The following is a 230,686-nucleotide window of genomic DNA, read 5'->3' as shown; positions in this document are numbered from 1 at the left end:
CGACATGTTGAGCTTAGTGCCTACCGAGTTGAGAGAAGCAGGGATTGCTATCGGTGCATCGAAATACCATGTCATCGTAAATATTATCTTAAGAGCGGCAAAGGTTGGTATCGTAACTGGATTGATTCTAGCATTTGCCCGTGTAGTCGGTGAGACAGCACCTCTTTTGTATACCAGTGGTTCAAGTGTGTATTGGTCAACGGATTTGAGTGATACTTTCCCGTCAATAACGGTCTCGATTTATAACTTGGCTACTATGCCGGACGATAAGATGGTTCAGTTGGCTTGGGCAGCTGCACTGGTTCTAACATTCTTCGTATTGATTCTCAATCTGTTGGGAAGATACATTATTCGTGAAAAGCATCATTAAAAGGTTTTTAGCGTGAAAGATATTGCCAATATTATGGAAATTCAGGATTTTAGCTTTACTTATCCTAAAGCTGAAAATCCTTCATTGAAAAACATTAATCTTCCAATTAAAGAAAATCACATTACAGCTCTAATCGGTCCTAGTGGATGTGGTAAATCAACATTGCTAAGAGCCATGAATCGCATTCACGACCTATATCCAGGATGTCGCTATGAAGGCGCTATCAAACTGAAGAACCAAGATGGTTCGATTGGGAACATTTTGGATATTAAAAAAGAAAACGACTTTATTGCATTGCGTCAAAGAGTGGGGATGATTTTCCAAAAGCCAACACCTTTTCCGATGACGATTTATGAAAACATAGCTTATGGTTTGCGCATCGCAGGGATCAAAAATAAGAATGATCTTGAAGAAATTATCGTTAAGTCTTTGCAGGACGCAGCACTTTGGAATGAAGTAAAAGATAGATTGCATCAAGATGCTAGGGGTTTGTCGGGTGGTCAGCAACAACGTTTGTGCATTACGCGTGTTGTTGCTCTGAAGCCTGATTTGATGTTGTTTGATGAGCCAACATCTGCACTTGACCCTATTTCAACGTTGGCGATTGAAGAAATGATTCTAGGTTTGAAAGAGAAATACAGCATTGCAATCGTAACGCATAACATGCAACAGGCATCTCGTATTTCCGATTACACCGCGTTTATGTATCTAGGGGATTTGGTTGAGTTTAACGACACTGATGTGATGTTTACTAACCCTAAAGAACAACAAACCAATAACTATATTACCGGTAAGTTTGGTTAACAGATTTCTAATAATTTTGTGCTTTGAGCCCGCTTTTGCGGGCTTTTTTTATGGGCTTTTAAATTTCCGCGTTGATGAAATCTAGTACTTTATCTAAGCCACTGTAGTTAAGGCTTGTGTTTGCCTTTTCCTGAACGGCAGGTTTTGCATGATATGCGATGCTTAGACCCGCTTCATTCATCATTAGCAAGTCATTTGCACCGTCGCCGATAGCAATCGCTTGGTCTAAATTGATGCTTAGTACATCACACAATTCTTGAAGAAAATAAGCTTTCGCTTCAGCACCGATAATGCCGCCAACTATTTTTCCAGTGAGTTGACCTTCAACGATTTCCAGATGGTTGGAGCGTGTGAATTGAATGTCTAGCTGTTCTTTTAGCCTGTCTGTGAAATAGGTGAACCCGCCTGATACTAGAGCGAAAGGTATTTTTCGGTTTTTTAGCCCATTAAGCCATTCTTCTGCACCTGGATTAAGGAATAGACGTTCGTCATAAACTTTCTGCAAAGCAGTTTCCGATAGCCCATTTAACAGCGCTACTCGTTGTGTAAGTGAACTTTCAAAGTTCAGCTCACCACGCATCGCCGCTTCTGTGATGGCGGAGACTTGAGGTTTTAAGTTCATCATATCGGCAATTTCATCAACACACTCAATACCGATTAAAGTCGAATCCATGTCGCTAATGACCAGCTTTGCTGTTGACGGAGTGAACCCTTTAGGTAAAAGGTTAATGTCTATTTTCAGGTTGTCACTTAATTCTTGAACAGAGGACATATTTGGCGAGTCAATATTAACTTGATAATGGCTTGCCACAGCGTAAGGTGTGGAACCTAATATAGATTCGATTTCTTGAGTCTGCGTTTGACTAAGATGATTTGTGTGAATAATTAGCATGTCGTCTCTGTCCGTAATTTATAAATTTTTTTCTGAAACTGGGAGGATTTGCGTTTTAGCGATTCTATCCTGAAGTGTTTGATGGTTGCTCGGTAGGAAAAGCCCAATCCAGCCAATAGGCCATAACAAAATACCTGTGAGGAAGCGTAGGTTGGCTTCAGTTCTAGTTAGTAGGGTATTGTTTTGCGTTATGAGTCTTAGCTTCCAGGTTCTGAGTCCCGGAGTCTGGCCTGACTGTGTCCAAAAGTACGTTAGGTACACATAGGTAATGGCGAGTAGATAAACCTGAAAGCCGAGCATGGAAGAAGATGAATTTTGCAGGTTTTCTCCTTGCCATACAACGAATGGTATCGCTGCCACAAACCATACTGAGCAGAGCAGTAATAAATCATATAAAAAGGCAAAAAGTATTTTAAATGGCAACATGTTCAAAGCTTGGTTTAAGTTATATCAGGTGGCAAATAATAATCTATTTTGCTTCAAATCTCAGTAAGATATAAAAATAGAGTACAAAATTAACCCTATTATTTAAAGGAGAGATAATTGAATTTACCTGACGGACATTTTTCTCTTTTTTGGATTGGCATAGGTTGGATGCTTTTTGCATTGGCAATCATCTGGAGTATTCGAACGGCGCCATGGCATAAGATAAAGGGAGACTCTGAGGCGCAGCATGTTTTTATTGGAACAACTGTTATCCTGTTTTTTTTATGGATATCAAGCGCTTCAATTGGTGATGGATTGAGCTTCCATGTGTTATTGGTTACGGCAGTGACGTTAATGTTTGGACCTCAGTTTGCATTGTTTTCGGCGTCCTTGGCATTAGTTGGCGTGACGCTTATGGGGAAGTCTGGGGCGATGATGTTTGGTATGAATGCGGTGCTCATGGCAGTCATTCCGGTGTCCATCTCTTGGATCATGGCGGTACTAGCATATCGATATCTAGAAAGGCATTTCTTTGTTTTTGTGCTTTTTAACGCCTTCTTTGCCGCGGCGGCCAGTACTTTTGCTGTGCTTTTGGCTGCGGCAGCGGTTATGTGGTTGGGTGGTTTGCACGAAACGGAGAAGCTAACGCAATCGTTCTTGCCTTACATTCCAATGATGGTCATTCCTGAAGCGTTTGCTAATGGGTTGGTGATCTTGACGTTGGTGATTTTAAAGCCGCAGTGGGTCAGTTGCTTTGATGATGACGAATTTTTAAAAGGGAAATAAAAAAACCGGCGAAAGCCGGTTTTTTTATTAACTTCTAACAAGTGATTACTTGTTAGGAATCCAAGCTGGTTGTAAATCAGCATATTTTTCCATCTGATTTACTTCAGCGTTAGCTGTTTTTAGAGCTTCTTGAGCAAGTTCCATTGCTTTTGCATCGTCACCTTTCTTCTTAGCTTCAGCAGCTTCAGCTAGGTAAGTGTCAACGTATGGTTGTTTCATTTTCTTTTGTTGCCAAACATCACCCATTTTTTTAGCTTTAGCGTGTTGAGCAGTTGCTTGAGCGACAACGTCATCGTAAGACATTGATTTTGATGGCATGCTTGAACATGCACCTAGTGTTAAAGTTGTGATGACAGCCGCACCAACAAATAGTTTTTTCATTCCGAATCCTCCAAGATAGATAGCTTAATTTATTTATTAAAAAGTTTTAAGCCGGTCTTATTCTAATCATAAATTTTCGCGATTTAAAGTAAAAATCATGAATTTGCCCATAAAACATTTTTTAACAAATAAATGAATCTAATAACTTATTCAGTTTACCGGCAGGGTATCAACCCTATATAATGTACACTATTTTTTATTTAATAGTGCTGTCGCCTAGTTTTGCCAACATTTTGTATGATAAACCAAAGGTTAGAGCTTTTCCTTATAAGGCTTTGATTTTATCTATCAAATTTATGTCGGTTGTTATAAATAGGTTCGATGGCATAAAAGGCACGTTCTGTTTCGACTTGTTTTCGAAATAGATTTAGAGGCTATATAAGTTGTAAGGTGAATTGGTATGCGTATTCTGCAAGAAGCACTGACATTTGATGATGTTCTATTGGTTCCGGCTCATTCAACGGTCTTACCTTCGGATGTAAGTCTAAAAACAAAATTAACAAGAAATATCGAACTGAGCATACCATTTGTTTCAGCAGCGATGGATACCGTCACGGAAGCTAGGCTGGCTATCTCAATGGCTCAGGAAGGCGGCATTGGTATTATTCATAAGAATATGACAGTTGAAGAGCAGGCGCATGTTGTGACCAAGGTGAAAAAATATGAGCACGGCGTGATCTTGGAGCCTATTACTGTTCAAGTAACCGATACTGTTGAGCAGGTTTTACAGAAAACCAAGGAAAACCGAGTATCAAGCGCGCCTGTTGTTGATGGAAATGACTTGGTCGGTATCGTCACCAGTCGTGACTTACGCTATGTTACCAACTTACAGAAACCAGTCTCTGAAATCATGACCCCAAAAGATCGCTTGGTTACTGTCAAAGAAAAAGAAGAGCGTGAAGTGGTCATGGAGCTTCTTCATAAACACCGTTTGGAGCGCTTGTTGGTTGTTGATGACGACTTTAATTTGAAAGGGATGATTACCGTCAAGGACATGGCGAAATCATCTGAGCACCCAAATGCTTCTAAAGACTCTAATGGACGTCTAAGAGTTGGTGCGGCAGTTGGTACTGGTGCGGACACGTCTGACAGAGTTGCTGCTTTGGTCAAAGCAGGTGTTGATGCAATTATTGTTGATACTGCTCATGGACACTCACAAGGCGTGCTTGATCGCGTAAAATGGGTAAAAGAAAACTACCCTCAGGTTGATGTGATTGGCGGAAATATTGCAACGGCTGAAGCGGCATTGGACTTGGTTAAAGCTGGCGCGGATGCCGTTAAAGTAGGTATTGGTCCTGGATCAATTTGTACCACTCGTATTGTTGCTGGTGTAGGGGTTCCTCAGTTAAGCGCAATTGCCAATGTTGCAGAAGCATTGGAGGGTACAGGTGTGCCTTTGATTGCAGATGGCGGTATCCGGTTCTCAGGTGACGTTGCTAAAGCATTGGTAGCAGGAGCTTCAGCTGTGATGCTAGGTAGTATGTTTGCCGGAACAGAAGAGTCTCCAGGTGAAGTGGAGTATTATCAAGGTCGTGCTTATAAGTCCTATCGTGGTATGGGATCTCTAGGCGCGATGTCTCAAAAGCAAGGGTCTTCAGATCGTTATTTTCAGTCTTCAAATGCTGCGGATAAACTTGTGCCAGAAGGGATTGAAGGGCGTGTTGCTTATAAAGGACCTTTGGCACCAATTATCCATCAGTTGGTTGGTGGAGTTCGTTCCAGCATGGGTTATACAGGCTGCAAAGATATTGGAGAATTCAATACCAAGCCGCAGTTTGTACGTGTTACTGGTGCCGGTATGGCGGAAAGTCATGTTCATGATGTGACTATCACAAAAGAAGCACCTAATTACCGAGTGTAAACATTTTGGAAACGTCAAACTTTGGTTTGACGTTTCTTTCAAATCTAAAACTCTTATCTCTTTATCGCTTAAGTGGAATTAATTACCTATGGCCGAACACAATATTCATTCAGACCGCATCTTAATCTTGGATTTTGGTTCTCAGTACACACAGTTAATCGCACGTAGAATTCGTGAAATCGGTGTCTACTGTGAAGTGGAACCATGGGATGTTGATGATGAAGCGATTACCAGCTTCAATGCCAAAGGGATTATTCTTTCTGGTGGCCCTGAAACCGTTATTGGTGACGATGCGCCAAAAGCACCAGAAGTTGTGTTTGAACTGGGACTTCCTGTATTGGGTATTTGTTATGGTATGCAGACCATGGCAGAGCAGTTGGGCGGTAAAGTGATTCATGCAGATGAACATGAATATGGCTATGCCCAAGTGCGTGCGCGTGGTCACACCAAACTGCTTAAAGATATTGAGGACCATGTCACGCCTGAAGGGTATGGCATGCTAGATGTTTGGATGTCTCATGGCGATAGAGTAGATGTCATGCCAGAAGGGTTTGTTCTGATGGCTTCTACAGGCAATTGCCCAATTGCTGGGATGGCGAATGAATCTAAAAATTTCTATGGCATTCAATTCCACCCTGAAGTGACGCATACCAAGCAAGGTGCGCGTATGCTTGAACGTTTTGTTGTTGATTTGTGTGGATGTGAAAAACTATGGACAACGACAAACATTATTGAAGACAGTATCACTCGTATCCGTGAGCAAGTTGGTGACGATGAAGTTTTATTAGGACTTTCAGGTGGCGTTGATTCTTCCGTGGTTGCTGCTCTATTACACAAAGCTATCGGCGACCAACTGACCTGTGTTTTTGTTGATCACGGCTTGCTTCGTCATCAGGAAGGTGATCAGGTGATGGCAATGTTCGCTGAAAACATGGGAATCAAGGTTATCCGTGTTGATGCTGAAGAATACTTTATGAAGCAGCTTGAAGGCGAAGCAGACCCTGAAGCGAAGCGTAAAATTATTGGTCATGCATTCATTGAAATGTTTGACCAGGAATCGGCGAAATTGACTTCAGTAAAATGGTTAGCTCAAGGCACGATTTATCCAGATGTTATCGAGTCGGCAGGTTCTAAAACAGGTAAGGCAAAAGTCATCAAATCTCATCACAATGTGGGTGGCTTACCTGAAGATATGAAGTTGGAGTTGCTTGAACCTTTAAGAGAACTTTTTAAAGATGAAGTTAGAAAGCTTGGTGTCGCGTTAGGATTGCCACATGATATGGTTTATCGTCATCCTTTCCCAGGTCCAGGCCTTGGTGTTCGTATTTTGGGTGAAGTGAAAAAAGAATATGCGGATATTTTACGCTTGGCGGATCATATCTTCATCGAAGAGCTTCGCGCAGCGGACTTGTATGACAAAACGTCACAAGCATTTACGGTTTTCTTACCCGTTAAATCCGTTGGGGTTGTTGGTGATGCAAGACGCTATGACTATGTTGTTGCATTGCGTGCAGTTGAAACCATTGACTTCATGACGGCTCGATGGGCGCATTTGCCTTACGATTTCCTGGAAAAGGTATCCAATCGTATCATTAATGAAATCCCTCGAATTACGCGGGTTACCTACGATATTTCAAGTAAGCCCCCAGCGACTATTGAGTGGGAGTAATGAAAAGAGAAAGGATGTCTAGCATCCTTTTTTTTCGTCAGTAAAAAGGTTTAGTTTCTTTGAGTGCCAGTTTAGAACAAGATATTTTTTGGATGCACCGCGCATTAGAGTTAGCCAAGATAGCAGAGTCTCAAGGAGAGGTTCCTGTTGGTGCAGTATTGGTTGATGACAACGGTTTGATAGCTGAAGGCTGGAATCAAACAATACAATCACATGATCCTACAGCACATGCAGAAGTGGTTGCGCTACGTAACGCCGGTCAAAAAATCAAAAACTATCGAATGCCTGGTCTGACCTTATATGTCACCTTGGAGCCTTGTCCAATGTGTGCAGGGGCATTGATTCATGGCAGAATCTCTCGTTTGGTGATTGCTACTGAGGATCCAAGAACTGGCGCAGCGGGCAGTTTGATAAACCTTGTTCAGCATCCAGAACTCAATCATGATGTGGAAGTTGAATTTGGTGTTTTAAAGGATGAAGCCAGTCAATTGATAAAGCATTTTTTCAAGCAAAAAAGAATGGCTGCTAAAGCGGAAAAACAAATCGATAAAAACGAATAGAGTTGCAACTAAGACTTGCCTCCGTTGAGAATAAATGCGAGTATTGTCTTATAAAAATTTTAATTGTTTTTCATGACAAGATAGCCAAAAAATTCTATGCAAAAAAGCGTTGATCCAGCTGAAGGGATAACCACTTATAAAATTCTTCCGGGAGAGTTCTATGTCACCAAGGAGAATGAACGCATCGAGACAGTATTAGGTTCTTGTATTTCTGCGTGTGTTAGGGATCCGGTTACTGGTGTCGGTGGGATGAATCACTTCATGCTACCCATGGACAAAAATGCTGCAGGCGCTTCAGAGTTATCGGACGCTAACCGTTATGGCAACTACGCGATGGAAAATCTTGTTAATGCTTTGCTAAATCTAGGAGCAAGGCGTGAAAGATTAGAGTTTAAGCTGTTTGGTGGTGGGCGAATTATGAGCTCAAAAACCAACATTGGTTGGTACAACATTGGCTTTGCTTTTGACTATATCTATACGGAAGGGTTCAAAATTGTTTCTCAAGATATCGGAGATGTCTACCCGAGAAAAATTTTGTACTATCCAACGACTGGAAGGGTTAGGGTAAGAAGGTTGAATGCTATGCACAATCAAACTCTGGCTGCAGAAGAAAGTCGTTATATTAATAATATTGGATCGAAACCTGTTGAGGGTGATGTCGAACTGTTCTGAGGAAGATGACTATGGATATGATGGAGACGTTTCGTCAAACTTATCTAGAAGAGAGTTTTGAAGGTCTGGATGTAATGGAAGCAGGGTTGCTGGAACTACCTCCTGGCGAACCTGATAACGAGAAAATCAATGAAATCTTCCGTGCGGCGCACTCAATCAAGGGTGGTAGTGGTACTTTCGGCTTTACCGAAATCATCGATTTCACGCACGTCTTGGAAACGCTTCTTGACGAAATGCGTGATGGACGTCGCCAAGTCACTCAAGAAGCAAACGATGTCATGCTTCAAGCGGTCGATGTTCTACGAGACATGATGACGCGTTTGCAAAACCATGAAACCATCGATGAAGAGCGTGCCGCTGAAGTTCAGGCTGAGCTTGAACGTATTTTGGGTACCAGTTCAGACGGGTCTTCTGCTGAGCCAACTCAAGCAGCAGCCAGTGAACCTGTTACCGTGCAAGAAGCAGGACAAGGTACTTGGAAACTTGAACTTATTCCAGAAACAGAATTGCTACAAACAGGTAATGAACCTATTCGTATTTTTAGAGAACTTGAAACCTTGGGTTCTCTTAACGCCATCGTAGATGATTCTTCGTTACCTGACATCAACGACCTAGATCCCGAAAAACTTTATTTGAAATGGACGCTTGAGTTGTCAGGCGACAATATTCAAGAAGATGACATTAGAGAAGTTTTTGAGTGGATTGATGGTGATGGCGCTGAAATCAAATATCACAAGCCTGCTTCTACTGCGGCAGTTTCAGAGCCGGATGTTTCAGCTGTGGCCGAAGTTGCTGTAACACAAGAGCCAGCTCTTTCTGCTGCGCCAGTACCAAAAGCAGAAACAACTCCTGCGGCAGCGCCGACCGCCAAGAAAGCTACTGCTGCCAAGGCAGTGGCTCCGAAGCAAGACAGCTCTATTCGTGTTGACTTGAGTAAGATTGACCAAATGGTGAACCTTGTTGGTGAGTTGGTTATTACGCAGTCAATGCTTAGCCAGTTTGGGGAGCAAGCAGAACAAGGCGGAGATAATACTGAATGGATTGATAAGTTGAAAGAAGGTTTGACGCATTTGGAAAGACATACGCGAGACCTTCAGGAAAGTGTCATGAACATCCGTATGTTACCAGTAAGTTTTGCGTTCAATCGTATGCCTCGTATCGTGCATGATGTGAGCCAGAAGCTTGGTAAATCAATTGAATTGGTAATGGAAGGTGAAGGTACTGAGCTGGATAAAACCATGTTGGAAGCCTTGACGGATCCATTGGTTCACATCGTGAGAAACTCAATTGACCACGGTATTGAAGCGCCGGATGTCCGAGAAGCAGCTGGAAAACCAAGAACAGGAACCGTTAAGATGGCCGCTTTCCACCAAGGTGGTAACATCCTGATCCAAATCACAGATGATGGTGCTGGGATCAATGCGGATAAGGTATATCAAAAAGCAGTTGAAAAAGGCGTTATCGAAGAAGGACAACATTTGTCTGAACAAGAGATTGTTGACTTGATTTTCCACCCGGGCTTCTCTACGGCAGATGTCGTGAGCGATATTTCAGGACGTGGCGTCGGTATGGATGTGGTGCGTCGAAACATTCGAGGGCTTGGCGGTTCTGTTGAGGTTAAAACTGAGCTTGGCAAGGGAAGTATCTTTACCATTCGTCTACCACTGACATTGGCTATCCTAGATGGTCAGCTTGCTAAAGTCGGTTCCGAAACGTATGTGTTCCCGTTGGTATCCATTGTCGAGTCTATCCAAGTTGATAAGTCACTTGTGAAAGGAATTGCAGGGCAAACCGAGCTTTATAAACTTAGAGATAACTATATTCCTGTTATTCGACTTCACGAGAAGTTGGGTGTTGAAGATGCAAGAACCGATTTAGAATCGGGGCTATTGGTTGTGGTTGAAGATAACGGTGAAAGAGCGGGTATTTTCGTAGACGACCTTTTAGGCCAACAGCAAGTGGTTATCAAATCACTGGAAAGTAACTATATGAAAGTCAACAGCATTGCTGGAGCAACAATCCTTGGGGATGGTACCGTATCTTTGATTCTGGATATTTCCGAAACCCTGTCAGGGCATAAGGGTGGAAGCCTGCAGCATAGCGCTGCTTGATAATGAATTGTTGAAAAAAATATAAAAAGAGAACTCTATGTCGTATGCACTTGGGGCGAAAGAAGTTCAAGAAACCATAATGGTTTTGAATTTATCTGTTGCTCAGATAGAACTATCAATCACCGATGGTGATAACTCTGTTAATACCTTGATCGATTCCTTTTCTTTTATGAGTAAACACATTGAAGGAATCGAAGCTTCCAGCAGATTGATTGCTGAAATGGCTGAAGATATAGAAGGCATGGAAGAGCATAATGCATCTTTGTTGTTGCAAACCAATGAGTTGGCTATGAAGATGCAGCAAGCCATTATTGCTTTCCAGTTTTACGATAAGTTGAGTCAAAGGCTGGATCATGTTTCTCAAGGTTTGTCTGGTTTGGCGGATATTGTCTCTCACGAAATGCATGCGCAGGATGAAGCTCAGTGGCAAGCATTTAAAGAAAGTGTTCGTAAAGGTACTACTATGAGAGAAGAAGAAGAGTTGTTCGAACTGATCTTTGATAAAGGTATGCCTGCTGAAGATGCGATTAACGAGATGAAAGAACGCATGCGAAACAGAATGCATGCAGAGGAAGAAGAAGAGGAAGAAATTGAATTTTTCTAGGGTTTATATATGCATTTTATTAAAGAAACCGCAGAAATGCGGTTTTTTTGAGTCTGCTGTTTTAAAGTAAGCGTGACAAGCGCTACTGGCTTTACTAGCGCTTATTTACACATAAATAATTTGAATTTTGAATTTACCTAACGATTCCTCACAATAAGACTTCTTCATTAAATAATTATATTAGGGACAGGTAAACATGAAATTGAAATCTCTTTGGTCTGCACTGGCCATCTCAGCAGCGCTAATGATTAGCTCAACCGCTGCAATGGCTGCTTCGTATATGCCATTCATCTTGGGTTCGACAACTTCTGATTCAGTTGATGCAGCAGCAGATAAAGCAAAATCAGCTCTGACCGAAAACGGTTTTCAGGTAGTTGGTTCTTATAGCCCAACTGCTGATGTTCAAGTTGTTGTAGTCACTAATGACGCTTTAAAAGCGTTGGCAGCACAATCTAAAAATGGTGCGTTTGGTGCAATGGAAAGAGTTTCTATTGTTAAGCGCGGTGGTAATACAGAAGTTTCCTATACCAACCCAACCTACATGTGGAATGTTTACAAAATGAAAGGTGATGTTGCGCCTATCCAAGCAGCTATGGAAAAAGCTTTGGGTAACCAAGCAACTTTCGGTGCCGATGAAGCTTTGAGCGAAGGTGATTTGAGAGATTACCACTACAAATTCATGATGCCTTATTTTGATGATGTTGATGAGTTGGAAGATTATGATTCGCATCAACAAGCGGTTGATACTATCGAAAAAGCCTTGGCTGCTGGCAAAGCAGGTGTGACTAAGGTTTACCGTATTGATATCCCTGATGCAAAATCAACTGTATTCGGTGTTGCGATTTCTAAAGGTGAAGGTGCGGATAAAAACATCCTGTCACAAATCGATGGATCAGGCCATTCTCATGCAGCGCACTTGCCATATGAGATTCTAGTTGTTGGTGATAAGGCGGTTGCTCTGAACGGTAAATTCCGTATTGCAATTAACTGGCCAAGTCTATCAATGATGGGTTCAGGTAGTTTTATGTCTATCGCGAATGCACCTGATGAAATTAAAGACGCTTTGGAAAAAGTAGCTGATAAATAATTATCAGGGTTGAAACCTAAAAAAAGCGCAGTTTTCTGCGCTTTTTTTGTTTTTGGCTCTTGAAAAAAACAGGATGAACCTTACTTAACTAAGAGCTTAAAACAATCATTGATGAAATCGTAAAATTAGGAGAACGATAGAATGAGTCATACCGAAACTCATGCCTTTCAAACAGAAGTCAATCAGCTGCTGAAGTTGATGATTCACGCCCTTTACAGTAATAAAGAAATCTTTTTGAGAGAGTTAGTCTCTAACGCTTCCGATGCTTTGGATAAGTTGAGATTCGAGTCAGTTTCTAATGATGCCTTGACCGAAGGTGAATCTGAGCTGTCCATTTTGGTTGATTTTGACAAAGATGCGCGCACTGTGACGATTTCCGATAACGGTATCGGCATGACGCGTGACGAGGTTATTGCCAACATCGGTACGATTGCCAACTCAGGGACGAAGAAGTTTTTGGAAAACCTGTCTGGTGATCAGGCAAAAGACAGCCATTTGATTGGTCAGTTCGGGGTTGGTTTCTATGCATCGTTTATTGTTGCAGATAAGGTTACCTTGAACACGCGTCGAGCGGGGGATGATAAAGCCAATGCAACCCGTTGGGAATCTGATGGTGAAGGCGAGTACACACTCGAAACCATTGAGAAAGACACTAAGGGAACCGAAATCACCCTGCATTTGAAAGAAGATATGGATGAGTTCCTGAGCGACTTCCGCCTGAAAAATATCATCACGACCTATTCTGACCATATCAACTTCCCAATCAAGATGTGGAAAGAAGAGCTTGATGATGAAGGTAAGCCAAACGGTGAAAAGTCACTGGAGCAGGTCAATAAGGCGACTGCGATTTGGACTCAGCCAAAGTCTGAGTTGACGGATGAAGAGTATAACAACTTCTATCAAACCCTTTCACATGATTTTGAAACCCCTTTGACGACACTTCACAACAAAGTGGAAGGAACGTTGGAATATACCTCTTTGTTGTATGTTCCAAAACGTGCGCCATTTGACTTGTATGACCGTGATCGCCGTTATGGATTGAAGCTCTATGTGAAGCGTGTGTTCATCATGGATGACGCTGAAAACCTATTGCCTGCTTATTTACGCTTTGTTCGTGGTGTGATTGATTCAAATGATTTGCCTTTGAACGTGTCACGTGAAATCCTACAAAGCAACAAGGTGGTCGATAAGATTCGTTCTGCATCTGTTAAACGTGTATTGGACAGCTTGGAAAAAATGGCGAAGGAGGAAGATCAAACCGATTTCAATACTTTCTGGGATCAGTTCGGTAACGTCATGAAAGAAGGCGTCATTGAAGATTATGCCAATAAAGAGAAGATTGCTAAGTTGCTAAGGTTCACCACAACACATGAGTCTTCAACACAAGAGCAGCGTGTCTCTTTGCAAGACTATGTCGACCGTATGAAAGAAGATCAGCAAGCGATCTACTTTATTACGGGTGATAGCTATGCAGCGGCGTCAGGTAGCCCTCACCTTGAAATGTTCCGTAAAAAGGGTATTGAGGTGTTGTTGCTGACCGATCGCATTGACGAGTGGTTAGTGGCCCATTTGACTGAGTTTGACGGCAAGCAATTGAAGTCTATCACCTCTGCGGACTTGAAAGAGTTTGAAGCGGAAGATGAAGCCGAATTGACCGAGGAAGACAAGAAAGCGCGTGAAGCGATTACTGAAAAGGTCAAAACGGCGATTGAAGACTTGGTTTCTGATGTGCGTATTACGCATCGTCTGACAGATTCTCCTGCTTGTGTTGTGAGTGCAGAAGGCGATATGTCTGCCCATATGGCGAGAATCATGGAGCAGATGGGGCAAGCGATGCCTAAGCAGAAACCTGTTCTTGAGCTGAATCCGACGCATCCTCTGGTGAAAAAGCTTGAGGCAATTGATGCGGAAGATAAGGTAAAAGAATGGTCGTTGTTCTTGCTTGAGCAAGCTCAGCTCGCTGAGGGCGATCAGTTGGAACGTCCGGCAGACTTCATCAAGCGTATGAATAGCTTGTTGGCAGAAGTCATTTAAGGCACTTCCGCTAGACAACTAAAAGGGCTCCTTGGAGCCCTTTTTTTGTTTCTTGGCGAGTGAAAGCTATTTCACTTGATTGCCAACCAATATTGTTTCTTTTTTGAAACGCTTCAAATTATCCAACGTTGTTTCAACGATATGACATAGCGCTTCTTTGGTGTAGAAACCCTGATGCGCGGTGACCAGTACATTCGGAAACATGAGTAAGCGTTCAAAGAGGTCGTCTTGAATGATTTGCTCTGAGCGATCTTCAAAAAACAAGTCTGCTTCCTGCTCATAAACATCAATCCCCAAATAACCGATTTGACCCGATTTCAATGCATCCACTACGGCACTAGCATCCAATATCCCGCCACGACTGGTGTTGATAATCATCACTCCTGATTTCATTTTGGCGATGGATTGCTCGTTGATGAGATGGTGGGTTTCCTTGAACAACGGAACATGTAGTGAAATGACGTCAGACTTTGCATAAAGCGTATCCAAATTCACATACTTTACGCCAAGTGCTAAGACTTCCGGGTTTTGTTTGACGTCATAAGCCAGCACCTCTAATCCAAGCCCTTTCAGGATGCGTGCCATGTGATAACCGATATGCCCCGTTCCAACTACACCAGCGGTTTTATTAAACATATCGAAGCCAAGTAATCCTTCCAACGAGAAGTTGCTGTCACGAACGCGGTTATAGGCTTTGTAGGTTTTGCGGTTTAAACTCATCATCATTGCCAAGGCATGCTCTGCAACCGCCATAGGTGAGTAGTCGGGAACACGCAGTACCGTCATGCCGTGTTGATTGGCCGCCGCGATATCCACTTGGTTGAAACCCGCACAGCGTAATAGAATCAAACGAATGCCATAGTCATGAAGTTTGGCAATCACCTTATCTGTCACGTCATCATTCACAAAGACACAAACGGCATCATAAGGTTGCGCCAAGGCAACGGTTTTTTCTGATAAATGGTGTTCGAAGTAGTCGATTTCCACATCGTAGTTCTTTTTGGCGGAATCAAACAAGCGTTTATCGGTTTTGGTGGTGCTGAAAAAAGCCAGTTTCATGAGTTTTCTCCGATGCGTCTGTGATTTTGATAGGAGCTGTATCGCCACTTTCGTGTGTTTTAGGATTTTCTATTAAAGCAGTTTTTGATGACAACGCCCACCTTAATCTTTGCGGTAAGAAAGAAAAATATCCCCCAACCTGGCAGATTTTCTTCTAGTGATGTTCTCGTAACGAAGGCGTCACTTTTATCGTTTAAAATAACAAACAATTTGATTTTAATGTTGTACCGCAAGATGTCACAGCCAACACAAGCTTCCAATGCTAAACCGATGATTCCCTTTCTGACGGCTTTGCTGTACTGGTTGAAGCTAGGATTGATCAGTTTTGGTGGGCCAGCGGGGCAAATCAGTTTGATGTATCAAGAGTTGGTGGAAAGGCGTCGATGGGTTTCAGAAAAGCGCTTTCTAAATGCGTTGAATTACACCATGCTGCTTCCCGGGCCAGAAGCCCAACAGCTTGCGACCTATATGGGGTGGTTGATGCATGGTACGGTCGGTGGAATTGCTGCTGGTCTGCTATTTATCTTGCCGGCGTTTTTCCTATTGGTTTTCCTCAGTTGGGTCTATTTGACTTATGGTCATTTGGCGTGGATAACCGCTATTTTCTACGGCATTAAGCCCGCGGTTTTTGCGATTGTCGTGGTTGCCGTTTATCGTCTGGCAAGCCGAGTACTGCATCATGCTGCCTTATGGTGGTTGGCAATAGGGGCGTTTGTCGCCATTGCTGTTTTCAATTTACCTTTCCCTTTGATTATGCTGTCAGCACTAGCCATAGCATTGGTAATGAGCGTTGTTTCCCCGCGTATTTTAGAAGCTAAGCCGACCGCTACAGTTGTAGGAGACAGTAGTGAGAAGGCGTTGATAGACGATGATACGGTATTGGCGCACACCAAATTCCACTGGCGGAAACTGTTTCATGTCGTATTACTGGGCTTGGCTCTCTGGGCTTCAGCCATGGCAGGGTTAATTGTATGGACTGGCGATGTTAATTCAGCACTGGTGCAAATGGGATGGTTTTTCACCAAGGCCGCTTGGCTGACGTTTGGTGGCGCCTATGCGGTTTTGCCTTATGTTTATCAAGGCGCGGTTGAGCATTTTTCTTGGTTAACTGCACCACAGATGATGGATGGTTTAGCATTGGGTGAAACAACACCGGGGCCACTCATTATGATTGTTACCTTTATTGGTTTTGTCGGAGGCTGGGGGCAAGAAACGTTGCCGACCTTGTCGCCGTTCTTAAACGGACTTTTGGCGGCAGGCGTGGTCACGTTCTTCAGTTTCTTACCTTCTTTTCTGCTGATTTTGGCTGGAGCGCCTTTGGTGGAAGCTGGGCGTGAAAACACAAAGCTAAAAGGGTTGTTGATGGCAATCAGTGCGGCATTGGTTGGTGTGATGTTAAACCTTGCGGTATTTTTCGGGTATCACGTCTTTTGGCCGCATGCTCCTAAACTTTTTGAAAATCTTGAGGGCTGGCTGGCAGTTGACCCCATCGCAATCGGCATCAGTGCGCTGGCGATAGGGCTGTTGTTTTGGAAAAACTGGGGTTTTATTCAGGTGATTCTGCTTAGCGCCGCGCTAGGCTTGGTCACCTTGATTTTCTGATTGTCTAAATCATTATTTCTTTGGTGGATATTGCGCCATCAATTTTTGCATGATTTCATTGACCAGTTGGGTGGTTTCTTCTGGTGTAGAGTGATCTTCCAGTGGTGTAGAGCTGGTACCGCGCCACAATAATTGCCCTTTTAAGCTGAGCACATCAACGATCAATTGTCCTTCTTGGTACTGTTCGACATCGCTACCTGTTTGAAATCCAAAGCCAGTGTACACACCACTGCCCATGCCTGTTCCAAAGCCGATAGAGGTTGTGACCGGGCTGGAACGAATTTTAGACATAGAGCTGATGTGGTAGGTAATATAGGCATCCGCACCTTTGTCGACAATCGATTGTCCTTTCAAGCTTAATTCATGCACTAAAGCGGTTTCAATGCGTTTGGCAATCAGGGGGTTGGTTTTTTCAAAATCACTCGCTTTGGGTTTGGTTTGCATGTCTGCCGGTAGCCACTGGTAACTATGCAACTGTGTGAAATCTGCTTTAGGGTCGTAATCTTGACTGACCTGAATCATGGAGCAGCCAGATAGTAACAGTAACGAAGTGAAAAGCCCGCCGATAAATGAGGAACGAAAGATCATTTTATTCATGACTATGTTTGCCTTGGATTAAAGTGAATTGATTCTATTTTAGCTTAATCGTTTACCAGAAAACCATGAATAAACATGGATAAAATCTGCCAGGTTGGGGGTGCTGCGCATTTGCCCGTTATGCAACCCGACGGGTAATGAGATAGCCGCCTATCAATATCGGAAAGACACCAATCAATTGAGATAAGGTTGGTGCTTGGTCAAGTACCCAGTAGGATAAGCCTATTGTCATCAAAGGAGCCAGGGCGAAAAGAGCGTTGACCTTGGTGATGGGTAATAGAAAGACCGCTTCTACCCAGAGAATCTTGGCAACAACAAACACCAATGTGCCTGTCAGCAATAGCCAAATCCATTGGCTTTGGACGAGTTGCCAGCTAGGTGATGGCTCGAAAATAATCGCAAGAAGATAAATGAACGGTAATGCCAAAATGGAGCGTGTCAGCAAAATTGTTTCACTTGATACATGACGTCGCGCACGCTTTTGGTATAGGTTGACGAAAGGCGCGATAATCGCCGCCCCTAAAACCATGGCATCCCCAATATGTAGGCTGAAGTGTTTTGGGAAAAGTACCAGAACAGCGCCGAGAGTCATCAGGATGACACCGAGACTATGAGGCAGGTTGAGGGTTTCTCCTTGCCGTCTTCCAAGAAAAAGATAAGTGAACAGAATTTGCAGAAATAGGATGATGGCGACATTGTTAGCAGAGGTGTAGCGTAGCCCGAGAAAGACTAGGGCGAATAACGTCGTAATCAGCATGCAGATCATAAACAAAGAGAAATATGCTTCTTTGTTAAAGATTTCCCGCTGTCGTTTTCTGAATAACCACCAGAAAATTAAAGCGACAGAAGCGATTACCAAGCTATAAAAATAAGCGTGCAGTGGACCTAATGCCGTGACGGTAAAGGTTGCGAAAATTGGAAACCAGGCTTCGATAAAAGTCAGGCTCAAAGCGAAGAACTCTCCTTTTCTTTGAGGGCTGGTGTTCGCAAAGTCAGAGTGCATCACACAACCCTGCCAAGGGAAAGTGATATAAATAATGGTAAGGATTTTCTATTTGTCGTCATCAGATTGTAGTGATAAGGTAAATGTCATAAAAAAACGTTCGTGACAACGTGAAGTAAAAAGTGCGATATTGATCTCAAAATTCGGCCGCAAATTGATACTTTTCATTCTGCATGTAAAACGTCTAAAGGCAAGTGAAATTCTGCTTGCATCAGGCTAGATGACAAATGGATGAAAATAAGTAAAAGACGCGATATTTCGCTTACCTTTTGAAACGCTTTCAGGTAATATCGCCACGATATTTTGAGCCCTGAAATAAAGCGGTTTCAAGCTGGGTTTTTAGTCGGTCGATTCACAAATTGGAGGCAGTGCCACGTGAATATTCTATTTATTATGTACCCTTGGGAAAAAGTAGAACCGGAAACGGATTCCACCATACGCATGGTGCATGAATGCGTCTCCAGAGGACACACAGTGGCATTGGCGACGGTACACAACCTGACCATGCGTGAGTCGACTGCCATGGCTTTCTGCCAAGTGTTTGATCAGCATGAACCGACACCGGCTAAAATCGTCACGTTCTATAAGAAAGCGAAGTTCCGCAAGGTGAAATTACCCTTGGCGGGGTTTGATGCCATTATCATGCGCTCCAACCCGCCGTTGAATGTGACAGCGTTGAACTTCTTGGATTCGGTGCGTGACGACGTTTTTATCATGAACGATATTGATGGCTTGCGTATTGCCAACAACAAGCTATACACCAGTTCTTTTGACGACCCTGATAACCGTTTTATTCCTAAGACCTATGTGTCGAAAACACCGGAATATCTTGAGTCGGTCTTGAAAAATTCCGAGTCAGGAAAAATGATTATGAAACCGCTGGACGGTTATGGTGGTCATGGTGTCATCATGGTCGAAAAACAAGCCGTTGCCAGTTTCTCTTCGCTGTTGGATTTTTATATCAACAGTAGTGAAAAAGGCAATTACGTCATTTTGCAGGAATATGTAGAAGGTGCCGATCAAGGCGATGTACGTATCTTGATGTTGAATGGCCAAGCCATCGGCGCGATGAAGCGTGTGCCAGCAACGGGTGATTTGCGCTCAAATGTTCATGCTGGTGGTACGGTACAAAAACACCACTTAACGCAAACTGAAAAAGACCTTTGTCGATTGATTGGACCAAAATTGGTGCGTGATGGTTTGTACTTTGTGGGGATCGACGTCATCAACGGTAAGCTGATTGAAGTTAATGTTCTCAGTCCTGGCGGAATCATGCGTATCAACAAATTGAACCGCGTCAAACTGCAAACGAAAATTATTGATTTTGTTGAAAGTGTCGCCAAACGTAAACGTAATATCTCCGCCCGTAAAGCCGAGTTTTTAGAGGCAATGAAAGATGTTTGAATGGAGCGAAAAAGCTTGTTTAAAAGCCATAGATAAAGGAAAGTTGTTCCATGCCCGTGTAGAAAATCTGCTTGAAATCAAAATAGAAGATTACGGTTTCTTCATTTGTGCTGCCATCCATGATGGACATCAACTGAGAGATGAGTTGGTCGATTTGTGCACGTTGAATGAGTCTGAGCGCTTGTTTGAAGAAGACCCTTTTACAGGTGAGATGATTGCCTCCATGCCAATCACCATCACCGCGTTAGATTCTCGCTATGAATACGACCTGAACCGTGCGCCGGAAAACTGCGTGTATGAAGAAGCTTGGGGTAAACAGGTTTGGCAAACGCCTTTGTCTGAAGACGTCAAACAACGTAGCTTGGATAAGCATGCTTTGTTCTATCGTATTTTGGGCGCGTTGATTAAAAAAACCGAAAAACGCCACGGTAACTGTTTGGTTTATGACATGCATTCCTACAATTATTTGCGTATGGAAGGTCAAGAACCACCGGTTTTCAATATCGGTACCGAGCAGCTTGATTCGGTACGTTGGGATAAAGTCATCCAGCATTGGAATCATTCATTGAATTCCATCGAATTGCCTAATATTTCTTCTCGCTCGGCCATTAACGAAGTGTTCTGGGGGCGAGGGTATCTGGCGACTTTCGTTAAAAACAATTTCAAAAACACGCTAGCTTTGCCGACTGAAGTGAAAAAGGTCTTCATGGATGAACAAAGCGGCGAGCCTTATCCACTGGTGTTGGATACCTTGAAAGCAGAGTTGAAAGAACGCTTTTTGAACACGGCATTGTTTTTCGCCAAGCAACATAAGCCAAAGACGCCTAAGCGTAAAACTGAAATGCTGTCGTCGGAAATCGACCCGAATGTCGAGAAGTTGGATGCCAAATTACACCGTTTGTGTAAAGGCATCGAGACGCTTGCCTATATCAACCCGAAAAACATCGTGCGTGAGAAAAAGCGCTTCTTTGCGAAAGGGTTTAACTACGAGCCTGACTTCACTTATCGTCAGTTGGAAATCAACCCGTTCGAGTTCCGAGAAAAGCTGTATAAGTTGCCGGAAGCATCGGTGAAGGATATCTCAATCCAGCAGATGTACCGTGACGTCATTGATGCTTACGCCACCAAGATTGACCTGTTGACGACCGTGGGTACCGACAAGTTCCTTTATAACTCTTTACGCTACTATGGCGAACCGAGTGATGAAGATATTGAGCTGGCGCATTTTCTACTCTATGCCAAGCCATTTGAAGAGTTTGCCGAGCGCAGTATTGACGCCAAACAAGCTAAAGAACGCTTCATGAAAGCCTTGGATGACTACAACATTCACTGTCATGTTGAAGTGACGGATAAGATCATTGCCTCTGCGATGGTCGACAACGGTAAGAAAACCATCCTCATCAACAAATCGATGCGGATGAATGATATGGAGTTGGACGCACTTATCCACCATGAACTGGGTGTGCATATGGTGACGACTTATAACGCCAACAAACAGCAGTTAAAGGTCTTCAAACTTGGCTTGCCGGGCAATACTTACACTCAAGAAGGTTTGGCGATTTTGGCAGAGTTTATGACGGGTAACTTGAACCTACCGCGTCTGCAAACCTTGGCATTGCGCGTGATTGCCGTGAACATGATGGTGAAGCATTATGATTTTTCATATACTTTCAAAGCGTTGATGGACGACTACGGGTTGGATAAGGATGAGGCTTTTCGCTTGACTGCACGCGTTTATCGCGGAGGTGGGTTTACCAAAGACTTCTTGTATTTGCGAGGGTTGAAGGACGCGTTGCGTATCTACAAAAACCACAACTTGACGCCGCTGTATGTTGGTAAGACCAGCTTCCACTATCTGAATACCATCCAAGAGATGATTGAAAGAGGGATGGTTGCCGAACCGACTTACTTGCCGATGTATCTGCAAAAAGATATGGGTGTGTTGCCGAATCCGATTTTGGAATATCTGCTGGCCTGCGGCGACTAGTCTTTAGCTAAATCTGGTTACATAAAATCTGCCAGGTTGGGGTGCCTCTGAAGGTAACCCCAACCTGGTATTTTTTTAAGCAGAAATATCTTTTACCCATTGGCGCAAGAAACAACCTGACTCAAAAGGTTGGTTTGCATGATGCGTGAAGTGTTCAATGACGTTGGCCTCACTGGTTTGTTTTGCATCATAAACATACACGGCCAGTTCGTCTCCTGACTTCAAATATCCCGTTTCCCCAAATGGTGTGTAGCGTGTCGCACCCAGTGTGACGATGATTTGGGTTGGGTAATCGATTTCCACCAGATAGCTATGTAGCGCTTCCAGAGGACCAAAATCCGGTTGAGTGTTAAGGGTTGACGTAATCCAGTTCAACAGCTTCTCGTGAAAGTATTGGTAACCGACGACCGGGCTGTCAACACCGTAAGCCAGAACTTTATTATCACGGCGAATCATCGATGCGATGTGGTAGTTGTCCAGCTTGCCGTTTTCCGAAAGATTATCTATCGCAATCCAGTCTCCGCCGATGCCGGTTGAAGAGGCTCCCCAGTTTTTCTTTTCGCTGATTTTGCGGGCATTGGGTCTGCGGATGGAACAGTCATTGAAGGCCGTGAAAGCTTTTGGCGTCAAACGGTGAACTTGGTCGTTTTGATACTCAACATCTAATAGCAGGCAAACTTCTGGCTCCAATTGCAGGTTTTGCATTTGCGAAAAGTCTGCAACCAACTCTTCGGAAGAAAGTGGAAAGGTACCCACAAAGGAGTCAAAACCCGGAAGATAGATGGGAAACATCCCTTTCGGAGCATGTGCCTCAGCGGTTTTCACGTTGACGAAATCAGCATCTTCACCGGCCTGTGATAGATGTTCGGCAAAGTTACCGGCGATACCAAATACGGGTAGTGTTTTGAGTGTTTTTGTTGATAATTGCATCATGTGAGCGTCTTTAAATTCCTGTGTTTTGGTTAACGTCTGGCTCTTAAAGCCCAAGTAGTTAGAACATCAAGTTTTGAAGCTTGCGGCGGTAGGCTTTGACCAACTCAGGATGGTCTTGTTGTAGCAGCTCGAAAATCTCAATCAAGGTTTTTTGTGCAAGGTTGTCGCCATAGCTTCTGTCAATCATGAAGAGTTTGAGAAGCGCTTGCATGGCATTTTCCGGATCGTTGTTCAACATCAAATAACCGGAAAGCCCATAGAGTGCCTCGCAGTCGTTTTGGTCTGCGGCTAAACGCGCCTGAATCTCTTCCAGGCTGCCGACTTCTGCAACGATTTTGGTAAATTTGAACAATGCCATTAGAGATTTCCCATCTTGGGATTCCTTGGCTTCATCCGGTAATTTTTCCAGTAGGTTTTGCGCTTGTTCCAAGTGCCCGCTTTGGAAATACATTTTGCATAGATCCAAGTGGACGCGGAAGTTGTTTGGATTGGCTTTTGATGCTTCACCCAGCAGTAGGATGGCTTGGTCATATTGCCCTTGCGCAAACGCATCATGTGCCTGTAGTCTCAGTTCTTCCGACGGGTCGGCTTTGAGGTAGGGTTCCAAGGCAGCTTGGAAGGCGCTGACAGGTTGTGCCCCTTGCAGTTCTTCGACAAGTTGTCCTTGATGATAGATTTTAAATGACGGAATGCTGCGAATTTGAAATTGATTCGCCAGCTCGGTTTGTTCTTCGGTATTGATTTTTGCGAGGATAAAACGTCCTGCCAAATCATGTGCTAGCTTTTCCAGCACTGGCATAATCTGTTTACATGGTCCGCACCAAGGCGCCCAAAAGTCTACCAAAACAGGCACATGCATAGAGTTTTGCACGACCATTTGTTCAAAATTTTCTTGTGTGATGTCGATAATCATCGCTTGCATAATATTTCTCTCCAACATTTTTCGACCAACGTTGGTGGGTCTTCTATTTTATTGTGAAATCATGGTCAAAATTAAATTAGCAAATATTAATGTAATTGCACATGAAATGGAATTTTTTGCGGTTTTCAGGCGTTATTGACTTCATATGGTTGAGAGGTTGCTGTATTAGTCTAAGTAAAAAATCATAGACACATTTACCGAGCTTCTTCATAATGGAAGCTGTGTAGCCTCAACGCCGAGACTCTTTTTTCCTTGAAGTTTTATAAGGCTGTGGGCATGTGGCAATTGGATATTCGAAAACTCGAAAATAACATTACGATACGTTATGTTATTGCCATCAGTTTGATTGCGTTTCTCTCAACGACAGCTTACTACGCCCTTAAGTCAGCACTTTCCCGCTCTTATGATACTGCATTAATCGTCAATATTTCCGGTCGTCAACGTATGCTGAGCCAGCATATTGCCCTTGATGCTCACCGATTGTATCTTAAACGATTCGACCATCTCGACAAATGTCAGCATTCAGCCGCTTTTCTCATGAACGCGTTGGAAAAAAGTGCTCAAGAGATGGCTTTGGCGAATCAGCGCCTGTCTACCGGTCATATCAAAAATGAAGAGTTCGAGACACTTTCTCCCGCCATTCACGAGATGTATTTTGGAAAAATGGATTTAGCGAAGCGCGTTGATGACTATGTTGCCCTTGCTCGCATGTTGGAGAAAGAAAATGACAAGGTTGCCGCGCGGGAGGTGTTAAGCAACATCAATGGTTTGTCTGAAAGCCTGCTGCATGATCTGAACTTGGTGGTACATGAATACCAGAAAGAGGGTGAGCAAAAGCTCACCAAAGTGCAGCAGATAGAATGGTTTAACTGGATTCTGACACTCATAGTCTTGATTCTGGAAGTGGTGTTTATCTTCAAACCGATGGTCAGGAAAATTGTCCAACTCAACGAATCCGAAGCGCGAACCATGGCGTCTTTACAGGAGTTGGTGGCGTTACGAACTTCTCATCTGGAAGAGGCGAATTCCAAACTGGAGAAACTGGCGCAACATGATGCACTGACGGGGTTGCTGAACCGGCTGAACATGGAAGAAGACATCGAAAACGCCATCAATGATTATTTTAGCCAACAGGTTCCATTTGCGATTTTGATGTTTGATGTCGATTGGTTCAAGAGGGTAAACGACAATTATGGGCACGATGTCGGCGATTTGGTGTTGATAGAGGTCGCGATGCAACTGAAACAAGGTGTCAGATATGATGACAAGGTTTACCGAGCCGGGGGCGAAGAGTTTGTCGTCTTACTGAGTCGGACGCCTTTGGAAAACAGCTTGGCGAAAGCGATGGATATTATAAAAGCGGTTGAGGAGCATCCTTTCCCGGTAGATGGTGCGCAACTGAAATTGACACTGAGCGGTGGTTTATACCATTCTGATCTCTGTCCACCCGTTGATGTCAAAGGGGTGTTGAAGCAGGTGGATATCGCCCTTTATGAGTCCAAAAATCAAGGGCGAAACCGCCTGACGCAAGTCCAAGACTGTAAAGACTGTTAACTTACTTGTCGGACAGGAGTTCTTTCAGCTCGTAGAGTTTTTCCAACGCCATTTTGGGCGTCATTTCATCCGGATGGCAGTTTTGTAGCTGTTCCGCAATATTTTCCATTGCAGGATCCGGCGCATAGGCAAACATATCAACTTGCGCCTGAGGTGAGTTGTTTGCCGACTGTGCTACAGGCGCATTAACCAAGGTTTGATTTTCCAAACGTGTCAGCTGTTGCTTCGCAATGTCGATAACCGCTTTAGGGACACCGGCCAATGCGGCTACCTGTAAACCATAACTTTGAGAAGCGGGGCCTTCCTGCACCTGATGCAAGAAAACAATACTGTCTTGATATTCGACAGCATCTAAGTGAATGTTGATGACATTGTCATATTGCTCATTCAGGGTAGTGAGCTCAAAGTAATGGGTTGCGAACAGACAGTAACCTTTAATCTTACTCGCCATTTGTTCCGCTATCGCCCAAGCCAATGCCAAGCCATCAAAGGTGGAGGTGCCTCGACCGACTTCATCCATCAATATTAGTGAGTTTTCGGTTGCATGGTGCAGGATGTTGGCGGTTTCCGTCATTTCTACCATGAAGGTCGAACGTCCGGAAGTCAGGTCATCCGATGCGCCGATTCGCGTAAATATCCGGTCAATGGACCCCAACCTGGCAGATTCTGCGGGGACATAAGAACCCATATAAGCCAAAATAGCGATGAGCGCGGTTTGACGCATGAAAGTCGATTTCCCGCCCATGTTGGGCCCCGTGATGATCTGTAAGCGACGCTGCTCGTCAAAACAGGTATCGTTAGGAATAAACGGTTGCGAAGACAGGGCTTCAACCGTTAAATGGCGTCCTTTGATAATGCTGATTTCCGGCGCGTCAGTCAGTTGCGGGCGGTTAAGGTTTAAAGCATTTGCTTGGCGAGCCAAGTTAACTAGGACGTCAATTTCTGCCAAAGCGCCTGCTGTTGCCTGTAAAGGGCGCAATTCGGCATTGATGGCTTCCAACAATTGTTGGTAAAGCCATTTTTCTCTGGCGAGGGCTTTTTCATTTGCACTCAGCACTTTATCTTCAAAAGTTTTAAGTTCCGGGGTGATATAACGCTCTTGACCTTTCAAGGTTTGGCGGCGCTGGTAGTCCATCGGCACTTTGTCAGATTGCAGTTTACTGACTTCAATGTAATAGCCATGTACACGGTTGTAGCCGACTTTTAATGTTGAGATGCCGGTGCGCTCTTTCTCACGCTCTTCCAGTGCCAGCAGATAGTCGCCTGCTTGTGTTTTTAAGTTACGCAACTCATCCAGTTCGGCATCATAACCCTCGGCAAATACACCGCCGTCTCGCATCAGCATCGGTGGGGATTCAACCAAAGCTTTATCCAACGTTTCAGCTAGCTCAGGGTAAAGTCCGAGTGTCTTGGCAAGCGCTTGCCATCTGTCAGCTGATTGTTCAGTCAGGAGTTTCTGTAGCTCTGGTAGTTGTAACAACGAGCGACCCAAGTGCATTAAATCTCTTGGGCGCGCTGAGTAAAGTGAAACGCGGCTGAGAATACGTTCAAGATCGCCAATAGGTTTGAGCAGCTCACGAAATGCGTCGGCTTGGTAGCTCGTCAACAGGGATTCAATGGCATCTAATCTTGCATTTAGTTTTGCTTGATCTCTCAGAGGTTGATTGATCCAACGTTTGAGTAGACGGCTGCCCATAGCGGTTGCTGTTTTGTCGAGAATGGCAAACAGAGTGTTGTGGGTGCCACCGCTAAGGTTGGTATCCAACTCAAGGTTGCGACGACTGTTGGCATCTAGAATGAGCGTGTCATCTTGTTGGTAAGTATGTAAGCTTTGCACATGTACCAAGTCGTTTTGCAGCATCGACTGGGCGTATTGAATAATTCCACCAGCCGCAGCAATCAATGTCGGTAAATCATTGCAGCCAAAAGCGACCAAGTCTTTGGTGCCGAATTGTTTTAGCAGGCGTTTGCGTGAGCTCTCAGGTTCAAAGTGCCAGGCAGGAAAATCTACCAGGTTGGGTCTGTTGCGAATGGTTTCTGGCAAGTTTTGTTTAAAAAGTGGGTCATCAGGCAAGATGATTTCAGCAGGTTTTAGGCGCTCCACTTCCGAGTTGAGAGCTTCTTGATCGGCGATCATGGTGCCTTCAAATCGACCACTGGCAACATCAAGATAAACCAAACCATATTGAGCGTCGGTTGCCGTTTCACTCTGGACAATCGCGCACAGTAAATTCTCTGCCTTGTCTTCAAGCAAAGCATCTTCAACCAAGGTTCCAGGGGTGATGATGCGAACTACTTTACGTTCCACGGGGCCTTTTGAGGTTGCCGGGTCGCCCACTTGCTCGCAGATAGCGACCGATTCACCCAGTTTGACCAGCTTTGCCAAATAACCGTCTGCCGAATGATGGGGAATTCCCGCCATAGGAATCGGTTCGCCGCCGGATTTTCCTCTGGCGGTCAGGGTAATGTCGAGTAGCTCTGAAGCCTTTTTGGCATCTTCGTGGAAGAGTTCATAAAAATCGCCCATCCGATAAAACAGAAGATGATTCGGGTGCTCGGCTTTGACTGCCAAGTATTGCTGCATCATTGGGGTGTGCGACTGATTTTTTGGGGTTGATTTTTCGGTATTTTTCATAAATAAGTTATTGATTTATATTAATTAAATTCTGTTTTTGTAGTTTCTGTTGGTTCTATAAAGTTTCATGAAAACCCGTAAAATCTCAAAATATGGCGTAACAGTTGGCGTAACAGTTTTCGGTTTTTTATCTTATAATGCCTAGTAAATTGTCTAATAATTGAAATACTACTTGCTGTCGTAGGTTTCAAAAAAATACTGTTATTGAGGTCATTACATTGGTTGCCCATTCTACCAAAAAACCACTATCAGCGATCGCTGTTAAAAACATGAAGACAGGAGACGTTTTAACAGACTCTGGAGATTATTTGGGTCTCAGAGTTAAGAGGACATCTCGTGCGACATCTTTTATTTATCGCTACAAGAACTTTGAAGGCAAAATGAAGCAATTGGTATTGGGTGTTTATCCTGATATGAGCCTTGCAAAAGCACGTGAAAAGTTACAAGAGTTTAAAGCATTGCGTGCGAGTGGTTATGATCCCCAGCAATATTTAATTGATCGAGAAGAGGACGCTAGGAAGGTAGAGCTTGAAGCTATGCGTGAGGCAGATAAACTTAACTTTACCTTTCGTGCAATGGTTGAACTCTATTTGACTGGAAAAGTTGAGGACAGATATTCTGAACCTGATAGGAAAGGTAATAAAAAGATTATCAGTGGTAGTAGAAAGGAAAAGGGACAAAAAGAAGTGCGAAGAACCTTATATGGTGACGTTGTTCGAGTTCTGGGAGATATGCCTGTATCTGAAACTCCATTGATTGAAGTTAAACAAATGGTTGATCAGATCATTGCAAGAGGGTCTAATGTTCAGGCAGGTAATGTTCTTAGAGAGTTGAACTTAGCTTATAGGTTCGCAATTTCTAACGACAAACTTCCCCCAAACTTTCAAAATCCATGCCCTGAGATAAAAACTCGGATCAAAGATTCAGGTGTCAAAGTATCTAACTCGAAAAGGCAAAGAGTTTTATCCGAACAAGAAATAAGAGCCCTTTGGCAGAAACTGCCTAAAGCCCAGCATATTTCACCTAATGCAAAAGGTGTCATGTTGCTGTCTCTTATGACTGGTATGCGGACAGGGGAGGTGTGTCAGATCAAATGGCAAGACATTAATTTTAATGAAGCAACCATTCATTTGGCGGAAACAAAGTCGGGCTCATCTCGGAATGTCCAGCTTTCCAGTCAAGCAATGTCTTTGTTGAATAAAATGGAAAAAGTTTCTAGTTTTGTTTTTTGTGCAAGAAGCCCTCAAGGAAAGCCGCTAGATAGAGCACTTGATCAAAAGCAGCTTTCACAGCAACTTTATTGGGCTCGAAGGAATGGTGTAGATCTTGGTGTAGAGTGTTGGGCTCCTCATGACTTGCGAAGAACTGTTAGGACACAGTTGGCAAAGCTTAGATGCCCCAGAGAAGTTAGCGAAGCGATTTTAGGGCACGCTAAAAAAGGTATTGAAGGGACTTATGATCTTCACCACTATGAAGAAGAGGCAAAAGAGTGGCTGCAAAAGTGGTGTGATCGTTTGTATGATATCGTTATTAATGAGTAATGAATTTTTTATGATAGAGCTTATGTTATTTGCGGACCGTTATTTAAAAATTTGTTTTATTTTATCTTTACTGTAGCATGTTAGTTTTGATGTTGATTTTCTATTTGAATCACATGCGTATTTAATAAATTATTTTTCCGAAAGATCAAACTATCATGCATATAGACTCCATTTCATTAGAAAATTTCCGTTGTTTTAAAAGTCTATCAATCGATTTCCATGAAACGTTGACTGTGTTAGTCGCGTCAAATGGTGGGGGAAAAACAACTCTTTTGGATGCGGCTAGAATTTCTATTTGGCCTTATGTGAAGGCTTTTGATTTGGGCAGCCAAGCAGGTAAGTCTGCGACTATTCAAATAGATGATGTTAGGCAGGAGTTGAAGGCAGATAAAAACATGGAAACAGTTGTCCCTTCAAAAATTATAGCCAAGGGGACGTTGTTGAGTGAATCTCTAGAATGGGTTCAATATAGAGAAAAAACAAAGTTGGGCACAAACACCAAGTCTGATCGTTCAGCGAAGCTCATAACAGAAATTGGCAAGGAGTTAGAGCACCTTGTCCGCAATGAAGAGGGTCCCACAACTGTAGATTTGCCTGTTGTGGTATATTTGGGAACGGGTCGCTTATGGTATCAAGGTCGATATACAGCAAAAGTAGTAGACAAAAAGCTGAATAAAGCTGTTTTTTCACGCTTTTGGGGATATCGAGATTGTTTGACTGCTACATCCAGTTATAAACAGTTCGAAGATTGGTATGCTTGGGTATTTAGAAGCTACCGTGAAGTACAGATTGAACGTATGGAAAGTGGAGAAGAGTATTCTAACTTTATAAATGAAGCTGATTATATATCACTAAGAAATACGATTTTCGTCATTCAAGAAGCGGTTAACAAAATTACCCAAAAAACTACGGGCTGGAAAGACCTTCAATATAGTTCTCGTCATCAACAGAAATTGGTTATGGTTCATGATAAATATGGTTCATTACCATTGGATATGTTGAGTGACGGAATTCGCAATATTGTTGTTCTAGTGTCTGATATTGCATTTCGCTGTATAAAGCTTAACCCTCATTTAGGTCTCGACGCTGCAACAAAATCATCGGGTGTCGTTCTTATTGATGAAGTAGATATGTTTTTGCATCCCCAATGGCAACAAAGAATTCTTGGAGGGCTGCAAGAGGCTTTTCCCAATTTGCAGTTTATCGTCACTACTCATAGTCCCCAAGTGCTTTCAACCATTCCTAAAGAGTGTATAAGGGTATTAGGTGAGTCTGAAAATGGTTCTGTAGCGGCGGAACCAAATGCATACTCTTATGGAGAACCCAGCAATGATGTTTTGCAGGCGATTATGGGGGTTGATCCGATTCCACCTGTTGCTGAAAAAGAAGCCTTAGAAAGATTAACTAATTTAGTTGACCAAGGAAGGTATGAATCTGATGAAGCTAGGCAGCTTTTAAATACACTAACAATGAAACTTCATCCTACTCATCCACAATTGCAAAAAATAGAGCGGAGCATTAACCGTCAAAATTTTCTAGCAAAGGATAAGGGGTAATGAGGTTTATCCACAAAACGGGTTCAGGTGGGTATCGATTATCACAAGCAAATATGACGCCTCCTGTAACTGCTGCATTAGCTAAAAGTCGCTGGAAATCTTTTGGTGATAAATTAAGGCTAAACGTTCGCTTAACAGATGAACAAGAAGGTTTGTGTGCTTATTCAGAGATTCGGCCAGATTTAAATAGTTTAGATTCTCATATTGAGCATGTTAAACCAAAAAGTCAATTTCCTACTCAAACATTTGATTATAACAATCTTGTAATGAGTGCGCTATCTAGTGACGATCTTCATAATTCTAGTTTTGGACAACAGGATAGGTTTGGAGGGCATGCAAAATCGAGTAAATATAGTGCAGCATTATTTATTTCACCGCTAGATGTTAATTGTTTTAAATTTTTTTCGTATCTTTCAGATGGGCGAGTTGTTGCCAGCCTATCATTAGACGATGGTGAAACAAGTCGAGCTAATTACACAATCAATCTATTAAATCTGAATTGTCCATATTTAGTGAATTTAAGAAAAAATTGGATTGACGAGTTGGATCAATTGATTGATGAACATATTCAAAAAAACTGGGACTTAAGCTCGCTTGAGAATATATATTTATTGCCGGTGAGTAATAAGTTACTTCAGTTTTTTTCAGCTTCATCTCAAAGATTTGGTAAGTAGTTCCGATATATTTTATTGACTGCCAATAATTTACCAGACACTTTTTAGCGATTTTATAATGATTAAAAATGAGTGGTAAACACTACTTAAAGAATTCAAAATCCTACAAGTATAAGGATTTCAATTTTATCGTCTGAAGACTTGTTTGTGTGGGTATTCATAATGAATTCAGTCACAGAACTAAACATCGTAGAACCGTCAAAGGGCTCAAAAGTGCTATTAAATTGTGTTAAAGAAAATTGAGGGTTTGTGGTTATGCGAATTAACAAGCCCAATATTTTTCTATTGTTCAGTATGCCATTCAATTTTGTGAGTGTATGAGACATACATTCCTTTCCCTTGTCGTTACCATACGATCTGCTAATTGAAGCAATTGATTTAGTCCACCCTTGACTGTTTTGGTATAGCTTATGAAGATCATCTAGCCGAAATTCTGTATCTGAACTATTCAATAGTGAGTGGCAGAATATGCCAAATATCTCATGCACTAATAATCGATCCTCTTTTAGAAAAGTAATTTGACGATGGTTTGTTTGCCAGCTTTTATTTCTCTGGGATTCAGAATCAAATGAAACGGAAACAATGTCTAGTCTTGTGGCCTCAGAAAGGTATTTTGTTTGGAAAGTAGACTCTTCCTGATTAGAAGGAGCGACAAACAAAAGGTCTATATGTTTATTTATTTTTGTGGTTTGAAGATTATGCTTGTCTGAGTAAGCCTTAATAAAATTTATGCCTTGAATGTTGTTGGTTCTGGCGAATGAAAGCAAACTCTCAACTTGTTTTTCAGCACCTAAGATCAAGATGCAAGGCAGCTTGTATTTCGAGCGAAAAATCATTGTTGCTCTTCCTTTTTGGCCTTTGTCAGAAGTTACAAATGATCGATTTTTACAATTTTGTAGGTGTACTCATCAAGGTGGGAGTGGTCGTTCATGTCAGTGCGTGTAAAGTAATTGTGAAGTGTTATTTCTTTTTCAAAAATATTAATGGTGGAGCGTTCTCCTTCAACCCCTGCTCCCCAGTTTATGCTGGCTGATGAATTGTTCGGCTCGATCACAAAAGGCCATGTTTGATGGCTATTTTCGCCTTCGAGAGCATATCCAAAAATAAGCATTGAAATAGGTTTGTTTTTCTCGTCTAGCTTGACGTCGAAGATTATTTTTTCGTTTCGGTTTTCGGTATATTCAGCTGTTACTCTGATCATGAGATATTTCCTTATTTAAGAGACACCTCAATTCTATGTGAAATGAGAATGTTTGATTAGAGGGAAAGGCGTAGGTGGCGTCATGTTATGACGTTTAGTTGTTATGGTGATAGATGTGATAGAGGATGTCTGCCGTTTCAGCAAACTCGTCCCTTAAGGATTCGGGTTCTAGGACTTCAACATAATCACCGTAACTTAAAATCCACCAGCGAAGTTGATCGGTGTTTTTAACGGTTGCTGTAACTAAAAACTCATCATCGAATGGCACAATCGTTTGATCATCAGATAGCTTTAATTCATCTAGGTGGTATGCGGCCTTCTCGGTGACCAATAACTTAAGTTGGATTGTTGGGTTGTTGGTATATAGGTATTCAAAGTTCCCCTCACTCATGTAGTCATCTAGAGAAAAGGATTTGTCTTGATGGATTGGTTTGTCTGTGTTTTTTATTTGTGAAAAGCGATGCAGTGCGAAGTGTTGAAGGTTATTGCTGGCTAAATTTTCTGCAACTAAGTAAATCACTTGATCAACTACAACCATAGCTTTAGGTGCTAATTCATATTCCTTCTTTTCTTGTAGGACTGCTTTGTATGTTGCGTGTATCAGAGTGTCCGATAAAAGAGCAATGTATGCTGAATTTAAAACAGACTCGGAGATGATTGGTGCAATCAGTGGTTGATTTCGTGAAATCAACTTCACTTTGTTTGACCAAGTAGAAAGAGGGGAGTCCATCGAGGACAATAGTTTCTGAGATAGTTTAAAGTATGGTGATAGGTGTTGCATAACAGCATGAGGATAAAGCTTACTTAGATAGTGTTCACTTAGCTGAAAGCTTAGTGCAACGGGTAGTTCCATTTGCGGTAACTCCAGTTTTTCGGCTTCCTTTTTCCAATACCAGCCAGGAATATCTTTATTGCCATCGTTTTCAATTTCAAATAACTGAGATAGGGTATTAAGATCACGTTGAACTTGCCTGATTTCAACTGTAAACCCCTGAGTTTTTAGTTCTGATAATAGTTGTAAAGCGCTTGTTTTAGAGGGGTGTTGTGGTATGAGCTTTAATGTTTGTATTTTGCGAAAAAATGGAGAAGGCATTAAACATTTTCCAACATGACGCCATAAGCTACTGAAGGGTAGAAGGGTTCTGAGAAGCCTTCGTTGTTGATTTGTATGCTGCGAGAAGATAAAAAGCGGTTTATTTTTTTTTGATTAATATTCTCTTCATGCCAATGACTGTAGATTAGGAGTGATTCAATTTCATCAATGTTCTTTTCGTTGATTTGAAAGTCTCCTGAAAGTTTTCCAAGTGTTAAGTGCCATGTTTTGTTAGGGAAAGCTTTTTTGAGCTGTTCTAGCTTGATTTTATGGTCTTTGTTCTTGTGTCTCTGGCTTACAGTTTGTTTGTAAACTTTGCCTATGTAATAGCACCACCATTCTTTATTGTCTAGTGCAATAATTGCATAGAAGTGAGCAGTTTCGTCATAGTCACTCAGTCCTGAATGAAGCATGTCATGAGTAATGGGGCTTGACCAGTCAATAGTGGCCTGAATGTCTATTTCGTCTTTGTGAGCCCAAGTAAAGTTTGTCATGCCGTCCCTTTTTGACTATAAAAGAGTAAAACCTTGATTGTAGTTAGTTATGGATATTCATACAAGAGTATACATGGTTGAAAATTCCACTTATTAGGTAAAACTGAGTTGAGTGGGTGGGATGGCAAAACTAGCGGTAACGGAGGTCGATAAAAGTATAGGCAAGAAAATCCAAATTCGACGAAAGGAGCTAGGTTTGACGGCAGCAGAGTTGTCGGAAAAAGTCGGTATCTCTCAACAACAGCTCTCACGTTATGAGCGTGGGACTAATAAAATCAATGTTACCCATCTGTTCAATATTGCCTATATTACCCGTACCCCAATCAGTTGGTTTTTCGCTAGTTGTACTCCTGAAATGGCTGCGTTAATCGTTCAAAGTGAAGCTGCGACCTATTCGGTTGTAGCTGATCATGAGCTAACCCAGCGACTTACTCAGGTATGGTCTAAATTGTCATTAGAGCAGCAAAAATCCGTTATTTCCCTTCTGGACCAAATGTAATTGACTAATTTGTATTGAGTTGTGTGGTTATTGTGTATACAATGACTACACGTTGTATATTAAATGTGAATACAGATAGGGAGGGAATATGTCTAAAACTGCATCTATTAATATGCGAGTAGATGACTCTCAAAGAGCTTTACTGACTAAAGCCGCTGATGCCTTGAGCATGGATAGAACGGCATTTATTTTGAATGTTGCGTGTAAAGAAGCGCAAGACGTGCTTTTGGATCAGCGGTTGTTTCAATTGGATGAAAAAGGGTTTCAAGCGTTTGAAGCAGCCCTTGACGCACCTGTAGAAACAAGTCGATTGGAAGCTTTATTAAAGAGACCATCTCCTTGGGAACATTAAACGCCCCACAGCCATTAACTGAGATATTTGATATTAGCCAATTCGATTGTGGCAATGAATTGTTGAATCACTGGTTAAAGAAACGGGCTTTGAAAAACCAAAAAGACGGTGGTAGTCGTACCTTTGTGGTGGTTTCAGGTGATTGTGTCGTGGGGTATTATGCGCTGGCGACAGGAAGCGTGGAAAGAAACCTTGCGCCTTCGACTATAGCTAGAAACGCACCAGACCCTGTGCCTGTTATGGTGCTGGGTCGCCTGGCTGTTGATGTCACGATGCAGGGTAGTGGTATTGGTGCGGGGATGCTTAAAGATGTGCTGCTTCGTGTATATAGAGTTGCACAAGAAGCGGGTGTAAAAGCACTGTTAGTGCATGCCTTGTCTGATCAAGCTAAGGCTTTTTATCTGAGGTATGGTTTTGTTGAGTCGCCAATGGATTCTATGACGCTTATGCTTCCTATTAAAGCAATAGTTAATATTATAGAAAACCCTTAAATATCAATAGCTTGACCTTTTCATTGCCCTGTGTTAAGCTATCAATAACTGAAAATTTCAGTCATTTCAAAATGGTTGGTTTGTTCTAAACCAGCTATCTATTTTTTTACCTAAAAACATGTTGGTTTGCGATCCAGTTAACTCTGGAGGTTTTGCTGTGCGCGAAATTCATGCAAGCCATTCAGTTTGCATGGAGTTGATCATGACAACGATAGTTAACCCTTCTATCCAAGGAGACTTGGATAATTTGTGTGGCATATACAGTTTAGTGAATGCCGTAGCGTATTTATATGATGGCGCAGTTAAGCGCAGACGTTTAAAGCTCGCGCTTTTAAACACATTTCAACAGCAATGGCAGCTTGATGAATTATTGACGTATGGCATGGACGATCAGCAGCTTGATTATGTGATTGATAAGGGGTTGCAAAGAGGGTATTACCGGCATAAGTTTCCCCTCAAGTTTAGTAAGCCTTTGTTACCTAATAAACCGAGAGGTTTGAACCAAGTTTTCAACCTGTTTCATCGCTATTTGAGCGAGCGCCCGCATCAACGACTGATCTTGTTTTGCACCCCTCTACATTGGACGTTGATATACAAGATAGAGGCAGGGAGAGTGTTTTTCTTTGACAGCACGCACAAGAAAACCGCTTCCATTACCTCTTTTAGCTATAGGCGCGGTGGTCGCTATGAAATCGACCCTGAAACCGTTTACTTCATTGAACAGGGAGGTGCCACATGAAACCCTTCATCAAAACGAAGAATGCTTACCGCGTTAGAGGTGAAGTATCAGAGGATGACATTTTGAGCTTTGCTAGAGCTCTCATCGCTAAGAAGTTTGAGAGAGGGGTAGAGCTAACGTCACCAGACTTAGCACACGAGTACTTTGTGCATTTATTAGCAGGGTACGAGCAAGAGGTGTTTGGTTGCTTGTTTTTGGATAACCAGCATAGGGTTTTGCTGTTTGAAGAGCTGTTTAGAGGGACGGTGAATGAAGCGCGTATTTACCCTCGTGAAATCGTCAAACAAGCTCTGTCTTGCAATGCTGCAGCCGTCATTTGTGTGCATAACCATCCTAGTGGTGATGCAACCCCTAGCCAATGCGACAAAGACATCACCAAGCGAATCAATGATGCATTAGAGTTGGTTGAAGTACGTTTATTGGATCACCTGGTTGTGGGCGGTAATGACTATGTATCACTCGCTAAACGCGGTTTTATCTAAATTATTACTTTGTTTAATATGCATTATATGGAGAGAACAGTCATGAAGCATGTCATATCTGAATCCCCCAGTATCTTCCAAACATATATCTATACGCTAGCCCCATCAGGTAGAAAAGGGCTGATCAGCCTATTGAATAAATGTGCCGCGATTTTAGACGGACAAACAGCTGAAAGCTATCCTTGGCAATCGCTAAACTTCACTCGCGTCACTCAGCTGAAAACCGCCCTAGTGGCCAAAGGTTACTCGGTGGCATCTGTCAATCTAGCCCTGTCTGGGTTGAAAGGGTTAGCACAAACGGCATTTAATATGTACCAGATGAATGCTGAAGACTTAGAGCGTATTAAAGCCATCAAACGGGTGCGAGGTGATGGTGTTAGAAAAGGTCGAAGTTTGACGCAAACAGAGGTAAAGAAGCTCTTGGCAGTATGCAATCAGCATGGTCAGGAAACAGGCGTTTACGCGATACAGCACTGTTGTTGGTAGCGATAACAGGTGGTTTGAGGGCAAGTGAATTGATCGGCTTAAAAGTCGCTGATATTGACGTCAAAGCGCGAGTTGTGCACGTTGAGCAGGGAAAGGGTAGAAAGAATCGAGAGGTGTATCTACCCCGAGAAACTAGCCAGAGTATTCAACGATGGTTAAACGTGCTTAAAGACGACGGTTCTGTGTTTAGAAAGGTGACTAAGGCGGGGAAGGTGCAGTCATCACTAACATCAGCAGGGATCACCGCTATATTTAAGGCTATGGCAGAAGAGGCGGGTATATCGGCATTTTCACCACATGACCTGCGTAGAACCTATATTACCGATCTACTCAACAACGGGGTAGATATTAATGTGGTGAGACAGATGGCAGGGCACGAGGATGTTTCTACCACGGTTAGGTATGACTTTAGAGGGAATCAAAGCAAGCGAGACGCGGTTGGTAAGCTATCCACCTATTGCCATTGAAGGTGAGAGGTCTGTAATGGAAAGAAAGTTCTCCGGCTTAAATTTACTTGAATAGGGGTAAAAGTACTGCTGTAGCAGCGAGTTTGACGTTATTAGCTCGTAATACTCACGTATCTGCGGAGGGGCTAGTTTGTGACGGATAATAGCGATGTTATTGACTTGTGGAGATAGCCGCATTCTTAGCAGCTGAATTGCTGATAGTACCTGATAACCCCGAGTTGTGTCATTATATAGCCCATCACCAAAATCATCGGTTAACACATCAAAAAACCGTCCAGTTAAGCCCTTTACCTGCATACACTCATCTACCACAAACAAATCGATCTGTTCTTCTTCATTCTCAATCAGTTCCCAAGCCATGTCTTTATCTAGAGGAACCCGTTTCAACTCAATACCGGCCAAATATCCACCCCAAATGATCAGAACTTCGATAACTACCCATAGTTCAAGGTCTTCTATATTGAGCTTACAATCCGGTTGGCTGGCGAAGATTTCATCGCCTTTGCTATTAATAAGTGCGACTGAGAACGAAGGCAAGTGAGTAATAACCAATCTGAGATTTTCAGCTTGGTAACTAATTTCAAATGAAATGGTGTTATTGCTGCGTGCTGAGTCAGCCAGTTGGTGTACTTGGAGTTTAGGGCTGCTGTATAGTTCAATTTTGTTGAAATCCTGCTTCATGACAATGCTCGCTTAGATGAACATATATTGTGAACGACATGATCTTTCTGGGCAATTCTTAAAGCGTTGGTTTGCGCCAATTATTGACGGCATCAATCAGTTAATTGAGGCATTTTTACTCGCTTCCCATTTTCATAGCAATCTGTGTTTATTTCAGTAATGATCTCTGTAACTTTTTTGCTGTGTGAAAGCTTTTTGATGATGTCTGTATTCCACTCTGCGGATTCGAAATAGTTTGGAATCTTGTAGCTATTGTCCTGCAAAAATTTAAGGCACTCAGACGGTTTTAATTCTTGTTCACATCTGAGGTGCTTGATAGTTTCATGAATGAACCAGATTTCATCAGCCATCTTGCATTCACCATATTTCAGTTTTCTAGTTGAAACCTTTCGAATAATGGATGTCAGGTAGTTTGAGACATCTAAAACTTTTCCTCTGGAAGCCCCTGTTGAGTAGTTTGGGTAACCATTTTTCCTCATGGCGGAAAACAATAAGCTCTGCGTTGTTGAGCTGAGGAGTAACTCCATTGTTTGAAAGCCAGTTTCCTTAAATTTGCTTCGTTTTTTTTGTTGTGCTTTTTTGTTTCCTATCAAAGCAGCATCCTCTGATCGGTATTTCTGTTTTCGTCCCATGATCAATCCTTATAGGTTAGTAGGTGTATCTGTCCTGGTATGACAGTCATGATTTTACAGGTTAAGTATGACGGTCATTTTTATATGGGTCAAATGGCATGGTTTGAAGCGAATTTAAAGTTTTGTAAATGATGTGCGATCAGCAATTATGCTGTTCGTAACTTAAATATTAATGGAGATTAATTATGGAATACTTTACGAATTATCAATTAGTAAACGGTGTTGAAGCAGAGGCCTTCTGTAAAAGTGAATCTATCAAGAGACAGAGTTTATTAAGAAGGGATGGTGGAGATATGAGTTTAGAATTGGCAGATGTATTGGGTATGTGTACAAGTATTGAACCATGTAATAACCCAGCATGTCAGGTTTGTAATACCAGAAACCGTCTGGAAAAAAATAAGGAGCTTTTAGCAAGGGTTTATGGCGATGAAAATTATTATAAGCTTGTAACGCTTTATTACTATAGTGAAGCCATGGATGACCTGGATTTTAGTGATTGGGATGTGCGTGATTTCAAGAATAGAGTGTATGAGAATTTTGAAGAAATTCAGTTTGAAGGTATTGCTGATGGCTGGATCGAGTACAACTTTGATCAGCGCTCCTGGATGTGGGTTCCTAGCATTAAGCTGGTTATGACTGAAGACAAAGCTAGTTTAAAAATTCTCAATGAAAGAGTCAAAAGTGAACCTGTGAATAGATGTTTTCATTCATTTATTGAAAGCGTCATGATTGTGGAGGAAATTAATGATTTTGAAAAGGTATTTAGTAATGACCACACTTCAATGGCAAAGATGATAGACAAGTATGAAGATATATCTGGAAAGGAAAAAGTCGATAGATACCCATTAGAGCCAAAAAGAGCGGTTCTTTCATATTTAATGCAAGGTCAGAAAGAACTTTCCGACTTTTACTTCACCTACGAAAATTGGTCATAAGTACTAAGACCCATTTCAATTGAAACATGTATGCCTAGTTTTCGGACATATTGAGGGTGATTGCCCTTTCGATAACTCAATCAATCTCGTCCAAGCTAGGCTTTTATTACTTTCCTTATTTTCTATATCTCCCTTAAAAATTAAATTCCGAATGTTGGAGCATTGTATTGGTCTGCTGGCTTGTTCTTATAAGTATGACCGTCATTTTTATATGCGTTAAATAGGCAGGTTTGATGTGAGTTTTGGGTTTTGTAAATGAAGCTGGTGTTCGCAATTTCGCGTGCGCATAACTTTAAAGGAGTTATTCGTATGAATACCAGCTTAAAACTAATAAAGCTTAAAGATGTCTTAGCACTTTGTGCCATTTCTAAAACAACCCTATATAGATTGATCAATTCAGAGAAGTTCCCTCGACCTTTGCAGTTGCCTGGAGGGCGTGCGGTTGCTTGGAGGTATAGAGATATTGAGGAATGGATTGAGAAACTTGAAGCAACAAGCATTATAGGAGAAAAGTCATGTCGATGAAAAGCACAGTACAGAGAGCAGTAACCTCTGAAATAAAGCTCAGACAGTTAAAAAATCATATATCAAAGGATAACTTGAGATGGTTGAAATATAAGTGGCTCCCAGAGTATTTATATAACATTGAAGAGGAATGTCATGATTTTGAAACAATAGAACAAGCTGTTTTAGAGTCTTATAAGCGGCAGCAGCTACTTAAAAAGCAACTCAGTAAATGTGATCAGCAAGGGCGTAAATGCTTAAAACGGTTCAAGCAACAAGCGTCAGATCTCCTTTTTATTTTGCAGTATTGTTCTCCAGAAGCTCCATGCAATAGCCACTCTTGTCCGATCTGTGCTAGAGAAAGCCGCCGGAAGTTAAGCAATATGTTGATCGGGTTTGGTAGACAGAGCGGGGGAGGTTTTAAAGCAATGACCGTCATCTATTACAATGAAATCATAAGGTCTCAAGAGTTCTTTGAGATGGTTGCTGAGGATGTAGTTCGGATCAAAGATAAGCTAAGAAAACAGCTAAGTAGATCGGGGTATGACGATGTTGTATTTGGTGGATTTGAAGTTTGTTATGATCGTGAACTAAAAATATGGATTCCTCATTTTCATTTGTTTACCTTGGTATCTGATAAGCGTTCAGAGCGTAAGTTAAGGTATATGTTGAACACTAAACGAAACAGCTTTTTTGTGGATAGAAAGCATGTACCATTGAAGATAGAGGAAGTGTTTGATTTTCCATGTTGGGCAACTTATACAATGAAATCGGACTTTTTCCCTAAAGGATTAAAAGGAAGGATTTCACCGCCTAAGCTATACATTCTGGGTTTAATTAAACGCCATGAATATGGTCTGAAATTAATGCAGTTTGGGTTCAAAGTTGGCAGGAATTATTCAGTCTTGAAACGCGGTGTTGCTGATCGTTTGTCCATTGAAAATGAGTAAGAATGCATGCTATGTATAGTCCCTGTATTGTATGTATAGCACTAGTTGGTTGATTAGTTGGCATATTGATTAACACTATGTATCTTTAGCATCTAAGATATTTAGCTTAAGAGTTGCTTATGCATTTTTATCATGTCATCTCCTACATTATTTGCTAAATAATGTGAGTGGCATGTCAAATCAGCGCTCTTAAGTTTATACTTAACGAACTATAAATCAATCTTTAGTAGATATAGCTTATTATTTCCTTTTGAAAGGTATCAAAGTTAGCGCAAGAACGTATGAGAATAGACAGCCTTACAATAAAAAATTTCAAACTGTTTAAGGATGAAGAGTTTTCATTTAATTCTAAATTTAATCTAGTTATTGGTGAGAATGGTGCTGGAAAAACATCGCTTTTAAGAGCGGTGGCGGTTGCTCTTGGTGGCTGGGCAAATGCTTATATCAAAAGTGATAAAAACCTTCGACCAATCAAGGACGATGAAGTTCGAGAGGTTGTAGTTGATAACCGCTTTGATAAAAGTAAAGAAGCAATAATTACTGCTATAGGCCAAGCCAGGATAATTGATAGGTATAGGAATAATAAAACTTGTCATGCCGAGTGGACGCGCAAATGGACCGAGGAGTCGGAAAGAACCTCTACTTACGGTGATATTAGGTACTCAGGGTTTTCAACTTGGTATAACTTGAGATTGGACACTCTTGGTCGAGACATTCTTGATTATATAGAAAACGGGAAAGAGTTTGACTTACCTGTTATTGCGTTTTACGAGTGTGATCGGCTTTGGCTGCCTAAAAATGAGTTGAATATTGAAGCCTCAGCTAAGGCCAAGTATTCACGGTTTGATCCGTATGTCGATTGTTTTCATACAGCGGCTGATCATCAAGCAATAGGCGAGTGGCTATTGAAGCATGAACTAGCCTCATTGAAACAAAAAGAAGAGACTCCTGTTTTAAAATCAATTCGAAAAGCTGCAACATATGCTTTAGAGGGGTGTTCTGACCTTAGGTTTGATTTTGAAGCTAGTAGAGTAATGGTGGATTTTGAAGATGGAAATGTAGTTCCTTTTGATCAACTAAGTGATGGACAACGAACTATTCTGGGGTTGTTTTGTGATATTGCACGTAGAGCGGCTATTTTAAACCCTCACCTTGAAGAAAATGCTAGCGAGAGAGCGGAGGGAGTAGTTCTAATTGATGAACTAGATCTTCACTTGCATCCTAAATGGCAACGACAGATTATTGAAGATCTCCGTGGCCTATTTCCTAAAATTCAGTTTATTTGTACAACGCACTCCCCATTTTTAATCCAATCTTTGAGAGACGAAGCTGAGCTTATTGTGCTTGATGGGCAGCCGATTAGTGATTTCGCTAATAAAGGAATCGAAGAAATTGCGAAAAGAATGGGGGTTGATAGGCCTGATACAAGTGCACGCTATGAAGATATGAAGGAGGTAGCTAAAAGCTTCCTTGAAAATTTGAATACACTACAGCTGGCTCCTGAAGAAAAGCAAGCTGAATATAAAAAGAAGCTGGCTGCACAGATTGCCCCTTATGCTGATAATCCTGCGTATCAAGCCATTTTAGAGCTTCAATATGCTAAAACTATTGGAGAAGAAATTGAGGCCAGTCAGACGAAATAACTCTCCACAAGCAACAAATTTTAATGACTATGCTGATGCGAAACCCCATCTGATTGGTCGGATTTCTAAAGGGAAAAATGTTAGAGGTCTTCACTTGGCAAGCTATTGTAGCTATTGTGAAAGGCCAATACCTACATCTCTAGCAGTTGAACATATTGAACCTAAAAAAGGGCCATTTGGAAAACCTCAATTAGAAACAGTCTGGACCAATTTTCTATTAGCTTGTGTCAATTGCAACTCGACCAAAGGTGATAAGCAGGTCATATTTTCGGATCTATTTTTTCCCGACCGAGACAATACTTTTTTTGCATTTGAATATAAAGCTGATGGAACCGTTATTCCCAATCCAAGTTTATCAGCTAGACATCAGATAACAGCCAAAAAAACATTAGATTTATGTGGTCTTCGGAAGAAGAAATCACAAGGTAAAAAAACAGATATTGCGCTCGAAAGAGTTGGTCAGCGAATGCAAATTTGGGGGCAGGCCGAGGACTCTTTGGTCGATTACCGTAAAGATCCAGCAAATAATGCAGTAGTTAATGGTATTGTTAATTTAATGGTCGCAACAGGTTTTTTTAGCGTTTGGATGGCTGTTTTTGATGATATTCCTGAAATGAAAGTCCGATTTATTCAAGCGATTTCAGGTACGGAAGAGTCAGGATGTTTTGATATGGCTGATGGATCGGTTATTTCTCCTCACCCTAATGCTGATAACCTCCAGGATGGTGGAAAGATCTGAATGTAAAGGATCAAGTAATTGCCTAATCAACAAAACGAACAAGAGAATTCAGATCTTATTAACTTCTCAAGAGCGGGCGATATTTTTCACTACCGTTGGGCTGTTAAAAGAAGTTTAAAGCTCTTAGATTTCAATACCGATTTAACTCACATCACAATAGAAGGCTCATTAGAGCCCAACCTTAAAGGTGAGTGCGTAGTAGATTTAGCTGAATATAAAGTTAATAATACGGGTGAAAAATCTGTAGAGTACTTTCAGTTAAAGCACTCTACAGTTCAAGTAAACAAGCATTTTACTTTAAGCCTTCTCAAAGACTCCATAATTGGCTTGGCGGCTCGTTTTGAAGAGCTTTCGAATAATAAGAACAATTATAAAAACACAACCTTCACAATAATTACCAATCGTATCATTGCCCCCAGCTTTAAGAGGAATGTCTCTCAAATTGCAAAAGGTAAATGGAAAGAAGTCCATAAAAGTTTTTCTAAGACAATTAAACAATACACTGGATTAAATCAGTCCAAACTAACGTCATTTTGTAAATGCCTAATACTTTGTGATTCGGAAGGAAATTATGATGTTCAAAAATACGATATACATCGTGAGTTGGCTAATTTAAGTGTTTCCAAAAATGTTGAAGATAGACAAAAGCTTTTAGTTGCAAAAATCTGGGAAAAAATAGAGCCTAGACAAAGCAATGTCATTAAAAAAGAAGATATCTTAGAAGCATTCGATATCACGGATATTAATGATTTTTTTCCAGCCCCTCCGTTATTCGATTTCATTTCTAATTATGTTCCTAGACGCCAAGAGTCTGAGATTATTAAATCAATAAAATTGGCAGACAATCATACGATCATTACGGCGAGTGGAGGAACTGGTAAATCTGCTTTAAGCAGTAACTTGTCTACGCTTTTTGATGATTCATCAATTGTCATTGCTTACGACTGTTTTGGAAGAGGGAGCTACCGCAAATCAACTGGAAAAAGACATCGTACTCAAGATGCTCTAGTTCAATTGGTTAACACATTTGCAAAAGATAGTTTATGTGATCAGATTATCCCCACTCGAAATGAACCCGATGATTATTGGGTTAGAGCTTTTTTAAGCAGGATTGATGAGGTATGCCAGGATCTCCATAATCGTGATCAAGATGCACTACTTGTTATCGTATTTGACGCTGCAGACAATGCGGAAATGGCGGCAGAAGAATTCGGAGAAACATCATTTGCAAGGCTTTTGCTAAAAGAAAATGTTCCACAAAATTGTAGGTTGGTATTTACATGTCGACCAGAGCGTTTACATCTTCTTGATCCACCGTCCGGTGTAAATAAAACATCTTTATCTCCATTCACAAATGAAGAAACTTTGCTTTTTCTGCAACAAAGCTATCCTTGTGCAAATTTATCGGATGCAACAGAGTTTTGTCGGCTAACAGCTGGAAACCCTCGTGTTCAAGCTAATGCATTCTCTTTGCAGACTAAGTCTCTTGAAAAGCTTTTACTGTCTTTTGGCTCAACCCCCTTAACGGTAGAAGATTTAATTGAGAAGCTGCTTAATGAATCAATTGCTGAAGTTAGGGACTCTTTTTCTAAAAATTACGTTGAAGAAATAGAACGTGTTTGTACGGGGTTAGCAACTTTGCCACCATTTGTTCCACTGAAAGTTTTAGCTAGCGTAAGCAAAGTCCCAGAGGATTTAATTAGAAGTTTTATCTCGGATTTAGGTCGTCCACTTTGGTTAACGGATGATTCAGTGCAGTTTAGGGATGAGCCGACGGAAAAATGGTTTCAAGATACGTTTGCAGCGAGCTCACAACAAATTTCACAGTATGTTGATGTTCTCAAGCCTTTATCTTTAGAGAGCTCATATGTCGCAGAAAATATTCCTCTTTTGCTCTTGAAGTCACAAAGGTTTGACGAACTCGTTAACTTGGCTTTGTCAGACAATTGGTTGCCTCAATATAGCGAGTATGATGCAAAACAAATACAAATCTCTCGCTTGCAGTATGCGTTTAAAGCGGCACTTAAAAATGGCAGATTGTACGAATCTTGTCAGTTAGCATTAAAGGCAGGAGAGGAAATTGCTGCTAATGCGCGACAGCTAGAAACCCTTTCGCAAAATTTAGATTTAACTGTAGAGTTTTTTGAATCTAATCGAATTCAAGAATTGGCTTATAGAAAAGCATTTAGTGGTAGTTGGAACGGTTCAGAAACTGTTTATTCAGCCTCGTTACTTTCGTCTCTTTCATCAACCAAAGGAGAAGCGCAGAGCCGTTTAAGATCTGGGGTTCATTGGTTATACAGATATTTTGAAAAAAGACGAAATGCAAAGGAAGACGAAGAGTTATTTCACGAGCAGTTAGATGATATTGAACTTCTTGAAATTACCACAGCCAAAATGAACTTACTAGGATGGCAAAATTGTACAGATTTTCTATTGTCTTGGTCTCCTCAGACTGTGATTTTTAGACTTACAAGTTCATTTACAGAACGTTTGATTGATTCAGGTGATTTTGAAACCATTTTTCAAATGGCTAGTTATGGAAAGGATAATGCTAGTTTTATTCTTGCGATTAATTCAGAGCTGATGAAAGTAGGAGTAACTGCCCCAAAGCAATGTCTGACGGAATGCTTAAAGCATATTACTTCTCAAGATAACTCTATTGAAAAACCATCAGGTGAGTGGTACGGGAAAAAAAATTCTCTGGGTGCATTCCTGTCTTTTTTTGAAGCTTGTCTGATACATAAGCTACCACATAAAAAGATTGGGACTGCACTTTCCTTCTACTACATAGCTCCTCGCCTATGGGAGATTGCAGATAAATATCAACATTATCCCATCAGGGAAAATTATCTTAGATATTTAAGTATAAAAGCTGTTCTGGTCAACGATTTTAATTTGGCTTTAGACAGTGTTATAGATCAACAGTGGATTAGTACAGATGGTTCATCTGAGGAAAATAGAGAGCTTCGTAATGCAAAAGAGTTTATCGGACGATTATTGCCATGGTATATGGTTAAATCCAGAATACTAGCAGGCGGAAATTTCGGTCTAAGTGATGCATTTATTAATGCAAAAAAATTATCTGATAATAACAAACCAGCAATTTATTACCATGATTATGATCCATGTCGTCATGAGGCAACTAAAGCTATGTTTGAATGCATTTTGCATTGTAAGCATGAATGCAAGGATGCGATAACTCTCTTTTGTAATGAGTATAAGGCTGGCGATTTAGCGTCAAATCTTCAGAATGATCTGTATTTTCTTCGAGCAAGTTGCCGAAATGACAACTTAGAAATATTGAGTGATTTGGCAGAAGAAGCTTGTCGTAAAGCCCTAAAAGAGTTCGACCTAGAGGAATCTCCTGAATCTTATTCTGAAAGCTATATTCAATTAGCTAGAGCTGTTTTAAGTGTTGGAAAAGAAGATGCAGCAGCTTATTTTGATTTAGCACTAAATAAAGCATCAAAATTCGGAAATGAGGCGATTCATCGTTGGGAAGCAATAACCGCTGTGGCCAAAAGGGCTGCGGATTCTAATGATGACCAAGCAGCACTAGCTCATCGTTATATGAGATGTGCAGAAATGATTGGTGACGTTGTATCGCGCGAAAAACATTGGGATAGAAATGATGCTCTTTCGACGTGTTTTAAGTTATCGCCAGCGTCTGCATTCGCCATAGTGAATCGTTGGAAAGAAAGAAATGTTGGTTGGGATCACCGTTCTATGGTTTCCTTGGCAAACAATACGATAGACTCAGGTTTGTTATTACCCGCAGAAGCATACTCTTTATCAGCTTTTTCTTGGGAATATGGAAAAGTTGATTTTTGCGAAAAGTGTATTGCAAAAGAAAGGTCTCGAAATAAACAGCAGACAATGTTTGATCATTTGATTCGAGAATTTAGAGTCAGTGGCGTTGAGGGAGATGTATGGTCAAAAATCTCTAAAGTTTCAGAAAAATATGGATTGCCAAATGCGGAATTAAATAATGTTTCTCAATTAGTTCATATAGAGAAAACCGTTCAAAGCCCTAAAGCTTCTGCGAAAGAAGAGACTGATGAAAATAGCTGGGATTCAACCTATGGGGAATTCGACATCCTTACTCCTGTGGGGTTTCAGAATGCTTTCCTTGTGTATGAACAACAGGAAGTATACAGGCAAAATGAAAGGTTTTGGAGCGGTTGTTACCAGAAAATTTCATCTAGAAAAGCGGCCAAGTTTTTATCGTTGGTATGTGAGGTTGAGTCGCTCGATTTTTATGATATTAAAAGTGCGTTTGAATACTTTCCACAGGAATGGAAAGCGAAAGCTTCCGTTGAAGCTATATGGAATCAGCTAGTTAAAAAAATTGTGGCTCGCTTCCCTTATCAATTCGTCAATATATATTCCTATTATTCTAAATATTTTACTCTTGATAGAGAGAGCAATTCCGCCATTCAAGAAGGGATTGTTAAGGGGCTCAGTTGTTCGGTTGATATTGAATCTTCAGAAGCATTATTTGGTTTTGTACATTTTAATGCGGATAAATTAAGTGTTGAAGATTCTAACAGTCTTATAAATCAGGGGTTATCAAGATTTGAAGTTTATTTGGAAGATGATTTTGGCGATGGTCTTTGGCAAGAAAACCAATCTATTCCAGAAAGTCTTCGAGGTGCTTTAGTTGGTTATATTTTTGCCAATTTAGGCTCCCCTTTTCCAAATGAGCGATGGCATGCTGTTCATGCAGTAATTAGGTTGTTTGAACTCGATTGCCAAGAAGCGATATATGCTTTAATTGACCATTTTGAAAAGCCTTTACCCAAATTTTTTACTCCAAATGGATGTCCGTTTTTTGATTTACACGCCAAGCTATATCTACTTGTTGCATTAACTCGTTGTGTGTATGGTAGTTCTAGATTGCTGGTTAGTAGGAGTGAAATTTTTACTAAGCTAGCCATTAATCAGGAGCAAGGTATTCTTCATCAGTATTATGCAAAACAAATCTGTTTACAGATTGCAAAAGATTGTCCTGAGTTATTCAATTCTGAGGCATTCAGCAATATTTCAAAGTCATGCATTTCTCCATTCGAACCAATTCAAGAAAACAGATATGCTTATAAAGCACAAATTCCTTTGCGCCTTAATGTTTCAGTAAGTTCTTTGCCAGATGTTTGGTTTGCACATGATTTTGATCGATATTGGTTTGAACCTCTTGGAAGAGTGTTTGGTATATCAACCCAACAGGTTGAAGATTTGGCAAAAGATATTCTCTTTAATAAGTGGAGAATGAAATTCGAATCTCAGTATATAGCTGATAATAGAAGAGATAAGTGGAAAGGGCTCAGGGACGCCTATGACACTCATGCTTCTCATCATTCTTATCCTCAAGTGGATGGTTATTCGTTTTATCTTTCGTATCATTTACTACTTGAAGTGGCATCGAAGCTTTTATATGCAATGCCATCACTGCAGAATTATCAGGAAACATCATCAGAGTGGGATGAATGGTTAAGTGAAGTTTTAATTCTTAATCACAATAATGTATTGCTATCCGAACTCAGAGATCCATTTCCTCTAAATAGGCGTGAATGGACTGAACATGATTTCAGTAATGGTTGGCGTTGGGAAATACAGGCTAATGACTTTATTGATTTATTGGTTCATAAAAATGATTCTCAGCTTTGTCTTAATGTTGCTGGTACATGGAATGAATATAAAAATGGAAGGAATGAAGATATTTCGTATAGAAGTATTCTTGTTCCAAAGGCTCTAAGTCAGTCTTTATTACATACGACGATCGACTATGAGAACCATCTCCATGAGTGCTATTTGCTCAATTTTTGTACCAATGATGATAAGGACGATTTAGCCACTTTTACAGCGAAAGCATGGCTTACACGAAATGATTGGCTGAATAGTGTTGAAGAAAAAGACCCGAATTCTGCAGAAATGGATGCGCGTCCATATAGATTGAAAGATATTGTATTGAACGAATTTGCATTAAGGCAGAGTGATGATCAAAAGTCATATTATGACCTATCTGATAGCAGAGTTTGCTTTACAAATAGGTTTTGGAGTGAAGATCAAGCTCACTCTGAAGATGCAGGGAATTCTTATCGTTGTAAAGGGGCGGTGGCTTTGGCATCTGTTACATTCCTTCTAGAGATTTGTAATCTATTAAATGTTGATATTGCTCTTCAGGTTGATATTGAACGATCAATTGTCGGGCACCGAAGAGATAGGAGTAGTGGTAATGAAATCGGATATATCCCAAGCTATAGCAAGACCTTCATCTTATCTGGAGACGGAAAACTTAGAGATACAAGAAAGAGTTATCAACTTAGGTAAAAGGTTATTAAATTCTTTTCAAAATAATGATTCTGATGAAATAACCTTTTGGATGATTAATTATCTTGCCGAGCAAATAGATGTGGCCGAGACAACATCTAGCCAAGAAGCCAAGCAGAAATGCTTTGAAACAATAATAAAACTATGGGAAAGCCGGTCAAGTTTTCCTAACGGATCTCGGCCATTTGAGAGTTTAGAGCCTGTGTTCTTGGTTTTGGATTCATTAAGTCCAGAAAATTCAATTCCGCGTTATATCAGTAATAGTTTTTTTGAGGAGTTTCTTGCCGATGAAAATGCAGAGTTAGTCAAGTGGCTCGAAGGCATTAAGGTATTGGATGAGACTGCTAGAATTCTTATTTCCTTTTTGCTTGAACATTCAATGAAATTAGCAGATACGGATGAAGTTAAAGGGTGGATAAAGAGTGTTGTTGGAACTGTAGAAAGTGATGAGGTTAAGTTTTTGCTGAGGGTTTATAGGGAGCGTAATGGTTCTCAGCAAGAAAATATCAATGAGCTGAAAAAACGTATTGATAAGCTAGAAAAATTTGAAAAATTCAGTGTTTCAGTAAGGTCGGCTTTGATGGAACGATTGAATATGTTTGAAGACGAAAATTGAAGGTTAAATTTATTGGCGTAACAATTGGCGTAACATCTTTTTAATTAATCCATTTAATCCCTTTTATACTCATGATTCTGTCACTAATGCATCATGGGGGTGTGGGTTGTTTCGGATTTGGTTTTTTTGGTCATGTTGTCGGGCGATTTAGAGTCGTGTTTCGGAAAATTCCGTTGTGTAAAAATGGTTAACAAAACGATTAGAGGATGATTTTACCGTTTTAAAGGTTTTTTTGCAGTTTTGACGGAATTTGATTTTGTCGAAGCTGTCAAAAAAATGCAAAAAAAGGTATCCTAGTCAAACTTGAGTTGTTTCGCCTTTTTTGATGGCGGGGGATTCGAACTCAGATGTATTAAAACCTAAAGGAGCCTCTTTCATGAGTGATCGTTCTCAATTATTTAGTTTGGTTTCAGAGGTGGGCGAAGCCTTGAAAAACCATGAAAAAATGATTGTGACTGCGGAGTCGTGTACCGGTGGATTGATTGCCGAAGCTTTGACTTCGATCGCAGGCAGTACAGCATGGTTCGATAGAGCCTATGTAACTTATAGTTATGAAGCGAAAAAAGAAATGCTGGGTGTCAAAGAAACGACCATCATGAAAAAAGGGGCTGTCAGCCAAGAGTGCGTGGAAGAAATGGTGCTAGGTGCATTACAACAGTCGCATGCCAAGGTGGCAGTTGCTTGTAGTGGTATTGCCGGACCTGGAGGCGGAACGCCAGATAAACCGGTAGGAACGGTTTGGATTTCTTGGGCGATACAAGGTCATGACAAACTGGTTTCAAAAGAATTTCATTTTGGCGGTGATCGCGATGCTGTGAGAAGCCAATGTACTGTAGAGGCTTTGAAAGGTGTTTTAGACCTTTTGAACGAATAATTTCTGCCCGCACTCAAGCGGGCGTAAACCTAATCTTTTCTTTCTTAAAACCCACTTTTTACGCTAAAAAGCAGAACATTTCTTTCTTGTTGATAACTGGGTCTGATTTTCTTTCAACACGGTTTAATGAGAAATACACAAAAAACCCCTGTTCACCTCAAAAATTAAGTGCTTAAATCCTTAAATTATGGGATAATTTTCGGCTAAAATTTGCGCTCGTTTTTGAAGGTTTTTCCCTCATGGGAACAGCGCCAATCTCCGAAATGCTAACCAATCAAAAGTAGGAAAAGTTCAATGGATGAAAACAAAAAGAAAGCTCTTGAAGCGGCCTTAGGTCAAATTGAAAAGCAATTTGGTAAAGGTTCAATCATGAGGATGGGCGATCAAAGCGTTGCTCGTGACATTGAAGCGATTTCAACCGGATCTTTGGGATTGGATATTGCATTGGGTATTGGCGGTTTGCCACGCGGTCGTATCGTCGAGATTTACGGTCCAGAGTCTTCTGGTAAGACAACATTGACGCTACACGTCATTGCAGAAATGCAAAAGACGGGTGGAACAGCGGCGTTTGTGGATGCCGAGCATGCGCTTGACCCTATCTATGCTGAAAAGTTGGGTGTAGATCTGGATAACCTATTGGTTTCTCAGCCGGATACCGGTGAACAGGCGTTGGAAATTACCGATTCATTGGTGCGTTCTGGTGCAGTTGATGTTGTGGTTGTTGACTCGGTCGCGGCTTTGACGCCTAAGGCGGAAATTGAAGGTGAGATGGGTGATTCCCATATGGGGCTACAGGCACGTTTGATGTCTCAGGCGTTGCGTAAGTTGACAGCAAATATCAAGCGTACGAATACCTTGGTTATTTTCATCAACCAGATTCGTATGAAAATCGGTGTGATGTTTGGTAACCCAGAAACCACGACGGGCGGTAACGCATTGAAGTTTTATTCTTCGGTTCGTTTGGATATCCGTCGAATCGGTGCCATCAAAAAAGGCGAAGAGATTTTAGGAAACGAGACGCGCGTCAAAGTTGTGAAAAACAAAGTGGCGCCTCCGTTTAAGCAGGTTGAGTTCGACATCTTGTATGGCGAAGGGATTTCTCGCGAAGGTGAAGTGATTGACCTTGGTGTAAAAGAGAAACTGATTGAGAAGGCCGGTGCTTGGTATAGCTACCAAGGTCAAAAAATCGGTCAAGGTAAGGATAACGTTCGTCAGTATTTGAAAGAGAATCCTGAGATCAACGAAACCTTACAAGCCCAAATTAAAGAAAAACTGATGCCGGCGAAGAAAGATGCGAAAGCGGCTGACGTTGAAGTAGATAGCGAAGCTTAAACCTTTTAATTGAGTTTCACTATCTTGTTTTCGCTTGAAACCGCCTCTGCCGAAGAGATTGACTTAGTCAAACAAATGGAGGCGAGGGCGGTTTACTTACTCGCCATGCGTGAGCATGGTTCCAAAGAGCTGAAGCGAAAACTCAAGGAAAAATTCCCCGAGACTGAAAATCGACCCAACCTGGTCGATTTTGTCATTCTGACTTGCCAAAAAAACGGTTGGCTGTCAGATGAGCGTTTTGTTGAGGTTAGTGTTCGGCAAGGGATTGAAAAAGGGCATGGTCCTTATAAAATTCGCCAGACCCTGCAGCAGCGTACCGACGCATCGGATTTGATAGAAACGTATTTGGAAATGGATGATTCCGATTGGGCTGAAATTGCTCAAGCCACTTTGGAAAAGAAATACGGCGACGCTATCAAGCCAAAAGAAATGAAGGAGCAAGCGCGTAGAATGCGCTTTCTACAAAGTCGTGGTTTTAGCCAATCGCAGATATGGAAAGCAATGCGATAACGAAACCGGCGACGAATACAAAATTTGAATTAATGAGTAAAACTCTAGGAAAGTAACTTTATGACCAGTGCAGAAATCAGAAAAGCGTTTTTAGACTTTTTTGTAAAGCAAGGCCATACCGCTGTGCATTCTAGCCCAGTCGTGCCGGCAAACGACCCGACCCTGCTGTTTACCAACGCAGGAATGGTTCAGTTTAAAGAAACCTTTTTGGGTCAAGAAACGCGTGATTACACTCGTGCGACCAGTGTTCAGCGTTGTATTCGTGCAGGCGGAAAGCATAACGACTTGGAAAATGTCGGTTATACCGCTCGTCACCATACTTTCTTTGAGATGCTTGGGAACTTCAGTTTTGGAGACTATTTCAAACGTGAAGCGATTCAGTACGCTTGGAAGTTTTTGACTGAAGAATTGAATCTGCCGGAAGACAAGCTTTGGGTAACGGTCTTTGAAGAAGATAAAGAAGCCGAAGATATCTGGTTGAAAGAAATGGGCATTGATGCGACGCGTTTTTCACGTTGTGGCGCTAAAGACAACTTCTGGTCGATGGGTGATACAGGGCCTTGCGGACCTTGTAGTGAGATTTTCTACGATCATGGCGAAAGCGTTGCCGGTGGTCCTCCAGGATCGCCAGATGAAGACGGCGATCGTTATATCGAAATCTGGAACTTGGTATTCATGCAGTTTGATCGTTCTGCAGACGGCACGTTGACACCATTGCCGAAGCCTTCTGTTGATACCGGAATGGGCTTGGAGCGTTTGGCAGCAGTTATGCAAAAAGAGCATAACAACTATGATATCGACCTATTCAAAGCTATTGTTCAAAAAGCGTCTGAACTGACAGGTGAAAAAAACCTAACCAACAGTTCTTTGCGCGTTATTGCAGACCATATTCGTTCGTGTTCGTTCATGATTGTTGATGGCGTACTGCCTTCAAATGAAGGGCGCGGATATGTGTTGAGACGTATTATCCGTCGTGCGATTCGTCATGGTTACAAGCTAGGGCAAACACAAGCTTTCTTCCATAAGCTGGTACCTGTATTGGTTGAGCAAATGGGGGATGCTTATCCTGAGCTGGTGAAAGAGCAGGCAAATGTCGAAAGAGCGCTGAAGTTGGAAGAAGAGCGTTTTGCTGAAACCCTGGAAAACGGTATGAAGATTTTGGAAGAAGATATTGCTTCTTTACAATCTGACGTTATTAGTGGGACGACGGCATTCAAGTTATATGACACCTATGGTTTTCCTTTGGATTTGACTGCTGACGTTGCGCGTGAACGTGGCTTAACAGTTGATGAAGTTGGTTTTGAGAGAGAGATGGAAGCTCAGCGTGAGCGTGCGCGTTCTGCCAGCAACTTCTCAGCGCAATCAAAAGGCAAAATTGATTTCAACGGTCAAACAAAATTCCTGGGTTATCACAAAGACGATGCTGACGGCGTGATTCAGGCAATCTTCGTAGGTGAAGCCTCTGTAGACTCTGCTGTTGAAGGTCAAGATGCAATTGTTATTTTGGATCAAACGCCTTTCTATGGCGAATCTGGTGGTCAGGCAGGTGATTCTGGAAGCCTGACGGAAGGCATGAACAGTTTCCATGTTGATGACTGTCAAAAACAAGGTGGTGCATTCCTTCATATTGGGCGTGTGACGGCTGGTCAGTTGAAAGTTGGACAGACACTTCATGCTCAGGTTGATGTCGCGGCACGTCGTGCTTCGGAGAAAAATCACTCGGCAACGCATTTGTTGCATGCAGCGCTAAGACAAATTTTGGGAACACATGTTCAGCAGAAAGGGTCTTTGGTTCAACCAGAAAGATTGCGTTTTGACTTTGCGCATTTTGAACCGATTTCTGCCGAGAAGTTGCTTGAGATTGAAAAGCTTGTTAATCACAACATCATGTTGAACACACCAGTTTGCACGGAAGAGATGAATATCGAAGCCGCTAAATCAAAAGGGGCGATGGCACTTTTCGGTGAGAAGTATGGTGACGTGGTTCGAGTAGTTGATATGGGAACCTTCTCAATTGAGCTTTGCGGTGGAACACACGTCAATTCCACGGGTCAAATCGGGCCTTTCCGTATTTTGTCTGAAACGGGTATTGCTTCCGGCGTGCGTCGTATTGAAGCGGTGACGGGTGAAGGTGCTTGGGACGCGATTTACAAAAACGAGCAGACGCTTCTCAATATCTCTGCGGCAGTGAAGTCTGACAAACAACAAGTTGAAAACAAGGTTCTTCAATTGGTTGCAGAGCAGCGCGAACAAGAAAAACTGATTAAACAATTACAATCCAAGCTGGCATCTTCCCAAGGAAGTGATTTGGCCAGCTCGGTTGTCAAAATGGGTGATGTTAGTGTCTTAGCCGCTAAGTTGGAAGGTGCAGACGTTAATACACTTCGTGAAACATTGGATTCGCTAAGAGATAAGCTGGAACCAGCCATTATTGTGTTGTCGGCGGTGATGGACGACAAGGTTACTCTGGTTGCGGGTGTCAGCAAGTCAATTACAAAAACATATAAAGCTGGAGAGCTAGTCAATCACGTTGCCTCACAAGTGGGTGGAAAAGGCGGCGGTCGTCCTGATATGGCTCAGGCTGGTGGGAATGATCCAAGCAAGCTTGATGAAGCCTTGGCTTCTGTTCAGGCTTGGGTGGAAAGTAAATAGGAAGCATAAAAACAGATGGCATTGATTGTCCAAAAATATGGCGGTACATCGGTTGGTAGCGTCGAAAGAATAAAAAATGTAGCGAATAAGGTCGCAAAATTCGTTGATGAAGGGCATCAGGTAGTGGTCGCGGTTTCTGCTATGAGTGGAGAAACTAACCGTTTGATGGCCTTGGCGAAGGAAATGCAAGACGAGCCTTCAAGAAGAGAGTTGGACGTCCTTTTGACGACTGGTGAGCAGGTTACGATTGCATTGCTGAGTATGGCGCTTCAGCAAAAAGGTTATGATGCGATTTCCTATACGGGATGGCAGGTGCCTATTCATACCAATAACGTCCACTTCAAAGCGCGTATTGAAGACATTGATGCCGACAAAATGATGGCACAGTTGAATCAAGGTAAGGTTGTGGTTGTTGCAGGCTTCCAAGGGGTAACGCCTGAGGGCGATATCACAACTTTAGGGCGTGGTGGTTCGGACACGACTGCCGTAGCTTTGGCAGCAGCCTTGAAAGCGGATGAGTGCCAGATCTATACGGATGTTGATGGTGTTTACACTACAGACCCGCGAGTGGTGCCTGAAGCGAAGCGCCTGGACGTCATTACCTATGACGAAATGCTGGAACTGGCTAGCTTAGGCGCGAAAGTTTTGCAAATTCGCTCAGTAGAGTTTGCTAGCAAATATAAAGTACCTTTGAGAGTATTGTCTTCGTTGCAAGATGGGGGCGGTACATTATTGATTTCAGAAGAAGATTTTGAGGGATTGGGAATGGAAAAACCATTGATTTCCGGTATTGCGTTCAGTCGTGATGAAGCTAAGTTAATGATTTTGGGTGTGCCGGATAAGCCTGGTGTGGCTTACAAAATTCTAGGGCCTATTTCTGATGCGAATATTGAAATTGATATGATCATCCAAAACCAAGGTATTGATGGCACGACGGACTTTACTTTTACAGTTGCCAGAAACGATTTGAACATGGCGAAGGATATCATCAAGAAGATTGCCAGTGAGCTTGGTGCACGCGAAACACTTTGTGATGACACAATCGTGAAGATCTCTATGGTAGGTGTTGGCATGAAGTCCCATTCAGGGATTGCGAGCACGATGTTCAAAACATTGGCTGACAACAATATCAACATTCAGATGATTGGTACGACTGAAATCAAGATTTCGGTCGTGATTGATGAGCAATATTTGGAAACGGCGGTTAAGGCGTTGCACCAAGCCTTTGAGTTAGATAAATAAAGTTTTCTCAACTTTATGAATGAAAAAAAGGCTCATTTATGAGCCTTTTTTTATGGACATTTTTCAACATAAGGTTGAAGATAAAATAGATTTGGGGTTTGATAAAATATATAATAAGTAGTTAATCTTATAAAAAAGGATTCCATTAATGTTAGTACTGACTCGAAGAGTGGGCGAAACCCTTATCATTGGCGACAATGTGAAACTAACAATTGTTGGCGTAAAAAGCGGGCAAGTTAGAGTTGGAATTGACGCACCTAAAGAGATTCAGATTCAACGTGAAGAGCTTCTTTTAAAGCAAGACAAAAATTCAGAAGATGCTTCTTCAAGCACAGATGAAAAATAGTTCAAAAATAAAAGATCAATTTCTCAAGAAACTTCACGATTGCGGTTTACAAAATTTCTAAGAAACGTTAATATACGCGCCATCGACGATGTCCTTGTCGATGGTAAATCTACATTCTATACGGTGAAATGGCCGAGAGGCTGAAGGCGCTCCCCTGCTAAGGGAGTATAGGGTTTATCCCCTATCGAGGGTTCGAATCCCTCTTTCACCGCCATTTTCTTCTTCATCTAGAATTTGTCTTTATATTTCTTTGCAATAATTTTAAGAATGGCTCCGTCAGATTCTTCAAAAATCCCTTTGTCGATAGCATTTTGTATTCGCTCTAGTTCCGGTTTATAAGTCATAGGGAGGAGGAGAGTATGATAGCTTCCTTGGTATACTCCTTCATTGTTTTGTGGTCGAGGTTGATCAATCCAGCCCACACCTTCGAATAACCATGCCCGAGACGTTTTTAATTTTTCCGCAATAAGGCTTCTTTTATTTTCTCTGGGCATATCTGAACCTTTAAGGTAACGTCGAGCCATTTCTTCCGAAACATTGATTAATTTCGCAAGCTCTTTATTTCTACCTTTCTTGGCGGGTGATAGTCCGTGTCTGTCGCAAGCAAGGTTTAACCTCTTGGCAAACTTAATGTATAAATTTTCAACCATAAGTTGTATTTTCCACAAAAATGCACAACTTTCTATTGTTTACATGGGCAATTTAAAGTTGCATAATGAATTTTCAATTTAATTTGTGAGGTTATTTAGGGAAAATGAATCAAGTCAATGTTGAGCAAATTATTGAAGCGGCAGGAGGTGTTTCAGCCGTATCCGAGCGCTTGGCTATTAGTTACGAAGCTGTCAGAAAATGGGTTGTAAAAAACCGTATTCCAGCAGAAAGAGTGATGGTTATTTCAATCATGACTAATGAGCAATATTCCCCGGAAAGCATTCGACCAGATGTGTTTTTAAAAAGCTTTTTACTGGGAACAGCCTGATTGATAATCCGTCTACGCACGTCAACAATTCAAGATTATAAGCAGGGAACGACAGAATTTAAGTCAAATTTAACGGTGTATTTACATCATCTTTTATGGAAGAGAGAAAATGACGATAAAAGCAAAACTAATCCTATCTTTTACATTAATGATAGTGGTGTTACTCATTAGCGGTGTTACCTCTGTTATTCAATTCAATAGTATTAACGACTCCCAAAAAATCATCGCGGATGACCGCATACCAAAAATCATCGCAGTAGAGAAAATTATCATCAGGGAAACTCGAACCCAAATGAATATCCGCGAATATGCCGTGGAAACCGATCCGACGAAGCGCAAGGCTATCTTGGCAGAGATTAACGAAAATAGACAAGATAACCACAAGCTGAGAACTTACTTGGAACAATCCATAAAATCTGAGAAAGGTAAAGCGCTGTATGCAAGCTTTACTGTGGCAAACAATGCGTTGGTTAAAACCAATAATGAAATCATGTCCTTGCTTGATCAAGGAGAAAATAATGCAGCTACGAAAGTGCTGTTAAGTTCAGAAGCGCATGATAAACGAATGCACCAGAGAGTTACATTGCAAAACTTGGTGGATTATCAAAAGCATCTTTCAGATCAAAGTGTTCAGAAGGGTAAGGATATTGCGCATGACACCAAAACACTGATTTACACATTGTTGGTTCTCTCACTAATTTTGGGTGTTGGGGCAACCTGGTTTATCCTCCGTAGCGTGGTTAGACCATTGTATGGTATGAAGCAAGTCATGCAAGAAATTGTACGAACAGGAAACTTTAAACGACAAATTAATGTCACCAGCAAAGATGAGATAGGCGACACCCTTAAAGAGTTCAATGTTTTGTTAAGCGATGTTGAAAAATCAATTGATGAAATTGGAAAGGTTGTTGGCGCCTTGTCTGAAGGAGACTTCTCCATTCGGATGACTGGTAATTATGTTGGCAGCTTGGATTTTGTCAAGCAGGGCGTGAATAAGTCAGCTGACTCGGTTGCTATTACGATGAAAGAATTGGGAGCACTGATAAGAGCAATGTCTGAAGGACGCTTCAATGCGACCTTTGATGCTGACGTTCATGGTGAGTTCCGTAAAATTGCAGATGATGCTTTGAACAGTATTAGTACGTTGAATTTGATTATTTCAGAAATCAATGCGGTGATGAATAAGATGCAAAAAGGTCAATTTCAACATAGAGTTGGAATTGATGCACAAGGTGCGTTACGGGATTTAAAAAATGGTATCAACCATTCCATGGACGAGTTGGAAAGTGCCATTCAAGACATTACGCGAGTAATCGTAGCCCAATCCGAAGGGGATTTGACTCAAACGGTGACCAGTGAATACCATGGTGACCTACAAACGGTGACCAGTGCATTGAACCATACGTCACAAAAATTATCCGATATCGTTTCACAAGCGGTTCAAAGTGCCGATGTGGTTAATAATGCTGCACTTGAGGTTTCTCAGGGATCTATGGATTTGAGTCAGCGGGTTCAGGAGCAGGCGGCAGCTTTAGAGGAAACGAGTGCGACCATGGACGAGATGAATTCAGCGGTTCAGGCGAATACAGATAATGCATTGAATGCGACCAAAGAAAGCTCAGAAGTTCAACAAAAGGCGAGTGAAGGTAGCCAGGTGATGGGCCGGACGATAGAAGCCATGAAGGCGATAGAGGAATCAAGTCATAAGATTTCTGAAATTGTCACTTTGATTGATAGTATTGCCTTCCAGACGAATTTGCTGGCGCTGAATGCCGCGGTTGAAGCGGCAAGAGCTGGAGACCATGGTAGAGGGTTTGCAGTTGTCGCCGGTGAAGTGCGTTCTCTGGCACAAAAGTCGGCAGAAGCCGCTAAGGATATTAAAAACCTGATTGATGAAACCAGCCAAAGGGTTGAGCAGGGCTCTTCGTTAGCAACGAAATCTGGAGATATGTTGAGTGAAATTAACACGTCCATAGACAACATCACCCAGATGATTTCTCAGATTGCTCAAGCGTCATCTGAACAAGCCAATGGAGTGAGCCAGGTTCATATCGCGATTAGCCAGATTGACCAAGTGACACAACAAAATGCGGCGTTGGTAGAAGAGACCTCTGCAGCAGCAGAGAGTATGAGCGAACAGGCTCAGTCTTTAAGTAGAGATATGTCGTTCTTTAAAACCGGAAACCTTTTAGAAAACAAGCAAGAACCTGTGAAAAAATTGGGTTACTAGACAGAAAGGAATAGTTTTTTAGTAGATAGATTATTGTTGAGATAAAGCCGATGAAAGGACTCTTTCATCGGCTTTTTTATTTTAGAAATCGTAGATCATGGTGATCAGAGTTTCAGTATCTTCTTTAACTTTACCCGCAGCTGGCGCTGAATTGTAACGGTACTTGTATGACACCTTCATGTTAAGGTTGTCAGCAAGTTTAACTTTAAGGCCAGTGTTAGATTCAAAGTTGGCTTGTTTCTCACCATAGTATTCGGTAATTCCTTGGAAGAATCGAACGTTGGGATTGAAGCTATAGCCAAATTTACCGCTGAATTTTCCAATGAGTTGTTCAAAATCTCTTACGCCACTTTTAACCGTGTAGTTTTGGTTTTGGTAACCTAGACCGATTTCTCCACTTAGTTTGGCGGTGTCATTATCAATGAATTGATAACCCAGACCGGCGATATAGTAGCTGTTTAAATCAATATCTGAAAAACGGTCGCTTTCCCATCGGGTTTGGCCAAAGCCATAAGCCTTTTGATAGTCTGAAAAGAATAGGTTGCCTTGTAGGTCTCCGACATAACGTTCTTTTGTTCTTACACCGTTCTCAGATTTATTATTTGCTTCAACCAAGCTTTTGAGTTGATACATTTTTTGTAGATATTTCATTCGAATAGAAGTGTAGACTGAGCTAGAAGGGGTGTTACCTGTGCTGTTAGATACTCCTAACTCTCCTGAACCACTGGTCCCGTATTTTTTGGTGTCTGCGATTGCCGCAGTTGAAGCCATCATCAGGCCGATTAGAAGTGTGCGTTTTGCAGTAAATTTCACTTTTACTCCTTATTTGGATTTAGAGTTTTATTTTTAGTTTTCTGTTTTTGTCTCGGTGTGTAGATGCACATCCATTTGTGGATAAGGGATGCTGATACCGGCTTCATCAAAAGCCAGTTTGACCTTTTCGTTCATATCCCAGAGGACTGCCCAGTAATCGGATGAGTTTACCCATGGACGTACGATAAAGTTGATGCTCGAATCCCCGAGTTCGGAAAGAGCGATGGTAGGCTGAGGATCTTTTAAGATGCGCTCATCTTCTTGAACCAATTGTTCTAAAATTGATTTTGCCTTCTTGATGTCATCATCATACCCAATTCCAAAGGTCATATCTACCCGGCGCGTAGGTTTGGTAGAGAAGTTGGTGATGCTACCAGAGTAGATAGCACCGTTTGGCATAATCAATGTTTTGTTATCACCGGTGCGCAGTGTGGTGCTGAAAATACCAACGGCTTCTACGGTTCCGGTTTTGCCACTTATTTCAACAACATCCCCTACCTTAAAGTGCTTGAACACAAGCAATAGCACGCCGGCAGCGAAGTTTTGCAAGGAATTTTGCAACGCAAGACCAATGGCAAGACCGGCAGCACCAATCAAAGCGATTAAGGATGCGGTGTTGACGCCCAGTTGGCTTAGTGCCGCAATGATGATAAGAAGTAATAATAAGGTTTTTGAAACCGAGACAACGAAATTGGAAAGCATCGGGTCAACGGATGCTTTTTGCAGACCTTTCTTGAGCAGACGAATCAAAATATTTGTCAAACTTTTTCCGATAAAGAATATCAGGATGGCAAATAGGATATTACTACCCCATGGGATGATGATTGTGTTCCACAGTGTTTCGATATCAAGGTGTGCGATTAGGTTTTCGAATGTCATAGGTTATGAGCTCCAAAAGTGTTTAGTGGCCTTGTTTTGCGGCGTTATACTTATTTTACAATTTTATAAGGCGCTAATTGCTGTGGCAGTAGTGAGAAGTCGAATAAACGGATATCAGGGAGACCATTGACATAAGTAAACGGCATTTCTCCTTGGATTAGCGGGGTTAGGTAGTCAAGTGCCGCTTGAGTGATGTCCATGCCGTCCGGTGTCAGGAAGTGGTCAGGAACGGTTTTTTCTAGGTCTGCGACGGTCATTAAATCGACATTGGTAAAACGCCAGCTAAACGGCGATTCAGACGTTACTTCAATGATTGGCAGCACGCCATGCTCGCCGTTCATTGCTGCGATAACCGCAGATTTTCCGGCATCATAGGCCATTTGCCAGTCGGTTTTGGAAACGAAATGGCTGGCAGAACGCTGAAGGTAGTCAGGCGTAATACTGTGGGTTTTAACGCCCATCTCTTGAGCAACCATGTGAGACAAAGCGTCCGCCACTCCGCCAAGCTGAGTGTAATCTTGTAGGTGGGTATGCTCAATATTGGTGATGGAGACATAGTTGCCCTGTTCATCCTGCAAGCCTTCCGACACGACGCAAAGACAATAGCCTTTTTCGTCGAACAATTGCTGAACACGTGCTAGAAACTTTTGTTTGTTGAAAGCTCTTTCAGCTGGCAGAATCAGTAGGGGGATATCTGGAATGGCATTCTTGATTAACCCGCCTGCAATCGTAAGCCAGCCGGTATTTCTTCCCATGGATTCAAACGCCAGAAATTTGGTTGAAGTGTTGTGCATGGACTTAAGGTCCATATTGACTTCCAATAAACTGGAGGCAATGAATTTTGCGGCACTACCAAATCCGGGGCTGCAATGCGAAATATCCAAGTCGTTATCAATGGTTTTGGCAACGCCAATGCAGGTAACAGGGTGTCCTTGGCTGGTGCAATAATCCGCGACTTTCTGTGCGGTAACCATGGAACCGTTTCCACCGTTATAGAAGAAATAACCAATGTCATAGTGTTTGAAGACCGTCAGAACACGTTCGTATTGCTCAGGGTTGTCTTCCAGAGGGTCTAAGTCAAATCGGCAAGCTTCAAACGCTGCGCCCGGATGTGTTTTCAATTGTTTGATTTGTGATGCGTCCAACTGAGACATATCAACAAGACGCTCTTCCAGCACACCGACAATGCCGTTGATCGCTGCATATACGGTACCGAACCTTTCGGGATGGCTCTGAGCGGTTTCCAATACAGCAGCCGCGCTGGCGTTAATAACAGCCGTGATACCTCCGGCCTGAGCATAAAGAACATTTTTAGACATGGGATATTCTCATTTCTGAAAGGTTTGAATTTGTCATAAACTTAAGTGCCCATTGTTCACTTTCAGGCAGCTTTCAGTATGAAAGATTTTTTGCAGTGGCTGCTCGACCAGTAGGCGTCGCCATCCGACGAATTGGGGTGTTTGGGGATCGCGAATCAGTTCCAGTAGTTGGCTTTTTGCCGCCAGGTTGGGGAGCTGGATATTGTAGTTCAATGCGACTTGCTGGCAGAAAGCATGCGCCAAAGTCAGTAAAACTTCTTCCTGCGGTGTTGGGGGAGGAGGCGTATCTAGCTTTTCCGGCCAATATTCAGGGTGCGCAAATATCTCGTCAATAATGCTGATCCATTCGTCACCATAGCTTTTAACACTGGAAGCTTTGATATTAGGTACCTTGTAAAGTGCTTGCGCCGTTTTGGGTGGACGTTTAGCGATGGCAACAAGTGCATCATCCGACAATACCCAGCGCTTTGGCTCATTGTTCTTTTGGGCATATAGCTCTCGCCATTCAGCAAGTGCATAGCAAATCGCCATGTATTTAGGTTTTAGATGTCTGCCGGATTTAATTTTTTCGCCAGCCTTTTCGGGTTGGATTTGGTATAAATTAATGTCCAAAAGCGCGGCAAAGTCTTCGCTCAATACATCAAGCTGCTCAGGCGTTAATCGGCCGTAAATCTTTTCGTAGAGTGGGGCTAGGTAATAAACATCGTCAAACGCGTAAGCAAGCTGCTCTTCGCTTAATGGGCGTTGATTCCAGTTGGTTCGGGTTTGGTCTTTCGGGAGTTGGACGCCTAACTCCGCTTCGACAATTTTTGCCAGACCAACAAGGTCGCCATAGCCGAGAAAAACAGCGGCAATCTGTGTGTCGAAAATTGACTGGGGCAAGCGTCCTGCAACTTGATACAATACTTCCAAGTCTTGACGCGCCGAGTGAAATACTTTCAAAATGTCTGGGTTATCTAAAATTTTCCAGAGCGGTTCGAGGTCATCGATTGATAACGGGTCGATAATTGCGGCGGCGCCTAGGTTGGATTGTATCTGGATCAAGCTTAATTCAGGATAATAGGTATCCTTACGGACAAATTCCGTATCGATTGCAACCCATTCAGTTTGTTCGCAAAGCGAGTTGCAAAACTGGACGAGGTCGTTAGTTTGGGTAAGGTACTGATACTGCATACCTCGAAGTTTAAGGGCTTAGAGGGTGCAGGGCAAGATGATAAGGTCAGATAATTGAGAATAAAGAGGATTTAAGTGGCTGAGCGAAAACATCATATTCATATTCTAGGGATTGCCGGAACATTTATGGGCGGCATCGCTCAGCTTGCTAAAGAAAAAGGGTTTGAGGTTACAGGTTCGGATCATGCTATTTATCCGCCTATGAGTACTCAGCTAGAACAAGCCGGAATAGCGGTTTCCGCGTATGAGGAAGATGACTTCCTATCGAACCCTCCAGAAGAGGTGGTTATTGGTAATGCGTTGAGCCGTGGTCACCCGTTGGTGGAAGATGTTCTTAATCGTCAGCAGCGTTATACTTCTGGGCCGCAATGGTTGGCGGAAAATATCCTGCAAGACCGCTGGGTGGTTGCCGTTGCAGGTACGCATGGCAAAACCACAACCGCTTCCATGGTCGCCTGGATTTTAGAATATGTCAAATTGGAGCCTGGGTTCCTCATTGGTGGCGTACCGGAAAACTTTGGAAAATCTGCCAGGTTGGGGGCGTCTCCTTTCTTTGTGGTTGAAGCAGATGAGTATGACACCGCATTTTTCGACAAACGCTCCAAGTTTGTACACTATCATCCAAGAACCTGTGTGATGAACAACTTGGAGTTTGATCACGCCGATATCTTTGAGGATTTGGAAGCCATTCAGAAACAGTTCCATCATTTGGTTCGTACGGTCCCGGGAAATGGGTTGATCGTGATGCCAAATGATGATGGTAATCTTCAAGCAGTATTGGAGAAAGGCTGCTGGACGCCTAAAGAAACGCAGGGTTCAGCCGATACCTTTAGTGATTGGTCTTTCAAGCTGCTGGCTGAAGACGGCTCTAAATTTGAGGTATTGGTCGATGGTAAATCTCAAGGAGAAGTGCTTTGGCCAATGACCGGGCTGCATTCCGTCAGAAATGGTTTGAGTGCAATTGCCGCAGCCAGGCACTGTGGTGTACCGGTGGCGATAGCCATCGATGGTCTTTGTCATTTTAAAGGCGTTAAACGCAGAATGACCAAAGTCGGTGAAGCGAATGATATTGTGATTTATGACGACTTTGCACACCATCCGACGGCAATCAAGACCACCTTGCAGGGACTGAGAGCACAGAAAAATCTTGCGTCTACAGAAGACAAATCTTCCGCAGGGCGTATAATTGCCGTGTTTGAACCAAGATCAAATACTATGAGAATGGGCGTGCATAGACAAACTTTGCCTAAGGCGTTTGTCGACGCTGATCAAGTTTTTGCTTTCATCGATCCGAGCTGGCAGTGGGAGTTGCCTACTGAGTCATTCGAAAGTCCAGTTTTTGTATATGATAGCTACGATGCGCTTTTAACCGGGTTGTTGGAAAGTTTACAACCATTTGATAGAGTGGTTATCATGTCAAACGGTAGCTTTGGGAATATTCATCAAAAGCTGTTGTCATCATTACAAGCAAAATAAATATGCGACTGCCTGGAAGGCAGAGCATCGAAGTTATTGGGTATAACCGTGATTAAGGAAAACATACATGAATGAACACGTGACGGCCAGAAAGGTTCTGGAGTACCTGACAAAAGAAGATATTAAGCCGACTCCCGTTACGTTGAGCATTTGGTATTTGTATTTCCGTGGTAGCAATAAGAACTTTATTTCTCGAATGAAATCTTTGTTATCGACCGGCCAGCCGATTTCCGATGAATCCTATCAGAAGCTTTATGAGACTTATGTATTAAAGTCCTATTTCAAAGAATCTTTGGGGATTAACCGCACCACCACGCAGATCATTGAGCGTGCAAATGACTTGAAGGCTCGTATCAGTGAGTTCGTAGACTCTATCCGCGAGCACCAATCTTCTATTGGTGATATGCGCAACAGCCTGTCGATTGCCGAGACCAAAGATGCGATTGAGATCATCTTGTCTGAAGCCATGTTGCAACTCAAGCAAGTTGAAACCGAGTCAGTCGATACGACGCTTAAAATGGAAAAGGGTACGCAACACCTAACGCAAGCCAATCAAGAGATTGTGGAAATTGAGCAGGCGATGAATCGAGACTTCCTGACAGGATTGCCAGATTACGGCTACTTCCAGAAAACCCTATCTCAAATGTTGACGGATTCGCTTTCAGGTGTGGTGACCAAACGTTATTTCATCGTGTTCGATATCCAGCAGCTTGAGGCCTACAACAAGAAATTGTCTTGGTTGGTGGGTGACAGTATTATTCGCTTGATGGTGAAGATGATTCAGGATTTGACCGAGAAGTCTTGGCCGGTAATGAGGCTTCAGGATGATGAAATCGCTGTATTGCCGCCGGAAACTTTCCCAATTCATGAAATTCCTGCCTACATTCAAGAAATACAGAATGCGGTCAGTTCTAAAAAGCTGAAAGTCAAAAATCGTGATGAAGATATTCAGAACGTCACGCTAAACGCCGCCATTATCAAAGTGTTGGTTTACGATGATACCAATACGATAGAGCAGAAAATACAGCATGCACTGCAGCTGATTAAAAATGATGGCAATGGCAAGCGCTCATCGTTGGTGAAGATAGACGACTAAGTATGTGGGCGCTGTTAGAAGTCGGCATTATTCTGTTTATCGTCCTACTTATCGTATGGGCGATATTCAGTAAACCAAAATCTTAAATTACAGCCTGACTCACTGACCTTCGGTCAGCTCAAACTCCTTGATGCTCAATGGTTTATTGGCACGATAAAAAGCAATCAAAGCTTCCGACCATAGTCGAGCGTCTGATGGTAATCCTTGATGCAAATATTGTAAAACCTGTTCCCTGACTTTCTCTTTAAAGTCAGCAGAGACGCCGGCTGCTCCGTTTAAATTGTCAGCGCTGAATACAAAGTTGAAGCCGGCAGAGGCTGAAAAAATCCACTCTAATGCTTGAGGTTTCACCTCAACTGATTCGAACAATCGCTGCTGTTCTTCCGTTCTGCCATCCGGTTGATACCAGTAACCGAAGTCTTCCAGTTGCCTTCTTTCCTTGCCTGCGACACACCAATGAGCGATTTCATGTAAAGCCGAGGCGAAGAAACCGTGCGCAAAAATGATTCTATGGCGGGGGTGTTGAGCATCCGCCGGGCGATAAATGGGTTCGGGTTCGCAGCATACCAATTCAGTGTTGTGTAGTGGAATAAAACGCGTGTTGAACAGCGTGATCAAGTCATCAATATGGTGGCGAGTGTGCATTTGATACGGTGTTAGAGGATGGTGGTTGAGTAGAATAAATCAGAAAATCTGCCAGGTTGGGGCGGCTTTTGCGCTCCCCAACCTGGTAGTTTTTATAGTGTTTTCATCACGCGACGTGCAGCAGCAATGGTGTTGTCGATGTCTGCATCAGTGTGTACAGAAGACACAAAGCCGGCTTCGAACGCTGAAGGGGCTAGGTAAACACCTTCATCCAACATACCGTGATAGAACTTCTTGAAACGTTCCATGTCGCCTTGAGCCACTTGGGCGAAGCGGCGGATGTTTTTCTCTGTGCTAAAGAAGTAGCCGAACATCGCACCTACTTGATTGGTTGTGAAGGCAATACCTGCTTCATCAGCGGCATTTTGTAGTCCTTCTACCAGCTTAGTCGTTTTGGATTCTAATGCTTCGAAGAAACCGGCTTTGCCAATCAACTCCAACGTTTTTAGACCCGCTGCCATTGCAATCGGGTTACCGGAAAGCGTACCCGCTTGGTAGACAGGTCCTAGCGGTGCGATTTTTTCCATGATTTCGCGTTTACCACCGAAAGCACCTACTGGCATACCGCCACCGATGACTTTGCCGAAAGTGGTTAGGTCTGGGGTGATGCCGAAGCGACCTTGTGCGCCAGACAAACCGACTCGGAAACCACACATGACTTCATCAAAGATCAGTACGGCACCGTATTGATCACAGACTTCACGTAGTGTTTCCAAAAAGCCTTCTTCCGGTGGAATACAGTTCATGTTGCCAGCAACCGGCTCAACGATAATGCAAGCGATCTGCTCGCCGATTTCCGAGAAGACTTTACGGACTTCATCCGCATCATTGTGCGTTAGCGTCAGAGTCTCTTCCGCCAAGGCAGCAGGGACACCTGGAGAAGAAGGTACGCCCAACGTCAATGCGCCAGATCCCGCTTTAACCAGCAAGGAATCCGAGTGACCGTGGTAACAGCCTTCAAATTTAACGATCTTGTCTCTGCCGGTATAACCACGCGCCAAACGAATCGCCGTCATGGTCGCTTCGGTTCCCGAGCTCACCATACGAACCATGTCCATTGAAGGAATGAGTTCACAAACCAAATCTGCCATGGTGGTTTCGATTTCAGTTGGCGCGCCGAAGCTTAAACCAAGCTCAGCTTGCTCTTGAACAACTTTAATCACCTCAGGATGAGCATGACCAAGAATCGCAGGACCCCAGGAAGCAACATAGTCGATATAAGTCTTATCATCGGCGTCGGTTAGGTAAGCGCCTTTTGCCGACTTGAAAAAGACAGGATCACCGCCAACACCTTTGAAAGCTCTTACTGGGGAGTTTACGCCACCAGGAATGTGTTTTTGTGCGGCAATGAATAAATCGTGTGAATGAGACATGTTGCTTCCTTAGTTGTCCGTCTTAATTATTTTGTGAGACCTTATAGATCCGGCGTCATTTCTGCCAGTTTTTTATTGACGATAGCATAATCAATTTCGCCGACCTTTTGGTAAACGATATTGCCATTTGGCGCAATCAAAAAGCTGGTAGGGGTGAGCATAACGCCACCAAAGGCTTTTGCCATAGAACCTGTTTTGTCCATGATGTAAGTGAAGGGATAGCTGTGATTTGCCATGAATTTTTTCACTTGGTCTTCAGGGTCGTAGTCCATAGACACGGCAACTAACTCGAATTTGTCACCGAATTTTTTCTTCATGTCTGCCAAGTGCGGCATCTCGGCAACACAGCCCGGACAAGTCGTTGCCCAGAAATTTACCAAAACCGGTTTCATCGGTTTGCTGAGGTTCAGTGTCTGATTGCTTGCGGTTTTGACTTGAATATCAGGTGCTTGACCATTGCCGGAAAAAACGGTGACATAAATCAGCGCAGCCAATAAAACGACGACGAGTAGGCTAAAAAGTTTACTTCCAAGTGAATTCATCTTGCGTTGCTCTCTACAAAGTAAGAATAAAAAAGGAGAAAATTTTCTCCTTCTTTAGTGCTATAAGCTAAGTGATTAAAACCTTAGTGTATAAGCTTTTTAATCAAGGCTGTAGTGCTTGAGGCTAATTTCAATTATGCTTCAATAACTTCCACACCATTTGCCGTGCCGCACAAGAAAACATCCGCTTTTCTAGCAGCAAATAGACCGTTGGTAACCACGCCGACAATGCCGTTCAGCTCGTTTTCCATTGCGACTGGGTCAACGATTTGTAAGCCGTGAACGTCCAAAATAACGTTACCGTTATCGGTGATGAATCCATCACGTAGTACAGGCTCGCCGCCGAAACGTTTAACGATTTCACGTGCAACGTAGCTACGTGCCATAGGAATGACTTCAATCGGAAGAGGGAATTTACCTAGGATGTCGACTTTCTTGCTGTCGTCAGCAATACAAACGAATTTATCAGCAACCGCTAGGACGATTTTCTCACGCGTCAAAGCGCCGCCGCCGCCTTTAACTAGGTGTAGACCTGGATCAGCTTCATCGGCACCGTCAATGTAAACAGAAATTTCAGAAACCGAGTTTAAGTCAAATACTGGAATACCATGTCCTTTTAGGCGCTCTGCAGAAGCTTCTGAGCTAGCAACAGTACCCTCGATTTGACCTTTAATTTTAGCCAATTCATCAATGAAGAAGTTAGCTGTTGAACCTGTACCAACACCGATAATTGTTCCTGGCACAACGTGTTCAATCGCTGCTTTTGCAACCTGTTGTTTTAATTCATCTTGTGTCATATTTTTGTTCTCGATTGTGTGAGCGGAGAGCTCGGTTAGAAATAATTGGCGTTATTTTAATCAGTCTTGGCTGGTTTATCCAGTAAAACGGATCTTGGCAGGAAAATACAAAGGAAGAAAAAGCTGGGATGTGGTTGGAAAACCTCCTTATTCCTGACAGGGAGAAGAGGAGGTTGATGGGATATTTATTTTTGAGGTTCCATGCCAGGGTGCATCGGACGTCCGCCCGGTGCTTCGAAAACTACTGGCGGCCCTTGCACTTTTGGCGCTTTTTCGATGAGTTTTGGTGGCATCTCACCGGGTTTACGCTCATATTTTTTCATAACCATACCCACTTGCGTGACGTAGTAATGTTTAGGGTAAACGTGAACGACTTTAAAAACCATCGGTCTTAGCCATACGCCTTCTTCTTGTAGAGGTTTGCCAAGTATCATGTACATGCCACAAGTGGTATTGCCTGGTTCGACCAGTTTTTTCTTAAGGTTTTCGTGATCTTTTTCACTGAGTTGAGTACGTTTATCCAACTCTGCCATCACAGCTTTCTTTTCCTTTTCCGTTTTTAGAGTGGAATAGGCAACACATAAGTCAATGTTACGTGCTTTGTCCAAAGGATAAATTGGGCGAGGTTTGTTTGTTGGAACTTTGCCTGCGTTTGGATCTGCCGCGGATGAAATCTGCGAAAAAGTCAACGTTAAGCCGCCAAGCAATGACAGCGCAAGCATCTTGAAGAAATTTGTTTTTGCTAAATATTTCATAGGTTTTTTATCTGTTGTCTGTTTATTTTTAGACTGTGTAATATAGAGGATTGGTGTGTTTTTTCAAGCTAAAAAAATGAATACACCTTGGATATGTGCCGAGAGAGCGGCGTGCGTGAGTTTGTTTCTCGAACTCAAAAGAGCTTTGAGTTAGAGGAAAATCTAATTTTAATTACAGTTACATATTGTGCATATGCATCATGCCGCCCATGCCTTGGATGGCTTTGACTGGCATGGTAACCGTTTTATGACTACCGTCTTTGAAAGTCAGTTTGACTTGGATGTTTTCACCTTTGACCAGCTTTTGTTGTAAGCCGATCAGCATAATGTGGAACCCGCCCGGTTGGAGCATAGCCATGCCATGCGCAGGGATTTTGATATCGGGCACTTGGCGCATGCGCATGACGCCGTTGTCGTTGATGTGCGTATGAAGCTCAACATTTTTGGCGACTTTAGAGTCAGCTTCAATTAAGTAGATGTCATGATCACTGGTGTTTTTAAGCATCATAAAGCTGGCACTTGCCATGGCACCAGGAGGTACTTCTCTTGCATAAGGGTTGGAAACTTCGATTTGAGAAGCTTCGTCCTTTGACATTGCGCTTGCCATGGTGCTGATGAACAAACTACTTAGTAAAATGGCCGCTGCTGCATAGCTTTTGTTTTGGAAAAAAGACAAAAGTGTGTTTTTTTTCATGAGGTTCTCCTTAATGAGAGGTCGTTTGGTTTAAATGCTTGCGCATGTTCTTTAAAAAATCTTGAGGGCTGGTGCCATGGGGGAGTTGCTCAATGAGTTTTCCATCAGGTGAGATCACATAAGTGAACGCCGAGTGGTCAACCGAGTAATTGTTCCCGTCTCCTTTTTCGCGATGGATGGAGTATACCGCGCCATAGCGTTTGGTGACATCATCTATGACAGATTTCGTGGCGGTGACGCCAAGCAGATTCATGTCGAAATAACGGCTGTATTCATCCAGTCTTGCTGGAGTGTCCCTTTGAGGGTCAACTGAAAAGAAAATCAACTGGAGGCTTTTCTTCTCGTCTGGCGTCAGTTGATGGTAAGCCCCTGATAGGTTGCCCAGGTTGGTTGGACAAATATCCGGACAAAAGGTGTAGCCGAAGTAAAGGTAAACCCACTTTCCTTTGAAGTCGGATAATGAGACAGGGCCTTTTAAAGACACGGCGGTGAAGTCACCGCCGGTTGGCGCTGCTGAAATCTCCGACTTGGATGGATGGGTGTTGGTAGAGCTGAACCATCCAAAATAGAGAAGGCTAGCCACCAAAACGATGACTAGCCCGACTAGGATAAGACTCAAGCGAGAACGTTGAGGCATAAGCTTCCTTTTCTGATTAAAACTTGGCTGAAACGCGAGCCCAAATATTGCGGCCTGGCTCCATAACTTTGTAACTGGTGCCTAGCACGTCGGTGCGGTTCAGGTAGTTATAATAAGCATGGTCAAATAGGTTGTCTACACCTGCTTGCAGTTGTAAGGTTTTGTTCATGGTGTAACCAGCAAACAAATCTACCGTGCTCCACGCTGGGGTTTTGTTCTCACCATATTCAGTGTTGACTGAAGACTGTTCTGAAGCAAAGTTAAATCGAGTTCCGGTATACCAGTTAGAACCGATGTATTTTGCATTCAGGTTTCCGCTAACAGGAGCGATGTTGCTGAGGTTGCGCTTGTCGGTTGTGTTACGACCATAAACCGCAGAAACTTGCCCACCCAAGTCAACCGAAGATGACACATGGAAAGTTGCTTCCAACTCTGCACCAGAGATGGTGGCATCTTTGTTGACATAGATATTTTGTGTCCCAGTCAAGGACGTTAGACCTGCTTGGTTCTTGGCATAATCTCTTAGGATGTAGTCTTTAACCTGGTCGTAATACGCATTGGCGCTCCAAGAAACGGAAGTGGTTGCTTGAGCCAATCCGATATCCACCTGAGTGTGTTTTTCTGGTTTTAGGTCAGGGTTACCGATCCAGTCACTTTTGGCGATAAATCGCTCTGTTTCATCCGCAGTACGGCTGGTTAAGCTGACACCTGTGAACCAACTCATGCCTTTTGAAAGGCGTTGTTCATAGCGCAGTAAACCATTCCAGTTGGTTTCATCGACTTTTGTTTTACCAGAGTAGTTAGTGTATTTGGAATACAGTGAAGTTGCTTTTACGTTCATGTCTGACGCAACGTTAGCCTTTTTGGCTTCTGCTGTGACTTGGTCAACGCGTACGCCGTAAATTAAGTCTTGGCTGTCTGTCAGAGCTGTTTTGGCTTGAACAAATGCGCCATTTTGATCTGTATGTGCGTCCGGCCACAATAAAGAAACCGATTTGTTGGTGCCTTTGTTGTACAAGGTAGCGTTTTTAACAACCGCTTGTAGCTGAATGCCATAGTCCAATTCGGTTTTGCCGATTAGGTGGGTAAACTTGAACTTTGCCCCTTTTGCCGTGGTGTCGGTAGGCGTAGCCATTTTCATTGCGCCCGGCGTACGAAGTGTGTAGTTGTCCATCAGGTGAGTGACGTTAGATTGGTAGATATCAACCAATACTGCATCCAATTGCCCGTTTGTTTTTCCGTCCGATAGCTTTTTGCCTTTATATTGCAGTCTTAAAATGTCGCCATCTGCTTTTGGAGCATCCATTCCTGCACCGCCATAAAGCGCATCTTGTGTGCTGCTTTTTTCAGCGGAGAATTTCACTTCATTATGGTCATTTGGTGTCCACCCCAGGTCAATGTGTCCTTGTTGCGTTTTGTAGCTGGATTTTACGGTGTCGCCATTACCATCCTGATAGTTGTTGCCCTCTTTGGTGTTACCTTGGATCACGACATAGCCTTTTTTCCCGACCGCTTGAGCTTGAGCGTTAAGATCGAAATTCAAGATATTTGATTTCATCGCGGATACTTCGCCAGATACGGATTTGTTTGGATCGTATTTTGGGGTTTCGCGTTCAAAGAGAACAGTTCCACCCGTACCGCCTGCGCCATACTCCAAAGACTTAACCCCTTTAATAACTGTGACTTTGTCATAGCTAGAGACTTCTGCATAAGAAGTTGGCGGATCCATGCGGTTCGGACAACCCCCTTCAATTTTGGCGCCATCTAAAAGGATGTTGAGTTGAGATTGTGTTTGCCCTCTGATGACAGTGTCTAGGCCGTGTCCTCCCATTCGGTCAGCGTCCACACCATTGACCTGTCTAAGAACGCTACCTGTCTCTGAGTTACCAGTATCTTCTAATTCTTGTTTGGTAAAGGTTTGTGATTGAGAGGCGGTTTTATCGGTAGCGGTAACCGCGATTGGCTCAAGCTGTGTTGCGTCATTAGTAGCAGCAAAAGAAACGTGAGGAATAGACATCACAATTGCGCTGTTGATAGCCAACCAAAGAGGGGCTCTTTTCATTGTTAGAGTGTCCTTTAAAATCATCTTGTTTTTAAAAGCTAAGAGACCTTTGAGTAAGAACACTGTTATCAATTGGAAAGTCTGGCACAAGAGCTTTTCAATTGATAAAAAAAACGCAATAGTGAGGAGTGGCTATTGCGTGAGGTTTTTGACTAAAACTTACTTTGCAATGAATATCGGGACCATTATCGCGGATAGCCCCGACAGTGTTCTTATGCAAAGGTCTCTGAGGGTTATATTTTTGTAAGGCAGATATTAAGGAATGCCCTGAAATCAATCAATGCGACAAATTGTCGCACCCCCTTTTTTACAGGGCTGATATAGGTTTTTATTTAATTCAGATTGCAGTGATTGTGGTTAAGAAACCTTTTGTTATAATGCAAAATCAATATTGAAAATGTCTTGTCGCCGCGGTTGGCGGCCTTGATTAAACCCAAAAGCCATCGAGAGTTTTATGCCTGAAAAGATTTTAAGACAAGTTTTGTCTGTCCCTGTTTATGAAATCGCGGAACAAACCCCATTGGAAAAAGCGCCGTTGATTTCCCAGCGACTTAGAAATCAGGTATGGCTTAAACGTGAAGATTTGCAACCGGTTTTCTCTTTTAAATTGCGCGGGGCTTACAACCGTATGCTTCATTTGACGGAAGAGGAAAAACAGCGCGGCATTATTGCGGCGTCAGCCGGGAATCATGCACAAGGCGTTGCGATGACGGCTTCTAAAATGGGAATCAAGGCGACAATTGTCATGCCTCAGACCACGCCAGCCATCAAGGTAAACTCAGTTCGTAACTGGGGCGGGAACGCAGTTCTATTCGGCGACACTTATGATGAAGCCGCGGCTCATGCGGAAATGCTGCGTGAGAAAGATAATCTGACTTACATTGCGCCTTATGACGATGAATATGTGATTGCCGGGCAAGGCACCATTGCTTTGGAACTCCTTAGACAAGGCAAAGACTTGGATGTTATTTTTGTACCTGTCGGCGGGGGCGGGTTGATTGCTGGTATCAGTGCGGTCATCAAACAAGTTTCGCCAAAGACAAGAGTGGTTGGTGTAGAGCCGGAAGATGCCGCTTGTATGACTGAAGCGCTGAAAGCTGGCAAGCGCGTTGTGTTGGACTCTGTCGGTATTTTTGCCGATGGTGTTGCGGTAGCACAGGTAGGCAAAATTCCGTTTCGCATTGCACAGACTTGTGTGGATGAAATGGTGACCGTGAAAACTGATGAAATCTGTGCCGCGGTCAAAGATATTTTTGAAGATACTCGAGCGATTGCAGAGCCAGCGGGTGCGCTAGCACTGGCAGGGATGAAGAAATTTGTTGAGGAAAAAGGCGTTTCCGATCTGAAGATGGTGGCGATTGTCAGTGGTGCGAATATGAATTTTGATCGTCTACGCCATATTTCGGAAAGAACGGAAATCGGTGAAAAACGCGAAGCGATTTTTGCGGTAACGATCCCTGAAACACCTGGTAGCTTCAAGAAATTCTGCGAGTTTTTGGGCGATAGACGTGCCATTACCGAATTCAACTACCGCTTTGCAGATAGTAAAAGAGCGGTAGTGTTTGTCGGTGTGCGTACTGAAGGCGGGTTTGCGGAAAAAGAGCAACTTAAAAAGCAAATGCTGGAGGCAGGCTATCAGTTTGAGGATATGAGTGATAACGAGATGGCGAAGCTTCATTTGCGCTATATGGTCGGTGGCCACGCGCCGGGTATCAAAAACGAGATTCTCTATCGCTTCCAGTTCCCGGAACGCCCAGGCGCATTGCTGCAATTCTTGATTCAAATGTCTGAAGAGTGGAATATCAGTTTGTTCCATTACCGTAACCACGGTGCGGCGTATGGTCGAGTGTTGATTGGTGTGCAGGTGCCGCCAGAGCAAGAAGAGGCTTTTGAACACTACTTGAAAAACCTTGGCTATCCGTACGATTGTGAACAAGATAATATCGGTTACGATCTATTTTTGAAACCTATTGATTGAGTTGCATGACCCCAACCTGGCAGATTTTATGAGGGTAACACCGCCCTCTGTCACGTTTAGATAAATCAATCAAGCTTATGGAATGATTATAAGTTTTAATTATTTATCTTTCAGCTTTGATGGTTTAATTGAGCGTTAGATAAAATATAAGTTGTTCTAAAACAACATGTTATTCCTTTGATTGATTATGCTAAGTAGGTGTCTTAAGCACGGATGATTCATATTTTTAGGTTGTACAGTAATAAAAAATGCGACTTTTTAGAGTTTGTAGATAAAACCGATGTAGTGGATGTGTTCAAACAGGAACGTAACCCTATGCAGTATGATTGGCGCACAATGCCAATCAAGCAAGCCCTGAAAGAAGAAGAAAGTTTGCTCAAGCACGGCTCGTTGTTGAAAATGCAGCAACGCGGTGATAAAGCTGTAATCCGCGTGATTCTCAAAGGAGAAAGCAGCTGGTATTCACCAAGTGCGCAATATACCCAAGGTATCCCTTCCTTTTATCGTGTTGCGATCAGTTTTTTCACTGATCCGGCAAGAGAGTTCAAAGTCACGACACAGCATCATGAAATTTTCGAAGTTATTCGTGACGAACGGTTTAGCAGCCTTAGTCGTCAGTTGTTTTACAGCATTTTGAAGCGTGTGAAAAGTTCTCGATGCGAAAGGCGTCTAGATCAATATGTTGACTACAACTTGAAGAAGCTCAAAGAGTACGGTGTTGATTTACCCAGCGTGAAAGGTACCTATATTCAGATCAAGCAACAGGTTGCCAATGAAGATATTTCATGTCCTTTCTACAGTGATTTCTTTCATCAATTGCTCGATGTGTGCATTGAAAAGGAAAAAGAACTGCTGGGTGAAAACAGGACTTACGTCAAATACATCTAAGTTTTTCATGTCAAAGCAAATTTGGCTTATCTAATTTTGTCTCGCCTTGCAAAACAGAGTAAAATAACGCCACTTCTATTCATTTATAAATGGTTCTGTAATTTTCATCTATGCAACGTTTGATTCGAAAAGTCGCTTCGTTTTTCTCCAAAGCCCAAAGCCAATCTCCTTATACAAATTCAGAACCGGATATCATTTCGCGAAAGCAGCATAATATTTCCCGTGAACAAATTGATAAAGGTGCATTGGATGTGCTTTACGGTTTGAAGCGAGCAGGGTATGAGGCCTACCTCGTTGGGGGCGCGGTGAGAGACCTTTTGCTAGGGCTTGAACCGAAAGATTTTGATATTGTGACCAATGCCGAACCGGAAGAGATCAAGGCGGTATTTCGTCAGCGCTGTCGTTTGATCGGTAGACGCTTTCGCCTCGCTCATGTGCACTTTGGTAGAAATGTTATTGAAGTGGCAACTTTCCGTGGTGCTGGCGATGCAGAAACCCTAAAGCCTTCCAGAAGAAAGACCAGTCACTCAAGAGCGGTTGATGAGACTGGTCGTCTAGTGCGCGATAATGTTTATGGCACTATTGATGAAGATATTTGGCGTCGAGATTTTACGGTTAACAGCCTTTACTACAACATCAAGGATTTTTCGATTGTCGATTATGCCGGTGCATTGCGCGATATTAAAAAAGGCCAGTTACGTTTGATTGGTGACCCTGAAACCCGATACCGTGAAGATCCGGTAAGAATGATTCGTGCGGTACGTTTTGCCGCCAAGCTTGGTTTTGAGATTGAGTCTAAGACCAAAGCGCCGCTTTATGAAATGGGGCATTTACTGAAAGATGTTTCTAATGCCCGTATGTTCGAAGAGGTTCTGAAGCTTTTTCATAGTGGCGTGGCAATAGAGGTGTTTGAAAAACTGCGTCATTTCGGCCTCTTTACCTATCTTTTCCCTCAAACACATCATGTTTTGTCCCAAGAGGAACAAGGCTTTCCGAGAATGTTGGTGGTTGAAGCGCTCAAAAGCACCGATGCACGCATTCAGTCAGGAAAAGGTGTGAATCCTTCTTTCCTTTTCGCGGCGATGCTGTGGGAGCCTATGTTGCAAAGACGCGAGCAACATTTGTCAGAAGGGTTTACGCACCAGGATGCGTTATATGCTGCTGCGAATGATGTAATTGAACAACAAATTGTGGCGACCTCCATTCCTAAACGATTTTCATCGCAAATTAGAGAGATTTGGAGTTTACAGTTCAGGCTGGCAAGACGTTCAGGTACTAGAGCGCAAAGATTGTTCGAGCACCCTCGATTCCGTGCGGCCTATGATTTTCTAGGCATCAGAGCGGCAGCTGGTGAAACATCCGAGCAGGAATTGTTTGATTGGTGGACTCAGTATCAAGAAAAGGACGCTATTGATCAAGTGGCTTTCGCGAATGACGTGCGAACCGAAGGAAGAAAGCCCAGAAAACCGAGAAGAGGGCGCAACCCTTACCGTAAAAGAAGCAGTTCATCCGACGCGGAATAAACGGTTTGGTTGAGGCATATATCGGTATAGGTAGCAATCTGGAAAATCCCCTTTTCCAGGTCAATGCTGCCATCGAATCTTTGGCGCACCTGCCGGATACAAAGCTAGTTTCGTCTTCGTCTCTATATGCGTCAAAGCCGCAAGGGCCACAAGACCAACCGGATTTCGTTAATGCTGTCGCTAAAATAGAAACGCATATGTCCGCAACAGCGCTGTTAAGCGCTTTGCAGGCTTTGGAACAAGAACAAGGGAAAGTGAAGAAACGCCACTGGGGAGAAAGGCTGATTGATTTGGACATTCTCCTGTATGGTTCCATGACCATCCAAACATCCGAATTAGTGGTGCCTCACCCAGAAATGCAGTCGCGAGACTTCGTTTTGCTCCCATTAAGAGAGTTGGCTTCTGATATCCCTGTTTTGGGAAGTGTGGACGCTCTCATCAAAGAACTGAAAGAAACGTTTGTTTTTCCGCTAAATACATAGTCCTCAAACCTTTAAGAGAGCCTAACTATGACTACGAAGAAAAAAATGACCTTATCCCGTCTGAAAAAGATGAAGATGGCAGAGGAAAAAATTGTCTGTTTAACGGCTTATGATGCGACGATGGGATATTGGCTAGACCAAGCCGGCGTGGATGTTATTTTGGTCGGCGACACACTGGGAATGGTGGTGCAAGGCCATCAAACAACTTTGCCCGTCACCTTGCAAGAAATGGTCTATCACACGCAAATGGTGCAGAGAGGGAACCAGCATGCATGGTGTGTGGCCGACTTTCCTTTCATGTCTGATATTACCATTGAAAAAGCGTGTGAGTCAGCTGCAATGTTGATGAAAGAAGGTCATGCGAATATGGTGAAGCTAGAAGGCGGTTCACCGAGAACGCTCTCAATTATTGAACGTTTATCTGAGTTGGGGGTGCCTGTATGTGGTCACTTAGGTTTGTTGCCTCAATCAGTGGAGAAAAATGGCTATCGCCGAGCAGGAAAGGACGAAGCTTCTGCCAAAATATTGCTGGAGAATGCTATTGCACTAGAGAAGGCAGGGGCAGAAATGTTGGTGCTGGAATGCGTTCCAGACTATCTTGCAGGGGACATATCGAGAGCAACAAGCATTCCTGTGATTGGTATTGGATCAGGCGGTGAAAGCGATGGGCAGGTATTGGTATTGACGGATATCTTAGGGACTTCTGTAGGCGGTGTTCCTCCTTTTGCAAAGAACTATCTAGTGGGTGCAGGTTCGATTCAGCAAGCCATACAGAATTATGTCGACGAAGTTCGTAGCAAGAAATTCCCTGGGTAGTTATGAGAGCAGGGAGTCAATACGGATGCTGAAAGTAGAGACAATCAACGCTGTTCGAGAACAAGTTGCCCTGTGGAAGCAAGAGGGACTAAAAGTTGGTTTTGTGCCGACAATGGGCAATCTTCATGATGGGCATTTAAGCCTTGTAGAAATGGCGAAGGAAAATGCGGATAAAGTCGTTGTCAGCATTTTTGTGAACCCGCTTCAGTTTGGCCCAAATGAAGACTTTGGTAATTACCCTCGTACTTTGCATGCAGACTGTGAAAAGCTTAGCGCATTAAACGTCGATATAGTGTTTTTACCTTCAGTAGAAGAAATGTACCCAGAAAAGGGTATGGACACTTTGGTAAAGGCTTCTGGAGTTCTAGGTGCCTTGTGGGAAGGTGCATCTCGCCCAGGGCATTTCGATGGTGTAACGACTGTTGTGACTAAGCTGTTTAATATTGTTACCCCGGATGTTGCGGTTTTTGGACAGAAAGATTTTCAGCAGTGGCGTATCATCAAGCAAATGGTGGTTGACTTGTCTATGAGTGTCAACATTCTCAGAGCCCCCATCGGAAGGGGGGTGGATGGTCTGGCGCTGAGCTCGAGAAATCAGTATTTGTCGGAAATGCAGCGACAAGTTGCACCAAAATTATTCGTTACCTTGCAAGATATTGCTTCTGCTGTTGAATCAGGTAATAAGCTGTATAGAGAGTTAGAGGCCGCAGCAGAAAAACAATTGCTGGCCTATGGCTTTGATGCTGTTGATTATATTAGAATTGTAGATGCAGATACGTTAAAACCCGTAATGGAAAAGAATGATGGCTTGGTTATTCTAGCAGTGGTTCGTTTGGGGTCTACGCGCTTGCTGGATAATATTTGCCTTGACTAGTTCTGATCTGAACTTTGGGATTGTAGAGAAAGCATGAATTTTTCAACATTTATTGGGCTGATTGTCGGCATCGTCATTGTGCTTTGGGCGATGTCGATGGGTTCGTCCATTTTGATTTTCTTTAATATTCCAGGATTGATGATTGTTTTTGGCGGCACCGTTGCCGCGACTATGATTCGTTATTCACTCAAAGAAGCCATCTATTCAATTAAGATGTCCTTTCGCATTTTAATGCCATCAACAGATATTCAAGATAAAGAAGAGCTGATTGAGCTCACTGATCAATTGGTGAGATCTGCAAGACAAAACGGTATTGTTTCGCTAGAAAAGATAGAAGTTCGCAATGAATTCTATCAATATGGTGTAAGAATGCTGGTGGATAATTACCCCAGAGAATTGGTGCGTCAAACCCTCAAAGAAGAAAACCGTTTGTTGGTCGAAAGAGCCCAAACAAGTGCAGGTGTGTTCAGCTCAATAGGTGGGGCTGCGCCTGCTTTTGGTATGATTGGAACACTGGTTGGGTTAGTGCAGATGTTGTCGAATTTATCAGATCCATCTTCTATTGGTCCTGCAATGGCGGTAGCTATGCTGACGACGCTCTATGGTGCGATGATTGCCAATTTATTCGCACTTCCTTTAGCGGATAAGATCGCTGTCTGGGGGCAGGAAGAATCAATTCGCCAGCAAATGATTATTGATGCGGTTGATTTTATCGCTAAAGGGCTGCACCATAGCATGCTGCGCGATGTTTTATCTCCATACTTGGATAAGAAGCCGAACTTCGATGAGGAAGTTGTCTGATGGCTAAAAAAACGAAGCCATGCCCAGAGTGGATGGCGACGTTTGCCGACCTGATGTCATTGCTGATGGCTGTTTTTGTGTTACTTTTTTCCATGTCAACCATCGATGCTAAAAAATATGAATCCCTAGTTGAGTCTTTGACCAATGCCCTTGGATTTGGTGTCGGTCTTTCTCCTTCTCAAGTTGAATATTTCAATGCCACCAAGGATGAGGCTAAAAAAACTTCGATTGTGAATAAGCCGCAACAGCAGGTAATAGACGAGCTTCATCCTTTATATGAGAGCTTGATTAAAACCTATGCGCTGGGGCGTCACACGGACAGTCCAGAGAAGAAAATCGATGTCAGTATGGATTTGCAAAAACGGCAAATAAAAGTCTTGCTGCCCGAGACCATTTCCTTTTCGCCAGGCAGGGCAGACTTGAAGACGGAAAGTTTTGCGGAGCTAGATAAGTTGCGTCCCTATATTACAAATAAGGCTACTGTGAAAGTAATCGGTCACACTGATAAACGTGCAGTCACAGGTGGTCGATTCAGAAGTAACTGGGAGCTTTCTAGTGCTCGTGCCGCGGCGGTAGTGGAAAAACTGATTGAAGATAAAATTGTGATGCCAAAGCAAGTTGAGGCGATTGGTGTTGCTGACACACAGCCCATTAGTAATGAGGAAACAGAAGCAGGCTTTGCGAAGAACCGTCGTGTCGAGATTGTTATTATCCCGAAAGCGGAACCATGAACACTAAGCAGTGTGTTGCTGCATTTGTACCGGGATGCTGTTACGCGTGTTTGTGATTTTATTGTCTTTATCGAAGTAAACCAGTACTGGCTTGAAGTTATCGGCTTCTTGCGCATCCATCGTTGCATAAGTCGCAATAATCAATAAATCGCCAGGTTGGGCCTTGTGAGCCGCAGCACCATTAACCGAGATGATACCTGAGTGCCTTTCAGCGCAGATAGCGTAAGTTGTAAATCTTTCCCCATTATTAACGTTGTAGATTTGAATTTGCTCGTATTCACGAATACCTGCGACATCTAATAGGTGAGAATCAATTGCGCACGACCCTTCGTAGTCTAGCTCCGAATGCGTGGTGGTGACTCTGTGAAGTTTAGATTTAAGCAGGGTAATTTGCATATTTACAATCGCTAATTTTGTGGGTTTTAAACAACAGGCGGCTAATTATACAGAAAATTTTCTTTAAAGTTAATAAGGCCGTTTTATAGATTTTCAAGGGCGCGCCGAAATGTTGTATTTTGCAAAACATCTCGGCTCATCATAACGGAAGCCGTTTTACCCCGTGTTTCTCATGCCAGCAGCAATTGCATTGATGCTGTTCAGTAGAGGCGTTACCCAGACTTCGCGCTCTTCATCGGTCAGGTCTGGATTTTTGTAGCGTTTAAGAATCGCAACTTGTATGTTGTTTAGCGGTTCAAGATAAGGCGTTCTTCTCATTAGCGATAAAGCGATTTGAGGGGTTTCCGCCATTAAGTATTCATTGCCACTGATGTTCAAGTTAGCTTCAACTGCACGTGTATGTTCATCCGCAATCATGTGGTAGATTTTTTGTGCAGTTTCTTGATCCGTACCTAGTTCACTGTAGCTCTTACCGATAATCAAATCGGTTTTGAATAATGCCATTTGGATATTACTTACCAAACCTCTAAAGAAAGGCCAGTTTTCATACATGTCTTTCAGCTGCTTGTCACCATGATTATTGGACCAGTTAGCCAAAGCAGTCCCCGTTCCGTACCATGCTGGGAAAGTAAGTCTAGCTTGCGCCCAACCAAAGACCCAAGGAATTGCACGGATAGAAGATTTGGATAGGTTTCCTTGCTTTCTATGCGATGGTCTTGAGCCAATGTTCAATAAGCCGATTTCGGTAACAGGGGTCGCTTCGTAGAAGAACTTAAAGAAACCATCGGTGTGGTCAGTGAGTTCTCTGAAAGCATGCTCACCTTGTTTCGCCAATTGCTGCATGGTTGAAAGGAATTCTGGGTCGTCTTCTTTGGTTTCTCTAACCAAGCATTTACTAGCTTTCATTAACCCGGTGACGCCAAGAGAAATTTCATACATAGCAGTTTCAGCATTGCTGTATTTGTACGACAATACTTCCCCCTGCTCTGTGAACTTGATTTGCCCACGAACAGTGCCTGTTGGCTGGGACAGAATAGCGTTATGCGTTGGTCCGCCTCCGCGCCCAACCGTGCCACCACGACCATGGAACAAGCGGCAGTCAATACCGTATTCGTCAGCAAGTTTCATGATTTGTTCTTGTGCTTGATAAAGTGTCCAAGCTGAAGACAGGTTACCACCATCTTTTGCAGAGTCAGAATAACCTAGCATGATTTCTTGCAGATTCCCCGACACTTTTAGAAGGGCGTGGTAAGTTGGGTTATCGAATAGTGCGGTTGTAACTGGGACGATGTGCTCCAAGTCTTGAATGGTTTCAAACAATGGAGAGATACGGATTTTACAATAAGGTTCGCCAGCGTTGTATCCTGCTAGACCCGCTTGGTGAGCAAGGAACAGGACTTCCATGACATGACTTGCTTCGTGTGTCATGGAGATAACATAGTTGTTGAAGGCTTTTGGACTGATTTCTTCGCGCATTCTGCGGATGACGTGGAAGACTTCCAAGACTTCTTTTGTCATTTTATTCAGTGCCAAGTGCTGCGTATCGATGATTGTCGGTGAAGAAATATGCTTGGAAAGCAGGTCAATACGTTCAGCTTCAGAAAGTTGTTCGTAGTTGATGCCTAGGTGCGACAATAGGTCTGAAACAGCATCGGTGTGAACGGTTGATTCTTGACGAATGTCGAGTCTCATCAGATAGAAGCCGAAAGTCTGAGCAAGACGGATAAGATCTTTCAAATCTGCATCAGCGACTTCTTGGTCACCGTGACCGCATAGCGATTCGTAAATCAGCTCTAAATCGTCAATAAACTCTTCTTCACTGTTGTAGCAGAATGGTGATTTCTCAATAGGATCGTCGTTAAGCTGCGCTTCAACATAGGCAATGTTTTGCTGAATACGACCACGCATTAAATAGAGGAATCGACGGTAAGGCTCATCGATAAAGCGTGATGAACGCTTGTGGAAAACCAGTTCCATTAGGTCCGCATCAATAATTGTCGTTTTATTGAGAATTTCTTGTTTAATCTCTGTTAAATAACGAGATTGAGTCAGTTGGCTACTCAATTGGAAAATGCGTTTTTCATATTCGTAAAGCACGGCACGCGCTTGCATCAATAGTGCGTTTACCGTGGTTTTGTGCGTAACAAAAGGGTTTCCATCACGGTCACCACCAATCCAAGAACCAAATGTTAAAAAGTTTGGTGTTGGGATGTTGTCGTCAGGGTAGTGTCTGGCAAGGGCGCGCTCCATATAGCGATAAACGGTTGGAATCGCTGCAAATAGAGATTGCCTGAAGTAATAGATACCGTTACGAATCTCGTCTTCTACGGTCGGTTTAATGCGTCTTACTTCGTCTGTACGCCAAAGTACCTGAATTTGGTATTGTAGCTTTTTGATAACTTCTTCTTGCGCATAAGGATTTTGGTAGTTTTCCGCTTCGTTAAGCTCACCTAATGTTAAGAAAATGCGGCGAAGGTTGTCCATAACTGCACGTCTTTTAGATTCTGTAGGGTGTGCAGTGAAAACGGGGATGTAGTTCAGTTTTCCAATTAAGGTTTTTACTTCGTCAGCAGTCAAGCCGTCTTTCTTGAACTCTTCGATAGTGTTGAGGACAGAGCCCATCCATAAAGGGCCATCAGATTTTAACTGGCTTTGACGCTCATGGAATTGATGCTCTTCTTCAGCTAGGTTGACTAGGCTGAAGTAAAGATTGAATGCGCGAATAATTAGGATTAAGTCTTCAGGATTTTGCTCTTCAATAAATGCCTTTAATTCAGCTCTTAAAGCCGGATCTTCATTGTCATGAAGTTTAATGTAGCCTTTACGCAATTTCTCAACAGCATTCAGAATATCTTTACCTACCTGTGTTTCAATCACTTCACCTAGAAGTGAGCCCAGTAGTTTGACACGCGATCTGAGTTGCTTATCTCGAAGTTCCTTTGCCATAGTTATCCTATTAAAAATAAAATTGAAATCATTGAAAAAAATTATACCGTATTCTACGGATTTTTGGAGTTGGATTTGATGCTACAAGCTCCAACGATTATGCACCCAGAGATATTGAGAAGGGTTTTGACGAATCTCATCTTCGTAGAGTTTGTGGAGCCTTAGAATGTCTTCATAGTCATTTCCAGAAGGAAAGTTTTCTAGCGGCGCATGAAAATACATTTCATAGCGGACGCCGTTTCTTCGGGTAAAACAAGGAATGACTTTGGCATGCCCTAGTTTCGCAAGTTTTGTTATGCCAGGATTGGTTGGCGCAGGCTTGTTAAAAAAAGGAACATCAATACTGCCTTGACCATTGTACTTTTGATCAGGTGCTATCCATAAAACTTGGTTAGAACGGAGTGCTTTTAACATGATTTTGGTATCTGTGTTCAGTAATGGCGACACTTTTTTTTGTATGGTGCTCGTGATATTTCTTGTTCTTGCCTTTGTAATCAAATATTCCAATAGAGGATTGTCATGCTTTCGGTATATAGGGCTGTAATCCATTACGAATGACAACATAAGTCCTGACATTTCCATCGTGGTAAAGTGCGGAACTAAAAGTAGAATGCCGTGCTCTTTATTGTTGTTGACATGCTCAAGACCATGGTAGGAAAAGTATTTCAATTCATTCTGGGTTTCAGATTTCCGATGTTGTCCCCAAGCGGTGATTGAAATTTCGATCAGCCCTACACCGAGCGATTTAAAGTGCTCTTTAAGTAAAAGCTTTATGTCGTCAGCTTTTTTATCTGGAAATGCGATTTCTATATTTTTCATCGCTCTGTTTTTTCGACTGCCAGCGATGTAAAACAAGAGAAGTCCTAGAGTTTCTCCAAAGCGAATTTTTGCTTTATATGGTAGAAACCCTACTAGTCGAAGTATTCCGTAAACAATCCAAATCCCCCAAAACCTAGGGTGCAGGAAGCTGGTTTGAAAGGTTGTAGAGCTTTTACTTGGTGAGCTCATCTAAAGACCCTTTTTGATATAGATTGGCATAACTGCCTTCTTGAGATAGAAGAAACTCGTGCGTTCCTTTTTCTACAAGTTGTCCCTGGTCTAAGACAATAATTTGGTCGGCACTTTCAATCGTCGAAAGCCTGTGAGCAATGATAATCACCGTTCTGTTTTCGCGTAGTTTATCAATCGCTTGCTGTACCATTGATTCTGATTGGTTATCAAGAGCTGAAGTTGCTTCGTCCATAATCAGGATAGGCGCATTTTTTAGGAACGCTCTTGCGATGGCGATACGTTGTTTTTGGCCCCCAGATAAATTTGAGCCTTTATCACCAATAATGGTATCCAGCCCTTCAGGTAATGAGCGAATAAAATCCCAAGAGTGTGAAGCCTTAGCAGCGTCAATAATGTCTTTTTCATCTATATCGGACAGTCCATAAGCGATGTTTGCTCTAATGGTGTCGTTGAACAGGACAACATCTTGGCTAACGAATGCAATATGCGCTCTCAAAGAAGAAAGGGAGTAATCATTTATATTTTGCTCATTAATGAATATTGCGCCATCTGAAACTCTGAAAAAACGTGCTAGTAAATTGGCAATGGTCGTTTTTCCTGAACCAGACTCACCAACCAAAGCGGTTGTTTTATTAATAGGAAAATCCAACGATAAGTTGTGAATGATGTATTTAGACCTAGGGTGGTATCTAAAGTTCACGTTGTCGAAGCGAATATTGTGACTGATGCCAGCAAGCGTTTTGGTCCCTGTATCTTTTTCATCAGGAAGATCAAGTATCTCGAAGATACTTTCTGCTGCAGCCATTCCTTTTTGAATGGTTTCATTGATATTGGTCAAGCGTCTGATAGGTTCGAAAATCATTGCCATGGCGGCAATAAATGCAATCAACTCCCCAGGCGTGAACAAGTTCTGAGCAGACATCAACGATATAACGTAGAGCACCGCTGCTAAGGCAGCGGCTGCCAATACCTGAACCAAAGGCACATTGGCGGCTGAAACTTTGATGACTGCCATCGTGTGTTTTCTTAAAGCGTCAGCAACACTATGAAACTTGTTTTCTTCATAGGCTTCAGCACCATAAATTTTAATATCTTTATGCGCAAGAATGCCTTCTTCCAAGGCTTGTGTCATGTGTCCCATGCTATTTTGCATTTCGGTACTTGAGCCGCGCATCATTCGACTTGCTCTATCAATAATAAAGCCGATAACAGGACCGATTAGCAGGATCATCAAGGTCAATTGCCATGAGGTATAAAACAGATAGCCAAGTAATCCCATAATGATTAATGTATCGCGAATTACGATAATCCAAGCTTCACTTAATGTATTACCAACTTGCAATACGTCATAGGTGATCTTGGAGGTTAGTTTTCCCGAACTGTATTTTTGGTAAGTACCAAGCGGAAGGCGATTTAGTTTCTTGAACATGGCATAACGAATATCAACAATTGCTTTGTGTGCAATCCATTCGCTTAAAACTTTACTGGCATACTCTGCAAAGCCTTTCACGACAAAAACCAAAAGCAAAAGTAGTGGGATTTGAGTGATTGATTGAGGGTCTTTGGCTATAAGGGTGTCATCTACAAGAGGTTTTAATAATGCAGGCATCAAGGGTTCCATGCCTGCAGCGACGACAAGCGCAAGTAGCATCGGAATAATCGTTTGCCAATAGGGTTTGATAAAGCCCAGAAGACGAGAGTAGAGTTTTAGCGTTGTTGTTTTTTTCATGGCATCTATTCTCTATTCCCGGTGCAGGATTTTGTTGACGATGAACTTTCCAACTTTGTTTGCTTTGAAAGACTTTGCAAGTTGTTCATAGTCGTAAACATCGGTCAGCCACGTTTCAAACTCAATCTCAGGATGAGTCTTATGGAAATCAATATAGCTCTGGAAAAAGAAATCTAAAATTCCTGTTTCAGCCCATTTAATATGACCTTTCCAAAGAGTTAATTCTTTAACTGCAGACTCAATGGGTACGTTTTCGTGGAAGTGCAAATAGAGTGCGCTGACCAGACCCGCACGGTCAGCACCTGACTTACAATGGAAGAGTACAGGATACTCAATTTTCGTTAATTGCTCTTTCAAAGAAAGTACTTCTTCAACTCTTGGTGCATCTCTAGAAGAAAAGCGGGTTGTGAGAAGTTCTATGCCGTATTTCTGGCAGGCTTCTAGTTCCAGTTTGTACTGCCCTGAGAAATCATCTCCATTAAAGCTAGAGCGGTTGTTTCCTCGAATGTTAAGGATGGTTTTAACGTGGTACTTTTTCGCGAGCTTTTTGACGAAAGCAGGGGAAGGGTGGTTGCTGCGGTATGCGTCATGACCCACTTTATGAAAATTTCGATAGAAGAGACGAAGGATTTCGTGGTCGACTATCCAAGCTTCAAAGTAAGCGAGAAATCTACCCCATTTCGTATTTAATTGATGCATTTAGGTTGCGGCGATAGTTGAAAAAGTTGGCGGTATTTTACTATTTGCAGCATGGGATTGGAAATTATCTCGGCTAAATCTTGAACAACCCCTTAATAAATAAGTGTTAAAATTCTGAGATTATTGAAAAACAGTTAGTTTTAGGGTTGTTCATGATTGTAGTAACAGGCGGTGCCGGATTTATTGGTTCTAATATCGTTAAGGCTTTGAATGAGCAGGGTATTGCCGATATCTTAGTGGTTGATAATTTAAAAAATGGTAAAAAATTCATTAATTTAGCTGATTGTGATTTTGCTGATTTTTTAGATAAAGAAGATTTTCAGACGCGAATTTTTGCCGAAGAAGGTCTGCCTGAAATTGAATGTGTTTTTCACCAAGGTGCTTGTTCAGCCACTACGGAGTGGGACGGTAAGTTCATGATGGATAACAATTATGAATATTCCAAAGATTTGCTGAACTTCTGTTTGAACAGAAAAATCCCTTTTCTTTATGCCTCATCAGCCTCTGTGTATGGCGATGGACCGACGTTTATAGAAAAACGTGAGTATGAAAAGCCGCTGAATGTTTATGGATTCTCCAAGTTTCAATTTGACCAATATATCCGTAGAGTTCTTCCTCATGCAGAAAGTCAGGTTGTTGGCTTTAGATACTTCAATGTATATGGTCCGAGAGAACAGCACAAAGGGGATATGGCGAGTGTTGCATTCAAACTGCATAATCAAATCTTAAAGGGCGAAAAGCTCAAACTTTTTGGTCCGTATGATGGCTATGATGCTGGGATGCAGACGCGAGATTTTGTCTATGTTGAAGATGTTGTTAAAGTCAACTTGTGGTTTAAAGATAACCCGGATAAGTCAGGGGTATTCAACTTAGGGCCAGCGGCAGCGGAACCTTTTAAAAACATAGCAGAAGCTGTGATTCAGTTTCATGGTAAGGGTGAGATTGAGTACATTCCTTTTCCAGAACACCTTAAAGGTGCATACCAAAGCTATACTCAAGCTGATAATAGCTTGCTGCGAGAAGCAGGTTATACCGGAGAATTTCACACAGTTGCCGAAGGTGTTCATAAATATCTAACTTGGTTGAGTGAAAATCCGACAACACTGAATTTTACTAAATAAAGTTTTAGAGAGTTCATGCGCATTCTGTTAATCAAAATGTCTTCTATGGGGGATGTGTTTCATGCATTCCCTGCACTTTCCGACGCGCAAGCCAATATCCCAGACCTCACCGTTGATTGGGTGGTTGAAAAGGCATTTGCTGAAATTCCAAGCTGGCATCCTGTGGTGGATAAGGTTTACCCGATTGAATTAAGACGCTGGCGTAAAACCCCTTTTAGTTCCAAAACCCGATCCGAAATAAAAACTTTCTTTGAAGAAATCAATCGCACTCAATATGATTTGGTGTTAGATGCACAAGGCTTGTATAAGAGCTTGTGGGTTGCCAAAAAAGTTGAGGCGCCAATTTATGGCATGGATTTCTCCAGCGTAAGAGAGCCCTTGGTGAGCTTATTTTACAACCACAAGATTCATGTCGGAAAAGCACAGCATGCCATCACTCGGCTTAGAGAGCTATTCTCCAAAGCACTTAATTATTCAATTTCTCCAAATTCATCAATCGCCTATGGTCTGAATACATCTGACTGGAAAAGGCCTGAGCTACCCTGGCAGTCAGAGCCTTACATGGTTTTTCTACACGGAACGACTTGGGATACAAAATGCTGGCCAGAAGAGTATTGGCGTGAGCTGCTGCACAAAATCTGCCAGGTTGGGTATAAGGTTATTTTGCCTTGGGGCTCGAAGGAAGAGCAAGAACGCTCATATCGTTTGCAACAGGGATGCGAAGGCTGTACGTGGGTACCCGAACAGCTTCTCAGTTTGAACGATATTGCAAGAATATTGAAGTTTTCAAAGGCTGTGGCTTCTGTTGATACTGGTTTGTCTCATGTCGCCACTGCGTTGGATGTGCCGATGGTCGTTTTGTACCGAGTAACCGATCCTAAATTGGTGGGCGCTTTGGGTGAGTCGGTATGCCATCTGGTTTCGCCAGAAGCAGAAAATTATGTGAAGTCATTTAGAGATGCTCAACAACAGGAAGCATCTCTAAAAGGATTGGATGTGGACACTGTTTTTCAAGCGCTTGATGGAATGGTGTCCCATGAGTGAAGTTAAGCGTTTATATTTGCCTTCTACCCCTTTTAATTTACTGCTTAGTTTTTTGGATGCGCAGTCGAGAGGGGGTGAAAATGTTTTGGTCTATATTGATCAAAAGACAATTACACCTTACGCCGAAACGTTGTTGGCATTGCAGGAGTCTCCCTTTAAAGAAGTGTCCGTTTTGTATGATGTGTCAAAGGGTAGGGCAAAACTAGAAGAACGGCATCAAAATTTTCAGGCATTGGATCGTTTGTTGGAAGGCTATGGATTTGATGAGGTGGTTACGGGTAGTGATCGCCGCATAGAGTTTCAATATGTGATGCACCGCCTGCGAAAAGCAACTAATGATGTTGTAGGGACATATTTGGATGATGGGCTTTACAGTTATTTGACGTGGAAAAGACCTGTTTATGAGCATTTTTTAAATAGTTTGGTAAAAAAAATAGTCTATGGCTCTTGGTGGCAAGAACCCAGAACGCCGGGTACCTCTCCCTATATTTCTAGATCCATTTTGATGAATGCGGATTTTGCATTGGAATCTTTAAAAAACCGGGAGGTTTGCCCGATTGATTTTTCTCTGCTTTCCTGTAAACCATTGCAACATTGGGCTCAAAGCTTGCTGGATGCGTTTGATTGTAATGCAAAAACCGCTGGAGAAGTGGATGTGTTTTTCATTCTTCCCCATCCAAACGATGTGCAAAAAATGCCAGGCTATGTGGAAAGGCTGAAGTCGTCCATTAGAGATAAGGTTGGTAGTGGTTTCAAGGTGTCTGTTAAGTATCACCCTAGATTTACAGAGAAAGATGCCTTTAACCTGAAAGAACTTGGAACGATGCTGCTCCCGAGTAACCTTGCATTCGAGTTTCTGCTGCCGGTTTTAAAATCAAACGCCGAAATTATTGGAGACTTCACGACAGTGATGCTCACCTCCAAAATGTTACGACCTGATTTGTCGGTGATAGCAAATATTAACCTTGATGATCCTTACCAACTCCAGTTATTAGAGTTACTTAGAAAATTTGAAATTAAAGTGATAGAAAAGAGAAGTTTATAAATGTTGGCGAAACTACAAAACATGAGTGAAGTTTGGCAAAAGCGATTATTTGTTGTCATGACAGCAGCAGCAATTGCACCGTTGTATTTTGAGAGTGCTTCCCAGATAGGGGGAACTCTTTTTCTTTTATCTCTCATTTTGTTGTCAATCGTAGCATGGAGTAAAAAAAACATATCTCTCAATGCCTTTGAAAAAGGTTGGATATGGGTGGCTATGATTTATACACTTGTATTTGTTTTAAGTTTTTTGCTACGCCCTCCATATACTTGTGATGGTATCTGGCGATTGTCTTCATCCGGGTTTATTTTATTGCTGTTGGTTTGGTTTTGGATTTCTATTAAATTGAAATTAGGTACTACGGTTATTAAGTCAGTGGCATTCATGTCGCTGATTTTTGCAATTCTTTTGTTAGGGCTAGAGCTCTATATCTCTAAAGGCTGGTACGTGGGATACCGATATGGAGGAGTACTGGCTGACTTGGGAAAAACTGGGTTCTTTTTGCCTTTGACAGCCTTTTTGCTGGGACTTCTTTTTTTGAAAGAGCGCAGAGCGGTTTATTTAGTGCTATATTTTGTGGCTTTTTTGTTGTCAGCTTTGGTTGCCTCCAGAACTGCCTTGGCGATGATTACGGTTCCACTTTTTTTTACAGTGGTTTATTTTCTGTTTAGTACGAAAAGCTTAAGTTGTGTCAAGAAATTGGGTGTTGTTATTATTGCCTTAGCTGTGATTGGTAGTTCAATGTATTTATCAAAGAGTAAATTGGATGAGACGTTTCATGACTATAAACTAGCAGAGCATAGTAATTATTATTCCTCCATGGGCATGCGTTTAGCAATGTTAAAAGTTGGAATGCAGATGGTAGAGAATCACTACGTTTTAGGTGTTGGGCCAAATTTATATAAAACAGAGCTAAAGCACTACGTGCGACTTACAAACTATTCTGAAGAGGTCAAGAACTCAATTTCTAGCTTTACCCACTTGCACAACCAGTTTTTAATGGATTTTGTTTTATCTGGTATCGCAGGCATTATTTCTTTAATTTTGTTTATAGGGTATCCCATCAAAGTACTGTACCAACTCTTTAAATATGGAAGGAAGGAAGAAGCCATTTTTGGAATAGGCTTTATGGTTGGATTCTGGTTTATTTTATTTTTTGGCGCAATTTTTACCTATACTTACACCACTATCTTATATATGTTAACGATTGGTTCGGTAATTCTTTTTTATCGAGATGAGTTAGGTAAAAAACATGATTAAAGTTGTTTGTTTGAAATGGGGTACAAAGTACGGGCCGGAATACGTCAATCGACTTTATCGAATGGTCAAAACTCATATGAGTTTGCCATTTACATTTACTTGTATCACGGAGAATTCAGAAGGTCTTAACCCTGAAATACAAATTCAGCCGCTGCCAGATTTGGGTTTAAAAGGTTGGTGGTACAAGCTTTTGATTTTTAAACGTGGATTTTTAGACGCTTCTGCTGGTGATAAAGTGCTTTTCTTGGATTTAGACGTCGTTATTTTAAACTCATTGAATGATGTTGTGACTTATAGTGATGACTTTTGTATTTCAGCGGATGATACCGAGCACCAGTACAACAGCTCTGTAATGTGTTTTTATCCTGAAAAGTTCAGTTTTATTTGGGATGCCTTTGATGTGCAAAAAGACCTCGTAGTAAATCAGATGCATGGCGATCAAGATTGGATACAGTATATTTATCAAAATGCGACCATTTATCCGAAACAACTTATTAAGTCTTTTAAAATTGATTTAGATTGCAAGACACCTTTTTCCTTTGGAAAGGTGGGGCGTTTTTTCAGAAAGAAAATGCCTTTCCTATTGCCAAGGGGGGAGGTTGATTACCCAGAGAATACGGCAATTGTTTTGTTTCATGGTAAACCTGATCCAGAAGATGTTATGGACGGCCCTTATGACAAGTATCGATGTGCACCATGGGTAAAAGAATTTTGGAAATAGAACGAAGTTCATTTTGTAGTGACCTGAGGAAAAGAGTTTGAGTTTAAAAAACTTTTTTAAAAAATCACATGTGGAAGTAGAAAGTTACTTAGATTTACTTTTTTTGTATGCGAAAGATTGTGTGATGCTCCAAATTGGAGCTAATGATGGGCAATTGTGTGACCCGATTAGAAAGTATGTTTTATTAAATAAAGTTAAAGGGGTGCTGTTGGAACCCCAGATTGAGGTTTTTAAAAATCTGAAAGAGAACTATCAGTCGGTTGAAGGCTTAAATTTTGTTAATAAGGCATTGTCTGGCACAAACGGTATTACAAGTTTATATTCCGTAGACGACTTTTTGGTGCGGCAATATTCAGATTTATCGGGCGTGGCTTCTTTTTCAAGAGGGCATGTTTCAAAAGAAATCAAATCTAATATGCATAAGCTAAGTTTTGAGAATGCTAAAACAATAGATGACTATGTAGTAAAGACCGATGTTGAAACAATAACCTATTCTAGCTTAATTAAAGAATATTTGATTAATAACCTTGATTTATTGATGATAGATGCAGAAGGCTTTGATTATGAGTCAGTTATGCTGTTTCCATTTGATGAAGTTAAGCCTAAAGCAGTTTTGTTTGAAGATAAACATATAGGAAAGGCAAAGAGAACTCAATTAAAATCATACCTAAAAGATTTAGGCTATATTGCATATCATGCAAGAAATGACGTGCTGTTTGTTTTGGAATATTAATAATGCAGGAAAAAATAAAGCCATCGTTGGATTTTTTTGAGCCTCATCAGCGCTTAAACATCAAAAAACATTTTGATGTTGAGAAAGTCTCTAAGATTTTTGTGCATGGCATAGATCAGCTGGGCGGCCTAATGTTTAGTTCTCCTTTTTTTAGAGAACTGCGTCGAGCTTTTCCAAATGCTCACATCGTTAATATGGTGGGCTCGCTGACCTATCCTATTATGCAAAACTGTCCTTATGTCGATGAAGTTTGGTTGTTCAACAAGTCTGAAAGCTGGGCGACAATGAAGAAGATTAAAGCTGAAGGGTTTGATTTGGCTTTTTTGGCGACAGGGAATCTTCGATCAGCGTTGATGGTGTATTTGGCTGGCGTGCCGAATCGAGTTGGCTACGACAATGATGGAACGGGGCCATTATTAACGGTACAGATGCATCAAGAATTTCATTCCCGGTACCGTCCTGAAAATATGTTTGACTACCTAAGGGCGATAGGGATTACGCCACAAGGTGTGTTTGATCGTGAAGTTTGGGTTTCAGATGAAGATAAAACATACGCAAAATCCTGGTTTGAGTCAAACACGGCTGGGCAAAAGATTTTTGCTTTTAATCCATTTTCGACAGACCCAAAACGCCGATGGACTGACTCTGGTTGGAAAGAAACCTTAACGCAAATTATCGCTCGAGGAATAAAGCCAGTCATGCTGGTTGGAAAAAATGAAGTTGAGCAAGGTAAGCAGCTACTTGATGCGTGGGGGTTGCCTGATATTGATGTGCAGTCTCATTCCGTCACGCAAACCGCTGCCATCCTAAGTTATGTGGATTTTGTGGTTGGGCCTGACTCCGGTTTTATACATATGACTTTGGCAGTTAGTAAACCTCATGTCATCGGCTTATTCAATGTTGTGCCGCCGATTTCATGCTTTCCAGTCCATGATTCACGTCACATAGCGATTATTGAAGATACGCTCGACTGTTGTCCGTGCTACCTTTATAAGGCAAAAGACGTTTGCCCGAATGAATTGAAGTGCATGACATCTCTCAAGGCCGAAAAGGTTTTGGCTGCAATTGACAGCTTGGCCTGAAGTGTTATTGACATAATTCCTTCATCAAACTAACACCGAATTTTCATCATTAGTGCTTAGCATTTTAAGTCTAAGTATAGGGTGGAAAATTATGAAAATTGCGGTGGCTGGAACAGGCTATGTGGGCCTGGCAAATGCGTTGTTACTGGCGCAAGACAATGAAGTGATAGCTCTGGATGTTGTGCCTGAAAAGGTTCTAATGCTCAATCAGAAACAAAGTCCAATTGAAGATAAAGAAATTGAACACTTTCTAGAAACAAAAGATTTAAACTTCAGAGCAACGTTGGATAAGCAAGAAGCCTATGTCGGTGCGGACTATGTCATTATCGCAACGCCTACCGACTACGATACTGAAACCAATTTCTTCAATACCAGTTCCGTCGAAAGTGTCATTTCTGATGTCATATCGATTAATCCAAATGCGGTGATGGTGATTAAATCGACAGTTCCTGTCGGCTATACGGAACGTATCAAACAAAAGTTCCTAGCGCACAATATCCTATTTTCTCCCGAGTTTTTAAGAGAGGGAAAGGCTCTTTATGACAACCTTTATCCATCGAGAATCATCATAGGTGAAGACTCAGAAAGAGCCAGAGATTTTGCCTCTTTGCTGGTGAAGGGGGCGGTAAAAGAAGATATTCCTGTTCTGTATACCAACTCTACCGAGGCAGAAGCTATCAAGTTATTTTCCAATACTTATTTGGCGATGCGAGTCGCCTATTTTAACGAGTTAGACACTTTTGCCATCAGTCATGGATTGGACTCAAGGCAGATTATAGATGGCGTGAGTTTAGATCCGCGTATTGGTGGGCATTACAATAATCCTTCTTTTGGTTATGGTGGGTATTGCTTGCCAAAAGATACCAAGCAGTTATTGGCCAACTACCAATATGTACCAAATAACCTCATCAAGGCGATTGTCGATGCCAATACCACTCGAAAGGATTTTGTCGCTTTTGACATTATCAAAAAACAGCCCAAGGTGGTTGGCATTTATCGATTGGTGATGAAACAAGGATCAGACAACTTTCGGGCATCGTCCATTCAAGGTGTGATGAAAAGAATCAAAGCCAAAGGCATTGATGTCGTTGTCTATGAGCCTGTGTTAAAAGATTCCCATTTTTTTAACTCAAAAGTGTTGAATGATTTAGAAGAATTTAAGCGAATTAGTGATGTTATTGTTGCTAATAGGCTGTCTGATGAGATTCAAGATGTGTTGGAAAAGGTGTATACTCGTGATTTATTTGGTAATGACTAAATCACTTAAGTATGCCCCCGCAAAACAATTCTTTTTCTAAGTCAGCTACAGATGCTTCAGTTTACGAATTTCCGTTAAACAAATGGGTCACCCCTCGTTCACTTCCCGAACTCGTCAAGACCTGCCGCGAAGCCTTTTCCAATAAACAATCCGTTACGATGCGAGCAGGCGGGACATCGCTTGGTGGCCAGGCAATTGGCTCTGAAGTGTTGATTGATGTCTCCAAGCACCTTACGCAAATTCTGGATTACCGCCCTGAGAGAAAGGAAGTCGTTGTTGAGCCTGGTGTCATTCAAGATGATTTGAATGCTTATGTAAAAGCCAACGGGCTTCGCTTTGCACCAGACACATCAACCTCCAATCGAGCCATGATTGGTGGCATGATTGGTAATAACTCCTGTGGTTCCTACTCGGTTTATTACGGCACCACACGAGAGCATGTAAAGTCTGTTGAAGTGATTCTGTCAGATGGCTCCGAAGTTATTTTTGAAGATTTGACCACAGAAGAATTGGCGCACAAGCAAACCCTTGATACTTTGGAAGGGCATTTATACCGCGGTGTGATGTCAATGCTTGAAGAACACGGCGACACAATTCTTGAAAACTTTCCCGATGCATCTATCAAACGTCGCAACACCGGCTATGCTTTGGATGAGTTGTATCGTCATCATCAACCGTTTAACCCTCATGGCAAACCGTTTAACTTAACACCGCTTATCTGCGGCAGTGAGGGAACGCTCGCGGTTGTAAAATCTGCCAGGTTGGGGTTGGTTGAAGCGCCGAAACATCGCCAATTGATTTGTGCACACTACCATTCCGTGCGCGAGGCTATGCAGGTTGTCCCCGAATTTTTGCAGTTTCACCCTGCCGCGATTGAGTTGATTGATCGCCCAACGCTTGAAGGAACCAAGGACAACAAGGCTTTGCAGCCTAACCGTTTTTGGATACAAGATGACCCGGCGGCGGTTTTGGTGGTTGAGTTGTTTGATGATTGTTTGGATAGTTTGAATGCGCGTTTAAGAATTTGCCAGGCATGGCTGGCTGAGAAAGGCTCTTACGCCACGCCTATTATTGATGCGGCGGACAGCGACAAAGTGTGGAGCATTCGCAAAGCAGGTCTTGGCTTGCTGATGGGGAAAATCACGCGGCAAAAAGCAGTTGCTGTCATTGAAGATGCGGCTGTTCCGGTAGCAAAACTGCCAGATTATTACCATGATGTTGAGCAAATGATGGCAGAGTTAGGGGTTGGCTGTATCTATTATGGGCACGCTTCTGTCGGGTTAATCCATATTCGTCCAGAATTAGATTTGGCAACGGAAAAAGGGCGGCAGCTATTTGAAGAAATCGCCAAGCGTAATTCCAAGTTAGTGAAGTCTTATCGTGGTGCGATTTCCGGTGAACATGGCGATGGACGCATTCGAGCACCTTTCATTAAAGAACAGGTGGGGGAGACGGTATATCAATGCTTGGTGAATTTGAAGCGACTGTTTGACCCTCAAAATTTGTTGAACCCCGGTGTCATTATCGGCGATATGCCGATTACCCAAAATCTCAGAGCGGCACGTCAACCTCAAGCGACTTTAACAACGGGGTTTGACTGGTCTAATGATTTATCACTCATGGATGCTGTGGAAAAGTGTAATGGTGCAGCGGCGTGCCGTAAATCGACCGGCACCATGTGTCCATCCTATCAAGCCACGAGAGAAGAAAACTACTCAACACGTGGTCGAAGTAACCTGTTGCGGTTTGCTTTGACTGAGCCAAACCCTCAAACGGCGCTGTCGAATGCTGAGTTACAGGACGCCTTGGAAATGTGTCTTGGTTGTAAAGCCTGTCACTCTGAGTGTCCGGCCAATGTCGATATGGCGAGATTAAAGGCGGAAGTGCTTTATCAAACCGGCAAAATGAGTTTGTCTCGTTTGGCGTTGAAATATTACGGCTTTTTGATGCGGGTGGGGAGTGTGTTCCCTCGTATTTATAACCAAGTGCAAAACTTAGGTTGGGTGAAGCGCTTGATGAATGTCGATAGTCGCAGAGCCTTGCCTACGCTTTCTAATCTGGAATTAAGCCGTTGGTGGCAAACGACTGATAATGCATCTAAAGATAATTGCCAACGCGTTTGGCTTTTGTGTGACTTATATAGTCGCTATCAAGAATCGGAAGTGGGTCAAGCCGCTATTTTGACATTGCATAAATTGGGTTGTGACGTTCAGCCGATTTTTTTAGAGGCATCCCCCAGGGCTTTGATTAGCCAAGGGTTGTTGGATGGTGCTCGCAAAGCTTTGCTAGATATTAATCGTCAGCTGTCAGCTGTTCAGGAAAATGATTGGATTGTCGGTATTGAGCCTTCCGAAGTCTTGGTGTGGCGCGATGAAGCTCAAGCTCTAATGAAAGCAGAGACCCAAACCTGGCAGATTTTATTGTTTGAAGAAGCCGTTTTGAAACTTGCCGAAAAAGGCGAGTTGCCTTTCCAAGCATTAACTCGGAAGGTGAAGGTGCATACACATTGTCATCAAAAGTCGTTGGCGAAAGAAGCGGATGTTGCAAAGGCATTAAGCCTGATTCCGGCTCTGGAAGTTGAACGCATTGCTTCAGGTTGTTGCGGCATGTCAGGTGAGTTTGGCTATCGTCATTATGATGTTTCAAAGAAGATTGCGGAGCAAAGCTTGCTACCGGCGATTGAAGAGGGTGATGCGTTGATCGTTGCCACAGGTACCAGTTGCCGTCATCAATTGGATGACTTCTCTAGCAAACAAGGATTGCACTCAGCGCAAGTGTTTTTGCAAGCGTTGCAGGATATTGAGTGGAGTTCGGCTGGCAGACGATAAAAATCTGCCAGGTTGGGGGCTTAGCTATAAAAGTCGGCAAGTAGTGTTTTGAGCTTTTGCTGCATCTCTTTGTTCGGGGTTAAATTCTCTAAGCACCAAATAGGTTCGGGCCAAGCCTTGTCGTTAGGCTTTCTGAAAACCAAGTGAATGTGGTAGTAAGGTAGCTTATTGCCGATTTTTGCGACGTTGAAGTGTTCTGCCAATCCTTTTCTTTTCAAGTGGTCAGCCACACGATAAATCTCGCCATATACTCTTGCTGCATAGTCGGTATCTGACAATTCGCGGTTCGGAATGAACTGTAACCATGGGATGTCCGTTTCCTCACACATCAAAGAATAAATTTCGGTTTGATACAGGAATTTATTTTCGTAAATCTTTTCCAGGTTTTCTGGTGAATGGTCTTGAATGATAATATCCATTTTGTCGGTCTTATTTTTTAAAGGTTTCTTCTAAATATTGCCTTTTATTGCGGGTAGAATAGAGGGCATTTGTCGAATATTACTGGCTCACTCTAAAATTGTAAAAGGATTCGTTGTGAAATCGCCCCACAAAGGAATTAAACGTATTGTATTTGCAGGGATGAACTCTATAAATGGTTTGGTGTCGACTTACCGGGAAGAAGAAGCTTTCCGTCAAGAAATTTGGTTATTTGTGGTGTTGGTGCCTGTCGCCTTTTGGCTAGGCAAGACGGTATGGGATATTGCAATACTGTTGGGTGTGTGGATTTTTGTCATGATTGTCGAGTTGTTGAATTCGGCATTGGAGACGGCAGTAGATCGAATCGGTCATGAATACAATGAGCTTTCGGGGCGTGCCAAAGACCAAGCCTCTGCGGCGGTGTTGCTGAGTTTTGTGATTGCGATAGGCGTTTGGGTTGGTTTTTTGTTGGAAAGGTTTTTATGAGTTCAGGCGTATCACAACAAAATAAACTGTTTTTGTCGTCCAGCTCGCCCAGAAGGCTTGAGTTGGTAAAACAGCTCAACTTGCATTGTGAAGTGGTGAATGCGCCGGTAGAAGAGGTCGGGTTGCCGGGTGAATCGGCAGAGTCTTATGTGTTGCGCATGGCGTTTGAAAAAGCGGATTCTGGTTACAATAAGTTGGCAGGTGACGATATTTGGGTGATTGGCGGCGATACCTTGATACTGTTTGGGGACAAGGTGTTTGAAAAGCCGAGAAATCAGCAAGATGCTTTCCGAATGCTCAGGCAGTTGTCTGGTTGCTCGCATGAAGTTTTGTCATCTGTGGCGGTCATGCATGATGGTGCCATTTTCTCGGCGGTGAACAAAACACGCGTGTTCTTTCGCACCTTAAGTGATGCAGAAATAGAAACCTATTGGCAAACTGGTGAATCATGCGATAAGGCAGGTGCCTATGCTATCCAAGGTATAGCGGCAGGGTTTATCGAAAAAATTGAAGGCAGTTTTTCCGGTGTGATGGGGTTGCCACTATTTGAATTACAGGAATTATTAAAAGAGTCCGGTTTTTATCAGCCGATTAGTGAAGTGTGAAGCATTATGTCGAATGAAGAAAAAATTTTGGTGAACGTCACCCCTTATGAAACCCGGGTTGCATGGGTCGAAAATGGGGTGTTGCAGGAAGTCTGGATTGAGCGAGCCAATAAAAAAGGGTTGGTTGGCAATATTTATATTGGCAAAGTTGACAGAGTCTTGCCAGGGATGCAAGCCGCGTTTGTTGATATTGGTTTGGAGCGTACAGCATTTTTGCATGTATCGGATGTTTGCCCTAGTACCATCGGTAAAACTGTGGAGCCGGATTGCGAAGACATCACCAAGTTTCTTCATGCCGGGCAAAAAGTGATGGTGCAAGTCGTTAAGGACCCTATTAGCTCTAAAGGCGCGCGCTTGACAATGAATGCGACCATTCCTTCTCGTATGTTGGTGTATATGCCGGGTGAAAAGATGGTGGGGGTTTCTCAGAAAATCGAAGATGCGGATGAGCGCGAACGTTTGAGAGAATTGATTAAATCGATGCCGGAAACAACCGAATCTGAAGGCGGGTTCATTGTGCGAACGGTTGCTGAAGGCGTCGACTTCCATGAGATGAGAGCGGATTTGATTTACTTGCAAAAGCTTTGGGGCGTGATTCAGGAAAAAGCGAAGAAGGTCAGAACCTCTGCTTTAGTCTACGAAGATTTGCCGCTGTATCTTCATTTGTTGCGAGACATTCCAAGTGACCGCATTGAAGAAATTCGAGTGGACTCTCTTGAAACCTTCAAGAAGATGAAAGACTTTGCCGAGTCTTATGTGATGGAATTATCTAATAAGCTTCATCGCTATCAAGGGGAACGTCCGATTTTTGATGTTTACAACATCGAAGAAGAAATTCAGCAGGCATTGGAAAAACGTGTAAATCTGAAATCTGGCGGGTACTTGGTGATTGATCAGACCGAAGCCATGACAACGATTGATGTGAATACAGGCGGCTTTGTTGGACACAAAAACTTAGAAGAAACCATTTTTAGAACTAACCTTGAAGCGACACAAGCAATCGCTAGGCAGTTAAGGCTACGAAATTTGGGTGGCATTATCATTCTTGATTTGATTGATATGGATATCGAAGAACACAAGAAAGTTGTATATGCAGCATTACAGAAAGAGTTGGCAAAAGACCGAGTGAAAACCTCTATGAGTGAGATTTCTTCACTTGGCTTGATTGAAATGACTCGCAAGCGTACCAGAGAAAGTTTGGAGAGAACGCTTTGTGAACCCTGTTTGGTTTGTCACGGTAGAGGGTCGGTCAAAACACCTGAGACGATTTCTTTTGAGATATTCCGTGAAATTACACGGATGGCAAAGCAATTTGATGCTGAAAAGTATCGAGTGATTGCTGCTGAGTCAGTGGTCTCTTATATCTTGGATGAGGCTTCTACAAGGGTAGCGGAGCTGGAAAGTTTCTTGGAGAAAAGTATCCGTTTTCAAGCAGAGAGCGGATATTTTGTTGAGCAATTCGATGTTGTGATGTCTTAAGTCACGCGACGTTGAAGTTTAAACTGAAGTGTTAGGTAAGGTTTTCATGCGTGATTGGTTTTATAGAATCTCTCTGATTGTTGTAGGGGTTTTTGTTGCCTATTTGCTTGTAATGAGAGCGTTCATTACCTGGGTTCAATACGCGCCTGATACAGCCATTTCCTTTGTAGAGACTGTTACGCAATCACAGATTCACGTCGACTCTATTCAAGCAGATCAAAACTGGCTGGGGGCAGACTTTCAAATCAATGGCTTGAAATATGATGATGCTTCCACTCACCTTGCCTTACAGAGACTTTCTGGTGATGTGAATATTTTTGCGCCTTGGATTCCACAATTGAAATATGGAAATCACTTGGAACTGAGTGGGTTGACCGTTTTGTTGAGTGGTGGTGCGGACACAAATGTGAGTGATGTGGACTGGCAAAACCTTCCGACGTATGTCAAAAGTTGGCGTTTACAGAAACTCTGGAAGTCTATCAAGGTAGACAATGCACAACTCACCTTTAATCAAGCCAAACCCTTTACTGTTGATGTGAAGTTGTTCCAGTCCTTTTTTGGGTTGAGATGGTCGTTTGTCGGGTTGTTGGAGGTGATGACTGGGCAAAAAATCGCCAATGAATTGCAGGTCAAAGGAGATTTTTCTACCAATCTGTGGAATGTTCCACAAGAAGGGGAAGGTTCCGTCTCCATATTAAAGCCAGTGAGTTTGGATGATGTTTATCACTTTGCTTCAACAAAAGTTACATCCAAGCTGCCTAAGGGTGAAATGGTTGGTGATATTAAGTTTCGACTTCAAGATGGGCGTCTGAAACGCTTAAGAACTTATTTGACGATACAGGATCTAAGTTGGCCAGCTCATGATCGATTATTGCCCAAAAGTATTGGCGTCACTTTGAGGTTAAAGTCTAAAACCGACTTCATTGCCGGGCCTTACACTGACTGGGTTTTTGAACTCGAAAAGCTGCGTTTTGATGACCAATATGTACAAACGATTTCTCCTGTTTACTTGAGTTTGACTCAAAACCAAAACCTTTCCTTCTCAGCTGAAAAATTCAAGCTTCATGAAATTAAGCCACTGTTTGATGTTGTACTGCATAGCATCGAATACCAAGGTGTTGGCAAAGAGTTGAAGTCTTTAGAGTTAAATCAATTGCATGGTGTATTTAATTTTAAGACGGCTTCCTTGTCAAAACTTAGCTTTCAATTGCCAGCGGTACAGTTAGAACCACAAGATGGTATTCCAGGGCTGTCCATTAGTAACCTTAGCTTTGTAAAAGATCATGATAAGGTGCAAATTAGGACTTTAGATCCGGTGAAATTGTCGTCTAAGTACATTAAGTCGGAACCCATCAAGTTTACGTTTGCTAAACCTATTCAGTTAACTGTCAGTCAAGGTGGTGGCGATGAGAACCTGTGGACACTAGACAAAGTCAGCTTCGCGATAGATGACATGCCTGCCACTTTGAGAGCTACTAGTTTGCTTGGAGGTGGTGTGGATGCAACGGCAACGATTGTGCCAGGCACTGTTGAAAAAGTTAAGTCTTACCTTCCATATAGCATTATGTCCAAGCCGTTGGAAAATTGGCTGAAGTCTGCACTCGTTAGTGGGGATGATGTTCATGGCACCGCTCACTTTAAGGGCAAGCTGGATGATTTTCCATTTAGGAAAGGCCCCGGCTTTTTTAAAGCCGAAGCTTATGTCAAAAATACAGAGCTAAAATTTCAACCGACTTGGCCTTCGGTAAAAGACTTTGCGGCTAAGCTCGAGTTCACTCCGTATAACCTTAAGATTACCTCCGCTAAAGCCAAACTTATGGATGTGGATGCATCAAATGTCGAAGTGAATATCAATAATCTAGACAGTAAAAATATAGCAGTTGATATTTCGGGCGATGCAGATGCAGATGCCCAAGGGGCGCTCAGTTTTATAAATAACACGCCATTAACTGGAAAGCTGGGTATTAAAGAGTTTCTTGACTCTCAACTCGTTGCTCACGGTAAGGTTCATGTTGGATTGAAAAAGATCTGGGTACCAGTTTACGGGTTTGACAAAAAAACGGAGTCAGTGAATGGTGATGTCACGTTGACTGACGTGAACGCCAACTTGTTTGACACAATTGACTTACAAAACTTGAATGGAAAGCTCAACTTCACCGAGTCAAAAGTAGAATCCGCTAAGCCTATTTCCGGTCAAGCGATGGGGGGAGGCTTAACACTCGATGTGAAAACAGAGAAAGGTCAGGTTGATCTTCAATCGCATGGTGATGCAGTGTTAAATAATCAATACCTTCAGGGAGCTTTGCCATGGACGACACGGGTTGTAATTCCATTGAAAAAATCAGAACCAGTCAAAGTGATCACAAGTGCCGCTTTAGAGCAGGTGAAAAGTTTGTTGCCGAGTCCGCTGGAAGTGTTTGCTGCAACAGCTGATCATAAAAAGTCGTTTCAATTGGATTTGACTATTCAGAAGCAATTGGTGAGGGCGAAGGGCATTGTTGCTGGCAATGCTAAATTTTATGCAGACTGGGATACAGATAAATCCACACCCAAAAACTTGAGACTTGTATTGGGGGACCAATCAGTAGGCTTCCCTATGCCGGTCAAAGGATACAGTGTGCGCGGAGCAATTTCCTCACTGGATGTAGATGATTGGAGTGATTTACTTTCTAATGCTAAAAGATCGACGAAGCCTTCAGCGGTGGTTGTATGGCAAGCATCTGATTTAAAAGTCAATAAGCTTGTGTTGGGAGGTTATGATTTTAACCACGTTAATATGAACTGGGACTCGGTCAAACGACCAAGCCAAAAAGAAAAATTCCTCGCGTTCAATCTGAAGGCAGATGAAACTGCTTTGGTGATGACAAAATCTGCTTCGGACGCATTTAATGTTGATGTCGCGTTTTTGAAGATAAAAACTAAAAGACAGATTGAAGAAAAAGGTAAAAGACAGGCGCCCGATTTAGCGTCAATTGCTGATAAGCCGAGTGTCGAGCCAAAGTGTGCAACTCATGAGAATCCGATTAATTTGCCGAAGATTCATTTTACTGGAACAAATATTGAAGTAGACGATCGTTTGGTTTCAAAGTTAAGTTTTGATTTGTCGGATAGCGATAAAGAAATCGTATTATCAAAGTTAAATGCTGATTTTTCGAGATTGCACACCGTTCTGTCAGGGGAGTATCGTTTCGATAAGCAAGCAAATTTGAGTTCTTTAGATGGAAATATTCATGCCTCCAATGTCGAACAGCTATCCAATTTGTTAGGTATCAAAAAGGGTTTTAAAGGTAAGGATGGTCAGCTGGGAATGAAGGTGACATGGGCTGGTGCCTATGACTGTTATTCACCGATTACGATAAAAGGAACAATAGACTTTTCATTGAAAAATGGTGTCATTGTTAATGCTGAACCGGGTATTGCTAGAGTGCTTGGATTGCTAAGTTTTGATTCACTTGCACGTCGATTGAAGCTGGATGTATCCGATGTTACGGATAAGGGGTTGGCTTATGACAGCATAAAAGGAAATGGCCAGTTTAATAGAGGTGTGTTTGATTTAGAGAAGCTCGAGCTCAAAGCCCCCGCCGCTTCGGCTAATGTCTTCGGGCAGATAAATCTGATTCAAAAAGATATGTCTCTCAAGGCGGACATTACACCTGCGATTGGCGAAAGCATTCCTGCGCTGGTTGCATTAAGTGGCGTGGCCAACCCGCTTGCAGGCTTAGCTGCTTATGCCTTTTTGAAAGTGGTTCCGATAGTAAATGATGATCTGGTTACCTACCGTTATGAGGTTTCAGGCACCTTTGATAAGCCTATTATTAAAGAAAGAGGTTTGAGCTTGGATTTGCTTAAGTTAAAAAGTAAGCCAACAAGCAAAGAAGATTCAATATTAGAAAGCCAATAAAAACAAAGGGTTGAGTGATTTTAATATTTGTCTGTAGAAAAAAAATAACTTTTTTTGTGAATTTGGGTTGCAAAACCAATAGGAATGTTTAAAATACGCATCTCTTTCGGACGACAAGCTAGTTTTACGAGAGAGAGGCAAGGATGTTGATAAGATGTTTTTGCCGGACTTAGTTCTTTAAAAATCAGGTAATACAGAGATAATTTATGTGGGAGCTACTTAAGTGAGTAGTTGCTAAAAACATAAATATCTCGACAACTATGTATATGGTTAATTGTTGAATACTTAGGTATTTAATAATACATGTACCTTGTTAATTTCGAGTGTTTAATTTGTGTTGCAGACAAGCAATTAAAAAAACAAGTCAAAAGATTAAACTGAAGAGTTTGATCCTGGCTCAGAATGAACGCTGGCGGCAGGCTTAACACATGCAAGTCGAACGGTAACAGGAGAAAGCTTGCTTTCTTGCTGACGAGTGGCGGACGGGTGAGTAATGTATGGGAATCTGCCCTCTAGTTGGGGACAACATATGGAAACGTATGCTAATACCGAATGTGATCTACGGATTAAAGGTGCCCTCTCCTTGGAAGGTATCGCTAGAGGATGAGCCCATATTAGATTAGCTAGTTGGTAGGGTAAAGGCCTACCAAGGCGACGATCTATAGCTGGTTTGAGAGGATGATCAGCCACACTGGGACTGAGACACGGCCCAGACTCCTACGGGAGGCAGCAGTGGGGAATATTGCACAATGAGGGAAACCTTGATGCAGCCATGCCGCGTGTGTGAAGAAGGCCTGAGGGTTGTAAAGCACTTTCAATTGTGAGGAAAGCTAAGTAGTTAATACCTGCTTAGTGTGACGTTAACTTTAGAAGAAGCACCGGCTAACTCTGTGCCAGCAGCCGCGGTAATACAGAGGGTGCAAGCGTTATTCGGAATTACTGGGCGTAAAGCGCGCGTAGGCGGACTGTTAAGTCGGTTGTGAAAGCCCTGGGCTCAACCTAGGAATTGCATCCGATACTGGCAATCTAGAGTTTAAGAGAGGGAAGGGGAATTCCAGGTGTAGCAGTGAAATGCGTAGATATCTGGAGGAACATCAGTGGCGAAGGCGCCTTCCTGGCTTAAAACTGACGCTGAGGTGCGAAAGCGTGGGTAGCGAACGGGATTAGATACCCCGGTAGTCCACGCCGTAAACGATGTCAACTAGCTGTTGGCCTTATTAAAAAGGTTAGTAGCGCAGCTAACGCGATAAGTTGACCGCCTGGGGAGTACGGTCGCAAGATTAAAACTCAAAGGAATTGACGGGGGCCCGCACAAGCGGTGGAGCATGTGGTTTAATTCGATGCAACGCGAAGAACCTTACCATCCCTTGACATCCTGCGAACTTTCTAGAGATAGATTGGTGCCTTCGGGAACGCAGTGACAGGTGCTGCATGGCTGTCGTCAGCTCGTGTCGTGAGATGTTGGGTTAAGTCCCGCAACGAGCGCAACCCTTATCTTTAGTTGCTACCATTTAGTTGAGAACTCTAAAGAGACTGCCGGTGATAAACCGGAGGAAGGCGGGGACGACGTCAAGTCATCATGGCCCTTATGGGATGGGCTACACACGTGCTACAATGGGGGGTACAAAGAGCAGCTAGCTGGCGACAGTGCGCGAATCTCATAAAACCCTTCGTAGTCCGGATTGGAGTCTGCAACTCGACTCCATGAAGTCGGAATCGCTAGTAATCGTGAATCAGAATGTCACGGTGAATACGTTCCCGGGCCTTGTACACACCGCCCGTCACACCATGGGAGTGGGTTGCAAAAGAAGTAGGTAGTCTAACCTTCGGGAGGGCGCTTACCACTTTGTGATTCATGACTGGGGTGAAGTCGTAACAAGGTAGCCGTAGGGGAACCTGCGGCTGGATCACCTCCTTTAAGAAAAAAGTGACTGCGAGCTTAAGCTGGCTTCCACATAAATTGTCTCTGTATTACTAGAAGAAAAGACCTGGGTCTGTAGCTCAGTTGGTTAGAGCGCACCCCTGATAAGGGTGAGGTCGGTGGTTCAAATCCACCCAGACCCACCATGACTTGGGGCTATAGCTCAGCTGGGAGAGCGCCTGCCTTGCACGCAGGAGGTCTGCGGTTCGATCCCGCATAGCTCCACCAATATTACGGTGAATAAAGTCTGAGTAAGTATCAGAAATTATTAGCAGTGATATTGGTAACAATATAACTGAAGAAGTTCTTTAACAATTTGGATCAATCTCTGAAAAAGAGAAACCTATGACACCGACATGTCATAGGAGCACGAACCTGCTCCAACGGGTTCGTGCGTAGTAATAGTCATTGATTAAGAAGAAGCAATTCAACTTAATTGATGTACTAGGTAACAATGTCTTAATTGAGTCAATTTTAGTTTTAGTGAAGATCGAAAGATCAACACTGAGTCTACTCAAGCGAAACATGTCAGCGATAAACTTTTAGTTACAGCAATTCACTAGGCTTTGATTGTAGAAATTCTGGATTTTTAAATACTCTAGCAGGTGTTTAAAGAGTTGAAGGGATGGAAGCAACACAAAAGGTCAAGGTTATTTTTGAGTTGTATAGTTAAGTGACTAAGCGTATACGGTGGATGCCTAGGCGGTAGAAGGCGACGAAGGACGTAGTAACTTGCGATAAGCCACGGGGAGTTAGTAAACAAGCTTTGATCCGTGGATTTCCGAATGGGAAAACCCATCCTTTATGGATATCCCCTTGTGGGAGGCTAACCCGGAGAACTGAAACATCTAAGTACCCGGAGGAAAAGAAATCAACCGAGATTCCCTAAGTAGCGGCGAGCGAACGGGGACCAGCCCTAAAGCATTTATTAAGATAGCAGAACACTCTGGAAAGTGTGACGATACAAGGTGATAGTCCTGTATGCGAAATCTTATTAAGTGTTATTCGAGTAGGACGGAACACGTGAAATTCTGTCTGAATATGGGGGGACCACCCTCCAAGGCTAAATACTCTCTACCGACCGATAGTGAACCAGTACCGTGAGGGAAAGGCGAAAAGAACCCCGGAAGGGGAGTGAAATAGAACCTGAAACCGTATACGTACAAGCAGTGGGAGCACCTTCGTGGTGTGACCGCGTACCTTTTGTATAATGGGTCAGCGACTTACGTTATGTTGCAAGGTTAACTGAATAAGGGAGCCGAAGGGAAACCGAGTCTTAAATGGGCGATTAGTAGCATGGCGTAGACCCGAAACCGGGCGATCTATCCATGGCCAGGTTGAAGGTGCCGTAACAGGTACTGGAGGACCGAACCCACGTATGTTGAAAAATGCGGGGATGAGCTGTGGATCGGAGTGAAAGGCTAATCAAGCTCGGAGATAGCTGGTTCTCCTCGAAATCTATTTAGGTAGAGCCTCATGTATCACTCTTGGGGGTAGAGCACTGTTATGGTCTAGCGGGCCGTCAAGGCTTAGCAGCCCATTGCAAACTCCGAATACCAAGAAGTGCAATCATGGGAGACAGACTGCGGGTGCTAACGTCCGTAGTCAAGAGGGAAACAACCCAGACCGCCAGCTAAGGTCCCTAAACACTATTAAGTGGGAAAGGATGTGGGAAGGCTTAGACAGTCAGGAGGTTGGCTTAGAAGCAGCCACCCTTTAAAGAAAGCGTAATAGCTCACTGATCGAGTCGGCCTGCGCCGAAGATTTAACGGGGCTAAATAGTGTACCGAAGCTGCGGATGCCATTTATGGCATGGTAGAGGAGCGTCGTGTAAGCCTGCGAAGGGGTGTTGTAAAGCATCCTGGAGGTATCACGAGTGCGAATGCTGACATGAGTAGCGACAAAGGGAGTGAAAAGCTCCCTCGCCGAAAGACCAAGGGTTCCTACGCAACGTTAATCGACGTAGGGTTAGTCGACCCCTAAGGCGAGGCCGAAAGGCGTAGTCGATGGGAAACAGGTTAATATTCCTGTACTTTTTATTACTGCGATGGAGGGACGGAGAAGGCTAGGCAAGCTTGCTGTTGGTTGCAAGTTCAAGCGTTTAGGCAGAGATCTTAGGCAAATCCGGGATCTTAATGCTGAGGCGTGATGAGGAGTCCTATTTTGGACGAAGTTGTTGATGCCATGCTTCCAAGAAAAGCTTCTAAGCTTCAGGTAATAAAGAATCGTACCCCAAACCGACACAGGTGGTCAGGATGAGAATTCCAAGGCGCTTGAGAGAACTCGGGTGAAGGAACTAGGCAAAATGATACCGTAACTTCGGGAGAAGGTATGCCCAAGCGATTGGGCCGCAGAGACCAGGTGGCTGCAACTGTTTACTAAAAACATAGCACTGTGCAAAATCGAAAGATGACGTATACGGTGTGACGCCTGCCCGGTGCCGGAAGGTTAATTGATGGGGTTAGCTTATGCGAAGCTCTTGATCGAAGCCCCGGTAAACGGCGGCCGTAACTATAACGGTCCTAAGGTAGCGAAATTCCTTGTCGGGTAAGTTCCGACCTGCACGAATGGCGTAATGATGGCCACACTGTCTCCACCCGAGACTCAGCGAAATTGAACTCGCAGTTAAGATGCTGTGTACCCGCGGCTAGACGGAAAGACCCCGTGAACCTTTACTACAGCTTTGCACTGGACTTTGATACTATCTGTGTAGGATAGGTGGGAGGCTTTGAAGCAGTAACGCCAGTTATTGTGGAGCCATCCTTGAAATACCACCCTGATATTATTGAGGTTCTAACCTAGGCCAGTGAATCCTGGTCAGGGACAGTGTATGGTGGGTAGTTTGACTGGGGCGGTCTCCTCCTAAAGTGTAACGGAGGAGCGCGAAGTTACCCTCAGCACGGTCGGACATCGTGCAATGAGCGCAAGAGTATAAGGGTGATTGACTGCGAGACAGACACGTCGAGCAGGTGCGAAAGCAGGTTCTAGTGATCCGGTGGTTCTGTGTGGAAGGGCCATCGCTCAACGGATAAAAGGTACTCCGGGGATAACAGGCTGATACCGCCCAAGAGTTCATATCGACGGCGGTGTTTGGCACCTCGATGTCGGCTCATCACATCCTGGGGCTGAAGTCGGTCCCAAGGGTATGGCTGTTCGCCATTTAAAGTGGTACGCGAGCTGGGTTTAGAACGTCGTGAGACAGTTCGGTCCCTATCTGCCGTGGGCGTTGGAGAATTGAGAGGGGCTGCTCCTAGTACGAGAGGACCGGAGTGGACGATCCGCTGGTGTTCCAGTTGTCATGCCAATGGCATTGCTGGGTAGCTATGATCGGAAGGGATAACCGCTGAAAGCATCTAAGCGGGAAACCCGCCTCAAGATAAGTTCTCCCTAGACTTTAAGTCTTCTAAAGGGCCGTTAAAGACTATGACGTTGATAGGCTGGGTGTGGAAGTGCAGTAATGTATGAAGCTAACCAGTACTAATTACCCGTGAGGCTTAACTATACAACTCAAAAGTATCCTTAGACGAAAGACTAAGATGACATGTTTGAGCTTGAGTAGACAAGACTAGAAAAGACACAATTGAGATAGTGTTTACCAACAGTAAACTGTGCTCTAACAGAGATTGATTCCAAATTCAGTAGGGTGAGTGAGAGATTTTCTTCATTCTACATAACCAAATTGCTTGGGGACCATAGCGAGATGGAACCACCTGATCCCATTCCGAACTCAGTAGTGAAACGTCTCAGCGCCGATGGTAGTGTGGCAGGTGCCATGTGAGAGTAGGTCATCTCCAAGCTTATATTCTAAAAACCACTCTTTTGAGTGGTTTTTTTTTGCTTGTAATTTAAGTGCAAGGCATGGCACAGTGAATTTTTAGCATTTTTATACTTTCACATGATAAATTTAAATCCAAAATTGCTCAATCTGCATCCATCCCTAAAAATATTCAACTTTGATTCTATAGGTTCGACAAATCTCTTTTTAAAGGAGGAGGTCGAATCAGGAAAGCTTTTGCAGCCGGCTTTTTGCATTGCAGAGCAACAAACCTCTGGTTATGGACAGCATGGAAGGAACTGGGACTCAACCCAAGAGCTTTCACCCTTAACGTGCTCGTTTGCATTTCCAATTGACTATGGTTTGGAAAAACTTTTATTGAAAAGTATTCCTGTTGCTCTGATAGTAAGGAGATTACTTGTTAAATATTCCAAGCAGGACTTCCAAGTCAAATGGCCTAACGATATTTATGAAAATGGACGAAAGGTATCGGGCTGTTTGATAGAAATCGTTCGCTCTAGAGTGCTAAAAACCCCTTTTGTGATTTTCGGTTTGGGTGTAAATTTATCATCTAATAATAGTAAAGGTTATGGAAGTGTTGAAAGCCTCGAGGTGGGTCTTTTTTTAAATGATTTGTCCATAGAGCTGTTTGACTTCTTTACGTCAGAAGATGGGTTGAACGGCAGTGAAGTGATCACAGAATGGGGAAAACATGATTATTTCTCTATTGGAGAGAAAGTATGCGTGTATGATACCGGCTCATTTAGAGAAGGCGAGTATTTAGGTATTAATGCGCTTTTTCAACCAGAAATTAGAATTGATGGTAAGGTGGTTGCGTTTTCAACAGGCCAAGCATCAATAAGAAAAGTTTAGTATGAAAATATTTTTTGAATTCGGAAATACACGAATTAAAGCAGCATTGTTAGATAGTCTAAATAACTACGATTTTTTGGGTGCGGTCGACAAGCAACACGTTTCTACGGGCGAGTTTATTCAACTTTTGGGTTTGGATGATATAGAAGAGCAGGTCACCCATGTGTACTTTTGTTCAGTGACATCTGCAGCAGATAATGCTGATTTGATTGAGTCTATAAAAGAATTGTTTAAATGTTACCCGACTGAGCTGAGATCAGAATCCAAATGCTGTAGTGTTGAAAGTGGTTATGATCATTTTGAGCAATTAGGTGTTGATCGCTGGATGTCTATTATTGGTGCATCTGCAGGATCATCAAAGCCTGTAATCGTGGTTAGTTTGGGTACAGCGATGACGATTGATGCCGTTGTCGATAAAAAGCATTTGGGAGGCTTTATTGTCCCAGGATTGTCATTAATGCGTCGGTCATTAGCATTCAATACTGCTCAGTTGGGTGAATATCATCTGCCAAGTCAGCAAAATGAATTCAAATTGTTGGCGACTAATACGGAAAATGCCATTTTAGGTGGCACGCTTTATATGGCTGCAAGTTATATCAACTCTTTAATTAGAGATTTGGAAAATGAAACGGGTCGCAAGTTCGATTGTGTTGGAACTGGAGGCGATTTTTCTGTAGTAGAACCCTTGTTGGATAAGTCATTTTTGTACATAGAAGACTTGACTTTAAAAGGAATGGTGAAAGTTGTGGAAAGTTTCTAAAAATCAGTTGACATACGGTATTTTGAACTTATAATACGCCGCATCAGCCGACATAGCACAATTGGTAGTGCAACTGATTTGTAATCAGTAGGTTGGGGGTTCAAGTCCCTCTGTCGGCACCATCATTTCAAAGCCCACTTCTATGTGGGCTTTTTTATTTCTATGTTGTTGATAAATTAAAAAATAGTTACAACCAATTTCGAGTTGTGTCTGGACACCTATAGATGAATACAGTAAAATTCCCCCAATCAAATTCATAGCTGAAATTAACGATTTAGCGATTTTACTGGAGTGAATGTTCAAGATGACGTCCAAGTGTCATTTTACCCATTACGAAACGGAGTGAGTTCCAAAAGGGACTGGCTCCGTTTTTTTATATGTGCGATTCACAACTTTAAAAAGTTAATTTCAGCAAACAACCCTTTTACTGGCGGCGGGCAAAAAATATGACACAAGCTTTATTGGCTTTAGAAGATGGCACTCTCTTTTGGGGAACCTCTCTAGGAGCAGAGGGTAAAACAGTAGGAGAAGTCGTTTTTAATACTTCCCTGACTGGATATCAAGAAATTCTGACTGACCCATCTTATTTTAAACAAATCGTGACTTTAACCTACCCTCATATAGGTAATGTAGGGGTGAATGGTGAAGATGAAGAGTCACCAAGTATTATGGCACAAGGATTGATTGTAAAAGACTGCCCAGCACTGATGAGTAACTTTAGAGCTGAAAAATCCTTACCTGATTACCTTAAAGAACAAAGTGTTGTTGCCATTACAGATATTGATACACGTAAGTTGACGCGTTTACTTAGAGATAAGGGAGCGCAGTCAGGAATTATTGTGACCGGTGATGAGATTGATGCGGAAGCAGCGGTCGCAGAAGCGCGAAGCTTTTCAGGTTTAAAAGGTCTGGATTTGGCAAAAGAAGTTACGACGGAAAAAAGTTACCAATGGAAAGAAGGTTCCTGGGCTCTGGGAGAAGGTCATAAGATCCCTGTTACTAAGCCCCAGTACAAGGTAGTTGCGTTCGATTATGGCGTAAAAAGAAATATCCTTCGCATGTTGGTAGACAGAGGGTGTGAGTTAATCGTTGTTCCTGCAAAGACACCTGCAAAAGATGTTCTTGCAATGAATCCTGATGGGGTTTTCCTGTCAAACGGACCTGGTGATCCTGAACCATGTGATTATGCGATTGAAGCTATTCAGCAAGTTCTAGAGACAAACATCCCAGTGTTTGGTATTTGTCTGGGACATCAGCTTCTAGCTTTGGCGTCAGGTGCGAAAACTGCCAAAATGAAATTCGGTCACCATGGTGCAAACCATCCTGTGCAAGATATGAGAACCAAAAAAGTAATGATTACCTCTCAGAACCATGGTTTTGCAGTGGATGCAGATACTTTACCGTCTAACTTGGAAGCCACGCATGTCTCATTATTTGATGGTTCTCTGCAAGGTATCCAAAGAACAGACAAAGCTGCATTTAGCTTCCAAGGCCATCCAGAAGCGAGCCCAGGACCACATGATGTTGCGCCAATGTTCGACCAGTTTGTTGAAAATATGAAGCAATTTCAATCTAAGAAGTAATATGGAAGATTAGATGCCAAAAAGAACAGATTTAAAAAGTATTTTAATCATTGGTGCGGGCCCTATTATTATCGGACAAGCCTGTGAGTTTGATTATTCCGGTGTACAAGCTTGTAAGGCTTTGAGAGAAGAAGGTTACCGTGTCATCCTTGTAAACTCAAATCCCGCAACCATCATGACTGACCCTGAAATGGCTGATGCGACTTATATTGAGCCTATTGAATGGAGAACAGTCAGAAACATTATTGAAAAGGAACGTCCAGACGCAATTTTGCCAACAATGGGTGGGCAGACAGCACTGAACTGTGCTTTGGATTTGCATGATAAAGGTGTTCTGAAAGAGTTCAGTGTTGAGTTGATTGGTGCGAATGCAGATGCAATTGATAAGGCTGAAAACCGTGACCGCTTCCGTCAAGCCATGCAAAAAATCGGTTTGGATATGCCGATCTCTGATGTTGCTCATAATATGGAAGAAGCTTGGGCTGTACAAGAAAAAGTGGGTTACCCAACGGTTATTAGACCTTCATTCACTTTGGGTGGTTCTGGTGGTGGTATCGCCTATAACAAGCAAGAATTCGAAGATATTTGTAAGTTTGGTCTAGAGCTATCTCCGACCAATGAATTGCTGATTGAAGAATCCATTCTTGGCTGGAAAGAATACGAAATGGAAGTTGTTCGAGACAAAAACGACAACGCCATTATCGTTTGTTCGATTGAAAACCTTGACCCTATGGGCGTTCATACCGGGGATTCAATCACCGTTGCACCTGCGCAAACGTTGACGGACAAAGAATACCAAATCATGCGTAACGCGTCCTTGGCGGTATTGAGAGAGATTGGCGTCGAGACTGGTGGATCGAATGTTCAGTTTGCTATCGAGCCAAAGACGGGTCGAATGATCATTATCGAAATGAACCCTCGTGTATCTCGTTCTTCTGCTCTGGCATCAAAAGCAACAGGTTTCCCTATTGCTAAAATTGCGGCGAAGTTGGCGGTTGGTTATACACTTGATGAGCTAAGAAACGACATTACTGATGGTGCTACACCAGCATCATTTGAACCTACTATTGATTACGTTGTTACCAAAGTTCCTCGTTTTACATTCGAGAAATTCCCACAGGCTCAAGCCCGTCTATCGACGCAGATGAAATCTGTCGGTGAAGTCATGGCTATGGGGCGTTCGTTCCAGGAGTCTGTGCAAAAAGCACTTCGTGGGCTTGAAACTGGCAAGGACGGTTTTGATGAAGTGATGCCTTTAGCTCAAATGGAAGAGAAGGAAATAAAAGATATCTTACGCCAAGAGCTTCGTTCTCCAGGCCCAGAGCGTTTGTGGTATGTTGCCGATGCTTTCAGAGCAGGATGGGATTTGGAAACGGTATATGATATTTCTAAAATCGATCCATGGTTCCTGTCTCAGATTCAAGAATTGATTTTGATGGAAGACGACCTAAAACAACGTGGTCTGGATGCATTGGATGAGAGTTCATTAAGAAACTTGAAACGTAAAGGGTTCTCAGATAACCGTTTGGCAAAATTGTTGAATACTGATGCGGCATTTATTCGTAAATTCAGACACACACTAAATGTTCGTCCAGTGTTTAAGCGTGTAGATACTTGTGCTGCGGAGTTTGAAACTTCTACGGCTTACATGTATTCGACTTATGAATCTGAGTGTGAAGCCCAGCCAACGGATAGAGACAAAATCATGGTCTTGGGTGGAGGTCCTAACCGTATCGGACAAGGTATTGAGTTCGATTATTGTTGTGTTCATGCAGCGATGGCGATGCGTGAAGATGGTTATGAAACCATTATGGTTAACTGTAACCCGGAAACGGTATCTACGGATTATGACACGTCTGACAGATTGTATTTTGAGCCTCTGACACTTGAAGATGTGTTGGAAATCGTTGAAGTCGAAAAGCCAAAAGGCGTTATCGTTCAATACGGTGGGCAGACCCCTTTGAAATTGGCCGAAGACTTGGAAGAAGCAGGTGTTCCAATCATCGGAACATCTCCGGAGTCCATCGACTTGGCGGAAGATCGTGAGCGTTTCCAACAGTTGCTACATAGTTTAGAGCTAAAACAACCACCAAATAGAACAGCAAGAAGTGAAGATCAAGCGATTGCTTTGGCAAATGAAATTGGTTATCCGCTGGTTGTTCGTCCGTCTTATGTGTTGGGTGGTCGTGCAATGGAAATTGTCTATAACGACGCTGATTTGTCTCGTTATATGACTGAAGCAGTTAAAGTCTCGAACGACTCACCTGTTTTGCTTGATCGTTTCTTAGATGATGCAGTTGAACTTGATGTTGACGCGATTTGTGACGGTGAGCAAGTTGTCATTGGTGGTGTTATGGAGCACATTGAACAAGCGGGTATCCACTCAGGGGATTCTGCATGTTCATTGCCACCATATAGTATTCCGATGCATATTCAAGATGAGATCCGTTCGCAGGTTTCAAAAATGGCTAAAGCGCTTAATGTTGTTGGCTTGATGAATACCCAGTTTGCGGTGAAAGGTGAAGACATCTATGTATTGGAAGTAAACCCTCGTGCATCAAGAACGGTTCCATTTGTATCTAAAGCAATTGGCAAGCCTCTGGCTAAAATCGCAGCGCGTTGCATGGTTGGTCAAAAGCTGAGTGAACAGGGCTTTACAAAAGAAGAGCGTCCAGAGCACTTCTCAGTAAAAGAAGCAGTATTCCCATTTATCAAATTTTTGGGAGTTGATCCGATTCTAGGACCTGAAATGAAATCAACGGGTGAAGTCATGGGTGTTGGCGATACTTTCGCTGAGGCTTATCAGAAAGCACAATTGGCTGGTGGGACAGTGTTACCAACTTCCGGTCAGGCTTTCTTGAGTGTTCGTCAGGCAGACCGTGTTAAAGTATTGGAACTGGCTAAACAACTTATTGATAAAGGCTTTACTATTTTAGCAACACGTGGCACAGCTAAAGCTCTAGATGAAGCTGGAATCGAGTGTAAGGTCGTCAACAAGGTAACCGAAGGTCGTCCGAATATCGTTGATTCAATCGTCAATGAGGATGTTGACTTAATTGTGAATACTTCTGACGGTTCGGTTAGTATTAAAGACTCTTCGAGCATTCGTAGAGAAGCATTGATGCATAAAATCTGTTACACCACAACGATGGCGGGTGCATTGGCAATGGTTGCTTCAATGGATTATTTGAACAACCAAAAAGTGACGCGTTTACAAGATATTCAATAAGTTTGGATTGTAGAACCAACGACGCCAGGTCTTTTGGACTTGGCGTTTTTGTTTTGAGGGAAGAGATATGCAAAGACATCCAATGACAAAAGAAGGTGCGGATGCACTAAAAATAGAATTAAATAAATTAAAGAAAGAAGATAGACCAGCTATCTCAACGGCTATTGCTGAAGCCCGTGAACATGGTGACCTGAAGGAAAATGCGGAGTACCATGCAGCGCGTGAACAACAAGGGTTGATTGAGGCTAGAATTGCCCAGATTGAACATATCCTCGGGTCAGCGCAAATCATTGATGTGACCAAGTTGAACCCTGGCGGAAAGGTTGTCTTCGGTGCGACGGTCACAGTATTGAATATTAATACTGATGAAGAGATGACTTATAAAATCGTTGGACACGAAGAAGCTGATCTTAAACACAACAAAATTTCGGTAAATTCTCCGATTGCCAGAGCACTGATTGGCAAAGAAGAAGGTGAAGAAGTTGTTGTGACAGCACCAAGTGGTAACATCGATTATGAAATCGTAGAAATCCAGTATATTTAATATTATGAGATTATTACTACTTTGCGCAGTTTGGTTGACGGCTAATGTAACGATTGGATATGTCGTCGCGCCTGTACTGTTCAAAGTGCTAGGTAAGATGCAGGCCGGACAGGTTATGTCTGTTTTACTCAATGGATTGTACTTTTTCGATTTGGCAATAATCCTACTCATGATTTTTGGCCTGATGTTGACTCAGAAATGTCACATCAAGAGAGAAAGTTGGCTGATTGCTTCAGCAATTTTGGTCGGTGTGAACCAATGGTTTATTTCGCCAAAAATGGAATGGTTGAAGTTGCATGATATGAAAGGGCAAGTTATGCAGCTTTCTTTCATGGCATGGCATGGGGTTTCCCAAGTCGTCTTTCTACTGACGCTGTTGAGCTTTGCTTTTTGGAGTTACAAGCTTTATAGACGAATCCAGCAGCCAGACTAGCCGCGGCTTGTAGGCATAAATTTGCCTTATAGCAGGTTAATTTTTTTTAGTCTGGTTTTCGGGATTTAAAGTTGCAATTTATGGCTAAAACCTTCACAATAGCCTCGTTAAATATAATCGTACCCTAATATTCTCGGAGTAGTTAAATGAAACACTTAACACTAAAAGCACTCTTTATTTCTGCTGTTGCAGCTCTTTCTATGAACGTACAAGCTGCAGAATCTGTTTATGACCAATGTATCGCTGATGGCAGCATGGTTATCAAGCTAGGTAAAGAGCAAGGTGCTAAAGCTGCTAAAGCGTACCAGCAAAAAACTACGGTTGCACAATGTTTCGCTGAGTTGGACAAACTAGAGCAAGCGCCAGATATTGAAAAAAGAGCTGGTAGCAAAGTTGCAGTAGAAACTCACAACCCTTCATACTACATGAATGGTGCTGAAAAACTACAATGGTCTAAATTGTTTGCAGCGATTGATGCTAAACAGTACCGTGGTGTTGAGTATCTAATGAGCGTTTACTACCGCAAGCAATAATAATTCTTAGTAGAATTAGATGTTTAAAAAAGCCGGTTTCGACCGGCTTTTTTGTTTATAAAATAGTGGGATAAATGGGCACTAATAATTTTTTCGAAGCTGCTTACGCATGCTTGATAGAAAGCGATCTGGAGCGGAAGATTTTTCTAGTGGATAAACTTCAACAGGACTGGGAGTCTTCTGACTTTGATTTTATACCGATGGAAGTGGTTCATAGAGTTCCAGATGCTGGTCGTCCTGAAAGCCCAGAATTAGTGCCACCAAAAGACTTACCTAGAAGAGGGTTGGGTACTCGTGAAGGTCACGCTGCTCTAATCCATTCCATTGCACATATAGAGTTCAATGCGGTCAACTTGGCACTAGATGCTCTCTATCGCTTTCAGAATATGCCAAAAGCCTACTATCAAGATTGGCTAAGAGTCGCAATGGAAGAGTCCTATCACTTTCAAATGATCCGAGAACATTTGTATCATTTAGGCTCTGAGTACGGTGATTTCAAAGCGCATAATGGTTTGTGGTTAACCACTTACGAGACGGATCACTCCCCAAGGGTACGAATGGCACTTGTTCCACGTACGCTCGAAGCCAGAGGGCTTGATGTAACACCACCTATGATGAAAAAATTACGTGCCATAGGGGATAAACGTGGTGTAGAAATTCTCAAGATATTGCTTCGCGATGAAATAGGGCATGTTGAGGTTGGAACAAGGTGGTTCCGCTATTTATGCCGTGAAGAGGGGTTGAATCCTTTTGATGAATTTGTAACGATTGTTCAGAGCTATTTTCATGGTGACCTCAGAGGCCCTTTTAACTTTGAGGCAAGGGTTGAAGCTGGCTTTTCGGAGGAAGAAATTCAATGGCTGAAATCCATTGAGCAAGGATTTGTTGACCGTGCAGAAACTACCTGAGAAACATAGGCAACGCATTATTACACGCCATAAGGCTTCTATAGAACGTTATGGCTATGAGCCTGCCGCGCTTTTTTGGAAAGGCAGAGATGTTCAGAATTTGCGGTTTTCACTATTCCTGGATTGGATGGAAAGCCATGCCAAAAGTTACGATGGAAATGTTCCCTGCATATTGGATGTGGGCTGTGGTTTTGCCGACCTCTACAAGTTCTTTACGCATCATGGCTTAAGTGTCAATTACACTGGGTTGGATGTATCTCCTGATATGACTTTCGCTGCGCAGAATATTTACCCTGACTTGGTTTTCCTGAATGGGGAAATATATGATTTTGAGTTTAAGGATGAAAGTTTTGATTGGGTATTTTTGTCCGGAGCATTGAATGAAGTGTTGGACGACTCTGGTGAATACGCACTCGGCGTGATTCGTAAAATGTATGATTTGTCCAAGCATGGTGTAGCATTCAACCTATTGAACAAGGCTCATGAGTGGACGTTTCAGTGCTCAGACCTGATGTCATTTGATGTTCAGCAGGTCAAAAGATATTGTCAGACGTTTTGTTCTGATGTCGAAGTGAGAATGGACTACCTACCAAATGACTTTACTGTGTTTCTACGCAAATAACTTTAACGGGACTCGATGATGTTGTATTGCGGTGTTGATTTAGGTGGGACCAAAATAGAGATAATTGTGCTGACAGACGATAACAGCACGCTTTTCCGACATAGAGTATCTACGCCTCAAGGAAATTACGAGAAAACCCTAGATGCCATCGTAGAGCTCTTTCATTTGGCAGAAGAGACGGTAGGGTCGTTAAACGCATTAGGCATCGGAATTCCAGGTGCAATTTCACAAAGAACTGGCAGAATCAAAAATGCGAATTCAGTATGTTTAATCGACCAAGATTTGAAAGCCGATTTACAGAGCCGTTTAGGCTGTAAGGTATATTTATCAAATGATGCAAATTGTTTCGCCCTTTCTGAAGCGGTGGATGGTGCAGGAGAAGGTGCTAAAACCGTATTTGGGGTGATTATCGGTACGGGGTGTGGTGGTGGCCTTGTGATTAATGGACAATCGTTGGATGGTGCCAATTTCATCGCAGGTGAGTGGGGACATAACCCACTGCCATGGCTTGAACCCAATGAAACAGCTTTACCTTGTTATTGCGGTAAATCTGGCTGTATCGAAACCTTCTTATCTGGACCTGGTTTTGTCAAACATTTTGAACTGATCTCGGGGCACTCTTTAAGTACCCAGGAGATTGTTGCGCTGGTGGAAGAAGATTCATCCTTAAGCGACACTGCTAAGCAAGCATTGGAGCGCTATTGTGAATGGCTTGCTAAAGGACTGGCATCAGTCATCAATATTTTTGACCCGGAAGTCATTGTACTGGGGGGCGGCATGTCGAATATTGATTATATATATCGCCGTGTTCCCGAAATCTGGGGAAATTGGGTATTTAGCGACCAAGTGCTGACTCAGCTTGCAAAGGCAAAATGGGGCGACTCAAGTGGTGTTAGAGGCGCCGCATGGCTTACCCGATAGTTTGGTGATAACCTATAGCATCGGGTGGTCAGAACTTCCTTCTTTCAACTGCTGACGCAATTGCCAGCCATTGTCTGTCTTGATAAACAAGAAACGTCTTTTGAATGTCAGGTGATCACCTTGTTCGAACTCCGGTAACGTCAGTTTCAGCAAGCTTATTTGTAAAGCGATTCTCGCTTTTTGCAAGGGGGTATAGCCGTCGTTGTTTTTCAATGTCATCAGGTAATCATTCAGGTTGATTTGAGCCGTTGCCTGAATCGACATTTCAGCCACATAGTGGTTATCGTTTTCGTTATAGCCGTTTTCTTTAATGGCCTTGTCAGCTAGAAAAATTCCCTGAAACTCATTGTTGAAAAATTGCTTTGAGTCGCTGGAAATTTGTTCTAGATTTGGTTTATGCGGGTCAAAGCATCCTGATAATAGAACAGAGAGGAATAGCAGAAGAATAATCTTTGCAATAACTGAGTAGGCTTGAGTCACGAAGACTGTTCCTTTTAATTAAGTTAGCGTTTGTTTTCTTTCATTATACCCACATCAATTTGAGATACCAGATTCGGATAGGGCAGTGAGTTATCACCACTAATATTCGAGACTTGTCCGAGTTATAATAAGCGCAAATTTTTAGGAAAACCCCATGCAAACAATCGAAACTCTAGAGGCTCTTGAGGGCTTGAAAGCCGATAAAGACGCGCTACTCATCTTATTTGGCGGACAAGAATGCAATGTGTGTCATGCTATTAAACCCAAGTTAATAGAAATGGTGTCAGAGCGATTTCCAAATATGGAGATGGTTTATGTAGACTGTCATCTGACAACGGACATCTGTTCTCAGAAAGGCGTTTTCACGCTGCCGGTTGTTCAAGTCTACTTTGGCGGACAGAAGTTTGTGGAAGAAGTCAAAAGTTTCAGTTTAGTGAAGTTGTTGGATGACTGTCAGCGACCTTATAGCATGATGTTTTCAGATTAATTCGCTTGAGCATTATTACCCGGTAGTACGTTTAAAATCTGCCAGGTTGGGGTAGATCATCTATTAACCAGAAATTAAAAAAAGCCGGGATGCGTGAGCATCACCGGCTTTTTTATTGAGCTTTAAAATGTCACTTTGATAGTTATTCAGGTGCTCTGTAGCTATATGGCTTTGGTGCGCCTAATGAAGAGGCTGGAACACCCGGAGATGGCGCTTTGTATTCATAGCTACTAGGAGGTGGTGTTTCTTTTTTCACTTCATTGAGTTGCGTTTTCAGCGCATCTTGCTGTGTTTTGACTTGTTGGATTTGGTTAGACAAGTCTTTCAAAGATGATTGAATCGATTTCAATTCAGCATCGTTTTGCGGCGCAGCAGTGGCAGCTTTTCCTACTGTTGCTTTCTTCGAGGCAGAAGCTTTTTGAAGTTGTGCCACAGAGGCTTGCAATGCTTTCATTTGCTTGCCAATGTCTGCAACACGCCATAGGATTGCATTCAACTTCTTAACCTGCGATTCAGTCAGCCCCATAGAAGTGACTTCGATTGGCGCAGTTTTAATAGTGGTCTTGCCGGTGCCAGCAGAAATCTGTTTATCTTCGATTTTTTGCTGTTTAGACAATTCGGCCATCAAAGCATCCAACTTGTCCATTTGTTGTTTCTGCACTTGAGACAAAAGATCTATTTGTTTTTTCAGCTCTGGACCGATTTCAGCCGTAACCGTAGCCGTTGCAGCAGGCGCTTCATGAACTGGTGCAGGCGAAGGAGCGACATGTTGAGGTTCAGGTTTTACTTCTGCTTCTGGTTGAGGCATTGGAGCAGGAGCGGTTTCAGCCGCAGGTGCTCTGTGTTGGTTGCTGGTAATGATAGATTCAACCAACGAAACCATTTGATCAGTTTTCAAAGTCATTTGCTTGTTCAGCAATTCGGTTTGTGTCGAAATAATATCTTCCACCGCTCCTTTCAGAGCTTCATTTTTCTTATGGACGCTGTAGAACAAAAAGCCCATAACGCTGGTTGAAATCACACTGACTATAATCGCAATCACCAACATGATAGTGGCACTGCTTTTCGAAGAGTCCAATTCCTTGTTGATGTTGCGCACAGACTGACGCCATGCCACGTTGGAATCCGCAAGCTCCATTGCCTGACGTTTCTGTTCTTGGGAAAGCTGTACCGCCGCTTCGGTTGCAGATTGACATTGCTCCGCGGCTTGTTGGGCAGTTTTTGCCGACTCCAAAGAAATGGTTGCCGCTTCGATCGCATTAGGGCTATCGCTTTTCGCAAGCGTTTCCTGATTTTCAGTAACGCGTTCCACTTCCGCTTCCATGGTATCCGTGCTGGTTTCTAGCTTATCCAACTCGTCCAGAAGATCGTCCGTGATAGAGTTATTGTCAGCGTTCATGTCAGTTTCACTCATGGCGTGTGCCTTTCTTCATTACTTAAGATTTATTTCGTTAAATCGTTGATTTTTTGTTTTAGCTGTTGGTTACGATGCAATAAGTCATCGTTCTTCGTCCGTAAATCATTCAAAATAGCGCTGATGTCTTGCCCTGAAGCGTTGTAGTCAAGTTGCGCCGTCTCAATATGGTAATTTGCTTTCTTGGCAGCTTCAAAAGCTCTTTCAGTTGCTCTAAAAGTTTCTTCAATTGCTTGTTGCGTACGGTCTGCGGCATCGTGAGCTTTTTTGCTCACTTCTATTGCCAATAGAGTCGCTTCTTTAGCGGTATTAGAAACCTTTTCGGCCAGCTCTTGGATTTCTTCATCCAGCGTCACTGCCTGTTCCATGATTTCGATAGATTGATTTGCCTGTTCAACGGAAGGCGCATTGGCTGATGAAGCTGCAGTGTCTGTCATAGTCAAGTCTTCAGTCGGCGCTTCAGTGGCAACTTCGTCCATTTCAGTCTCATCCACTCCAATCGCTTCAACTTCCGGTAGCATGTCATCCAGTGTTTCAGATTCAGACTCAGCAGACAATTCTTCTTCCATTTCTGGCATCTCTGCAATCGGGCTTTCATCGGTAACTTGGTCGAGAATATCATTAACCTGAGCGCCTTCGGCTTCTGGTTCAAGGTCATCGGCTATTTCATCCAGTAAGTCATCGCTCATATCATCTGTTATGTCGTCGTCCAACGTTACCGGAGTTTCTGCTTCCATTGGCTCAGGAATGTCACCCATTAGGGCTTCCAAGTCTTCAACATCATCTGCGGTAGCTTCTGCTTCTGGAAGGATGTCTTCCAAAGTATCGCCGATTTCATCAAGCAAATCATCGGCGGATTCAGTTGCCGCAAGCAGCTCTTCGCCAGACGTTTCAGGTAGGGCAGTTTCCATTTCTTCGATTTCAGCAACTGTTTCGGGCATAACATCTTCCTCAGGAGATGCTTCCATCTCAGCGGTTTCCATAACATCGTCTAGGTCGACGTTTTCCAGTACATCGTCTTCAACCGGCACAGCTGTTGGTGCATCTTCATCCATCAAGCTGTCACTAACAGCTTCGATGTCTGTATTCACATCGGCTGCTTCTGGTGTTTCTATGGTCAGCTCTGATTCTTCCGTGTCAGTATCAAGTTCATCCAGCATTTCCAACATGGAGGCATCGGCTACTGCTTCGGCATCTTCTGCTGTATCAGCAGAAATGGGCATTTCTTCGTCAACTGTGGCAGGAGCCTCTGTTAGAGGTTCAGGAATGTCAGTGGTAGCAGCTTCAGGAATCTCCACAACATCTTCCGGATCGCTTTCTAGTTCGTCTAGTACGTCAAGAAGGTCATCAGCAGAAGACAGGTCCGAATCTTCAGATGCAACACTTGCCTCAGCACCACCTTCACGGAGCTTGCTCATCATCTCTTCAGCTTGACGAGAGACGCCCGTACCTTCCGTATAAATGTTTTCTTCAGGGATTTCTCCCATCATTTCCAGCATTTCTTTAGTGGCTTGGTCATCTTTTTCCAAATCTACATCTGACATAGGTCTGTCCTTCCTGAGCTTAACACCTTTAATGCGAGCACCTAAGTTACTTTACGCCCAAAACCCTAACTTTTAAAGCCTTAAACATAGGCTATGACGGGCGATTGAGCTTCCTGCTAATTCTAATTGCCAATTCCATAGCATTTTTTGTGCCATTTGAAATAGTGTTCTCGGTTTACCAAAAGTCAGCAGTTTGCTCAAAGACCATCTGTTTTTCGGTGGTTGGATGCCTGAAGCCAAGACGGAACGCGTGCAAATAGAGTCGTGGAAAGGCAAGTTGGTTAGGCAAGTCGGCATAAAGGTTATCGCCGAGGATTGGGTGCCCAAGTTGCTTCATGTGCAAACGCAGTTGGTGTGAGCGTCCAGTGATGGGGGTGAGTAATACTTTAAAATGATTGTCGAGTTGTTCTTCCACTTGCCATAGCGTATGGGCATATTTACCAAGCTTGAAGTCAATCATCTGCAAAGGGCGGTTTTCCCAGTCACAACGCATGGGTTGGCAGACCGAACCTTTTGACATAGAAGGGCGACCAAAACACATTGCCTGATATTGTTTTGAGGTTTCGCGTTGCTCAAACTGCTTGCTGAGGTGTCGGTGTGACTCCGGATTTTTTGCCAGAACCATCAGACCTGACGTGTCCATATCCAGGCGATGAACGATGAGAGCTTTTGGTACTCTTGTCTGAACTTGTGCAACCAGATTTGCTAAAGGATCAGCCTCCCGACCAGGAACGGAGAGTAAACCCGAAGGCTTGTTCACCACCAGAAGTTCATCATCTTCGTAGACTATCCAGCTCTCTGAAAAAGGTATCAACAAAACCGGTGGTTTAGCCGAGGTTCTACCGCCAGATTGTGGCTTAGCAGAGGAGGAGTGAGTCATAGTCTGGGAAGTCTTTTCCAATGTGGTGGTGTGCCCTTGTGGAGGATTATTTTATAGACGATCAAGTTTTGGTTAGAATGTGACTATTTTAACGATTTTGAAAATGAATTTGAGAGTGTTATGAGTCACAAAGTATCTGTTATTTTCGTTTGTCTTGGCAATATTTGCCGTTCACCAACAGCTCACGCAGTGTTTAGGCGCTTGGTGGATGAGGCAGGATTGTCGGATGTGGTGCTAATCGATTCCGCTGGAACGGCGGCCTATCACATTGGTAAGCAGCCTGACGGGCGCTCAATGCAAGTGGCGGAATCCCGGGGCATTCCCATGGCAGATTTACGTGCCAGAAAAGTTGATTTAGGCGACATCATCCAATTTGATTATATTCTGGCAATGGACCGTTCAAATTACATGGATTTGATGCACTTAGCCTTGCCGGAGCATCGTGAGAAGATTCGTATGTTCTTGGATTTTGCACCGGAGTTTGATGAAACGGAAGTACCGGATCCTTACTATGGCGGACCCGCAGGTTTTGACCATGTATTTGATTTGGTGACAGCGGCATCCAAAGGGTTGTTAGACGATATTCGCTCGAACCATCTATAGCCTTTATAGCCTTAAGGTTGGGTGGTAAAAATCTGCCAGGTTGGGTGTTGCTGTAGATAAGGTGAAAACTGCGCCTGCCAAGTCGCATTCAGTGCTTGAAACGCAAGGGACTGAAAGCCATTCTTTAGGTAGAAGTCAGTCAGCTCTGGTTTAGCAAGACACAGGATATTGGCTTGTTCCAGTGTCTCGATGTGGTGGCGGACGGTTTGCAGAAGCTGCGATGCTAACCCTTGGTGGCGATAGTCGGCGGAAACGAACAGACTTCGCAACCAATAGTCGCCGTCTAGTTTGCGAAGCCAAGTTGCACCTACCAATGTTTGTCCGACATCAAGCGTAAACAGCAAATCCTGTCTGCCGGCAGTGGCTTGTCCCTGTTGCTTTAGAAAACGGTTACCCAACAAAAAGTCGGTGTCTTCCGCTAATTGGCAACGAACTTGTTCGGTGGTTTGCTGATGATTGTTCACTGGATTAATGAGACTTATTTTAATTATGGCGAGAGTCTATTGTACAAAATGCCACCGCTTGGAAAACCTCTGTTTATGTTCAGCATTGCCTGAACTGGACAACCAAGTTGAGCTGGCTTTTCTGCAGCATCCGTTGGAGCAAAACCAAGTCAAAGGCACGGCTTGGCTGACCCATGCGAGTTTAAGCCAAAGTCATTTTCTGGTGGGGGAGCAGTTCTCCTCAGATGAGTTAAGCAACCTCATTCACAACAAGCATACATTCTTGCTGTACCCGGCATCAGAAGAAGAGTCCGTGACGACTTATTCCGCAGAACAGGTACGAGAGCAATTTCCGCTAAAAGATTGCCGGGTGCTGATTTTGGATGGTACCTGGAAAAAGACGAGAAAAATGCTCTACCTGAATCCTGAATTGGCGGCATTGCCTAGGATTATGCTTCAACCACAACAGCCGTCTGAATACAGCATCCGTAAACAAAAGAATGCACAAACTCTATCGACTTTAGAGGCGGTGATGGCATTGTTGAGCGAGCTGGAGCAAAGCAAACAGTATCAAGGTTTGCAGAATGTCATGGATGCATTGGTTAGGCAACATCAAGCTTGTGTGGAAACAGGAAAGGGTTTGGAGGGTTGAAGGGTACAAATAAAAAAAGCCCCGCCTAGCATGTGAATTTAGGTGGGGCAAACCTTCGACAGACAACTCATTGCAGAAGACGTAAATAAGGTCGGGGATCTAGGCTAAGTTAAACCAATCCCCCTCGGTAGCTTTCGATCCCCGGATTCGTTTTGACGCCCTTCAAAACAGGGTGGTTCACCTTGTTTAAAGTAACGCCGGATTTTTGATGTCTCAGGTGGTCGGCAACCACGTCCCAAACCGGGCGGCCTTCACCGACGGTTTCGACTTGCCCCCAACCTGAAACTGTATATTTTTTGCTGGCCTCAATCGGCGTACCGTTATCCAGCTGCATATTGCTGATGCGTGACCCCAGAGTCGCATTAGGCTCACAGGTATAATCCAGACCACCAACACGAACCATGTCACCGCCCGATTGCAGATAGGGGTCTTTTTGGAAGATATTTTCGCAAACACCTTCGAGAATATCTTTGATTTGCGCCCCGGTCAGTTCCGATTTATAGCTTTCACCATAAGTCATTGATGTGACATCCATGACGCGCTCCATGGTGATGCTCTGTCCACTCAACACAGAAGAGCCCCATCTAACGCCTGCTGACATTGCAATTTGTGTATCGTGTTCTTCCCGCAGGGCGTTGACGATAATCTGGTCCCAGGAGCCGATAAAGTTACCACGGCGGTATAATTGATCATGCGTCACAGAAAGTTCTTCTTGTAGAATCTGCTCATAGGTTTTCCCTAGACGATCTGGATTGTGAGCATATTTCGGATTACGAGATTCGATGATAGATTGGCTGTATTGCGTTTGTCGCAACTGCTTGATAAAACCATCGGTTTCCTTGTCGGCAACAAGTAGGTTTGAGAACACTGGCAATAGCGTGTAGTTGACCCCTTTCAACTTACCGTTCTGGATATCCAAATCCATGCAGCCTACGAATTTACCGTTTGAACCCGCATTGGTGACATAGCACACGCCGCCTTCAGGGGTTTTGATATTGATGGTTTTCGGAATGCCGTCATGGGTATGCCCACCGAAGATTGCATCGATACCGCTCACACGAGATGCCATTTTGATATCGACATCCATACCATTGTGGGAAATCATCACAATCGCCGCGACTTTCTCGTTCTGGCGAATATGGTCAATATTTTTCTGTAAGGATTCTTCACGTAGCCCGAAAGACCAATCAGGGAAGTTCGCTCTCGGGTTGGCATTGGCCGTTCTCGGGAACGCCTGACCGATAATCGCGATGCGTTCACCGTTGATTTCTTTAATGCTGTATGGCTTGAACGGCAGGGCGTTATCTTCGTCATAAAGACCGATGCCGCCATGCTTTTCAGTCATGTTGCGGTAGGTATCACCAAACAAGGAATCTTCTTTCACGCGGATGTTTTGCGCCAGGAACTCGCCCTTGAAGCGTTTGATATTACTCAGCACTTCATCTTCGTGATAGGTGAATTCCCAGTGTCCGGTCATGATATCCACGCCTAGCAGGTTGGAAGCGTCCACCATGTCTTGTCCGCGTGTCCAAAGTGCAGTCGCCGAACCATGCCACAAATCGCCGCCATCCATTGTCAAAGTGTTCTGTTGACCACCTGCTTGATCGCGCAATTGATCTAAAAGCGTTTTGATGTGGGCAAATCCGCCGACCTTGCCGTATTGTTCAGATGCATCCTGAAAGTTCAGGAAAGTAAAGGCATGCGCCAGAGGGGTGTTTGGTTCGATGTTTAGCTCTTTCAACAATTTATGACCCACGACGTGAGGTAGTTTGTTGTATGCAGGGCCGACGCCTAGGTTAACGTTAGGTTCTCTAAAATAGATTGGATTCAACTGCGCATGGGTATCGGTCAGGTGCAGAATGCGCACCTTACCTTTCATCGGCACTTGGTACATGGAAGCATTCAATGCAGATGAAGACGAATCCACTCTATTTTTGGACATTGCCATTGCAGTCGTCGGTAGCATTCCTGCTGCCGCTGCCATGGACATTATGTGAAGAAACTCACGTCGGTTAAGGCTCATCTTTTGTCACTCTCCTCTGAGTCGGCTCGATGTCTATTTGGTGTGCATCGGCTCTTGATTTGATGAGCAGTTTAAAAAGAGGAGGGTAAAAAAGAAATTGGGAATATCCCGAAATAAATTAGGGTTAACCCTAAGTATCTTGATAAATCAAGGGGATGCGTCATCTCTATTTGCTTCAATCGCCAAGCGAACCAAGTCGGTAACGGTTTTTACCTCCAGTTTTGACATCAGATTCGAGCGATGGACTTCAACGGTTTTGATACTGATGTAAAGCTCGTCAGCAATCAGTTTGTTCGCTTTGCCTTGGAGAATGCCTTGCAATACTTGCTGCTCACGCTTGGAGAGTGAGTCAAAGCGCTTTTGCAATACTTGCGAGCGTTGATGATCCTGCTGCAAGCTGTTGTATTCATGAATTGCCGCCTGTATGCGTTCCAACATGTGTTGGTCGTTATAGGGTTTTTCAATAAAGTCGAAGGCGCCTTCTTTCATAGCACGAATCGCCATGGGAACATCCGCATGTCCGGTGACGATGATGACTGGAAAGTTCGGATCGATTTGTTTGATGGCGAGGTGTAGCTCCATGCCGTTCATTTTCGGCATACGCACATCAAGAATCACACAGCCCGGTAACCCTGTGGTGAACGCATCCAAAAACTCCTGACCATTCTGGTAGAGTTTGGTCGGTAGGTTGACCGACTCCAGTAGCCACTCAAGAGACTCCCGTACCTGTTGGTCATCGTCCACGATATAGACGCAGGGGACATGGTTTGATGTTTGGTTCATCACGTTTTCCTTTTGCTGGTTTCGTATGATGTGGTTACGTGGGGGAGTCTGAAAATAAATTCTGCACCTTGCTCGGTGTTACGCGCATCCAGCCGACTATTGTGGGTTTCGATGATGCTTCTGCAAATGGCAAGCCCTAATCCCATGCCGTCCGGTTTAGTGGAGTGGAAGGCATCGAAGATGTGTTCTATTTCACTGTCTTCGATTCCTGGGCCATTGTCAGCAACAGAAACTTCCACTTGGCCACCGGTAATCGCCAGTGAGACGGTGACGACACGTTTAGTGTAGGGGTTCACGTCTTGAAGTTGTGTTGCTTCGATGGCATTGCGAACCAGGTTGAGTATCACTTGTTCAATCTGCACCTGATCGCCTTTCACCAGCACCGGCCTGTCGGTGCCGACTGACTGTAGGGAAATGGATTGCTGCCCTGATTCGATTTCAAGCAAATCCAATACGCGCTTAATCAAACGCACCAAGTCGAAAGTCTCTTCGCGATGAATCCCCATTTGAACGAAGTCTCTCATCCGACGGATGATTTGAGAGGCCTGATTCAAACTGCCCAAGGAGCGTTCCAAACCTGTCTTCACCGTTGTATCCGAGTGCTCATCCAAACGTCTGAGTGAACCACTGATGTAGTTGATAGATGCTGTCAAAGGCTGATTGATTTCATGTGCCAGACCGGAAGCGATTTCTCCCACCGTGAACAAACGAGTGACTTTACCGAGCTGAGAGCGATATTTTTCACGTTCGTCTTCAATGGCTTGTCTTTCGATACTCGAACCAATCCATTGCGACAAAAGTCTGAGCAACTCTTGGTCTACCTGAGCGATGTTCGGGTTCAACTTGCTGTTGCCAACAAAAGCCAACAGGCAGTGAGGCGTGTTCTCAACCATTACATACAGGCTGATGTAGCATTTGTTGTCCTGTTCGTTTTTTACACATTTGATTTCGCCACTTTCGTTTTTGTCGAAGTGTTGTGGCAGATTGGCGAGAATGTCATCTTCCATTTCTGTATTGCCGTCTGCCACGCACAAATCCAGTTTGTGATGGTTCGACTCCACCTCCTGTGGCGGAATTTTGTATAAAAATGCCGCGTCCATCGCGAAATGGTTACGGGCAAGCTTGATAAGGGCGGTGAGTTTTTCGTGTTGCGTCAATTCCGGATTGACGGTGATTTCGTAGAAGCCCTGCAGTGCCGAGCGGCTTCGGCGCAGTGTTTCTTCAATGGTTTCGCGGGCAATAATATCCTGTTCCAAAGTCTTGTTGACCGACGACAATTCTTTGGTACGTTCGATAACTTCCTGTTCCAAGTTGTCACGATGTTTCGCCAATTCTGATTGTGATGCCGCCAGCTTGCGATTAACACGACTCAACCTTACGGTGAAGAACGTCAGTACCAGAATGAATGTCAGTACCAACAGGGTGACGGATTCATGTTCTTTCAGTATCTGTTTCAGGCTGACTTCTTTGGATGGCGCATAAGGCGGTAGTTTCAATGCCTGTAACAAACCGTTTACTGTTGTCAGGTCAGCGGCTTGTGTCCAGCCGTAAAAAGGGTCATAGTCGAGTGTTGACTCATGTTTCGGCATGCCCTTTAACGTGATGGCAACCTGACGAGCCAGAGCGATATCTGTGTGATTCAGCTTCACCATAGACCAGTTAGGGTAAAGCATGCTGCTGCTATGCAGAGGGAGATAGTTCGGCGTGTCTTGCGAATGGATAATTTTGATTTTCCCGGGTTTCAGTTCTTTGTCGGCAATCATGTTTTCCAAAATACCGGAGCGGACAATACCGATATCCGCTTCATCATTCACAATCGCTTTGACGATGTTTTTTTGCGAACCATTGGTGAACAGCATTTCAAAAAAGTCTTTTTCCGGCGACAAGCCGGCAAGCAACAACTCACGCTCGATAATCTGATAACCATCGAACTCCGAGGGAGACACCGCCATCACACTTTGGTTCTTGAGGTCAGACAAGCGTTTGAGTTTGTTTCTATCGGCACGGGCAATCAGTACCGCGCCCAAGTAACTCGAAACCTGAGTTTGATAACGCGTCTGCAAGGTGGCGATAGGGCGGGCGTCTTCCGACTTTTGCAAAGCGACGATATTTGCCGGGTTGGTGATGACGAATGACAGTTGTTGTTTTTCGATGGCTTGGTTTAAACACTCCGGTCCCATCAGCTTGATGGTGAAGTTATAGCCGGGAATGTTATGCGATAGATACTGTGCCGTCTTTGACCAGAAAGCATCTTCCTCGGGGTCATGGTGTTGGTTGAGCACACCAATCGAAACTGTTTGTGCGGCAGCCATGCCGGAAGCAAAGCTCAAGAAGGCAAAGACAAAACATCGAAGTGTGAAAGAAAAGTTCAATGGGCGCATGTATCTAAATCGGGGTTCCAAAAATGTTATTTTTTCTATATTACTCAAATTAATTCGACAGTATGAACAAGATTCTGCAAAACGATTTGGTTTAAACTTACGCTATCGTTTTGAATTTTTTGTACGAACAACCACGAGACAAAAGAAAAATATGACTAATAAAAATCGTATCCAAAACCAAACCGCAGTCGTTACAGGAGCTACCTCCGGCATCGGTCAGGCATGTGCTTTCGCCCTTGCGGAGCAGGGCGTGAATTTGATTTTAATGGCGCGCCGGGCAGAGCGTTTGGCGGCGTTGAAAGATGAATTGTCCCAGTATCCGGTGACGGTGGAAACCTATGTACTGGATGTCCGAGAGCTGGACAAGATCAACGAAGTGTTTGCCGATGTTGATGCTAAGCACAAGGTCGATATCCTCATCAATAATGCAGGGTTGGCGTTGGGATTGGGCAATATCGACGAAGGCAGAATCGAGCAATGGGAGCAGATGATTGACACCAACATCAAAGGACTGCTTTATGTCAGCCGTGCGGTCATTCCGAAAATGCGTGAGCAGAATTCCGGGCATATCGTCAATATTGGCAGTATGGCGGGCGGCATCACCTATCCGGGCGGTAATGTCTATTGTGCTTCCAAGTCTGCGGTACATACCTTGAGTGAGGCGATGAACTTGGATTTGGTCGGTACCAATATCCGCGTGTCCAATGTCGCACCGGGTGCGGCAAATACCGAGTTTTCCAAAGTACGTTTTGACGGCAATGAAACCCAAGCGGATGCGGTTTATGAAGGCTTTACCCCGCTTGGCGCCGAAGATATTGCCGATTTGATTGTCTATATTTTGAATGCACCGGCACATGTCAATATTCAGCATACACTGGTGATGCCAACCGCTCAGCGAAGCCCTACGGTATTGCACCGAGACCAATAATTAAAATCTGCCAGGTTGGGGGTGTCCTTTAATTTGGCAGTATTTAGCATTTCGCGCGCAAAAATCGGTACGCTTTAAGATAAATGTTATTTATCTGTCATTTTGTTTTCATACGGTGTTTTTAAACTAGCGAAACTTATTTGTTTCACTGGGATGTGTCATGAAAACTTCATTGCTTTATCGTTCAATTTTATCGGTTATTGTTGTCGGTGGTCTGGGCGCTTTAAGTGCTTGTAGTCAGCAGCCAACCAAACCAAGTTCACAAAAACCAGCTAGGTTATCAGTCGATTTTCAGCCAATTGCGCCTGCGGTCACACAGCAGGAAAAAGATGAAATCCGTTCGGTGAAAAAAGTCACGATCAACGGTCAAGAGCAAGCGATTGATTATCATCGTTTGATGCAAACCGGTCAGCAAGACAATGGTGAAACTTTCGGTGTGGTGAAGGATTATCAGGACAAGGTTATTCGTGAAGCCGACGGTTCTGCGTATCTATGTAACGGTACGGACACTGGCGAAGGTTCTGGTTTGGACCATGTGTCGATTCTACAAAAGAATGAAAACTTGTATATGGTGTCACAATTCGAGTGTGGTCCAGGGGCGATGTACGTCAACCAACTGGAGCAATCTAAAGATGGTCACTTGAGCTTGAAGCCAAACAGCTTGCAGTTCATCAGCCAAAAAGAAGATTTTGGTGGTTGGGTACACTGTGCGGGTGTCACTACGCCTTGGCAGTCACATTTGGGATCGGAAGAATATGAGCCGGATGCCAACCCAAAAGCGCCTAAGCCATACCAAAGCAACCGTTATTATCAGTCAGTCGGTGAGTTCTACTGGCACGGTGACATTCTGAAAAACAACCCATATTTCTACGGTTGGACGCCTGAAGTTTCTATTGATGACAAGGGTCAACCCCAGTACACCAAACATTACAGCATGGGGCGTTTCGCGCATGAGTTGGCGTATGTCATGCCAGACAACCGTACGGTTTATTTGTCTGATGATGGTGCGAATGTTGGTTTCTTCATGTTCGTTGCTGACAAAACGCAGGATTTGAGCGCGGGAACACTTTATGCCGCCAAGTGGCATCAAACTTGGTCGAAAGGGTTAGGTGCTGCACAAATCGAATGGATTTCACTAGGGCATGCGGATAACAAAACCGTGAAAGATTTTGTTGCCACCAAGCCTCATTTTGATGACATCTTCGAGACAGCAAAACCGAAAGGTGATTCTTGTCCGACAGGATTCCAATCCGTCAATGCATCCGCCGGACATGAGTGTTTGAAACTGATGGACGTCAACAAAGACGGTAAAGTCGATGCAGCAGATGAAATGATCGCCAGCCGCTTGGAAACACGTCGTATGGCTGCTTACAAAGGTGCGACGGTCGAGTTCAACAAGGAAGAAGGTATCACTTTCAACCCTGATGACAACAAACTATATGTTGCTATGTCGCAAGTACGTGAAGGTATGGAGAACTTCGCTAAGAAAGGGAAGTCGAAAGATACTTATGACATCGGTGGACCAAACGATATCCAGTTGGCTTACAACTTCTGTGGCGGTGTTTATCAGTCGGATGTCGCTAAAGACGAAAAAATCGGTTCTGACTATGTTGTGAAAAACATGGTTGGTTTGTTGGAAGGCACGCCTAAGAGCTATAAAGGGACAGAGTACGAAGGTAACAAGTGTGACATCAACGGTGTTGCCAACCCAGATAACCTGACTTACCTACCAGGCGCGCATTTGTTGGTGGTGGGTGAAGACACCAGCAAACATCCAAATGACATGGTTTGGGCTTATCACACCAAGTCGGATGAAATGCAACGTATCTTCACAGTGCCTTTCGGTGCGGAAACCACTTCGCCTTACTGGTACAAAGACATCAATGGATTTGGTTATCTGACGATGACTACGCAACACCCATTCGGTGAAGTGAAAAAAGACTATGTTCGCCCAGCAGGTGTTGATACCAAAACTGAAGCCGGTTATATCGGACCATTCAAGTTCAGTACTCAACCTAAATAATGCAATCGGGTTTTATTGTTAGTCCAAGAGTCGGTCTTGTGTTCAAGGCCGGCTTTTTGTTTTTTGGGTTATTGGTGAATAGCGCTGCAAACGCATCCACTCAACCGATTGATGTGCTAGGGCGTTATATCCCGCCGCAGTGCTATACACAGACAGAACACAAAGTTAGCACCGGGCAAGTCGCTCGCGTGCATAACCCCTGTTTTGCCTGTCATACTCAAAGTCTCGCGCCCAATTTTGCGGATGATGCCGACTTACAACTGAGTTATGACTTTCCCGCATCCATGCGACGTAATCCATGGTCAAACCTGTTTAAGGATAGGCGACCTCAGATTGCTAAGATTTCCAATCAGCAAATCGTCAGTTATATCCAACAAAACAACTACCAACATCAGGGCAAGTTGCTGTTGGATGAAAAGCTGACATCTCATTTACCCAAAGCCTGGGATGTCAATCAGGATGGTCGCTGGAACGGCTATCTGCCGGATGCCTACTTTCACTTTGATCACCAAGGGTTTGATAAAGCGCCGGATGGCAAACTGACTGGATGGCGAGCCTTTGGTTACCGACCTTTTATGGGCGCCTTCTGGCCGACTAACGGCAGTACCGATGATGTGTTGATTCGTCTTTCGACGTCCTTTCAGCAAGATGAAAGAGGGCAGTTCAGTTTAGCCGTTTATAAACTCAATCTCGCCATTGTCGAGGCGATGATTCAACGCCGTGATGTGCCCATTTCTCCCGTAGATGAAGCACACTATGGCGTAGATTTAAACCGCAACGGCAAACTCGATATTGCCGATAAAGTGGTTTACCGCTGGGCACCGCTCAAAGGTCAAAATATGTCTTATGTCGGGCAAGCCAAAGCATTGCAGCAGGCGGGCGAACTTCATTTAGCGGCAGGCTTGTACCCGGAAGGTACTGAGTTTTTGCACACCGTGCGATACATCGCTTTCGATCAAGCGGGAGAGGTAGTTTTGTCTCCACGCATGAAAGAAGTGCGTTATGCCCGTAAAGTCGCGTGGAATACTTACTTTCAACTGCGCAACGCCGCCATGTCAGAAACCAAAGAGGCGGATGACTTTCCTGAGCGTTTGCGTCGTGTGCAAGGCAATGAAGAAACCGGTTTATACAACGGACAAGGTTGGGTGTATCAAGGGTTTATTGAAGACAAGCAAGGCGCATTACGCCCGCAAACTTATCAAGAAACTTTGTCGTGTATCGGTTGTCATTCCGGCATTGGTGCGACCACGGACAGTAGTTTTGCCTTCCCCAGAAAGTTGGATGAAAGTCACTTTCAACAAGGTTGGTTTCATGCTTCTCAGCACAGCCTAAAAAACGTTGCGGACAAGCTGGTTAAAGTGGATGGCAAAGCAATCGGTGAGTTTGCCAATTATCTGCTACAAAACCATTCGGGCAATGAGTTCCGAGACAATAGTGAGGTGGAAGCCAAGTTTTTCGACAAGAACGGGCAGCTCAAACCACAGGCAAAAAACCATTTAGAGAAAGACATTACCTACTTGCTTTGGCCTAGCCAACAACGCGCCATGCAACTTAATAAAGCCTATAAAGTGATTGTGGATGAGCAGAGTTTTGCAAGAGGGCGGGAGGCACATATTGCTCCCCTAGATAAAACGGTTTATCAGCAAGTGAAAGAAGGTCAAACGACTGGACTTCAGCAAGCGGTGAAAGTTGAGGCGGTTAAATAATAAAAATCTACCAGGTTGGGGGAGCAACTGAAACCGTCTTTGATTAAGTCGCCCCGAAATAGATTTTTGTCTTCCTGTATTTTTCTTCTTTGGGCGCCTTGTTACTTTCTTGCGTTGCCAAGAAAGTAACCAAAGAAGGCAACCCTGAAAATTCCCCGATACTTCTAAACTCGTTCCCGCAAAATGGCGAACTCGCTTCGCTCAAACAGCGCCATTTTTAACGCGCTCACTTCGTTAAGAAGTAGGGCGGTTAATTTTCAAAGGGACTAAAACCTGCCAGTACGATCTTTCAGAAGTGATCAAGGCGAAACCTTTGAAGATGAAGAATGGTTCAAGTCGTAGCAAAGAAATTTGTTTTCATGCTCAAATTTTTCTTTATCTATTTGAGGCTCTCCAAATTCTTTTTCATCTTTATGTAAGAAGCTAGGAGGATCATATTTAAAGTCGTAATAAGATGGGTTGCATCTTATGATTGCAATAAGTGCCTCAAGGTAACTTTTTTGCATATTGAAGCGATATTGGTTTTCTTTATAGTTTTTTGCCAAGTCACCCCATGTAGAGTTTTCAGGAAGCTTTTTCCAAGAAATATTGACGGTTAGTAAATCCGCTGGCATGGTCGGTTTTCGCAATTCTATAAGGTTATCAATTTGTTTCTTCGTAAATAAATATGATTCTTTTGGGTCATTAAAATCATTTAATTGAGGCATCAAAGAAATTCCTGATTTCTGTTCAATAACTTTTTTTGACCATTGTTTCAGTTCTTCATTTGCTGTAGAGGAGTTTTGATAGGCACTTACAGCAATTTCCAACTCTTTTGAATTATTCGTTGAACTAGTTGCATACCATGTTCCGAAGATAGAGGTAATGGCTGTAATGATTACAGATATAATTGTTACCCTATGGTTTGATTTTTCATGAGGTGGAGGGCTGGTTTTATCTGTCTGCTTGTTAGTCATTGCTTATTCCAACATAAAATCATTCTTCTAAATTAATTGTGGGAAAAACTACAGGAAAAAGCCTGTTTTTTTATAGATAGCTACGTAGTTGGTTACTTTTTCTGCGCAGTTGCCAACATTTCCTTAGCATGATTCCTCGTATTCTCAGTAATGGTCATACCCCCCAGCATTCTCGCTAGTTCTTCAATGCGTTCCGCTTCACCCAATTCAGTCACTTGCGTAGTGGTTTGCTCGCCATCCGTTGATTTGGCAATGTTCAAGTGTTGGTTTCCATAAGCCGCTACTTGCGCCAAGTGAGTGATGGACAGGATTTGTCTGTGTTTACCCAGTTGTTGCATCTTCTGCCCAACCACTTCGGCAATACCGCCGCCGATACCGACATCCACTTCATCGAAAATCAAAGTCGGTAAGCTGGCGACCTCGGCACTGGCAACTTGTATTGCCAAGCTGATACGTGAGAGTTCACCACCGGAAGCGACCTTAGCCAAAGGTTGTAAAGGTTGCCCTTTGTTTGCAGTGACGAGGAAATTAACGGTATCTGACCCTGTAGCACTCGGTTTGTCACTAGGGGTAATCTCGATTTTGAACTGACCGTTTTCCATGCCAAGGGTTTTCATGGCATCTGTTACGGTATCACCAAGTTGCTTACCAGAAGTGCCGCGAGATTTGGTGAGGGCATCTGCTGCTTTTTGGTAGGCGGCTTCGGCTTGCTCAATCTCTGCCTTCAAACTTTCCAATGAGGCATCTGAGTCTTCTAGCTCTGCAAGTGCCTCGCGGATTTGTTGGTGCTTGTCGACCAACTCTTGTGGCTCGAGCGTGTAGCGCTTTGCCAAGCCGAACAGCTCGGATAGGCGTTCATCCACTGCTTGTAAACGTGCCGGATCAAGGTCGATATGGTGGTCTTGTGCTTGAATGTCATTGGCAGCTTCTTGGGCGTCTATCAACAAGGAGTTGAGTTGCTCGGTAATCTTTTCCAAGGTAGGGCTGTATTCGGCAACAGACTCCAATGCGTGAATGGCACTGCTGAGTTTTTCGGTGACGCCTTCTTCGCCCTCAATCAGTTCGTAGGCGTTGTACACAGCTTGCTTGATTTCACTGGCATGCGCCAAGCCGTTTTGTTCTTCTGCCAAGGCGTCGTATTCGTCTGCGACGGGCATGACTTTGTCGAATTCTTTGAGCTGGAAGTTGAGCAGGTCTAGCTGGCTTTGTCTGTCGCTTTGTTGCTCATGCAGGGTTTTATAGCGCTTTTTGAGGCTTTGCCATTGTTGATAGGTTTGTTGCGTGCCTTCCAATAGTTTTGGATGGTTGGCGTAGGCATCCAACAGTTCAAGTTGTTTATTGCTGTGAAGCAGGGATTGATGTTCATGTTGACCGTGAATATCGATCAATAAATCACTCAACCCTTTCAATTGAGAAATCGACGCAGGCAATCCATTGATATAGGCTTTTGAACGCCCCTCGGAGGTGAGGGTTCTTCTTAGCAGGCAGTTGCCTTCGTCGTCGAATTCATTGTCCGCCAACCACGCTTGTACTTGAGGAAGACCTTGTACCTCAAAGTCGGCCGTGATGTCTGCTCTTGGGGTGCCGTGACGCACCAAGCCGCTGTCTGCACGCTCACCGAGTGCTAAACCCAGTGCATCCAAGAGAATGGATTTACCCGCGCCGGTTTCCCCGGTAAGGGTGGTAAAACCGGAGTGGAAATCCAATGACAGTTTTTCAATCAGGGCAAGGTTTTGAATGGTGAGTGTTTGCAGCATAAATCTTCAAATTAGAAAGTTATAAGTGTCTCAATAAATGTCATTGCACAATGGCGTCATCTAGAGTTTTTACCTAGAGCTTTTGGCCCCAGTTCAGCTTGGCTCTCAGCAACTCATAGTGATCGTGGTCTTTAGGGTGAACCATTTTGATGAATTTTGGATGACGTGTCACGATGGTTTCGTGTTTTGCACCAATCAAAAAGGACACCTGACCATCACAGATAATGGATGCCGTGCCATTGCAGTTGTCATGGGGTTTGATGCGAATACGGCTGTTACCGCCAACCACTACCGGACGATGACTCATGGTGTGCGGATTGATGGAAACCAAGGTCATGACGTCTAGCCCCGGATCAACAATTGGCCCGCCGGCAGAAAGCGAATAAGCTGTTGAACCGGTTGGGGTAGAGATAATCAATCCATCCGAGCGTTGGCTACTGAAAAAACGGTCATCAATGAAGGTTTCGAACTCGACCATACGAGGGGAGTCATTTTTGTGTAGCACCACGTCATTGAAGGCTACTTCTTCAAAGAGTAGTTTGCCGTCCAAATGAATTTGCACATGCAACATGATGCGTTCTTCACACTTGTAGTCGTCCGCCAACACTTCGTTGAGGGTATAGATCATCCAGTCTGGAGAAACGTCGGTGAGAAAGCCTAGGCGGCCGAGGTTGATGCCGAGAATCGGAACTTCAAAATCGACAATGGTACGGGCAACATCCAGAAAAGTACCGTCTCCGCCGACCACAACGGCGAAGTCAATTTCCTTGAGCATGTCTTCGCGCTGAAGTTTTTCAATGCCATAGCGCTCCACAGGAAAGTCTTTACAACTATGTGCATCAAGAATGACGCGTTTTTCTTTTTCCTGAAAATAGAGAATCAGCTTATCAATCAGTTCCCAGGATTGAATGCCATTGTATTTTCCGAAGATGCCGATTTTATTAAACATTTGATGTTAACCCGAGTATCCGTTTTAATGTGTCATCGCCGAATTCCGTGCAGTTTCATTTTGCCGGATTTGGCTGGGGTTTTTCATTATGATTTGGATGATTTTAGCTTGAAAATGAAAAAATCGCTTCCATAATATGGTTAATTAACGCAAAAAACATTTCCCCCTATGAACTTTAACGAACGATCTGAACTTTTGTTTAAAAATTTGATGTCGATGTATCTGAACGATGGCAAGCCTGTCGGTTCGACTGCATTGGCAAAATTGCCGGAAGTAGGGGTGAGTTCCGCTACGGTTCGTAATGTCATGGCGGATTTGGAAAGAATGGGGTTGATTCATTCGCCGCACACTTCCGCGGGGCGTATCCCAACCGACTTGGGCTTTCGTGTATTCGTCGATACGATCTTGACGGTGCAACCTCTTAACCAAACCGTGCAACAAAACATCCAGCAAGGATTCCAGCGTGCGCAAACGCAGGACGAATTGATTGGTTCTGCCTCCAATATTCTGTCCAGCTTAACGGGGATGGCGAGTTTGGTGATGCTTCCGAACAAAGAGCAGGAAGTGTTGCGCCATATCGACTTTGTGCGTTTGGGCGAAAGACGTTTGTTGGTGGTGTTGGTACTCAATGATAACGATGTTCAAAACCGTATTATTGAGTTGGAAGAAGCCGCTTCGGAATCCGAGTTGTTGGAAGTGGCGAATTACCTGAACAAACATTTTGTCGGACACAGTTTGCGCGATGTGAAAGATAAACTGGTGAATCAGATGGATGAAATCCGTTTGAACATGAACCAGTTGATGCGTGCCATTATGGATGCCGCAGATGACGTGATTGACAGCAAAACCAAAGCTGTGGCACCTTACTTTATTTCCGGTAAAACCAACTTGTTGAACTATCAAGAGCTGGCGGATACCGACAAGCTTAAAGCGCTATTCCAATCTTTCGAGCAACATACCCACATGTTGAACTTATTGGATAAATCCATGCAAGCCAAAGGCGTGCAGGTGTTTATCGGGAACGAGTGCGGACATGAAATCTACCAAAATTGCAGTATCGTCACCACGCCTTACGACGTGGATGGTGAAGTGGTCGGTGTATTGGGTGTGGTAGGGCCGTCTCGCATGCATTACGACCACATCGTGCCACGTGTTGATATGACGGCGAAGATTCTCAGCTCATTGCTCAAAGGCAATCGCTAAGTGCAATCGTTAAGCGCACACCATTCAGCTTAAGAAATAATATTGTTCATTTTGCGGCGAAAATCATTCGCGGTTTCCGGCATCATGGTTTCAAGCATATTGATGGTTGCCAATGACAACTCTTTTGCACCGCCACCTTTAGCGCCAGGATTGCCTTGTAGCAATTTGAAAAGGTGTGCCATCCCGTTGTCATAGTCTTGGTCAGCAATATGGCAAACCGCCAAATCAAACAAAGTGTCTTCGTCTTCTGGTTGTGATTCTAATTGCACCGATAAAGCGGCTTTGCCAGCAGTATCCAACGCCAGTTTTTTGAAGGTGATTTGCCCAATCAAAAAGCGTGGGCGGTTTTCTTCTTTGATGCTGTCCGGCAGGCGAGTGAATAATTCCGCGGCCTCGGCAAGCATGTTGATATCCAAAAAAATCTGACACATGTCCATGGCAACATCGACATTGCCGGCATCTTCTTTGGCTGCTTGCGATAGAAGTTGTACCGCTTCAGGTGTGTTGCCTTCGCTATGCTTGACTTTGGCCTGCTCACGCAGTTCGTCGGCAAGGTTGTAGATGCCGAATTGTTTGAATAGAGCAGCAAGGCTCTCATAGGTCATGACGCCGACTTCTTCATGAATGGCTTCACCATCTTTGAAGACCATCAGCGTCGGGACGTTTTGAATATTGAACTTTTCGCGGGCATCGGTATACATGTCGATGTCCAGTCTTGCCAAGATAAATTGACCAGCGAATTTGTGTGCGTAGTCGATTAGAATATTTTCCAGTGAGATACAGCTACCGATGGCAGGGCTTAAAAACAGGACGAATACGGGCAGTTTTTGAGAGTTGGTTAAAACGATATCGTCAAAATCTTGATCGGAAATTTCAAAGTTGTAAACGTCTGGTTTTGCCATATTAAGTTCCTTTTCATCGAGGCTCATATTATAACAGGCTTAGAAAAACACGCTCGGGCTATCCATAAATGCCTTTAAAGCGTCTTTTTTGAAAAAAATTCTGTTTTTGTCTTGAATTCTAAAATTACGCCCCCATAAATCTGCCGATTTAAGTTATTTTTTATGCGGAGAAATGCATGTCGAAGAAAGAACAGGCTCAAGCAGCTGAAGATCAAATTCCAACCGTTGATTCAGAAATTTCTGAAGAAACGCAAGATGCCGAACAAGCGGTTTCAAACGACTTGAATGCCATGCTTCAAGAAGCGCAGAAAGAAGTCGATGCACAAAAAGATTTGGCGCTAAGAACCCTTGCGGACATGGAAAACCTAAAACGTCGTACGCGTATTGATGTTGAAAACGCCCATAAGTTTGCATTGGAAAAATTTGTGAACGCTTTGATTCCGGTTTTGGACTCAATGGAAATGGGGCTGGATGCCGCGAAGATGGATGAAGCCACTTTGGAAAGCATTCGTGAAGGGCTTGAAATGACCTTCAAACAAACATTGGATGTATTGGCGGATTTCAACGTAGAACGCATTGACCCTAAGGGCGAGAAGTTTAATCCGCAACACCATGAAGCCATGACAATGGTACCGTCACCGGAGCATGATTCCAACACGGTTATGGACGTTATTCAGAAAGGCTATGTGTTGAACGAGCGTTTGGTGCGCCCAGCTCGCGTCATCGTTGCACAGTAATTTAGGGTAAAGGGTTGGAAATAGGCAAAGAAAATTCACATTTTTTGAGTGATTGCCTTGAAAACGAAAAACCCTACCTTATATACAAGATAACTTTGAAAAACCTTTAAAAATTTAGATTTAAAAATCATGTGCTCCGAACAGGATTCGGAACTCAAATTTGGAGAAACATTATGGCAAAAATCATCGGGATTGACTTGGGTACCACCAACTCTTGTGTGGCGGTCATGGAAGGTAAAGACGTTAAGGTTATCCCTAACGCGGAAGGTGCGCGTACAACACCATCTATCGTTGCTTATACGCAAGACGGTGAAGTATTGGTTGGGGATTCTGCAAAACGTCAAGCAGTTACTAACCCAGAAAACACTTTGTTCGCGATCAAACGTTTGATTGGTCGTCGTGCTGACGATGCGGTTGTAACTAAAGATAAGGACATGGTTCCTTACAAAATCATCCCAGCTGACAACGGTGATGCGTGGGTAGAAGTTGATGGTAAGAAACTGTCTCCTCAAGAAGTTTCTGCGCGTACTTTGATGAAGATGAAGAAAACAGCAGAAGACTACCTTGGTCACGAAATCACTGAAGCGGTGGTAACGGTTCCTGCTTACTTCAACGATGCTCAACGTCAAGCGACGAAAGATGCCGGTAAAATTGCGGGTCTTGATGTAAAACGTATCATCAACGAACCAACTGCGGCTGCTTTGGCTTACGGTATGGATAAAGTTAAAACGGATAGCAAAATCGCGGTTTATGACTTGGGTGGTGGTACTTTCGATATCTCTATCATTGAAGTAGCTGACCTAGACGGTGAGAAGCAAGTAGAAGTATTGTCTACTAACGGTGACACTTTCCTAGGGGGTGAAGACTTCGATAACGTGATCGTTGATTACATTGCGACTGAGTTCAAGAAAGACCAAAACGTTGACTTGAAACTAGACAAGCTAGCACTACAACGTGTTCGTGAAGCAGCGGAAAAAGCGAAGATTGAGTTGTCTTCTCGTGAGCAGACTGACATCAACTTGCCATACGTAACTGCGGATGCGACTGGTCCTAAGCACTTGAACATGAAAATCACTCGTGCCAAATTTGAGTCTTTGATCGAAGAGTTGGTTGCACGTTCTATCGCGCCATGTAAAACAGCGTTGGCGGATGCAGGTCTATCTGCTTCTGAAATCGACGATGTTATCTTGGTGGGTGGTTCGACTCGTGTGCCAATGGTTCAAGCGAAAGTTAAAGAGTTCTTCGGAAAAGAGCCACGTAAAGACGTTAACCCTGATGAAGCGGTTGCAATGGGTGCTGCGATTCAAGGTGGTGTATTGTCTGGTGACGTAAGTGACGTACTATTGCTTGATGTAACGCCTCTATCTCTAGGTATTGAGACCATGGGGGGTGTTATGACTAAGTTGATCGAGAAAAACACGACGATCCCAACACGTAAGTCGCAAACTTTCTCAACGGCGGAAGATAACCAAGCTGCGGTAACCATTCACGTACTTCAAGGTGAGCGTGAAATGGCTTCTGGGAACAAATCTCTAGGTCAATTCAACCTGGATGAAATCCCACCAGCACAACGTGGTACGCCTCAAATTGAAGTTACATTTGATATCGACGCTAACGGTATCTTGAATGTTTCTGCGAAAGATAAGGCAACCAACAAAGAGCAACACATCACGATTCAAGCTTCTTCTGGTCTATCTGAAGAAGAAATCGAAGCGATGGTGAAAGATGCTGAAGCACATGCTGCTGAAGATGCTAAGTTGAAAGAGCTAGTTGAGTCTCGCAACCAAGCGGATGCGATGATTCACGGTACGAAGAAACTATTGTCTGAGCAAGGTGATGCCGTTGATGCTGCAGAAAAAGAAGCAATTGAAAAAGCGATTGCTGATTTGGAAGAAGCCATCAAAGGTGATAGCAAAGATGCTATCGAAGAGAAATCTCAAGCCTTGGCAGCAGCTAGCCAAAAACTAGCAGAGAAAGCTTACGCTCAGCAAGCACCAGAAGGTGATGCAGGTGCAGGTAGCAAACAAGGTTCTTCTTCGGCAGATGACGATATCGTTGATGCTGAATTTGAAGAAGTAAACGACGATAAGAAGTAATTCTGTTCAGCCTCACTAAGCACGCGATTTCTGCGTTGGGAAACACAGTACTCGCCGCCCGCAGGGGTAAGGCGAGAAATGGTCACTTACTCATCGTAAGCTCACATTTCTCCGCCTTGAACTCGCGCGCTAATCGAGGCTTCTTTATGAGCGAAACTAAGGTTTCAAACTTGAAAGCAGAAACTTCTGTATAATTCGGGCGATTTAACATTGCCCGTTTTATTTTTAAACGCTAATTATCTAACCCAGTTTTTATTTGAAAAATGCCAACGCAGGCATCCCCAACCTGGCAGTTTTTGAATAAAAACTTAAATTAAATCTAATCACTGACATTATGAGCAAAAGAGATTACTACGAAATTCTGGAAGTTGTGAAAACCGCTTCCGATGGCGAAATCAAAAAAGCGTATCGCAAACTGGCGATGCGTTATCACCCAGACCGTAACCCGGATAACACAGAAGCGGAAGATAAGTTCAAAGAAGCTTCTGAAGCTTATGAAATTCTTTCCGATCCTCAAAAACGTCAAGCCTATGACCAGTTTGGTCATGCCGGTGTCGATGGCAGTGCAGGCGGTGGATTTGGCGGTTTCGGGGGCGGCGGATTTGCTGACTTTGGCGATATCTTCGGTGATATTTTCGGGGGCGGTTTCCGTCAAGCCGGGCCTCAACCGGGTAATGACTTACAGTATGAATTAGAGATTTCCCTTGAGGAAGCGGTGGCAGGCACAACGGTCGACGTCCGTATCCCAACCAAGGAGTTCTGCGAAGCTTGTGATGGCACTGGCGCTGAACCTGGCTCTGAGGTAGAAACCTGTCCGACTTGTCACGGTAGTGGTCAAGTACGCGTCCAACAAGGTTTCTTTGCGGTATCTCGCTCTTGCCCGACCTGTCACGGTACAGGGAAAATCATCAAGTCTCCTTGTAAGTCTTGTCGCGGTGAAGGCTACAAACACAGCCATAAAACCCTTAATGTTAAGATTCCAGCCGGTGTTGATAACGGCGACCGTATTCGTTTGCAAGGTGAAGGTGAAGCGGGCGACCGCGGCGCACCTCACGGCGATTTGTACGTGCGCATTCGTGTGAGGGATCATGCGATTTTCCAACGTGATGGCAATACATTGTTCTGTGATTTACCTTTGTCGTTTGCAACGGCAGCGCTAGGTGGTTCGATTGATGTACCAACCTTGAACGGCAAAGCCAGTTTGAAAATCCCTGCGGGTACGCAATCCGGTCAAAGATTCAAGTTGGGTGGAAAAGGTGTCAAGTCGGTTCGTTCTTCACATGTCGGTGATATGATTGTACAAATCCATATTGAGACGCCAGTGAAGTTGACGCAAGAACAAAAAGATTTGTTGGCGCAGTTCGATGCGAGTTTGAAGGGCAAGCACCACAAACAGCATAGTCCGAAGGAACATGGATTTTTCGATACGGTAAAATCTTTTTTTACGGGTGACGACGATGCCGAAAAAAAAGATAAAGACGGCCCGTGGAACTAGGAACAAGATAAAGGGATAGCAGAATGGACAAGCAATTGAGAGTAGCGATTACCGGCGCAGCGGGTCGAATGGGTAAAAACTTGATCGATGCGGTGCATCAAACCGAGGGTTTGACTGTGGCTGCTGCGATTGCGCGTCCAGGCTCTTCTTTGGTCGGTGCGGATGCCGGTGAGTTAGCTGGTATCGGTACGTTAGGTGTGAAAGTCGTTGACCAAATCGAACAGGTCGTTGACGACTTTGATGTGATTATCGACTTCACCACGCCGGAAGCTACCCTGCATAACATTAAGGTCTGCTTGACACAAAACAAGAAAATGGTTATCGGTACCACTGGTTTTGACGACGCTGGCTTGGCGGTTTTGCGAGAAGCGACTGAGCGTATTGCAATCATTTTCGCGGCAAACTTCAGTGTGGGTGTGAACCTTTGTTTGAAGCTGTTGAAGCAAGCGGCTGAAGTCTTGAACGAAGGCTACGATATCGAGATTATCGAAGGGCACCATCGCCACAAGGTTGATGCGCCTTCCGGAACGGCATTGCGTATGGGGGAAGTGGTTGCGGATACGCTAGGTCGTGACTTGAAAGAGTGCGCGGTTTACGGGCGCGAAGGCATCACTGGCGCACGCGATCCGAACACTATCGGTTTTGCTACGGTTCGTGCTGGTGACATCGTGGGCGACCACACTGTTTTGTTCGCGACTGAAGGTGAGCGTGTGGAAATCACCCATAAAGCATCAAGTCGTATGACTTTTGCTAAAGGGGCAGCGCGTTCATGCTTGTGGGTCGTTCAGAAAGAGACAGGATTGTATGACATGCAGGATGTGTTGAACCTGCGTTAAAATTTTCTTTTCTTAAAAAAAGCGCCGCTATCGTTCAGATAGTTTGGCGCTTTTTTTATACCTGAAATAAATCCAGAAGGTTATGTTTTTGAACTCAATCGGCGTATGATGATTAAGAAGGTTAACGACTAACCTTTTCGTATAAGCGTTTGTTTTCCTAGAAATATTTTTTGTTTTAAAGGACGCGAGAGGAGGAATATCATGGCTAGAACACTCTACAAGGGATTGCTTACCTTTCTACTTTGCTTTTCCATTTCACTGCCGGTGATGGCTGCTGATCGGACAATTCTTGAAGTGCAGCATAAGCACGATATCAAAGTGGTTTACGATGTGAACCAAAACAATATGGAAGCGGGCATTGGCCAAGCGTTGTATTACGTGCGAGGATTGCTGGAGGCTTATAAAGGGCAAGGCATTCCGATGAAGCAATTGCATATCAGCGTGGTGGTGCATGGCGCGGCAGGCTATTGGCTGTTGAAAGATCCAAAATATCAGGACTTTGTCGGTAATCCGTTTGATGTAAACCCGAATGAGAAAGTGGTTAATGAACTGATTGAGCACGGCGTGAGTGTGGAAATCTGTCATGTCACCATGAAGGCGCATCGTTGGAAACCGGAAGACATTTTGCCCGGGGTGAAGATTGTTTATGATGCCTACACCCGTATTATCGACTTACAGATGCAGGGCTATGCCTACATCAAATTTGTAGGGTAGTGTCGGGTTTAGAAAAGCACCAACTGATTTCGGCCGGAGTGTTTCGCTTTGTATAGCGCTTGGTCAGCATTTGCTGTCGTTTCATCTATAGTGCTCGAAGCATTTCCGGTAGAGATACCGATACTAACGGTGATGTGGTATTTCTGATCCTCAATGTCAAATTCAGTTTGCTCAACAGTCGCTCGAATTTTTTCCGCAAACTCTTCGGAAAGGTTTTGGTCGAAATCCGGTAATAATGCGAGAAACTCTTCGCCCCCCATACGGAACAGGTAGCCATGGCCTTCAATGTGAGATTGCAGAAGTTTTGCGATTTTATCTAACACACTGTCTCCTGCTGCATGGCCACTGGAGTCGTTGATTTTTTTGAAAAAATCGATGTCAATCATCATGACCGTGTAACTCTCACGGTAAATCTTATGGGTTCCGCTTTGTTCTTCTTCGCAAATCTGATTATAGGCTCTGCGGTTGAGTAGCTGAGTTAAGGCATCTGTGTTGGCGAAATGTTCGGCAATATTTTTTTCGCGTTCATTGGCTTTGACTCGGTCAACCAATGCGAATGAGAGAAGAATGGAATCAATCGCCAACCCAAATTCAATGGCTTGATAGCCCAAGTGCGTATAAGGTAAGACAGACATTACCGTTAAAGCGGTAATGGTGGTACCAATCAGGCCTGCAGTTGTCCCCAATATAAAGAATCGCGCCGTTCTGTTTCCATTTACCAGCGACCATATTCCAATGGTAAATACATAAAAGCTGAACAAAACGCTGAGCACTATCGAAAGAATAACGTGGATGTGATAGCCGAAGAACGCAGAAAAGATCATTGTTCCTGTCATGAAAAGAATCATGAGGTTTGTTGTTGTTTGGGTTTTCGGCGCGAATTTGGCAAGGTTTAGAAATGCGTTGGCAAATAATAGTCCGGCAATTGAGAAGAGAAATATCCAGGTTGATTGCATCCAGTTTTGAATGACAGGTGAGTCTTGTAGCAAGTATTCAAAAGTATAGCCACCGTAACTCATGTTCATTATCAAGAAGGATGACAAATAGAGAACGTAAAAGGCGTAGTACTTTAGGCGGATATTCAGGAAAAGAATTAGGTGATACAAAATCATCGCAACGATGATTCCGTAGATGAACATTTTTATGCCCTGTTCGTTAGCACCATATTTATAAACATCATCTGTTGTCAGAATGGAAATCGGGACAATGAATGGGTCGCGGGTTTTCACTTGTACATAGACAGTCGAAATGCCAGGTGAAAAGTGATGTTCAATGTTTGGGTAGGTGATTTTCAGAGAGCGCTGGCTGTATGGATAGATATTGCCTGTTTTATAAACAGCAGCCTCCCGATTGGGGGAAATAATCTTCAGTTTAATATGGTCAAGCCAAGGCGTGCCGAAAGTGATGACTCGACTTACAGCATGGTCTGAGTCATTTTGAGCGCGAAACTTGAAGTAGTAAGTTGAATTTGTGAATAATCGAGCACAAATGGCCTTGTCTAGGGGCTTGAATAGGTCTTGGGGAATATCAGCGATATGCTCAAAATCAAACTGTTGGTGCTTGTCTTCATAAAAATCGATATGAAAGCCGATCTGATGAGCAGACTTGCCAATGTCAACAGGAGAAAGTTCTGCTGCATGGGCATTGGTGATGATGCAGAGAAGCGTCAGTAAGAAAGTCCCAAGCAGTTTAGTCATAAATCCATTTATGTTGTATTGTGTGGTCAGTTAAGGTATTCAAAAAAATAGTATCATGGTTTTCTAATGGATAAGTTTTTATTTCCATGTAAAACGTAATGGAAAGTTTGCGAGATGACTGGGGGCTGCTTTTCGAATATGATAACCGAGAATAGTTTGTTTTTAAGTGACAAATCAATGAAAACTAAAATCCTTTATCTAGTGTCTATTTTTTCCATGTTTTTGGGACTTCTACCGAGTGCTTCCAATGCGGAACAGATTTCGCAAAACTGGGTATGGTCGGTAGAGCAGGACTATGCCTTTGCCGCGACCAACAATGAGCAGAAACGTATTTTCGGACAGTTCTGTTACTACAAGACAGGGCTTTGTGCCTATATTGTGGATTTGGGCATTACCTGTAAAAAGTCGGACGTTTTTCCCAGCCTGGTGAATACTGATGCAGGCGCGCGCAAATTTGACTTGATTTGCGGACGTCGCCTGCATGATTCCAATGCGTTGATTATCAAGCCATTCCGCTCAATAGACAGTCTGGTGACACACAACAAAAATATTGGGTTCGCTGTTGCACTGCGCAATGGCAAATTTAAGGTTGTGCACTTCAGTTTATTGGGTTCTAAACAGGCTATCAAGATGATGCGCAGTTACGCTAAGCAAAATGCCAAACCACCCAGTATTGACCCTGATGACCAGCCGAGCCAAAAGCCGCTGACGCCAAACAATCCGAACACCAAGGGTAAATATTTATAAAAATAATGAGAAAGGGGGGTGAGCATGGATGAGTTAATTGGCTTGGCGTTGAAAAACTTTACCGTCACGATGTTGATTTTAGGTTTTATTGCAACAGCAATTTCATTGTTTGAGCAAACAGCCCATTCCAATATGAAGTCGGTTTTGCGAGCTTAGGGTTTGGGGTTGCCGGTGTGTTGGCATTCAGATCGAGCCTTCGGTTTAGAACAGTTGCCGTTATCGCCCCTGCTTTGTTTAGCTGGGGCGCGGCAGGCGGGCATGTTTACCAAAGGGTGACTAGCCATAACTTTGCGCCGGGCAATGCCGGAACCGTGTTTTGGACAGATATTCTCATGACTGCCTTTGGTTTGCTGCTGCTTTATGTGCAACACCGTATGACAAAAGTGACTGAATAAAATCTGCCAGGTTGGGGGTGTCAGATCTTTCCATTTAAGTGGATGGGCTGACGCTTATTTCCCCAAGTTCCAGGGTGACTATCAAATACCCCGGCAATCGGCGTTCCGCAGTGGTCACAACTGCCATTGTTCAAATGCCAGTCGGTAATTTCATAGTAAGCACGACCAATCACTTTTTCACCACAATGTGGGCAATAGGTTGCCTGACCTTCCGGGTGAATGACATTGCCGGTATAGACGTAATTCAGTCCCGTTTTCATGGCAATATCTCTTGCGGTTTCCAACGTTTGCTGTGGCGTCGCCGGGTTGTTCATCATACGGTAGTCAGGATGATATTTACTGAAGTGCAAGGGAACATTTGGTCCGCAGTGTTCCAAGATCCATTCCGACATTTCGGCAATTTCTTTTTCCGAATCATTTTCTCCAGGAATTAATAGCGTCGTCAACTCTACCCAGGTATCCGCTTCATTCACAGCGTACTCAATGGTTTCCAGCACCGCGCCAAGTGATGATCCCGTTAGCTTTTTATAGAAACGTTCGCTGAATGCTTTCAAGTCGATATTGGCGGCATCCATATGCTGGAAAAACGTTTCTCTTGGTTTCTCGTTGATATAGCCTGCGGTCACTGCCACATTCTTGATACCTTGCTCGCGACAGGCTTGAGCCGTGTCGATAGCGTATTCATAAAAAATCACCGGGTCGTTGTAGGTATAGGCCACGGATGCACAGCCGTTTTGCTTAGCGGCTTGCGCTAAAGTCTCTGGAGCAGCCTGATCCAGTAGTCTGTCCATATCTCGGGCTTTAGACATATCCCAGTTTTGACAAAACTTACAGGCTAGGTTGCACCCTGCCGTTCCAAAGGACAGCACAGCAGAACCCGGCAGAAAGTGATTCAATGGTTTTTTCTCGATAGGATCAATACAAAACCCGCTGGAACGCCCATAGGACGTCAGCCACATCTGGTCGTTTAGGCGGCCGCGCACAAAACAAAAGCCTCGTTGACCTTCATGGAGTTGACATTCTCTTGGACATAAATCACACTGGATTAAACCATTGTCGAGTTGATGCCAAAAACCAACTGGAACAACAGAGGCATCCTCTAAATTCACATTTTGCATAATTACACCTTGAATCCTTAGTTACATATCCGTATATATATTGGTGGAAACGTAAAATTCAAGTGGTATCAATAACATAGGTAGTATATTTTTTCAGGCCTAAGTAAATTGATGTCATAGGACGGCAAAGTTAGCTGATAGGAGGGTAGAGAGATGAGTCATGTTAGACCAACGGCGGTAGCAGGCGCATTTTATCCTGATGACCCCGAAACAATTGAGTCTGCTTTTTCTCAGTGGATGCCTCGACAAGAGGAGCACGCTAAGCCTTCCATAAAGCCATTGCCAAGAGTGCTGATTGTGCCGCATGCCGGTTATGTCTATTCAGGCGAAGCGGCGGCCAAAGGATATCGACTATGGCAAGACAGCTCATCGCAAATCAAAACCGTTGTCGTTATGGGGCCAGCACATAGAGTGCCCTTTGTTGGGGTTGCAACCATCAGCTCGGATGAGGTCGCCACGCCTTTAGGCAATCTGCAAGTTGATGTTCAGTTGAGAGATAAGCTACTTGAAGTTTGTCCTCAGGTGGGTGTTTCCGACATGGCGAATGCGCCAGAGCATAGTCTTGAAGTCCATTTTCCCTTTATCAAAAGCCTGTTACCAGGCGTTAAGGTATTGCCATTGCTGAACGGGCAAGTCACTGCTTCCGAAGTGATCGATGTCATTCAGAACTTGTGGAATGAAGAGGGCGTATATTTCGTTATTAGCAGTGACCTGAGCCATTTTCATCCGTATGAGGAAGCGCAAAAGCTAGATGGAGAAACCGCCAAGGCAATTCGCCAAGGAAATTGGCAAGTCTTGAATGGTGAAATGGCTTGCGGCTATAAAGGCATTCAAGGTGTTCTCGGGGTAATGCGAGATCACCCGATGATGATTGAGCAAGTCGCATTAATCAACTCCGGTGATACTGCCGGAACCAAAGATCGCGTTGTCGGCTACGGCACTTGGGCGATGTATGAATTGCAATAATCGAATTTCAGTGATGAGCAAGGGTGTACTATGAAATTGAATACCGACCAAGAAAGTGAATTGTTTTCTCTTGTTAAACAGACGATTTTGGATGGACTCAAAGGTGTGACGCCTCAAGAAGTGATGAGTGATGACGACGCTCTGAATCAATTAGGCGCCTGCTTTGTTACCTTGACGATCGATAAACAGCTTCGGGGCTGTATAGGGAGCTTGCAAGCGCATTTGCCTTTGATACAGGATGTTGCCAACAATGCTTATAAAGCCGCGTTTCAAGACCCAAGGTTTCCACCACTCACTGAAGGTGAAGCGGAAGAGATTGATATAGAGGTTTCTATTTTGACAGCACCGGAAATCATTGCAGGCTGTAGCTCTAAAGAGGCGCTATTGGCGCAGTTGACGCCTTTTGAAGATGGCTTGGTGATTTCAGACGAACGACATCGAGCGACCTATTTACCTTCTGTTTGGAAGCAGTTGCCTGATAAGAATGCTTTTGTTGATAATCTCATGCTCAAGGCGGGGATGACACATTGGAGCGAAAATATGCGCTGTGAGCGTTATCATGTGCAGGCGTATGAAGCTTTTTGGGGCGATATAGACTGATTTTTGGAGGTAAGGATGCTGAGATTTGAATTGGTTGTGGGTGCAGGAGAGTTCTTTGAGACCTTTGATTCACTTGGAGTAGAACGTATTCTGGAGTTTTCCGGACGAGTGCTTGCACCACAAGAACGCTTTGATGAAATACAGAATTTTCATTTGGCGATTCAGGTAAAGAACAGCCGTTCAGATATTTTAGGCAGCGGTGAGTTGGATGTGGCGAGCAAGGTATTGAAGGCAGAGGTTTTTCTAACTCAAGCGGATGTGCAAAATCTGATGCAGCTCTTGCCAAGCTTAAGTGCCGGGCATTTGGACTTGTCTTTCTTTCTATTGATAGACAACAGTCACGAGATTTTCGATGACCGCAAGGGGCTAAAAGATCGATATGAATTCCATATCGACGAGTTCGTGAAAGTGCTGGGCTACAACAATACCTAAAGCACTCCAATTGTTTTTAATCAGTCAATATCCGGCACTAAAGCCTCGATGACTTGTTGAGCGATTTCCAGCTCTTCATCTGTCGGAATCACCCAAACAGCAATCTCACTGTTTTCAGTCGTAATTAAGGAAATACCATCCACATCTTCGTTGGCGGCATAGTCGATTTCAATGCCGAAACGGGTTGAGAACCCATCCAAAACCCGTTCGCGAACCAATGCGGAATTTTCGCCAATGCCACCGGTGAATACCAGTGCATCGACCTCATCCATCACTGCAAGATAACTGCCCACAATCTTGTTTAGACGGTAGGTGAACATATCCAAAGCCACTTCTGCCTCATGGTGGCCGGATGCAGCGGCATCGACCAAACTGCGCATGTCACTGATACCACAAAGTCCTTTTAAGCCGCTCTCATGGTTGAGAAGGTAATCGGCTTCATCAGCTGTGTAACCTAATTCGCGAATCAAATACAACGGAATTGCCGGATCACAGTTGCCAGATCGGGTCCCCATAATCAATCCCTCCAGCGGGGTAAACCCCATGCTGGTGTCGATACTTTCGCCGTATTCGATAGCGCAAGCGCTGGCGCCATTGCCCAGGTGCATGGAGATTAAACTGACGCCCTCCAAATCCATTTCCAGCATTTCAGCAAGCTGCTTGGCGATATGTAAATGAGACGTGCCATGAAAACCATAACGGCGGATGTGATGCTCGTGGTACAACTCATTCGGAATGGCATAGCGGTAGGCATAATCCGGCATTGTCAGGTGAAAAGAAGTGTCGAAAACTGCTACCTGCGTCAGATTGGGGAAGCGCTCAGTGATATGGTAAATCGGAATCAGGTTGATCGGATTGTGCAAAGGCGCCAACTGACAGAGCTCTTCTAGTGTTTCAATCACCTCATCATTAATAATGGTCGCTTCATGGAAGGCTTCGCCCCCTTGTACCACTCGATGCCCGATGACGTCACAATCTCCCAAGTGCTCACAATAGCCAGCGGATTTCAGTTTTGCTTCGACTTCCAGCAGCGCTTCTTCATGGGTTTTCTTGCCCGGTTCTTCTTGTGGGTCTTCGGTCAGATTATCGATATTGCCATGCAATGCCAGATGAGTATCTGTGCCGATATAAAGGCTGTATTTGAGAGATGAACTCCCCGCGTTAAGCACCAGTATCTTCATGAGGCATCTCCTGTTGTGCATGCATTTGTTGGGCTTGAATAGCCGTGATAGCGACTGTGTTGACAACGTCATCCACCGTGCAACCACGACTTAAATCATTAACGGGTTTGTTCAGCCCTTGTAATACCGGGCCGATAGCGATGGCGCCAGAAGCGCGTTGTACTGCTTTGTAGGTGTTGTTTCCAGTGTTCAAGTCTGGAAAGATAAATACTGTCGCCTGCCCGGCAACATCGCTGTCAGGCATTTTTTGACGAGCGACCTCTGGGTCAATGGCCGCATCATATTGCAGCGGGCCCTCAAGCGTCAGGTCAGGTCGTCTTTGCTTCGCTATTTTGGCGGCTTGGCGAACTTTGTCCACCTCATCACCGTGTCCTGAGTCGCCAGTAGAATAGGACAGGAGAGCGACTTTAGGTTCAATGTCGAAGCGAGCAGCTGTGTCTGCTGAACTGATGGCGATTTCCGCCAGTTGGTCGGCATCTGGGTGTTGGTTTACGGCACAATCGCCATACACCAATACACGCGTACCAAAGCACATAAAAAACACACTCGAAACCAAAGTTGTGCCGGGTTTGGTTTTGATGATTTGTAGCGCGGGGCGTACTGTATCAGCTGTAGTATGAGTCGCTCCGGAAACCATGCCGTCGGCATAGCCGAGGTGCACCATCATTGTCGCAAAGTAGCTGACGTGGCTGATGGAGTCTCTTGCCAAATCAAGGGTCATGCCTTTGTGTTTGCGCAGTTCATAAAGTGTTTGAATGAATTCAGATTTCCATTCACTTTCTTCATGGTCGATGATTTCCACGCCGTCCAGATTGATACCCAACAGGTTGCAGTGGTAATGGATTTCTTCCGCCTTACCAAGCAACACCGGGCGCACAACTTTGCGCTGAAGTAAAATCTCACAGGCTTTGAGTATGCGCGCGTCATTGGCTTCCGGTAGCACGATGGCCTGTAGCGATTGCTTCGCTTTTTCAAATAGGCGGTACTCGAACATCATTGGCGTGGTGACATCTGCTGTCGGTTGTACGAATTTCTCCAGTAGACAATCTTTATGAACATATTGGTCGAATAGACTCAGTACCAAATGATTTTTTTGTTCATTATCCGCATAGAGTCTGGCTCTGACTTCATGTGCTTTCATCGCCGTTGGGTAAGTGTCTGTCGATACTGAAATTAAAGGGATTTCCAAGCCACGATAACCGGACAGCAGCGCCATGATGATGGGCGAAGGGATTAACCCACCTGTCAGCATAATACCGGAGATGTTCGGCAAACTTCTGGAGTAGAGGCTCATGACCGATACCGTCAAAATATCTGTTCGGTCACCGGGTACGATAATCAAATCACCTTCTTGTACTCGGCTCAAATAATTCTCCGCCGTCATCGCGGCAACCACCGGGCGTTTGACAAGACGAGTCAAAGGCACTTTGTCGTTGAGCAATAAACGACCATTCAATGCCTCGTAAGTTTCTTTGACGGTCGGCGTGTCCAAATCCGGCAGGTAAGGTAAATAGAAGATTAACGAATCTTCACCATTTTTGGTGATGAGCTTCGGGCTGTCGCAACTGAAAATCTTTTTCGCCTCGGCATCTTCAGAGCGTTTCACTTGGTTTGCGAATACGGCAAACGGGGTGATGCCCTCATCATGAGCGGCTTGGATTTCCATTTCTATGTCGCTTTCGACATCTTGTAGGGTTTTATCTTTACCGTTAAGTACCGGCACGAAAGGGGCGTTGAAATGTTTCGAGAGGTTCAGGTTCAGGTCGAAGTCGATGGTGGAAGCCATTCGGCTCAACTCCATGCCTTGTACCAAAACAAAATCGTATTGTTGCAATAGCTTTTGGTACTGAGCGATGAGCTTTTCGTAAAGCTCGTGTTTATGGCCTTCGCTCAATAGTCGAATCACTTTATCAAGCGTGAAACCAACCATTTCATCCATTGATTGCGGGAGGTCGAAGACGGATTGCATGAAGAGGCAGTCCGCATCCTGTGTTTCTTCCACCACCGGGCGGAAAAAAGCCACTTTTTCGAATTTTTGGTGAAGCAAAGTCATCAACCCGAAAGAAATAGCCAAGCTTCCGGCATGACGCTCACGAGAAGCAATGTACAGACTTTTCGACTTCATAACCATCCCTTCAAAGAATCGTGCCATTAGCATAGCAAAGAATGGGAACGAAATATATCTTGAGAAGTGATTTGCGGAAATGAAAGGGAAAAATCTACCAGGTTGGGGAGGAAGGCGGAACCCAACCTGGCAGATTTTTAATGTGACATCACGCTTCGTTGATGTTGGTTACTTGGCGATCAAGGTAGTCTTTCAATGCCTTTGACTTGCTGCGGATATTGAATGTCAGTTTTGCCACGTCATCGAAGTGTTTTGCGAAGTGAATCTCCACACCTTCTTTCAAGTAATCTGGCAATTCGTTGAAGTCTTTGCGGTTTTCGTCCGGCAGTATCAAGGTTTTGATGCCGATACGTTTGGCCGCAATGACTTTCTCGCGAATCCCGCCGACTGGTAACACTAGCCCCGTCAAACTCAGCTCACCTGTCATCGCCAAAGGCGTTTTGATAGGTTCGTTACGCGCTAAGGACAAGAGTGCGGTTGCCATGGTGACACCGGCACTTGGACCATCTTTTGGTGTAGCGCCATCTGGTACATGCAAGTGGACGAAAGCTTTGTCAAAAAACTCAGGGTCGGCTTTGTATTTTTCCAAGGAGGATGAAATATAGCTGTAAGCAATGCCTGCGGATTCCTGCATGACTTCACCCAACTGACCGGAGAGCTTAAACCCGCGGTTGTGCGTGTGCACTCGGCTAGCCTCAATGGTAAGGGTTGCGCCGCCCATGGATGTCCAGGCAAGTCCAGTCACGGTACCGATCTGCAAGTTGGTTTTTTCCTCGGTAAAGCGTGGTTGACCTAGCATGTCTTCCAAATCTTGCACATGAATCGTCGCACTTTTAACATCCTCTCTGACGAAACGAATCGCCAGTTTACGGACAATTTTTGCCAGTTGTTTTTTTAGGTTACGAACACCTGCTTCACGCGCATAGCCGTCGATGACGTGGCGGATGGCAGGCAAGGTGATTTGCACCTGTTTCTTGTTCATACCTGCTTCTTCAAGTAGTGCAGGCCACAAGTGATGTTTGGCGATTTGCATTTTCTCTTCAGTGATATAGCCGGACAGGCGAATCACTTCCATACGGTCAAGTAACGGCCCGGGAATAGTGTCGAGCGTGTTGGCGGTACAGATGAACACGGCTTTGGATAAATCAAAGCGTACATCCATATAATGATCCATGAACTCGTGGTTTTGTTCAGGGTCAAGCACTTCCAGTAAAGCAGACGCAGGGTCGCCTTGGTAGGAAGAACCAATTTTGTCGATTTCATCAAGCATGATGACCGGGTTTGCGGTGCCGCAGTCTTTCAAGGCTTGGATGAATTTACCCGGCATAGCGCCGATGTAGGTACGTCTGTGTCCTTTGATTTCTGCCTCGTCACGCATACCACCCACCGAGAAACGATAGAATTTACGCCCAAGGGTGTCGGCAATAGAGCGACCGATAGAGGTTTTACCCACACCTGGAGGCCCAACCAGACAGATAATAGAACCGGATACTTCACCTTTCAACGCGCCAACTGCCAAGAACTCGAGAATACGGTCTTTAACATCGTCCAAGCCATCATGCCCTTTATCCAAAATCTTCTGGGCACGTTTCAGGTCGAGAATGTCTTTGGAGTGTTGTCCCCAAGGCAACTGCGTCAGCCAATCTAGCCAGTTGCGAGAGACACCATACTCGGCCGATTGTGGATCAAGCGTGGTGATTTTATTCAGTTCTTCTTCCGCTTTGGTTTCCGCTTCTTCACTTAATGAAAGCTTTTCGATACGGTCGAGGAACAAGTCTGCATCAGCATCGCGGTCATCTTTGACCATGCCCAGTTCTTTTTGGATTTCTTTCAATTGTTGGCGCAGGAAGAAATCGCGCTGTTGGTCGCTGATGTTTTCTTCCACACGCTCACGAATATTGAACTGCAATTTAGTGACTTCGATTTCGTGTCTGAAAAGGGTTTGCACTTTTTCCATACGCTCAACCAAATCCAAGGTGTCGAGGATGTCTTGTAACTTGTCATTGCTGGCAGACGTCATACTTGCGGCGAAATCCGCCAATTGTGCAGAGTCGGTCACGCTGTAGCGGTTGAGGAAGTATTTCAATTCTTCGCTGTAAAGCGGGTTCAGCGGTAGCAACTCTTTAAAGGCGTTCATAATTGCCAAGCCATAGGCTTTCAATTCGGTTTCGTTGCCTTTGACGATATCTTTTGGATAGACTACGCTGGCATGGTAAGGCTCTTCAGAAGACAGCCAATCGCTGATTTGGAAGCGACAAATCCCTTCGGCAACCAGTTGAATGTAGTCTTCACGCACTTTCGGGTCGTGGATACGCACCAGCGTTCCCGTTTTGGCAAATTCTTCTGGCTTGGCTTTGTTGTGCTCGTCGCTATCGACAAAAATAATACCGATGTAACGTTGTTTGGCATCGATAACGCGTTTGATAGTTTTTTCCCAAAGGTCTTTGTTCAGCAAGACAGGGAGGGTTTGCCCAGGGAAGAATGGACGTTCTTTCACTGGAAGCAGGTATAGGTGATTCGGCTTGCTGCTGTTGACTTTAATCAGGTTGGCAAAGCCTTGCGTGACTTTTTTGACGGCATCTTCGACTTCTGCCATTTTGACATCGTCATCTTCGTCAGTGATCAATTCACCGTGTTCGAGAATCAAGTTTTCGTCTGCATCAGTATCTTCTATTTCGTTTGCTTGCAACGAATCTTCGACGTAGTCGTCGATATGATCTTCAAACGCAACGAATTCGATTTCTTGATGATCGTCGGATTGAGCCTGATTCTCCGCTTCGTGATCGGCTGGCGTTTGATCCGAGATTTCATTCTCAAGAGTTTCGGTGATAGGGTCTAATTCTGTTTTTTCGCTCATGTGTCGCTCATGGTTGCTAATATTTTGAGGTCTATTTGAGTTATCATATGGGGATTGTTTTAGCGGTTTTCAAGAATTGAGAAGTAAAAAATGCAAAAAATAAAAATAGGATTTGTCACGGTTTCCGACCGGGCCAGTCGTGGAGAATATGAAGATTTAGGTGGGCCAGCCATGCGTGAGTGGATGACGGAGGCGCTTACCTCTGAGTGGGAGCCGGTGGTACGCTTGATTGAAGATGAGCAGCCGATTATCGAATCAACCCTGAAAGCGTTGGTGGATGATGAGGGGTGTTGTCTGGTGGTCACGACTGGAGGAACTGGGCCTGCGAAACGTGATGTCACGCCTGAGGCGACCGAAGCGGTCTGCGATAAGATTTTGGATGGTTTTGCCGAGCAGATGCGCGCGGTGTCTTTGCAATATGTGCCGACAGCGATTTTATCTCGTCAGATTGCCGGTACTCGTGGTAGCTGCCTGATTATCAATTTACCGGGTAAACCTTCAGCGATTAGTGAGTGTTTGGAAGCGGTTTTTCCTGCCGTGCCATATTGCATTGATTTGATTGATGGTCCTTATCTGGAAACCAATGATGATTTCATCAAAGGATTCCGTCCAAAACATGCTGTACGTAAGTCTTAGTTTAGACTCTGAATACAAAGGCGATATTTATGAGTAACTTCAATTATCAATATGATGGCTTGGAAACGGTCAGAGACTTTATCCGTTGGGGCGGTACGCTGTTTCAGAAGGCAGATTTGTTTTTTGGTCATGGCACGGACAATGCATTTGACGATGCCAAGGTATTGGTATTCTTTGCATTGAAATTGCCTTGGGAATTGCCTGAGTCTTACTTGTTGGCGAGATTGACGCAAGCGGAAAAACAACAGGTCACCGAGTTGTTCCGCCAACGTGTCGAAACCCGAAAACCCTCTGCTTACTTAACAGGTGAAGCCTGGTTTGCCGGATTGCGTTTTATTGTCAACGAGTCAACCTTGGTGCCACGCTCGCCGATTGCCGAGTTGATTCAAAAAGAATATCGTCCTTGGGTTGAGCCGGAAAACGTTGAGCGCATTTTGGATATGTGCACGGGATCAGGATGTATCGGTATTGCCAGTTTGCAAGCCTGCCCTAATGCCACGGTTGATTTGGTGGACATTTCCACGGATGCCTTGGCGGTTGCGGAGAAGAATATTGCTTTGTATGGCCTAGAAGATTCTGCTGTTGCCATTCAGTCAGATCTGTTTTCAGCATTGGAAGGGCGTAAATATGACTTGATTGTTTCTAACCCGCCTTATGTTGACCAAATCGAGATGGAGGCCTTGCCGGAAGAGTTTCAGTGTGAACCGGCTTTAGGGCTGGCGGCAGGAGAGGACGGTTTGGATTTGGTTCGCAAGATTCTCGCTCAAGCTTCTCAGCACTTGAATGAAGATGGTACCTTGATTGTCGAGGTCGGTGTATCACAGTACTACATGGAGCAGGTTTATCCTGAAGTGCCTTTTTATTGGTTTGAGTTCGACAACGGCGGGGAAGGGGTGTTTGCCCTTCAGAAGTCGGAGCTGGATGTTTTTCAAGAAGTGTTTGATGCCGCTGCAGCGTTGATTTAATGTCGAACACCGCTCAGCTCGGTTTAATAGCATAGTTCCATTCTTAGACGAGTGTCTTTTCTCTGCTATAAACGTTTAATTTTAAAAGTTGGTTGATTATTTGCTTTAAGCTGACTATTCAGTAAAGGATGAGCAAATCCTGGGTCGAAAGACCTGTAAAATCGAATAATTCAAGAAGGAAACTGTCTGTTTTTTGACATCAAAGGCTATGTTTAATAGCGGGGCCGAAACAGTCAAGACGTTAGGAAAACTTTTATGAAAGCGTTAAAAAGGTTGTTGATAGCATTCATTTCGTTTGGCGTATGTTTGGTGGCACCACAAGGTTGGTCTGCCGCTGTTCAACATAGCAATGCCCCATTGATTGACTTGGGCGCGGAAATGAAAAAACAGCACAAGGAGGCAGCTCCCGAAGGCGCTGCGCCGGCTCAAGGTAAGGCACCTGCCGCGGAAGCCAAAAAAGAAGAAGCACCTAAACCAAAACCCGTTGTGCATAACCCACATTGGTCTTATTCGGGAGAAGAAGGCCCCGACCATTGGGGAGACTTGTCGCCTGATTATGCAACCTGTAAAACCGGCAAAAATCAGTCACCAATTAACTTGATGGCAGATGATGCCGTTGGCACCACTTCACTACCGGGCTTTGATGTGCACTACCGTGATACGGTTCTTAAAGTCATCAACAACGGCCACACGCTGCAAGCCAACGTGCCTTTGGGTAGCTATATCAAAATCAAAAATCAGCGTTATGAGCTGTTGCAGTATCATTTTCATACCCCCTCAGAACATCAGTTGAACGGTTTCAATTATCCGATGGAGTTGCATTTGGTTCACCGAGATGGTCGTGGGCATTATCTGGTAATTGGTATTTTGTTCAGAGAGGGTAAAGAGAACGATGCGTTGCAAACTATCCTGAACCACTTGCCTAAAAAAGTCGGTAAACAGGAAATTTTTAATGGCATTGAATTTAATCCAAATGTCTTTTTCCCTGAAAGTAAAAAATTCTTTAAATACAGCGGCTCTTTAACCACACCGCCTTGTACGGAAGGGGTTTATTGGATGGTGTTCAAACAACCAATCGAAGCGTCGGCGGAGCAACTTGAAAAGATGAACGAATTAATGGGGGCGAATGCTCGTCCTGTTCAGGATTTGGAAGCTCGCTCGTTGTTGAAATCTTGGAGCAATCCTAAAAACGATAGTCAGGATCACCGTTACTATCAATATTACTAACAGCAATTACATCTAAGTCGTTAAAGCGCTTTAAGGCAAGGCCTTGAGGCGCTTTTTTGTTTCTACGGTATTTTACCGACAAAGCCTTCCATCAAGTTTGACACAAAAGTTACCCCAAAAATTGCTGTGATATGGCAATAATCACGGTTTTGTCATAGAACTTTACTTGACTTATCTGCAGCATTTCCCGATAGTTAAAGTCTTGTCAAAGTAGAAAGATGTTTAGTAGCAGGAAGTGTATGGACCTGAAATCACGTTTTAAGTCTCGCTTGAAACCCCTTAGTGAAAAATCCTTGAAAGCCTTCGAATATTGGCAGTCTTTTTCGTTAAAGATGCGTGTTTTCATCATTACGTTACTGTTTTTTGGCATTTTCCTAACCGTTTTACCTTATGGCATTAAGTGGGGTATGAAACAAGCCCTGCTCAAGCAAGGGTTGGAAGAAGTCCATATCGAAGATGTGTCTTTCAATTTATTCACCGGGCGCTTCAAAGTCGAAAACATGCTGTTGAAAAAGGCAGGAAAAGAGCCTTTGAAACTGGGTGAATTTTTCTTCGACTTTGACTGGCCGTCGTTATTTGAAAAGCACTTGGTGGTCGATAAACTCATTCTGCTGAAAACTCACGTCCATGTCGACTTTCAACCTAAGAAATTTCTGGATGTTGCCGGGATTATCATTCCTTTGAATAAGGAAACACCTAAGGAAGAGCCAGCAGACGGCGGGTTGACCTGGAAATTGGGTATTAATAGTCTGGTGCTGAAAAATACCGTGGTGAGCGTCATTGCCCCGAACATTGATAAAGATGTCCGTTTTGAAGAAGTTGCATTGAACCACCTACAGAACTGGGAGCCATCTATGCCAGCTGACATGACCTTCAAGCTTGAGGTCGGTAAGGGCAAAGAATATGGCGGTTTCAAAGGGCACATGAAGGTCAATGCCTTTTCAGAGACACAAAAGCTGGTGGGGCAGGTTGAAATCAATAACCTGCTGTTGCAAGCCTATGAGAAGTTTTTACCCCCTGAAGTCGAGCAATTGGCAGCGAAGGTCGGCGGCAAGATTAATGTTTCAGCTTTCAATAAATATGGTGACGTGCAAGCCAAGGTCAACAGTGACTTGAAGTTAGAAAACGGCATCGTTCAAACAAAGGACTTGCAGGCGGATGTTGGTAAAATTACCTTTAATGGCGAGTCGGATGTCTCTTTACTTTCCGGTGAACTGAAGCTGCAAAACGATGCTAAGTTGTCTATACAAAACGCTGGTCTAAACACTTCTGATGTGTCACTGAAAGTCGGTGGCCTAACTTTGGAAGGCACAAGAAACGTGTTGCATAAAGACCAGTCCTTACAAGTCAAGGCGAATGAAAGTCTTACCATCCAGCACACTGCATTAAAACAGAAGGGCAACCAGTTGTCGTTTGATGACCTGCAATGGAAAGGTCATGTCGAGACGCAAAAAGATACAAAGACGGCTTTGAATGTGGACGGCACGTTGCAATTGGCAGGCATTAACCTGTCTCAAAAAGCCTTAGTGCTTTATGGAAAGACATTATCTTGGCAGGGGAATACCGATCTTGATATTCCTTCTGAATCAAAGCAAAAGTTGAAAGTGAAAACTCAAGGTAAGGTTGCCTTGGACAAGTGGACATTGACGAATACTCGAAAAGACCTGTTGATGTCGAGCTTCGATAGCTTGGATTCGCAAGTTGGCTTTGCATTGCCTTTGTCGGTGTCCGTGAAAGATTTTAGTTTGGATGAAGTCACTGTTGCGCAGTTTAAGCACGGTAAGACTAAGCAAGAACATTTGCCGTTGGCTCAGTTGAAAAGTTTTAACCTGAAACACTTTAACCTTGTAGGAACTAATAAAATCAATGTTGGAAAGATGGATGTCAACAGCCTGAAAGTTAATTTGGATTTCGATGAGAACAAGCACATTCATCAGTTTGATGCTTTGATGGCTTCTTTGCCAATAGATCAGAAAACACCGGCGAAGAAACAAACTACGACGCACTCAAAAACAGATAAAAAAGCGAAGCCATCCTCATTGCAGTTGATGTTTGATGGCTTGGATTTCAAAGGTTATAACCGCGTTGAGTTGCTGACGCATGCCACTCAACCTGCGATGCATAAAAACATCGATATTCGTACCTTATCTATCGGTAAGCTGAGTTATCACCACCCAAATAGAAATACGCCAATCAGATTGCTTGCGACCATTGATAAATATACTAAAGTCGACATCAAGGGCAAGGCAAAACCATTGACGAAAAAAGTGAATATGGATGTAACAACGCATATTCATGACATGGATTTGTACTCCTTCTCGCCTTTGATTAAACGGGATTTGGGTTACCGAATTCAGAGTGGATCTTTGAACCTGACATCCGATGTTAAGGTTAAGGATGACATGTTGACCTCGAAAAACCATGTCTTGCTAGTAGGCTTTGACATGGAAGCAGATGACAGTGACCAAACACAGCCGAAAGCTCAGGGCACTGAGAATGCCGTTGAAAAAACAGCTAATGAAGCGAGTGGTTTAATGAGCGCGACTGCATTGAAGTTTGGTTTGAACATGTTGCGCGACAGTCGAGACAACATAGATTTGGATTTGCCGGTTAATGGCGATTTATCTGATCCGGGGTTTGATGCCACCAGTGCCATCAATATTGCATTGAGAAACGCATTGACGGGTGGAACCAAGCTAGCATTAACTTTGGCATTGCAACCTTATGGCGCAATTGCAATGGCGACCAGTTACGCCTATAACCAAGCCAATAAGATCCAATTCCAATCCGTATCGTTTGTCGCCGGAAAAAATGAGCTTTCTGCTGGGATGACAGAGTATCTCGACAAGATGGGCAAATTGCTGAAAGAGAAGAAGCAAATTACCTTGAAGGTTTGTGGCTATTACACCCAGCAGGATGTTGATCTTTTGACCGAGGCGATAAGAGTAAATGACGCAAACAAAACGGATAATGAAGACAACGGCCTGCCTCAACAACAAAAACAGGCAGGGCAACAACCGCTCAGTGCTGAGGCACAAGTAGAGCTGAATCAACAGTTATATGATTTGGCAAAATCCAGACAAAGACTGGTGAAAGATTGGTTGGTGGAAAAGGACGGTATTGATCCGTCAAGATTGACGACCTGTCATCCAGAACTAGAGCAAGAGAAAGTCACAGGCGTCTCCTTATCTATGTAAACAGTTGGATACGCAATCGGAATTAAGTGAGTGAAGAGGGAAGAAATGCAGGGTTTGGAAAGTATCGTGTCGCACAATGTCGTTTTGAACAGTGGGGAAGTAGAGGAGAAGCGCGTTGAGATTAAAGCGTATTTTAACCAAACTTACACGCTCTATGAAACCCTGTTTGAAACGCTTGTGTCGGAGGATGCCTTTTATCTGCGTCCTTGTTCGCTACGCCACCCACTGATTTTCTATTTTGGTCATACTGCCACTTTTTTTACCAATAAGCTGGTGTTGGCGAAATTACTGCCGAATCGCATCAATTCAAAAATTGAATCTATGTGCGCAATTGGTGTGGATGAAATGTCGTGGGACGACCTTAATGACGAGCATTATGACTGGCCGAGTGTCGGTGCGGTGCGCGAGTATCGCCAGCAGGTCAGAGATGCGGTTAATCATTTGATCGATACCATGGAATTTCATCTGCCGATTGATTGGCAAAGTCCGATGTGGCCAGTGATCATGGGCATCGAACATGAGCGCATTCATTTAGAAACCTCATCTGTGTTGATTCGCCAGCTGCCTTTAGAGCAAGTGAAGCCACATCCATTGTTCACGATTTGTCGTGAGAGTGACGAAGCACCTGAAAATGTTCTTTTTCCGGTTCCAGCAGGCGAAGTAGCTATCGACCATAAGGATCCCGCAGAATTTTATGGCTGGGACAATGAGTATGGCACGCACAAAGCCGAGGTGACAGAATTCAAGGCGGCAGCATTTTTGTGTTCCAACAAAGAGTATTTGGCGTTTGTTGAAGCAGGAGGCTACGACAACCCAGTTTACTGGGATGAGGAAGGTAACCGTTGGCGCCAGTTTACGCCGGACAAACATCCGACTTTTTGGGTGAAAAAGGGCGATGCATGGTGGTTGCGCTGCATGACAGAAGAAATCCAGATGCCTTGGGACTGGCCGGTAGAAGTCAATTATCTGGAAGCGGATGCTTTTTGTCGCTGGAAATCTCATGAGACGGGCAAAGCTATCCGCTTGCCAAGTGAAGATGAGTATCTACGTTTGAGAGATCATACCGATGCCTTAGTGCATCATGACAAACATCCCGGCCTTGCCAATATCAACCTGGAACGTTTTGCGTCTTCCATGCCGGTGAATTGGAACCAGACGGGAGATTTTTTCGATGTTATCGGCAATGTTTGGCAATGGACGCAAACGCCAATTTATCCTTTTGAAGGCTTCAAGGTGCACCCGTTGTATGATGATTTCACCACGCCGACTTTTGATAACAATCACAACATTTTTAAAGGTGGTTGCTGGATATCGACCGGAAATGAAATCAACGGATATTCTCGCTATGCCTTCCGCCGCCATTTTTTCCAGCACGCCGGATTCCGTTATATCGAGTCAGACCATGAGGTGCAAACGCAGTTTTCCACTTATGAAACCGATGCTGCGGTGGCGCAATATTGTGAATTCCATTATGGTGAAAGTTATTTCGATGTAGAGAACTTTGCCCAACGCTATGCGCGTACTGCTATAGAAGCGATTCGGAAAGACCAGGATTTTGCAGGTCGCAACGATTTGTCTGTTTTGGAAGTTGGTTGTTCCGTTGGGCGGGCCAGTTTTGAGTTGGCGTTAGGTTTTGAGCAGGTAATGGGATTGGATTTTTCTGCGAGATTTATCCAGATTGCCAACCAGCTCAAAACAACCGGGTCGGTGTTATACACCTTGCCGATAGAAGGTGAGATTGTCGACTTCAAGAAGAAAACCCTCGCCGAATATGGTTTGGCGGATGTCGCTCATAAGTGTGAGTTTTTGCAGCAAGATGCAAGTAACCTGAAACCGATTTTCACCGGCTATGACATGATTGTGGCGGTGAATCTGATTGATCGTTTGTATGATCCGACCAAGTTCTTGAAGGATTTGGCGCATCGACTGAATGAGGGTGGGTTGTTGATGCTGGCTTCACCTTATACCTGGTTGGAAGCGTTTACCGAAAAGGCCAATTGGTTGGGTGGATATAAAGATGAACAGAGCGGTGAAAACGTCACCACATTAGAAGGCATTACCGCCTTATTGCAAGATGAGTTTACAATGATTCGTGAACCTTTCGATATTCCGTTCGTGATTCGAGAGACACAGCGTAAATACCAACATACGTTGTCTCAAGTCACTTTATGGAAAAAACGTTAGGGTGTTGAAGGGATTTAAACAAGGCTAATGGATTATGGCAGATTTTAATAGAGTGTTTCCCCGTGAGGACACAGACGCAGAAAAGTATGCGTTGCGAAAGGCATTGTTCGGCCGGGAGGATATTCTTCCTATGTGGGTGGCGGATATGGATTTACCGACGCCGAACTTTATCATGCAAGCCATCAAGACGCGTCTTGAGCATCCGATTTTGGGTTATACCCATATGTCTGAAGCGGTTTACCAAGCCATTATCGATTGGCAAGCGTTTCATGAATATGAGGTGAAGTCCGAAGAAATCGTTTTCACCCATAATGTTGCCAATGGCTTTTTCATGGCAGTGCAAGCCTTTACCAAAGCGGGAGAAGCTGTTTTGGCGATGCCGCCGGTTTACCCACCTTTTTTGACTGCGCCAGAGTTGAATGGCAGAAAGCTGGTGACTGCGCCTTTGGTGCTAAAAAACGGACGTTATGAAATCGACTTTGATTTGTTGGAAAGTAAAATTGTTGAGAACAAGGTTCAGCTGATTTTGTTTTGCCATCCGCAAAATCCGTCCGGTAGAGTGTGGACAGAAAATGAGCTGAAAAAGTTGGCTGAGATTTGTGTGACGCACAAAGTGACAATCGTTTCCGATGAGATTCACTCTGACATGATTTTTTCCGGCAAACATATCCCTCTGGCGACGATTTCGGATGCCATTCGACAACAAACGATTACCTTGAGTTCGCCAGGCAAAACCTTTAATCTTGGCGGGTTGCAAATAGGCTATGCCATCATTGCCAACCCCAAATTGAAAGCGGCGTATTTGAAGGTGAGTCAGTCGGTGAGTGTAAAAGGGTTGAACTTATTTGCTACCGTTGCGCTTGAAGCCGCATACAGCGAGAAGGGCAGACGCTATGTGCAGGAGTTAAACCAGTTCCTGCAACAGAATATCGACAAGACGGTCGACTTTTTTCAAACGCATTTTCCACAAGTGACGGTTATGCGCCCGGAGGCATCCTATCTTGTCTGGTTGGATTTTTCGACCTTATGTTCGGACCATGCCGCTTTGAAAAACTGGATTATCAACGATGCAAAGTTGGGATTGAACGATGGCGAATCGTTTGATGTAAAAACCGACAAGCCCAATGCCGGAACCTGTTTCATGCGAATGAACCTAGCCGTTCCGCCTAGAGTGCTGCAACAAGCCTTCAGTCATTTCAAAATGGGATTAAATCAGCTGCCTAAATTGTAGGATTTAGTGCTATTCTTACCGACTGAAATTCAAAAAGAGTGCGCAAAGCACCAAACGCAGACAAGCGATAAAAATCTACCAGGTTGGGGTGTAACTTGGATTGTCATGACTCGTTAATTTTTTCTATTTTCTCGTAAAGGCGTGATGTTTTATGTCGACTTCAAATCATTTATCCAAAAAAATCTCTCAAATCCTAGATTATGATCTGGATAAAAGGCTCATCAATCTAGTGAAGATGCTGAGAGTTGTTTTGGTTGTGTTTATGATTGTTTATTTGGCGGCGTGCTTGTTCAGTATTTCCAACAAGTTGTTTGATTTCTTGATGCATCAAGGTGCTTTGAACTTTCCGTCAATGAAGGTTCTGTTGACCGATGCACTTTTCACCCTGATCGTGCTGGCAATCGTCAATGCTTTGTTCATCAGAAACAGCTTTGATTACGCCTTAACCTTCTTGGAAATCGCTTTTGTGGTGGTGATTCGAAAATTGATTCTTTTGGACACGACACCAGACGAGAACGGAACCCTGTTGATTTTGGGTGGTATCTCAGCGGTCTTCTTTGCGTTGATTATTTACATTCATGGTTTGATGAGACAATGGCGAGAAAAAGAACCGAAAGTCATGGACGAAGCTTCTAAGTAAGTCCTTTCTATTAAGTTATTGAGTAAACAACCGCTAGCGACTTGCTTACTTAACCAGACTTCGACTTTACGAACCGATTCAAAAGGAATTCAGATGATATACAACAGTCTTGGAAATACCGATATTCAAGTCAGTCGTATTTGTTTAGGTACCATGACTTGGGGTGAACAAAACACTCAGTCAGAGGCCTTTGAGCAAATGGATTATGCGCTGAATCAAGGCGTGAACTTCTGGGATACAGCAGAGCTGTATTCCGTACCACCACGTGCCGAAACTTACGGCGCAACCGAAATCATGATTGGTAATTGGTTTGCCAAGAACGGTCGACGCGACGATGTGGTGCTGGCCTCTAAAATCGCCGGGCCAATGGGACCAGCGTCACACATTCGTGATGGGCAAGGGCGTTTTAATCGAGAGCAGATCACTCAAGCGTTGGAAGCATCCCTTAAGCGTTTACAAACCGATTATTTGGATTTGTATCAATTGCATTGGCCGGAAAGACCAACCAACTACTTTGGTAAATTGAATTATGAGTGGGTAGATGAACCTCAGAATTTAACGTCTTTTGAAGAAACATTGGAAGTGCTGACTGAGTTCGTCAAGCAAGGCAAAATCCGTCAAATCGGGTTGTCGAATGAAACGGCTTGGGGGGCGATGAAGTTTTTGCAGATTGCCGAAGCGAAAGGCTTGCAGAAAATCGTCACCGTGCAAAATCCATATAGCTTGTTGAACCGCAGCTACGAAGTCGGTTTAGCAGAGGTTTCTCGCCATGAAGGCATTGGGTTGTTGGCTTACTCACCGCTTGGGTTTGGCGCATTGTCCGGAAAGTATCTGAACGGTGCTAAGCCAGAAGGCTCGCGTTTGGCATTGTTCCCTAACTATGATCGCTATATGGGAGCAAATGCTGTCAGAGCCACAGAGCTTTACGCGGCGTTGGCAAAAGGCAATGGTTTGACCCCGACTCAATTGGCACTGGCGTTTGTGAACTCACGTCCATTCCTGTCGGCGAACATCATCGGAGCAACCTCCATGGAACAGTTGAAAGAGAATATTGACTCCATCAATATCACCTTGGATGACGAAGTGCTGTACCAAATCGAACGGATTCATGCACAATACACCATTCCTGCACCTTAGGGTGATGGGCTTGTGCCGATTTCTAAAGTTATAGTAACAAGTATGGGGCTGGCAATCCGGTCAACGCCCATGAATAAAAATTTATGAGTTAGGAGTGTTATGTTTCACCCAAGACACCAACATATTTTGTTTGCATTTTTTATGGCGCTTTTCATGTCGTTTCTGATGTCAGGCGTGATCAGCTATATGAACGTAGGCTTGCCTGAGAACTTTTTGAAGGTTTGGTTTCACGCTTGGTGGACAGCGTTTGTGATTGCGTTTCCTATCGTGCTATTTGTGGCACCGATGGTGAGACGTATCGTCAATAAACTTGTCCGTGCGGTTGAGCATCCTCATCACAGCTAAAGCTCAGTTGAGTTACCCAACCTGGCAGATTTTTGATACTTATTGATTGTAAGCGTCGATAAACAGGTCTGGGATTTTACAGGCTTTTTGGGTGTGCAGATCCATGCAGACCCAAATAGTATGGCCTGAAAAGATTTTTTTCCCATCCGTTTCGCGATAGATTTCATAATGGCGTTTGCGTTGGCAACAGCCGATGCGCTCGCCTATCCAAGTACCCATCACAAGTTTGTCGTCAAGAAAGCAGGGGGCGAGGTAATTCAGCTCGTGTTGCTTCACCACCATAATCTTGCCTTGTTCTTTCTGTTGGTCGTAGTCGATACCGACAGATAAACTGTGCTGCCAAGCGATATGTTCCATCCAAGCCAGGTACACCTTGTTATTGACGTGTTTGAGGAAATCCAATTCTTCGGGTTTGACTTGGTGTTCCAGAATAAAAGGGTTTGGGTGCGGCCATGCAATCATATTGAATCTCTGTAGGGATAGTTGTTTGTGTAATGTCCCTTAAATCTTATATAGCAATGAATTTCGACGAAATCCAAGGGCTTTAGTATAATGCTCAACAAAGATTAGGCAAGTTGAAGTACTCAGGCTAAATACTGGGTGTTGAAATAAAAAAGTAAGGATTTTGAGTTTCATGTCGGGTAATACATTAGGACAAAATTTTCGTGTAACCACTTTTGGAGAAAGTCACGGTATCGCATTGGGTGCGATTATCGATGGTTGTCCTCCAGGCATGGAACTGACGGAAGAAGATATTCAAATTGAGTTGGATCGTCGTAAACCAGGTACTTCAAAGCATGCTACTGCGCGCCGTGAAGATGACAAAGTTCAAATTTTGTCGGGTGTGTTTGAAGGTAAAACGACCGGTACGCCGATTGGATTGATCATCCACAATACTGACCAACGTTCAAAAGATTATGCCAAAGTGGCGGAAACTTTCCGTCCTTCTCATGCTGACTACACCTACACGCAAAAGTACGGCATCCGCGATTACCGAGGTGGCGGGCGTTCATCTGCGCGTGAAACGGCGATGCGTGTTGCTGCCGGAGCGATTGCGAAAAAGTATCTGAAAGAACGCTTGGGGATCGAAATCAAAGGCTATTTGTCACAGCTAGGTCCCATTAAAGTCGAGAATGTCACTTGGCCGTTTGATAATGACAACGAATACTTTTGCCCAAGCCCTGAGAAACGCGAAGAAATCCGTGAATATATGGACAACCTGCTGAAACAAAAAGACTCTGTGGGTGCGAAAATTACGATTGTTGCCAGAAATGTCCCAGTAGGATTGGGTGAGCCTGTTTTTGATCGTTTGGATGCCGATTTGGCACATGCTTTAATGAGCATTAATGCTGTGAAAGGTGTTGAGATTGGAGATGGTTTTTCCGTTGCGGCTCAGCGTGGCACTGAGCACAGAGATGAGATGTCACCGGAAGGTTTCTTGTCCAACCACTCTGGTGGGATTTTGGGTGGGATATCAACCGGACAAGATATCGTTGCTCACATCGCATTAAAGCCGACTTCGAGCATTATGACGCCGGGCAAGAGCATCAACCGTGATGGCGAAGCAATTGAAATGGTGACTAAAGGTCGCCATGACCCTTGCGTGGGAATCCGTGCTACGCCTATTGCCGAAGCAAAAGTCGCATTGGTGTTGATGGATCATTTCATGCGTAACCGCGCTCAAAATGGCGATGTGGTGCCGCCGGTTATGGATTTAGCCAACGCAGAGCGCTGAAGCCATCTAGAAATCAACTGAAACTCAAGCCGGCAAATTTCTAAAAATTGTCGGCTATTTGATTTGCCTTCCTTTGTCTGTTTTTAAGGTTTTAGCTCATGCCGCAAGCCGCCTATAAACAAGCCTATCCTAAACTGTCGGGATTCTATTTCTTTTACTTCACCTTATTTGGTGCTGTGATTCCGTATATCAGCTTGTACTATCAATCCTTAGGGATGGACGCGATCCAAATTGGGCAGTTGATGGCGGTATTTGTCGGAACCAAAGTGATTGCGCCTAATTTATTAGGTTGGCTGGCAGATAAAACCGGAAAAACCGTTTATTGGTTGCGTTGGACCGGCTTTCTTACGCTAGTGTCGGCAACGGGTTTTTTGTTCTTTCAGAGCTTTTCCGGCTTGTTGCTAACGGTTTTCTTTTTCAGTTTTTTCTTTCATGCCGCTTTGCCCTTGTTTGAATCCTATACGTTTTCAAACCTTGCAGGACTCAAAGAGCGTTATGGACAAATACGCTTATGGGGGTCGATAGGGTTTATTGCTGCCGTGTTAGGTGTTGGTTGGCAATTACAAGTATTTACGACGCATGCCTATCAAATTTATCCTGTGGTGTTATGGGGGACTTCGATAATTGTTTTTTTGACAATGTTTTGGGTGCAAGATTTTGAATCTACTCCAACAGAAAAGACTACAGAAACGCCTTTGAGTTTTCTCTCGATTATTAAGCGACCATGGGTTATCAGCTTATTGTTAGTGACTATATTGGCGCAGTTCTCACATGGTGCTTACTACAGTTTTTATAGCATATTTTTGCAACAACACGGTTATAGCCAAACTGCGATTGCTTGGCTTTGGTCAGTTGGTGTCATTGCGGAAATTGGCGTGTTTTTCTTTATGCCGAGGCTGTTTCGTTCTTTCAGCGTCAAGCTATTGTTGTTGATTAGTTTGTTATTAACGTTTATTCGTTGGATGATGATTCCTTACGTAGCGGACTGGCTTAGTCTATTGATTTTGGCGCAAACTTTCCATGCAGCAAGCTACGGCCTGTTTCATGCTGCTGCGATTCATTTGATTGATGAGCACTTTCACGGTGTCAATCAAAGCAGAGGTCAGGCTATTTACGCTTCAGTCAGTCACGGTTTTGGCGGCGGCATAGGGATGCTGGTTGCGGGTTATGCTTGGCAAGCCGGTGGTGCGAGTTTGGCATTTTCCATCAGTGCTATTTCTATTTCTTTTGCACTTTTTATCACTCAGAAATGGGTACAATCTAGTCATTAATCACACCAAGGAGATTGTTATGAGATTGTTGCATACGATGTTAAGAGTAGGCGATTTACAAAAATCCATCGACTTTTACACTCAAGTGTTGGGTATGAAGTTGTTGCGTCAAAATGATTACCCTGCGGGAGAGTTTACGCTGGCATTTTTAGGTTATGGCAATGAGGACGAAAACACCGTATTGGAGCTAACCTATAATTGGGGTGTGGAGTCATACGATTTAGGTGCCGGCTATGGGCATATTGCAATTGAGGTGCCAGATGTTTACAAAACCACCGAGGCGGTTAAAGCTGCGGGCGGTAAAGTGATTCGCGAAGCTGGACCAATGAATGCAGGTACAACTATTATTGCCTTTATTGAAGACCCAGATGGCTATCAAATTGAATTTATTGGCGAAAATCATATCCGAAATTAATTCTGAGTCAAAAGGGATTGGTAACTATCTAACCACCCTTGCTTGTTGGCAATAAGCAAGGGAAGTTATGATCCTTAGAACTCGTACTCAACCTGCAATCTAGCAGTACCGTTTGAGGTAGATCGGGTTAGTCCAAAAAGATATGCAGCGTTGTACTTTAAATGTCCAATTTTTCCAAAAATGGCAGGTCCAATTTTGTGTTCTTGTTCAGATGCAGGTGACCAATTATCCCACGCTCCAACTTCACCAAAACTTTGCACGCCGAATTCGAAGCTTTTTTGTAAGCGATATTTGGCCTGCAGTTGATATTGTCCCGCGACTATATTTGAAGAGGGTGTGCTTCCTCCGATTTTAGCTTCAAATAGGACGTTAAAGTTATATTGCATTTTCCCTGAATTTGTCTGAAACAAGGGGCCTACTTTAAATTCGGATGGTTCCTTTCCATTTGAAGGGAGCTCTAATTCGGTAATAAGGCCGACATCTACCGGGTAGCGTCCAGTTTCAGTTAATTGAAACTTGTTTTCGAACTCCAGAATATTAAGTCCAGGTTTTCCATTTTCTTTTTCAGATTTTAGGTATAGCTCGGTAAACCATCTTTCACTGGCACCATAACCAAACCCAAGACTAGTCACGTTCTGACTGTAATCCTGTACAGCTTTGCTTTTGCCACTAAAACCATATTTAAAGTCAATTTCGAACTCACCATTTTCGACCGTTGGTGTATAGATATAATCGGCAGCTCCCGCATGTGCAAGACTGGAATGCATTGTTCCTAAACAAAAATACAATGGGATAGATTTTAAAAGTTTTTTCACATGACTTCCTTGTTTGGTTGGTTTGTTTTTTTTATCCATTTAATTGAAAGAAAAATAGTGAGCAGAGTTACAAGGTAAAATACAACTTGAATGCCATCTGGTCTTGCGCTATAGCCAAACAACGCTTCTAAAAATTTGCCTAATATTGATTGATTGGACAATAAAGTTGATAGGTCCCATAAAGGGGTAGCCAAACTTGGAATTTTGTCGGCTTGAACTAGATATTTGGCTACTTGTGATGACATGCCCGCAGCCAAAAATGCGATTAAAATAGTTGTGACTTTAAAGAAGAACTGAACCGGCAAGCGCAATAAACCAGAGTAGATGATGTATCCAATAAGGATGCCAAGAAGAATACCTATTACACCTCCCATGAGCATCGATAAGGAGCCGATTCCCGAAGCTGAGATGCCATATAGGAAAACGGTGACTTCTGACCCTTCTCTCAAAATAGCAACCCCAACAATAATTAATAAAACCGATAATGCTTTTTTTCCATCTCGGATAGCCATGCCTGTTTCTTTGGCGGATTGTGCTAGTTCTGCACCGTGAGTTGACATCCAAACTGTTTGCCATCCAAGCATAGCAACAGCAATGCTCATGATAGAAGCGTTGAATAATTCTTGTCCTATACCATTGGCAAGTTGGCTCAGTTCGTTGCCTAAATATGCAATAAGAACAGCCCCGGAAATTCCGAGTAAAATTCCAGATACTAACCACTTACTTTTGTTGGGAATTGTTTTCGTTGCAGCAGCGATAATTCCGATTACGATAGCGGCCTCTAATACTTCTCTGAAAACAATAATGGCGGTTTCAAACATGCGTTTTTCCTTATTTAACTAGAATTGTACCTTTAGCCGTTTTTGGAAAAAATTCCCCAAAAAACTTGTAAGAGCCTGGCTCAAGTGGACCAATGTATACTTTTGCTGTGCTATTCCCATTAATTAGCTTTTCGCGGTTTAAGCTATAACTTTCAAACTCTTCAGGCGTGTGATCTTCATTTTTAATAATTAGAAGAACTTTTTGACCGGGTTGGATTTTTATTTCAGATGGCGAAAACTGGTGGTTTTTTATTGTCATAACCATTTGCGATATCGGTGCAGCTGATGCCAAAGGTGGAAATGCTAAAATCAAAAAAATAGAAAAGAGTGTTTGTATGTGTGCAAGCGGCTTCATATTATTACCATTACCTAATAATTAACTTAATGAATATGATAATGATTTGTATTAACAAGTCAATTGCTTTTTTTTTTTTTTAAAATGATGAAGAAAATAGCTTTTTAAAGCAGATAGTGGTTAGCTGTAATTAAGTATTTCGTCATACTTCAACTTTAAACTTATCTTTTTTTCAGTTTGAAAAAAGAGTAGACTCGTTAATTAGAAGATATTACGTACGACGATGTGGCTTGATGTTTAAAAAACTTTTTCTAATCTTATTTCTTGTTCAAACCTTGGCTTCAGCCGCGTGGGGAGCTGTAGGAGCGCCGGTGTTCACTCCGTCGGAGCAGATTGAGATGAAAGTTATGCATCATGTAATGCACTTAGATTCTGCAGTCATGAATGGCTTTAAGGTGAAAGCTTATCAGGCTGGTCAGTGCGTTAGTAATCCACAAATGCTTTCTTGTGATCAATGTAATACGACTAGTTGTCATAATCTTTTATGTGCATCTATTCATGCGGCACCTGTTTTTAATTTAGTAGATACATTTAAAGTCAATTTGCAGCCTCTTCAAATCGATTCAAACGTGATTTTTGTTGTTCCATTAACAACAACAACGGTTCAACCTGAACTTCCTCCCCCTAATACGATATCAATTTAACGAATGTTAAATTTGATATATGTTCTTTTTTAAAACTGGTAGTTTAATTACTTAATATCTTTCCAGTTATTCAGGCCTTATATTCGTTATTGATCGCTTTTCGATCAATTTCAAAACATTCGTTAGTTTCGCTCCAAATACACTAGAAATATCTTTTGTAGAAATTATTTGACCAGTAAGTCAGTCAGGAGTTCAATGATGAAAACTAACTCACAACCTAATTCAGAAATGAATCGCAGACAATTTGTAAAAGGCTTTGCTTTAAGCAGTTTGACTGCTGCAATTGCAACACACATACCTTTAGCTCAAGCCGGAAATATGGCTATGGGATTAATGAGGTCTTACACCCCCCCTAAATCCTCTGAGATGGGGCCTGGGCGCCCAGCGCTGATGGGTACGGAGTTTGATTTAACCATTGCAGAAAAAACAGTCAATATCACCGGAACGCCTTCAAAAGCAACATTGGTTAATGGTTCATTACCTGCCCCAACACTTGTTTGGCGTGAAGGAGATGAAGTAACCATTCGTGTAAAGAATGAAATGGATGTTGATACGTCTATTCATTGGCATGGCATGGTTGTGCCAACGGGCATGGATGGTGTACCCGGCTTAAGCTACCCTGGGATAAAGCCAGGTGAAACCTTTGAGTATAAATTTACCGTCAAACAACATGGAACCTACTGGTATCACAGCCATTCAAGATTCCAAGAGCAAACAGGTCTATATGGCGTAATAGTGATCCTGCCAAAGATGCCGGATCCCGTGGAATATGATCATGATTATGTTGTCCAGTTGACAGACTGGTCAGATACCGATCCTGAAACTATCTATACCAACCTCAAAAAGATGGGCGATTACTACAACTATAACCAAAGAACGGTTGGTGACTTCTTTTCTGAGGTTAAGAAGTATGGCTTTTTCAATGCTTGGAACAAGCGCAAGATGTGGAATGACATGGTCATGAGTGACCGTGACTTATCTGATGTTACTGGTGCAGATTACACCTTCTTAATGAACGGACTGTCTCCAAATGCCCATTGGAGAGTCGTTACGCAACCGAATAAGAAAATCCGTTTGAGAGTGGTCAACAGTTCTTCTATGACCTTCTTTGATGTCAGAATTCCCGGTTTGAAAATGACGGTGATTGCCGCAGATGGTCATTTAGTTCAGCCTGTGACGGTTGATGAGTTCCGTATTGGTGTTGCTGAAACCTACGACATTATTGTTGAACCAGATGGAAAACAACCTGCATATGCAATTTTTGCACAAGCGATAGATCGTTCTGGTTACGCTTTAGGCTCCATTACAACCGATCCCAAAATCCTTGCTGAAGCACCAGAAATGGATCCTTTGCCAATACTAAGTATGGCGGATATGGGGATGTCTATGAATATGTCGGGAATGGATATGAGTTCAGGTTCTAATAATTCGACTATGGATATGAATGCTGCTTCAAGCATGAATGGCATGAATATGGATTCAGGAAATAACAATTCAAATATGCATTCAGGCTCGAATATGAACGGTATGAATATGAGTTCTGGCATTAATAATTCAAATATGAACTCAAGTTCAAGTATGAATGGTATGAATATGAACTCGAACAAAGGCTCAAGTACTTCCATGAATATGGGAGCACAATCTGGAATGTCTGGCGGCGGCATGGGAATGGATAATGTCGTTATTCCTATGGATATGAACCCTGATTTGCCTCAAATACATGTTCCTGCCAAGGATGGGCCTCAAATTGAAATGCGTGCTCAAGATCCGAAGTATCGACTAGACGACCCGGGAGTTGGTCTTCGAAATAACGGGCGTAAAGTGTTGACTTATGCGGATCTGAAAAACAGATTCCCAACCATGCGTGAACCAAAACCGACCAAAGAACTTGTGCTTCATCTTACAGGAAATATGGAGCGGTACATGTGGTCGATTAACGGCATTCCATACCCTGATGCTGAACCGCTGCGTTTCGAATATGGAGAACGAGTACGTATTACGTTTATTAATGACACTATGATGAACCATCCTATGCACTTGCATGGTATGTGGAGTGACTTGGAGACTGGTGATGAAAATCACATTCCAAGAAAACACACCGTGATTGTTCAACCTGGTTCCAAAATCAGCTATCGCGTGACGATGGATGCTGAGGGGGACTGGGCATATCACTGCCACATGCTTTACCACATGATGGGTATGTTTAGAAAAGTCGAAGTTCGCAAAACACCTGCGTAACTTTTAGAAAGGACTGACACATCATAGGAGAAATTAAAATGAAACGTTTTACTCAAAAAATTAAATTGCCATTGTTTTTAATGTTAACAGCCCCAACGTTGGCCTGTGCCAGTGGAGAGTATGATCCGGTGATTCCGTCATTGTGGATTGATCAACTTGAAGCATCCACACAGCAGCAAACCCCTATGTCTTGGGATGCACAAGCATGGATTGGTACCAACTGGAATAAAGTGTATCTGAATACAGAAGGTCAAAGTACTTCAGGTACGACTGAATCAGAAAACCAGCTGTTATATAGCCGTCCAATTTCCAGATTATGGGATATTCAAGCAGGTGCTGGATATGACCAGAATCAAAGTGCTTCTCAAGGCTGGGGAGTAATTGGTGTTCAAGGTCTTGCACCGTACTTCTTTGAAGTTAGAGCAGCGCTAATGGCTAATGACCATAATGTAGGTGCCAGATTTGATGCATCTTATGATGCGCTGATTACACAAAGGCTGATTCTTGTGCCAAGTATCAAGTTGAATGCATACACCAATAATGATGAAAAAATCGGACAAGGTTCAGGAATTTCATCTTCCGAAGTTGGTTTAAGGCTGAGATATGAAATACGTCGCAAGTTTGCCCCATACATTGGCGTTAAATGGAATGAAGCTTACGGCAAAACGGCTGATTACATTAAGGCAGAAAATGGAAAAGCTTCAGAGTTAAGTGCTGTTGCCGGTTTACGTATTTGGTTTTAATTAAAAAGGAGAATGGATATGTGGGATTTTATGAATATGCATGGATATTACGGAGGTGGATTCATGTGGCTATGGTTTTTATTGATCATTTTAGTAGTGGTTTTATTCCTGGTTCCTTTGATTAGAAACAATTCTGTGCAAAATAGTCGACCAAAAGACAGTGCGTTGGAAATATTGGAAAAAAGGTTTGCCAGAGGTGAAATCAATGAAGATGAGTATAAAAGTATGAAGCAAACCTTAGAAAATGATTAGTTTGTGTCGTCACCTTAGTTTTGGCTAAGGTGACGCTTTCATCAATACATTATCGTTGGAACAGGCTAGGAAGTTGTAATTGAATTTGTGCTGATATCATTCTTGTAAGCTAAAGATGTTGTGGCTCAATACACAGCTCTTAAGGTATGAACACAAGACCGCTTAAGCCGTTGCTAAATAGCTACATTGTAAAAGTTAATGGGCGGGTAGTAGTTTCGTTATAATGCGTGCAATTTGTCGTACTTCCAAAGAAGTTCGCTTTCATTACTTTATGTTTCAATTTAAAAAGGAAAAGCAATGTCTCAATTTGAAAATGTGACAGCGGTCAAAGCAGCCAATATTTACTATGATGGAAAAGTCACTAGTCGCACAGTTTTATTTCCCGATGGGAGTCAAAAAACGCTGGGTATTATGATGCCTGGTGATTATGAATTCGGTACTGAAGCGGCTGAAATCATGGAAATGTTGGCAGGTGATGTTGAAGTACTGTTGCCGGGCGAAACTGAGTGGAAGGCGATTCCAGTAGGTGAAACTTTTGAAGTGCCGGCAAACTCTAAGTTTGGTATTAAAGTGAAGACCGTTGCGGATTACTGCTGTTCTTATTTGTAATCTTCACACGCTGTAAAGCATCTTCAAGGCAAATCAATTGATTTGCCTTTTTTGTTTTTGGGCGATCAAAATTTGCCAGGTTGGGGAGATTACTCTGATTTGTCCGCTTGGGTCTCTTTCGATTCAGCAGCTCGTTTTGCGGCACGCTGTTTATCCTGCTTTTTCTTGGCGGCCTTGAAGTATAAGTGCAGACCAAAATGTGCGCCTAACAGTACTACTACGGCGCCGATTGCAATCTCATTGATGTATTCCATAAAAAATCTCTTCACCTATCGAATTTACAGGCTTATTTCCCTCTTGATTCGCTAGTCTACCTGCTTTCTGTTAGAATTTGCAGCCAATAAAATTTAAAAAAGGATGACTTTAATGAGTGATGCAGTCGCGAATGGCTTTGACTGGCGTAAGTATAAAGCCGACACCTTATCCGGGATAACCGTTTCCTTGGCCTTGGTGCCAGAAGCCGTTGCATTTGCTTTTGTTGCAGGTGTGCATCCTTTGGTAGGGCTTTTTGCAGCGATTATCGTTGGTTTCATTACGTCTATTTTTGGTGGGCGTCCTGGGATGATTTCTGCCGCAGCCGGTTCACTGGCGGTAGTCATGATGCATTTGGTCATGGAGCATGGTGCACATTATCTGTTTGCAGCGGTTATCCTGATGGGGATTTTTCAAATCATTATCGGGGTGATGAAGTGGGGGCGCTTTATCCGCATGGTGCCCAGTCCGGTTATGCTCGGGTTTGTAAATGGTTTGGCTTTGGTCATTCTCATGGCGCAATTCACCCAGTTTAAGGACGCGTCAGGAAACTGGTTGACGGGTAATGACCTTTATATGATGGGCGCCATTATCGCTGCGACCATGGCAATTATTTATATCCTTCCACGTTTTACCAAAGCGATCCCATCAGCGTTAGCGGCGATTATTCTAGTGTCTGCTGCGGTGATGCTGTTTGATATTCATGCGGTGACTGTGGGGGATAGAGCATCGGTGCAGGGTACGATAGAGTCTCTGATTTTTGGTGATGGTATCGAGGGTGGTTTTCAAGGTGCAAGTTGGTGGGGATTGCTTCCTGCAGATTTCTTTAGCCTTAACACACTTTGGATCATCTTGCCTTATGCCATTATTTTAACCATTGTCGGGACAACCGAGTCTCTACTGACAATGACATTGATTGATGACATTACGCAAACACGAGGTAAAGGGAATAAAGAAGCCATTGCTTTAGGTGCGGCAAACTGTGTGTCTGGTGCGGTTGGTACAATGGGCGGTTGTGCTTTGATTGGTCAGTCTATGATCAACGTCAACTCAGGTGGCATTGGACGCTTGTCTGGTATCTCTGCGGCTTTAGGCTTGTTGATTATCGTGCTGGTGGCGTCGCCGTTGATTGAAGATGTGCCGATTGGCGCATTGGTTGGTTTGATGTTCTTTGTGGTGATTGCAACTTTCAACTGGTCAAGTTGGAATATCATGCGTGGTATGAGCAAAGCCGATGCGTTCATCATGTTATTGGTAACGGCTTTGACGGTGATTTTCGATTTGGCCGTTGCAGTGATTGCCGGAGTGGTTGTGTCGGCATTGGTATTCGCTTGGCAACATGCGCAACGAATCATGCTAGAAAGTTCTATTGTCGAAAAAGACGGTAAAACTGCAAAAATCTATAAAGTGCATGGCCCGCTATTCTTTGCATCAGCACAAAACTTTGTTGAGATGTTTGATGTGAATAACGATCCTGAGTGCGTACAAATCGACTTCCAGCACTCTCGTGTTTATGACCACACAGGGGTTGAGGCGATAGATAGCCTGACGAAACGTTACCAAGAAGCCAATAAAAAATTGGTATTGAAGCACCTGAGCCCAGAGTGTCAGGAGTTGTTGTCAGATGCACAAGAACTGATTGAAGTGAATGTGTCTGAAGACCCGCATTACCATGTATCACTTGGTAAGTAAGGCTTCTGATAGACATTAAAAAAGCGGGCATTGCCCGCTTTTTATTTATTTGAGGTAGGAGATCTCACTCCGGAGCGTTTGAACAACCAAACGATGACGAAATGGAGCGCGATACTAATCGCCAAACTCCCGCCGGCGACTAACCAGATATGGTCTAAAGCCCAAGCAGACCAACCCATACTTATCTTCTCCTAATATTTTGTTAGGTGATGAACCATCATGCCCCAACCTGGTAGATTTTAAGGTATTAGCGAGTCGTTACGGTAATACGAAGCCGATGGCTTCATGAACAGCTTTCAACGTTTGCTGTGCTTGTTCACGCGCTTGTTCCGCACCTTTGCGCAGGATATTTCTCAGTTCGTCTTCGTGATTGCGTAAGTGATAGAACTCATCTTGAATAGGTTTTAGGTATTCTGCGACCAACTCACCTAACTCTACCTTCAAATGACCGTACATTTTGCCGTCAAAGTGCTGAATGACTTCATCAATGGTTTTTCCACTGATAACTGAATAGATTGTCAGCAGGTTTGATACACCCGGTTTGTTTTCCACGTCATAGGTGATTTCTGTTCCAGAGTCCGTTTGCGCTTTCTTGAACTTTTTAACGATGGTTTTCGGGTCGTCTAACAGCGCGATGAAATTATTTTTGTTTTCATCCGATTTAGACATTTTAGAGGTTGGGTCTTGCAAGCTCATAATACGACCACCGGAAGTTGCAGGTGGAATAAATGGCTCAGGAATCTTGAAGATTTCTTTTTCAAAACGGTTGTTATAACGCACAGCCAAATCACGCGTTAACTCTAAATGCTGCTTTTGGTCTGCACCGACTGGAACCATTTCTGTTTGGTAAAGTAGGATGTCTGCCGCCATCAATACCGGGTAGTCGAACAATCCGACATTGATGTTTTGGGCGTGTTTTTGAGATTTGTCTTTAAACTGCGTCATGCGGTTCAGTTCACCCATGTAGGTTGAGCAGTTCAAAACCCAAGCCAGTTCGGCATGTTCAGGTACGTGAGACTGAATAAAGACCGTGCTTTTGTTTGGGTCAATACCTGAGGCCAAGTAAAGTGCGACAAAGTCCAATGTACGTTTTGACAAGACGGCGGGGTCTTGCTCAACTGTAATGGCATGCATGTTGACCAAAGAGAAAAGGCAGTTGTAATCATCTTGCATTTTTACCCAGTTTTTAATGGAACCGATGTAATTACCGATCATTAAATCGCCTGAGGGCTGGATTCCACTAAATAAAATAGGTTTGCTCATGATTTATCTCACTTATTTTGGTCAAATGCTACAAAAATAAAGCGGCTATTTTCGCATGTTTATAGGGTTTTTGAAAGCTTGTTGAGTTTGTGTCAGGCGTGAAAAACAAGCAAAACTAAAAAAGGTAGGGTATCAACTTTTTGCTCTTGGTTTGATAGTCAGGATAGTTCGTAAACTTTTGTTTGAGAAGCCTTTCTTCGTAGTGAAGTTTGAGCACAAGGTCTACAAGTAACAAACCGTAGCATAACCAAGTAATTGGGTTCTGGCTTTGCACGGCAATTGGGAAGAAGAAGTAGAGTAGCGACGAATACATGGGGTGGCGAATCCAGCGATAAGGGCCTTTCATCACCAGTTGAGCATCAGGCATAGGATCTGGAACGATATTGAATCGTCCTAAATGCATGGTTGTGACGGCCCAAAGTCCTAAACCAACGCCCATGAATTGCAGCAATAGCCATAGGTTCGCGCTGAACCAAGGTTCTAACTCAAGCAGTGCGAAAATACAGGCCAATTGACCGATGACAAGACTGTATGAGATGAATGGGTGCGCAAGTTTTTGAAGCATATAGTTCCTAAATTTCAGGTAATAAAAAAGCCGCTAAAAAGCGGCTTTCTCGTAGCATCTAAAATAACGATATTATTTTAGAGTTGCGATGTAAGCAGCTACGTTCTCGATGTCTGCATCAGAAAGACCAGCAGCCATTGGAGCCATCATAGAAGTCATAGGACCCATTTGCTCACCAGCTTTGTATTTGTGAAGCAATTTAACGATTTCATCAGCTTTCAAACCAGCCAATTTTGGACCTACACCACCGTGAGCGTCTGCACCGTGACAACCAGCACAAGTACCAAAAGTACCTTCGCCAGCAGCAGCGTTACCAGCCGCTTGTGCAGTGGCGCCGAACATTACTACACCAGTAGTAGCTAAAGCAACCAATAGTTTTTTCATAATTGTACTCTCCTAAGCACTTAAAAAGTATTCGGGTTTTACCCTGACCGTAATTACATACGAAAACGGGATTCTAGTCAAGATTGAAGTATTAAGCAATCTTTAATATAAGGTGAAAGAGGGAGTCGCGAGGGTTTGTGCTAAACCCATGCTTGAACCAGCACGGGTTTAGTGGGGATTGAAGACTAGTCTTCTTTACGTAGTGCGTTAGGTAGTTTGGCGGCAATAATGATGAAGATAATGCCGATTACCACCGCGGTCACTGTTCCAGACATGAAACCGAAGATGGCATTGTATTCATGTCCATGGCGAAAAACGCCTTCAGCCAATGCAGACTTACCGCCCAAACTGGTACGATAAATGTCTGTGGTTTTGATGTGTTCATAAGCGATGGCAAATAGCCATGAACCTAGTAGTCCACCGATAATGAAAAACACCGCGTCTTTACGTCCTTCTGCTGCCGAAGACAAAGAAGTACCAGGACAGAGTCCACCTACGGCAAAACCGATACCGAAAATCATCCCACCGACTAATACACCCAAGTAGGCCGCTTTAACACTAAAATGAACAGTTTGTGGTGAAATCGCGTTAACTGTGAATACGATAATAGAAGCAAGACCGATTGCCATAAAAATGGTTTTGGCCAGTTTCATATCAGTCAGTTTTAACATGTCGATAATATGGTTCGGGTTAGTTGCTCCGATGCGCTGAAGTACCGCACCAAAAGCAGCACCTAGAATGATAGCTAGTAAAATTTCCATTGCTGCCTCTCCTTAAGCTTTTTTCTTCATGCCGTAAACCAGCAATGCGGTAGGAATCGCTACCAAGAAAACGCCGAATGCAAATACATAACCACTGACAGCGGTTTGTAGCATTCCGCTAATCATGTGGCCGGAGGTACAGCCGCCAGCCATACGCGCGCCGAAGAGGGTAAATACGCCGCCGATAAAAGCAAACAGGTAACGTTTTTTCGGGTTGAAGCCATAGCGCTTTTGAAAGGCTTCAGGAACTTGTTTTTCTTCTTTGGTTGCTTTTGGACCACCAAAAATCGATGACAACATTGCGCCAAGCATCATAGACAATACAAAGACGAAGCTGTAATTGATAGGATTGCTTGCGCTATGAGCGTAGCTACCTCTCGCTTTATTGATATAGTCGTTGGGACTTGAATAATGTTGTTTGCCATCTTTTTCAGTCACTTGGACAATGTCTTTGTCGAATGTTTTCCAAATAATAGTGTCGGTAACAACGAATTGAGTGGAGACGCCAATTGGTTTGACCAGAATGGTCGCAATCGCGGCAACAAGTGCTAGTGCAATCCCGCCTTTAAGCCAGGTAAATTCACCAGGTCGAATCATTATGTGAACCCTTTGTTTTAAAATATCAATAATAGTTTTTATCAAGCGTATTCTTGTATTAGCATGCAAGAATATTATGAAAAACTTGATTATACCCATAAGGGAAGGGGAGGCAAGATGATGGTTTTTAGGTTTTTGGTGCTGGCTTTGGTTTTATCGTTGATAACTTGGCTGGTTCTTCGTATTCAAGGCAAAAAATTTAACTTTGGAATAGTGCTGATAGGCTCGATTTTAGGGCTTTTGGGAGTGATGTTTGCTTTCTATGGAATTTCAATTTTGGTGGCGAACTCGAATAACTTTTAGGGCTATAAAACCTTTTGAAGGCGGCTTTAATGGAGTTTATCGACCTTGATTGTCGCTATTGGAAAACTCTTCCAATAATCGCTGGAAGCTGTGGTATCGACTGTAGTGAATGCCGCCATTTTCTACAGCATCACGAATGGCGCATTGCGGTTCGTTCTGATGGGTACAGTTGTTGAATTTGCATTTGCCTAGAAAGGGTTGGAAATCCGGGTAAGCCTGTTCCAATTCATGTAACTCACAGGGTGCAGGGCTAAAGAGCCTGACGCCTGGAGAGTCGATGATGTTACCGGCATTCTCTTCACCATGCACTGGCGGCAAGTGATACAAGATACTGTTGGTGGTTGTGTGCTTACCTAGCCCGGTTGACTCGGACAGGTTGTTCACCTTGATTTCTATGTCTGGAATCAGTGCTTTGATTAATGAAGACTTACCTGCGCCAGACGGCCCAACAAAAACGCTGTTTTTGGCGATTAACGCCTCTCTTAAATCTTCTAGCCCGTCTTGCGTTTCGCTTGAAACCGGGTAGATTTCTATATTCAACTCATCATAAGGAATTAGGGTTTCAGCAATCATCTCCCATTGTTCATCTGATTGAATCAAGTCAGTTTTATTGATGACGAGAATTGTAGGAAGTTGAAGTTGATGAGCAACCACCAGATACCGGTCAATCATGTCAGGGTGAATGCCTGGCGTGATGGGCGCGACAATTACCAATAAATCAATGTTGGATGCCACCATTCGTGTTTGGCCACGAAAGCCGGGACGACTGAGCTCTTGCTTTCTTGGGGTAAGAGAGGTTACAACCCCCGTATTTTCTTCAATGTCGGTTTGCCAAGTCACAATGTCACCGGCAACTAATTTGCCAAGGTGTTGACGAACTGCACAATTGACCAGACTGCCGTTATTGGCTTCCACTAATATGCGTTTACCAAAATTTGTGATGACCAATCCCTGTTCTGGAACCCCAAGTAACACATTATTTTCATTTTGGGTTGATTTAGAACTGGCAGCTTGCGAGTCAGTTAAAGGCTCAAGTCGTTTTTCTTTGACTCGCTTTTGTTGCTGTTTGGTCAGTTTGCGTTTTGACAAAAGAATTAATCCAATAGGGCGTCAATCTTTGCGGCAACGATGAAGTCGTTTTGGCTGAGACCTTTTACCGTGTGAGTTGTCAGTACAATTTTACATTCATTGTAGCCAAAGCAAATCTCAGGGTGATGGTCTTCTTTATGCGCAATCCAGGTGACGGCGTTTACAAAAGAAACCGTTTGATGATAGTTCTTGAACTTAAAGGTTTTTTCCAGCGTGATGTAGTTCAAAGGAACTTCCCAGCCACTCATTTGAGCAACCAGGCTCTCAATAGTAGGGATAATCAGCGCTTTGCTGCCCGGTGCAATGTTTTCACAAGATTGATCTTTTAATGGGATATCGTTTTGCATCGCGTTCAAATTCCTGTTGTGTAGAGTTTATGGTTTTTATTTTTGTAAAGACTTCAAGTGATCGATACGGATTTTAGCCGGTGGGTGGCTATCGTGATAAGCCGAATAGCTGGGGTCAGGTGTCAAGCTGCTGGCGTTGTCACGGTACATTTTCAATAGAGCGGAAATCAGGTGTTCCGCCCCTACATGTTGGGCAGCAAAAGCATCGGCTTCAAATTCGTTTTTACGACTTTTGATGGCACTGATAGGTCCTAAAAAGAAGAATAGAGTCGGTACCACGGTCGCAAATAACAGCAGTGCAGCAGCAGGTGTTTGTGAGGTCATGCCTAATCCGGTATAGAAAACAGATTGCTGTACAAGCCAGCCAAGTAATGCCAAACCAACAAGGCTAAGGATGAAGGATTCTGCCATCATTTTTTTGATGTGACCGTGTTTGAAGTGTCCAAGTTCATGGGCAAGTACGGCTTCAACTTCATCGGGTGATAGTTTTTCTAATAAAGTATCGAAAAATACGATGCGTTTATTTTTACCAAAACCAGTGAAGTAAGCGTTGCCATGCCCGGAGCGAGATGAACCATCCATGACAAAAATTCCGTTGGATTCAAAACCTGTTTTTTGTAACAACGCTTCTATTCTCTGTTTCATTTCACCTTCTTCAAGAGGCGTGAATTTGTTGAAAATAGGCGCAATCCATTTAGGGTATGCCCACATAAGGGTAAGGTTGAAAGCAATCCAGATAATCCAAGTATATAGCCACCATGCTTCATTAAAGTAGGCGGTCATAATTTTTAAGATAACCCAAATAAGTGGAATACCTAGCGCCAGCATTAACGCCCATTGTTTCAGAAGATCGCTCACAAACTTCATCGGTGTCATTTTATTGAACCCGAATTCCTGTTCGATTTTAAAAGTTGAAATCCAGCTAAAAGGTAAGTGAAGCAAAGACAAGAACCAGAAGGTGGAAAGTAAGAAGGCCGTATCACGCCAAATTGGAGAAAGCCCCGTTCCAAGCCAGTAGTTGTATATTTCTTGGAATCCTCCACCCAATGTCATGAAAAGTAGCACCGCAGCATCAAAAAACAAGATGAATCGACTAAGTTGTAACTTGGCTCTTGAGTAGTTGGCCGCTTTTTGATGCGCTTCAAGGTTAACGACTTCGTTGAATTCTTCGGGCACGGTTGAGCTATGTGAAGAGATATAAAACTGATTTTTAACGTTTAGCCAAAGCTCAATTAAAAAATTCAAAGAAAGTGTGAGTAGAAAAGTGATTGTTATCCAAGTGGTCATAATGATTGTTTAATTGTTTAGTTTTAAAGACTATTTTCTTATAGTGATAAGAAAATTTTTTTCAAGATAACCTTCAGATTAACTGGAGATTTCGTTTTATAAGGCTAATGCTTCCTTGAGAGAAAGTACAATAGCGTTTAATATTTGACTTATTTTAGTTTAAAAGCCCTGTGAGCGTGAAGAAAATAGGGATTCAAAAGTGGATGGTAGATCATGAAGTCTGAAAGCAATCTGATATGGATAGATTTAGAAATGACGGGGTTGGATCATAAAACCGATCAAATTCTGGAGATTGCCTCGGTTGTCACGGATGCTGAACTCAGGGTGTTGGCAGAAGGCCCTGTAATTGCCATTCAAACTGAACAACGCTATTTAGACGGTATGGATGAATGGTGCACTACCCACCATGGAAACTCAGGTTTGACCAAGCGTGTACAGGACAGCAAGATTTCCATGGCGCAAGCAGAGCAAATGACGATGGAGTTTCTTAAAGACTGGTTACCAAAAGGAAAGTCACCGATGTGTGGAAACAGTATCTGTCAGGATCGTCGCTTTATGATTGAACAGATGCCTGAACTGGAAAGTTTCTTCCATTATCGAAACTTAGATGTTTCAACGCTGAAAGAGCTTGCTAGACGATGGATTCCTCAAGTTTACTCATCGCACAAAAAGAAAGGGGCTCACTTAGCGTTGGATGACATTTATGAATCGATTGATGAGTTAAAACATTATCGAAAACATATGTTTATCGAAGAGGCGCGTGGCGCTGAATAACCTCATAATCAAGAGAAAATAGCTTTCTTGACTACGGAAATCTATTTGGCTATTTTTCACTTCTGGTAAGGATTGGAATCAGGAATTTTGAACTGAGCATTAAAAAATGCTTGGTTAAGCACATTCCTGTCCAATTTGCCGTTCCCTGTCATAAGGTTTTGTTATATAATCGCTTACTTTTCTTACACAAATTTTTGTAAGAATTCGTTCGAAAATTTTTTTAGTTGAAAGTATTCGGCTTGCTTTGCAAAACAAGCACTTAAAAGTCAGGTCGGAATACTTTTATATGGAGGACCGTTGTTGTGGAATTAACTGGTGCTCAGATTCTAGTGCATTACCTAGAAGATGAGGGAGTAGAGTATATTTGGGGGTATCCTGGTGGTGCGGCATTGCCTATCTATGATGCTCTTGATACTGACGCTAAAAAACTGAAACACGTTTTGGTGCGTCACGAACAAGCTGCCGTACATGCTGCGGATGGCTTCGCTCGTTCTACAGGTAAGCCAGGAGTGACGCTTGTGACTTCAGGTCCGGGAGCAACCAATACCGTTACGGGAATCGCGACGGCATTTATGGACTCGATTCCGTTGGTTGTTATTACCGGGCAGGTGCCGACTGCGTTGATTGGTCTGGATGCATTCCAGGAAATCGACACGGTTGGGATTACAAGACCGATCGTCAAACACAACTTCTTGGTCAAGGATGTTAATGATCTTGCGATGACGCTCAAAAAAGCTTTTTACATCGCCACGACAGGCCGACCTGGCCCTGTTGTCGTTGACATCCCGAAAGATGTACAAAACGCCAAAAGCAACTATGAATATCCACAAGAAGTTAGTTTGCGCTCCTACGTACCTGTGACGAAAGGCCATAGTGGACAGATTAAAAAAGCCATCGAGATGATGATGTCGGCTGAAAGACCGATTTTATACACCGGTGGCGGCGTCGTTTTGGGGGATGCTTCCTATGAGTTGACGGAGTTAGCTCGTAAGTTGAACTTCCCTGTAACCAATACCTTGATGGGGTTGGGGTCTTTCCCAGCAGATGATTCTCAATTTGTCGGAATGTTGGGAATGCATGGTACTTATGAAGCGAATTTGGCCATGCATAACTCTGATTTGATTATTGCGATTGGCGCGCGTTTTGATGACCGAGTAACGGGCAATCTTGAGAAGTTTTGCCCGGATGCTAAAGTTATTCATATTGATATCGATCCGGCTTCTATTTCAAAAAATGTTGCCGTAGATATTCCAATTGTTGGCCCTGTTAAACAAGTGCTAAGCGAAATGCTGAACTTGTTGAGCAAGCACCCTGTAGAAGCTAATGCTGAAGCATTGGCATCTTGGTGGGAGCAAATCAACACTTGGCGCTCGACGGATTGTTTGCGTTATGAGCAAATTGGTAACAAGATCAAACCACAAGCAGCTATGCAAGCCGTATGGGAAGTGACGAATGGTGATGCCTACGTTACTTCTGATGTCGGTCAGCACCAAATGTTTGCCGCGCAGTATTACCGTTTCAATAAACCAAGACGTTGGATTAATTCCGGTGGTCTGGGAACAATGGGATTCGGTTTGCCTGCGGCAATGGGTGTGCAGGCTGCGTTTCCTGATGACACTGTTATTTGTGTGACGGGTGAAGGTTCAATTCAAATGAACATCCAAGAAATGTCCACTTGTATGCAGTATGGTTTGCCTATCAAGGTCATCTGTTTGAATAATGGCTTTTTGGGAATGGTTCGGCAATGGCAGGAATTCTTCTATGACAGACGTTATTCAATGTCTTATATGGATTCATTGCCTGATTTTGTGAAGCTGACAGAAGCTTACGGGCATGTCGGTGTTCGCATTGATAACCCTGAAACCATGAGAGCGCAATTGGAAGAAGTATTCTCAGATAAGAACAAAGATAAATTTGTATTTGTCGATATTATCACCGATCAACAGGAAAACGTTTATCCGATGGTTCCTGCTGGTGCTGGGCTAGATGAAATGATCTTGGTGTAGGGGTGATAAGATGAAGCATATTATTTCGATGTTAATGGAAAATGAATCTGGTGCACTATCTCGTGTTGCCGGGTTGTTTTCTGCTCGTGGATACAACATCCAGACTTTGACTGTCGCACCCACAGAAGATGAAACCATTTCGCGTTTAACGTTGGTTTCATACGGTAACGACTACCAGATTGAACAAATCGTCAAGCATTTGAATCGCTTGGTCGACGTTATCAAGGTTGTCGATATCACCGAAGGCTCTCATATTGAAAGGGAGTTGATGTTGGTGAAAGTCAAAGCAACAGGTGCAATGCGTGAAGAAGTAAAACGCTTGGCGGATATTTTCCGTGGCACCATTGTGGATGTTACAGCCAATATTTATTCGGTTCAGTTGGTTGGTGAAAGCCAAAAACTAGACGCGTTTATCGAAGCGTTGGATCAAGGTGTGATTGTCGAGACAGTTCGTTCCGGCGTCGTTGGTCTGATGCGTGGTGAAAAATCATTACATTTATAAATTTTAACAATTGAGTAAGTTAAGGAAAAACAATGCAAGTTTATTACGATAAAGATTGTGATTTGTCCATTATCCAAGGCATGAAAGTTGCGATTATCGGTTTCGGTTCTCAAGGTCACGCGCATGCGGCGAACTTGAAAGATTCTGGTGTTGACGTAACTGTTGGTTTGCGTGCAGGTTCTTCATCTATCAAGAAAGCAGAAGGTTACGGTTTAAAAACTGCTGACGTTGCAACAGCTGTTGCAAACGCTGACTTGGTTATGATTTTGACGCCTGACGAATTCCAATCTAAGTTGTACAAAGAAGAAATTGAACCAAACATCAAGCAAGGTGCTGTTCTAGCATTTGCTCACGGTTTCGCTATCATCTACAACCAAATCGAGCCTCGTAAAGATTTGGACGTTATCATGATTGCGCCTAAAGCACCAGGTCACACTGTACGTTCTGAATTCGTTCGTGGTGGTGGTATTCCTGACTTGATCGCTGTAGAGCAAGACGCTTCTGGCCGTGCAAAAGACATCGCGCTTTCTTACGCTAGCGGTGTTGGTGGTGGTCGTACTGGTATCATCGAAACAACTTTCCGTGACGAATGTGAAACTGACTTGTTCGGAGAACAAGCGGTTCTTTGTGGTGGTGCGGTTGAGCTTGTTAAAGCAGGTTTTGACACTTTAGTTGAAGCTGGTTACGCGCCTGAAATGGCATATTTCGAATGTTTGCACGAGTTGAAGCTAATCGTTGACTTGATGTTCGAAGGTGGTATCGCGAACATGAACTACTCTATCTCTAACAATGCTGAGTATGGTGAGTATGTGACTGGTCCTCGCGTTATTAACGACGAGTCTCGTGCTGCAATGCGTGCTGCGTTGAAAGACATCCAAACTGGTGAATACGCTAAGAAATTCATCTTGGAAGGTCAATCAAACTATCCTTCAATGACAGCAATGCGTCGTTTGAATGCAGAACACGGTATCGAAGTAGTTGGTAACAAACTACGTTCGATGATGCCTTGGATCGCTGCTAACAAAATCGTTGACCAAGAGAAGAACTAATCTCTTATCAATGCTTTGCGAAAGCCGCCTACGGGCGGTTTTTTTGTGTCTAGTGTTTATGAAGTTAATTTAATTGCTCACAAAGAAGGATTGAAAGCACCCTCACTTTAGGGTAAATTGACGTATAAAATTATAATTATTTTGGGCCGGGTTTAATTTCCAAGGCCTGATACCTATATGTAAATGAGCGCATGTATCGATCTTTTTTCGGTTTAAAAGAACTTCCCTTTAAAATTTCCCCAGATTTGTCATATTTTTACAAGCAAGCATCCAGAGAAGAAATGGTTGAAGCCTTGTTGTACTCGATTCTCAGGGGGGATGGCATTGTAAAGGTAGTGGGTGAAGTCGGCGTCGGCAAAACAATGATGTTACGCATGCTGGTCGAAAAGCTTCCCAAGCACTACCAAAATATCTATATCTCTTCCCCTAATTTATCTCCAATCGACTTCTTGAAGTTCATTTGTAGTGAATTACAAATTCCTTATGATTCAACGGATACAAAGCATGATCTTGTTAGACGTTTGCAGGCACGTTTGATTGAAGCTTATGCACAAGGTAAACGAGTTGTCATGTTGGTCGATGAAGCTCAGTCAATGACCTTAGATGCATTAGAAGAGGTGCGCTTGCTCGGTAACTTGGAAACCGAAACCGATAAACTCTTACAAATGGTTTTGTTTGGTCAGCCCGAGTTGGATGTCACGCTTAATGATGTGCGAGTCAAGCCTCTAAAAGATCGTATTGCAGCGGAGTTAACGCTTCCTCCATTCAATGCTAATGAAGTGTTCATGTATCTGAACTATCGAATGCGCGTTGCCGGGCGACTGGATCAAGATGTCTTTACCAGCAAGCTTGCGAAGCAAGTATGGAAGATATCAGGGGGCTTTCCAAGAGCGATCAATTTGCTAGCCGATAAGCTTTTGATGGCGGCGTTTAGTGATGGCGATATGCAAGTTAAGAAAAAGCATCTTAAAGCATTAGGTTATTCATCATCGACCTCTAATAAAGGCAAAGGTATCTGGCCAAGATACGCGGTTGTTTTTGGTGGTTTGCTGATTTCATTAAGTGTGATGGCTTTCGTATGGCAGAAAGGGCAAGGAATGGTTGTCATTCCGAAAAATGCCAGTCAAATGCCAATTACGTCAAACACTTTATCAATCAAAGAGCTGTCCGAGAAGACTGATACGAACATCAAAACCATCAAAGTGCTATACCGATTAAACATGTCGGCATTTCAGTATCTCCAGCAGTTACCCAATAGTGGTGAATTGCTTCTGTTGTCACGAGACCATATTCATGATTTTCAGTCTATGTATAAAGAAGTCACGTCAAAAATCTCTCAAGCCCAACAATCTAAAGTGTATGTGTTGTTGAACCTTAATCCTGCTAAAAATCTTTTTGAAACCTTGACATTCTTTGATGTTAGCAACCTCTCACAAGAAGCGGTTAAGACGCTACAAGAACAATTCTCCAATGAAATGCCACAGCTGGCTTCACGCGTACTAACTGTTCAACAGTTAAAGGCTGCACTATGAAAACGAAAATTTTTGCACTATCCATTCTATTTTTTGGGTTGCAGTCATGCAGTACGTCACAAACCGTAAAGCGGGATCCGGTTGCGCCACCATTATCCAAAGATTTTAATCTTGAAGGGCATTTGACCACGAGACCAACGCTGAAGAGTGACGGAAGTGCCCAAATGGACGCGCCAATTCCTAGCTTGGTGGGCGTACAGGCTATTAACATCAACCCAGATACTGGTGTCGTCAAAAAGCTTTACAGTGTGTCTGCGGTAAAGGTTCCCGTGAATGACCTGCTCTATAACTTATCAGTGGATGCCAAGAAACAACTTGATTTATCTTCGGAAGTAAAAGGAGAGGTTACGATCAATGCGCTTAATCAACCTTTGGACGAAATTCTAAAAAGAATTACCGAGCAGGTGGGGGCTGTTTATGAGTTGTCGAATGGAACCATTAGTATCCGACCAGATACTCCATACTGGCACACCTATCGTGTGGACTACGTCAATGTAAGAAAACAGGTCAAAGACTCTACCGTGATGAAAATGTCAGTAGGAGATATTGGTAACGGTTCTGATTCTGGTGATGCGAAAGCCAGTGAGTTTCGTATGAATGTAGAGACGACCAACGATTTTTGGGGGGCATTGGTGAGTAATATTTCTTCAATGGCTCAGTTGGGATCCGAAGTTACCAAAAACGTTCGGGTTCGCAATAGCAATCATAACGCTGAATCCTCCGCTGGAATAGATGGCGGTTCGTTGACTAAAAATACAAGTGCTTCGGGTGGAGACACTGATTCTGTGACTGATATTAAAGTTAAGAATACGGACAATGTTGTTGTTAATAAGGAAGCTGGGCTTGTATCAGTTTACACCACGAGAAATCGTCAACAAAGGATCTCACATTATCTGGATAAAGTGATGCATCGCACTTCCAAACAAGTGTTGATTGAAGCTACGGTCGTTGAAGTTGAGTTGAACGATCAATATCAGGCGGGTGTCGACTGGTCGGCAGTGAGTGGCAGCAATTCCGCATCACAGAAATTGTTGGGATTGAATCTGTCTAATGCACCTTTCTTTAATCTCTCGTTGTCCAATGGAATGTTTGATTTGAAGATGTTGCAACAGTTTGGTAATACCAAGGTGCTTTCCAGTCCGAAGATTATGGCGATGAACAACCAGTCAGCTATGTTGAAAGTGGTTAAAAACCAAGTGTATTTCACGGTTGAAGTAGATTCGCAAATCAGTAATGGCCTACAGAGTACGACTTTTGAAACGACTGTGCACACTGTTCCAGTGGGCTTTATGATGAACATGACTCCGTTTATTTCAGATGATGGCAAGATTTCGATTAATGTGCGCCCAACACTTTCAAGAATTGTAGGCTATGTAAATGATCCGAACCCTGAACTTGCCAAGCAAAATGTAAAAAGCGAAATTCCTGTCGTTCAGGAGCGAGAAATGGACTCGGTTCTGAAGCTTAGAGATAAACAAACAGCGATTATCGGTGGCTTGATTCAAGATACGCACGATAATCAAAAACAGGGAGTGCCATTTTTAAGCTCAATTCCGTGGTTAGGGGATTTGTTTACCTACCGAGATGATACGGTGAAGAAGACAGAACTCATTATCTTTATCCGTCCCATTATTGTGAATAATCCTGATATTGATAATGGCGACCTGAAATCAGTCAGAAAGTTTCTTAAGACGAAGTCGAGTTAAATGAGTGTTTTGCTTGAAGCTTTAAAGAAAGCTGCCGAAGAGAAAAAGAAGCAGGCTGGGCAATCGACACATCACGAAACTGTTGAACCGATAGTTATGATGTCTCCAAGCCAAGAAAGTGTTGAGACCTCTGTTTCGGATTCCTTGTCTGCAACGGCAGATATGGCTAATGACACTGAGTTTGATGAACCATTGGCGTTAAAGTTTAATTTCGAGGTAGTAGAACAACCACAGAAAATTGACAATAGTCAGGTCGAGCAAGACACAATGGCTTCACAGGAAGTGAGTCATGTTGACGTTACTCACGCCGCAACTCCTTTGGAGGTTGCAGAGGGCTTTGAAGTCTCCCTTTCAGAAGAAATGCTTGTGTCTGAAAATGCAGCTCATCTAGATAGTCCTAGTCAAGAAATACTGAACGATGGGTTAGCATTTCGACTACAGGATTCTGTTCAGTCCAAGTCGACAATTTCAGATGATTTGGAAACGCGCTTAGCGGTATCTGAGTTTGAAGCCGATAATACTTCACGTACCGCCGATATAAGCAATACTATTTTTGATGACAGCGCTCCTGAAGAAGATCCTGTCAAGGAGTCTGTAGAAATTATCCCAGATTCTTGGGAGACTATGCACTCTGAAAGTTCACCTCAAAATAATGATGATGAGTTGGAAGCTTCAGTTAAGATTATTGGTTCGGAAGAAATTTCGGCATCAGCAAGTAATCACTATGAACATGATTGGAGTCTTGAGCAGATTCCCGGTTACCAGCGCTACGGTTCTACTGAGAGTCAGCAGAAGAAAACCAGATTAATTTTACCTCATTTAATCAGTAAGAAAACTCACCTTCCAAGCAAATGGCGGCTCTATTTTTTCAGCGGCATTCTTGCGCTGTTAGGACTAGCCTATTATGCAATGCTCTACTTTGATCAACAATCCTCAGTGATAGATGAAGATTTGCAGCGCTATCAGATTTTGAGCAAACCTAGGGTTGTTGAACCAGCAATGCTTTCTCATGCTGAATTGCAGCCAAAGACCCCGTTATCATCATATCAACAGGATATAAAACAAACGGATGTCACACAGTCAGAGACAGTTTTAAGCAAAGCAATTGAAAGCAAAATGGCGAATAAGACCGTTGAGGCTAAAGTTGACAAGACACCTTTAAAACCTCAAAAACAAACTGGTCACAAGAAAGCTGAGTTAGTTGCTCAAAAGTTCCCTAAACAAATCACGCCTAAAATGACAATCGTCAGCCGAGAGCTGGAGAGTGCTGTCTCTATGGCATTCAAAGCATATCAGCGTTCTGATTGGCAATCGGCGAGACGTTATTACCAGCAAGCTTATGAAGAGGATTCAAGCAGTCTTCCTGCTCTTTTTGGTTTGGGAGCGGTTGCGGTGCAACTGGGAGAACAAAATAAGGCGGTAGCTTATTACCAAAAAGTATTGGCATTGGAACCGAGGAATCAGTTGGCGCAAAAAGCGATTTTGAGTATTCAATCTTTGGAAAATAGTAATCAACGAACCATTGATGAGCTCAAAAGTTTGGCAGAGGCAAGCCCAAATGATTCTGAAGCTACCTTTGCACTGGGTAACGCTTATGCCAAAAGAAAAGACTGGGTAACAGCACAATCCTATTACTTTAAAGCTTATCAACATAATTCAGCTCAACCGATTTATGTGTTGAATTTGGCTGTTAGCTTAGACCAGCTTGGTGAGTATCGGCTCGCGAAACAATACTATGATGAAGCGCTAGCGAAATCGTCTGTCAGTTCACCCGAATTTGATACCAATAGCATTAAACGACGTTTGGTAGTCCTCAATCAATTTCTCAGTAGGGAGCAGTAGCTTTGGCTCAAGTGGTGCGTTTAGGTGACAAGCTCGTTTTAGAAGGGGTGATTACCGCTGATCAGCTTCGTATTGCGTTGACTGAACAAAAGCTGACAGGGAAAAAGCTGGGGGAAATCTTGGTATCACTTGGCTTCCTTTCGGAAGAGGACTCAAGAGAAATCTTAGGCGAGGTTGTCGGATACAGTTCCATGACCTTGAAGGGTGTAGTACCAGACTCCCACGCATTAACATTGGTCTCGGAATCTTTTGCAAGAAGTCATTTGGTAATGCCGATTAGTGTAACTGACGATCGGTTGAAAATTGCGATGGCGAGCCCCGATGACATCTTGTTGTTGGACAAACTAAAGCGCCACATAAAAAAAGATATTCGCATTGAACCGGTATTGGTTTCAGAAACCGATATTCAGCATGCAATAGATCATTATTACGGTTATGAACTGTCGATTGACGGCATACTTAGAGAGTTGGAAACCGGTCAGGTAGACCTTTATTCCGTAGCGGAAAAAGATGAATACTCTCAGCCAATGGTGAGGTTGGTCGATGCCATTTTGACTGATGCGGTTAAGAATGGGGCTTCTGACATCCATTTCGAGCCGGAGCAACATTATATACGCGTTCGTTATCGTATTGATGGTGTGTTGGCGACGATTCGGCTTTTCCACAAATCAATATGGTCAAGCTTGGTAGTGCGCTTGAAGGTCATGGCCAAATTGGACTTGACCGATCAGAGAATGCCGCAAGATGGCCATATGGACTTGATTGTCCATGGACGGAAAATTGATTTCAGGGTGTCTTCTCTGCCTGGTACAGATGGTGAAAATTTTGTATTGAGGATTTTGGACCGGGAAAAAGGCATTGTTCCTTTAGAACAACTTGGCTTAGATGCTGGCAGTTATCAGGATTTGAAACTGATGATGTCTCGTCCTACGGGTATCCTTTTGGTGACGGGGCCGACGGGTTCAGGGAAAACCACCACGCTTTATTCGATGTTGAATGAGCTCAATCACGAAGGTGTAAATATCATGACGTTGGAAGATCCTGTTGAGTACCCAATGTCGATGATTCGCCAGACATCTATTAATGAAGATATTGGGATGACGTTCGCTGCGGGTGTTAGAGCCCTGTTGAGGCAAGACCCAGATATTATTCTGATTGGTGAGGTTCGAGATGGTGAAACGGCTGAAATGGCGCTAAGAGCCGCCATGACAGGGCATCAAGTTTTCGCAACTTTGCATACCAACTCTGCGATTGGCTCTATTCCAAGATTATTTGATATCGGCGTTCAGCCTTCAATACTTTCCGGTAATATCATTGGTATTCTCGCACAGCGCTTAGTGCGTAGGCTTTGTCCAAATTGTAAGGCTCCTTACAAACCTGAACCTTTTGAGAAAGAAATCTTGGGGATTAAAGCAGAAGAAGATATCACCCTTTATCACGCGCAAGGTTGTAAGCACTGTAATGACATTGGCTACAAGGGGAGGATTGCCATTACCGAAACCTTGAGATTTACCGATGAGTTGGATGAGTTGATTTTGCAACGAGCTTCGCAACATCAGATTTTAGAAATGGCAATTTCCCAAGGGTTTCGTCCCATATTGCAAAATGCTTTGAAATGGGTTCGTTCAGGGGATACAACATTAGATGAAATTAGCCGCGTGGTTGATTTGACGGAGCTGATTTAGCCATGCTGGAGTATCGTTATAACGGTGTCAATCGCTTTGGTAAGCGTGTCAATGGAGAGATGCAGGCTGCAAATGCTCAGGATTTGGAGCAGCGTTTAAAGCTGGCGAAGGTTGAGTTAATTTCTTATCAAGAGCGCTCTCCGGGATTTTTTTCTAGAGTCGGCAGTAAACGTATATTGCGAAGAGATGTTATCACCATCACCATGCAATTTCGGCAACTGCTCAAGGCTGGAGTGTCTTTAATGGATATCATTGATGACCTGAGACAGTCCTATGAGAATGATGCGGTTAAAGAAATGCTGTCTTCCATCTATGAAGCAATGGAAGGAGGAGAGAGTTTTTCCAGTGCTTTGTCAGGTTATGAAAAAGAGTTCGGCAAGGTGTATGTTTCCCTCGTTGCGATCGGAGAACAGACAGGGCAGTTGGAAACTATTTTAGAGAATCTGGAACAGATGCTGAAATGGGAAGAAAGCTTAAGTTCGAAAGCCAAAAAAGTCATGATTTACCCTTCCATTGTCGGAACAGTTGTTATAGCCGTTGTATTGTTGACGATGGTTTTTGTGGTGCCCGAAGTGATGAAATTCGTTAAAGAGATGGGCGGTGAGTTGGGCTTTGCGACTAAAGCGCTTGTTGTGACTTCGGATTTTGTTCGAGAAAATATTATCTTGATCTTGTTGTTCCCTTTTGCGGTGTGGTTCGGTATCAAGTATCTACTGAAAAAATCAAAACGTTTTAGAGTGAAATTGGATGCATCCATTTTTAGAGTCAAAGTGATTGGTCCTGTGCTTTATAAGTTGAAGATTGCCAGAATCGCCAATTCACTTGCCATCATGTATGAGGCAGGAATGAGTTTTACCAATAGTTTGCGTATGTCAGTGAATGTCGCCAACAATGCCTACCTCGAACAAAAGGTGGAAAGAGCCATTCGTTTGATTGAAGACGGTTTGCCAATCAATGAAGCCTTTACAGAAGCTGAGGTTTTTCCATCAATGGCGATTCGAATGGTCAAGGTTGGCGAGCTTAGCGGTAATATGGATCAGGCGCTAAGAAATGTCAGCGAGTTTTACGATAATGAAGCAAAAGAAACCATTGAAAAGATTGAACCAGCGGTAGAACCAGCTTTGACGATTGTAATGGCATTGATGGTCGGTTGGGTAATGATGGCCGTGTTGGGACCAATTTATGACACCATTTCCAAGGTACAATGATGGATAAACTGTTATACCTCAATGAATCGGGCGTAGTGTTGATTGACGTGAACAGTGCAATGCAACATAAATTGTCTGAAACCAAATTTTCTTGGAGTGATTGGGATCGAATTGAAACGGCTGTTGGCGGGCTACCTTCGGAGAAAAGCGTTGCTGTCATATTAGATTTCGTAGACGACTCCCATCAAATGCACTGGGTTGCGAAGTTGTTTCCTTGGGAAAAACAAGCTTACGAAAAGCGATTAGAAGAAAAAACGCGCTCTGAGGGTGCTATATTGGTTCGTCTTAGCTGGTTCGCTCACTATCGTCAAACGGATGAAGGGCGTGATGAGCAGGCTTTGATGATTTCCAGTGTGTTCAGCAACACTCAGCTTGAAGCCTTGTTTAACTTATTTGAAGAGGCGCAGATTTCCGTTAAGGCGATTTACTCCTATTCCTTTCTGCTGGAAAACTTTTTCCTCAACAAGCTTGCGCCAGCATTGAGTTTATCGAAGAAGGATTTGGAGAGACCCATGATGCTGGTGTTTCGAGAATCCAGAGTGAATTTCCGCCAGATATTTTTTAACTTCGGACGACTGAACATCAGTCGTCATATAGAGTTAGATGATGAATTGGAAAGTGACCATGCCATCAACTCGGGGTTGATCCACGAGACACAGATCGCCGTCAAATATCTTTACAACCAGAAGCTCATTCCTCTTAATTCTGAAGTGAGCTTTATCTATATCAATTCCCATGGTCATGATGAAGGGGAAGTGGCGACAGAGTATTTGGAAAAAGTTGCCTTAAGCAATTGGAGTCCGGAAGCCTTTTTCGTAGTCGCTTCCGATCTTTATACGATTACCAATACTCGTCGTTGGGACGACTCCTTGTACAATACGCTGGACTTCCTCACGGCATATTTGCATAAATCAAACCTACAGACCTTTTATAAAAACCATTTCGTGAACAAGATTCTGTTGTTTTCAAGGTTGCAGAAATGGTTATTGAGCTTATCGATTTTCTTGTTCCTGTTGGCAAGTTATTATCTTTTAACTTTGGGTGTCGATAACTATATGTTGAGTCATAAACGCCAGTTGATGGATGTAAAGATTCAGCAGTTGAATGAAGAAAAGAGCCGGTTGCAACGTTCGGTTGATCTCCAATATGACGCAGAAGACATTAAAGCATCGGTGAACTTTTCAGAATCACTGTTGAAGCTTAAGCTTAGAGGTATTGCTGGTTTTGATATGGCGGCGTTATCTCAGGTGTTGAGTCGTCACAATCATATTGCGTTGTCGTCCGTCGCGTGGCAAAAACTGGATACATTTGATTCTTCCTCTATTTCGGTGACGTTGAAAGGGTGGGTTTATCCTTTTCATGAGGCTTATGAAATGCCTGTGAAATGGGTTGATGACTTAGTGCAAGATTTTCGATCTAAGCCAAATGTTGAAAGTGTCACTTTAACCAAAGAGCCCTTGGATCGCAGTTTGAAAAAATCTCTCGTCATTTCCAGTGCTTCAGATGAAGCCATTAATGTACTTCCCTTTGAGGTGAAGTTGGTGATTGGAGGTGGCAAGTGAGGCTTAACTGGGCAGACAGCTTTATTCGACAATATGTGCAAAAGCCGGCGTTGATCTTGTTGGTGCTTTTATTGACATTCGGCGGGCTGGCGTTTGGATTGTTGAACTATCAGGAAAGTCTGGAACGAGATAACCAAATAACAGAACATCACTTGAGAAACCTGCTAAAACAAGTGCAATTTTTAAGAACTCAAGAGCAATTGTTTAAGACGTATGGCGATAAGTATCAAGAGTTTTTGAATGAAGGGTTGGTCTATCAGCAAGATCGGGTGAAGTGGACGGATGAATTGTTGAAAATAAAGGCGCAGCTAAATCTTGTACCATTTAATTTTCAGTTTGATGCTGAGCAACAACTGACTAGGAAGAGTGTTGCCTATCTTCAATTAGATAAGAATATTTTCTACTTCACCCAGTTGCACCTTGATATCGGATTGATGTCGGATTTGGATTTATTGACGGTATTGGATAAGATCAGAGAAAACATCACCCCGTTGTTTTTGGTGAAGGGTTGTGAAATGTCTGCGCACAATGAGGCTATCCAAAAACCGAAATTTACCCCAAATCGTTCATTGTTTGATGCAAAATGTACTTTGATTTTGTTTCAAGCCAAGCCAACGCCTTTTAAGTTGGACTGAGTTGGTTTAGGCGCGTGAATGCCCTAGTAGGAAATGCTATTGAAAATTAGTACGCTGTCTGTTGTCTTTTTCATTGCACTGGTCTTGGTGAGAATGCCGGTGTATGCGGATGAAACATTTGGAAAGCTGTTTCTGACCCCACAACAACGCGAACAGATTAACCAGCAACGCCAAGCTTTTTTGTACAAGGAGCAAGGTGTTAAGCCAGCAGCATCTCAGCAAAAAGCTGCCGTAAAACCATCAAAATCTACCAGGTTGGGGTCTCCAGTATTGACGCTTTCGTCTATTATTACGACGCCAGAAGGGCAGCTGTTTCGTTTAAATGGCAAGTACGTTAAGCATGATAAGTCCGGCTATCGGCTTAAGCAGAACTTGCAGGAACCTCATTCGGCACAAGTGCTGCTCAAAGGTAAGGAAATTAATCTTAAGGTCGGTGAAACCTATGTTCCGGGGAAAGATAAAAAAGTAAAAAGCTACTTGATTACACCGAAACAAAAGCAAGAGAAGATCAAGTTGAGCTCGGTCAGGGAAGTTTCACCGGCTTCATCAAATGAACAGCAAATGGATTTGAGTTCGCAAATTGAAAACTTGCAGCGTTTAACGGAGTTGACGAAATAAATATGTTTGGCATTGAGAGTGCATATCTTTTACCTGTATTAGCGATTATTGCGGCGGGCGGGCTGTATGTTGGTTATACCGCTACACGGGCTTTAAAACAGGAAAAAGACAAGGTAGAGCAGTTACAGCAAGAGTATCAAACCCTCAGCAGTCGCTATGCGCAGATTGAGCAGGTTGCAATGACGGCAGAGAACAGTCTAAGTGTGTTGCAGGCGAAGCTCGAAAAAATGACTGAAGATGAAAAGGACTATGTTTCACAAATCACACGCTTGGAAACGCAGCAGAAATCTGACAGAGCGAGTTTTGAGGAAAAGTTGGCATTGCTTGAGAATGCAAAGCAAGCTTTGACACAAGAGTTCAAACTGTTATCAACGCAGATATTTGAAGAAAAACAAGCACAAATAAATACTCAGAACAAAGAGGCTTTAGGCGCAGTATTGAACCCACTGCAACAAAGTCTGACAGAGTTTAAGAACAAGATCGACCAAACGCATAAGGCAGATATTGAAGGGCGTGCTACGTTGGTGGAGCAGCTCAAGCAGTTGAAAGAGCTTAACCAAACCATGTCGAATGAAGCCAAAAGCTTAACTCAGGCTTTGAAAGGGGATAACAAGCTTCAAGGAAACTGGGGTGAGATGATTTTGGAAAAGATGCTGGAAAGCTCGGGTTTGAGACTAGGCATTGAGTACGAAAGGGAGAAGTCCCTTTATTCAGACGATAACAAGCGTCTGCGCCCGGATGTGATTGTGAATTTGCCGGATGATAAACACATTATTATCGATTCAAAAGTTTCATTGAATGCCTATGAATCAGCTCTGAATGCTGAAGATGATAAAACCCGAGTTGAGCAGGTCAAGGCTCATTTGGTGAGTCTGCAAAAGCATATCGAAGCACTTAGCATCAAACGTTACGATCATATTGAGTCTTTAAATGCCCCGGACTTTGTTTTGATGTTCATTCCAATCGAGGGGGCGTATTTAATGGCGATTGAGCAGAACCCTGCGTTGTTTGAATCGGCATTTGAGAAGAATATCGCGGTGGTGACGCCGACTACCTTGTTTACCACTTTGAAGACCATTGAACAGCTTTGGCGTTATGAAAGGCGCTCGGAAAATACTTCAAGCCTGATCAAAAAAGCAGCAGATGTTTATGACAAGTTTGTTGGTTTTGTTGAGAGTTTTGAAAAGGTGGGAAGTCAGTTGGAAAGTGCGCTTTCCAGTTACGATCAAGCTAAAAAACGGATGGTGAGCGGGAAAGGGAATTTGATTAACCAAGCTCAAATGCTTAAGGATCTGGCAGGTAAAACCAAGAAAGACCTTCCTAAGCACCTTGTTGATGAAGCGGACGTGAGTTTGCCAGAGTTGGATAAAGATTAGTTTGAGTGATTGCGTTTTGCTTTTACTTCTTTCAAAGTTTCTGTAATCAGTTCTAAAAGCATTTGAGGGCGGAAAGGTTTTTTTAGCCAAGCCCTTACTTGTCTGCTTTGTGCCATTTCTTTTGTTGAGTGATCGGTTTCGGAAGATAAGATAAAAATGGGAACATTTGTTTGTAGATGTTGTTCATTTAAAGTGTCGATCATGTCTAACCCAGTTTTATCAGGCATCATGTAATCAAGGATTAAAATATCGTACTGGTTTTGCTGGCACAGCTTGAGACCAAGCTCGACATTGTTTGCGGTATCGACCTTTATATTGTCTAGCGTTTCCAAAGTTAACCGAATGAGCGATCGGGTGACATTAGAGTCGTCGACCGCTAAAATATGTGCCATAACTTATTCCTCAAAGACCTTGCTCTATTCTAGCAAAGCCTGCACATTTATACGTCATTTTGCGGCAGCATTTACAGGTTGTGAATAAAAGCACATAATTAAGCGTTGTTTTATTCAAAGTGTTTGATTTTAATTGGGAAAGTATTTATAATCCCCGCTTTCCGAAAAGGAATACACATAGCTTTTATGTATCAATGAGTTAGATGCATAAAAACAGAAGAAATTGTAGGTAGGATTTCCTACCTTCGCAGATCAAGATAGGAGAAAGTCATGGTCGTTATTCGTTTAGCACGCGGTGGTGCAAAAAAGAACCCTTATTATCGTGTAATGGTTGCGGATCAACGCAACAAAGCAACTGGTCGTTTCATCGAGCAAGTTGGTTTCTATAACCCAACGGCTAAAGGTGCAGAAGAAATGCTTCGTCTTGATACTGCGAGAGTTGAGCACTGGGTGTCTCAAGGCGCTCAAATGAGCCCAAGAGTTGCAAAATTGATCAAAGACGCTAAGTAATTAACCCTTAGAACTTTTGGTATGAGCGTGGCTGACGGCGAAAAACTTATTCTGGGTAAAATCAGTGGTATTTTCGGCGTAAAAGGTTGGTTGAAGATTTTTTCCCATACCGAGCCTCGCGACAATATTTTGAGCTATTCACCTTGGCTGGTTAAAGTTAAGGGTGAGTGGCGAACCTTCGATTTAGAAGATGGGCAAGAAATTCAGGGTGGCAAAGGAATTGTTGCCAAACTGGAAGGAATAGATGATCGTGATGAAGCGCGCCTATACATGGGGTGTGAAATCGCAATCAATCCAGAGCAACTTCCTGAAGCGGAAGATGGCTACTACTGGAGAGAACTGATTGGTTGTTCTGTAACGGATCAAGAAGATAACGACCTAGGTGTTGTGACCGCATTGATCGAAACAGGCGCACATGATGTTCTTAGAGTAGAAAAGGATGGTCATTCCATATTGATTCCATTTGTCGAAGGTACGTTTATTTTGGATGTGGATGTTGAAAACAAACATATCCAAGTTGACTGGGATGATATCGAAGAATAAGCATCCTATTTATGGAGCGAGTTATGCGCTTTGATGTCATTACGCTTTTCCCTGAAATGTTTGAAGCAATCAATGCTTCGGGGGTTTCAAGCAGAGCGTTACAACAAGGCCTGTATAGCTTCCATAGTTGGAATCCGCGGCAGTTTACGACGGATGTCCATCAAACGGTAGACGATAGACCATATGGTGGTGGTCCTGGGATGTTGATGAAATATCAACCTCTTAAGGATTCAGTCGATGCGATTGAAACCACCATCGGAGAGAAACCTTATGTGGTTTATCTTTCTCCACAAGGAACGCCGCTGACTCAGGCAAAGTTACAGACTTTGGTTGAAAAGCCGAACCTCACTCTGGTTTGTGGGCGTTATGAAGGATTGGATGAGCGTTTCATCTTATCTGAAGTGGATGAAGAGATTTGCGTAGGGGATTTTGTCGTCAGTGGAGGGGAGTTACCCGCCATGATGTTGATGGATGGTTTGATTCGTTTGCTACCGGGGGCTTTAGGCCATAACCAGTCAGCTGAGCAAGATTCGTTTTCGGATGGTTTATTGGATTGTCCGCATTACACAAGACCTGTAGAGGTCAACGGCATGAAAGTGCCGGAGGTGCTGCAACAGGGAAATCATGCAAAAATTGATGCATGGCGAATGGAGCAGAAACTCGAAAGGACGGCGCAGAAGCGTCCGGACCTATATGCAGCTTACTTGGCTCAACAAGCTAAGTAACTGCATGACAATTTGGATTCAACCTCTGACAGCTTGTCTGTGTATTGTTGGATAAAATGCATTTCAAAGTTATAGCAAAAGACTTTGATAGATTAAGAGAGCATAAAAATGAAAAACCCAATTATTGCGCGTATTGAAGAAGAGCAAATGAGCAAGCAACTTCCAGATTTTTCAGCTGGTGATACTGTTGTTGTTCAAGTAAAAGTAAAAGAAGGTACTAACGAACGTCTTCAGGCTTATGAAGGTGTTGTTATCGCTAAGAAAAACCGTGGTTTGAACTCTTCATTCACTGTTCGTAAGATTTCTCATGGTGTAGGTGTTGAGCGTACTTTCCAAACTTACAGCCCATTGGTTGATTCTGTTGAAGTTAAGCGTCGTGGTGCGGTTCGTCGTGCTAAGCTTTACTACCTACGTAACCTATCTGGTAGAGCAGCAAGAATCAAAGAAAAAGTTAAATAAGACTTTTCATGAAAGGCACTCATTTGAGTGCCTTTTTTGTTTGTAGCAGTGTAAACTCATCGCTATGGCATCCGACACAGTATTCCAATCTCAATTAAAATCTTTTCTACAGTTTCTCAGGTTCAACGAAGGGTTGAGCGAAAACACGCTTGCCGCTTACCGCAGAGATTTAAAAATCTGCCAGGTTGGGGTTGAGTTCTCGGATTTCAAAACAGTCTCCAATCAGCAGTTGGAAGATTTTATCTATCAGCAATTTGAGCAAGGTAAGAGTGCCAAATCCATTGCTAGGTTGATCTCCTCTCTCAAACGTTTTGCACAGTATTTGTTGGCTCAACATGTCATTAGTGTTGATCCTACGGCCAAACTGAAGTCACCTTCCATTCCTCGTTCGATTCCCAAAGTCATTTCCGAAAAACAGGTTGAAGACTTGCTTGCGGCACCGGATTTAACTACGCCATTAGGGTTGCGTGACAAGGCGATTTTGGAGTTGATGTATGCCTCTGGGTTAAGGGTTTCCGAGGTAGTGACGCTGCCTTATGAACAGCTCAATCTTTCGGCGGGTTTGGTACGCGTTGTGGGGAAAGGGAATAAGGAACGAATTGTGCCGATAGGAGAGCTGGCGATAGATGCGCTAAAGGTTTATATTGAAAGCTCAAGACCGCAATTGGCTGCCAAGCGTTGGGTTGATACGTTGTTTGTCTCACGCTTAGGTCGTCCTATGACTCGCCAAACGCTATGGCATAGAATCAAAAATTTGGCTTTTGAGGCGGATATACGCGTTCAGTTATCGCCGCATGGCCTCCGCCATGCCTTTGCAACGCATTTAATCAATCATGGGGCAGACTTGAGAACTGTTCAGCTGCTCTTGGGGCACTCTGATCTGTCAACGACTCAAATTTATACGCACGTTGCCAAGCAACGTCTGCAAGCACTTCATCACAAGCATCATCCTCGCGGATAATCACGATTTCTCGGTACTAGTCAGCTTTCTTTAAGGTTTTCGAGGTGCTAATTAAGGTGGAAACCGTTAAAATTCTATCAATGGTTTTTAAAAAAGATTAGGTGTTATGAAAAAACAATTTTTGAAGAAATCGCTTTTGGCGATGGTGTTGTCGACAGCTTTTATGGCGATGGCACAGGCCGATGAGCAAACGATCCGAAATACCTTGAAAGATATTACGCCAAATGCGGCTGAGGCCAAGATTACCCCGAGTGTTATTCCGGGTCTGTATCAAGTGGTTTTAGGGACACGAGTATTGTTGATGGATGACAAAGCGCGTTATGTTTTTTCAGGTGACTTGATTGACCTGAAAACACGCAAGAACCTAACAACGGCAGCAGAGAACAAACAGAGAAAAAGTATTCTGGACAGCTTAGATGAATCGAAGATGATTGTTTATCCAGCGAAAGGCGCTACCAAGCGTACGATTACGGTTTTCTCTGACATTGACTGCCCGTATTGTAAAAAACTTCATGATGACATTCCTAAGCTGACGGCAGCAGGTATCAAGGTGCGTTATTTGTCTTTCCCACGTGCGGGCGTCGGTTCTGGTTCTTATAAGAAGGCAGTGGCGGTTTGGTGTTCTTCAGACAGAAGAAAGGCTTTGGACAAGGTGATGATGGGTGTAGCAGTAGATATGAAGACTTGTGCGAACCCTGTAATGAACGATATGAAGCTTGCTGAGTTGTTTGGCGTGAATGGCACTCCGAATATCCTGTTGGATGATGGTGAGTTGATTCCAGGATATGTTGAGTCAAAAGACTTGATTCAAAAGCTGGTTGGTCCGCATTAAAGCATTGATTTGATCACTAGCGATTAAAATTTTGCTTGACTAAAAAAAACGCGCCATTTGGCGCGTTTTTTATTTCCGTACAGGGCGTTCAAGTTATAGTGAATCCCATTTGGTACGTCTGTTTGGCACTCTGAAAAAGCGACCAATCAATAAACCAAGAAGTAGTACACCACCACCTGTCAGGAACCATTGACGTTGCACAACATCACCCGCTTGGCTGATTTGTTCTTTCAGAATGGCATTGTCAGATTTGATTTTCTCAATTTCCTGGCTGAACTGCTGGTTTTGTTCATTCAATTCAATGCTCTTGCCGGAAATAGACTTAATCTCAGCCAATTGCTTTTGTAACTTGAAGTTATCTTCTTTGGTTTTCTTTAACTCGTTGCTGACGTCGTTGAAACGAGAGTCCAGAGTAGATTTCTCTTGAAGTGCTTGGTTAAGTTTTTTCTCGATACGAGAGGTCTTATCAATTTGCTGAGCCAATCTAACGCGAGCGATAGGTTGGTTTAACAGCACGCTTGAAGGCATCCAACCAACAATATCTTCATCTTTATAGTGGTAGGACAGTTTTGTCCAGCCGTCATCATTCACTTCTAAAATGGTTACTGGTGTGCCCGATTTCAACAACCTTAAAATTTTGTATTTATAACCAGGTTGGGTTCTAAGCGGAATTTGTACAGAATCGGTCACATAATGCGTGTAATCGGATTGAGGTTGCCCTGAATCCTCTGCTACAGCTGTTTGACCGATGGTCAAGCCACCGACAAGCATTAAGGATGAAATGATTTGCAGGTTAGATTTGACTGATTTTTTCATGTTGATCCTTCAAGTTTTTTAATGCAGTTTTGTGCTCATCCAGCTTTTGTCTTTCTTTGGCAACAACTGCTTCAGGCGCTTTGGCAACAAAACTGTCGTTGGACAGTTTTCCTTCCATGCGTTGAATATCGCTCTCTAGGCGATTGATTTCCTTGTTTAGACGCTCTAGCTCGGCTTCTTTGTCAATCAAACCTGCCATTGGAATAAGAATGTTCATTTCTCCAACCAATGCAACAGCTGATTCTGGCGCCTCCTCAGAGTCAGATAATACCGTGATTGATTCCAATTTCGCAAGTGTTGACAGGTAAAGGTGGTTATTTTCCAACCATAGTTCATCCGTTGCGCTTAGCTTGGTCAAGATTACCGGTAACTGTTTGCTTGGTGCGATGTTCATTTCAGAACGAATACGACGAACACCCATGATGAATTGTTTTACCCATTCCAGCTCTGCCACAGCAGCCGTGTCAATTTTGCTATTGTCACTTAATGGATAAGGTTGCAGCATGATGGTTTGGCCATCTTTCGCGGCAAGTGGAGCAACGGTCTGCCAAATTTCTTCAGTGATAAATGGAATGATAGGGTGTAGCATGCGAAGCAGAGTTTCAAGCACGCGAACCAAGGTGCGGCGAGTGCCACGCTTAGCTTCATCTGAGCTGTCGTCACTATTTAGGATAGGCTTGGATAACTCCAGATACCAGTCACAGTACTCATTCCAGGTGAACTCATAAAGCGCGGTTGAAGCAAGGTCGAAACGGTAAGATTCAATATGTTTGGCAACTTCAGCTTCCACTTCTTGCAAACGGGAGACAATCCATTTGTCGGCCAGAGATAATTCGTATGCAGCTTTTTCGTCCACACCTGTGTCATAGCCTTCAGTGTTCATCAATACATAACGCGCTGCATTCCATAATTTATTACAGAAGTTGCGGTAACCTTCGCAGCGGTTTAAATCGAAACGAATATCACGACCTGTTGAGGCTAGAGAGGCGAAAGTGAATCGAAGCGCATCTGTTCCATAGGCATCAATACCGTCAGCAAACTGTTTGCGAGTGGCTTTTTCGATTTTCGCCGCTTTTTCTGGTTGCATCATGCCGTAAGTACGCTTAGAAACCAGGCTTTCCAAGTCAATACCGTCAATCAGGTCAATCGGGTCTAGGACGTTACCTTTGGATTTGGACATTTTTTGACCTTCACCATCTCGAACCAGACCGTGTACATAAACTTGTTTGAAAGGAACTTGTCCAGTGAACTTTAAGGTCATCATAATCATTCTGGCAACCCAGAAGAAGATAATGTCAAAACCAGTGACCAAAACCGAAGTCGGATGGAATTTTTCCAACTCAGGTGTTTGTTCCGGCCAGCCAAGTGTAGAGAATGTCCATAGCGCTGAGCTGAACCAAGTGTCTAGCACGTCTTCATCTTGAGACAATGCTGTAGAGCTGTCTAAACCATTTTGTTGGCGGACTTCTTCTTCTGTGCGACCAACATAGACATTTCCAGCTTCGTCATACCAAGCGGGAATACGATGTCCCCACCAGATTTGGCGAGAGATACACCAGTCTTGGATGTTGTTCATCCACTCGAAGTAGGTGTTTTCCCAGTTCTTAGGTACAAATTCGATATCGCCGTTTTTAACCGCGTCAATAGCTGGTTTTGCTAATTGCTCCACGGCAACATACCACTGATCAGTCAGGTAAGGTTCGATAACTGCATGAGAGCGATCACCGCGAGGAACCATTAGTTTGTGAGGCTTAATGTCTTCAATTAACCCAAGAGCTTCAAGGTCTGCAACCGCTAGACGACGTGCTTCGTAACGCTCTAATCCTTGGTATTTCTCTGGAACTCCTTCGTTCATGTTAGCGTCAATCGTCATGACGTTCAGCATTGGCAGGTTATGACGTTTCCCCATCTCATAGTCGTTGAAGTCATGGGCAGGGGTGATTTTTACGCAACCTGTACCGAACTCCATATCGACGTAATCGTCAGCGATAATTGGAATTTCGCGCCCCACCAAAGGAAGGGTAACGGTCTTGCCTATAAGATTCTTGTAACGTTCGTCTTCAGGGTGAACAGCAACTGCTTGGTCACCGAATAGTGTTTCAGGGCGGGTAGTAGCAACCACCAAATGACCTGAACCGTCTGTGAGTGGGTAGCGCATGTGCCATAGGTTGCCTTGTTCTTCTTCAGAAATGACTTCCAAATCAGAAACGGCGGTGTGGAGAACTGGATCCCAGTTTACAAGGCGTTTGCCACGATAGATTAATCCTTCTTCGTAAAGGCGAACAAAAACTTCTTTAACGGCATTCGAAAGGCCGTCATCCATCGTGAAGCGTTCACGGCTCCAGTCTGGTGATGCGCCCAGACGACGAAGCTGTTTGGTGATGGTTCCACCGGATTCCGCTTTCCATTCCCAAATTTTGTCAATAAAAGCATCTCGACCAACATCATGGCGACTAAGGCCTTTAGCAGCTAATTGGCGCTCAACGACCATTTGCGTTGCAATCCCTGCGTGGTCAGTACCTGGCTGCCAAAGCGTGGAGTGGCCTTTCATTCGGTTGTAGCGAATGAGAGTGTCCATAATGGTATCTTGGAATGCATGACCCATGTGTAGGCTACCGGTGACATTCGGCGGAGGGATCATAATGCTGTAGTTCTGACCAGTTGTACTTTCTTGAGGTTTAAAGAAACCTTTATCTTCCCAATTTGAGTACCATTTTTTTTCAATTGATGCGGGGTCGAAATGCTTTTCCATTGTTGCCTTTAAAATAAAACGATTTTGTTTCTAAAAATAGGTCGGATTATAGCATTTATGCTGGTGAAAGTTTAGGGTTGGATGCTGGGTAAAAGCTGAACTATCGTTTGAGGCGTTTTTGGCTAAAGAGAACGAAAGTTGATGAGCGTGCCTTACCCAATGTTTGAGGGTAAGGCATAAGTGGCTTGGGCTAAGATTGAAGCAACTGTAATACGTTTGAACGATTTTGATTGCTTTGCGCCTGCATGGCGATACTACTTTGCTCAAGAACCTGCTGCTTGCTTAATTGCGTCAGCGCCTTTGCATAGTCTGTGTCGTTAATCTGGCTTCGACTACTTTGTGCATTGACGTTTTGGGTTGCTAGGTTTTCAACGGTGCTTGCCAATCCGTTTTGTTGTGCACCAAGCTGGCTACGGCTGGTTGATAGGTTTTCTAATGCAGTCGTGATGGATGAGTAGGCATTACTGGCATTTGCTGTGGATGTAATGTCCAAGCCGTTTAAACCTTGTGCATTGGTTGTCAGGTTTGGAAAGGTTAGGGCGTTGGTTGAGTCACCCAGCCCAATACTAAGTGTATTCTGAGAACCATCCAGTAGATTTATGCCATTAAAGCTGGCTTGCCCTACATATTGATTGATTGCCTGTAAGCCTTGTTGGAACTCTTGGTTTAATGTCTGACGTTGGGCATCGCTGTAAGTGCCGTTTTGAGCTTGTGTTGCCAGTTCTCCTAAGCGAAGGAGCTGGTTGCCAATATTCTCTCCGGTACTGTCAGCAATTTGCAGAGCCGAAATACCATCATTGGCATTACGAGTGGCAATGTCTTGTTGACCGATTTGTGTCGTCAGCGCTGTCACAACAGCTTTTCCAGCGGCGTCATCTGCTGAGGTATTGATACGACTGCCTGATGCTAGGCTTTGTTGAAGGCTTGCATAGGTGGTTGCGTTGTAATTGGATATGGAATCAATAGACATGGCTAACTTCCTCCGATTGCGTACTTTATATTTCTATTTTACGCTTAATCGGCAAAGAATGAAAATTGTCTTTTGACTCAATGGGTTAATGTTGAATGATAGGCATAAAAAAACCCCGGAAGGCCGGGGTTTTTTGTGTTGAGTTTTCTAAGATTACTTAGTGAACTCTGGGTATGCTTCCATACCACATTCAGTTTGGTCAACACCTTCGAACTCTTCTTCTTCAGAGACGCGGATGCCCATAACTGCTTTGATGATAGACCAGACGATCAAGCTTGTAATGAATACCCAAGCGAAGATCACTGCAATACCAGTTAGCTGAGCTACGATAGTTGCATCTTTGTTTGTGAAGGTAACAGCGATTAGACCGAAGATACCTACGATACCGTGAACAGAGATCGCACCGACTGGATCGTCGATTTTGAACTTAGTGTCCATGATGATGATTGCGAATACTACGATGATACCACCAACAAGACCGATCAAAGTTGCTTCTAGAGCAGTTGGCGTTAGAGGTTCTGCAGTGATTGCAACCAAACCAGCCAATGCACCGTTCAACATCATAGTCAAGTCAGCTTTACCGAACTTCAACTTAGAAGCGATAAGTGAACCGATAACACCACCAGCCGCAGCCATTAGCGTGTTAACGAATACCATTGCTACTGCGTTTGCTTCATCAACGTTAGATACTTTAAGCTCTGAACCACCGTTGAAACCGAACCAACCCAACCATAGGATGAATGTACCTAGAGTTGCTAGAGGTAGGTTTGCACCAGGGATAGCTTTTGATTCACCTTCAGGAGTGTATTTACCTTTACGAGCACCTAGTAGTAGAACACCTGCAAGAGCTGCTGCACCACCAGCCATGTGAACGATACCAGAACCAGCGAAGTCAAGGAATCCTAAACCATCTAGGAAACCACCACCCCATTTCCAATAACCTTGCATTGGGTAGATGAACGCGGTGAAAACGATAGCGAAAACGAAGAAAGACATAAGCTTCATACGCTCAGCTACAGCACCAGATACTACAGACATTGCAGTTGCAACGAACACAACTTGGAAGAAGAAGTCTGACATACCTGAGTAGTAAGGCGCACCATCACCACCTTTCAACACGTCAGCAACAGTGTGATCCGGGCTCAACAAGAAGCTGATACCAGGAATGAAGCTATTGATAGCATCACTAGGATACATGATGTTGTAACCAACAAGCATGTACATAATACAAGCGATAGCGAAAAGACCAACGTTCTTCGCTAAGATTTCAGTCGTGTTCTTAGCGCGAACAAGACCGGCTTCGAGCATGGCAAAACCTGCTGCCATCCACATAACTAATGCACCAGTTACCAAAAAGTAAAAGGTATCTAGTGCATAATTTGTTTGAATTAATTGTTCCATACCTAAATTTCCTTATGACTAAATTTCAAATAGTTTGTTATCAACTTTGAAGAGAAATCATTGTGTGAATGAGTATCCTGCTTTGATTCCACTTCGTTAATGATTAAAAGAACTATTTAAAGGGCAACATCCCCGGTTTCTTCAGTACGAATACGTACTGCGTTTTCTAATGGGCTTACGAAAATTTTTCCGTCACCGATTTTTCCGGTTCTGGCTGCATTTCCGATTGCTTCAATCACGCTGTCCACCTTGTCATCAGCAACTGCGATTTCAAGACGAACTTTTGGAAGAAATTCGATGGCATATTCCGCCCCACGATAGATTTCCGTGTGACCTTTCTGGCGTCCAAAACCTTTGGCTTCTGTTACAGTCATCCCGTGCACATCAATTTCGTGCAGAGATTCGCGAACATCATCAAGCTTAAAAGGTTTGATAATTGCTACTACTAGTTTCATACTAACCTCTGATTTGTAATGAATAAAAAAAGAGTATTTCGTTGTCCTAGATAGCTCTGGCTGTGCCATGTGCTAAAAACCCTTTTATAACAACAAGATATATTAATTTTTGACTTTATTTTAGAAAGTTATTTGAACCGTTTGGTGCAATTTTATTTTTTATGGTGCATTCTGAATGAAAACTTTTTTTAGCCGCTTTCCGAAGATCGTCGTGGCATTAATAGCGCAAGGAATCGCCCTGATTGTCTTGGCTGGTTTGGTTTTATTGGCGAGCTATATTGTTACGCCTCCATACCCTTTGTGGGTATTGGTGATATTGCAAGGTGTACTGGCTGCATTCATTAGCTGTCGCATCGGTTTGCCCTGTTGGTGGCGTATCATTCAAATAGCTTTGCCTATAGGGCTCTACTTGGGATTAACTTATAAAGTGAATCCTTGGCTGGCGCTAGGCATTTTTGTTGTACTGTGGCTGGTATTCTTTAATGCAATCAAGGAACGTGTGCCACTTTACTTAACCAATAACACCACAAGAGAAGCACTGAAGAAGCTTGTCAAAAGACGTCGAAACGTTAGGTTCCTCGATTTGGGAGCAGGTCTAGGTGGGAATGTTGTTTATATGTCCCAGTTACCTAATGTGCAACGCTCTGATGGCGTGGAAACCGCTCCAATTCCTTATTTGGTGGCAAGACTATTCACATTGCTCCGTGGTGGGCATATCTACGCAATGGATCTTTGGAAAACAAAAGTTGAATACTATGATGTTGTTTATGCTTTCTTATCACCGGAGCCGATGGAGAAGTTATGGCAAAAGCTTTCCAATGAAATGGTGAGCGGATCAGTTTTTGTCTCTAATAGTTTTGCCGTGCCTGATGTTGAACCATCTGAAGTTTGGGAGTTAAACGACTCCAGAAAGACTAAGCTTTATATCTATCATATTTAATAAAAACAGCCAAAATCTACCAGGTTGGGGTACCTGCCGGTTTCATTTTTAAGAGGAAGAAGTATGCCGAATGCTCAAAACAAACAGGAAATGATTAACCAAGTTAAAAGTTGGAGCCTTTTTGTTGAGCGGACTTTAGCGCGATTTCCTGAGTGGATAGATCTAGTGGATTTTGAATCTTCTTATGGAGAAGGTGCTCTTGTCAGTAAGTTGCACCAAAGTCTTGTTACTTGTGAAGATTTGATTGAGTTGAATCAGCAGTTGAGACAACATCGCCTACAAGAAATGCTGCGTATTGCGATCAGGGATCTCGCAGGTTTGGCGTCGGTAGAAGAAACTTTGAGGGACTTGTCTTCCTTGGCTGACGGACTGGTCTCTGGCACTTTGGATTGGCACTATGAAGATGCTTGTAAGCGATATGGAACGCCTATCGGTCAGTTCTCTGGCGAACCTCAAAAGATGTTGGTTATCGGCATGGGAAAACTGGGTGGAAGAGAGTTGAATTTCTCATCAGATATTGACTTGATTTTTGCCTACCCGGAGAAAGGACAAGCCATTAATGAAAGAGGTAAAGAGACGTCAAATGACCAATTTTTTATCCGCCTAGGGCAGGCGTTGAATAAATCACTGACCGAATACACCGATTTAGGAATGGTCTATAGAGTTGATATGCGTCTTAGACCTTTTGGGGATTCCGGGCCTTTGGCGGTTAGCTTTAACGAGCTGGAAAACTATTACGAAATCCACGGGCGGGCGTGGGAGCGCTATGCTTTGGTTAAAGCAAGAATCATTGCAGGAGATCAGGCAAAAGGGAAAGAGTTGTTTGATATCCTGCGACCATTTGTTTTCCGTAAGTATGTTGATTTCACGGCAATAGAGTCGCTTAGAGAACTCAAAGCGATGATTAACGCCGAAGTTCAAAAGAAAGATAAGCAGCAAAATATCAAACTGGGGCGGGGCGGTATTCGAGAGGTCGAATTTATTGTGCAAGCTTTTCAGCTGGTGCACGGTGGAAAAAACTTAGATTTGCAGGGTAGAGAGCTTCTGCCCATGCTGAATCAACTGACTAACAACCAGTTTATCGACAGTGCTACTGCGCAGGGTCTGAAGCAGGCTTATCTGTTTTTACGCAAGGCGGAAAACCGTCTTCAAGAATGGAATGACCAGCAAACACATGATCTTCCTCAGGAGGAGTTACAGCAATTAGCCTTGGCTGAGGCCACGGGTTATACAACTTATGCTGAATTCATGAGTGCACTTGAAGAACAATTGAGTTTCGTTCAGCAGGAGTTTGATCTATTGTTTGCCGATCAGGATGTTGACGCTGAAGGGACAATGGGAGGTGTCAGTAGTCGTGATGATAATCAGCAATCTGATAACTCATCATTGGAAGAAAGTCTTACGCACATTTTAGAGCAGTTCAAAAAAGAGCGATCCTATATTCATGCAAGCAGCGAGTCCTTGCAACGTTTTCAGAAAGTCCTACCAAGAATTCTAAATGGCTTGAAGTTGGTTGATAATCCAAAAATTACCTTGGAAAGAGTGCTGAAAGTGGTGGAAAGCATTATGAAGCGCAGCGTCTACTTCGTGCTTTTGAAAGAGAACGTCGGGGTTATCGATAACCTATTGAAGCTTTGTTCTTTAAGCGAGTGGATGACGGAGATGTTGTCACGTTACCCAGCCTTGTTGGATCAATTGCTCGACCCAAGAGTACTTTATGAGCCATTAGAGTTGGAAGAGCTGAAAAAAGAGGCTTATCACCTGTTGGAACAGTCGCAAGATGATGAAGAAATGTTCATGAATCAAATGCGTCAGTGGCGTCATGAAAAAGTATTTCGTGTTGCAGCGGCCGATGTAACAGGGCAGGTGCCTGTGATGAAAGTCAGTGACTACCTGACGTGGATTGCCGAAGCTGCTGTAGAGGTTGTCACAGAGTATGCATGGCGACATATGCAAAAACGTAATGGTTTTCCTGGTGGTTATGACTCAACACAGGGTATGCCGTTTTTGATTTTGGGTTATGGTAAGCTCGGTGGTATTGAACTGGGTTATGGCTCGGATTTGGATATGGTCTTTCTCTATTATGGACTGAATTCGTCAGATAAGTCCGATGGAGAAAGAGGGTTGGAAAATAATGTCTACTTTATCCGCATGGGACAAAAGATTATTTCCATTATGACGACCATGATGCCTACCGGCACACTGTATGAAGTGGATACTCGTTTGCGACCAAACGGTGCAAGTGGTTTGTTGGTGACTTCATTTGAAAACTTCATGACTTATGAAGAATCGAAAGCTTGGGTTTGGGAGCATCAGGCATTGGTTCGTGTTCGACCCGTTGTCGGATCTCAACAGGCGAAACAAGAGTTCGAGGCATTCAAACGAGCATTTATTGCCAAGCCAAGAGATTTGGGTGAGCTCAAAAAAGAAGTGGTTGATATGCGTCAAAAGATGCAACAGTCGCTGGATAAATCATCAGATGAAACTTTTGATCTCAAGCAAGGTAGAGGGGGAATTGTTGATGTTGAGTTTATGGTGCAATACCTTGTGCTTGGTTTTGCCTGTCAACATGAAGAGCTAACGGTTTGGTCAGATAATGTTCGTCTTCTTGAAGCCGTAAGAACAGCCAAGGTGTTGGATGACGGTGATGTTCAATTGCTTGAAGATGCTTATCGAACTTACCGAAAAGCATATCATCGTCTTGCACTGCAAAATGTAAAAGCTATTGTTCCGGCTTCGGAGTTTCAGGATGAAAGAAAAGAAGTGACAAGAATATGGAACAGTTTAATGCTGGATGACTAAGTTTCGTAACATTTGAGAGATAAAAAAAAGCGCCTGTTAGGCGCTTTTTTTGTGAAGTAAAACTTCAGGCTTAATTTTTACTTTGCTTCTGCTGCTTCAGAGGTTTTTTCTGTTGCAGTATCCGTAGGATTTGAAGCTTCTGCGTCAGTATCAGAACCTGGAGCTGGCGAGTGAATCGATAAAGATTCTGCCCCTTCAGGTTTGCGGCGTCTGCCATTGTAGCTTCTTGTGCTATAACGGCTGCGGCGTCTTGGACGACGATCTGAAGATGAATCATCCTCGTTATCACTTGAGTCAAGTTCTGTAGTCAGGCTGTTTTCGTCCTGAGGTTGTTCTTCCGTGACCTTCTTCTGGTTACGGCGACCTCGTCTTGGAGCCGGTTTTTCATTTGCATTTTCTTCAGACGGTACGGCAGATTTCTTACCGCGAGTTTGCTCAGCACTAGATGTCGTATTTTGTTCTGTTGAACCGGTTTGAACATCTGAGTCTAAGCTTTCACTGTCTACTGCATTGTTTTGATTGTCGTTCTGACCTTCATTTTCTGATTTGCGACGGCGAGAACGGTTTCTGCCATTACGACGTCCATCTCTACGTTTTCCAGTAGACTGTTCTGCTTGCTCCGAAGTAGCGTCATTGTTGTCAGCAACTTCTAATGCTGGAGTTTCGGTATCAGAACGCTCAGAAGCTGTTGGGCGACGTCTGTTGTTACGATTACGGTTGTTGTTGCGATTTCTGCCATTCTCGTTGCGGTTGTTTTGACGACGCTTAGGCTTAGCAGTTTCTTCCTCTTTTTCTTCAGGAGCTGCAAACAATGCTTGCCATAAACGGCTGAATAATCCAGGCTTAGCTTCTTCAGCCTTTTGCGGTGGCGGAGGAGGTGCGCTTGGTTGCATGTTTTTAATAGCCGGCTCTTCTTTGATAATTCGAGGCGGCTCAATGATTTCATCCATATGCTGATGTGTAATCACTTCTTTGATCTTATAGCTGGAATCAGTTGAAACTTCTTCGCCGTGGCGAGTGCGTTCCATTTGGTAATGAGGTGTTTCCAGATGCTCATTCGGAATAATCAGAATGTGTAATTTATGGTGATCTTCGATATGTATAATCTGATGACGCTTCTCATTTAGCAAGAAGGTAGCTACATCCACAGGTAGTTGAACTGTGATGCGACGAGTGTTTTCTTTCATCGCCTCTTCTTCGATTAAACGAAGAATGGATAGTGCTAAAGATTCAACACCACGGATAACCCCAACACCTTTACAGCGAGGACAGACCATTTGAGTTGATTCTTCAATTGATGGACGTAGACGCTGGCGAGACATTTCAAGTAAGCCAAAGCGAGAGATTTTGCCAATCTGAACACGAGCACGGTCAGATTTAACGGCTTCGCGCATTTTGTTTTCAATGTCACGTTGGTGACGGCTTGAGTGCATGTCGATGAAGTCGATAACAACCAGACCACCAATGTCTCTTAGGCGTAGTTGGCGAGCAATCTCACAAGCGGCTTCCAAGTTCGTGTGGTATGCCGTTTCTTCAATGTCACCACCTTTGGTAGAGCGGCTTGAGTTGATATCGATAGAGGTCATCGCTTCTGTGATATCAATAACGATTTCACCGCCGGAAGGTAGCTTCACTTCTCGCATATAAGCTGATTCAATTTGTGATTCAACTTGGAAACGAGTAAATAGCGGAATACTGTCTTGATAAGGTTTTACTTTGTAAACCTGATGCGGCATGACGTGTTGGATAAAATCACGAGCTTTATGGAAAGTGTCCATGTCGTCGATAATGATTTCACCGATGTCTTGGCGCAAATAATCACGAATTGCCAAAATGACGATGTCTGACTCTTGATGAATCAAGAAGGGCGCAGATTTTTCTTTAGAAGCATTTTGGATGGCGTCCCAAAGCTGGACAAGATAGTTGATGCCCCATTGCAACTCTTCAGTGGATTTTCCAACACCTGCCGTACGAATGATTAATCCCATTCCATCTGGAATGTCGATGTCTCGAAGTGCATCACGAGTGTCTGAACGGTCATCTCCCTCAATGCGGCGTGAAATCCCACCAGCTTTCGGGTTGTTCGGCATCATGACAACGTATGGGCCAGCAAGCGTGATTTGGGTAGAAAGGGCTGCGCCTTTATTACCACGTTCTTCTTTTTGGACCTGAACGATAATCTCTTGACCTTCTTTAAGAACGTCTTTGATGGTCAGTTTGTCGCCGGAGTAGTTTTCTGGATAATATTCTTCTGCGACTTCTTTGAAAGGAAGAAAGCCATGTCTTTCGGAACCATAGTCGACGAAAGCAGCTTCTAAGCTAGGTTCGATTCGAGTAATTGTGCCTTTGTAGATATTGGCTTTTTTCTTTTGATGGTGAGGGGTTTCAACGTCTAAATCATAGAGTTTCTGCCCATCGACTAATGCAATGCGAACCTCTTCGGGTTGCGTCGCGTTAATCAGCATTCTTTTCATGCGATTCTCTTTTATTATGTTAAAGAGAAACGAATCAAAACATGTCAAAAATGAAAAACGGAAAATGAGTAGGCTTCTTTGCGGAGCTATTGGCAGTTTGAGCGCTTCATAACCCTATGCATGTTCAGCACGGGTGAGCCTCAATGAATCTTTTACTTCTTAATTTCTTTTCAAACGTTACAACACAGTGTCTGCTGTGAGGGGCAAGTAAAAGTCTCTCGCGTTGTTTTCGAGCTTTTATTTTTGTGCCATAAAAGCTCTTAGCCAAACCGGATGTTTCGTCAGTAAATCTTGAAAGAAACATCTGTTTTTATTTTGTTACTCGGTATTTTCACTCAATGTGAGAAAATCATCCCGTATGGTTATAGTATCGTCTTACGTTCATCGCTTGTTGGCGGTTGCAATCTATAACTTCTTCTATTTTTTGTCTGTTTGCCTGTTTCTCGTGGTACTTAAAATTGTTTTAAAACCGGAGCTTTAAAACTGTTAAAAAATTCTGTAATTACTTAGATTTACAACATAATTCTATATTACGTTAGATTTCTAAGTTCGCGCTAAATATATCACTCATTTTTCAGTGATGCAATGCATCTATCGTTATTATCTTGTAAACTAGCGCAAATTCTGTTTTTAAGAGAAAAAACATGCCTGTAAAGTTTATTACTGCAACCTCGGAAGATGCGGGTCAAAGAATTGATAACTTTCTGATGCGGCAGTATCGCGATGTTCCAAAAACACTTATTTACCGCATTATTAGAAAGGGTGAAGTCCGTGTTAATAAGGGGAGGGTCAAGCAAACCACTCGTATTCAAGAAGGGGATTTGATTCGTATTCCACCAATTAAGACTGCAGAAAAAATGGAAGTCAAAATTCCTGCATCGCAATTGGAGCGCATTGAACAGTCTATCTTGTACGAAGATGCAGATTTGATGGTGATTAACAAACCTTCCGGTGTGGCTGTGCATGGCGGTAGTGGTGTGCAATTCGGTTTGATTGAAGTGGTGCGTGAGTTAAGACCTTTGGCAAAGCGTGTAGAGTTGGTTCATCGCTTGGATCGGGAAACATCCGGTTGTATTCTTTTGGCCAAAAAAGCTTCTATTTTAAAAGCGCTTCACGAGCAGATTCGTGAAGACAAAATGGTGAAAGAGTATTTGGCATTGTTGTCCGCGCATTGGCCAAAAGGAAAGCAAAAAATTGATCTACCCTTGTTGAAGAATACACTGCAGTCGGGTGAAAGAATGGTGGTGGTTGATCCGTCAGGCAAACCATCAATCAGCTATTTTAAGGTTGAGCAACATTTTAAGGAAGTTGACCTGGTTAGGGTGCGTTTAAAAACGGGGCGGACACATCAAATACGTGTGCATGCGCAATCTCAAGGTTGCCCAATCGTTGGGGATGACAAATATGGAGACAAGCAAGTTAATAAGAGTTTTTCGAAGCTTGGTATGAAACGTTTGGCTCTGCATGCGCAGTTTTTGTCATTTAAGCATCCTGGAAAAGGGGATGAGGGTTTGATGAAAGTGGAGGCCCCGCTTCATCAAGATTTTCAGTCTATTATTGAATATTTATCATCAAACGATGTTGATGCGGTATCAATCATCTGAATGAAAGGTTTTGAATGAATAAGAAAAAGTATCAATGTGTCATTTTTGATTGGGATGGAACGTTAATGGATTCTGAGGCGAGAATTGTCGCTTCGATTCAATATGCGGCAAAGCATTCGGGTTACCCGGTTTTATCTTATGACGAATCTAAACGTATTATAGGTTTGAGTTTGGATAAGGCTATCTATACGCTTTATCCGGATGCAGATGAGTCGGGAATCGAGATGATGGCACAAGGTTATACCGAATACTTCTTGAATCATGCAAACGTTGATATGAGACCCTTTGAAGGTGCTGAAGCCCTTTTGTCGATGTTGAAGCAATCCGGTGTGAAGGTGGCGATTGCGACAGGTAAAAGTCGAAGAGGCTTGAATCAGGTTTTGGCTGAAGTCGGATTTGAAGGTTATTTTGATATGACCAGAACACCAGTTGAGGCAGAGTCAAAGCCGAGTCCTTTAATGTTGCAACAAATTATTGATGAGTTTGGTTTGTCAGCAAATGATGCTGTCATGGTGGGTGATACGGAGTTTGATATGCAGATGGCAAAAAATATTAATATGGATGTCATTGCATTAAGTCATGGTGTTCATGACTTGGAGGTGTTGATGACTTATGAGCCAGTATCTTATTTTGATGATTTATTTACCATGTCGGACTGGCTTAAGCATCGTATTATCCCTTATTCTGATTAAGTTTTTAGGTAGGGGAGTTGAATGCCACTGGCTTTGAGGTGGGTGGTGAGTTGAATCAGCGGTAAACCAATCAATGCGTTGGGGTCAGATGATTCGATTTTTTCAAACAGGGTAATGCCGAGTCCTTCGGATTTAAAACTACCTGCACATTCAAATGGCTGTTCCAGCATCAAATAGTTGTGTATATCGTTATCAGTTAGCTTCCTGAAAAAGACCTTGGTGGTATCCAGTGACTGATAAGTTTTTTGGTGAACTTGATCAATTACCACTAACCCAGTTAAAAAATCTATGGATTGACCGCTAAATCCTTTTAGTT

At 43.3% G+C, this 230,686-nt stretch carries 206 protein-coding genes, 4 tRNA genes and 3 rRNA genes (2 of these 213 only partly in view); 141 read left to right on the top strand and 72 right to left on the bottom strand.

All coding sequences use genetic code 11. From position 1 onward, the window contains the following. Window positions 1–370, top strand: the final stretch of a protein-coding gene (gene pstA / locus HVMH_RS09335; protein ID WP_051623144.1) for a phosphate ABC transporter permease PstA. The gene continues 440 nt to the left of window position 1, outside the view; 370 of the gene's 810 nt are visible here — the last part of the coding sequence; its start codon lies off the left edge, out of view; it ends in the stop codon at window positions 368–370. 12 nt (window positions 371–382) lie between these two features. Further along, window positions 383–1,174 carry a phosphate ABC transporter ATP-binding protein PstB gene (gene pstB / locus HVMH_RS09330; RefSeq protein WP_232087758.1) on the top strand — a complete coding sequence of 264 codons (792 nt, stop codon included), beginning with the start codon at window positions 383–385 and terminating at the stop codon, window positions 1,172–1,174. Between the two features lie 58 nt (window positions 1,175–1,232). Here the strand turns inward: pstB and serB are convergent, their stop codons facing one another. Together serB and HVMH_RS09320 are read right to left on the bottom strand one after the other, a co-directional pair. Further along, entirely contained in the window at window positions 1,233–2,066 is an 834-nt protein-coding gene (gene serB / locus HVMH_RS09325) for a phosphoserine phosphatase SerB (RefSeq protein ID WP_029912931.1), read from the bottom strand. 18 nt (window positions 2,067–2,084) lie between these two features. Continuing rightward, window positions 2,085–2,426 carry an RDD family protein gene (locus HVMH_RS09320; protein WP_232087836.1) on the bottom strand — a complete coding sequence of 114 codons (342 nt, stop codon included), beginning with the start codon at window positions 2,424–2,426 and terminating at the stop codon, window positions 2,085–2,087. Here HVMH_RS09320 and HVMH_RS11830 point away from each other — a divergent pair. Together HVMH_RS11830 and HVMH_RS09315 are read left to right on the top strand one after the other, a co-directional pair. Next, the gene (locus HVMH_RS11830; RefSeq protein ID WP_232087841.1) at window positions 2,365–2,559 is read left to right on the top strand and encodes a hypothetical protein; all 195 of its coding nucleotides are present in this window, start codon (window positions 2,365–2,367) and stop codon (window positions 2,557–2,559) included. The two genes, HVMH_RS09320 and HVMH_RS11830, sit on opposite strands and share 62 nt — an antisense overlap. A gap of 50 nt (window positions 2,560–2,609) precedes the next feature. Beyond that, complete coding sequence (locus HVMH_RS09315; protein WP_029912934.1) at window positions 2,610–3,278, top strand: energy-coupling factor ABC transporter permease; 669 nt, start codon at window positions 2,610–2,612, stop codon at window positions 3,276–3,278. Window positions 3,279–3,323: 45 nt separating this feature from the next. On the opposite strand, the gene HVMH_RS09310 is transcribed toward HVMH_RS09315, so the two are convergent. Continuing rightward, window positions 3,324–3,659: a hypothetical protein gene (locus tag HVMH_RS09310; protein WP_029912937.1), complete on the bottom strand. Its 336-nt coding sequence runs from the start codon at window positions 3,657–3,659 to the stop codon at window positions 3,324–3,326. A gap of 400 nt (window positions 3,660–4,059) precedes the next feature. Here HVMH_RS09310 and guaB point away from each other — a divergent pair, with 400 nt between their 5' ends. The 8 genes from guaB to htpG all read left to right on the top strand — a co-directional run bounded on the left by guaB (window position 4,060) and on the right by htpG (window position 14,257). Continuing rightward, window positions 4,060–5,520 carry an IMP dehydrogenase gene (gene guaB / locus HVMH_RS09305; RefSeq protein ID WP_029912942.1) on the top strand — a complete coding sequence of 487 codons (1,461 nt, stop codon included), beginning with the start codon at window positions 4,060–4,062 and terminating at the stop codon, window positions 5,518–5,520. 88 nt (window positions 5,521–5,608) lie between these two features. Further along, a complete protein-coding gene (gene guaA / locus HVMH_RS09300; RefSeq protein ID WP_029912943.1) occupies window positions 5,609–7,189 on the top strand; it encodes a glutamine-hydrolyzing GMP synthase in 1,581 nt (526 codons plus the stop codon). Window positions 7,190–7,248: 59 nt separating this feature from the next. Next, window positions 7,249–7,749, top strand: a complete 501-nt coding sequence (gene tadA / locus HVMH_RS09295) for a tRNA adenosine(34) deaminase TadA (RefSeq protein WP_035629094.1) — start codon at window positions 7,249–7,251, stop codon at window positions 7,747–7,749. A 96-nt stretch (window positions 7,750–7,845) separates the two neighbouring features. Beyond that, window positions 7,846–8,421, top strand: a complete 576-nt coding sequence (gene cheD / locus HVMH_RS09290) for a chemoreceptor glutamine deamidase CheD (RefSeq protein WP_029912947.1) — start codon at window positions 7,846–7,848, stop codon at window positions 8,419–8,421. Between the two features lie 11 nt (window positions 8,422–8,432). After that, window positions 8,433–10,532, top strand: a complete 2,100-nt coding sequence (locus HVMH_RS09285) for a chemotaxis protein CheA (RefSeq protein WP_174403347.1) — start codon at window positions 8,433–8,435, stop codon at window positions 10,530–10,532. 37 nt (window positions 10,533–10,569) lie between these two features. Further along, the gene (locus HVMH_RS09280; protein ID WP_029912953.1) at window positions 10,570–11,136 is read left to right on the top strand and encodes a hypothetical protein; all 567 of its coding nucleotides are present in this window, start codon (window positions 10,570–10,572) and stop codon (window positions 11,134–11,136) included. 196 nt (window positions 11,137–11,332) lie between these two features. Continuing rightward, window positions 11,333–12,223 carry a hypothetical protein gene (locus tag HVMH_RS09275; protein WP_029912955.1) on the top strand — a complete coding sequence of 297 codons (891 nt, stop codon included), beginning with the start codon at window positions 11,333–11,335 and terminating at the stop codon, window positions 12,221–12,223. A gap of 141 nt (window positions 12,224–12,364) precedes the next feature. Then, window positions 12,365–14,257 (top strand): molecular chaperone HtpG, encoded by a 1,893-nt coding sequence (gene htpG, locus HVMH_RS09270; protein WP_029912959.1) that lies wholly within the window; start codon window positions 12,365–12,367, stop codon window positions 14,255–14,257. Window positions 14,258–14,323: 66 nt separating this feature from the next. On the opposite strand, the gene HVMH_RS09265 is transcribed toward htpG, so the two are convergent. Next, window positions 14,324–15,316: a 2-hydroxyacid dehydrogenase gene (locus tag HVMH_RS09265; RefSeq protein WP_029912963.1), complete on the bottom strand. Its 993-nt coding sequence runs from the start codon at window positions 15,314–15,316 to the stop codon at window positions 14,324–14,326. A gap of 234 nt (window positions 15,317–15,550) precedes the next feature. Here HVMH_RS09265 and chrA point away from each other — a divergent pair, with 234 nt between their 5' ends. Further along, complete coding sequence (chrA, locus tag HVMH_RS09260; protein ID WP_035629545.1) at window positions 15,551–16,918, top strand: chromate efflux transporter; 1,368 nt, start codon at window positions 15,551–15,553, stop codon at window positions 16,916–16,918. Window positions 16,919–16,930: 12 nt separating this feature from the next. Here the strand turns inward: chrA and HVMH_RS09255 are convergent, their stop codons facing one another. Both HVMH_RS09255 and HVMH_RS09250 read right to left on the bottom strand, forming a co-directional pair. Next, complete coding sequence (locus HVMH_RS09255) at window positions 16,931–17,515, bottom strand: DUF4136 domain-containing protein (RefSeq protein ID WP_029912969.1); 585 nt, start codon at window positions 17,513–17,515, stop codon at window positions 16,931–16,933. A 118-nt stretch (window positions 17,516–17,633) separates the two neighbouring features. Next, window positions 17,634–18,518, bottom strand: coding sequence for a DMT family transporter (locus tag HVMH_RS09250; protein WP_029912973.1), 885 nt, complete (start codon window positions 18,516–18,518; stop codon window positions 17,634–17,636). A gap of 375 nt (window positions 18,519–18,893) precedes the next feature. Here HVMH_RS09250 and gshB point away from each other — a divergent pair, with 375 nt between their 5' ends. Both gshB and HVMH_RS09240 read left to right on the top strand, forming a co-directional pair. Further along, entirely contained in the window at window positions 18,894–19,922 is a 1,029-nt protein-coding gene (gene gshB / locus HVMH_RS09245) for a glutathione synthase (protein ID WP_081822772.1), read from the top strand. After that, entirely contained in the window at window positions 19,915–21,909 is a 1,995-nt protein-coding gene (locus tag HVMH_RS09240; RefSeq protein WP_029912977.1) for a flavohemoglobin expression-modulating QEGLA motif protein, read from the top strand. The genes gshB and HVMH_RS09240 overlap by 8 nt, the downstream gene beginning before the upstream one ends. Before the next feature lie 75 nt (window positions 21,910–21,984). On the opposite strand, the gene HVMH_RS09235 is transcribed toward HVMH_RS09240, so the two are convergent. Both HVMH_RS09235 and trxA read right to left on the bottom strand, forming a co-directional pair. Continuing rightward, window positions 21,985–22,842, bottom strand: a complete 858-nt coding sequence (locus HVMH_RS09235) for a DUF5718 family protein (protein WP_197942624.1) — start codon at window positions 22,840–22,842, stop codon at window positions 21,985–21,987. A 58-nt stretch (window positions 22,843–22,900) separates the two neighbouring features. After that, window positions 22,901–23,764 (bottom strand): thioredoxin, encoded by an 864-nt coding sequence (gene trxA, locus HVMH_RS09230; protein ID WP_029912983.1) that lies wholly within the window; start codon window positions 23,762–23,764, stop codon window positions 22,901–22,903. Window positions 23,765–24,040: 276 nt separating this feature from the next. On the opposite strand from trxA, the gene HVMH_RS09225 reads away from it, so the two are divergent. After that, window positions 24,041–25,318: a GGDEF domain-containing protein gene (locus HVMH_RS09225; protein ID WP_029912988.1), complete on the top strand. Its 1,278-nt coding sequence runs from the start codon at window positions 24,041–24,043 to the stop codon at window positions 25,316–25,318. Window position 25,319: 1 nt separating this feature from the next. Here HVMH_RS09225 and mutS read toward each other — a convergent pair whose 3' ends face one another. Next, window positions 25,320–27,953, bottom strand: coding sequence for a DNA mismatch repair protein MutS (gene mutS, locus HVMH_RS09220; protein WP_029912991.1), 2,634 nt, complete (start codon window positions 27,951–27,953; stop codon window positions 25,320–25,322). Between the two features lie 218 nt (window positions 27,954–28,171). On the opposite strand from mutS, the gene HVMH_RS09215 reads away from it, so the two are divergent. The 3 genes from HVMH_RS09215 (at window position 28,172) to HVMH_RS09205 (ending at window position 31,724) form a co-directional block, all read left to right on the top strand. Continuing rightward, window positions 28,172–29,494 carry a tyrosine-type recombinase/integrase gene (locus HVMH_RS09215; RefSeq protein ID WP_029912993.1) on the top strand — a complete coding sequence of 441 codons (1,323 nt, stop codon included), beginning with the start codon at window positions 28,172–28,174 and terminating at the stop codon, window positions 29,492–29,494. 155 nt (window positions 29,495–29,649) lie between these two features. Then, entirely contained in the window at window positions 29,650–31,050 is a 1,401-nt protein-coding gene (locus HVMH_RS09210) for an AAA family ATPase (protein WP_029912996.1), read from the top strand. Beyond that, window positions 31,050–31,724 carry a retron system putative HNH endonuclease gene (locus HVMH_RS09205; protein ID WP_029913000.1) on the top strand — a complete coding sequence of 225 codons (675 nt, stop codon included), beginning with the start codon at window positions 31,050–31,052 and terminating at the stop codon, window positions 31,722–31,724. The genes HVMH_RS09210 and HVMH_RS09205 overlap by 1 nt, the downstream gene beginning before the upstream one ends. Before the next feature lie 95 nt (window positions 31,725–31,819). On the opposite strand, the gene HVMH_RS09200 is transcribed toward HVMH_RS09205, so the two are convergent. The 4 genes from HVMH_RS09200 to HVMH_RS09185 all read right to left on the bottom strand — a co-directional run bounded on the left by HVMH_RS09200 (window position 31,820) and on the right by HVMH_RS09185 (window position 34,512). Beyond that, entirely contained in the window at window positions 31,820–32,560 is a 741-nt protein-coding gene (locus HVMH_RS09200) for a hypothetical protein (RefSeq protein ID WP_029913002.1), read from the bottom strand. A 32-nt stretch (window positions 32,561–32,592) separates the two neighbouring features. Beyond that, window positions 32,593–32,925 carry a hypothetical protein gene (locus tag HVMH_RS09195; RefSeq protein WP_029913011.1) on the bottom strand — a complete coding sequence of 111 codons (333 nt, stop codon included), beginning with the start codon at window positions 32,923–32,925 and terminating at the stop codon, window positions 32,593–32,595. A gap of 94 nt (window positions 32,926–33,019) precedes the next feature. Continuing rightward, a complete protein-coding gene (locus tag HVMH_RS09190) occupies window positions 33,020–34,018 on the bottom strand; it encodes a helix-turn-helix transcriptional regulator (protein ID WP_029913013.1) in 999 nt (332 codons plus the stop codon). Next, entirely contained in the window at window positions 34,018–34,512 is a 495-nt protein-coding gene (locus tag HVMH_RS09185) for a hypothetical protein (protein WP_029913015.1), read from the bottom strand. The genes HVMH_RS09190 and HVMH_RS09185 overlap by 1 nt, the downstream gene beginning before the upstream one ends. 121 nt (window positions 34,513–34,633) lie before the next feature. Here HVMH_RS09185 and HVMH_RS09180 point away from each other — a divergent pair, with 121 nt between their 5' ends. The 7 genes from HVMH_RS09180 (at window position 34,634) to HVMH_RS11805 (ending at window position 38,028) form a co-directional block, all read left to right on the top strand. Beyond that, entirely contained in the window at window positions 34,634–35,011 is a 378-nt protein-coding gene (locus tag HVMH_RS09180; protein ID WP_029913018.1) for a helix-turn-helix domain-containing protein, read from the top strand. 88 nt (window positions 35,012–35,099) lie between these two features. Then, the gene (locus tag HVMH_RS09175; protein ID WP_029913022.1) at window positions 35,100–35,363 is read left to right on the top strand and encodes a type II toxin-antitoxin system TacA family antitoxin; all 264 of its coding nucleotides are present in this window, start codon (window positions 35,100–35,102) and stop codon (window positions 35,361–35,363) included. After that, a complete protein-coding gene (locus HVMH_RS09170) occupies window positions 35,351–35,854 on the top strand; it encodes a GNAT family N-acetyltransferase (protein WP_029913026.1) in 504 nt (167 codons plus the stop codon). Before HVMH_RS09175 ends, HVMH_RS09170 begins: the two co-directional genes overlap by 13 nt. Before the next feature lie 202 nt (window positions 35,855–36,056). Beyond that, a complete protein-coding gene (locus HVMH_RS09165; RefSeq protein ID WP_029913029.1) occupies window positions 36,057–36,593 on the top strand; it encodes a hypothetical protein in 537 nt (178 codons plus the stop codon). Next, on the top strand, window positions 36,590–37,075 hold the full coding sequence (radC, locus tag HVMH_RS09160) for a RadC family protein (RefSeq protein ID WP_029913032.1): 486 nt from the start codon (window positions 36,590–36,592) through the stop codon (window positions 37,073–37,075). The genes HVMH_RS09165 and radC overlap by 4 nt, the downstream gene beginning before the upstream one ends. A 42-nt stretch (window positions 37,076–37,117) precedes the next feature. Beyond that, window positions 37,118–37,561, top strand: coding sequence for a hypothetical protein (locus tag HVMH_RS11810; protein ID WP_051682480.1), 444 nt, complete (start codon window positions 37,118–37,120; stop codon window positions 37,559–37,561). A 14-nt stretch (window positions 37,562–37,575) separates the two neighbouring features. Beyond that, the gene (locus HVMH_RS11805) at window positions 37,576–38,028 is read left to right on the top strand and encodes a tyrosine-type recombinase/integrase (protein WP_232087757.1); all 453 of its coding nucleotides are present in this window, start codon (window positions 37,576–37,578) and stop codon (window positions 38,026–38,028) included. Here HVMH_RS11805 and HVMH_RS09150 read toward each other — a convergent pair. Beyond that, on the bottom strand, window positions 38,008–38,709 hold the full coding sequence (locus tag HVMH_RS09150; RefSeq protein ID WP_029913034.1) for a hypothetical protein: 702 nt from the start codon (window positions 38,707–38,709) through the stop codon (window positions 38,008–38,010). The two genes, HVMH_RS11805 and HVMH_RS09150, sit on opposite strands and share 21 nt — an antisense overlap. Window positions 38,710–38,801: 92 nt before the next feature. After that, window positions 38,802–39,341, bottom strand: a complete 540-nt coding sequence (locus HVMH_RS09145; protein ID WP_029913036.1) for a hypothetical protein — start codon at window positions 39,339–39,341, stop codon at window positions 38,802–38,804. A 185-nt stretch (window positions 39,342–39,526) separates the two neighbouring features. Between HVMH_RS09145 and HVMH_RS09140 the strand changes: the two genes are divergently transcribed. The 14 genes from HVMH_RS09140 (at window position 39,527) to HVMH_RS09075 (ending at window position 58,228) form a co-directional block, all read left to right on the top strand. Continuing rightward, a complete protein-coding gene (locus HVMH_RS09140) occupies window positions 39,527–40,276 on the top strand; it encodes a hypothetical protein (RefSeq protein ID WP_029913039.1) in 750 nt (249 codons plus the stop codon). 309 nt (window positions 40,277–40,585) lie between these two features. Further along, window positions 40,586–40,801 carry a helix-turn-helix transcriptional regulator gene (locus HVMH_RS09135; RefSeq protein ID WP_029913042.1) on the top strand — a complete coding sequence of 72 codons (216 nt, stop codon included), beginning with the start codon at window positions 40,586–40,588 and terminating at the stop codon, window positions 40,799–40,801. Then, on the top strand, window positions 40,792–41,730 hold the full coding sequence (locus tag HVMH_RS09130) for a hypothetical protein (RefSeq protein ID WP_029913045.1): 939 nt from the start codon (window positions 40,792–40,794) through the stop codon (window positions 41,728–41,730). Before HVMH_RS09135 ends, HVMH_RS09130 begins: the two co-directional genes overlap by 10 nt. Before the next feature lie 281 nt (window positions 41,731–42,011). After that, on the top strand, window positions 42,012–43,373 hold the full coding sequence (locus tag HVMH_RS09125) for an AAA family ATPase (protein ID WP_029913048.1): 1,362 nt from the start codon (window positions 42,012–42,014) through the stop codon (window positions 43,371–43,373). Then, window positions 43,327–44,112 carry an HNH endonuclease gene (locus HVMH_RS09120; RefSeq protein WP_197942623.1) on the top strand — a complete coding sequence of 262 codons (786 nt, stop codon included), beginning with the start codon at window positions 43,327–43,329 and terminating at the stop codon, window positions 44,110–44,112. Before HVMH_RS09125 ends, HVMH_RS09120 begins: the two co-directional genes overlap by 47 nt. 18 nt (window positions 44,113–44,130) lie before the next feature. Next, on the top strand, window positions 44,131–50,442 hold the full coding sequence (locus HVMH_RS09115; RefSeq protein ID WP_029913053.1) for a hypothetical protein: 6,312 nt from the start codon (window positions 44,131–44,133) through the stop codon (window positions 50,440–50,442). After that, a complete protein-coding gene (locus tag HVMH_RS09110) occupies window positions 50,348–51,058 on the top strand; it encodes a hypothetical protein (RefSeq protein ID WP_029913056.1) in 711 nt (236 codons plus the stop codon). Before HVMH_RS09115 ends, HVMH_RS09110 begins: the two co-directional genes overlap by 95 nt. A gap of 376 nt (window positions 51,059–51,434) precedes the next feature. After that, a complete protein-coding gene (locus HVMH_RS09105) occupies window positions 51,435–51,932 on the top strand; it encodes a CinA family protein (RefSeq protein WP_029913060.1) in 498 nt (165 codons plus the stop codon). A 294-nt stretch (window positions 51,933–52,226) separates the two neighbouring features. Further along, on the top strand, window positions 52,227–53,264 hold the full coding sequence (gene recA / locus HVMH_RS09100; protein WP_029913063.1) for a recombinase RecA: 1,038 nt from the start codon (window positions 52,227–52,229) through the stop codon (window positions 53,262–53,264). Window positions 53,265–53,288: 24 nt separating this feature from the next. Further along, on the top strand, window positions 53,289–53,774 hold the full coding sequence (locus tag HVMH_RS09095) for a regulatory protein RecX (RefSeq protein WP_232087756.1): 486 nt from the start codon (window positions 53,289–53,291) through the stop codon (window positions 53,772–53,774). A 60-nt stretch (window positions 53,775–53,834) separates the two neighbouring features. Beyond that, window positions 53,835–56,426, top strand: a complete 2,592-nt coding sequence (gene alaS / locus HVMH_RS09090) for an alanine--tRNA ligase (RefSeq protein WP_029913069.1) — start codon at window positions 53,835–53,837, stop codon at window positions 56,424–56,426. Window positions 56,427–56,441: 15 nt separating this feature from the next. Continuing rightward, window positions 56,442–57,668: an aspartate kinase gene (locus tag HVMH_RS09085; protein WP_029913072.1), complete on the top strand. Its 1,227-nt coding sequence runs from the start codon at window positions 56,442–56,444 to the stop codon at window positions 57,666–57,668. Between the two features lie 148 nt (window positions 57,669–57,816). Further along, window positions 57,817–58,014: a carbon storage regulator CsrA gene (csrA, locus tag HVMH_RS09080; protein WP_029913075.1), complete on the top strand. Its 198-nt coding sequence runs from the start codon at window positions 57,817–57,819 to the stop codon at window positions 58,012–58,014. Window positions 58,015–58,136: 122 nt separating this feature from the next. After that, a tRNA-Ser gene (locus HVMH_RS09075) sits at window positions 58,137–58,228 on the top strand. A 13-nt stretch (window positions 58,229–58,241) separates the two neighbouring features. On the opposite strand, the gene HVMH_RS09070 is transcribed toward HVMH_RS09075, so the two are convergent. Beyond that, the gene (locus HVMH_RS09070) at window positions 58,242–58,664 is read right to left on the bottom strand and encodes a helix-turn-helix domain-containing protein (RefSeq protein ID WP_029913077.1); all 423 of its coding nucleotides are present in this window, start codon (window positions 58,662–58,664) and stop codon (window positions 58,242–58,244) included. 104 nt (window positions 58,665–58,768) lie between these two features. On the opposite strand from HVMH_RS09070, the gene HVMH_RS09065 reads away from it, so the two are divergent. Both HVMH_RS09065 and HVMH_RS09060 read left to right on the top strand, forming a co-directional pair. Next, the gene (locus tag HVMH_RS09065; protein ID WP_029913079.1) at window positions 58,769–58,993 is read left to right on the top strand and encodes a transcriptional regulator; all 225 of its coding nucleotides are present in this window, start codon (window positions 58,769–58,771) and stop codon (window positions 58,991–58,993) included. A gap of 109 nt (window positions 58,994–59,102) precedes the next feature. Further along, window positions 59,103–61,223 carry a HAMP domain-containing methyl-accepting chemotaxis protein gene (locus tag HVMH_RS09060; protein WP_051623149.1) on the top strand — a complete coding sequence of 707 codons (2,121 nt, stop codon included), beginning with the start codon at window positions 59,103–59,105 and terminating at the stop codon, window positions 61,221–61,223. 81 nt (window positions 61,224–61,304) lie between these two features. Here the strand turns inward: HVMH_RS09060 and HVMH_RS09055 are convergent, their stop codons facing one another. The 4 genes from HVMH_RS09055 to rnd are packed head-to-tail and all read right to left on the bottom strand — an operon-like array spanning window position 61,305 to window position 65,407. Next, on the bottom strand, window positions 61,305–62,036 hold the full coding sequence (locus tag HVMH_RS09055; RefSeq protein WP_232087755.1) for a DUF481 domain-containing protein: 732 nt from the start codon (window positions 62,034–62,036) through the stop codon (window positions 61,305–61,307). Window positions 62,037–62,069: 33 nt separating this feature from the next. After that, the gene (locus HVMH_RS09050) at window positions 62,070–62,915 is read right to left on the bottom strand and encodes a mechanosensitive ion channel family protein (protein ID WP_029913097.1); all 846 of its coding nucleotides are present in this window, start codon (window positions 62,913–62,915) and stop codon (window positions 62,070–62,072) included. A 50-nt stretch (window positions 62,916–62,965) separates the two neighbouring features. Further along, window positions 62,966–64,234 (bottom strand): 6-phosphofructokinase, encoded by a 1,269-nt coding sequence (locus HVMH_RS09045; protein ID WP_029913102.1) that lies wholly within the window; start codon window positions 64,232–64,234, stop codon window positions 62,966–62,968. A 33-nt stretch (window positions 64,235–64,267) separates the two neighbouring features. Further along, a complete protein-coding gene (gene rnd, locus HVMH_RS09040) occupies window positions 64,268–65,407 on the bottom strand; it encodes a ribonuclease D (RefSeq protein ID WP_029913104.1) in 1,140 nt (379 codons plus the stop codon). A gap of 75 nt (window positions 65,408–65,482) precedes the next feature. On the opposite strand from rnd, the gene mpl reads away from it, so the two are divergent. Then, on the top strand, window positions 65,483–66,883 hold the full coding sequence (gene mpl, locus HVMH_RS09035) for a UDP-N-acetylmuramate:L-alanyl-gamma-D-glutamyl-meso-diaminopimelate ligase (RefSeq protein WP_029913108.1): 1,401 nt from the start codon (window positions 65,483–65,485) through the stop codon (window positions 66,881–66,883). Between the two features lie 67 nt (window positions 66,884–66,950). Continuing rightward, on the top strand, window positions 66,951–67,979 hold the full coding sequence (locus HVMH_RS09030; RefSeq protein WP_029913111.1) for a diguanylate cyclase domain-containing protein: 1,029 nt from the start codon (window positions 66,951–66,953) through the stop codon (window positions 67,977–67,979). A gap of 99 nt (window positions 67,980–68,078) precedes the next feature. On the opposite strand, the gene HVMH_RS09025 is transcribed toward HVMH_RS09030, so the two are convergent. The 8 genes from HVMH_RS09025 to HVMH_RS08990 form a co-directional block, all read right to left on the bottom strand. Then, window positions 68,079–68,624, bottom strand: coding sequence for an elongation factor P hydroxylase (locus HVMH_RS09025; RefSeq protein WP_029913114.1), 546 nt, complete (start codon window positions 68,622–68,624; stop codon window positions 68,079–68,081). Window positions 68,625–68,716: 92 nt separating this feature from the next. Next, window positions 68,717–69,997: a glutamate-1-semialdehyde 2,1-aminomutase gene (gene hemL, locus HVMH_RS09020; protein ID WP_029913118.1), complete on the bottom strand. Its 1,281-nt coding sequence runs from the start codon at window positions 69,995–69,997 to the stop codon at window positions 68,717–68,719. A gap of 41 nt (window positions 69,998–70,038) precedes the next feature. Beyond that, entirely contained in the window at window positions 70,039–70,539 is a 501-nt protein-coding gene (locus HVMH_RS09015; protein WP_029913121.1) for a peroxiredoxin family protein, read from the bottom strand. Between the two features lie 134 nt (window positions 70,540–70,673). Continuing rightward, the gene (rpiA, locus tag HVMH_RS09010; protein WP_029913124.1) at window positions 70,674–71,336 is read right to left on the bottom strand and encodes a ribose-5-phosphate isomerase RpiA; all 663 of its coding nucleotides are present in this window, start codon (window positions 71,334–71,336) and stop codon (window positions 70,674–70,676) included. 185 nt (window positions 71,337–71,521) lie between these two features. Beyond that, window positions 71,522–72,091, bottom strand: coding sequence for a hypothetical protein (locus tag HVMH_RS09005; RefSeq protein WP_051623150.1), 570 nt, complete (start codon window positions 72,089–72,091; stop codon window positions 71,522–71,524). 178 nt (window positions 72,092–72,269) lie between these two features. Further along, the gene (locus HVMH_RS09000; RefSeq protein WP_081822773.1) at window positions 72,270–72,785 is read right to left on the bottom strand and encodes a copper chaperone PCu(A)C; all 516 of its coding nucleotides are present in this window, start codon (window positions 72,783–72,785) and stop codon (window positions 72,270–72,272) included. Window positions 72,786–72,795: 10 nt separating this feature from the next. After that, window positions 72,796–73,422 (bottom strand): SCO family protein, encoded by a 627-nt coding sequence (locus HVMH_RS08995; RefSeq protein WP_029913132.1) that lies wholly within the window; start codon window positions 73,420–73,422, stop codon window positions 72,796–72,798. 16 nt (window positions 73,423–73,438) lie between these two features. Continuing rightward, entirely contained in the window at window positions 73,439–75,484 is a 2,046-nt protein-coding gene (locus HVMH_RS08990; RefSeq protein WP_029913135.1) for a TonB-dependent receptor domain-containing protein, read from the bottom strand. 454 nt (window positions 75,485–75,938) lie between these two features. On the opposite strand from HVMH_RS08990, the gene ilvA reads away from it, so the two are divergent. From ilvA to HVMH_RS08950, 8 genes are all read left to right on the top strand, one after another. Continuing rightward, the gene (gene ilvA, locus HVMH_RS08985; protein ID WP_029913141.1) at window positions 75,939–77,462 is read left to right on the top strand and encodes a threonine ammonia-lyase, biosynthetic; all 1,524 of its coding nucleotides are present in this window, start codon (window positions 75,939–75,941) and stop codon (window positions 77,460–77,462) included. Window positions 77,463–77,675: 213 nt separating this feature from the next. Continuing rightward, window positions 77,676–78,350, top strand: a complete 675-nt coding sequence (locus tag HVMH_RS08980) for a hypothetical protein (RefSeq protein ID WP_029913143.1) — start codon at window positions 77,676–77,678, stop codon at window positions 78,348–78,350. Window positions 78,351–78,460: 110 nt separating this feature from the next. Then, window positions 78,461–79,873, top strand: coding sequence for a polynucleotide adenylyltransferase PcnB (gene pcnB / locus HVMH_RS08975; RefSeq protein WP_029913146.1), 1,413 nt, complete (start codon window positions 78,461–78,463; stop codon window positions 79,871–79,873). 5 nt (window positions 79,874–79,878) lie between these two features. Then, on the top strand, window positions 79,879–80,355 hold the full coding sequence (folK, locus tag HVMH_RS08970; RefSeq protein WP_029913149.1) for a 2-amino-4-hydroxy-6-hydroxymethyldihydropteridine diphosphokinase: 477 nt from the start codon (window positions 79,879–79,881) through the stop codon (window positions 80,353–80,355). Window positions 80,356–80,382: 27 nt separating this feature from the next. Beyond that, on the top strand, window positions 80,383–81,171 hold the full coding sequence (panB, locus tag HVMH_RS08965; protein WP_232087754.1) for a 3-methyl-2-oxobutanoate hydroxymethyltransferase: 789 nt from the start codon (window positions 80,383–80,385) through the stop codon (window positions 81,169–81,171). A 25-nt stretch (window positions 81,172–81,196) separates the two neighbouring features. Beyond that, window positions 81,197–82,045 carry a pantoate--beta-alanine ligase gene (panC, locus tag HVMH_RS08960; RefSeq protein ID WP_029913154.1) on the top strand — a complete coding sequence of 283 codons (849 nt, stop codon included), beginning with the start codon at window positions 81,197–81,199 and terminating at the stop codon, window positions 82,043–82,045. A gap of 33 nt (window positions 82,046–82,078) precedes the next feature. Further along, entirely contained in the window at window positions 82,079–82,846 is a 768-nt protein-coding gene (locus HVMH_RS08955; RefSeq protein ID WP_029913157.1) for a motility protein A, read from the top strand. Continuing rightward, window positions 82,846–83,577 carry a flagellar motor protein MotB gene (locus tag HVMH_RS08950; RefSeq protein WP_029913160.1) on the top strand — a complete coding sequence of 244 codons (732 nt, stop codon included), beginning with the start codon at window positions 82,846–82,848 and terminating at the stop codon, window positions 83,575–83,577. The genes HVMH_RS08955 and HVMH_RS08950 overlap by 1 nt, the downstream gene beginning before the upstream one ends. Before the next feature lie 3 nt (window positions 83,578–83,580). Here HVMH_RS08950 and panD read toward each other — a convergent pair whose 3' ends face one another. The 5 genes from panD to HVMH_RS08925 form a co-directional block, all read right to left on the bottom strand. Next, on the bottom strand, window positions 83,581–83,973 hold the full coding sequence (panD, locus tag HVMH_RS08945; protein ID WP_029913163.1) for an aspartate 1-decarboxylase: 393 nt from the start codon (window positions 83,971–83,973) through the stop codon (window positions 83,581–83,583). Between the two features lie 156 nt (window positions 83,974–84,129). Continuing rightward, window positions 84,130–86,919, bottom strand: a complete 2,790-nt coding sequence (gene ppc, locus HVMH_RS08940; protein ID WP_029913167.1) for a phosphoenolpyruvate carboxylase — start codon at window positions 86,917–86,919, stop codon at window positions 84,130–84,132. An 81-nt stretch (window positions 86,920–87,000) separates the two neighbouring features. Further along, on the bottom strand, window positions 87,001–87,927 hold the full coding sequence (locus HVMH_RS08935; protein WP_029913170.1) for a lysophospholipid acyltransferase family protein: 927 nt from the start codon (window positions 87,925–87,927) through the stop codon (window positions 87,001–87,003). Further along, window positions 87,911–89,659: a lipid A export permease/ATP-binding protein MsbA gene (gene msbA / locus HVMH_RS08930; protein ID WP_029913173.1), complete on the bottom strand. Its 1,749-nt coding sequence runs from the start codon at window positions 89,657–89,659 to the stop codon at window positions 87,911–87,913. The genes HVMH_RS08935 and msbA overlap by 17 nt, the downstream gene beginning before the upstream one ends. Before the next feature lie 12 nt (window positions 89,660–89,671). Beyond that, entirely contained in the window at window positions 89,672–90,358 is a 687-nt protein-coding gene (locus tag HVMH_RS08925; RefSeq protein ID WP_029913175.1) for a tyrosine-protein phosphatase, read from the bottom strand. Window positions 90,359–90,510: 152 nt separating this feature from the next. On the opposite strand from HVMH_RS08925, the gene rfaD reads away from it, so the two are divergent. The 9 genes from rfaD to HVMH_RS08880 all read left to right on the top strand — a co-directional run bounded on the left by rfaD (window position 90,511) and on the right by HVMH_RS08880 (window position 101,447). Next, on the top strand, window positions 90,511–91,479 hold the full coding sequence (rfaD, locus tag HVMH_RS08920; RefSeq protein WP_029913179.1) for an ADP-glyceromanno-heptose 6-epimerase: 969 nt from the start codon (window positions 90,511–90,513) through the stop codon (window positions 91,477–91,479). Between the two features lie 15 nt (window positions 91,480–91,494). After that, window positions 91,495–92,523, top strand: a complete 1,029-nt coding sequence (gene waaC, locus HVMH_RS08915) for a lipopolysaccharide heptosyltransferase I (protein WP_029913182.1) — start codon at window positions 91,495–91,497, stop codon at window positions 92,521–92,523. Next, window positions 92,516–93,568 (top strand): hypothetical protein, encoded by a 1,053-nt coding sequence (locus HVMH_RS08910; RefSeq protein WP_029913185.1) that lies wholly within the window; start codon window positions 92,516–92,518, stop codon window positions 93,566–93,568. Before waaC ends, HVMH_RS08910 begins: the two co-directional genes overlap by 8 nt. After that, a complete protein-coding gene (locus tag HVMH_RS08905; RefSeq protein ID WP_029913190.1) occupies window positions 93,569–94,825 on the top strand; it encodes an O-antigen ligase family protein in 1,257 nt (418 codons plus the stop codon). Continuing rightward, entirely contained in the window at window positions 94,818–95,546 is a 729-nt protein-coding gene (locus HVMH_RS08900; RefSeq protein WP_029913192.1) for a glycosyltransferase family protein, read from the top strand. The genes HVMH_RS08905 and HVMH_RS08900 overlap by 8 nt, the downstream gene beginning before the upstream one ends. A 37-nt stretch (window positions 95,547–95,583) precedes the next feature. Next, window positions 95,584–96,279, top strand: coding sequence for an FkbM family methyltransferase (locus tag HVMH_RS08895; RefSeq protein WP_029913194.1), 696 nt, complete (start codon window positions 95,584–95,586; stop codon window positions 96,277–96,279). 2 nt (window positions 96,280–96,281) lie between these two features. Further along, the gene (locus HVMH_RS08890; RefSeq protein ID WP_029913196.1) at window positions 96,282–97,361 is read left to right on the top strand and encodes a glycosyltransferase family 9 protein; all 1,080 of its coding nucleotides are present in this window, start codon (window positions 96,282–96,284) and stop codon (window positions 97,359–97,361) included. Window positions 97,362–97,452: 91 nt separating this feature from the next. After that, window positions 97,453–98,619, top strand: coding sequence for a nucleotide sugar dehydrogenase (locus HVMH_RS08885; protein ID WP_029913198.1), 1,167 nt, complete (start codon window positions 97,453–97,455; stop codon window positions 98,617–98,619). Window positions 98,620–98,630: 11 nt separating this feature from the next. Beyond that, a complete protein-coding gene (locus HVMH_RS08880; RefSeq protein WP_029913199.1) occupies window positions 98,631–101,447 on the top strand; it encodes an FAD-binding and (Fe-S)-binding domain-containing protein in 2,817 nt (938 codons plus the stop codon). A 20-nt stretch (window positions 101,448–101,467) separates the two neighbouring features. Here HVMH_RS08880 and HVMH_RS08875 read toward each other — a convergent pair whose 3' ends face one another. After that, window positions 101,468–101,866 carry a hypothetical protein gene (locus HVMH_RS08875; RefSeq protein WP_029913202.1) on the bottom strand — a complete coding sequence of 133 codons (399 nt, stop codon included), beginning with the start codon at window positions 101,864–101,866 and terminating at the stop codon, window positions 101,468–101,470. A gap of 115 nt (window positions 101,867–101,981) precedes the next feature. Here HVMH_RS08875 and HVMH_RS08870 point away from each other — a divergent pair, with 115 nt between their 5' ends. The 20 genes from HVMH_RS08870 to HVMH_RS08775 all read left to right on the top strand — a co-directional run bounded on the left by HVMH_RS08870 (window position 101,982) and on the right by HVMH_RS08775 (window position 124,437). Next, window positions 101,982–102,350 (top strand): diacylglycerol kinase, encoded by a 369-nt coding sequence (locus tag HVMH_RS08870; RefSeq protein ID WP_029913205.1) that lies wholly within the window; start codon window positions 101,982–101,984, stop codon window positions 102,348–102,350. After that, window positions 102,347–102,955, top strand: a complete 609-nt coding sequence (locus HVMH_RS08865) for a Maf family protein (protein ID WP_029913208.1) — start codon at window positions 102,347–102,349, stop codon at window positions 102,953–102,955. Before HVMH_RS08870 ends, HVMH_RS08865 begins: the two co-directional genes overlap by 4 nt. Window positions 102,956–102,961: 6 nt before the next feature. Next, the gene (gene rng / locus HVMH_RS08860) at window positions 102,962–104,434 is read left to right on the top strand and encodes a ribonuclease G (RefSeq protein ID WP_029913213.1); all 1,473 of its coding nucleotides are present in this window, start codon (window positions 102,962–102,964) and stop codon (window positions 104,432–104,434) included. A gap of 46 nt (window positions 104,435–104,480) precedes the next feature. Continuing rightward, window positions 104,481–108,335 (top strand): YhdP family phospholipid transporter, encoded by a 3,855-nt coding sequence (locus HVMH_RS08855; protein ID WP_029913216.1) that lies wholly within the window; start codon window positions 104,481–104,483, stop codon window positions 108,333–108,335. A 374-nt stretch (window positions 108,336–108,709) separates the two neighbouring features. Next, window positions 108,710–110,253, top strand: a 16S ribosomal RNA gene (locus HVMH_RS08850). A 72-nt stretch (window positions 110,254–110,325) separates the two neighbouring features. Beyond that, window positions 110,326–110,402: transfer RNA gene (locus HVMH_RS08845), tRNA-Ile, on the top strand. Between the two features lie 6 nt (window positions 110,403–110,408). Then, window positions 110,409–110,484 (top strand) — tRNA-Ala (locus HVMH_RS08840). Window positions 110,485–110,923: 439 nt separating this feature from the next. Beyond that, window positions 110,924–113,758, top strand: a 23S ribosomal RNA gene (locus HVMH_RS08835). 180 nt (window positions 113,759–113,938) lie between these two features. Continuing rightward, a 5S ribosomal RNA gene (rrf, locus tag HVMH_RS08830) occupies window positions 113,939–114,053 on the top strand. Together the 16S, 23S and 5S rRNA genes with 2 tRNA genes alongside form the textbook arrangement of a ribosomal RNA operon. 98 nt (window positions 114,054–114,151) lie before the next feature. Further along, window positions 114,152–114,904: a biotin--[acetyl-CoA-carboxylase] ligase gene (locus HVMH_RS08825; RefSeq protein WP_029910157.1), complete on the top strand. Its 753-nt coding sequence runs from the start codon at window positions 114,152–114,154 to the stop codon at window positions 114,902–114,904. Between the two features lies 1 nt (window position 114,905). Further along, a complete protein-coding gene (locus HVMH_RS08820; RefSeq protein WP_029910154.1) occupies window positions 114,906–115,664 on the top strand; it encodes a type III pantothenate kinase in 759 nt (252 codons plus the stop codon). Window positions 115,665–115,710: 46 nt separating this feature from the next. Further along, a tRNA-Thr gene (locus tag HVMH_RS08815) sits at window positions 115,711–115,786 on the top strand. 324 nt (window positions 115,787–116,110) lie between these two features. Next, on the top strand, window positions 116,111–117,247 hold the full coding sequence (carA, locus tag HVMH_RS08810) for a glutamine-hydrolyzing carbamoyl-phosphate synthase small subunit (protein ID WP_029910153.1): 1,137 nt from the start codon (window positions 116,111–116,113) through the stop codon (window positions 117,245–117,247). Window positions 117,248–117,260: 13 nt separating this feature from the next. Then, window positions 117,261–120,476 carry a carbamoyl-phosphate synthase large subunit gene (carB, locus tag HVMH_RS08805; protein WP_029910148.1) on the top strand — a complete coding sequence of 1,072 codons (3,216 nt, stop codon included), beginning with the start codon at window positions 117,261–117,263 and terminating at the stop codon, window positions 120,474–120,476. A 67-nt stretch (window positions 120,477–120,543) separates the two neighbouring features. Continuing rightward, the gene (greA, locus tag HVMH_RS08800; protein ID WP_029910146.1) at window positions 120,544–121,020 is read left to right on the top strand and encodes a transcription elongation factor GreA; all 477 of its coding nucleotides are present in this window, start codon (window positions 120,544–120,546) and stop codon (window positions 121,018–121,020) included. Between the two features lie 4 nt (window positions 121,021–121,024). Further along, the gene (locus HVMH_RS08795) at window positions 121,025–121,453 is read left to right on the top strand and encodes a DUF4149 domain-containing protein (protein WP_051623018.1); all 429 of its coding nucleotides are present in this window, start codon (window positions 121,025–121,027) and stop codon (window positions 121,451–121,453) included. A 146-nt stretch (window positions 121,454–121,599) separates the two neighbouring features. Beyond that, entirely contained in the window at window positions 121,600–121,986 is a 387-nt protein-coding gene (locus HVMH_RS08790; protein WP_029910140.1) for a hypothetical protein, read from the top strand. Between the two features lie 74 nt (window positions 121,987–122,060). Then, on the top strand, window positions 122,061–122,894 hold the full coding sequence (locus HVMH_RS08785; RefSeq protein WP_029910138.1) for a ferritin-like domain-containing protein: 834 nt from the start codon (window positions 122,061–122,063) through the stop codon (window positions 122,892–122,894). Further along, window positions 122,878–123,516, top strand: a complete 639-nt coding sequence (locus HVMH_RS08780) for a class I SAM-dependent methyltransferase (RefSeq protein ID WP_051623017.1) — start codon at window positions 122,878–122,880, stop codon at window positions 123,514–123,516. Before HVMH_RS08785 ends, HVMH_RS08780 begins: the two co-directional genes overlap by 17 nt. Before the next feature lie 15 nt (window positions 123,517–123,531). Beyond that, window positions 123,532–124,437, top strand: coding sequence for an ROK family protein (locus HVMH_RS08775; protein WP_029910134.1), 906 nt, complete (start codon window positions 123,532–123,534; stop codon window positions 124,435–124,437). Between the two features lie 12 nt (window positions 124,438–124,449). On the opposite strand, the gene HVMH_RS08770 is transcribed toward HVMH_RS08775, so the two are convergent. Continuing rightward, a complete protein-coding gene (locus HVMH_RS08770; RefSeq protein WP_029910132.1) occupies window positions 124,450–124,917 on the bottom strand; it encodes a hypothetical protein in 468 nt (155 codons plus the stop codon). A 154-nt stretch (window positions 124,918–125,071) separates the two neighbouring features. Here HVMH_RS08770 and HVMH_RS08765 point away from each other — a divergent pair, with 154 nt between their 5' ends. Beyond that, the gene (locus tag HVMH_RS08765; RefSeq protein ID WP_029910130.1) at window positions 125,072–125,404 is read left to right on the top strand and encodes a thioredoxin family protein; all 333 of its coding nucleotides are present in this window, start codon (window positions 125,072–125,074) and stop codon (window positions 125,402–125,404) included. A gap of 142 nt (window positions 125,405–125,546) precedes the next feature. Here HVMH_RS08765 and HVMH_RS08760 read toward each other — a convergent pair whose 3' ends face one another. From HVMH_RS08760 to HVMH_RS08750, 3 genes are all read right to left on the bottom strand, one after another. Beyond that, window positions 125,547–126,818 (bottom strand): hypothetical protein, encoded by a 1,272-nt coding sequence (locus HVMH_RS08760; RefSeq protein ID WP_029910127.1) that lies wholly within the window; start codon window positions 126,816–126,818, stop codon window positions 125,547–125,549. Window positions 126,819–126,847: 29 nt separating this feature from the next. Beyond that, complete coding sequence (locus tag HVMH_RS08755) at window positions 126,848–128,362, bottom strand: hypothetical protein (RefSeq protein ID WP_029910124.1); 1,515 nt, start codon at window positions 128,360–128,362, stop codon at window positions 126,848–126,850. A gap of 175 nt (window positions 128,363–128,537) precedes the next feature. Next, window positions 128,538–129,242 carry an RluA family pseudouridine synthase gene (locus HVMH_RS08750; RefSeq protein WP_081822714.1) on the bottom strand — a complete coding sequence of 235 codons (705 nt, stop codon included), beginning with the start codon at window positions 129,240–129,242 and terminating at the stop codon, window positions 128,538–128,540. Between the two features lie 120 nt (window positions 129,243–129,362). Here HVMH_RS08750 and HVMH_RS08745 point away from each other — a divergent pair, with 120 nt between their 5' ends. Beyond that, the gene (locus tag HVMH_RS08745; protein ID WP_029910120.1) at window positions 129,363–129,845 is read left to right on the top strand and encodes a low molecular weight protein-tyrosine-phosphatase; all 483 of its coding nucleotides are present in this window, start codon (window positions 129,363–129,365) and stop codon (window positions 129,843–129,845) included. 11 nt (window positions 129,846–129,856) lie between these two features. On the opposite strand, the gene HVMH_RS08740 is transcribed toward HVMH_RS08745, so the two are convergent. Next, window positions 129,857–130,309, bottom strand: a complete 453-nt coding sequence (locus HVMH_RS08740; protein ID WP_029910118.1) for a GNAT family N-acetyltransferase — start codon at window positions 130,307–130,309, stop codon at window positions 129,857–129,859. 7 nt (window positions 130,310–130,316) lie between these two features. On the opposite strand from HVMH_RS08740, the gene HVMH_RS08735 reads away from it, so the two are divergent. After that, the gene (locus HVMH_RS08735; protein WP_081822712.1) at window positions 130,317–130,940 is read left to right on the top strand and encodes a tRNA-uridine aminocarboxypropyltransferase; all 624 of its coding nucleotides are present in this window, start codon (window positions 130,317–130,319) and stop codon (window positions 130,938–130,940) included. Window positions 130,941–131,049: 109 nt separating this feature from the next. Here HVMH_RS08735 and HVMH_RS08730 read toward each other — a convergent pair whose 3' ends face one another. The 3 genes from HVMH_RS08730 to HVMH_RS08720 form a co-directional block, all read right to left on the bottom strand. After that, window positions 131,050–132,963 carry a 5'-nucleotidase C-terminal domain-containing protein gene (locus HVMH_RS08730; protein ID WP_029910114.1) on the bottom strand — a complete coding sequence of 638 codons (1,914 nt, stop codon included), beginning with the start codon at window positions 132,961–132,963 and terminating at the stop codon, window positions 131,050–131,052. Window positions 132,964–133,110: 147 nt separating this feature from the next. Then, window positions 133,111–133,746 (bottom strand): response regulator transcription factor, encoded by a 636-nt coding sequence (locus HVMH_RS08725; protein WP_029910112.1) that lies wholly within the window; start codon window positions 133,744–133,746, stop codon window positions 133,111–133,113. Further along, a complete protein-coding gene (locus tag HVMH_RS08720) occupies window positions 133,746–136,127 on the bottom strand; it encodes a sensor histidine kinase (RefSeq protein ID WP_051623015.1) in 2,382 nt (793 codons plus the stop codon). The genes HVMH_RS08725 and HVMH_RS08720 overlap by 1 nt, the downstream gene beginning before the upstream one ends. Window positions 136,128–136,278: 151 nt before the next feature. Between HVMH_RS08720 and HVMH_RS08715 the strand changes: the two genes are divergently transcribed. The 3 genes from HVMH_RS08715 to HVMH_RS08705 all read left to right on the top strand — a co-directional run bounded on the left by HVMH_RS08715 (window position 136,279) and on the right by HVMH_RS08705 (window position 140,784). Then, window positions 136,279–137,055: an SDR family NAD(P)-dependent oxidoreductase gene (locus tag HVMH_RS08715; protein WP_029910091.1), complete on the top strand. Its 777-nt coding sequence runs from the start codon at window positions 136,279–136,281 to the stop codon at window positions 137,053–137,055. A 160-nt stretch (window positions 137,056–137,215) separates the two neighbouring features. Further along, window positions 137,216–139,078 carry an alkaline phosphatase PhoX gene (locus HVMH_RS08710; RefSeq protein WP_029910089.1) on the top strand — a complete coding sequence of 621 codons (1,863 nt, stop codon included), beginning with the start codon at window positions 137,216–137,218 and terminating at the stop codon, window positions 139,076–139,078. A gap of 38 nt (window positions 139,079–139,116) precedes the next feature. After that, a complete protein-coding gene (locus HVMH_RS08705; RefSeq protein ID WP_051623014.1) occupies window positions 139,117–140,784 on the top strand; it encodes a hypothetical protein in 1,668 nt (555 codons plus the stop codon). A gap of 299 nt (window positions 140,785–141,083) precedes the next feature. On the opposite strand, the gene HVMH_RS08700 is transcribed toward HVMH_RS08705, so the two are convergent. From HVMH_RS08700 to HVMH_RS08690, 3 genes are all read right to left on the bottom strand, one after another. Beyond that, window positions 141,084–141,740 (bottom strand): hypothetical protein, encoded by a 657-nt coding sequence (locus tag HVMH_RS08700; RefSeq protein ID WP_029910083.1) that lies wholly within the window; start codon window positions 141,738–141,740, stop codon window positions 141,084–141,086. A 92-nt stretch (window positions 141,741–141,832) separates the two neighbouring features. Further along, window positions 141,833–143,497, bottom strand: a complete 1,665-nt coding sequence (gene recN / locus HVMH_RS08695; RefSeq protein WP_029910080.1) for a DNA repair protein RecN — start codon at window positions 143,495–143,497, stop codon at window positions 141,833–141,835. A 73-nt stretch (window positions 143,498–143,570) separates the two neighbouring features. Continuing rightward, complete coding sequence (locus tag HVMH_RS08690) at window positions 143,571–144,446, bottom strand: NAD(+) kinase (protein ID WP_029910076.1); 876 nt, start codon at window positions 144,444–144,446, stop codon at window positions 143,571–143,573. Window positions 144,447–144,656: 210 nt separating this feature from the next. Between HVMH_RS08690 and hrcA the strand changes: the two genes are divergently transcribed. Continuing rightward, window positions 144,657–145,649 carry a heat-inducible transcriptional repressor HrcA gene (gene hrcA / locus HVMH_RS08685; protein WP_232087753.1) on the top strand — a complete coding sequence of 331 codons (993 nt, stop codon included), beginning with the start codon at window positions 144,657–144,659 and terminating at the stop codon, window positions 145,647–145,649. A 29-nt stretch (window positions 145,650–145,678) separates the two neighbouring features. Here the strand turns inward: hrcA and HVMH_RS08680 are convergent, their stop codons facing one another. Then, window positions 145,679–146,551, bottom strand: coding sequence for a tetratricopeptide repeat protein (locus HVMH_RS08680; RefSeq protein ID WP_029910070.1), 873 nt, complete (start codon window positions 146,549–146,551; stop codon window positions 145,679–145,681). Window positions 146,552–146,727: 176 nt separating this feature from the next. Between HVMH_RS08680 and grpE the strand changes: the two genes are divergently transcribed. From grpE to HVMH_RS08655, 5 genes are all read left to right on the top strand, one after another. Next, window positions 146,728–147,288 carry a nucleotide exchange factor GrpE gene (grpE, locus tag HVMH_RS08675; protein WP_029910067.1) on the top strand — a complete coding sequence of 187 codons (561 nt, stop codon included), beginning with the start codon at window positions 146,728–146,730 and terminating at the stop codon, window positions 147,286–147,288. Between the two features lie 173 nt (window positions 147,289–147,461). Then, complete coding sequence (gene dnaK / locus HVMH_RS08670; RefSeq protein WP_029910063.1) at window positions 147,462–149,384, top strand: molecular chaperone DnaK; 1,923 nt, start codon at window positions 147,462–147,464, stop codon at window positions 149,382–149,384. Window positions 149,385–149,718: 334 nt separating this feature from the next. After that, window positions 149,719–150,879, top strand: coding sequence for a molecular chaperone DnaJ (gene dnaJ, locus HVMH_RS08665; RefSeq protein ID WP_029910059.1), 1,161 nt, complete (start codon window positions 149,719–149,721; stop codon window positions 150,877–150,879). A gap of 23 nt (window positions 150,880–150,902) precedes the next feature. Beyond that, a complete protein-coding gene (dapB, locus tag HVMH_RS08660) occupies window positions 150,903–151,715 on the top strand; it encodes a 4-hydroxy-tetrahydrodipicolinate reductase (RefSeq protein WP_029910056.1) in 813 nt (270 codons plus the stop codon). Window positions 151,716–151,916: 201 nt separating this feature from the next. Beyond that, window positions 151,917–152,429 carry a DsrE family protein gene (locus HVMH_RS08655; RefSeq protein WP_081849414.1) on the top strand — a complete coding sequence of 171 codons (513 nt, stop codon included), beginning with the start codon at window positions 151,917–151,919 and terminating at the stop codon, window positions 152,427–152,429. 8 nt (window positions 152,430–152,437) lie between these two features. On the opposite strand, the gene HVMH_RS08650 is transcribed toward HVMH_RS08655, so the two are convergent. Then, on the bottom strand, window positions 152,438–154,126 hold the full coding sequence (locus HVMH_RS08650; RefSeq protein WP_232087752.1) for a sensor domain-containing diguanylate cyclase: 1,689 nt from the start codon (window positions 154,124–154,126) through the stop codon (window positions 152,438–152,440). Between the two features lie 177 nt (window positions 154,127–154,303). Between HVMH_RS08650 and HVMH_RS08645 the strand changes: the two genes are divergently transcribed. Genes HVMH_RS08645 through HVMH_RS11800 form a run of 3 tightly spaced genes read left to right on the top strand, consistent with a single transcriptional unit; the run spans window position 154,304 to window position 155,268 of the window. Then, window positions 154,304–154,873 (top strand): hypothetical protein, encoded by a 570-nt coding sequence (locus tag HVMH_RS08645; RefSeq protein WP_155837667.1) that lies wholly within the window; start codon window positions 154,304–154,306, stop codon window positions 154,871–154,873. 24 nt (window positions 154,874–154,897) lie between these two features. Next, window positions 154,898–155,029: a hypothetical protein gene (locus tag HVMH_RS11875; protein ID WP_269473351.1), complete on the top strand. Its 132-nt coding sequence runs from the start codon at window positions 154,898–154,900 to the stop codon at window positions 155,027–155,029. A gap of 17 nt (window positions 155,030–155,046) precedes the next feature. Further along, on the top strand, window positions 155,047–155,268 hold the full coding sequence (locus tag HVMH_RS11800) for a DUF6790 family protein (RefSeq protein WP_051623012.1): 222 nt from the start codon (window positions 155,047–155,049) through the stop codon (window positions 155,266–155,268). A gap of 20 nt (window positions 155,269–155,288) precedes the next feature. Here HVMH_RS11800 and amrS read toward each other — a convergent pair whose 3' ends face one another. Next, window positions 155,289–156,386, bottom strand: coding sequence for an AmmeMemoRadiSam system radical SAM enzyme (gene amrS, locus HVMH_RS08635; RefSeq protein ID WP_029910045.1), 1,098 nt, complete (start codon window positions 156,384–156,386; stop codon window positions 155,289–155,291). Window positions 156,387–156,539: 153 nt separating this feature from the next. Here amrS and amrB point away from each other — a divergent pair, with 153 nt between their 5' ends. The 3 genes from amrB to HVMH_RS08620 are packed head-to-tail and all read left to right on the top strand — an operon-like array spanning window position 156,540 to window position 158,384. After that, on the top strand, window positions 156,540–157,352 hold the full coding sequence (amrB, locus tag HVMH_RS08630; RefSeq protein WP_029910043.1) for an AmmeMemoRadiSam system protein B: 813 nt from the start codon (window positions 156,540–156,542) through the stop codon (window positions 157,350–157,352). A 30-nt stretch (window positions 157,353–157,382) separates the two neighbouring features. Beyond that, window positions 157,383–157,952 carry an AmmeMemoRadiSam system protein A gene (amrA, locus tag HVMH_RS08625; RefSeq protein ID WP_029910041.1) on the top strand — a complete coding sequence of 190 codons (570 nt, stop codon included), beginning with the start codon at window positions 157,383–157,385 and terminating at the stop codon, window positions 157,950–157,952. A gap of 15 nt (window positions 157,953–157,967) precedes the next feature. Next, complete coding sequence (locus HVMH_RS08620; RefSeq protein WP_029910039.1) at window positions 157,968–158,384, top strand: hypothetical protein; 417 nt, start codon at window positions 157,968–157,970, stop codon at window positions 158,382–158,384. 20 nt (window positions 158,385–158,404) lie between these two features. Here the strand turns inward: HVMH_RS08620 and HVMH_RS08615 are convergent, their stop codons facing one another. From HVMH_RS08615 to lon, 3 genes are all read right to left on the bottom strand, one after another. Further along, on the bottom strand, window positions 158,405–159,565 hold the full coding sequence (locus HVMH_RS08615) for an acetate/propionate family kinase (RefSeq protein WP_029910037.1): 1,161 nt from the start codon (window positions 159,563–159,565) through the stop codon (window positions 158,405–158,407). Continuing rightward, window positions 159,546–161,690, bottom strand: a complete 2,145-nt coding sequence (gene pta / locus HVMH_RS08610) for a phosphate acetyltransferase (protein ID WP_035629975.1) — start codon at window positions 161,688–161,690, stop codon at window positions 159,546–159,548. Before pta ends, HVMH_RS08615 begins: the two co-directional genes overlap by 20 nt. A gap of 148 nt (window positions 161,691–161,838) precedes the next feature. Continuing rightward, the gene (lon, locus tag HVMH_RS08605) at window positions 161,839–164,547 is read right to left on the bottom strand and encodes an endopeptidase La (RefSeq protein ID WP_051623011.1); all 2,709 of its coding nucleotides are present in this window, start codon (window positions 164,545–164,547) and stop codon (window positions 161,839–161,841) included. A 90-nt stretch (window positions 164,548–164,637) separates the two neighbouring features. Here lon and mog point away from each other — a divergent pair, with 90 nt between their 5' ends. The 9 genes from mog (at window position 164,638) to HVMH_RS08560 (ending at window position 176,109) form a co-directional block, all read left to right on the top strand. After that, window positions 164,638–165,183: a molybdopterin adenylyltransferase gene (gene mog, locus HVMH_RS08600; RefSeq protein ID WP_029910031.1), complete on the top strand. Its 546-nt coding sequence runs from the start codon at window positions 164,638–164,640 to the stop codon at window positions 165,181–165,183. Window positions 165,184–165,212: 29 nt separating this feature from the next. Next, window positions 165,213–166,148 carry a 50S ribosomal protein L3 N(5)-glutamine methyltransferase gene (prmB, locus tag HVMH_RS08595; RefSeq protein WP_029910029.1) on the top strand — a complete coding sequence of 312 codons (936 nt, stop codon included), beginning with the start codon at window positions 165,213–165,215 and terminating at the stop codon, window positions 166,146–166,148. A 255-nt stretch (window positions 166,149–166,403) separates the two neighbouring features. Continuing rightward, the gene (locus HVMH_RS08590; protein WP_051623010.1) at window positions 166,404–167,375 is read left to right on the top strand and encodes a carbonic anhydrase; all 972 of its coding nucleotides are present in this window, start codon (window positions 166,404–166,406) and stop codon (window positions 167,373–167,375) included. A 239-nt stretch (window positions 167,376–167,614) separates the two neighbouring features. Further along, window positions 167,615–170,572, top strand: coding sequence for a DUF748 domain-containing protein (locus HVMH_RS08585; protein ID WP_029910025.1), 2,958 nt, complete (start codon window positions 167,615–167,617; stop codon window positions 170,570–170,572). A 45-nt stretch (window positions 170,573–170,617) separates the two neighbouring features. After that, a complete protein-coding gene (gene ovoA, locus HVMH_RS08580; protein WP_029910022.1) occupies window positions 170,618–172,756 on the top strand; it encodes a 5-histidylcysteine sulfoxide synthase in 2,139 nt (712 codons plus the stop codon). A 34-nt stretch (window positions 172,757–172,790) separates the two neighbouring features. Further along, complete coding sequence (locus HVMH_RS08575) at window positions 172,791–173,987, top strand: MalY/PatB family protein (protein ID WP_029910020.1); 1,197 nt, start codon at window positions 172,791–172,793, stop codon at window positions 173,985–173,987. Between the two features lie 151 nt (window positions 173,988–174,138). Continuing rightward, window positions 174,139–174,627, top strand: coding sequence for a phosphate-starvation-inducible PsiE family protein (locus tag HVMH_RS08570; protein WP_029910018.1), 489 nt, complete (start codon window positions 174,139–174,141; stop codon window positions 174,625–174,627). A 93-nt stretch (window positions 174,628–174,720) separates the two neighbouring features. Further along, window positions 174,721–175,764 carry an NADP(H)-dependent aldo-keto reductase gene (locus HVMH_RS08565; protein ID WP_029910016.1) on the top strand — a complete coding sequence of 348 codons (1,044 nt, stop codon included), beginning with the start codon at window positions 174,721–174,723 and terminating at the stop codon, window positions 175,762–175,764. A gap of 99 nt (window positions 175,765–175,863) precedes the next feature. Then, window positions 175,864–176,109, top strand: coding sequence for a DUF2798 domain-containing protein (locus tag HVMH_RS08560; RefSeq protein ID WP_029910014.1), 246 nt, complete (start codon window positions 175,864–175,866; stop codon window positions 176,107–176,109). A gap of 39 nt (window positions 176,110–176,148) precedes the next feature. Here the strand turns inward: HVMH_RS08560 and HVMH_RS08555 are convergent, their stop codons facing one another. Further along, window positions 176,149–176,571: an acyl-CoA thioesterase gene (locus HVMH_RS08555; protein WP_232087751.1), complete on the bottom strand. Its 423-nt coding sequence runs from the start codon at window positions 176,569–176,571 to the stop codon at window positions 176,149–176,151. A 172-nt stretch (window positions 176,572–176,743) separates the two neighbouring features. Here HVMH_RS08555 and aroC point away from each other — a divergent pair, with 172 nt between their 5' ends. The 3 genes from aroC to gloA all read left to right on the top strand — a co-directional run bounded on the left by aroC (window position 176,744) and on the right by gloA (window position 179,530). Continuing rightward, window positions 176,744–177,844 (top strand): chorismate synthase, encoded by a 1,101-nt coding sequence (gene aroC / locus HVMH_RS08550; protein ID WP_029910010.1) that lies wholly within the window; start codon window positions 176,744–176,746, stop codon window positions 177,842–177,844. Between the two features lie 98 nt (window positions 177,845–177,942). Next, window positions 177,943–179,115, top strand: a complete 1,173-nt coding sequence (locus tag HVMH_RS08545) for an MFS transporter (RefSeq protein ID WP_029910007.1) — start codon at window positions 177,943–177,945, stop codon at window positions 179,113–179,115. A gap of 19 nt (window positions 179,116–179,134) precedes the next feature. Beyond that, window positions 179,135–179,530: a lactoylglutathione lyase gene (gloA, locus tag HVMH_RS08540; RefSeq protein ID WP_029910005.1), complete on the top strand. Its 396-nt coding sequence runs from the start codon at window positions 179,135–179,137 to the stop codon at window positions 179,528–179,530. Window positions 179,531–179,604: 74 nt separating this feature from the next. Here the strand turns inward: gloA and HVMH_RS08535 are convergent, their stop codons facing one another. Genes HVMH_RS08535 through HVMH_RS08525 form a run of 3 tightly spaced genes read right to left on the bottom strand, consistent with a single transcriptional unit; the run spans window position 179,605 to window position 181,521 of the window. After that, the gene (locus HVMH_RS08535; RefSeq protein WP_081822709.1) at window positions 179,605–180,345 is read right to left on the bottom strand and encodes a DUF3187 family protein; all 741 of its coding nucleotides are present in this window, start codon (window positions 180,343–180,345) and stop codon (window positions 179,605–179,607) included. Beyond that, complete coding sequence (locus HVMH_RS08530; protein WP_029910000.1) at window positions 180,342–181,166, bottom strand: FTR1 family iron permease; 825 nt, start codon at window positions 181,164–181,166, stop codon at window positions 180,342–180,344. Before HVMH_RS08530 ends, HVMH_RS08535 begins: the two co-directional genes overlap by 4 nt. A gap of 10 nt (window positions 181,167–181,176) precedes the next feature. Next, window positions 181,177–181,521 carry a cupredoxin domain-containing protein gene (locus HVMH_RS08525; RefSeq protein WP_051623009.1) on the bottom strand — a complete coding sequence of 115 codons (345 nt, stop codon included), beginning with the start codon at window positions 181,519–181,521 and terminating at the stop codon, window positions 181,177–181,179. 233 nt (window positions 181,522–181,754) lie between these two features. On the opposite strand from HVMH_RS08525, the gene HVMH_RS08520 reads away from it, so the two are divergent. The 5 genes from HVMH_RS08520 to ppnP all read left to right on the top strand — a co-directional run bounded on the left by HVMH_RS08520 (window position 181,755) and on the right by ppnP (window position 186,007). Next, complete coding sequence (locus tag HVMH_RS08520; protein ID WP_029909997.1) at window positions 181,755–182,165, top strand: hypothetical protein; 411 nt, start codon at window positions 181,755–181,757, stop codon at window positions 182,163–182,165. Window positions 182,166–182,363: 198 nt separating this feature from the next. Continuing rightward, entirely contained in the window at window positions 182,364–184,403 is a 2,040-nt protein-coding gene (locus HVMH_RS08515; protein WP_029909995.1) for a copper resistance system multicopper oxidase, read from the top strand. Window positions 184,404–184,441: 38 nt separating this feature from the next. Next, window positions 184,442–185,146, top strand: a complete 705-nt coding sequence (locus HVMH_RS08510; RefSeq protein ID WP_029909993.1) for a copper resistance protein B — start codon at window positions 184,442–184,444, stop codon at window positions 185,144–185,146. Between the two features lie 18 nt (window positions 185,147–185,164). Beyond that, window positions 185,165–185,398: an SHOCT domain-containing protein gene (locus tag HVMH_RS08505; protein ID WP_029909991.1), complete on the top strand. Its 234-nt coding sequence runs from the start codon at window positions 185,165–185,167 to the stop codon at window positions 185,396–185,398. Window positions 185,399–185,695: 297 nt separating this feature from the next. Further along, a complete protein-coding gene (ppnP, locus tag HVMH_RS08500; protein WP_029909989.1) occupies window positions 185,696–186,007 on the top strand; it encodes a pyrimidine/purine nucleoside phosphorylase in 312 nt (103 codons plus the stop codon). 89 nt (window positions 186,008–186,096) lie between these two features. Here the strand turns inward: ppnP and HVMH_RS08495 are convergent, their stop codons facing one another. Beyond that, window positions 186,097–186,261 (bottom strand): hypothetical protein, encoded by a 165-nt coding sequence (locus HVMH_RS08495; protein ID WP_155837666.1) that lies wholly within the window; start codon window positions 186,259–186,261, stop codon window positions 186,097–186,099. A gap of 112 nt (window positions 186,262–186,373) precedes the next feature. Between HVMH_RS08495 and HVMH_RS08490 the strand changes: the two genes are divergently transcribed. Beyond that, a complete protein-coding gene (locus HVMH_RS08490; protein WP_029909987.1) occupies window positions 186,374–187,951 on the top strand; it encodes a SulP family inorganic anion transporter in 1,578 nt (525 codons plus the stop codon). A gap of 258 nt (window positions 187,952–188,209) precedes the next feature. Here HVMH_RS08490 and trpS read toward each other — a convergent pair whose 3' ends face one another. The 5 genes from trpS to HVMH_RS08465 all read right to left on the bottom strand — a co-directional run bounded on the left by trpS (window position 188,210) and on the right by HVMH_RS08465 (window position 191,620). Continuing rightward, window positions 188,210–189,214: a tryptophan--tRNA ligase gene (trpS, locus tag HVMH_RS08485; protein ID WP_029909985.1), complete on the bottom strand. Its 1,005-nt coding sequence runs from the start codon at window positions 189,212–189,214 to the stop codon at window positions 188,210–188,212. 115 nt (window positions 189,215–189,329) lie between these two features. Beyond that, the gene (locus tag HVMH_RS08480; protein WP_029909983.1) at window positions 189,330–189,779 is read right to left on the bottom strand and encodes a methyltransferase family protein; all 450 of its coding nucleotides are present in this window, start codon (window positions 189,777–189,779) and stop codon (window positions 189,330–189,332) included. 72 nt (window positions 189,780–189,851) lie between these two features. After that, window positions 189,852–190,163 carry a c-type cytochrome gene (locus tag HVMH_RS08475; protein WP_029909981.1) on the bottom strand — a complete coding sequence of 104 codons (312 nt, stop codon included), beginning with the start codon at window positions 190,161–190,163 and terminating at the stop codon, window positions 189,852–189,854. A 185-nt stretch (window positions 190,164–190,348) separates the two neighbouring features. Continuing rightward, window positions 190,349–190,924 (bottom strand): DUF6691 family protein, encoded by a 576-nt coding sequence (locus HVMH_RS08470; RefSeq protein WP_029909979.1) that lies wholly within the window; start codon window positions 190,922–190,924, stop codon window positions 190,349–190,351. Window positions 190,925–190,936: 12 nt separating this feature from the next. Then, window positions 190,937–191,620: a YeeE/YedE thiosulfate transporter family protein gene (locus HVMH_RS08465; RefSeq protein ID WP_081822706.1), complete on the bottom strand. Its 684-nt coding sequence runs from the start codon at window positions 191,618–191,620 to the stop codon at window positions 190,937–190,939. On the opposite strand from HVMH_RS08465, the gene HVMH_RS08460 reads away from it, so the two are divergent. Then, a complete protein-coding gene (locus HVMH_RS08460) occupies window positions 191,585–191,824 on the top strand; it encodes a hypothetical protein (protein ID WP_162174168.1) in 240 nt (79 codons plus the stop codon). The two genes, HVMH_RS08465 and HVMH_RS08460, sit on opposite strands and share 36 nt — an antisense overlap. A gap of 36 nt (window positions 191,825–191,860) precedes the next feature. Here HVMH_RS08460 and rsgA read toward each other — a convergent pair whose 3' ends face one another. From rsgA to HVMH_RS08445, 3 genes are read right to left on the bottom strand one after another with little or no spacing between them, the layout of a single operon-like run. After that, on the bottom strand, window positions 191,861–192,913 hold the full coding sequence (gene rsgA / locus HVMH_RS08455; RefSeq protein WP_029909973.1) for a ribosome small subunit-dependent GTPase A: 1,053 nt from the start codon (window positions 192,911–192,913) through the stop codon (window positions 191,861–191,863). A gap of 5 nt (window positions 192,914–192,918) precedes the next feature. After that, the gene (locus HVMH_RS08450; RefSeq protein ID WP_029909971.1) at window positions 192,919–193,260 is read right to left on the bottom strand and encodes a 4a-hydroxytetrahydrobiopterin dehydratase; all 342 of its coding nucleotides are present in this window, start codon (window positions 193,258–193,260) and stop codon (window positions 192,919–192,921) included. Between the two features lie 36 nt (window positions 193,261–193,296). Next, entirely contained in the window at window positions 193,297–194,547 is a 1,251-nt protein-coding gene (locus HVMH_RS08445) for a M48 family metallopeptidase (RefSeq protein ID WP_029909969.1), read from the bottom strand. A gap of 213 nt (window positions 194,548–194,760) precedes the next feature. Here HVMH_RS08445 and orn point away from each other — a divergent pair, with 213 nt between their 5' ends. From orn to rmuC, 13 genes are all read left to right on the top strand, one after another. Continuing rightward, a complete protein-coding gene (gene orn, locus HVMH_RS08440) occupies window positions 194,761–195,321 on the top strand; it encodes an oligoribonuclease (protein ID WP_029909968.1) in 561 nt (186 codons plus the stop codon). Window positions 195,322–195,623: 302 nt separating this feature from the next. Continuing rightward, entirely contained in the window at window positions 195,624–197,327 is a 1,704-nt protein-coding gene (locus HVMH_RS08435; protein ID WP_029909966.1) for an acetolactate synthase 3 large subunit, read from the top strand. A 10-nt stretch (window positions 197,328–197,337) separates the two neighbouring features. Beyond that, window positions 197,338–197,829: an acetolactate synthase small subunit gene (ilvN, locus tag HVMH_RS08430; RefSeq protein ID WP_029909963.1), complete on the top strand. Its 492-nt coding sequence runs from the start codon at window positions 197,338–197,340 to the stop codon at window positions 197,827–197,829. Window positions 197,830–197,861: 32 nt separating this feature from the next. Continuing rightward, window positions 197,862–198,878, top strand: a complete 1,017-nt coding sequence (gene ilvC / locus HVMH_RS08425) for a ketol-acid reductoisomerase (protein ID WP_029909961.1) — start codon at window positions 197,862–197,864, stop codon at window positions 198,876–198,878. 191 nt (window positions 198,879–199,069) lie between these two features. Next, a complete protein-coding gene (locus HVMH_RS08420; protein WP_051623008.1) occupies window positions 199,070–200,410 on the top strand; it encodes an ExeA family protein in 1,341 nt (446 codons plus the stop codon). After that, on the top strand, window positions 200,407–202,116 hold the full coding sequence (locus HVMH_RS08415) for a type II secretion system protein GspD (protein WP_029909957.1): 1,710 nt from the start codon (window positions 200,407–200,409) through the stop codon (window positions 202,114–202,116). The genes HVMH_RS08420 and HVMH_RS08415 overlap by 4 nt, the downstream gene beginning before the upstream one ends. Further along, a complete protein-coding gene (locus tag HVMH_RS08410; RefSeq protein ID WP_051623007.1) occupies window positions 202,117–203,958 on the top strand; it encodes a tetratricopeptide repeat protein in 1,842 nt (613 codons plus the stop codon). Between the two features lie 11 nt (window positions 203,959–203,969). Next, the gene (locus HVMH_RS08405) at window positions 203,970–205,643 is read left to right on the top strand and encodes a GspE/PulE family protein (RefSeq protein ID WP_232087834.1); all 1,674 of its coding nucleotides are present in this window, start codon (window positions 203,970–203,972) and stop codon (window positions 205,641–205,643) included. Window positions 205,644–205,645: 2 nt separating this feature from the next. Then, a complete protein-coding gene (locus tag HVMH_RS08400; RefSeq protein ID WP_029909949.1) occupies window positions 205,646–206,851 on the top strand; it encodes a type II secretion system F family protein in 1,206 nt (401 codons plus the stop codon). Beyond that, window positions 206,851–208,413 (top strand): hypothetical protein, encoded by a 1,563-nt coding sequence (locus HVMH_RS08395; RefSeq protein WP_029909946.1) that lies wholly within the window; start codon window positions 206,851–206,853, stop codon window positions 208,411–208,413. The genes HVMH_RS08400 and HVMH_RS08395 overlap by 1 nt, the downstream gene beginning before the upstream one ends. Then, on the top strand, window positions 208,410–209,048 hold the full coding sequence (locus tag HVMH_RS08390) for a hypothetical protein (protein ID WP_029909943.1): 639 nt from the start codon (window positions 208,410–208,412) through the stop codon (window positions 209,046–209,048). Before HVMH_RS08395 ends, HVMH_RS08390 begins: the two co-directional genes overlap by 4 nt. A gap of 39 nt (window positions 209,049–209,087) precedes the next feature. Continuing rightward, window positions 209,088–209,666: a hypothetical protein gene (locus tag HVMH_RS08385; RefSeq protein ID WP_155837665.1), complete on the top strand. Its 579-nt coding sequence runs from the start codon at window positions 209,088–209,090 to the stop codon at window positions 209,664–209,666. Between the two features lie 2 nt (window positions 209,667–209,668). Beyond that, a complete protein-coding gene (gene rmuC, locus HVMH_RS08380) occupies window positions 209,669–211,042 on the top strand; it encodes a DNA recombination protein RmuC (RefSeq protein ID WP_035628867.1) in 1,374 nt (457 codons plus the stop codon). Here rmuC and HVMH_RS08375 read toward each other — a convergent pair. Then, window positions 211,039–211,434 carry a response regulator gene (locus HVMH_RS08375; protein WP_029909934.1) on the bottom strand — a complete coding sequence of 132 codons (396 nt, stop codon included), beginning with the start codon at window positions 211,432–211,434 and terminating at the stop codon, window positions 211,039–211,041. The genes rmuC and HVMH_RS08375 overlap by 4 nt on opposite strands. 270 nt (window positions 211,435–211,704) lie before the next feature. Between HVMH_RS08375 and rpsP the strand changes: the two genes are divergently transcribed. The 6 genes from rpsP to HVMH_RS08345 all read left to right on the top strand — a co-directional run bounded on the left by rpsP (window position 211,705) and on the right by HVMH_RS08345 (window position 215,464). Beyond that, a complete protein-coding gene (gene rpsP / locus HVMH_RS08370) occupies window positions 211,705–211,944 on the top strand; it encodes a 30S ribosomal protein S16 (protein WP_029909932.1) in 240 nt (79 codons plus the stop codon). A gap of 21 nt (window positions 211,945–211,965) precedes the next feature. Beyond that, window positions 211,966–212,487, top strand: coding sequence for a ribosome maturation factor RimM (gene rimM, locus HVMH_RS08365; protein WP_029909930.1), 522 nt, complete (start codon window positions 211,966–211,968; stop codon window positions 212,485–212,487). Window positions 212,488–212,510: 23 nt separating this feature from the next. Continuing rightward, a complete protein-coding gene (trmD, locus tag HVMH_RS08360) occupies window positions 212,511–213,212 on the top strand; it encodes a tRNA (guanosine(37)-N1)-methyltransferase TrmD (RefSeq protein WP_029909927.1) in 702 nt (233 codons plus the stop codon). Window positions 213,213–213,320: 108 nt separating this feature from the next. Next, a complete protein-coding gene (gene rplS, locus HVMH_RS08355) occupies window positions 213,321–213,671 on the top strand; it encodes a 50S ribosomal protein L19 (RefSeq protein WP_029909925.1) in 351 nt (116 codons plus the stop codon). 64 nt (window positions 213,672–213,735) lie between these two features. Then, entirely contained in the window at window positions 213,736–214,632 is an 897-nt protein-coding gene (gene xerD / locus HVMH_RS08350; RefSeq protein ID WP_029909923.1) for a site-specific tyrosine recombinase XerD, read from the top strand. Window positions 214,633–214,738: 106 nt separating this feature from the next. Next, window positions 214,739–215,464 (top strand): DsbC family protein, encoded by a 726-nt coding sequence (locus HVMH_RS08345; RefSeq protein WP_029909920.1) that lies wholly within the window; start codon window positions 214,739–214,741, stop codon window positions 215,462–215,464. A 93-nt stretch (window positions 215,465–215,557) separates the two neighbouring features. Here HVMH_RS08345 and HVMH_RS08340 read toward each other — a convergent pair whose 3' ends face one another. The 5 genes from HVMH_RS08340 to HVMH_RS08320 all read right to left on the bottom strand — a co-directional run bounded on the left by HVMH_RS08340 (window position 215,558) and on the right by HVMH_RS08320 (window position 221,858). After that, on the bottom strand, window positions 215,558–216,280 hold the full coding sequence (locus HVMH_RS08340; RefSeq protein ID WP_029909917.1) for a TIGR04211 family SH3 domain-containing protein: 723 nt from the start codon (window positions 216,278–216,280) through the stop codon (window positions 215,558–215,560). Beyond that, a complete protein-coding gene (locus tag HVMH_RS08335) occupies window positions 216,258–219,032 on the bottom strand; it encodes a valine--tRNA ligase (RefSeq protein WP_029909914.1) in 2,775 nt (924 codons plus the stop codon). The genes HVMH_RS08340 and HVMH_RS08335 overlap by 23 nt, the downstream gene beginning before the upstream one ends. A gap of 190 nt (window positions 219,033–219,222) precedes the next feature. Beyond that, window positions 219,223–220,002 (bottom strand): flagellin N-terminal helical domain-containing protein, encoded by a 780-nt coding sequence (locus HVMH_RS08330; RefSeq protein ID WP_029909912.1) that lies wholly within the window; start codon window positions 220,000–220,002, stop codon window positions 219,223–219,225. Window positions 220,003–220,155: 153 nt separating this feature from the next. Continuing rightward, window positions 220,156–221,403: an ammonium transporter gene (locus HVMH_RS08325; RefSeq protein WP_029909909.1), complete on the bottom strand. Its 1,248-nt coding sequence runs from the start codon at window positions 221,401–221,403 to the stop codon at window positions 220,156–220,158. A 116-nt stretch (window positions 221,404–221,519) separates the two neighbouring features. Then, on the bottom strand, window positions 221,520–221,858 hold the full coding sequence (locus HVMH_RS08320) for a P-II family nitrogen regulator (RefSeq protein WP_029909906.1): 339 nt from the start codon (window positions 221,856–221,858) through the stop codon (window positions 221,520–221,522). Window positions 221,859–222,033: 175 nt separating this feature from the next. Between HVMH_RS08320 and HVMH_RS08315 the strand changes: the two genes are divergently transcribed. Together HVMH_RS08315 and glnE are read left to right on the top strand one after the other, a co-directional pair. Then, the gene (locus HVMH_RS08315) at window positions 222,034–222,798 is read left to right on the top strand and encodes a hypothetical protein (protein WP_029909904.1); all 765 of its coding nucleotides are present in this window, start codon (window positions 222,034–222,036) and stop codon (window positions 222,796–222,798) included. Between the two features lie 63 nt (window positions 222,799–222,861). Then, entirely contained in the window at window positions 222,862–225,600 is a 2,739-nt protein-coding gene (gene glnE, locus HVMH_RS08310; protein ID WP_029909901.1) for a bifunctional [glutamate--ammonia ligase]-adenylyl-L-tyrosine phosphorylase/[glutamate--ammonia-ligase] adenylyltransferase, read from the top strand. 77 nt (window positions 225,601–225,677) lie between these two features. Here glnE and HVMH_RS08305 read toward each other — a convergent pair whose 3' ends face one another. Continuing rightward, on the bottom strand, window positions 225,678–228,074 hold the full coding sequence (locus HVMH_RS08305) for an Rne/Rng family ribonuclease (RefSeq protein WP_035628864.1): 2,397 nt from the start codon (window positions 228,072–228,074) through the stop codon (window positions 225,678–225,680). A gap of 644 nt (window positions 228,075–228,718) precedes the next feature. Here HVMH_RS08305 and rluC point away from each other — a divergent pair. Together rluC and HVMH_RS08295 are read left to right on the top strand one after the other, a co-directional pair. Continuing rightward, complete coding sequence (gene rluC, locus HVMH_RS08300) at window positions 228,719–229,678, top strand: 23S rRNA pseudouridine(955/2504/2580) synthase RluC (protein ID WP_029909897.1); 960 nt, start codon at window positions 228,719–228,721, stop codon at window positions 229,676–229,678. 14 nt (window positions 229,679–229,692) lie between these two features. Further along, window positions 229,693–230,370, top strand: coding sequence for an HAD family hydrolase (locus HVMH_RS08295; protein WP_029909892.1), 678 nt, complete (start codon window positions 229,693–229,695; stop codon window positions 230,368–230,370). On the opposite strand, the gene HVMH_RS08290 is transcribed toward HVMH_RS08295, so the two are convergent. Continuing rightward, window positions 230,367–230,686 carry the 3' portion of a Maf family protein gene (locus HVMH_RS08290; RefSeq protein ID WP_332102807.1) on the bottom strand. 295 nt of this gene lie beyond the right edge of the window, so 320 of the gene's 615 nt are visible here — the last part of the coding sequence; its start codon lies beyond the right edge, outside the window; its stop codon occupies window positions 230,367–230,369. The two genes, HVMH_RS08295 and HVMH_RS08290, sit on opposite strands and share 4 nt — an antisense overlap.

Source organism: Hydrogenovibrio marinus, from assembly GCF_013340845.1.
GTDB classification, from domain to species: Bacteria; Pseudomonadota; Gammaproteobacteria; order Thiomicrospirales; family Thiomicrospiraceae; genus Hydrogenovibrio; species Hydrogenovibrio marinus.
The sequence above is the reverse complement of the archived record's forward strand: the minus strand, read 5'-3'. Positions and strand labels throughout refer to the sequence as shown.

Excerpts from the sequence above, each read along its gene's own strand:
- HVMH_RS08375 (WP_029909934.1), bottom strand. The coding sequence starts at position 211,434 with ATGGCACATATTTTAGCGGTCGACGACTCTAATGTCACCCGATCGCTC.
- dnaJ (WP_029910059.1), top strand. The coding sequence starts at position 149,719 with ATGAGCAAAAGAGATTACTACGAAATTCTGGAAGTTGTGAAAACCGCT.
- HVMH_RS09250 (WP_029912973.1), bottom strand. The coding sequence starts at position 18,518 with ATGCACTCTGACTTTGCGAACACCAGCCCTCAAAGAAAAGGAGAGTTC.
- HVMH_RS08880 (WP_029913199.1), top strand. The coding sequence starts at position 98,631 with ATGCCCCCGCAAAACAATTCTTTTTCTAAGTCAGCTACAGATGCTTCA.
- HVMH_RS08615 (WP_029910037.1), bottom strand. The coding sequence starts at position 159,565 with ATGAAGATACTGGTGCTTAACGCGGGGAGTTCATCTCTCAAATACAGC.
- panD (WP_029913163.1), bottom strand. The coding sequence starts at position 83,973 with ATGCAAATTACCCTGCTTAAATCTAAACTTCACAGAGTCACCACCACG.
- HVMH_RS08725 (WP_029910112.1), bottom strand. The coding sequence starts at position 133,746 with ATGAACCAAACATCAAACCATGTCCCCTGCGTCTATATCGTGGACGAT.
- rfaD (WP_029913179.1), top strand. The coding sequence starts at position 90,511 with ATGATTGTAGTAACAGGCGGTGCCGGATTTATTGGTTCTAATATCGTT.
- HVMH_RS08575 (WP_029910020.1), top strand. The coding sequence starts at position 172,791 with ATGGCAGATTTTAATAGAGTGTTTCCCCGTGAGGACACAGACGCAGAA.
- HVMH_RS08710 (WP_029910089.1), top strand. The coding sequence starts at position 137,216 with ATGAAAACTTCATTGCTTTATCGTTCAATTTTATCGGTTATTGTTGTC.
- HVMH_RS09070 (WP_029913077.1), bottom strand. The coding sequence starts at position 58,664 with ATGGTTGAAAATTTATACATTAAGTTTGCCAAGAGGTTAAACCTTGCT.
- HVMH_RS08505 (WP_029909991.1), top strand. The coding sequence starts at position 185,165 with ATGTGGGATTTTATGAATATGCATGGATATTACGGAGGTGGATTCATG.
- HVMH_RS08305 (WP_035628864.1), bottom strand. The coding sequence starts at position 228,074 with ATGAAAAGAATGCTGATTAACGCGACGCAACCCGAAGAGGTTCGCATT.
- HVMH_RS08955 (WP_029913157.1), top strand. The coding sequence starts at position 82,079 with ATGAATTTTTCAACATTTATTGGGCTGATTGTCGGCATCGTCATTGTG.
- ppc (WP_029913167.1), bottom strand. The coding sequence starts at position 86,919 with ATGGCAAAGGAACTTCGAGATAAGCAACTCAGATCGCGTGTCAAACTA.
- rmuC (WP_035628867.1), top strand. The coding sequence starts at position 209,669 with ATGTTTGGCATTGAGAGTGCATATCTTTTACCTGTATTAGCGATTATT.
- HVMH_RS08935 (WP_029913170.1), bottom strand. The coding sequence starts at position 87,927 with ATGAGCTCACCAAGTAAAAGCTCTACAACCTTTCAAACCAGCTTCCTG.
- HVMH_RS08570 (WP_029910018.1), top strand. The coding sequence starts at position 174,139 with ATGTCGACTTCAAATCATTTATCCAAAAAAATCTCTCAAATCCTAGAT.
- HVMH_RS09030 (WP_029913111.1), top strand. The coding sequence starts at position 66,951 with ATGAATGAACACGTGACGGCCAGAAAGGTTCTGGAGTACCTGACAAAA.
- HVMH_RS08545 (WP_029910007.1), top strand. The coding sequence starts at position 177,943 with ATGCCGCAAGCCGCCTATAAACAAGCCTATCCTAAACTGTCGGGATTC.
- rimM (WP_029909930.1), top strand. The coding sequence starts at position 211,966 with ATGAGCGTGGCTGACGGCGAAAAACTTATTCTGGGTAAAATCAGTGGT.
- HVMH_RS09190 (WP_029913013.1), bottom strand. The coding sequence starts at position 34,018 with ATGCCTTCTCCATTTTTTCGCAAAATACAAACATTAAAGCTCATACCA.
- HVMH_RS09205 (WP_029913000.1), top strand. The coding sequence starts at position 31,050 with ATGAGGTTTATCCACAAAACGGGTTCAGGTGGGTATCGATTATCACAA.
- HVMH_RS08890 (WP_029913196.1), top strand. The coding sequence starts at position 96,282 with ATGCAGGAAAAAATAAAGCCATCGTTGGATTTTTTTGAGCCTCATCAG.
- dnaK (WP_029910063.1), top strand. The coding sequence starts at position 147,462 with ATGGCAAAAATCATCGGGATTGACTTGGGTACCACCAACTCTTGTGTG.
- HVMH_RS08790 (WP_029910140.1), top strand. The coding sequence starts at position 121,600 with ATGAAACACTTAACACTAAAAGCACTCTTTATTTCTGCTGTTGCAGCT.
- trxA (WP_029912983.1), bottom strand. The coding sequence starts at position 23,764 with ATGCAAGCGATGATTATCGACATCACACAAGAAAATTTTGAACAAATG.
- amrA (WP_029910041.1), top strand. The coding sequence starts at position 157,383 with ATGAAATTGAATACCGACCAAGAAAGTGAATTGTTTTCTCTTGTTAAA.
- HVMH_RS09210 (WP_029912996.1), top strand. The coding sequence starts at position 29,650 with ATGCATATAGACTCCATTTCATTAGAAAATTTCCGTTGTTTTAAAAGT.
- amrS (WP_029910045.1), bottom strand. The coding sequence starts at position 156,386 with ATGCAAAATGTGAATTTAGAGGATGCCTCTGTTGTTCCAGTTGGTTTT.
- HVMH_RS08340 (WP_029909917.1), bottom strand. The coding sequence starts at position 216,280 with ATGAAAAAATCAGTCAAATCTAACCTGCAAATCATTTCATCCTTAATG.
- HVMH_RS08345 (WP_029909920.1), top strand. The coding sequence starts at position 214,739 with ATGAAAAAACAATTTTTGAAGAAATCGCTTTTGGCGATGGTGTTGTCG.
- HVMH_RS08620 (WP_029910039.1), top strand. The coding sequence starts at position 157,968 with ATGCTGAGATTTGAATTGGTTGTGGGTGCAGGAGAGTTCTTTGAGACC.
- HVMH_RS09275 (WP_029912955.1), top strand. The coding sequence starts at position 11,333 with ATGAAATTGAAATCTCTTTGGTCTGCACTGGCCATCTCAGCAGCGCTA.
- HVMH_RS08825 (WP_029910157.1), top strand. The coding sequence starts at position 114,152 with ATGATAAATTTAAATCCAAAATTGCTCAATCTGCATCCATCCCTAAAA.
- HVMH_RS08795 (WP_051623018.1), top strand. The coding sequence starts at position 121,025 with ATGAGATTATTACTACTTTGCGCAGTTTGGTTGACGGCTAATGTAACG.
- HVMH_RS09200 (WP_029913002.1), bottom strand. The coding sequence starts at position 32,560 with ATGATTTTTCGCTCGAAATACAAGCTGCCTTGCATCTTGATCTTAGGT.
- rplS (WP_029909925.1), top strand. The coding sequence starts at position 213,321 with ATGAAAAACCCAATTATTGCGCGTATTGAAGAAGAGCAAATGAGCAAG.
- HVMH_RS08325 (WP_029909909.1), bottom strand. The coding sequence starts at position 221,403 with ATGGAACAATTAATTCAAACAAATTATGCACTAGATACCTTTTACTTT.
- HVMH_RS11830 (WP_232087841.1), top strand. The coding sequence starts at position 2,365 with ATGGAAGAAGATGAATTTTGCAGGTTTTCTCCTTGCCATACAACGAAT.
- radC (WP_029913032.1), top strand. The coding sequence starts at position 36,590 with ATGAAACCCTTCATCAAAACGAAGAATGCTTACCGCGTTAGAGGTGAA.
- htpG (WP_029912959.1), top strand. The coding sequence starts at position 12,365 with ATGAGTCATACCGAAACTCATGCCTTTCAAACAGAAGTCAATCAGCTG.
- HVMH_RS08650 (WP_232087752.1), bottom strand. The coding sequence starts at position 154,126 with ATGACTAAACTGCTTGGGACTTTCTTACTGACGCTTCTCTGCATCATC.
- ilvC (WP_029909961.1), top strand. The coding sequence starts at position 197,862 with ATGCAAGTTTATTACGATAAAGATTGTGATTTGTCCATTATCCAAGGC.
- HVMH_RS09145 (WP_029913036.1), bottom strand. The coding sequence starts at position 39,341 with ATGGGACGAAAACAGAAATACCGATCAGAGGATGCTGCTTTGATAGGA.
- HVMH_RS09110 (WP_029913056.1), top strand. The coding sequence starts at position 50,348 with ATGAAATCGGATATATCCCAAGCTATAGCAAGACCTTCATCTTATCTG.
- HVMH_RS08565 (WP_029910016.1), top strand. The coding sequence starts at position 174,721 with ATGATATACAACAGTCTTGGAAATACCGATATTCAAGTCAGTCGTATT.
- HVMH_RS08755 (WP_029910124.1), bottom strand. The coding sequence starts at position 128,362 with ATGTCAGATGTAGATTTGGAAAAAGATGACCAAGCCACTAAAGAAATG.
- HVMH_RS09050 (WP_029913097.1), bottom strand. The coding sequence starts at position 62,915 with ATGACATTCGAAAACCTAATCGCACACCTTGATATCGAAACACTGTGG.
- chrA (WP_035629545.1), top strand. The coding sequence starts at position 15,551 with ATGTCACAGCCAACACAAGCTTCCAATGCTAAACCGATGATTCCCTTT.
- HVMH_RS08395 (WP_029909946.1), top strand. The coding sequence starts at position 206,851 with ATGGATAAACTGTTATACCTCAATGAATCGGGCGTAGTGTTGATTGAC.
- trmD (WP_029909927.1), top strand. The coding sequence starts at position 212,511 with ATGCGCTTTGATGTCATTACGCTTTTCCCTGAAATGTTTGAAGCAATC.
- HVMH_RS08715 (WP_029910091.1), top strand. The coding sequence starts at position 136,279 with ATGACTAATAAAAATCGTATCCAAAACCAAACCGCAGTCGTTACAGGA.
- carA (WP_029910153.1), top strand. The coding sequence starts at position 116,111 with ATGACACAAGCTTTATTGGCTTTAGAAGATGGCACTCTCTTTTGGGGA.
- dapB (WP_029910056.1), top strand. The coding sequence starts at position 150,903 with ATGGACAAGCAATTGAGAGTAGCGATTACCGGCGCAGCGGGTCGAATG.
- HVMH_RS08855 (WP_029913216.1), top strand. The coding sequence starts at position 104,481 with ATGCGTGATTGGTTTTATAGAATCTCTCTGATTGTTGTAGGGGTTTTT.
- HVMH_RS08555 (WP_232087751.1), bottom strand. The coding sequence starts at position 176,571 with ATGATTGCATGGCCGCACCCAAACCCTTTTATTCTGGAACACCAAGTC.
- gloA (WP_029910005.1), top strand. The coding sequence starts at position 179,135 with ATGAGATTGTTGCATACGATGTTAAGAGTAGGCGATTTACAAAAATCC.
- cheD (WP_029912947.1), top strand. The coding sequence starts at position 7,846 with ATGCAAAAAAGCGTTGATCCAGCTGAAGGGATAACCACTTATAAAATT.
- HVMH_RS09005 (WP_051623150.1), bottom strand. The coding sequence starts at position 72,091 with ATGAAATATTTAGCAAAAACAAATTTCTTCAAGATGCTTGCGCTGTCA.
- glnE (WP_029909901.1), top strand. The coding sequence starts at position 222,862 with ATGCCGAATGCTCAAAACAAACAGGAAATGATTAACCAAGTTAAAAGT.
- HVMH_RS09310 (WP_029912937.1), bottom strand. The coding sequence starts at position 3,659 with ATGAAAAAACTATTTGTTGGTGCGGCTGTCATCACAACTTTAACACTA.
- HVMH_RS09065 (WP_029913079.1), top strand. The coding sequence starts at position 58,769 with ATGAATCAAGTCAATGTTGAGCAAATTATTGAAGCGGCAGGAGGTGTT.
- HVMH_RS11810 (WP_051682480.1), top strand. The coding sequence starts at position 37,118 with ATGAAGCATGTCATATCTGAATCCCCCAGTATCTTCCAAACATATATC.
- HVMH_RS09165 (WP_029913029.1), top strand. The coding sequence starts at position 36,057 with ATGACAACGATAGTTAACCCTTCTATCCAAGGAGACTTGGATAATTTG.
- HVMH_RS08760 (WP_029910127.1), bottom strand. The coding sequence starts at position 126,818 with ATGAGTGAAACTGACATGAACGCTGACAATAACTCTATCACGGACGAT.
- HVMH_RS09025 (WP_029913114.1), bottom strand. The coding sequence starts at position 68,624 with ATGCACACTCGCCACCATATTGATGACTTGATCACGCTGTTCAACACG.
- HVMH_RS08585 (WP_029910025.1), top strand. The coding sequence starts at position 167,615 with ATGGACCTGAAATCACGTTTTAAGTCTCGCTTGAAACCCCTTAGTGAA.
- HVMH_RS09045 (WP_029913102.1), bottom strand. The coding sequence starts at position 64,234 with ATGTCTAAAAATGTTCTTTATGCTCAGGCCGGAGGTATCACGGCTGTT.
- HVMH_RS09120 (WP_197942623.1), top strand. The coding sequence starts at position 43,327 with ATGCTAAAACTATTGGAGAAGAAATTGAGGCCAGTCAGACGAAATAAC.
- rluC (WP_029909897.1), top strand. The coding sequence starts at position 228,719 with ATGCCTGTAAAGTTTATTACTGCAACCTCGGAAGATGCGGGTCAAAGA.
- HVMH_RS08495 (WP_155837666.1), bottom strand. The coding sequence starts at position 186,261 with ATGGAATACATCAATGAGATTGCAATCGGCGCCGTAGTAGTACTGTTA.
- rpsP (WP_029909932.1), top strand. The coding sequence starts at position 211,705 with ATGGTCGTTATTCGTTTAGCACGCGGTGGTGCAAAAAAGAACCCTTAT.
- grpE (WP_029910067.1), top strand. The coding sequence starts at position 146,728 with ATGTCGAAGAAAGAACAGGCTCAAGCAGCTGAAGATCAAATTCCAACC.
- HVMH_RS09130 (WP_029913045.1), top strand. The coding sequence starts at position 40,792 with ATGTCGATGAAAAGCACAGTACAGAGAGCAGTAACCTCTGAAATAAAG.
- HVMH_RS08465 (WP_081822706.1), bottom strand. The coding sequence starts at position 191,620 with ATGGGTATAATCAAGTTTTTCATAATATTCTTGCATGCTAATACAAGA.
- HVMH_RS08400 (WP_029909949.1), top strand. The coding sequence starts at position 205,646 with ATGCTGGAGTATCGTTATAACGGTGTCAATCGCTTTGGTAAGCGTGTC.
- lon (WP_051623011.1), bottom strand. The coding sequence starts at position 164,547 with ATGAGCGAAAAAACAGAATTAGACCCTATCACCGAAACTCTTGAGAAT.
- HVMH_RS09185 (WP_029913015.1), bottom strand. The coding sequence starts at position 34,512 with ATGACAAACTTTACTTGGGCTCACAAAGACGAAATAGACATTCAGGCC.
- HVMH_RS08925 (WP_029913175.1), bottom strand. The coding sequence starts at position 90,358 with ATGCATCAATTAAATACGAAATGGGGTAGATTTCTCGCTTACTTTGAA.
- HVMH_RS09240 (WP_029912977.1), top strand. The coding sequence starts at position 19,915 with ATGTTTGAATGGAGCGAAAAAGCTTGTTTAAAAGCCATAGATAAAGGA.
- HVMH_RS09105 (WP_029913060.1), top strand. The coding sequence starts at position 51,435 with ATGAGTGATCGTTCTCAATTATTTAGTTTGGTTTCAGAGGTGGGCGAA.
- HVMH_RS09280 (WP_029912953.1), top strand. The coding sequence starts at position 10,570 with ATGTCGTATGCACTTGGGGCGAAAGAAGTTCAAGAAACCATAATGGTT.
- HVMH_RS08905 (WP_029913190.1), top strand. The coding sequence starts at position 93,569 with ATGTTGGCGAAACTACAAAACATGAGTGAAGTTTGGCAAAAGCGATTA.
- HVMH_RS08295 (WP_029909892.1), top strand. The coding sequence starts at position 229,693 with ATGAATAAGAAAAAGTATCAATGTGTCATTTTTGATTGGGATGGAACG.
- HVMH_RS09285 (WP_174403347.1), top strand. The coding sequence starts at position 8,433 with ATGGATATGATGGAGACGTTTCGTCAAACTTATCTAGAAGAGAGTTTT.
- HVMH_RS08655 (WP_081849414.1), top strand. The coding sequence starts at position 151,917 with ATGGCTAGAACACTCTACAAGGGATTGCTTACCTTTCTACTTTGCTTT.
- HVMH_RS08995 (WP_029913132.1), bottom strand. The coding sequence starts at position 73,422 with ATGCCTCAACGTTCTCGCTTGAGTCTTATCCTAGTCGGGCTAGTCATC.
- ppnP (WP_029909989.1), top strand. The coding sequence starts at position 185,696 with ATGTCTCAATTTGAAAATGTGACAGCGGTCAAAGCAGCCAATATTTAC.
- pta (WP_035629975.1), bottom strand. The coding sequence starts at position 161,690 with ATGAAGTCGAAAAGTCTGTACATTGCTTCTCGTGAGCGTCATGCCGGA.
- orn (WP_029909968.1), top strand. The coding sequence starts at position 194,761 with ATGAAGTCTGAAAGCAATCTGATATGGATAGATTTAGAAATGACGGGG.
- HVMH_RS08690 (WP_029910076.1), bottom strand. The coding sequence starts at position 144,446 with ATGTTTAATAAAATCGGCATCTTCGGAAAATACAATGGCATTCAATCC.
- HVMH_RS08335 (WP_029909914.1), bottom strand. The coding sequence starts at position 219,032 with ATGGAAAAGCATTTCGACCCCGCATCAATTGAAAAAAAATGGTACTCA.
- rng (WP_029913213.1), top strand. The coding sequence starts at position 102,962 with ATGTCGAATGAAGAAAAAATTTTGGTGAACGTCACCCCTTATGAAACC.
- panC (WP_029913154.1), top strand. The coding sequence starts at position 81,197 with ATGCTGAAAGTAGAGACAATCAACGCTGTTCGAGAACAAGTTGCCCTG.
- panB (WP_232087754.1), top strand. The coding sequence starts at position 80,383 with ATGACTACGAAGAAAAAAATGACCTTATCCCGTCTGAAAAAGATGAAG.
- HVMH_RS09060 (WP_051623149.1), top strand. The coding sequence starts at position 59,103 with ATGACGATAAAAGCAAAACTAATCCTATCTTTTACATTAATGATAGTG.
- xerD (WP_029909923.1), top strand. The coding sequence starts at position 213,736 with ATGGCATCCGACACAGTATTCCAATCTCAATTAAAATCTTTTCTACAG.
- ovoA (WP_029910022.1), top strand. The coding sequence starts at position 170,618 with ATGCAGGGTTTGGAAAGTATCGTGTCGCACAATGTCGTTTTGAACAGT.
- HVMH_RS08415 (WP_029909957.1), top strand. The coding sequence starts at position 200,407 with ATGAAAACGAAAATTTTTGCACTATCCATTCTATTTTTTGGGTTGCAG.
- alaS (WP_029913069.1), top strand. The coding sequence starts at position 53,835 with ATGACCAGTGCAGAAATCAGAAAAGCGTTTTTAGACTTTTTTGTAAAG.
- mog (WP_029910031.1), top strand. The coding sequence starts at position 164,638 with ATGCAAAAAATAAAAATAGGATTTGTCACGGTTTCCGACCGGGCCAGT.
- greA (WP_029910146.1), top strand. The coding sequence starts at position 120,544 with ATGCAAAGACATCCAATGACAAAAGAAGGTGCGGATGCACTAAAAATA.
- HVMH_RS08990 (WP_029913135.1), bottom strand. The coding sequence starts at position 75,484 with ATGAAAAGAGCCCCTCTTTGGTTGGCTATCAACAGCGCAATTGTGATG.
- HVMH_RS08510 (WP_029909993.1), top strand. The coding sequence starts at position 184,442 with ATGAAACGTTTTACTCAAAAAATTAAATTGCCATTGTTTTTAATGTTA.
- csrA (WP_029913075.1), top strand. The coding sequence starts at position 57,817 with ATGTTAGTACTGACTCGAAGAGTGGGCGAAACCCTTATCATTGGCGAC.
- hemL (WP_029913118.1), bottom strand. The coding sequence starts at position 69,997 with ATGTCTCATTCACACGATTTATTCATTGCCGCACAAAAACACATTCCT.
- HVMH_RS08910 (WP_029913185.1), top strand. The coding sequence starts at position 92,516 with ATGAGTGAAGTTAAGCGTTTATATTTGCCTTCTACCCCTTTTAATTTA.
- ilvN (WP_029909963.1), top strand. The coding sequence starts at position 197,338 with ATGAAGCATATTATTTCGATGTTAATGGAAAATGAATCTGGTGCACTA.
- HVMH_RS08450 (WP_029909971.1), bottom strand. The coding sequence starts at position 193,260 with ATGCAAAACGATATCCCATTAAAAGATCAATCTTGTGAAAACATTGCA.
- rnd (WP_029913104.1), bottom strand. The coding sequence starts at position 65,407 with ATGCAGTATCAGTACCTTACCCAAACTAACGACCTCGTCCAGTTTTGC.
- HVMH_RS08445 (WP_029909969.1), bottom strand. The coding sequence starts at position 194,547 with ATGACCACTTGGATAACAATCACTTTTCTACTCACACTTTCTTTGAAT.
- HVMH_RS09140 (WP_029913039.1), top strand. The coding sequence starts at position 39,527 with ATGGAATACTTTACGAATTATCAATTAGTAAACGGTGTTGAAGCAGAG.
- HVMH_RS08745 (WP_029910120.1), top strand. The coding sequence starts at position 129,363 with ATGAGTCACAAAGTATCTGTTATTTTCGTTTGTCTTGGCAATATTTGC.
- HVMH_RS08820 (WP_029910154.1), top strand. The coding sequence starts at position 114,906 with ATGAAAATATTTTTTGAATTCGGAAATACACGAATTAAAGCAGCATTG.
- HVMH_RS09150 (WP_029913034.1), bottom strand. The coding sequence starts at position 38,709 with ATGAAGCAGGATTTCAACAAAATTGAACTATACAGCAGCCCTAAACTC.
- HVMH_RS09195 (WP_029913011.1), bottom strand. The coding sequence starts at position 32,925 with ATGATCAGAGTAACAGCTGAATATACCGAAAACCGAAACGAAAAAATA.
- HVMH_RS09180 (WP_029913018.1), top strand. The coding sequence starts at position 34,634 with ATGGCAAAACTAGCGGTAACGGAGGTCGATAAAAGTATAGGCAAGAAA.
- HVMH_RS09235 (WP_197942624.1), bottom strand. The coding sequence starts at position 22,842 with ATGATGCAATTATCAACAAAAACACTCAAAACACTACCCGTATTTGGT.
- HVMH_RS09125 (WP_029913048.1), top strand. The coding sequence starts at position 42,012 with ATGAGAATAGACAGCCTTACAATAAAAAATTTCAAACTGTTTAAGGAT.
- HVMH_RS09015 (WP_029913121.1), bottom strand. The coding sequence starts at position 70,539 with ATGAATTCACTTGGAAGTAAACTTTTTAGCCTACTCGTCGTCGTTTTA.
- serB (WP_029912931.1), bottom strand. The coding sequence starts at position 2,066 with ATGCTAATTATTCACACAAATCATCTTAGTCAAACGCAGACTCAAGAA.
- HVMH_RS08950 (WP_029913160.1), top strand. The coding sequence starts at position 82,846 with ATGGCTAAAAAAACGAAGCCATGCCCAGAGTGGATGGCGACGTTTGCC.
- HVMH_RS08865 (WP_029913208.1), top strand. The coding sequence starts at position 102,347 with ATGAGTTCAGGCGTATCACAACAAAATAAACTGTTTTTGTCGTCCAGC.
- trpS (WP_029909985.1), bottom strand. The coding sequence starts at position 189,214 with ATGAGCAAACCTATTTTATTTAGTGGAATCCAGCCCTCAGGCGATTTA.
- HVMH_RS08460 (WP_162174168.1), top strand. The coding sequence starts at position 191,585 with ATGCAAGAATATTATGAAAAACTTGATTATACCCATAAGGGAAGGGGA.
- hrcA (WP_232087753.1), top strand. The coding sequence starts at position 144,657 with ATGTCGATGTATCTGAACGATGGCAAGCCTGTCGGTTCGACTGCATTG.
- HVMH_RS08720 (WP_051623015.1), bottom strand. The coding sequence starts at position 136,127 with ATGCGCCCATTGAACTTTTCTTTCACACTTCGATGTTTTGTCTTTGCC.
- HVMH_RS08315 (WP_029909904.1), top strand. The coding sequence starts at position 222,034 with ATGAAAACTTTTTTTAGCCGCTTTCCGAAGATCGTCGTGGCATTAATA.
- carB (WP_029910148.1), top strand. The coding sequence starts at position 117,261 with ATGCCAAAAAGAACAGATTTAAAAAGTATTTTAATCATTGGTGCGGGC.
- HVMH_RS08410 (WP_051623007.1), top strand. The coding sequence starts at position 202,117 with ATGAGTGTTTTGCTTGAAGCTTTAAAGAAAGCTGCCGAAGAGAAAAAG.
- guaB (WP_029912942.1), top strand. The coding sequence starts at position 4,060 with ATGCGTATTCTGCAAGAAGCACTGACATTTGATGATGTTCTATTGGTT.
- HVMH_RS09085 (WP_029913072.1), top strand. The coding sequence starts at position 56,442 with ATGGCATTGATTGTCCAAAAATATGGCGGTACATCGGTTGGTAGCGTC.
- HVMH_RS09255 (WP_029912969.1), bottom strand. The coding sequence starts at position 17,515 with ATGAATAAAATGATCTTTCGTTCCTCATTTATCGGCGGGCTTTTCACT.
- HVMH_RS11875 (WP_269473351.1), top strand. The coding sequence starts at position 154,898 with ATGGATGAGTTAATTGGCTTGGCGTTGAAAAACTTTACCGTCACGATG.
- HVMH_RS08475 (WP_029909981.1), bottom strand. The coding sequence starts at position 190,163 with ATGAAAAAACTATTGGTTGCTTTAGCTACTACTGGTGTAGTAATGTTC.
- HVMH_RS09175 (WP_029913022.1), top strand. The coding sequence starts at position 35,100 with ATGTCTAAAACTGCATCTATTAATATGCGAGTAGATGACTCTCAAAGA.
- amrB (WP_029910043.1), top strand. The coding sequence starts at position 156,540 with ATGAGTCATGTTAGACCAACGGCGGTAGCAGGCGCATTTTATCCTGAT.
- HVMH_RS08900 (WP_029913192.1), top strand. The coding sequence starts at position 94,818 with ATGATTAAAGTTGTTTGTTTGAAATGGGGTACAAAGTACGGGCCGGAA.
- aroC (WP_029910010.1), top strand. The coding sequence starts at position 176,744 with ATGTCGGGTAATACATTAGGACAAAATTTTCGTGTAACCACTTTTGGA.
- HVMH_RS08730 (WP_029910114.1), bottom strand. The coding sequence starts at position 132,963 with ATGAGCCTTAACCGACGTGAGTTTCTTCACATAATGTCCATGGCAGCG.
- HVMH_RS08530 (WP_029910000.1), bottom strand. The coding sequence starts at position 181,166 with ATGTTTGAAACCGCCATTATTGTTTTCAGAGAAGTATTAGAGGCCGCT.
- HVMH_RS08875 (WP_029913202.1), bottom strand. The coding sequence starts at position 101,866 with ATGGATATTATCATTCAAGACCATTCACCAGAAAACCTGGAAAAGATT.
- HVMH_RS08320 (WP_029909906.1), bottom strand. The coding sequence starts at position 221,858 with ATGAAACTAGTAGTAGCAATTATCAAACCTTTTAAGCTTGATGATGTT.
- prmB (WP_029910029.1), top strand. The coding sequence starts at position 165,213 with ATGAGTAACTTCAATTATCAATATGATGGCTTGGAAACGGTCAGAGAC.
- ilvA (WP_029913141.1), top strand. The coding sequence starts at position 75,939 with ATGCCTGAAAAGATTTTAAGACAAGTTTTGTCTGTCCCTGTTTATGAA.
- HVMH_RS08490 (WP_029909987.1), top strand. The coding sequence starts at position 186,374 with ATGAGTGATGCAGTCGCGAATGGCTTTGACTGGCGTAAGTATAAAGCC.
- HVMH_RS09000 (WP_081822773.1), bottom strand. The coding sequence starts at position 72,785 with ATGAAAAAAAACACACTTTTGTCTTTTTTCCAAAACAAAAGCTATGCA.
- HVMH_RS08470 (WP_029909979.1), bottom strand. The coding sequence starts at position 190,924 with ATGGAAATTTTACTAGCTATCATTCTAGGTGCTGCTTTTGGTGCGGTA.
- waaC (WP_029913182.1), top strand. The coding sequence starts at position 91,495 with ATGCGCATTCTGTTAATCAAAATGTCTTCTATGGGGGATGTGTTTCAT.
- HVMH_RS08980 (WP_029913143.1), top strand. The coding sequence starts at position 77,676 with ATGATTCATATTTTTAGGTTGTACAGTAATAAAAAATGCGACTTTTTA.
- HVMH_RS08735 (WP_081822712.1), top strand. The coding sequence starts at position 130,317 with ATGAGACTTATTTTAATTATGGCGAGAGTCTATTGTACAAAATGCCAC.
- HVMH_RS08700 (WP_029910083.1), bottom strand. The coding sequence starts at position 141,740 with ATGACTAACAAGCAGACAGATAAAACCAGCCCTCCACCTCATGAAAAA.
- HVMH_RS08420 (WP_051623008.1), top strand. The coding sequence starts at position 199,070 with ATGTATCGATCTTTTTTCGGTTTAAAAGAACTTCCCTTTAAAATTTCC.
- rpiA (WP_029913124.1), bottom strand. The coding sequence starts at position 71,336 with ATGACACAAGATGAATTAAAACAACAGGTTGCAAAAGCAGCGATTGAA.
- HVMH_RS08765 (WP_029910130.1), top strand. The coding sequence starts at position 125,072 with ATGCAAACAATCGAAACTCTAGAGGCTCTTGAGGGCTTGAAAGCCGAT.
- HVMH_RS08680 (WP_029910070.1), bottom strand. The coding sequence starts at position 146,551 with ATGGCAAAACCAGACGTTTACAACTTTGAAATTTCCGATCAAGATTTT.
- HVMH_RS08520 (WP_029909997.1), top strand. The coding sequence starts at position 181,755 with ATGTTTAAAAAACTTTTTCTAATCTTATTTCTTGTTCAAACCTTGGCT.
- recN (WP_029910080.1), bottom strand. The coding sequence starts at position 143,497 with ATGCTGCAAACACTCACCATTCAAAACCTTGCCCTGATTGAAAAACTG.
- HVMH_RS08590 (WP_051623010.1), top strand. The coding sequence starts at position 166,404 with ATGAAAGCGTTAAAAAGGTTGTTGATAGCATTCATTTCGTTTGGCGTA.
- HVMH_RS08330 (WP_029909912.1), bottom strand. The coding sequence starts at position 220,002 with ATGTCTATTGATTCCATATCCAATTACAACGCAACCACCTATGCAAGC.
- HVMH_RS08785 (WP_029910138.1), top strand. The coding sequence starts at position 122,061 with ATGGGCACTAATAATTTTTTCGAAGCTGCTTACGCATGCTTGATAGAA.
- guaA (WP_029912943.1), top strand. The coding sequence starts at position 5,609 with ATGGCCGAACACAATATTCATTCAGACCGCATCTTAATCTTGGATTTT.
- HVMH_RS08525 (WP_051623009.1), bottom strand. The coding sequence starts at position 181,521 with ATGAAGCCGCTTGCACACATACAAACACTCTTTTCTATTTTTTTGATT.
- HVMH_RS09135 (WP_029913042.1), top strand. The coding sequence starts at position 40,586 with ATGAATACCAGCTTAAAACTAATAAAGCTTAAAGATGTCTTAGCACTT.
- HVMH_RS08775 (WP_029910134.1), top strand. The coding sequence starts at position 123,532 with ATGATGTTGTATTGCGGTGTTGATTTAGGTGGGACCAAAATAGAGATA.
- HVMH_RS09265 (WP_029912963.1), bottom strand. The coding sequence starts at position 15,316 with ATGAAACTGGCTTTTTTCAGCACCACCAAAACCGATAAACGCTTGTTT.
- mutS (WP_029912991.1), bottom strand. The coding sequence starts at position 27,953 with ATGAAAAATACCGAAAAATCAACCCCAAAAAATCAGTCGCACACCCCA.
- HVMH_RS08645 (WP_155837667.1), top strand. The coding sequence starts at position 154,304 with ATGAAAACTAAAATCCTTTATCTAGTGTCTATTTTTTCCATGTTTTTG.
- HVMH_RS08750 (WP_081822714.1), bottom strand. The coding sequence starts at position 129,242 with ATGACTCACTCCTCCTCTGCTAAGCCACAATCTGGCGGTAGAACCTCG.
- HVMH_RS08560 (WP_029910014.1), top strand. The coding sequence starts at position 175,864 with ATGTTTCACCCAAGACACCAACATATTTTGTTTGCATTTTTTATGGCG.
- recA (WP_029913063.1), top strand. The coding sequence starts at position 52,227 with ATGGATGAAAACAAAAAGAAAGCTCTTGAAGCGGCCTTAGGTCAAATT.
- HVMH_RS08885 (WP_029913198.1), top strand. The coding sequence starts at position 97,453 with ATGAAAATTGCGGTGGCTGGAACAGGCTATGTGGGCCTGGCAAATGCG.
- pcnB (WP_029913146.1), top strand. The coding sequence starts at position 78,461 with ATGCAACGTTTGATTCGAAAAGTCGCTTCGTTTTTCTCCAAAGCCCAA.
- HVMH_RS09225 (WP_029912988.1), top strand. The coding sequence starts at position 24,041 with ATGTGGCAATTGGATATTCGAAAACTCGAAAATAACATTACGATACGT.
- HVMH_RS08480 (WP_029909983.1), bottom strand. The coding sequence starts at position 189,779 with ATGCTTCAAAAACTTGCGCACCCATTCATCTCATACAGTCTTGTCATC.
- HVMH_RS08515 (WP_029909995.1), top strand. The coding sequence starts at position 182,364 with ATGAAAACTAACTCACAACCTAATTCAGAAATGAATCGCAGACAATTT.
- msbA (WP_029913173.1), bottom strand. The coding sequence starts at position 89,659 with ATGAAAAAAACAACAACGCTAAAACTCTACTCTCGTCTTCTGGGCTTT.